The following is a 227022-nucleotide window of genomic DNA, read 5'->3' on the forward strand; positions in this document are numbered from 1 at the left end:
AATTCGAAGAAAAGCTTCAAGCCCTGATGAAAAGCTATGGCAAAGGCCTGCGCGATATCATTTCCATCCTTGATCCGAACCCGGGCAAGTCCAGCGCTGCTGCCGCTACCGCACCCAAACAGCGCCGCGCTCGCGTGGTCAAGGTTTACCAGAACCCACACACCGGTGAGCTGATCGAAACCAAAGGCGGCAACCACCGTGGCCTCAAGGCCTGGAAAGAACAGTACGGCGCCGCCACTGTAGATTCCTGGCTTCGCGGCTGATCGCCTGCACTAATAAAGAGCCCCGCTGATGCGGGGCTTTTTTTAATTCAATCGTTCGAATCCGAACTTAAATAACGTTTCATTATGTTCAGCATGGACGCCTGTTACACACTTAAAGTTTCAGGCTATCGCGCACCGAACTGACTTCATCCTTGCTGGCTTCGTACGCAGCGGCCTGCCCCGCGTATGAAAAAACATAGGCCTTATCGGTATCAACCGCCCCGACCAATGTTTGTGAAAGCACGTGACGCCCGTTCTCGGTAACCACGCAAGTAGTTTCCAGCGCTTCAAGGCGGCTCAATGTTGTAGGGCGCATCTTGCTGCACACACTTTGATACCCTCCCTGGGCAAAGTCTTTCTGGATGGACTTGCGCATCTCCAGCAATACCCCCTGGAGATTAACCTTGTGGCCCGTTTCAATCGGCGTGCCGGTCAATTCGATGACCATCAGGGTCGCGCCATTTTCATCATTCTTGATTGCTCGCTGCCGAGACACGGGCCGTGGCGCTACTGGCGCCTCACCGTCAGCCACGACCTCTTCGATCTGCCAGCCGCTGGGCCAATGAATCTCGGGGTCGGCCGCCATGGCCAGGGGGCTGGCCAACAGCAAACACACGACGCTCAACAGCGGTTTACGAAGTTCGATCATCACGCACAATACTCAAGGTCCAAGGGCCAAAGTTTGAGCCCCGGCGCCCATGGGCCGCAAGGCCTGCGAGGGCTTTTTCATTTGGCGCCCGGGGCGAGCCTTGCGTATCATGGCCCGGCTGCACGGATGCCAGCCGCAAGCCAAGGAACCGCTCACATCTTAGAGCCGCGTTTGCCCCATTTTTTCTGGAGGGCCCATGAGCCTGCACGAACTGAACACTTTCCCGGGCGTCACCGCCCAACCTGACACCGCCACCGCCCACTTCGTGTTCAACCACACCATGCTACGGGTCAAGGACATCACCAAGTCGCTGGACTTCTACACCCGCGTCCTGGGCTTTTCCCTGGTTGAAAAACGTGACTTCCCGGAAGCCGAATTCAGCCTGTACTTCCTGGCCCTGGTGGACAAGTCCCAGATCCCCGCTGACGCCGCCGAGCGTACCCAGTGGATGAAGTCGATCCCCGGCATCCTGGAGTTGACCCACAACCACGGCACCGAAAACGACGCCGACTTCGCCTACCACAACGGCAACACCGACCCGCGCGGCTTTGGCCATATCTGCATCTCGGTGCCGGATATCGTTGCGGCGTGTGAGCGTTTCGAAGCCCTGGGCTGCGACTTCCAGAAGCGCCTGACCGACGGCCGCATGAAGAGCCTGGCGTTCATCAAGGACCCGGATGCGTACTGGGTTGAAATCATTCAGCCAGCGCCGATGTAATCGTCACGAAAGTCTGTAGGAGCCCGCTCCGGCAGAACACAAAAAAAAGCCCCATGATCACTCATGGGGCTTTTTTCATTTCCGGGCCCTGGGTTTATGCAGGCGCAGAGGTACGGATCAGGTGATCGAAAGCACTCAAGGAAGCCTTGGCACCCTCACCCACCGCGATCACGATCTGCTTGTACGGCACCGTCGTGACGTCACCGGCAGCAAATACGCCGGGCAGTGACGTCTCGCCACGGGCATCGACGATGATCTCGCCGCGCGGTGTCAGCTCTACGGTGCCTTTGAGCCAGTCGGTGTTTGGCAGCAAACCGATCTGTACAAAGATCCCTTCCAGATCGAGGGTCTTGAACTCGCCGCTGTCGCGATCCTTGTACGCCAGGCCGGTGACTTTCTGGCCATCGCCTTTCACTTCACTGGTCAGCGCACTGGTGATCACGTCGACGTTAGGCAGGCTGTAGAGCTTGCGCTGCAAAACAGCGTCGGCGCGCAGCTTGCTGTCGAACTCGAGCAGGGTCACGTGGCTGACGATACCGGCCAGGTCGATGGCGGCTTCGACGCCGGAGTTACCGCCGCCGATCACCGCGACACGCTTGCCTTTGAACAGCGGACCGTCGCAGTGCGGGCAGAAGCAAACACCCTTGGCCTTGTATTCCTGCTCGCCCGGCACACCCATTTCTCTCCAGCGGGCACCGGTAGCCAGGATCACGGTCTTGGACTTGAGGGTCGCACCGCTCTCAAAACGAATTTCGTGCAGGTCACCGGCGTTTTTCGCCGGGATCAAGCTACTGGCGCGCTGCAGGTTCATGATGTCCACGTCGTACTGGCGTACATGAGCTTCCAGGGCGCTGGCCAGTTTCGGGCCTTCGGTTTCCTGTACCGAGATAAAGTTCTCGATCGACATGGTGTCCAGCACCTGCCCGCCGAACCGCTCGGCAGCGACGCCGGTGCGGATACCTTTGCGTGCGGCATAGATCGCTGCCGCCGAACCGGCTGGGCCACCGCCGACGACGAGGACATCAAAGGCGTCTTTGGCGCTGATTTTCTCGGCGGCTTTTTCGATACCGCTGGTGTCGAGCTTCGCGAGGATTTCTTCCAGGCCCATGCGGCCCTGGCCGAAGTTCACACCATTGAGGTACACGCTTGGCACCGCCATGATCTGGCGTTCGTCGACTTCAGCCTGGAACAGCGCGCCGTCGATGGCGACGTGGCGGATGTTGGGGTTGAGCACAGCCATCAGGTTCAGCGCCTGGACCACGTCCGGGCAGTTCTGGCAAGACAGCGAGAAGTAGGTCTCGAAGCTGAACTCGCCTTTGAGGGCGCGGATCTGTTCAATCACTTCGACACTGGCCTTCGACGGGTGGCCACCAACTTGCAGCAGGGCCAGCACCAACGAAGTGAATTCATGGCCCATGGGGATGCCGGCAAAACGCAGGCTGATATCGGCACCCGGGCGGTTGATGGAGAACGAAGGCTTACGCGCATCATCACCATCGGTTTTCAGGGTAATCAGCGTGGTGAGGCTGACAACATCCTGCAAGAGGGCAAGCATTTCCTGGGATTTCGCACCGTCGTCGAGGGAGGCGACGATCTCGATCGGCTGGGTGACCCGTTCCAGGTATGACTTCAACTGAGCTTTAAGATTGGCGTCCAACATACGGGCGATTTCCTATTAATTCGGTTTATTGCAGACAAAAAAACGCCCGAGCGAATCTCGCCCGGGCGTTTCGAGGGCGGATGCAGCTTACTTAAGTGCGGAATACCGCCCTTGAGACTTCACGACTTAGATCTTACCGACCAGGTCCAGGGACGGAGCCAGGGTGGCTTCGCCTTCTTTCCACTTGGCTGGGCATACTTCGCCTGGGTGGGCAGCTACGTACTGAGCGGCCTTGATTTTGCGCAGCAGCTCGGAAGCGTCACGGCCAACACCACCGTCGTTCAGCTCAACGATCTTGATCTGACCTTCTGGGTTGATCACGAACGTACCGCGGTCTGCCAGGCCAGCTTCTTCGATCAGTACGTCGAAGTTGCGGGAGATGGTCAGGGTTGGGTCGCCGATCATGGTGTACTGGATTTTGCCGATGGCTGGCGAAGTGTTGTGCCAGGCAGCGTGGGCAAAGTGGGTGTCGGTCGACACGCTGTAGATTTCGACGCCCAGTTTCTGGAATTCGGCGTAGTTGTCAGCCAGGTCTTCCAGTTCGGTTGGGCAAACGAAGGTGAAGTCGGCTGGGTAGAAGAACACAACGGACCACTTGCCTTTCAGGTCAGCGTCAGACACATCTACGAAGTTGCCGTTTTTGTATGCGGTAGCTTTGAACGGTTTTACTTGGCTGTTGATGATAGGCATCGTTGACTCTCCGTCAGGGGTTAAGAAGTTGATGAGATGAATCCTACCCACTCTCTGCGCCGATGGCTCATTGGCAAACCTGATGCTGACGATTGGTTTTCCCTATCAGGTGACTGTATTAATAGAAGAAATCTCAAAGCAGCGGTTGGGTCGCCAAAGTCATGCCCAGAAAGGGCGTCGCTTCAACATAGCGCATGGCAGATTTCATGTCGCTCCAGCCGACGTAACTCATCAACGACTTCAGGTCCCAGCCACTGCGATGGGCCCAAGTGGCGAAGCCGCGGCGCAGCGAGTGGCTGGTGTATTGCTCGGCGGGGATGCCGGCACGTTCCAGCGCCTGGCGCAGCAGTGGGATGACGCTGTTGGGGTGCAAGCCCTCCTCCCCCAGGTTGCCCCAGCGATCAATACCGCGAAACACCGGGCCACGAACGAGGGCCGAGGCGCTGAGCCATTCGCTGTAGGCCTGCACCGGGCATAGGCGCAGCAGTGCTGGCGTGTGGTAGGTCTTGCCGAGGTTGTCGCGGTCGCTTTTGCTGCGCGGCAGGTACAGGCTGATGCCGGCGCCGGGCGTGGCCTGCACATGCTCGATGTCGAGCCGGCACAGCTCATCGCTACGAAAGCCACGCCAGAAGCCCAGCAGGATCAGCGCGGTGTCACGCTTGGCACGCAGCAACCGCGGCGCGTCCTGCGCCAGTGCCGCCGCCTTCGCTTCAGCGTCTAGCGACGCGACCACCTGCTCCAGGTGCTTGAGCTGCAGCGGCTCGGCCTGCTTCTCCTGCGCCGGGTGCACGGCACGGATGCCCTTGAGCACCTTGCGCACCACCGGCGCCTTGGTCGGGTCGGGAAACCCCTGGCTTGTATGCCACTGGGCCAATGCCGACAGCCGCAGCTTCAAGGTATTGACGGCCAGCACGCCGGCGTGGGCGACCAGATACCGCGCCACGCTGTCGCTGGTTGCCGGCAGGAAACCGCCCCAACTCACTTCGAAATGCTCGATCGCCGCGCGATAGCTGCGCCGCGTGTTATCGCGGGTGGCGGCGTTGAGGTAACGATCCAGATCGCTCATGGGAGGCCTATTCGTACTGCTGGCAGGTGCTTTCGCGGATTAAATGCGTATGACACGGGATAATACGCCAATATCCCATCTTATAATTGACGGATTTCAAAGGATTTTCACACGTGATATAGTATGTAAATACATGATACGTACCACATTACGAAATCGACGGAGACCCCATGGCTCGCGGCGGCATCAACAAAGCAGTAGTTCAAACGGCACGCCTGGCGATCCTCGCCCGCGGCGAAAACCCCAGCATCGATGCAGTCCGCATCGAGATGGGCAATACCGGCTCGAAAACCACGATTCATCGCTATTTGAAGGAACTGGATGAGAGCGAAACCCGCGTCACCATCACCGAGGCCCCCATAGACGACGAGCTGGGTGAGCTGGTGGCACGGCTGGCCCAACGCCTGAAAGAAAAAGCCCAAGAGCCGATCGACCTGGCCCTGGCGCAGTTCGAACAGCAGAAAGCCGCCCTGCTCGCTCAGGTGCAAGCCCTCGAAGAGGCCCATGGCCAACTCAAGCACCAGTTCGATATTCAAGCCGCCGCCCTGGCAGAAGAAAGCGCCGCCCTGCACATCGCCAGCACCAGCCTGCAAACCGAACAAACCCGTAACGCCGGGCTGAGCCAGGCGTGCAGCGATTACGAGTTACGGATCAACGACAAGGACGAACAGATTCGTTCACTGGAAGAAAAGCACCTGCATGCCCGGGACGCCCTGGAGCACTACCGCACTGCAATCAAGGAGCAGCGCGAGCAGGAACAGCGTCGCCACGAAGGCCAGTTGCAGCAGGTGCAGGCTGAACTGCGCCAGGCGCAGCAGAGCGCCATGGTGCGCCAGGATGAAATCACCCAGCTGCACCGCGACAATGAGCGACTGCTGATTGAGCATCGGGTAACCGTGAAGGAATTAACGGCGCTGCAGGAGCAATCCCGCAAAGATCAGGCCCAACAACTCAAGTTGAGCGAACAGGTCGGCCTGATTGACAGCGAGCGCACCCTGCTTCAGGAGCGCCTGCGTGTCGCGGTGCTGGAGAGCCAGTCTCGCCAGGAAGCGCTGACTGAACACCAGCACACCAACAAGGCGTTGGAGCTGGAGCTGATCAAGGCCCAGGCCAGTATCGAGGCATTGCGCCTGGCGGCCGCCGTTGCGGCGACGCCAGAGGCAACCTCCAAAGCCTGATCAGCCCGCCACTGGCGTGCGCATGGTGACGAACTCTTCCGCCGCCGTGGGGTGCACGCCGATGGTCTCGTCGAAATGCTGCTTGGTCGCGCCCGCCTTGAGCGCGATTGCCAGCCCTTGCACGATTTCACCCGCGTCCGGACCGACCATATGGCAGCCCAGCACTTGGTCGGTGTCGGCGTCGACCACCAGCTTCATCAGGGTCTTCTCCTGGCACTCCGTCAGGGTCAGCTTCATCGGCCGGAACCGGCTTTCAAAGACCTGCACCTTGTGGCCCTTCTCTTTCGCTTCTTCCTCGGTCAGGCCCACGGTGCCGATGTTCGGCAGGCTGAACACCGCCGTAGGGATCATCGCGTAATCCACCGGACGATACTGTTCAGGCTTGAACAGGCGGCGCGCCACGGCCATGCCCTCGGCCAGGGCCACCGGCGTCAACTGCACACGACCGATCACGTCGCCGATCGCCAGGATCGATGCTTCGGCGGTCTGGTACAGGTCATCCACCTCGACGAAGCCGCGCTTGTCGAGTTTCACGCCGGTGTTTTCCAGCCCCAGGTTATCCAGCATCGGACGACGCCCCGTGGCGTAGAACACGCAGTCGGCTTCCAGCGCACGGCCGTCCTTCAGCGTTGCCTTCAGGCTACCGTCGGCTTGTTTGTCGATGCGCTCGATGTCGGCATTGAATTGCAAATCCAGGCCGCGCTTGGTCAGCTCTTCTTTCAAGTGCGTGCGCACCGAACCGTCGAAGCCGCGCAGGAACAGGTCGCCGCGATACAGCAGCGTGGTCTGTGCCCCCAGGCCATGGAAGATCCCCGCGAACTCGACGGCAATGTAACCACCACCGACGACCAGGACGCGCTTGGGCAATTCTTTGAGGAAGAACGCTTCATTGGAGCCAATAGCGTGTTCTCGGCCTGGAATCTCCGGGATCTGCGGCCAGCCACCCGTCGCGATCAGGATGTGCTTGGCGGTAAAACGCTCGCCGTTGATCTCGACCTGATGCGGATCAATCAGGCGCGCATGCCCCTCATGCAAGGTCACACCGCTGTTGACCAGCAGGTTGCGGTAGATACCATTGAGGCGGTTGATCTCGCGATCCTTGTTGGCAATGAGGGTCGCCCAATCAAAGTTCGCCTCACCCAGGGACCAGCCAAACCCGCTGGCCTGCTCGAAATCTTCGGCAAAATGCGCGCCGTACACCAGCAGCTTTTTCGGCACGCAACCGACGTTGACGCAAGTCCCGCCCAAGTAGCGGCTTTCCGCCACGGCCACCTTGGCACCAAAGCCTGCGGCAAAGCGCGCCGCGCGAACACCGCCGGAACCGGCGCCAATTACATACAGGTCAAAATCGTAGGCCATTTCACTCTCCTCGGCAGGACATCAGCATACCGACTTACATGGGGCTGAAAAACGAAAAAGCCACCCGAAGGTGGCTTTTTTAGAACAGGCCGCTTACACCGTGAATCAGTAAGCCTTGCCCGTCTTGTAGAAGTGCTCGTAGCAGAAGTTGGTTGCCTCGATGTAGCCTTCAGCGCCGCCGCAGTCGAAACGCTGGCCCTTGAACTTGTAGGCAATCACGCAACCGTCTTTGGCTTGCTTGAGCAGGGCGTCGGTGATCTGGATCTCGCCACCCTTGCCTGGCTCGGTTTCTTCGATCAGCTTGAAGATGTCCGGGGTCAGGATGTAACGACCGATGATCGCCAGGTTGGAAGGCGCGTCTTCCGGTGCTGGCTTTTCAACCATGTCACGTACGCGGATCAGGCCATCGCCAATGTCGTCGCCGGCGATCACGCCGTACTTGTTGGTTTCGGTCGGGTTCACTTCCATCACTGCAACGATGGTGCAACGGTATTTCTGGTAGAGCTTGACCATCTGGGTCAGCACACCGTCGCCTTCCAGGTTCACACACAGGTCATCCGCCAGTACCACGGCGAACGGCTCGTCGCCGATCAGTGGACGGCCGGTGAGAATGGCGTGGCCGAGGCCTTTCATCTGCGTTTGACGGGTGTAGGAGAACGAGCACTCGTCGAGCAGTTTACGGATACCAACCAGGTATTTTTCCTTGTCGGTGCCCTTGATCTGGTTTTCCAGCTCGTAGCTGATGTCAAAGTGGTCTTCCAGTGCGCGCTTACCGCGGCCGGTCACGATGGAGATTTCGTTCAGACCGGCATCCAGTGCCTCTTCGACGCCGTACTGAATCAGTGGCTTGTTCACCACCGGCAGCATCTCTTTGGGCATGGCCTTGGTCGCTGGCAAGAAGCGAGTGCCGTAACCGGCTGCTGGGAACAAGCATTTCTTGATCATATGGGTCCTTACAAAGGGCTGTGCGTACGGAATTCGGCGCAGTCTAATGAGGCCGCAGTCACCTTACAATGGGTCCTGCTGGCGTTGCGATGTCATCATAGAGAAAAAATGTCGGCGTAAGTTCCGCTCAAGTTGGACCGCATATTTTCACCGGCACGGCAAAAAATGCCTGCACCTCAATGTTTCAAAGGGCTGCAACCTTTTTAGCACGCTTTCAGGCCTGGAACACTGACCTAGAATAACTTGCGCGGCCCCGCGGCATTTGGCGCTATCATTAGGCCCTTGAACCAGACCACGAGATACTTGATAGATGTCAGAACCAAAAGGCGTGAACGGCTACCTGATCACCAAGCGAGCGGACGGTTGGCACCTGATCAACTTCCATGGCGACAGCGTCGCTGGGGCATTCGCCAGTGAAAGCCAGGCTATCGCTGTAGCGGAAGTGTTTGTGGACGAAGCGGGCCACGCGTCGAGCAAACGGCCGAAAGGCAAGTAAGCCTCAACGCCCTGCGCAAAAAAGCCCCGGAGAACGGGGCTTTTTTTGTGTTTGCCTGTACGTAGATGGCAGTTCGCTATAATCTCGCCGGAACGCCCCACGACAGTGTCAGCGCCCCTTCAACACCCTCGATGATGAACACACATGAACAAGATTCTGGCACTGACTGCGGTACTGGCGCTCGCCGGCTGCACCACCTCTTCTGACGTCTATCTGAAAAACGGCGAACAAGGCCTGACCATCGACTGCTCCGGCGAAGCCAATTCCTGGGCCAGCTGTTACGAGAAGGCTGACGCCTCCTGTGCGGGCACCGGCTACCGCATCGTCGGCACCGAAGGCACGCCTTCGCTCAAGGAAAGTGAAAAGACCCTCGGCCAGGACGTGGGTAACTTCAAAAGCCGTAGTGTGGTGGTGGTCTGCAAGTAAGCGTCAGGCCTACAGCTGAATATCGGCGAACTTGATACCCAGGCCCCGGATGGTCTCTACCAGGTCATCCAGGCGCGGGAAAGACTCGACTTCATCCTGATCGTCGACCAGGAAAAAACTGCGCCCGCCGCTTTTCTTGAAGAAGACGATCCACTCCGCCAGGTCGGCCGGGTTCTGGATGATGTGGGTGGCCGATATCTGGCCTTCAGCCTGGCGAGCCCTGACGTGTTCACGCTTCATGAAAAATTTCCCAAAGAAGACAAATGCCACACAAACAGAAGGTTTGCGCGGTATTTTTTGTAGTGATAGACCGAGAGTTTAACGGATGCCCTGCCTCGTCGGCACGTCTTCTGCCGCCTGGATCGCCTGGCCGGCGCCCTTCAGGCCCATAAAAAAGCCCGGCCCCGCGCATGCGGGGCCAGGCTCTTTATCGGATTTGAAGTCGCTGTGTGAAACGCGGCTGTATCAGCCGGAAATACACTCTTCGCCCGCCTTCTTCACATCACCGGGACGGATCGGCACATTGGACATGCTCTCGTAGAGCTTGATGCTGCTGCCACTGGAACGTTCATCAATTTCAAATATGGCCGAAGGATCGGCGGAAAACTTCTGCGGCACGATCACCTGCACACCACCGTCCTTATGCGGTTCGATCTGCGGCGGCCGGCGGGTCGCGGATAATTTCTGCACCACACACGCGGCGTATTCCTGTGGTTTCTTCCCGGAAATGACCGCCAAGGTCGGCGGGGTCTGCTTGATATCTGCAACCGAAGCACACCCACCGATCGCCAGGGCCAGAACCAACACACTCCACTTCATATAAAACCTCCGATAAAGACCCTACGACAGCGGGGATGGTATTTTTCTCCCGCCCACGTAGGATTTATCCCTGATAACTCGGTAAATAACTGTTTTAAATTGTCGACGTCGTTGAAGACGGGCCGATAATAAACGCGCTGGGGCTGATAAACTCCATCTTAACCTACGTATCGTTCTGATTTTTCAGAAAAAGCCCTTCTGGAGACACCCTCATGAAATTCATCCACCAGCGCGAGCACCTCAACGAGGGAGACATTGTCGTCATCGAGTGCTCGCAGACTTGTAATATTCGCCTGATGAGCGACGCGAATTTTCGCAGCTTCAAAAATGGCGGCCGCCATACCTACCACGGTGGCGCCTTCGACACGTTCCCGGCCAAAATCACCGCGCCGAGCACCGGTTTCTGGAACATCACCCTGGACGTCGTGACGCGCCGTGCTATCAGCGTGACCCGCAAGCCTGCGCTGTCGCACAAGATCCGCATTGTGCGTCGCACCAGCTCCAAACTGAGCTGACCCGAACACCTGACAGGAAATGACCGTGACTGCTACCACCAAATACGTGATCAAGTACAAGCTCAACGGCGAACGCCGCTTCGAGTTCGCCCAACTGCACACCAACAGCGTGGAAGAAGCCAAGCAAGCCCTGGCGAAGATTCACGATGCCAGTGATGAAATCACCGACATCAATGTGAGCAAGGCGCTGTAAGCCGATGCCTGGCCCCACCGCTGACCTGTTCGCCGATGATGCCTTGCAGCAACCTGCGGGGCGCGAGCAAATTGGCGAACAGTCCTATGTGCTAAGGGGCTACGCCCTGCCCTGGATTGAACGCCTTCTGCCGGAATTGCGGCAGGTGCTGGCGCAATCACCGTTTCGGCAAATGGTGACACCCGGTGGGTTCACCATGTCGGCCGCCTTGAGCAGCTGCGGCGACCTGGGCTGGACCACCGATACCTCCGGTTACCGCTACTCATCACTGGACCCGCGCACGCAGCAGCCCTGGCCACACATGCCGGACGCCCTGCGCCAACTGGCTATGGTGGCGGCGGCAGAAGCCGGCTTTGTCGACTTCGCTCCCGACGCCTGCCTGATCAACCGTTATGTGCCAGGCGCAAAAATGTCCCTGCACCAGGACAAGAACGAGCGCCGCTACAGCGAACCGGTGGTGTCGGTGTCCCTTGGGTTGCCGGCGATCTTCCTGTTTGGTGGGCATGAGCGCAGTGACAAGACCCGCAAAGTCTCGCTGTTCCACGGCGATGTGGTGGTCTGGGGCGGCGTGGATCGCCTGCGCTTTCACGGTGTGATGCCGATCAAGGAAGGCGTGCACCCGGTCATGGGCGCGCAACGCATCAACCTCACCTTTCGCACCGCTGGCTGATTTGAGCGCAAGCTTCAGAGTGCCAGGCGTTCGCGGCACGGCTACTCTGGCCATGATCCGTCAAGAGTGCTGACCATGACTACCGAACAAGACCCCCGCTGGGCAGCCATTCTCGCCCGAGACCCCAAGGCTGATGCGCTGTTCGTCTACGGCGTGAAGACTACCGGCGTGTACTGTCGCCCCAGCAGTGCTTCGCGCTTGCCGCGCCCGGAGAACGTCGAATTCTTCGACACGCCAGCACATGCCGAGGCCGCGGGTTATCGCGCCAGCAAGCGCGCGGCCGGGGACCAGACCCAGCTCGCCGCGCACCATGCGCAACGGGTGGCAGACGCCTGTCGCCAGATCGAGCAGGCTGAGACCCCACCCAGCCTTAACGCGCTGGCCCTGCAAGCCAACATGAGCCCCTTCCATTTCCACCGCGTGTTCAAGGCCGTCACCGGCCTGACTCCCAAGGGCTACGCCAGTGCCCATCGCTCGCGCAAAGTGCGCGAGGGCCTCAAGGGCGAGCGCACGGTAACGGATGCGCTGTACGACGCGGGCTTCAATTCCAACAGCCGTTTTTATGAGTCGGCCAATCAGTTGCTCGGCATGACGCCCGGTGACTACAAGGCCGGTGGTACCAATAACGCGATCCTGTTTGCGGTAGGGCAATGTTCACTGGGGGCGATCCTGGTGGCACAAAGTGCCCGTGGCGTGTGCGCGATTCTGCTGGGCGATGACCCGGACCAACTGGTGCGCGACCTGCAGGATCAGTTTCCCAAGGCCGAACTGGTGGGCGCCGACCAGCGCTTCGAACAGTTGGTCGCACAGGTCGTGGGGCTTATCGAAGCGCCTGCGGTCGGCCTGGACTTGCCACTGGACCTGCGCGGCACGGCCTTTCAGGAACGGGTGTGGCAAGCCTTGCGCGATATCCCGCCGGGCAGCACCGCCAGCTACGCACAGATCGCCGAGCGCATCGGCGCACCAAAATCCTTCCGTGCGGTGGCGCAGGCGTGCGGCGCTAACAGCGTGGCGGTGGCAATCCCCTGCCACCGCGTGGTGCGCAGTAATGGCGAGCTGTCGGGCTACCGCTGGGGCGTGGAGCGCAAACAGCAGTTGCTCGCCCGGGAGAAGGCGCCAAAGCCCTAGCGGATACCGATGCCGACAGCGCCAGACCTGCCACCCGGTGTATTGCCTCGACGTCTTGCGCCTGGATGTTGTGAAAAGCTATCGCCTTTAAAGCTTCAGCTTGCGCTTGCGAAACTCGGCGACCTTATGCCGGTTGCCGCACAATGCCATGCTGCACCAGCGACGCTTGTGGGCCTTGGTACGATCATAAAACCACAAGATGCATTCCGGATGTTCGCAGCGGCGGATCAACTTGAAATCCCCCTCCACCAATAACGTGGCGGCCGCTTCGGCGATCGGCGCGAGGAACTGCGCCGCGGTCTGCTGCTTGCGTTGGCGCTCGATCCGTGGCGCCTCGCAGGCTGGCCAGACCAACTGCGTATGGCTCACCGCCTTGCGTAAAAAGGCGTTCAGCGCTGCCGGGTTACCGGGCTGCTGGGCTTTACGTGCGGCCACCAGTTCACGGATCACTTCGCGTAACGCTCGCGCAGCGGCGAGTAAAGCACCGGGTTCAAATTCGGGCATGTTGTTGGGCTCAACCCACCGCACGCGCACCAGCCAGGCGACTACGTCGGCATCAACCTGCCAGAAATCCCACGGTACACCGTCGATATTCGCCAGGGTATTGAGCATATCCAGCACCGGATCGTCGGCCAGGACATAGGGTTCCGAGGGGGCGGCAGTCGCTGGGGAAAGGGTCATGGTCAATCCTCTTGAGAACGCTGGCATCGTAACCGCTATTTCCTTTCCTGGGTAGTTACAAAGCACGCAAAGATAACCTGAATAAATCGTTTGACAGGTTACTATTTTGCGCGCAGCTTTTGAAAAGCCGTAACCCCTAATCCAATCTATTCAAGTTACAAAGGTATCCCTCTCATGACCACTCCAGCGCCCATTGTTCACTATCGCCACGTCGAGGCAGACGGCGTGCGCATGTTCTACCGTGAGGCCGGCGACCCCTGCGCGCCGGTCATGCTGCTGCTGCACGGTTTCCCCAGTTCCTCACACATGTATCGCGACCTGATCCCATTGCTCGCGACGCACTTTCGCGTGATCGCCCCGGATTTGCCGGGTTTCGGCTTTACCGAGGTGCCAGCCGAGCGCGGTTACCACTACAGCTTCGATAACCTGGCGATCACGGTTGGGCATTTTGTCGATGCATTGGAATTGAGCCGGTACGCCCTGTACGTCTTCGATTACGGTGCACCGGTCGGGCTGCGGTTGGCAGTGGCCCACCCAGAGCGGGTGAGTGCCCTGGTGTCGCAAAACGGCAACGCCTACCTGGAGGGACTGGGGGATGCGTGGGCACCGATTCGTGCCTATTGGGCAGAGCCGAGCCACGCCAACCGAGAGGTGATCCGCAACGCAGTGATCAGCCTCGAAGGCACGCGCTACCAATACCTGCACGGTGTGAACCAGCCGGAGTTGGTGGCGCCCGAATCCTACATGCTCGACGTACTGCTGATGCAGCGCCCCGGCAATGACGAGATCCAGCTGGATCTGTTCCTCGACTACCGCAACAACCTGACGCTGTACCCGACATTCCAGGCCTTTTTCAGGGACAGGCAAGTACCGACGCTGGTGATCTGGGGCCAGAACGATCCGTTCTTCATCCCGCCAGGTGCCCACGCCTACAAAACCGATAACCCCAACGCCGTGGTGGAGTTGCTGGACACTGGCCACTTCGCCCTGGAAACCCACGCAGCCGCTATCGCCGAGCGGATTCACGCGGTGTTGGGCAACGCCGTCAATTGATGGCACACCACGAAAGCGTGCGTTCGTCCAGTGAATAAAACAGACTGGCCGGGTGCCTAGGGCCCTGCTAAAACAGTGAAAAGCCTCATCAACGCTGGAGAAGCACCCCATGAGCACCTGGCCAGACACCCGCCTTCTCGACTTGCTGGGCATCGACGTGCCGATCATCCAGGCCCCCATGGCCGTTGGCACCACCACCGCCATGGTTATTGCCGCCAGCCAGGCGGGCGCGCTGGGTTCACTGCCGGCGGCAGCACTGAGCATCGAGCAACTGCGCGACGCACTGACCACCCTCCGCCAGGCGAGCCAACGGCCTATCAATGTCAATTTCTTCTGCCATCAACCGCCCGCACCCGATGCAGCGCGTGATCGACGCTGGAAGGAATTACTGGAGCCCTACTACCGCGAATTGGGCGCCGACTATGAGGCGCCGACCCCGGTCTCGAACCGCGAACCCTTCAACGACGCGGCTTGCCAAGTAGTCGAGGAATTTCGCCCCGAGGTCGTCAGCTTTCACTTTGGCCTGCCGGAAAAATCCCTGCTGGACCGGGTAAAATCCACCGGCGCCAAAGTGCTGTCCTCGGCCACCACCGTGGAAGAAGCCCTCTGGCTGGAACAGCACGGCTGCGACGCCATTATCGCAATGGGGAGTGAAGCCGGCGGGCATCGTGGCTTGTTTCTCAGCGATGACCTCAACACCCAGATCGGTTTGTTCGCCCTGTTGCCACAAGTCGTCGACGCCGTAAGCGTGCCAGTGATTGCTGCGGGTGGTATCGGTGATGCGCGCGGGATCGTCGCGGCGTTCGCCCTGGGCGCTTCGGCGGTCCAAATCGGTACGGCGTACCTGTTCACTCCCGAAGCCAATGTCACCGCGTCCCATCATTATGCGTTGCGCCATGCCCAGGCCAGTGAGACCGCGCTGACCAACCTGTTTACCGGTCGCCCGGCACGCGGCATTGTCAACCGCGTGATGCGTGAGCTGGGTGCGATCAACCCCGCCGCGCCTGCCTTCCCGACCTCCGGCGGCGCGCTGATTCCGCTCAAGGCCAAGGATGAGGCGGGCTTCAGCAACCTGTGGTCCGGCCAGGCCCTGCGCCTGGGCAAAGACACCACCACCTATGAGTTGACGCGTGAACTGGCGGAGCAGGCACTGGCCAAGCTCAGCTAGCACTGTCCTGCGCGGCAACTTTGCACTGTACCGGCAATGGCCAACCGCTATATATTCTCATACATAGCGGTTAAGCCTTCTACCTATAACAAGCCGTACACCCTCACAGGAGCTGCTTCATGAAGATTCACGCCTCACGCCTGGCCATCCTGGTCGCTGCCCTCGCCTTCGGTTCGGCCCATGCCGATGAAGTCCAGGTGGCCGTGGCCGCCAACTTCACCGCACCGATCCAGGCGATTGCCGCCGACTTCGAAAAAGACACCGGTCATAAATTGGTGGCTGCCTACGGTGCTACGGGGCAGTTCTATACCCAGATCAAGAACGGCGCGCCATTCGAAGTGTTCCTGAGCGCCGACGACACTACCCCGCAGAAGCTCGAAACCGAAGGCGACACCGTCAAGGGCTCGCGCTTCACCTACGCGGTCGGCACCCTGGCCCTGTGGTCAGCCAAAGAAGGTTACGTCGATGCCAAGGGCGAAGTGCTGAAGAAAAACCAGTACGCGCACCTGTCGATAGCGAACCCCAAAGCCGCGCCCTACGGCCTCGCCGCCACCCAGGTATTAGCCAGGGAAGGTCTGACCGAGAAGGTCAAAGACAAGATCGTCGAAGGCCAGAACATCACCCAGGCCTATCAGTTCGTGTCTACCGGCAACGCCGAGTTGGGCTTTGTCGCCTTGTCGCAGATCTACAAGGACGGCAAGGTCACCAGCGGTTCGGCGTGGGTTGTTCCAGCCTCGATGCACGACCCGATCAAACAGGACGCCGTGATCCTGGCCAAGGGCAAGGACAGCGCGGCTGCCAAGGCACTGGTTGAATACCTCAAGGGGCCCAAAGCCGCTGCTGTGATCAAGTCCTACGGTTACGAGTTGGCCCAGTAAATGCCGTTATCGAGTGCCGACTTTTCCGCGATCTGGCTGACCATCAAGCTGGCTTCATTGACCACCGTGATCCTGCTGGTCATCGGCACTCCGATTGCCCTGTGGCTGTCGCGCACCCGCTCCTGGTGGCGCGGCCCGATCGGCGCTGTCGTGGCCCTGCCGCTGGTGTTGCCACCGACGGTGATTGGCTTTTACCTGCTGCTGACCATGGGCCCCAATGGCTACTTTGGCCAGTTCACCCAATGGCTGGGCCTGGGCACCCTCACCTTCAGCTTTGCCGGGTTGGTGATTGGCTCGGTGATCTATTCGATGCCGTTCGTGGTGCAGCCATTGCAGAACGCCTTCTCCGCCATCGGCACACGCCCGCTGGAAGTGGCCGCGACGTTGCGGGCCAACCCATGGGACACCTTTTTCAGCGTGATCCTGCCCCTGGCGCGACCCGGGTTCATGACCGCGTCGATCCTGGGTTTTGCGCACACCGTCGGTGAATTCGGCGTGGTGTTGATGATCGGCGGCAATATCCCGGACAAGACCCGGGTGGTGTCGGTACAGATCTACGACCATGTGGAAGCGATGGAATATGCCCAGGCTCATTGGCTGGCCGGCTCCATGGTGGTGTTCGCGTTCCTGGTATTGCTGGGGCTCTACTCCAGCCGTAAAACCAAAATGGGCTGGAGTTGATGTCGATGATTGATGTACGCCTGCACCTTGCGTATCCGGGCTTTGGCCTCGATGTGGACCTGCACCTGCCCGGCCGCGGCGTCACCGCCCTGTATGGGCACTCCGGTTCCGGCAAGACCACCTGCCTGCGCTGTATTGCTGGGCTGGAGCGCGCCGATGACGGTTTTATCCAGGTCAATGATGAAGTCTGGCAAGACAGTCGCAACGGGGTGTTCGTGCCACCGCATAGGCGTGCGGTGGGGTATGTGTTTCAGGAAGCCAGCCTGTTCCCGCATCTGTCGGTACGGGCCAACCTGGAGTTCGGCCTCAAGCGCATCCCCCGCCAACAGCGCCGTGTGGACATGGCCCAGGCCACGCAATTACTGGGCATCGGCCACCTGCTTGACCGCCATCCCCAACATCTTTCCGGCGGTGAGCGCCAGCGCATCGGCATCGCCCGTGCCTTGCTCACCAGCCCAAGCCTGCTGTTGATGGACGAACCCCTGGCCGCCCTCGACAGCAAGCGCAAAGGCGAAATCCTGCCGTACCTCGAACGCCTGCACGATGAACTGGAGATCCCGGTGCTGTATGTCAGCCATGCCCAGGATGAAGTGGCACGCCTGGCCGATCACATCGTGTTGCTCAGTGACGGCAAGGCCTTGGCCAGCGGCCCTATCGGCGAGACCCTGGCGCGGCTCGACCTGCCCATGGCCCTGGGCGACGACGCCGGTGTCGTCATCAACGGTACGGTCAGTGCCTACGACGAGCACTATCAGTTGCTCACCCTGCAACTGCCGGACAGCGCCCTGCAAATGCGCGTGGCCCATGCGCCGTTGGCACTGGGCAAGGCGCTGCGTATCAAGGTGCAGGCGCGTGATGTCAGCCTGAGCCTGCAAGCCGAGGAACACAGCAGCATCCTCAACCGCCTGCCGGTGACGGTCACCCAGGCGATCCCGGCGGACAACAGCGCTCACGTGCTGGTGCGCCTGGACGCCGCCGGCACGCCGTTGCTGGCGCGGATCACGCGGTTCTCCCGCGACCACTTGCAATTGCACCCCGGCCAGGCGCTGTGGGCGCAGATCAAGGCCGTCGCGGTATTGGCGTAAGCAACCTTTTGGCACCACCGCATACGGCTGCGGTCAATCAGACATACCGGCCTGATTTGTTGCCAAGGAACCTGCCCCATGTCCGACTCTGCGCTACCCCGTGACCTGCATTACGTTGACGACACCCAGCCTGGCATCCGTCGCAAGACGGTGCGCGGCAAGTTCCACTACTTCGACCCCAAGGGCGTACGCATCACTGATGCGGATGAAATCAAGCGCCTTAACGCCCTGGCGGTCCCTCCGGCCTATACCGACGTGTGGATCTGCGCCGACCCGAGCGGCCACCTGCAAGCCACCGGCCGCGATGCCCGTGGGCGCAAGCAGTACCGCTACCACGCGCGCTGGCGCGAGGTGCGCGACAGCGACAAGTACGCTCGGCTGCAGGAATTCGGCAACGCCCTGCCGAAACTGCGCAAACAGTTGGAAGCGCAAATCGCCGAACCCGGCTTCACCCGCGAAAAGGTGCTGGCCACGGTGGTGATGCTGCTGGATGCGACGCTGATCCGCGTCGGCAACACCCAATATGCGCGGGACAATAAGTCCTACGGGCTGACCACGTTGCGCACCCGCCATGTGGACGTGAAAGGCAGCGAGATCCAGTTCCAGTTCCGTGGCAAGAGTGGCGTCGAGCACCAGATCAGCGTCAAGGACCGGCGCCTGGCCACCGTAGTCAAGCGCTGCCTGGAATTGCCGGGGCAGAACCTGTTCCAGTACCTGGACGAGGACGGCGAACGGCACACCGTCAGCTCCCATGACGTGAATGAATACCTGCACAGCCTTACCGGTGCGGACTTCACCGCCAAGGACTACCGCACCTGGGCCGGCACCGCCATGGCGCTGGCAGTGTTGCGGGAGTTGGAGTGGCAACCTGAGTCCGATGCCAAGCGCCACGTCGTGGCCATGGTCAAGGATGTCGCCAAGCAACTGGGTAACACCCCGGCGGTGTGTCGCAAATGCTACATCCACCCCGCCGTACTGGAGCATTTCAGCCTGGGTGAACTCTCCAGGCTACCCAAGCCGAGGATACGCAAAGGGCTCAAGGCCGAAGAGGTGGCCTTGGCGATGTTCCTTGAACAACTGGCGGCGGACTTGCCGAAAAAAGCCAAGGCGGGTTAGGCTTGGCCTCCCTTCCGACGCACGGGACGACCGCCGACGTGAACCACTAAGCCTTCCAAAATGTATCTGCAACGAGCCGCCTGGCGCGCTTGTTGGCCTGTCCGACATTTTTTTGGAGGTGCTGATGACTGACGTCAACCGGCCGCCCACGCTTGTTTCCTTGCAACACCTGAGTGTCCAGTTCGCCAATGGCGAAACCCTGCTCGACGACCTGAGCCTGTCCATCGACCACACGCCCACCGGGATTGTGGGGCGTAACGGCCGCGGTAAAAGTATCCTCGCCAAATTGATCGCCGGGGTGTTGCCGCCCTCCTCCGGCACACTGAACGGCCCATCCCGCGTGACGTACGTACCGCAGGGCATCGTGGTAGCACCGGGCGAAACCGTCGCTGACCTCACCGGCACCGCCGCGACCCTGGCAGCCCTGGCTCGCATGGCCCAGGGCGCGGCGCAGGTCGATGACCTGGCGTTGATCGATGACCGCTGGGACCTGGCCGAGCGTTTGCGCAGCGCCCTGGATGCAGCGGGCCTGCAAGCACTGGGTGCCGATACCCCGGCCGATCGGCTCAGCGGCGGCCAGTTGGCCCGGGTCGCCGTGATAGGTGCACTGTTATCCACGCCACCTTTGCTGGTGCTCGACGAACCCACCAACCATCTCGACAGCGACGGCCGTGCCTGGCTGCTGCGCGTGCTCGGGGCTTGGCGCGGTGGCCTGGTGGTGGTCAGCCATGACCGGCAATTACTCAACACCATGGCGCGCATCATTGAACTGTCGCCGCTCGGCGTCCACGTATATGGCGGCAACTACGATGACTATCGACAACAGCGCGATGCCCAGCAACAGGCTGCCATCGCCGCACTGGAACACGCACGCCTGGAGCGCAGTCGCAACCGTCGACGCTTGCAAAAGGAGCATGACAGCCTGCAGCGTAACGCTGCTCGCTCCCGCAAGCATGCCGAGACGGCCAACGTCGACCGGTTCACCAAGGCGCGCTGGAAAGGCGCCGCCACGGAAGTTGTCAGCAGCGTGCGCAGCACGCATTGGCAACACAAACATGTACTGGATGCCCAGGTGCGCGAGGCCTACGAACGGGTCGAGGATGAAACACCGACGCTGTTGGCGTTGCCCGCCTCAGCAGTGCCCAACGGCCGCCAGGTGCTGTCGCTGGTAGACGCACAACTGCCGTGGTTGCCCTCCACCTGCCTGAACATCCACCTCGCCGGCCCGGCGCGCGTCGCCGTGCGCGGGCCAAACGGTTGCGGCAAGTCGACGCTGCTCAAGGTATTGGCGGGCGAGTGGCGGGCGGTGAGCGGAGAATGCCGCGTGCAGGTGCCCAGCGCCTATATCGACCAGCACCTCACCCTGCTGGATGACCGACGCAGCATCATTGAACAGCTTAACCTGCTGGACACACCACTGGCCGAAGCCGAACTGCGTACGCGCCTGGCCTTGCTGCAACTGGACGCCTTGCGTGTCACCCAGCCGGCCGGCCAACTGAGTGGCGGCGAACGCTTGAAGGCGGCGATGGCCATCGCGTTGTGGCGCGAGGTGCCGGCGCAGCTGCTGTTGCTGGACGAGCCCACCAATCACCTGGACCTCGAATCGGTGATGGCTTTTGAGCAGGCGTTGCACGGTTTTACCGGCGCCCTGCTGGTGGTGTCCCATGACCCGGCGTTTGTGCAGGCGATCAAGCCGACGCACTTTCTGGATTGGCATTGTGCAGGGTGGACCCTGGAGCGTGCCTGAGGTCATTGCATGCGCGCTGAAAGCGTCCTACGGTAGTGGCCGGATAATCTCACCGAGGAACCCGGCCTTATGCTGCCTTCGCCGCGCAAGCCCTACGTCAATGCTGCACTTGCCCATCGACAGCGCTGGCGTGGCCGTGTCGGGCTGATGCTGGTGGCCAGCCTGTCGGTACTGGCGGGCATGACCGATGCTATCGGCTTTATGGCGAGCGGCGACTTTGTTTCGTTCATGAGCGGCAACACCACGCGCCTCGCGGTGGCGATCAGCGCAGGAGACCTTGGCTTGACCGGGCGGCTGCTGTTGCTGGTCGCGACATTTGTGGTGGGTAATGCGTTGGGCGTGGTGGTCAGCCGAATGAGCCGCCGCCATGCCTTGCCTTTGCTGCTGTGTATTGCCGCCCTGCTATGCGGTGCGGCATGGCTGCCGTTCGCCGATACGTTGCTTGCGCTGCTGGCGGCGATCATCGCAATGGGCATGCTCAATGCCGCCGTGGAAGAGGTCAACGGGCTGCCGGTGGGACTGACCTACGTAACCGGAGCGCTTTCACGCTTTGGCCGCGGGTTGGGTCGCTGGCTGCTCGGGGAGCGCCGCAGTGGCTGGCGCGTGCAGTTGATCCCCTGGGCCGGGATGTTTGTGGGGGCAATCATTGGCGCGCTGTTGGAGCAACAGATGGGCTTGAAGGCGTTGCTGGTCAGCGGCGTGTTGGCGGGCTTGCTGGGGCTGGTATCCCTCAAGATTCCGCGTCGCTGGCACCTGGGTTACATGCCGCGCTGAAGAAAGGGGATGCTCGCCCGACGTTTAGGCCTCGACGTCCGTGTACTGGTAAAGAGCCATCATGTCGGGCGAGCGGGTGAATCATAAGCTAATGCCTGGCGACTGTCGTGCCAGGCATTTCCGAAAACCACTAAGGTAACGGATTACAGGCAAGTCGCGAGTGCGGCCAAGCGGCGCTTGGCTGGCATGTTGTCTTCTGCTGCGTAGTACTTGATGGTGGAGCCGTTGCCCGCGCTTTGCACGTCGACGAAGTAGTCCCCAGCGGTGGTGTACACGGTAAAACCGCCCGCCGCGATCGGCTCCTTGAAGCCGCCGGCGTCAACGCCGAACACGCTTTCGTCCTGCCAGCCGAACTGGACGCATTCGGCAACTACCAGGGTGGCCTTGTCCGAAGCCAGGGTTTTGTAAGGCGTGCCCGCGCGCGCCTCCTTCATCTTCGAACCCGCGCAACCGGCCAGGGCCGCCAGTACCAGTGCGCCAATTACCACCTTGTGCATGCCATTGCTCCGTTGGAAAAAAACGCGACTGTACCATTGCCGTGGCGCGGACTGACGGCTGCATGAACTTTGTTTCACTGTGAAGGAAGCTGGCGCCCTCTATATTGACCAGGCTCATTTTTAGAAGTATCCCTTCTGCCCGCCCTCCCGCGGGCTTTTTTTCGCCTGTATTCTCAGAGCAGCCAGCGGAACAGATAGAACAACGCCATGCTCAGCAACACGGTCATCAACACGTTGCGCGTCCAGAACATCAATGCCACCGCACTGATGCCTGCCAACAGGTAAGGGTTGGCCGGGCTCAGGTTGAGGTGGTGATCGGCCAGGAAAATGATCGGCCCGCAAATCGCGGTGAGCATCCCGGGTACGGCAAACCCGAGGAACTCCCGCGCACCACGGTTGAGGCGCACGGGAAGGCGCGGCTCGATGAACAGGTAACGGTTGAAAAATACCACCAGGCCCATGGCCACAATCATGATGTAGATCATCGCTGCCCCACTCCCAGTCGTTTGCAGGCATACCCCGCGCTCATGCCCAGCACGCCGGACACCACCACCGCCGATTCCCAATGCAGGAAACTCAGCCACACCGAAAACAACAGTGATACGGCCACGCAGACCACCGTCGGGATGTCACGCACCACCGGCGTGATCAGCGCGATAAACGTGGCCGCGATGGAAAACTCCAGACCCAGTTGATCGAGGCCGGGAATGCTTTTACCGAGCACGATGCCCGCCAGGGTGAAGAGGTTCCAGGCGATATAGAACGTCAACCCCACGCCCAGGGCGTACCAACGGTTGAAGGTCTCACGGTCGTAGTGACTGACCAGTGCAAAGAATTCGTCGGTCAGCAGAAAGCCCAGGCTCATGCGCCAGCGGGCCTTGAGGGGTGACAGGATCGGGCGCAAGTGCATGCCATACAGCAAATGTTGAGACGTCAGCAGCAACGTGGTCAGTACGATGGAAATCAGGCTGGCGCCGCTCTTGACCATACCGATGGCGACCAACTGGGCAGCACCGGCAAACACAATGGCGGACAAGCCCTGGGCTTCCAACGGGCTGAATTGCGCATCGATGGCCATGGAGCCGGCCAGCAGTCCCCACGGCGCGCACGCCAGGGACAGGGGGATAACGGCGATCGCGCCGCGAGCGAAGGCGTAATGAGGTAAGGCGGTAGGCATGGAAACGGCTCATCGACAGACAGTCGACAAGCATGCCATTGCAACAATGGAGCTGTCTTGAACGATCTTGCTCAGGCGAGCCTGACCGACACTTGCTCTACCGAATCACGCGCTTCACGCAGTTCATAGGCGTCCTGGTTGAGCCGGTGAATGGTATTGAGCAGACGCTGGCGCAGCACCTCATCGCCCAGTTTTTCGACGGCACGCATCAGGTCGAACGCCGCGGTTTCGTTATTGTCCGCGACGGAGTCCAGGGTCTTGCGCAGGTTGCGAGTGGCACGGGTCACGCGGTGTCTTCCTTCATCAGCAATGGGCAGGCACTTTAGGACATTCATGTTTCATTTTAATTTCAAACACTTGTGGCGAATTCAAGCCCATTTGATCCACGTCAATCGAAGCCGGGTTTGACTAATACATATGGAAATACGTATATTCGGATAAACCTATATAAAAAGGCCCTGACCATGTCGGACCTCACCTCGCCCCCCACCCTGTTCAAATGCCTGGCCGATGCCACGCGCACGCGCCTGACGTTATTGATCCTGCGCGAAGGCGAACTTTGCGTGTGTGAATTGATCCATGCCTTGGACGAAAGCCAACCCAAAGTTTCACGTCACCTCGCGCAACTGCGCAGTTGCGGGTTGCTGTTGGACCGTCGTCAGGGTCAATGGATCTACTACCGCATCAACCCGGCATTGCCCGACTGGGTGACCGAGGTGCTGCACACCACCCTGCAAGCCAACCAGCCATGGTTGCACACCGACGCACAGCGTCTGGATGCAATGGGCGACAGACCACAACGGGCCAGCACCTGCTGCTGAGCCATCGGAGCGTTTATTCATGCTTGTCGCAATTGCCATTTTTATCTTCACCATCGTCCTGGTCATCTGGCAGCCAAAGGGTTTGGGCGTCGGCTGGAGTGCCACGATGGGCGCGATCCTGGCCCTGGCCTCTGGCGTGATCAGCCTGGCCGACATTCCGGTGGTGTGGCACATTATCTGGAATGCGACAGGGACCTTTGTCGCGCTGATCATCATCAGCCTGTTGCTGGACGAGGCAGGCTTCTTTGCCTGGACAGCGCTGCATGTTGCACGTTGGGGACGCGGGCGCGGCCGGCGCTTGTTTGCGTACATGGTGTTGCTGGGGGCCTTGGTGTCGGCGCTGTTCGCTAACGACGGTGCGGCGCTGATCCTCACACCCATCGTCATGTCGATGCTACTGGCCCTGCGTTTTTCCCCGGCGGCGACCCTGGCATTCGTGATGGGTGCAGGGTTCATCGCCGACACGGCGAGCCTGCCGCTGGTGGTGTCTAACCTGGTCAATATTGTCTCGGCGGATTACTTCAAGATCGGCTTCAACGAATACGCCGCGGTGATGGTGCCGGTGAACGTCGTCAGCGTCGCGGCCACGTTGGCGGTGCTGTTGTGGTTCTTCCGCCGCGACATTCCGCAAACCTACGACCCGGCCGACCTCGAAGATCCTGCCAGTGCAGTCCACGACCGCGCCACCTTCCGGGCCGGCTGGTGGGTGCTGGGTATCCTGCTGGTCGGCTGCTTTGCCCTGGAGCCGCTGGGCATTCCCATCAGCGCGATTTCCGCTGTCTGCGCCGTGCTCCTGCTGGTAATCGCCGCCAAGGGCCACACGATCTCCACGCGCAAAGTGCTGAAGGAAGCACCGTGGCAGATCGTGATCTTTTCCCTCGGCATGTACCTGGTGGTCTACGGCTTGCGTAACGCCGGCCTCACCACCTACCTCGCGACCTGGCTCGATACGTTCGCCACTTACGGTGTGTGGGGCGCGGCCATGGGCACGGGTGTGCTGACGGCGCTGCTGTCCTCGGCGATGAACAATTTGCCGACCGTGTTGATCGGCGCGCTGTCCATCGAGTCCAGCCATGCCGTGGGCGTGGTCAAGGACGCGATGATCTACGCCAACGTGATCGGCAGCGACCTGGGCCCGAAAATCACCCCTATCGGCAGCCTCGCCACCTTGCTGTGGCTACACATCCTGGCACGCAAGGGCATCACCATCACCTGGGGCTACTACTTCAAGGTCGGCATCGTACTGACCCTGCCGGTGCTGTTGGTCACCCTTGCCGCCCTCGCCTTGCGACTGAGTTTCTAAAAGGAGATCGCTCCATGAAAGTCCTGTTCATGTGTACCGCCAACAGCTGCCGCAGCATATTGTCCGAAGCGATGTTCAACCACTTGGCGCCAGAAGGTTTCGAGGCCATCAGCTCCGGCAGCTTCCCCAAGGGCCAAGTCCTGCCGCGCAGCCTAAGTACGCTGCAGGCCGCCGGCATCAGCACCGAGGGTTTGTACAGCAAGGGCAACGAGGCCTTTGAGGGCAGCCCGCCAGATGTGGTGATTACCGTGTGCGACAAGGCAGCCGGCGAAGCGTGCCCGGTGTATTTCGGCCCGTCTGTGAAGGCGCACTGGGGGTTGGAAGACCCTTCGGATGTGCAGGGTGACGATGCACGCGTGCAGGCGGCATTCGACGCCACACTGGCGATCATTGCCACGCGTTGCCGGGCGTTTTTCATCCTGCCGTTTGCCGAGCTCAGCCCAACTGAACTCAAGGCAGAACTCGCTCGAATTGCCGAGCTGTAATCGGAGGCCCTATGACCAGCCTGCCCAACCTGGACTTGTCGCTGATCCCATCAAAACCGGACGGCTTGGCCCAACCACCCCGCATCCTGCTGCTCTACGGCTCGACCCGCGAACGCTCCTTCAGCCGCCTGCTGGTAGAAGAAGCCGCACGCCTGTTGCAGCACTTCGGTGCGCAAACGCGCATCTTCAACCCCAGCGGTTTGCCACTGCCCGACGATGCGCCGCGTGACCACCCCAAAGTCCAAGAACTGCTGGAACTGATGCAGTGGTCCGAAGGCCAGGTATGGTGCTCGCCCGAGCGCCACGGTTCGATGTCAGCGGTGTTCAAGGCGCAGCTCGACTGGGTGCCGCTGGCCCTTGGCGCAGTGCGCCCGACTCAAGGTAAAACCTTGGCGGTGATGCAGGTGTCCGGCGGGTCCCAGTCCTTCAATACGGTTAACCAGTTGCGCGTGCTGGGGCGCTGGATGCGCATGTTCACCATCCCCAATCAATCCTCGGTGCCCAAGGCGTTCATGGAGTTCGACGATCAGGACCGCATGAAGCCCTCCGCCTTGTACGACCGCGTGGTCGATGTAATGGAGGAACTGGTGAAGTTCACCCTGCTGCTGCGCGAGCGCCCGGACCTGGTGGACCGCTATTCGGAGCGCAAGGAAAGCGCCGACGAACTCTCGCACCGCGTCAATCAACGGTCGATCTGAGCCCGCCTGCCAGCGTATGCTCGTGCTTGTCTCCTGGCTGAGTTGAATCGATGAGTACCGTGCGACACGCTTGGCTGGGCCACTATGAAATCAGCAGCACCGCCTGCACCGGCCTGACCTTTGCCCGCCATAGTCATGATGAATGCGTGATCGGCGTGAACCTGCTGGGCGAAGAAAAAGTCTGGCTCGACCGTCGGGAGTTCCACGCCGGACCCGGCGCCATCACCTTGTACAACCCCGGCCAGATTCAGGGCGGCGGCGCGGCAGACGGCGCGCCCTGGCATTTTGTGAGCCTGTACGCCACGGCGGATCAATTGGCGACGGACCTTGGCCTGGCGTATCTGGAATTTGACCGTTCATTGTGTTTCCAACCTGATCTTGCCTTGCGCCTGGCGACGGCGATCAAAAGCGCATTGGGCGACGACACGTTGGTTCGCGAACAGACTGAAGAGGCCTTGGTGCTGCTGCTGGCTGCCGTGGTGAAAACCAGCGGTGTACGCCTGCCAGGCAGCACCGGCACCGGCAAACCCCTGGTCAACCGAGCCCAGGAATTACTCGCCGAACACCTGCATCAACCCCTGACGCTGGACCACCTTGGCGCTGAGCTGGGGCTGTCCAAATTCCACCTGCTGCGCGCCTTCCAGAAAGAAACCGGGCTGACGCCCCGTGAGTGGGCCATGCAGTTGCGTACGCGCCGCGCCAAGGGGCTATTGCGCAACGGCATGGCAGCTTCCGACGTCGCTCATCACCTGGGCTTTGCCGATCAAAGCCACCTCAATCGGCACTTTCGCTCCGCCTACGGCATCACGCCGGGTCTCTATCAAAGCGCTGTTAAACGCTGAACAGCGCAATCTGGTCCAAGACACCACCACGGCTCATCCTCACACTGCCTGCCATCTCTTGAAGGAATGTGGGCATGCTGACGATCTTCTTTTACGCATTGGTATTCGGTTTTGTGTTCTGCCTCTCCCCCGGTGCCGTGCTGGCGGAGACCCTGCGCCGTGGCTTGCTGTACGGCTTCACACCGGCCTTGCTGGTGCAGTTCGGTTCACTGGTGGGCGATGCAGTGTGGGCGATAATCGGCCTGACCGGCATCGCTTTGCTGATCCAGCATGACGCCGTGCGCGTGCCGTTGACGGTGGTGTGTGCGTTGTACCTGGCTTGGCTCGGCATTCGCAGCATGATCGACGCCTGGAAGCTACCTGAGTCAGACGATGCCCCCGCCAGCACCCGGCAAAATGCGCTGGCGGTGGGCGCGGCAATCTCCCTGGCCAACCCGAAAAATATTGTCTACTGGGGCGCCCTGGGCAGTGCACTGTCGGGCATCGTCGGCGCCACGCCAAGCCAGGGGCAGACGCTGATGTTCTTTGCCGGGTTCATGCTTGCGTCGGTGCTGTCGTGCTTTCTGATTGCGGCGCTGGTCAACCTCTTGCGCAAGAACGCCTCACCGTTGTGGCAGCGCATCAGTCATGGCGCTTGTGGCGTGGTATTGATCTATCTGGCCGTTCTGGCGGCACAGGGTATATGAAGTTATATACATACTAACTTCCGAGCGCCTCTTGTCTGAATGAACTCTGAACATCGAACACTTTAATTATTCATGCGTTGACATTTTGTAACCATCTGAGTAGATTGCCCGTGCCCGCAACTGGGGCCTTTTTTAAACCTCACAAAAGAAGCCAATGGACACAGTATCTAGTCGCTGTCCGAGCACCGCTTACGCGGGCATCGGGCGCCAAACCCAGAATATGACAGGACTCGCCACCCCGGTCCGGTAAGCTGCGCTAGAGCTCGACGCTCCACCGTAACTGCCTCGCCGGTCGCCTGTCCGGTCCCGAGGTGTGTTATGACCTTGCTAACCCTTGCTTTACCCGATGTACGCACCCTTGCCGCCGCCCTGCGCGCCAAGCTGTGCCGCGAGCCCGTTGGTTTTTCGCCGACCCGCTCGGCCTTTGCTGCACCCTCCCCTCAAGTGCGTCCGGCCCACCCGCTGGTGCACTGGCGTGTCTGCCCTGCTACTGGCCAGCTGGTACAGCAGTGGGATCACGCCGACACTCAAGACCCCCAAAGACCGCAGGTTTCCAGACGGGCCCAGGCCGGCCTGTTGCTCGGTCTTTACCTGAGCACTCGCGCTGCCTGAACCGGCTGGAAACAGCAACTTCCTGACTACTATCCTGGCGTTCTTTATTAATACGTCCAGTGGTAGCCCGCTGTGCGCGTTTTAACTAACGCCCCAGCAGAAGTTATGTAACCCCCTTATTTAAACCGATCGCGAAGTTGGCGACTCGGCATGCTTTCGCTCGCCTGTAGCCAGGTAAGTAACGGGTATGTTTTGTCGAAAATTGGCGACAGGAGTACACACAATGAGCGCCGTAAAAAACCCGCCTCTGCATAAAAAGAATGGCACCGACGCCGACACCAAACTGTCGATGCGTGCCGCCCGCGAAGCCCACAACGGCCTGTCGGCCACCCTGGCGAACGTACGTGCCACCCAGGACGGTTTGACCGAACTGGACGCCTCCGCTCGCCTGCAACGTGAAGGCTACAACGAAGTTGCCCACGATAAGCCGCCGCACGCCATCGTGCAGTTCCTGCACGCACTGAACAACCCGTTCATTTACGTGCTGCTGACTCTGGGCAGCATCAGCTTCTTCACCGATTGCTGGCTGCCGATGCAGGAAGGCGAAGACGCTGACCCAACCAAAGTCATCATCATCATGACCATGGTGCTGCTCAGCAGCCTGCTGCGGTTCTGGCAGGAACACCGTTCGGCCAAATCCGCCGAAGCCCTGAAAGCCATGGTGCGCACCACGGCCACCGTGCTGCGCCGTGAACAAGTGGGCGCCCAACCGTCTCTGCGCGAAGTGCCGATGCGCGAGTTGGTGGCTGGCGACATCGTGCAGCTGTCGGCCGGCGACATGATCCCCGCCGACATCCGCCTGATCGAATCCCGCGACCTGTTCATCAGCCAGGCCGTACTGACCGGCGAAGCCCTGCCGGTGGAGAAGTACGACACCCTTGGCGATGTCACGCAGAAGTCCGCCGGGCCGGTGGCCGCCGACCAGGGCAACCTGCTGGACCTGCCCAACATCTGCTTCATGGGCACCAACGTGGTCAGCGGCCGTGCCAAAGCCGTGGTGGTCGCCACGGGGCCGCGCACTTACTTTGGCTCCCTGGCAAAGGCGATTGTCGGCTCGCGCGTACAAACCGCGTTTGACCGTGGCGTGAACAGTGTCAGCTGGTTGTTGATTCGCTTCATGCTGGTGATGGTGCCGATCGTGTTCTTCCTCAATGGTTTCTCCAAGGGCGACTGGGGCGATGCGTTCCTCTTTGCCCTGGCGGTTGCGGTTGGCCTCACCCCGGAAATGCTGCCGATGATCGTCAGCGCCAACCTGGCCAAGGGCGCCACGGCCATGGCCAAGCGCAAAGTGGTGGTCAAGCGCCTCAACGCGATCCAGAACTTCGGTTCGATGGACGTGCTGTGCACTGACAAGACAGGCACCCTCACCCAGGACAAGATCATCCTTGAGCATCACGTCAACGCCTTCGGCCAGCGCGATGATGCCGTGCTGTCCCTGGCCTGGCTCAACAGCTACCACCAGAGCGGCATGAAGAACCTGATGGATCAGGCGGTGGTGCAATTCTCGGAGCAGAACCCGAAGTTCCAGGTGCCGTTTGCCTACAGCAAGGTCGATGAGCTGCCGTTTGACTTTGTCCGCCGTCGCTTGTCGATCGTGGTCAAGGATGCCGCCGACGACCAACTGCTGGTGTGCAAAGGCGCCGTGGAAGAGATGCTGGGCATTTCCACGCATGTGATGGAATCCGGTAAAGCCGTGCCGCTGGATGAGCGTCGCCGTGAGGAACTGCTGGCGATCGCCAACGACTACAACGAAGACGGCTTCCGTGTACTGGTGGTGGCCACCCGTCACATCCCTAAATCGCTGGCACGCCAGCAGTACACCACTGCCGATGAGCGCAATCTGGTGATCCAGGGCTTCCTGACCTTCCTCGATCCGCCGAAGGAAACCGCTGGCCCGGCGATTGCGGCCCTGCAACAGATCGGTGTGGCCGTCAAAGTACTGACCGGCGACAACGCGGTGGTCACCAGCAAGATCTGCCGCCAGGTCGGTCTCGAGCCAGGCCAGCCGCTGCTGGGTGCCGAAATCGAAGTGATGGACGATGCCACCCTGCTACGCCGCGTGGAAGAACGCACCGTGTTCGCCAAGCTGACACCGCTGCAGAAATCGCGGGTACTCAAGGCGCTGCAAGCCAATGGGCACACCGTGGGCTTCCTCGGTGACGGGATCAACGATGCGCCGGCACTGCGTGATGCAGACGTGGGCATCTCGGTCGACAGCGGTACGGACATTGCCAAGGAATCGGCTGACATCATCCTGCTGGAAAAGAGCCTGATGGTGCTGGAAGAAGGCGTGCTCAAGGGCCGCGAAACGTTCGGCAATATCATGAAGTACCTGAACATGACCGCCAGCTCCAACTTCGGCAACGTGTTCTCGGTGCTGGTGGCGAGTGCATTCATTCCGTTCCTGCCGATGCTGTCGATCCACCTGCTGCTGCAGAACCTGATGTACGACATCTCCCAACTGGCGCTGCCGTGGGACAAGATGGACAAGGAATACCTGGCCAAGCCGCGCAAGTGGGATGCAAAAAACATCGGCCGCTTCATGATCTGGATCGGGCCGACCTCGTCGATCTTCGACATCACCACCTTCGCGCTGATGTGGTACGTGTTCGCCGCCAACAGTGTGGAAATGCAGACGCTGTTCCAGTCCGGCTGGTTTATCGAGGGGCTGCTCTCGCAAACCCTGGTCGTGCACATGCTGCGTACCCGCAAAATCCCATTCTTCCAAAGCACCGCCGCCTGGCCGGTGTTGATGATGACCTGCGTGGTGATCGTGCTGGGGATCTACGTGCCGTTCTCGCCGCTGGGCACCCTGGTGGGCTTGCAACCGCTGCCGATGGCCTACTTCCCATGGCTGGTGGGCACCCTGCTCAGCTACTGCTGCGTGGCCCAACTGATGAAGACGATCTACATCCGCCGCTTCAAGCAGTGGTACTGATCTTCCCCGCCGTTTAAACGGTGGCGGTCGCCCGGCCGCCACCGAGCAATACAAGGAAACACCTTATGCGCGTCTTGATCTGTGCAGGTCGTCATTACGCCGACACCAAAATGTCCCGCCAAGTGCTGGACGCTTACCACCGCCTGCGCCCGGTGCAGGTACTGATCCACGGCGGCAACCAGTTCCTCGGCAGCGACGTCGAGGACTGGGCGCGGGAACTGGGTATCGATGTGGTGCGCTACCCGCCCAACTGGCAACGCCACGGCAAGCAGGCGGAGCGCCACCGCAACCATTTCATGCTGACTGACAGCCGCCCCGACGTGGTCATCGCCCTGCCGGGTGGCGACGACACTTGCGAGCTGGTCTGCCAGGCCAAAGCCAGCGGCATTCCGGTGCTGACCGTAGAGAGCTGAATTCAAGCGAGGTGCATCATGCACAAAAAACACACCCGCGAGCGCCAGGACGGGTTCGCCAAATACCGTGCGCGCCACTATCGAGGCGCACGTCACACCTTACTGCTGCTGCCGGCGGCCAAACGTCGCGCATTGCAGCGCAACCTGATCTTCATCGGCCTGACCCTGGGTATCCTGCTGGTGATTGCCTTGTTGTCGAAGGCCAATGCCGCCGGTGGAGCCTATGCGGTCGACGACGGCGCGATCAATGCGCCAGGCGAATGCAACGTGGACGCCTGGTTTAACGCCAATCGACACCAGGGCAGCACCCATAATGAAACGCTGTCGCCGGCCTGTACGTTCAGCTCGATGCCCTCGGTGCAGTGGGGCGCGGCCCTCTCACGCGCCACTGACGCAGGCCAAGGTCAAACCCAGGTAAACCCGCAGCTCAAGGCCCAGGTGTGGTCGCGACAAGACCTGGGCCTGGAAATGGCCGTGGCGGCCGGCGCGCACTTTGCGCTGGATCGGCGGCACGGGTTTGATGGCGCAGACGTCAATATTCCGCTGACGTGGCAGCCGCTGGAGCCACTGCGCCTGAACCTGAACGCCGGCTGGTCCCATGCCTACAACGATGGCGACCCACAACACCGCCTGACCTGGGGCAGCGGCCTTGAGTACCAGGTGGCGCCCTCGTTGACACTGATCGCCGAGCGTTACGGCCAGGAAGGCGGCGATAAGGCCTGGCAGGCCGGGCCCAGGTTTCATCTGGGTGAGCGTGTCGACGTGGACCTGATTGTCGGGCGCAGCCTGATCGGCGAGCGTGCGCAGTGGCTGACCACGGGAGCCACGTTGCGTTTCTAGGCACCACTGAAGACGGATGTAGGGGCTGGCTTGCCTGCTCACATTTACCCAGGTTCAACTCGACGTTTGCACTTCAGTCAGACCTTGGCCTGTTGTTCCAGGTGCAACTGCAATTGCGGGTCGATCTGCAGTTGCCCCGCCAGGTCATCCAGGTAATTGCGCTCGGCATCCTGCTGATCGTCCACCAGCATCACACTGGCCAGGTAAACCTCTGCCGCCACGGCCGGGTCACTGGCGAACTCGGCGAAGTCCGCAGCATCCAGGGGCTTGGCGACTTCGGCGTCGAGCCACTGTTGCAGTTGGGGGTCGTCGGTATGCCGTCCCAGCTCGGTGGAAATCAACTGCTGCTCTGATTCATCGATGCGGCCGTCGGCTTTGGCGGCAGCGATCAAGGCGCGTAATACTGCATGGCTGTGGGCTTCGGCTGCGGGGCCGTCAAGCTGGTCCACCGTCTGGAAGGCTTGCTGCGGCGCAGTGGCTTGCTGGCGCTGCCAGGCCTGATAAGCCTGGAACGCCGCCATGCCCAGGGAAGCCAGCGCTGCGTAGTTCATCCCGCCAGAGCGTCCCTGGGTCGGACGCGCGCCTGTTGCCCCGCCCAACATACCGCCCAGACCTCCCAGCAGGCCTCCCAGGCCGCCACCGGCTGACGCGTTGCCGGTGCCGTTGCCTTTCAATAAACCGCCAAGCAGCCCACCCAGGCCGCCTGAGGAAGCACTGCCCCCTTGCCCGGCGCGCAAGAGTTGCTCCAGTAAGTCGCTGGTGTTCATGGTGTCACCCTCCCAGGGCGCAGTGTAGGCTTATTACAACCATAGCCCGCCGCTGCTGGAACACCATGACCGCCGAGCGGGCACGGCCTATGATGGCGTCACCGTGCCTTCGAGGGAAAACCGCAGTGAACCGGATTGAGCACATTGTATTGATGGCGAGCTACAACCAGTGGATGAACCGCAAGCTCTACGACGCAGCCAGTACGCTATCGGATGCGGAGTTGCGTATCGACCGCCAGGCGTTTTTCGGCTCGATCCTCGGTACCCTGAACCACCTGGCCCTGGGCGACACGGTCTGGCTCAAGCGTTTTGCCCGGCATCCCGCCGGCTACGCATCACTGGTGCCGTTGAACACCATCGCAACACCTGTTGACCTCAAGCACCTGGCCTTTGCCGATATCCAGGAATTGGCGACCCGTCGCGCCTGGCTGGATCAGCTCATCGTCGACTGGGCCAACACTGTGCAGGAGCCCGAACTGGATCATCGCCTGCACTACACCAACATGCGGGGTGTGGCCGCCGAGAAGAATTTCTTCAGCCTGCTGGTGCATTTCTTCAATCACCAGACTCACCACCGAGGCCAGGCAACCACCTTGCTGGCCCAGGCGGGGTTGGATGTAGGGACTACGGACTTACTGGCGCTGATTGACTGAACGCTGCATACGCCTGCAGCAAGCGCGGAAACGCCTGGGGTTCGGGCAATTGCGCAAAGCTTTCAATCGCCGGCGTGGACGCCCAGGGCAGCTTTTCGCTGGTCCAGGTTTCCATGAATGGCACGTACGCGCCGGCGTTATCCAGCAAGGTTGCGCGTACATTGACGAATTCATCGATGCCATGGGGGCGCGTGAACAGCCAGCTCATGCAATGCGGGCAAAAATAATGGCGGTCCACCCCCTTCAGCCCCCCCACCACCGGGCATCCCTGGGTCACGGTGAAACCGCTGGCCGGGATCAGCGCGCTCAAGGAAAACGCGCTGGAAGACATTTTCTGGCAACCGCTGCAATGGCAGGCCATGGTGATTACCGGGGCTGCACTCACGCTGAAACGCACACGCTCGCAGCGACAGCTGCCCTCATGTGACGGGGTGTCGTCGCTCATCATCGCTTCCTTTTTGTTGATGGGTAGCGTGGCAGGTTAGCGCCCGCGCCCAGTGTTGACCAGGCTGGCAAACAAAACCGAACGCCGCCTCGTCGGTGGGGTCGAAATCCCAGGTGCCGGGATATTTTAGTGCCCCGCCCTCCCCGCGCGCATTGTGTGTCTACCCATGCGCGTACCCCCAAGAAGGAGACGCTTACATGGTCATTCACTTCAAAGTCGCAGGGCATCTGGCCTGTGGTCACCACGGCACCAACCTCCCTTCCAGCACCGAGCTGAACCGAGTCAAATGCCGTACCTGCCGCAACACCGAAGCCTACAAGGACGCGCGCCGTACCCAGCGCAACGCCGCCCGCCGCGCCAACCGCAAAGCCAGGACCCACACGGTCATCGACTGGCGCAGTGCATGGACACAACGCCTCACCGATCTGCCCGGCCTGCAGCGCTTGCCACGCGGTTTCAGCGGCCAACCCTTCGTGTAAGCCACAGATGCAAAAAAGCCCCGCACAACGGGGCTTTTTTTATGTTCACTCAACCCTGGTCGCAACCGCTCTACTCCGGGCCCGATAGCCCGGCGGCGGCGCGTCGGCCAGGTTACTTGACCTTGCTGCTCAAACTGTCAAGGCTGCGCTTGAGATCATCAACACTGCGTTTCAAGCCATCAATATCGCTTTTCTGCCGTTCGATCGTGCTTTTCTGATCCTCGACCGTGCGCTTGAGGCTCGCCACTTGGCTGTCACTCGAACTGGCGCTCGAACCGTCTTTGCGCTTGAGCGCCTCGAATGCCTCGTCCTGCCGTTCCAGCTTGCTCTTCAGGCCTTGCAGCTCGCCATCGCTGCGTTTCTGCGCGGCTTGCAGTTGCTCGATATCGGCAATCGATATGTTCGACGGCTTCAACACATACTGATTACCAGCCTCATAGGAGGCCCCCGCCAACCGGTCACTGCCCGACGCGTTGAAATCCCCCCACCTCGCGGCATTCCCGGCCTGCGCCGTACCCGACAACAGCGCCATGACACCAACCGCCACCCACCAGGAGCGCTTGCGAAGACTGAACATAAACCGATTCCTTTCCAGACTGCCGGGATGGCATATCGCTATGACTGCCTTTCAGGCAGCTTGTTCCCGTCCTGCAGGAATACTCTGGCTCACCTGTCAAAGCAGGTGTAGATCACTGATCTGCCAAGCATTTTCACGCGCGCCTTTATGCAAGAAAGCCGCCTTCCGACCTTGCGTCGAAGCGCCTGGGTCTATATATTCCCAACCCTGCTACACCGCGCTACCGCCCGAATGGCGAAACTGGTAGACGCATGGGACTTAAAATCCCCCGCTCGTAAGGGCGTCCCGGTTCGATTCCGGGTTCGGGCACCATCTTTTGCTCTACTGACGGCCGTCAATGTCCGTAGAGGCCTTTAAAACTCGCCCTCTGGCGAGTTTTTTCGTTTATAGCATTCCTTTTGTTTCCAAGTGATCCCGGCATTTTCAAGGTCAATAGCTGGGGTATTCCCCTGCCAACCCAGAACAACGCCTGGCTGATCAGTTGTCGGGGTGTTCGCTTGCGACTGAATCGGCAGCATCCACATCCGACATATCTTCTTCGAGCGGTGCGTCGTCGTCCGGCGGCACTGGGATAGCGTCCTCATCGCGCCGTGGGTCGTGCCCAGTTTCGTTATCGGTGCCACGGGTGACATCCTGCTGTGACATATTCCCTGGGGCGTTCTTGTTGATTTCCATGCTGGCTCTCCGGTCGTACGCTCGGGATATCCGCGCTTATGAATGAGAGACGGCACGGCATCCAGAGTGCCGGGCAATAGACGAATGGCGCCCATAAGCTGCCATGCGCCGGGCGAGGCCCCTGTTCACCCGGCCGGACGAGTCGGCCCAAAGGGTTGACCCCGCAATGGTTTTTCAGGGCGACGGCGCCGGCACGCGCCAACGCGCTCACCGTGGCGTTGAAAGTTTCCTACGCTTGACACTCGAACGCAGTGATTGAACCCACTTATCGGAGACTCACCATGAATCCCCACACCACCGCCCTTGTACTGATCGAATTCCAGAACGACTTCACCACGCCCGGTGGCGTGTTCCATGACGCCGTCAAAGACGTCATGCACACCTGCGACATGCTGGCCAACACCGCGACCACGGTGCAACAAGCGCGCAAGCTGGGGGTAAAGATCATCCACCTGCCGATCCAGTTCGCCGACGGTTATCCGGAACTGACGATGCGCCACTACGGCATTCTCAAGGGCGTTGCCGACGGCGGCGCCTTCCGTGCCGGCAGCTGGGGGGCCGAAATCACCGACGCGGTGACGCGTGAAGCCGGCGATATCCTCGTGGAAGGCAAGCGCGGGCTGGATGGCTTTGCCACTACCGGCCTGGACCTTGTGCTGCGCAACAATGGCATCCAGAACCTGGTGGTAGCCGGGTTCCTGACCAACTGCTGCGTCGAAGGCACAGTGCGATCAGGGTATGAGAAAGGTTACAACGTGGTGACGTTGACCGACTGCACGGCGACGTTCACCGATGAACAACAGAAGGCGGCCGAGAACTTCACGCTGCCCATGTTTTCGCAGACGCTGCGGCATACCGAGTTTCTTGGGGCATTGAGCGCCAAGTAACCTATAAAAAAGGGGCGACTGATCACTCAGTCGCCCCTTTTTTGCTAGACCCTCGATGATGGCTTAGCCGTTCAACGTCAGGCCCGGATAGGCCCGCACCGGCACTTTGTGTCGCTGCGGTTGCTGACGGCCCAGTTGTATCTGGACCTGCGCGACGGCCTCCAGCACGCGTTGCGCCCATTGCTGGTCTTCCGGGTCTACCACCACGACACGGAAGCCGTGATCGAAGCCTTCAAGTTGTACGCCTTCGGAGTCGTCGACATGCAAGTCGATGTCGAACGCCGGCGGGAATTTCGACGGAGTGCTCGACAGCCCGCGTTCGCTAAGGGCCTGGTTGTGCCGTACGCTGTTGACCACGCCATCGACGTGGATGCCGTACAGCAACAACCAACGGCGAATATAAGCCGGGGTGCGACCGGAAGAGGTATAGACCCACACGCTGCAACCCTGGCGACGCAGTTCACGGGTGAGGGAGCGGGTGCCGCTGCGCAGCGGCTCACCCAGCCAACGGTGCACACACGCCGGCAAACGGCTGTGTTCGGTAGCGCTGTGGTGGAGCTGGCACGCCAGCGTGTCATCGATATCGAATGAAATACGGATGCGCTGACGCTTGAACACACGCGTAATAGTGTCGAGCACTGGAAACCTTCCCATCAATGGCCCCCCTGGTAGGCGGGCGCCGGTGCGTCGTTCAGGAAAAACTCCATGGGATCAGGGGCCTTATCTTCCAGGAACGCTGCATATTTTTTCTTGATCTTGGGCAATTCATACAATGCCATTACGCCATGCTTGGCGGAATTACGGATCACCGAGGACGGGTTGAAATAACCCTCGGCGTTGTCCAGCGTCAGTACGAACGGCGCCAGCCCCTCGCGCATCAGCAGGTAACTGACGATCAGCGAACCACTGCGGTTATTGCCTTCAATGAACAACTGCGGCTTGCTGAGGACGCGCACATAGACACCGGCTGCGCGCTTCCACACTGATTCACTGTGGTGCTTGCAGTACCAGTTGTACAAATCCTTGATGCCGCCCTCGACATTGTTGAAAAAGTGCACTTCGGTCGCAGCCAGGTGCTGGGCGTATTCTTGCCTGCGCATCGGGTCTGTGCCGCAGAGCACCGTGGCATTGATCTCCAGCATCAGGTTCAACTGCTGAAGGTCGAACAAGTCGACACCGCGCGCCACATAGTCGTCAATCAAGGCATAGCCTTCAAGCACATTCTGCAGCACTTCGTCCGTCAACGGGTCGCGTGGCTCGGTAAAGTCCCGGCTGAGCTGGGCAAAACGGCCCTGCACCTCACGCAGTGCGCGTTCGATCGCGAGCAAATCAAGACGACGTATTGCAGTCATTGGCAATCCTGGAAAACGGTAGATGGCAGGGTCAGCTGAACTTGCCGCTGATGTAGTCCCCGGTCATTTGTTCCCGTGGGCTTTCGAAGATCTGGGTGGTCGGGCCCATTTCCACCAGATAGCCGGTGCGGGTGCCTTGGGAGATGTCCACCGAGAAAAACGCGGTGGTATCGGCCACACGAATCGCTTGCTGCATGTTGTGCGTCACCAGCGCGATGGTGTAGTCCTTTTTCAACTCGACCATCAGCTCCTCGACCCGGCGCGTAGCAATCGGGTCCAGCGCCGAGCAGGGTTCGTCCAGCAACAGCACTTCCGGCTCGGTAGCAATGGCGCGGGCGATGCACAGGCGTTGTTGCTGGCCGCCCGAGAGCGACAGGCCGCTGACCTTGAGCTTGTCCTTGACCTCGTCCCACAGCGCCGCACCTTGCAGCGCGTGCTTGACGCGGTCGCCCAGGTCGCCTTTGTAGCGGTTGAGCCGCAGGCCAAAGGCCACGTTGTCGAAAATGCTCATCGAGAACGGGTTTGGCTGTTGGAACACCATGCCGATGTAACGGCGCACGACGACCGGATCAACGCCCTTGCCATACACGTCCTGGCCAAGGAAATGCACATGACCCTCGAAGCGAAAGCCCTTCACCAGGTCGTTCATGCGGTTGAGGCTACGCAGTACGGTGGACTTGCCGCAGCCGGACGGGCCGATGAAGCCGGTGATCTTGTTCTTCTCGATCGGCACATGGCTGTCACGCACCGCCATGAAGTTGCCGTAGAAAATCTTGTCCAGCTTGCAGTCCATGACCACAGGCGACTGGGTGATAAACGGAGCGGCTACTTGCGCAGATGACATATTCAAAATTCAGGTGCTCCCGTTCTTAGTACTTGGGCTTGCCGAAGATACGGCTCACGATATTCACGACCAGCACGATCATTACCAGCACCAACGAGGCCGCCCATGCGAGCTCGAGCTGGTTGTCGAAAGGCATGCCGGAGAAGTTGTAAATCAGCACGGCCAGGGACGCCGTCGGATTCATGACTGCCAGGTTGCCGTCGTGGTAGATCCAGTAGTTACTGAACAGCGCGGTGAACAACAGCGGCGCGGTCTCGCCGGCGGCACGCGCCACGGCGAGCATCACACCGGTGAGGATCGCGGGCATGCCGGTGGGCAAGACGATTTTCCAGATCACCTGCGAGCGGGTGCAGCCCATTCCGTAGGCAGCATCCTTCATGATCTTGGGCACCATCTTCATCGACTCTTCGGCCGTCAGCACCACGATAGGCAGCATCAGTACGGCCAGCGCCACGCCACCTGCCGGTGCCGAGTAAGTCCCGGTGGTCATGACCACCAGGGCGTAGGCAAATACACCTGCCAGAATCGACGGCAAGCCCGTGAGCATCTTGGCGGCAAAGCGCGAGGCGTTCGCCAGCTTGCTGTCCGGCCCCAGTTCTGCCAGGAAAATCGCGGCCAGGATGCCCACCGGCACGGCGATGGCTGCGGCAATGCCGACCATCACGAAGGTGCCCGCCATGGCGTTGCCGAAACCACCGCCGGTCTCGAAACCGGTCGGGGGCAGTTCGGTGAACACTTCCAGGCTCAGGCGCGCGCCGCCCCGGGTGATCAGCATGTAAAGCACGGAAATCAGCGGCACGCTGGCCAGCAGCGCGCCCAGCCACACCAGGGTGGTCAGCACCAGGCTGCGCAGGGCACGGCCTTCGAACCGGCGCTGCAGGCTTGGCATGGCGGTGATGGGCGATGAGAGGTCAGTCATTGCTTGGTACCTCGCTGGGCGTAGACCATGATCATCGAACCGATGATGTTCACCAGCAGCGTGATGAACATCAGCACCAGTGCGGCGTACATCAATACTTCGATCTCGTTCGGGCCGGCTTCGGGGAAGTTCAGCGCCAACAAGGCCGCCAGGGTATTGGCCGGTGCGAACAGCGAAAGAGAAATGTTGTTAGCGTTACCGACCAGCATGGCCAGCGCCATCGTTTCACCTAGGGCGCGGCCCAGGCCCAGTACCAGCGAACCGAAGATGCCAGTGGCAGCAGATGGCACCATCACCTTGAGAATCGCTTCCCAATGGGTGGTGCCCATGCCGTAGGCGGCTTGCTTGGTTTTCATCGGTACACCCGTGAGGGCGTCCTGGGAAACGGCGGCAATGGTCGGCAGAATCATGATGGCCAATACCAATGCTGCCGGTAACAGGCCCGGCCCGCTCAAGGAGGTGCCGAAGAACGGAATCCAGCCGAGCTCGCTGTTCAGCCACGCCGTCAACGGGCGGATCGCTGGAATCACCACATAGATACCCCACAGGCCATAGACGACGCTGGGGATGGCTGCGAGCAATTCGACGATGGTGCGGAATACCGCAGCCAGCTTGGCGGGTAGAAAATCCTGGGTGAGGAAAATCGCCATGCTGACGCCGAAAAAACCTGCGATCAGCAACGCGATGAGGGCGCTGTAAAGCGTGCCCCAAATAGCCGGCAGAATGCCGTATTTACCTTGGTTAACGTCCCAGACACTGCCGAACAGCACGTCAAACCCGTGCTTTTCCATGCCTGGAAGAGCCTTGCGCCCTACTTCGAAGACCAGCGCGAAAACCAGCGCCAGCACCAGCACTACGCCTATGCGTGCTAGCGCACGGAAGGTGCGGTCAACCAGGAAGTCCTTCGTGGACGGCGGCTGGCACGCAGAATCCGGGTTAACCGGTACGACAAAAGGTGTGTTCATGGGCTAATTCCGGAACAAGGGGGGAACGCTCCCGGCACGGTTGAAAACCCCTACCGGGAGCGGCCTGACGAGCCTTACTGGATGTTGGCGGAAGCTTTACGAACTTGATCGACAACCGATGGCGGCAATGGGATGTAGCCCATCGAGTCGGCGATTTTCTGACCTTCGGTCAGGCTGTACTCAACCATGTCACGCATGGCCTTGGCCTTGGCCGGGTTGCCGTTGTCCTTGCGGAAGATCATCCAGGTGTAGGAGGTGATCGGGTAGGACTTGGCGCCATCCGGATCCGGCAGCCAAGCCACCAGGCTTTCCGGCATTTTTACCGCAGCCAGGGCTTCGGCGCCGCTCTCGGCGTTCGGGACCACGTACTTGCCGGCCTTGTTCTGCAATTGGGCAAAGTCAACCTTGGCGAGTTTGGCGAAGCCGTATTCGATGTAGCCGATCGCGCCTGGGGTCTGGCGCACGGTGGCGGTCACGCCATCGTTCTTCGGCGACTTGATGAATTTGTCGCTGGCCGGCCAGTTGACCGTATTGCCTTCGCCCAAGTCCTTCTGGAACTCAGCGTTGATCGCCGCCAAGTGCTTGGTGAATACGGCCGTGGTGCCGCTGGAGTCTGCGCGCACCACAACGGTGATCGGCATGTCAGGCAGTTTCAGGCCAGGGTTGGCGGCGACGATCTTCGGATCGTTCCACTTGGTGATCTTGCCCAGGAAGATGTTGGAGTAAACATCGCGAGGCAACTTGAGTTCCTTAGGGTTGCCCGGCAGGTTGAACGCCAACACGATTTCACCGGCAGTCATCGGCAGCAACTGGGCGCCTTCGGCAACCTTGGCGATGTCTTCGTCTTTCATGGCCGAGTCACTGGCGGCAAAGTCGACAGTCTTGTTCAGGAAGTCCTGTACACCCGCACCGCTACCCTTGGACTGGTAGTCAACGGTAACGCCAGCACTTTTCTTGCTGAAATCCTTGAACCAGGTGAGGTAGATCGGCGCTGGGAAACTCGCACCGGAACCGGTCAGGCGGATGCTCTCGGCAGCAAACACCGAGGTGGCACTGAGAGAAACCGCAACGGCGAGTGCAGCAGACTTCATCAGACGTTTCATTCAGGAAAATCCTTGTGAATTACGGGCTCGGCAACTCTGCAACAATCTTGTTACGGTTTTATGAACGTGGAATGGCAAAACGCCTCGTTGTCCCCCTCTCCTGCCGCAAACACGCATTTTGATGTAATTGGTTCGTAACAAATTGCGACTAAGACTTTGCCATCCCCCACGACGCGAGTTCCGCCCATGTCCTCAATAGAAGACACCTTGATGCAGCGCATCCACCGTGAGTTGCTCGATCACAGTGACGAAGAGCTGGAACTGGAATTATCCGAAGACGGGCACGATCTGAACGCCCTGTTTGACGAGCACGTCGGTGAGAGCCACGAGAAAGCCGCCCGGCGCATCTACTTCAGTGAACTGTTCCGCCTGCAGGGCGAACTGGTGAAACTGCAAAGTTGGGTGGTCAAGACCGGCCACAAGGTGGTGATCCTGTTCGAGGGGCGAGATGCCGCTGGCAAAGGTGGCGTGATCAAGCGCATCACCCAGCGCTTGAACCCCCGGGTGTGCCGCGTGGCCGCCCTGCCCGCGCCAAATGACCGCGAGCAGACCCAGTGGTACTTCCAGCGCTACGTCTCGCACTTGCCGGCCGCCGGCGAAATCGTGCTGTTCGACCGCAGTTGGTACAACCGCGCCGGCGTCGAAAAAGTCATGGGGTTTTGCAATGACGATCAATACGAAGAGTTCTTCCGTACCGTGCCGGAGTTCGAACGCATGCTCGCGCGCTCCGGCATCCAGTTGATCAAGTACTGGTTTTCGATTTCCGACCAGGAACAGCACCTGCGCTTTCTCAGCCGCATCCACGACCCGCTCAAGCAGTGGAAACTCAGCCCCATGGACCTGGAATCGCGTCGGCGCTGGGAAGCCTATACCAAAGCCAAGGAGATCATGCTCGAGCGCACCCACATCGCCGAAGCGCCGTGGTGGGTGGTGCAGGCCGATGACAAGAAGAAGGCGCGGCTCAACTGCATCCACCACCTGCTCGGGCAGATGCCCTATGAAGAAGTGAATCTGCCGGTGATCGAACTGCCACAGCGCGTGCGGCAGGAGGATTATTCCCGCAGCCCGACGCCCCCGGAACTGATCGTGCCCCAGCTCTACTGATCCCGCGCTTGAGCGGCGAGCGGGCAAGCCCGCTCGTCACAAGTACGCTACAGCGGTGAGTTGCTCACCACCCGCAGCGCCAGCCCCTCATACGCATCCAGTGTGATCGTGAACGCGCCTTCCGCCGTAAGATCGCCTTCCACTCGCTCATTGATAATGTCCACCACCATCCCCGCGGCAATATCGGGCAGATGCAGGGTTTCGGTGATCGGTGTGGCCCCGAAGTTCAGCGCGGTGATTTGCGTGCCTTTGCCGGCCGGTAATTCGTGGACCATCACCAGCAGCCCCGGGTTCTCGACTTCCGGCACCTGAATCTGGCGGCTGGCGGCAATGTCGTAGGCACGCCGCACCGCGAGGATTTTCTGCAGTTGCGAGGCAAAGGACTCGGGGTCCTGCAATTGGCTGTTTAAGCTGCCATACAGGCTTTTCGAGCGCGGCATCTGCCCGGCGGACAGTTGCGCATCGGGGTTGAGGTCCACCAGGTCATAGGCGCCGCGATGAATCCAGCGTGTGTCGCCGTCCTGCATCAAATGCTCGACCTCTTCGGCCGCCAGTGGCAGTGCACCCACCAAATCCCAGCCCGACAAGGCAAACACGCCTGGCTGCATGGCGTTGTACATCACCAGCAGCAGGTGGATCTGGCGGATCTGCTGGATATCTGCGGGGGTGATCGCGTCCAGATCCCGAATACCCAGCGCCGCCGTGATGATGCTGGCCGTGGTGCAGGACACACCGTTAGTCACGAACTTCAAATTGTATGGCGCATGCTCGCCGGCCAGTCGTTCGTACATCTGTTCGCGAATGTGCTCGCGCAGGATATTCCCGGGGAACGTCTGGCCCTGGTAAAGGAACGTGTCATGGGCGTGCAGGGTCCAGAAGTGCACCAGCTCCAGGGTCAATTCATCGTGGTTCTGCAGCGCATGGATCAGCGAGCCGGGGTCGATGCCCTGGCGGTGCATTTCGCGCAGCATCAAGCGCAGGAACTCGGCGTCCCCCATCAGCAGCGCGTGTTGGTACGCCGGGCGGGTGATGAAGTCATAGGACAGGTCGGCACCGCCATGGGACATGGACGCGATGTCATCCACGGTGAGGTTCAACTCCTGGAAACTGAAGCCGCCCGCCTTGCGAATCGCCCCGCCCAGTAACTGGTTGCCGGTGATCGACAGCGGATGGCTCTCGGACCACGCCGTGCCATCCAGCTTGCGCTCCACACCGAGGAACCCATTGGCGTCCAGGCGCAGGATCTTGGCGCCCATCACATCGATGGCGTGCAGCGCATCACCGATGATCATCTGCTGCGCGGCGAAGGTGGGGTCCAGCCAATTCAGCGAAGGCTGCCCTTCCTTGAAATAATGCAGGTACACCCAGCGACGCGGCTTGCCATCCACGCCCAGTACCACCTGGGTGGCGCTCCAGTCGGTTTCCTTGACGCCAGGCTCGAAGAAGATCACCCGCTGCAACTGGCCGACGATGTAGTGCTTGTCGCGCAATGCATCAACCTGCGCAGGGCTGAGGTTCTGCGCATCGCGGCCCTCGGCCACGTCGGGCAACAACGGCCAGTCTTCCTCGCGGATTTCTACCATGTGGTAAAGGCCGGGATAGTCCTCGTACGCCATCTCGGCCAGGCGAAAATCCGCGCCCTTGCCGGTGTGGGACGGGATCACATCGTCGATGATCACCGCGTTGTGCGCCGCCGCCATGCGCGTCAACGCCTGCAACTGCGCCTCGGTGCCCAGTTGCGGGTCAATCTCGAAACTGATGCGGTCGAAGTTACCGTCGATGGTCGGTGTGTGCTGCATGCCACTCAAACCGCCGGATTTCTTCAGCGGGCCGTTGTGGATGCCCTGGATGCCGATCTTCGACAAGGCATGCCACAGCGTCTCATCCCCCAACGCCTCCAACACTGTGCCGCCTTCACGGGTCACGATCGACGCCGGGTACGCGGTAAACCATACCGACGACAACGCCGAGGCATCGCGTGGCCGGGTCTGCGCGTAAGGCTGCTGCCACAACCGGCCCTGGCCCGAATAGAGCTTGGCCCGCTGGCGTGCCGCGTGCAGCATCGATTGTTCCACCAGCCAGTTCACATGGTTGTTTTCAACCGCCGTCATAAGCTTGGTACCTGTCGTCGTGAAACATTGCTCGTGAACATATGAGGGTTACGCGGGCCATTCGTTGCATTGCGATCATGGCGCTGGCGGCTCCCCCCTTTGGATCTGTATCAACCCCCAGCACTTGGGGGTCAGGTATCGCGATACTGCCTCGGGGTAAACCCCGTCGACGCCTTGAACTGGCGGGTGAATGCGCTGTGGTCGGTGTACCCGCACTGCAACGCAACCTCTGTGATCGGCAGGTCGGTGTGCAACAAGCGGTGGGCATGCTCGAGCCGCACCTTCTGGATCATCTGCCGGGGCGTGAGGTGGAACACGCGCTTGCAGTAGCGCTCCAGTTGCGCCACGGAAATTCCGGCGATGCGTGTCAGCTCACCCAGGGTGACGCGACGGTTGAAATGCGCGCGGATGTGCGCATCCACGGCGGCCAGGCGTTGGTAGGCCGGGTGGCTTTCGCTGGCAGTTTGCAGGTCGAACGAGATGCCGGCCAGCCCAATGATCGCCCCCGCGTGGTCGTACAGCGGCCATTTGTGGGTCAGGCACCAGCCGGGTTCGCGGGTGCCGTAGAGGTGCAGTTCCAACTGGTCTTCCAGTACAAAGCCTTGCTCGAGTACGCGCCGGTCCTGCTCGGTGTAGCCCGGCCCCAGTTGTGCCGGGAAAACTTCGGCGCTGGTCTTGCCCAACAACGGTTGCAGCTGCTTGAGGCCACAGCGCAGCACCAGGGTGCGGTTGGCAAGTACGTAGCGGGCCTGGGTGTCCTTGATGAAAATCGCGGCGTTGGGGATCACATCCAGCATCGGCAATAGCTGGGCTACACCGGCCAACAGCTGCTCGATGCTGTGGGGACGGCTCGCCTCGCTCCCTTGGCCAAGGGTCGCAAACACGCTTTGCATCATGACGGTTGATCCCCTGCAGATGGCTTCGTCGCGTAGCAGAGTGCCCGATGCCCGGGGGGCTGTCGAGCGGGGAAAACTGTGCTGATTTCGTCATCGAAGCCGGCAAAAAACATCAATCGCGCCGCCGCCCATGCGTTCACTGTATGGCCACTGCATGCCTATCCAATAACTCACAAGAAGGCGACGCTATGTCAGGTCAGGGCAAGTTCAAGAAACAACTTTCATTGATGGACCTCACCTTCATCGGGCTGGGCGCCATCTTTGGTTCAGGCTGGTTATTCGCAGCCAGTCACGTGTCTGCGATTGCAGGCCCTGCGGGTATCATTTCCTGGCTTATCGGGGGGTTCGCGGTGCTGTTGCTGGGCATCGTGTACTGCGAACTGGGCGCCGCATTGCCCCGCGCTGGCGGCGTGGTGCGTTACCCGGTCTATTCCCATGGCCCGCTGTTGGGCTACCTGATGGGCTTCATCACGCTGATCGCGTTTTCCAGCCTGGTGGCCATCGAAGTGGTTGCCTCGCGCCAATACGCGGCAGCATGGTTTCCAGCGTTGACCAAGGCCGGTTCCAGTGACCCCACTACCCTCGGCTGGCTGGTGCAATTGGCCCTGCTGTGCCTGTTCTTCATCCTCAATTACCGCAGCGTGAAAACCTTTGCCATCGCCAATAACCTGGTGAGCGTGTTCAAGTTCATCGTGCCGTTGCTGGTGATTGGCGTGTTGTTTACGTTCTTCAAGCCGGCGAACTTCCAGGTGCAAGGTTTCGCGCCATTTGGCCTGTCGGGCATCGAGATGGCCGTGTCGGCCGGCGGGGTGATTTTTGCCTACCTGGGGCTCACGCCGATCATCTCGGTGGCCAGTGAAGTGAAGAACCCGCAACGCACCATTCCCATCGCCTTGATCCTCTCGGTGCTGCTCTCCACGGCGATCTACGTGCTGCTGCAAACCGCGTTCCTCGGTGGTGTGCCCACGCAAATGCTCGCCAATGGCTGGGCCGGGATCAGCCAGGAACTGGCGCTGCCCTACCGGGATATCGCCCTGGCGCTGGGCGTGGGCTGGCTGGCGTACCTGGTGGTGGCCGACGCGGTGATCTCCCCCAGCGGCTGCGGCAACATCTACATGAACGCCACCCCGCGCGTGGTGTATGGCTGGGCGCAGACCGGCACGTTCTTCAAGCTCTTCACGCGCATCGATGAGAAGTCCGGCATTCCGCGCCCGGCGTTGTGGCTGACCTTTGGCTTGTCGGTGTTCTGGACCCTGCCGTTCCCGTCCTGGGAAGCGCTGATCAATGTGGTGTCGGCGGCGCTGATCCTCAGCTACGCGGTCGCGCCGGTCACCGTGGCGGCGCTGCGCCGCAATGCACCCCAGATGGCGCGCCCCTTCCGGGTCAAGGGCATGGCGGTGCTTGGCCCGCTGTCGTTCATCATCGCCGCGCTGATCGTGTACTGGTCCGGCTGGAGCACTGTCTCCTGGCTGCTCGGGCTGCAGATCCTGATGTTCGGGGTGTACCTGCTGTGCGCGCGGTGGGTGCCGACCGCGCACCTCAATCTCAGCCAGCAAGTACGCTCATCCGCCTGGCTGATCGGCTTCTACGCGGTGACCATCCTGCTGTCCAAACTGGGCAGTTTCGGGGGCCTCGGTGTGATCAGCCACCCGTTTGACACGCTGGTGGTCGCCGCCTGCGCGCTGGGCATTTACTACTGGGGCGCAGCCACTGGCGTGCCAGCCCATCTGGTGCGCCTGGAACACGAAGCCGACGAAAGCGAAACCGTCGACGAGCCCCATGGCCGTGCCCCGCTGACGCCGGCAACCAACTGATTGGAGTGTTTTATGAAGCGATTGCATGTGATCGACTCCCACACCGGCGGCGAGCCCACCCGCCTGGTGATGAGCGGTTTCCCCACGCTCACCGGCAGCACCCTGGCTGAGCAGTTGGAAAACCTGCGCAGCGAGCATGATGAATGGCGCCGCGCCTGCATCCTGGAACCACGGGGCAATGATGTACTGGTGGGCGCGCTGTACTGCCAGCCGGTTACGCCGGGCGCCGTCTGCGGGGTGATCTTTTTCAATAACGCCGGCTACCTGGGCATGTGTGGGCACGGCACGATTGGCCTGGTCGCCTCCTTGCATCACCTGGGGCGTATCGTCCCCGGTGTGCACCGCATCGACACGCCCGTGGGCCTGGTCGAGGCGACGCTGCACGACGACGGCGCGGTGACACTGGGCAATGTGCCCGCCTACCGCCATCGCCGCCAAGTGCCGGTAGAGGTGCCGGGCCACGGCGTGGTGCTGGGCGATATCGCCTGGGGCGGCAACTGGTTTTTCCTGGTGTCCGAGCATGGCCAGCGCCTGCAAATGGACAATGTCGACGCCCTCACCGACTACACCTGGGCAATGCTCAAGGCCCTTGAGGAGCAAAACATCCACGGCAAAGACGGCGCCCCGATCGACCACATCGAACTGTTCGCCGACGACGACCATGCCGACAGCCGCAACTTCGTGATGTGCCCCGGCAAAGCCTACGACCGCTCCCCCTGCGGCACCGGCACCAGCGCCAAGCTCGCCTGCCTGGCCGCCGATGGAAAGCTCGCCCCCGGCCAGCCGTGGATACAAGCCAGCATCACCGGCAGCCAATTCGAAGGCCGCTATGAATGGGACGGCGAGCGCGTACGCCCGTTCATCACTGGCCGCGCCTACATGACCGCCGACAGCACCCTGCTGATCGACGCGCAGGACCCCTTTGCCTGGGGCATCTGAGCCCTCCCCTTACTTGACTGGAAACTGGAGTTAGCACATGAGCGACAACATCTTTACCGGCTGCATCCCCGCCCTGATGACCCCGTGCACGGCAGGGCGCACACCGGACTTCGACGCCTTGGTCGCCAAAGGCCGCGAGCTGATCGATGCCGGCATGAGCGCCGTGGTGTACTGCGGCTCCATGGGCGACTGGCCGTTGCTCACCGAGGCCCAGCGCCAGGAAGGCGTGGCGCGCCTGGTGGCGGCCGGTGTGCCGACCATTGTCGGTACCGGGGCGGTCAACAGCCGTGAAGCCGTGGCCCATGCCGCCCACGCGGCCAGGGTGGGCGCCCATGGCCTGATGGTGATTCCGCGCGTGCTGTCCCGCGGTGCTTCGGCTACTGCACAGAAGGCGCACTTCTCGGCGATCCTCAAGGCCGCGCCCAATCTGCCGGCGGTGATTTACAACAGCCCGTACTACGGCTTCGCCACCCGCGCCGACCTGTTCTTCGAACTGCGCCGCGAACACCCGAACCTGATCGGTTTCAAGGAGTTCGGCGGGGGTGCCGACCTGCGCTACGCCGCGGAACACATCACCTCCCAGGACGATAACGTGACCCTGATGGTGGGCGTCGACACCCAAGTGGTGCACGGTTTCGTCAACTGCAACGCCACCGGCGCCATTACCGGCATTGGCAACGCACTGCCTCGGGAAGTCCTGCAGCTGGTCGCGCTGAGCAAAAACGCCGCCAAGGGGGATGCGAAGGCGCGCCGCCAGGCACGTGAGCTGGAGGCCGCGCTGGCGGTGCTGTCGTCGTTCGATGAAGGCTGCGACCTGGTGCTGTATTACAAACACCTGATGGTGCTTAACGGCGACAAGGGCTACGCGCTGCACTTCAACGAGACCGATGTGCTCAGCGAGGCCCAGCGCTGCTACGCAGAAACCCAGTACACACTGTTCCGCCAGTGGTACGCCAATTGGTCGGCAGAACAGAACGTTGCTTGATGCCTCGCGTGCCGCTGCGGCGATCGCAGCGGCCACCCCCCCCCCTTTTTTCAGGACGACCCCATGACTCTGACGGGCAAGATGCTGATCGGTCAGCACGCCATTTCCGGTGACCGCGAGGCGATCCGGGCGATCAACCCCACCACTGAGGCAACCCTGGAGCCCGCCTACCTGGGCGGCAACGGCGACCACGTCGCACAGGCGTGCGCACTGGCGTGGGCGGCGTTTGACGCGTACCGCGAAACATCGCTGGAGGCGCGTGCCACGTTCCTTGAGACCATCGCCGCGCACATCGAAGCCCTCGGCGATGAACTGATCGACCGCGCCGTCGCCGAAACCGGCCTGCCCCGCCCGCGCCTCCAGGGCGAACGCGGGCGCACTTGCGGGCAACTGCGCACCTTCGCCCGCACCCTTCGCAGCGGGGAGTGGCTGGATGTGCGGGTAGACAACGCACAGCCGCAACGCCAGCCCCTGCCTCGCCCCGACCTGCGCCAGCGCCGCATCGCGTTGGGCCCGGTCGCCGTGTTTGGTGCGAGCAACTTCCCACTGGCGTTCTCCGTGGCCGGTGGCGACACCGCCTCTGCACTGGCCGCCGGTTGCCCGGTGATCGTCAAGGCCCACGGTGCTCACCCTGGCACCAGCGAACTGGTGGGCCAGGCGGTGGCGCAGGCGGTCAAGGCGTGTGGACTGCCGGAGGGGGTATTTTCGCTGCTGTACGGTTCGGACCGTGAGGTCGGTATAGCCCTGGTCACCGACCCGCGCATCAAGGCGGTTGGCTTTACCGGCTCGCGCAGGGGTGGCTTGGCGTTGACCCACGCTGCGCAGGCACGGCCAGAGCCCATTCCGGTGTACGCGGAAATGAGTTCGATCAACCCCGTGTACCTGTTTCCGGCGGCATTGGCGGCCAGGGGCGAAGCACTGGCCCAAGGTTTCGTGGCGTCGTTGACCCAGGGTGCCGGCCAGTTCTGCACCAACCCAGGGCTGGTGATCGGGGTACAAGGGCCGGCCCTGAATCGCTTCATCAGCACCGCCAGGGAGTTACTGCCAAGCTGTGCCGCGCAGACCATGCTCACGCCCGGTATTGCCCGTGCCTACGGTTCAGGCGTGGGTGCGTTGACTGAACACGCCAAGGTTGCCGCAAAGGGTTTGACCGCAACAGGTCCCAACCAGGGCCAGGCGTATATGTTCGTGACCCCGGCGCAGGCCTTCCTGGCCAATGAACACCTGCAAGCCGAAGTCTTCGGTGCCGCATCCCTGATCGTCGTCTGCGCCAGTCCTGAAGAAGTACGCGAGGTTTCTGAACACCTGGAAGGCCAGCTCACCGCCACCTTGCACCTGGATGAAAACGACCTGCCCGATGCCAAGGCACTGCTGCCGGTGCTTGAACGCAAGGCCGGGCGCTTGCTGGTCAATGGCTGGCCGACCGGCGTGGAAGTGTGTGATGCCATGGTCCATGGCGGCCCCTTCCCAGCCACCTCGGATGCGCGCAGCACATCAGTGGGCACGGCGGCGATCCAGCGTTTCTTGCGGCCGGTGTGTTACCAGGACTTCCCCGACGCATTGCTGCCCGATGCGCTCAAGCACGGCAACCTGTTGCTGCTGCGGCGCTTGCTCGACGGCCAGAGAGAGGCATAGGTGATGTCCGATCCCGATATCGCAGTGGTCGGCGCCGGTATTATCGGCGTTGCCTGCGCCCTGCAACTGGCGCGCCTCGGCCGGCAAGTGGTGATAGTCGACCAACAGGCACCCGGCATGGGCGCGTCCTATGGCAACGCCGGGCACCTGGCGACGGAACAGGTGTTCCCGATTGCCGACGTGTCGATCCTCAAGCGCTTGCCCGCCATGCTGTTGGACCCCATGGGCCCACTGCGCCTGGATTGGAAGTACCTGCCGCACGCCCTGCCCTGGTTCCTGCGCCTGCTGCTGAACCTGCGTCCGGCGAGCTACCAGCGCACGGTCGCGGGGATCCGCGCGCTCAATGAAGGCAGCCTGGGCGCCTGGCAGCGCCTGCTGCACAGTATTGGGCGCGCGCATCTGCTACGCGAGGACGGCTCGCTGCTGGTGTTCGAGCAGGGCGACTCACGCCCGGCCCTCGAGGCACTGCAACGGCGCATGCAACAGCAGCAGGTGCCCGTGGACTTCTGGTCCGGCGAAGCCATACGCAAGGCTGCGCCGCTATTGAGCGACAACATTCAGGGCGGGCTGTTTTTTCCCGCGACCGGGCACTTCATAGACCCCTACCACGTGGTGGGAGAACTGGTTGAGGCCGCCAAGGCCAGTGGTGTGCAATTTCTCCAGCGTCGGGTGCTGGATGCCCGTCTTGAGGGACAGGGCGTGTTACTGACTACCGATCAGGGCACGTTGGCCGCACGCCAGGTACTCATCGCCTGTGGTGCGCATTCGGCCAGGCTCACTGCTGCATTGACCGGCAAAACAGTCCCACTGGACACGGAGCGCGGCTATCACCTGATGCTGCCCCACGAGCAGCATCGCTTGCCATTTGCCGTCACGTCCCTGGAACGCAAATTCATCATGACCCCGATGACTGGAGGCCTGCGCCTGGCCGGCACCGTTGAATTTGCCGGCCTCGACACACCCCCGAACATGGAGCGTGCCTGGCAGTTGCACCGTCTGAGCAAAGGGTTGTTCCGCGAGGACTTGGGCGCACAGGATGCAACGACATGGATGGGGTTTCGGCCGTCCCTGCCGGACTCGCTGCCAATCATCGATCGGGTGTGTGGAGGGAAAGTGTTGCTTGCGTTTGGGCATCAGCATTTGGGGCTGACGCAGGCGGCGGTGACAGCGGAGTGGATCGGTGAACTGGCGAGTTTGAACTCGGCACAGCCATTGGCGCTTTATCGCCTGGATCGGTTCTGAACAACGCAGGCCGCTTCACCACAACCGGGGCGGAATGCTCACTCAAGGATGGTCCTTTCAGTCGCGGCGTTAAACATGGCCTCGGCCATTTCCTCAATGTCATCACGCATGCATAGCTTCTCCAACCAGCCCGTCGGAATGCCTTGCACGCCATAGAACGCTCCCGCCAGCTGACCAACGATGGCGGCAGTGGTATCAGCGTCATCACCCAGGTTCACGGCCGCCAACACTGCATCGACGAAGCTGTTCGTGTGCTGTACACACCACAGCGCCGCCTCCAATGAAGCGACGGCGTAACCGGAACCGGTGATCTGCTCGCGGGGCTTGTTGGCGTATTTCCCTTGGGCGATTGCCACGACGTCTGGCGCAGTCAGGTCGGCGCAGGGGACGCTGAGCAGGTCCGTCTTTTGCGCCCCGTTCAAGGCGTTACACATTGCCCGTGCCAGCACCACGCAGCATTCGATTGCCTCCTGGGCGCCATGGGTCGTACGGGAGCCTTGACGGCAAAAGTCGTCGACGCTGTGCAGGTCGGGGAAGTAAAACAGCACCAGGGGAGCAAGGCGCATCATCGAACCGTTGCCCGCAGAAAAGGGGTCGGTTGAACCTGCAAACGGGTCGCCGTTTTTCTCAAACGCCCCGAGCGCCGTGCGCACGGTCATGCCGATGTCGAAACAATCACCCGTGGAGCTCAAGTAGCCCCACTTCCACCAATTCAGGTAGCGCCCCATCTGGTCGGCCGCATCGAAACCACCTTTGCGCAGCAGGCTTTCAGCCAGGCACAGCGCCATTGAGGTATCGTCCGTCCATTGGCCGGGTTTCAGGTTGAACGGCCCTCCCCCCACCATATCCGTAATCGGTGAGAATGTGCCGCGAGGCATGAACTCGACAGTGGTGCCGACCGCATCGCCACACGCCAGGCCGAGCAAGCTGCCGCGATAACGATCCAAAAGCGTGAGAGACATGGGTCTTCCTTGAATAGGTATTGAGTCAGGCATCACTCTACTTGACCAACCGCTTCTCCTTGGAGGGGCGGTATCCGAAATACGAGCTGTAACACTTACTGAAATGACTCGGCGACACAAACCCACACGCCACCAGCACCTCCACCTGCGACAACTCCGTGTGCTGCAACAGGCGCCGCGCTTCAGTCACGCGTAATTCCATGTAGTAGCGCTGCGGTGTGGTGCCCAATTGTTCCTTGAACAAACGCTCCAACTGGCGCCGCGAGCGGCCGGCATAGACCGCCAGTTGATCCAGTTCCAGGGGTTCTTCGAGGTTGGTGTCCATCAGTTTCACGACTTCACGCAGGGGCGCGCTGACGTTGACGTTTTCCGTGGGCTTGATGCGGCGATAGCGCGACTCTTCGAAGGCCAGGATGTCTTCGATGCCTTCCACCAGCGCCTTGTCATGCAGGCCCTTGATCCAGTCCAGTGCCATATGGAACGCGCCGGACGGGCTCGACGCCGTCAGGCGATCCCGGTCGATCACGTAGGGTTCGCTGGTGACGTGGGCAGCCTTGGATACTTCCGCCAGCGCCGGGCGGTGTTCGGGGTGAATCGCGCAGCGATAGCCTTGCAACAGGCCCGCGCGACCGAGGAACCACGAGCCGTTCCACAAGCCAGCGAGGCTGATACCGTGTTCGGCGGCACTGCGCAGCAGGTGGATGAAGTCTTCGCTGGCCTTGAGCTCGGTGCGAAAACCGCCACAGATCACCAGTAGCGCCAGGTCTTGCAGGGCCGCCACATCAAGGCGCGCGTCCGGGCGGATGACCAGGCCCAGGTCGCTGATGACTTCGCCATCGTCCCAGCCAAAGGTGCGCGTGGCGAACAGCTCCGGACGCAGCAGGTTGGCGGTGACGAGTGTGTCGAGAGTCTGGGTGAATGCGGGCAGGGAGAAGTGTTCGAGCAACAGGAAGCCAACGCGGGTGACCGACGCAGGGTTGCAGGTTTCGTTGAGGTAGCGCAGGTTCTTGCCTTTCATGCCACCGCTGAATTGACGTCTTTCCATCGAGGGTTGGCCCACTTTTATTGTTGAGGCATGGCCGCCATCTTAGGGGTAAACACGTTGCCTGTCTCAGGCACTGAGCCTGAAAAAACCGTCCACACTCAAAGCCCCCGGCACAACAGCTGCAGGCGCATCTGATACGGTTTTTTCTTTGTCATCTGCATCTGTATCGAAAAGCCTCCTGGGCGGACAATAGCGCCATCCCCACCCCCTTCCCTTCGGAGGCCTTATGACCAAGATGGCACTTTTCCTGTTCGGCTTTTTGGTACTCACTATCGGTATCGGCCTGCTGGCAACCATCTCACCGGTTTAAGGCCGGCCGCCTCAGTTGACAAACAGCATCGGGTACAGCGAGAGCACCAGCAGCAGCGCCATCGACCCGTTGAACAGCCGCAACCAGCGCGGCTCGCGCAACACATTGCGCAAGCCGCTGCCGCAGCCGACCCATACACACACGCTGGGCAAGTTGACCACGGCAAACACCAACGCAATCACCAGCACATTGGTGACGTAGCCTTCGGCCGGCGTATAGGTGGTGATGGCGCCCAGCGCCATGATCCAGGCCTTGGGGTTCACCCACTGGAACGCCGCCGCGCCGAGGAAGGTCATGGGCTTGCCTTGCTCGTCGTCGTTGTCGGACATGCCGCCCGCCGTCGCGATCTTCCACGCCAGGTACAGCAAGTACGCCGCCCCCACGTAGCGCAGCACGGTGTAGGCCCACGGGAATACCTTGAACACCTCGCCCAATCCCAGGCCGACCGAGATCACCAGCACCATGAAGCCGATGCTGATCCCCAATGCGTGGGGCATCGACCGGCGGAAACCGAAGTTCACGCCCGAGGCGAGCAACATGGTGTTATTGGGCCCCGGCGTGATCGAGGATACGAAGGCGAACAGCACAAAAGCTGACAACAGGCTGGTAGACATGAACATGACGCGGCATCCAAACAGAAGTGGTATGCCGTGACAGTAGAGGGTTAAGGGCCGCCCTGCCCCGTACAGCCAGGGGCGGATTGAGGCATACACTTTTTTGCCGAGGCTTTCACAAACCTTTCACAGACGACCGCCTATGGTGATCCCAGCTCCTAATGAACATCCTTTTAGCCCGCGCGCCCCACGCGGGCTTTTCTTTGCCCGCGATTTGCCACAGGCAAAAAAAGAGGCAGCCCTCTGCAGGGCTTGCCTCTTTTTGGCTGTCCGTTAACGCGGGCCTGGACCACCGCCTGGGCCGCCACCCTGACCGTGTCCGCCACCATGCCCCCCACCACCGCCACCGCCCGGTGGCATGAATATCCAGCAGCCCGACAAGGTCGACAACAACGCGACCACCACAGCCGCCTTGGTTAGAACACTCAACTTCATGGCAACACTCTCTTACTTGGCGAGATCAACTTCTCGCTAGGTATGACAGCGCAAACCGAAGTCCGTCACGGCGATCGTGTAACGCGTTGGTAGGCTTTGTATGCCTGACGATACAACGTGTGGTCACGTTTTGCGGCCGTTGTGTGGTGGCGTCCAGTTCGGTTGTTGTTGGCGCTGATTTCGATGATCTGCGCAGACTTGGCAAGGGCATCGGTAACGGTGCCTTTCAGGCCACCGTTGGCGGCACAGTCGAAGCTTCACAGCCCCAACAGGTATGGGCGCCGGCCACGTAGCGGATGTCGACGGCGGTAAGTACATCGGGCCGGGCTGGTCGTTGTAATATCGACGACCGATATCATGGGCCTGGAACTGAATGGCAGGAGGACTGAATGGACGAATTGATGCAAGGGCTCGACGGCCCGAGGACCGCTCAGCAGGAATTGTTTTTCGACCTGGAGGACGCGGCGGCAATTATCGGCTGGTCGGTGGTTGAGCTGACGGCTATGGCAGCCAGCGGCAGAACGCCGAATGAGTCCGTGACGTTGATGAAAATATGCGCGTTGCTGGCGGCGCAGCAGGAAAAAATTAACGGGTACGCAAATGAGGTGAAAGACCAGCGCATCGCCAGGTCTGAAATCATATAGCTGCGCTCGCTGACACACTCAAACAGGGAATTTACGCGTGGTATTTTCATTGGAAGAAAGAACGGCTTTACTCGCGCTCAAGGGCGTAGGTCCCACCGTTATTAGCCGATTGGAGCAGATGGGGATCGAGTCAATGGACGCGCTTGCGCAATCGGATATCGATGACATCCTGGCGCAAGCGTCCGCCGCACTCGGGTCAACCTGCTGGAAGAACAGCCCTCAGGCGCGCGCAGCGATTACTGCGGCGGTGGAGCTTGCAAAGCGTTCAGGCAGGAGAAACGCAGGCCAGTAGTGGTGTTGATATGCTGGGGCAGACCATTGACGCTCGCCTATCGTGGTCTGACCCGTTTTATCCCTGTTTACGCTTCAAGGAACGATGAAGGACGCTGCATCTTCAATCATATACGAAGCACTCATCACCATCATGCCCGTAATAACGATGATGACAGCGCCAGCGAAGCACCAATACACAAAACTGAGTGCTCCAAAACAGTACGTTCGCCCCACCCAAAGCGCCCCTTGAACAACCCCCACTACGCACCCCAATGTCACCAAGACGACAATCATGGTGATACTGGCGACCCACGCGATCTGCCGAAAACTCATCCCTTCGAACAGCAGGCTTGCGCTAAACAGTGACATACCGGTTATTGACGCTACAGAACTCACCACACTTAGCACTTCTGACCACTTCATATCCATTCCTTAGAAAACACCTACCCAACGGGCTCAACTCACGCAGGGTTGACGGCAGTACGGTTATCAATCGAACTGACTGAAAAACTCACCCGAAATCATACTGTCCAGAAACGCTCTCTGTTCCGCCGTAACGAGGTTCCGTTGAGTAAACCCCTGTGCGTCCGGTGGTGCCAACCAACGAGCCTGTCGATCCATCGCAACGGCGACGAGCGCGGCTTTTTCTTCCGCGGTCATCGCGTTCACGTAGACCCCCAGCGATGACAGCCACCGTACTGAGAAATCCAAGTCGAGGTACTCTTCCTCGGTAAATGCCAGGTGCCAGATGAACTCGAATGAGAGTTCTGCAAGGGCCTTCATCCATCGATTTCCTTATTCCGTTCCATGCCTGGTTATACGCATTGGCCATGACCCTCCAGTAGAGGCTGGGAGCGAATGCCATAACGACCATTGTGCGTTGCTTTTTAAAAGCCAATAAACAACCCCGTAGACGTTAATCTACGGGTTTTTTAAGAGTGGAGGCCGAGGTCGGAATCGAACCGGCGTAGGCGGATCATGCCGATCAGCCCTGAGACATGCAAAAAGTGTCGCTGTCCCAGAATTGTCCCAATCCCCGCGCCGAACAAAATCCGCAGGCATAAAAAAAGCCCCGCAAGCTCAATGGCTGCGGGGCTTTTAAGAGTGGAGGCCGAGGTCGGAATCGAACCGGCGTAGGCGGATTTGCAATCCACAATATTTTCGTTACAAATCAATAGATTGAATCGAAATAAATTCCGCAGCAGCACTATTTTCCAGTGGCTGTAACGCATACAGGCCAAGCTGGCCGCGTTGGGTTGCGGAACTACTTTTATGCATCTCGTTGATTCCCCACCACCCCTACGATGCATGCTCAAGGACAGATCGATCTGCCTGAAAAAGACGTGGCTATCCTGAGGACATGGCGGCGTTCCATTACTCATATCAACCGGTCCAGCTACAGGCCGCATTCTGCAGTGGGTGCGTTTTGAGTTTGGGAACTGTTTTTGCCCTCCCCCGACGTACCGCCGAATGAACGCAAACCACAAAAATATCAAAGACTCACGAAATACATCGTGACGGTTTTCGGCAAGGAGCAGGCAGATACACACTCGCCGAGCGTTTACGTCTCCCATCTGCCATTGGTCATGTGCAATGTGCGGACGCTATCCCACCAGGGATTTCTTGCCCATGTGGATCGCACGGGTGGCATGGTTCAAAGCCAATGGTGATGGCCCACGAGAGTGAGGCAACGATCAATCTATTGATCAAAGAGCAGGTCAGGCAAAGCCTTGGCGCAAGACTTTTTCCAAGCCATGCGCCTTTATTCAGCCTTAGGTAGCGTTGATCCACTAATCAATAAGGCGATGACAACGTCTCAAATGCAGGTTTACCATTGCACATTTCGGGCGTTAAAGGGTATTCCAAATAGCGAGACTGACCGTTGTTCAGTGAACTCATAGCGACCTCTCCTTCGAAAGGGAATGTACGGTCTGCCTCTGCAGGCAAGACCTCCGAGAGCAAGCGCTTACCAGCATCATTCGCGGCCAAAGTGGCTTCCACCGTTACGGTCCCTGTGTAACGAATAGGCGCAATGCGCTTGATCCAAAAATGATCGAAAACAACTCGCTTCATCGGAGCAACTTTCAAAGGGAAACTTTGGTCGAGCGTCCGAGTAGTTTCTTCGGTCTCTTCATTCCCTTCTGATACGGTCACATCCCTACTCATGCTGTAAGTGACGCCAGTCGTTACGTCTGCGAAAGAGAAGTCCATCTTCGCACTCATACTGACGCCCATTGAGTTTGATTTCTTCACGGCCCGACTCTTGCTAATTTTGTATCCAACCCGAGTGACTTCTTGATGACGAAACGTAATCTCTTGCTGCAGGCTGCCGCAATTGATGTATTCCTCCTTAAGGCCCATCACTGCGTTGGGGATGGATTGCCAATTCGGCTCAACAATCGTCGCGACAATAGGCTTGGGCGAGTAGAAGGGAGATGCAACACTGAATTTGCCCACCATAGGAGTGCATCGCCGTTCGTTTGTGGCCGTGCACACCGTATTGCAGGTGGACCCTCGCTTGGGCATCGGAAGCTTTGGAGGGACAACATAGCAACCAACGCCAACCTCGTGGCACTCTCTGCTGACTTCAACATCGGAGCAGCTTTCACCAATTTGCACATTGGGCATGGCGGCTAACTTAGCGCTGACTAGGGAGGCAACATCTATTATCTCGAGTTGCTCGGTCAAAGCTTTTTCTGACTTGCTTGCTAGCCACTTATTGGGCAGTGTTTTGATGGAGCTTCTAGCTCTTTTTAACTCATTGTCATTGGCTTCGCATTCACAAGTCGGCGACGAAGCACCGAGACCGTCCTTACAATAAGCTGCTTCGCCTGTATCGCATGAAATGGAGCAAACTGCCCCCACTTCATTGGTTGCATTGCACTGAGAATCAGCCAGTGCCAGCAAGGGCATCAGACACGCAATTGCGGCTAGAAACCTTTTCATCGAATCCTCCTGCATGTTTAAGCATACGGATGGGGAATTCGACCAAGTATGGCACGGATATGTGGATCCATATGCCTTTGCAACAACAGCATCGCCTTGGGGTATATACCCTCAACGCCCAGCATGGCCGTGGCACGATCCGTGCTGGCGAGGCTCGCGCCAGATCAGCACGAAAAGGGGGTAGGTTTATTTATTGAGTCACTGCCCACTTCAGGCCGATTGCTGCCTTTCGAGAGGGGCAGCGATGGGTCGAATGCTTTCGTATGGTAGCCAACTCAATGATAGGGATTCGAACCCCTTCGCGTGTTCGTAAGGACCGCTCAGGGCCATTGAATCCGGCAATATTGTTGATGCGCCGCGGCTTGCAGCGAGCTACAGCGGCCTCGAATTTGCCCTAATTTTGCCCTAACTAGCGCTCGTTTCATTGCCGTTTCTCAAACGCCTCCGAGATCCGGCTTGCCCTTATCTCTTCGTGATATTGTTCAAAGAAACGCGAATGACTATTCGAGAAAAACCATGGACAACGTAAGCTACTGTGCCCTCTGCGAAAAGCAAATTGACAGTTCCAACAATTCTCGTGAGCACATCATTCCCCACTCAATCGGTGGCCGACGCAAGATTCGATCGTTCATTTGCATCGATTGCAATAGCCGTTCGGGCGATAGCTGGGACGCAGAGATTTGGCAGCAGTTTTCCCAACTTGCGATGATGCATGGCGTTGATCGAGAACGAGGAGTTCCGCCGAGTATTAAGATTCAGACTATCGACGGGGAAAGTTATCTCCTGCTGCCAGACGGCACCATGACAATTCCGAATTCCACTTATCAAACCGAGCCAGGCGAGAAAGGCTTGAAAATTAAGATATCTGCAAGAGATAAGCCAACCGCTCACAAAATGGTCAAGCAGTTAGCTAGAAAAAACTCGAAGGTGGACGTGGATTCATTTTTGAGCGGAATGACAGCAACAGAGACCCCCCTTGAGTCACCAGTGACTTTTTCTGCTCAATTTGGCGGAGAGCTAGCCGGCCGCTCAATGGTCAAAACTGCGGTGGCATTAGCAGCATCTGCTGGAGTGAGTCCTAAGTCTTGCGATACGGCGAATCAGTATTTGAAGGGTGCTACTGTAACGCCCCCCTATGCTCATTTTTATTTGCGCGACTTAGTAGCCAATCGACCTTCGACTCATGCATTTAACTGTGTAAGCGTTGTCGGCCTACCCGATAGGCGAAAACTATTAGGTTATGTTGAGTATTTTTCAATGTCGCGGATCGTCATTATCCTGAGTGAGCAATATGATGGGCCCGCTTTACATACCACCTACGCTTTTAATCCCGCCAGCGCTTCCGAACTCGCACTTGTGGTGAACCTAAATCTATCCGACCATGAGCTAGAACTAATCCGGTCCAATCAAGCACTAACAGATGAAACCTATGCTGCAGCCCTCAATGAAGGATTCGGCCTCATCAATAAGCGCAGTCAATCTCGACTGATAGAACGAGAAGCCAGCAATGCTTTCGAGCATGCGTGTCAGTCAATGGGCATCCCGAGAGACAGCATTATTCCACCCGAACGAGCTCAAGAGTTCTCCAGTCTCGTTGCAAATCATTTCGTATCGAAAATCGCGCACCTGATTCGTCGCTAGTCATACGTCCGTTATCACCTTCCCAAGCTCATATCGAGGGTTTTTAATAACATATATGGTGCTCTATTCGTGATCGGTGAAAACGCTTGGCACATCAAGCAGGGCTTGGGGATGCTACAACCCAATCGCCTTTGACAAACCACACCCCAATTGTTTAGGAGTATGCAGTGGACCTTGGGGGATAATCCAATGATTGCGCACCCTGACGCCCTTCCCCGCCAGCTTGCGTAAATGCATAATGGGCATTAGATGGCATAGATTGGCGTATGGTTTGCGCCATTTTTGCCCCACCGGTCCCGCTCGGATCAGCCTATCCCTCACTCCGATGATGGATTGGACCTAGCCCTTTCCCAACCCATTGGCTCCATGGAGCTAATACGCTTCAACCCCTTCGCGTTGTAGCAATTTCTAAGCAAGCTGAAATCAATGCATGACAGGGACACGACCGATACGATGCTGGTACTTTTTTCTCGGAAGGAGCCCACGCCATGCAGATAATTATTCGCTGTCCGATGTACTGGAGAGGATGTACAGCAACAAAATGGCCTTAGAGGCGGCCTTAATGGAGCTGACACCGCACGTCGAACAGAAAAGCTCGTCAGAGGTTGGGAATAACGTCCGTGGGGCGCTTGAAACGATTGGTGAAAACTCCGGCTACATCAAACAGGGCTTGGCCAAACTCAAGAATACGAATCGTGACTAGCCATCGGCTTCCCGAGTTGACTTCAGAATCGCCTCAGGTAAGCCTGATAATGGATAATACAAATTATACTGCCAACTTGCTATTTACCAGAAATAGGCTATTAGCTTTATCAACTGAACCGGTGGTTACGCAGAGTAATTAGCAGAATCACTCGTCCAAGCAATCTGATTACTACCTAGCAAAAGCCAAAAGTGATATTATTTTGCTCTCACTACCATGGACTGCAAGCAGATGATGGAATTTACGCTCGAAGCCGTTGTAAAGTTAGCAGCACCTTTTTTGACAGGCGTAGTTGGTCTATTGACGAAAGTCTACTTAGACGCCAAGCCAAAGCTCGTCTGCTATATGATTCATTCAATTGCGATACCCACCCGCAACCAGAGCGACTCTAAAGCCCCGCCTATAATAGTTCATACTCATACAATCGCAGTTCGTAACACAGGAAAAAAGTCTGCAACTAATGTGCGAATTGGTCATTATTTTCTACCCGACTTCCAAATCACCCCACCATTAAACTATGAAGTGAATAGAAACACCGACAATACAGGAGAAATTTTAATCCCAACTTTAGTTCCTGGCGAGCAAATTGCTATCGGTTACTTATACTTCCCACCCCAGACATATCAAAACATTAATAGCTATTGCAAATCTGACGAGGTGTTAGCAAAATATATAAATGTTGTCCCAATGGCTCCTATTGGAAAAGTTCAAGTCTTTATACTTTGGTCGTTAGTTTTTATAGGCGCATCCAGTCTTGTGTATTGGCTGCTTACTCTTCTGGTGTTGTGGGCAAAGTCTCCAATTTAAGATCACACCTAAAAACAGACAACAGGAGATTAACATGCAGGCAAAATGGAGCGACAAAAGCAGCAAATTTAAACCTTTAATTTTTATCAATTTAATCCTCAAAAGCTCTTCAATAAATGAGAGCGGACAAGTGCAGTACGAAACGTTCTCATATTTTTAGAACAAGGGAATACTTAGAAGCATGATTCTTTTCGAGGGGAAAGAATTTATCTCCCCCAAAACGGAAGATGATATATTTGACTCCGCGCTGAACGCATTTGCCAAGACGTCAAAAATAACCGACACCAATTTACCTGCAACACTGCTAGAATCTATAAATACAAAACTTAAAGTTTACATAGCAAAGAACAAAAAAATCTTTCTTATAGCTTCATCCATTTCTATAAACGGCAGGCTCCCTATAAAAAAATTCATAACCAATGAAATTGAAATAAAAATATATCAATCTGGGCTTCCAAAAAAATTCAAGCACAGGGAGCAATACGATAAACTATGGAAACACTCCAGCCCTCATACGCCTTTATGCAGGCCTAGTAATAAAAGTTGAAGCGAGAACTCCAGATGACGCAATGTATGCCGCCATTGAAGAAGTTGACTTCATACGTGGAATACTTTCTTTTTTTGCAAATCCTGGCATGTCGATTTCGCTTTTAGGGAGCAAAAAGAAAGGAATTAACCGAATCCGCCTAGGTGGATTGCACAGCGTTCATAGCGAAGACGGTGCTCTTGCAAGTAAAGAATATTGGTATGAGCCAGAGTACACTCACCGCCCCACTCATGTTTTCAAACCCGAAAAATTAAAGCAAACTGCGTTACGTATTAGAAAAATTATCAAGCGCATTGAGCAAATCAGAGGAGGCGAAAAAATTAGAGACGGTATCATTCGATATATCAGAGCACTCGACGAACCCAACAACGATCACCTTATTATAAAACTCTGGGGAGCTCTCGAATCGACTGTCGGAGAAAGTGATAAGAGCGAAATTATAATTAAGCGCTGCTCTTATCTTTATAAAGACCAAGAACTAGTCCGCCAAATATTAGAAGTAGCAAAAGTGTATAGAAACAGAAATGTGCACGGAAATCACAGTTCGAATTTGGCCAACCAGATCGGCCACCAACTTCATAATATATTCGTGCATCTAATTTTTTTTTACGTGGGAAACAAAGATCTTTTGAGTGTTTCAGAGGCGAATTACTTCCTAGACTCTCCGCTTCCGTCGGGTGACTTAGAGAGAAAAATATTTTTATTAAAAAAAGCTAGCCGATTTAGATCCGGATCCTAGTCACTTACATTTTCTAAACTACTACCTACAGTTAATAGTCCACAACTGATCCAACCTAGTGGTATAGCTCTGACTCATCATCTCGCGGCGCATTCCCCACTCTGGGTTCGCCGGCACACTGGCCGAACGCAACGTACCCCTTCCCCACCTACCGTTGATCTGATCCAGCACTGTCATCACCCTTGTAGGCTCCTCAGGCTGTGAGGCCGCGAACAGATCGTCGGTGTACTCGCCTGGCTGGCAGAGACTCAACAACATGACCTCAGCCTTGCTGTATTTGAAACCTGGGCGGTATATGCGATCAAGCGCTCCAACGGCTGCCTGCGTAAGCAGGCGCACGTCGTCGGTGGGATATGGCATCTCCACCACCACCCCGTTGGCATACTTAGCCTCCTCCGGGTTGAACATGCCCGTGCGGATGCACACGCGAACCTTCTTGCACAGAGAGTTCTGAGCACGCAGCTTCTCAGAGGCACGCATCATATAAGTGGCCACCGCCTCTTTGATGGGCGGCAACTCTGTCAGCCTAATGCCGAACATGCGGCTACAGCAGATCTCCTGCTTCGGCGGATCCGGCTCATCCAGCTCTAGGCAAGGCGTGCCGCCTAACTCCCTGGCCGTCTTCTCTATCACAATGCTGAACTTCTTACGGAGTGTCCACGGGTCGGCCTTAGCCAGGTCCATAGCCGACTTGATCCCCATAGCATCAAGATAGAGTTTCATCTTTCGGCCAACGCCCCACACTTCCGCGACGTCCGTATTGCGTAGCACCCAGTCACGCTTAACCGGATCGGTGATGTTGACCACGCCACCGGTTTGGGACTGCAGGCGCTTCGCGGTGTGGTTTGCCAGCTTCGCCAGGGTTTTTGTATGAGCTATACCAACACCGACCGGGATACCAGTGCAGCGAAGCACCTGGGCCCGAATGTGCCGGCCTAAGGCATCCAGCTCACCGATACCAGTCAGATCGGCGAACGCCTCGTCGATGCTGTACACCTCAACCGCCGGCACCATCGCCTCGATCAGGCTCATCACGCGCTCGCTCATGTCGCCGTACAGCGCATAGTTTGAGGAGAAAGGGACAATGCCGTGCTGCTTGAGCTTGTGTTTGATCTGGAAATACGGCTCGCCCATCTTGATGAAGGGCTTCGCGTCGTAGCTACGGGCGATGACACAGCCATCGTTGTTGCTCAGCACCACGATCGGCACCTTCGCCAGGTCGGGCCGGAATACTCTCTCGCAGCTGGCATAGAAACTGTTGCAATCGATCAGTGCGAAGGTGGGCTGCTGCTTAGACATGGCTGCGCACTGTGCTGGTGATCACGCCCCAGATCGACAGTTCGTCGCCTTCGAGAACGTAGCGTGCCGGGAACTTGGGATTTTCGGAAAGCAGGACAACTTCCCGACCGCGCTTACACAAGCGCTTGCAGACGGGCTCATTATTCAGCAGTGCCACCACCACATGCCCGTGGGTCGGCTCAATGGCACGATCCACTACCGCTAGGTCACCATCGAAGATCCCGACGCCCTGCATGCTCTCCCCGGTGATTGCCACCAGGTACACGTGGGGCGCACGAATATTCAGGACCTCATCCAACGAGATGTGCTGCTCGATGTGGTCCGCTGCCGGCGACGGAAAACCGGCCGGAACCTGGAACGAGCACAACGGCAACTTCGCGCCGACCTCAGCGATGGGACCTAGAATGGTGAAGCTCATGATGCGGCCTTTCACAATTACTGTATGAATGTACAGTTAACTTTGTGGGACGCTTGCGGTCAATTTTTCTGTAGGGGATTTCGACAAGCGGAGGGATGCGTATGTGTGGGCGATTCGTGCAGTACGAAGGGATGGCAATCTTCATTGAAGAGCTAAGCCCGCAGATAGAGCTGTTCAGTGGGTATGACGCTCAGCCAATTGATCTCTACAACGTCGCACCGTCAACGCGGGTGCAGGTTCTAAACACAACTGAGGACGGACTGCATATCGATGCAGTGAAATGGGGATGGGCGCCGTTCTGGGCGAAGGGTAAGCGCCCGGGTCCGATCAACGCCCGGGTCGAGACGGCCACCACAGGGAAATTCTTCAAACAGCTCTGACCGAATGGCCGAGCCCTGGTGCCAAGTGAAGGGTGGTATGAGTGGGTCAAAGACCCTGACGATCCGAAGAGAAAGCAGCCCTACTTCATTCGCCTGAAGAGTCACAAGCCTATGTTCTTTGGCGCGCTCGCTCAAGTTCATCCTGGCCTGGATCCCCACGTGGACGACGGATTTGTGATCATCACCGCCGCCAGTGATCAGGGCATGGTGGATATCCATGACCGCAAGCCGTTGGTACTGACACTTGAACATGCCAGGGAATGGATCGACCCCAGCCTTACTCCGTGCCGGGCCGAGGAAATAGCAAAAACGTGTTGTCAGCCAGTAGATGACTTTGAGTGGTTTCGGGTTGGCACCCCGGTAGGCAACGTTCGAAACCAAGGTTCAGACTTGATTACGCCGATAGCAGGCTCAGAGAAAAAATAACACAGCCAATCCCAACACAAACAGAGGAGCTGTACGACGGCACCTAAAGCGTAACTCGTGAATGTAACAAGGACATTCACGCAATATTAGTAAGATATCCTTTTAGTAGCTAGTGGATATCCACTAGCTATCCCTAAGATATCTTTAGATAGCTAAAAGCCAAACCTCCAAGAAAACTACGTATGTACGTAAGTAAGCAAGTACGTAACTTATATAGCTTACGTAACCTAGATAACCTGTATAGCCTTAACAGCTGAGAAACTTCCATTCCCACGCCCCCTTGACAACGTAGGGCTGCGGCTTAGCGCGCAGCCATCATAAAAAATACTGAAGATCATTGACAGCTAAGTCGAAGTATCTATTTAATCTCCACGTCTTTTAAAGCTAACCACAGCCGACGCCAATAACGCGCCGGATAGCCAAGCTCAGCCTAGAGAAAAATATGATGATCGAACTTATTGAACGCGTCCTCACCTTGGCCATTGAGATCGTCAAACTAATTCAAATGTTATTGCGAGATTAAAACAAGCCACCAAGCTCAGAGGGTATCCAGTTCATGATGACAAGTTCACCGGTTACCTCTGCCTTTCCTTGGCGTTGATTGGTGTTGCTATAACGAATGTCGAGGTACTCGAAATGAAAGCCCTCAAACACCTGCCGGATGTCCGGGTGATCGTTGATGCTGACCATCACCTTGCCTTTACACCGACGCATGAAATCAGCCATACGCTCGTAGTTTTCAAAGGAGAAATCCACGCCATAGCCTACCGTCTTCCAGTAAGGCGGATCCATGTAGTGAAAGGTGTGCGCACGGTCGTAGCGTTCAGCACATTCAAGCCAAGGGAGGTTTTCGACGTAGGTGCCGGACAACCGCTGCCACGCTGCAGAGAGGTTATCCTCGATCCGAAGCAGGTTGATGGCCGGGCCTGTAGTCGCGGTACCAAAAGTCTGCCCCGTCACCTTGCCGGCAAAGGCATGATGCTGCAGGTAGAAGAACCGGGCGGCGCGCTGGATGTCGGTGAGGGTTGCCGATGAAGAACTGGCGACCATCACCGGCTATCAAATCCCCTCCAAGCAGATCCAGTGGTTGACCGAAAACCACTGGGAGTTTGTTCTGACAGGCGCTCGCCGCCCAATAGTTGGCCGGATTTATGCCAGACTGAAACTGTCAGGAGTCAAACCATCCGCTGCTAATACTGTGGCTGAAACCTGGTCGCTCGACCTTGCAAAGGTGGGCTGACTGATGCGCCAGAGAAGTAAAGCCAATAGAGATCTGCCACCACGGATGATACGGCGCACGCGCAAGGGTAAGAGTGGAAAGACTTGGACATCGTATTACTACGACGGGAGAACTACCGACGGGAAGCGGAAGGAAATCCCACTCGGGACAGACCTCGATCAGGCCAAAGTGGAATGGGCAAGACTGGAGCGCAAGACACCGCCTAAGCCTACCCATCTGATGAGCTATGTATTTGATCGCTACGAAAAGGAAATCATCCCGGGCAAGTCGATTCGCACCCAATCCGACAACCGCAAGGAACTCAAGCAGCTAAGAAGAGCATTTGAGAGCGCCCCTATTGAGTCGATCACGCCTCAAGTAGTAGCGCAGTACCGTGACGCTAGGACAGCCAAGGTGAGGGCCAACCGTGAGATCGCCCTGCTCTCCCATGCATTCACCATTGCACGAGAATGGGGGCTGACTGACAAAGCAAACCCTTGCTTTGGCGTTCGCCGCAACAAGGAAAAGCCACGGGACTATTATGCCGGTGCAACCGTATGGAACGCGGTATACGCGGAAGCGGTACAGGAACTCAAGGACGCGATGGATCTGGCCTACCTGACCGGGCAACGTCCCGCTGATGTGCTCAAGATTGCAGCCACCGACTTGAACAATGGCTTTTTGCTGATTGGTCAGGGCAAGACCGAAAAACGTCTCCGTCTTCGTTTGGAAGATGACGGAATCCAATCCGCCCTGAGTACCTTTATCGACGACCTGCAAGAACGCAGAGCCGTCAATGGAATCCGCACGTCAACTTTGATAACAAACGCGTCTGGACTTCGGATGAGCCAGCAGATGCTGCGTAATCGGTGGGACGACGCACGAGAGAAGGCAGCAATCAAAGCGTCAGCTGATGGTGATCCCGCGCTGGCAACGAGCATTCGTCAGTTTCAGTTCAAGGATATCAGACCAAAAGCTGCCAGCGAGATCGAGCTGACGCACGCTAGCCGCCTACTAGGTCACTCCACAGAGGAAATGACCAAGAAGGTATATCGGCGAGTCGGTGAAATTGTGAAGCCTACGAAATGACACGTTACTACCTGTACGACAGGCAGAAAACGGCCAAAAGCGGTCAGTCGACTGATCAGGTGGAGACAGCCCACAGGCGGACATAACATCAGGAGAATAAATAACGCCCGATTCTCGCTTCCAGCAGTTTGATCAAAGCAGGTGCCATGTATTCGTAATCATCCGAAATATTCAGACAGATGATACGTTTATTTGCCAACTCCGAGGTGAAGCGAGCAGTCAGCTTTTTTCGATGGATTTGCTCCATAACAAAAATGAGATCGGCCCACCTTAGAAGCTCCTGGCTTACAGGTACATCCGCATCGTTATTGACACCAGCCGATGCTGTCTCAACTCCCGACCAATCAGCAAAAAGGTGCTCGGCGGTCGGACTACGTAGGCGGTTTTTTCCGCAGATGAACAACACATTCAAAGTGGGTTAGCTCCAAATTGTTCCGGAGATCCGACGCTCAGGTTCGGACACGTTGACATACTGACTGCGTAGCTTCTGGGAATGAAAAAATGTGTCCATTCTGGCCGATTATTGCCTGACAACAAGAGCTGCTATCGGCCAAAAGCGGCCTTCGATCCACTACCTTCCAGCCGAAAAGCGGAAACTTCCCGATCTGTGAAAGCTAGTCTCTAAGGGTACGCATTATTTCCTCGACCACATACTTCGTGTATTTCTCATTGGGGTCAGTTTCCGGTGGGTCGTTACTGCGGAACCATTCACCTTGATCGAATGCCTGGTAAAGCGAGAAAGCGGGCTGAGGCATATCGTTAGTCATGCCTACTTCAACCACAGCATTTATGATCCCGTTCATAACGCCGTCGCAAAAATCATAGGGTAGAGATCCTTGGAGAAAGCCTTCCGCAACCGCGACGGACAGTCCGTTCAGCACATCATGCGGTGCAACGCCGAACCTTTCGCAAATGGGGGCTAGATCACTCAGCGTTAAACCCTCTGCTTCCGCTTTCACCGACAGTTCCTTGAGTTCGACCTTCGATAACACCATGATCATGAGCTTCTTCCGGTTAGGTGCGAAGGTCGCGCTTACAGAGTGGTCGCACAGCGGTGCCACACTTCAATTCCATGCTGCAATACGGATTCATGGTCGGTCAACTTCAGCTACAGGCAATGTCCGCTTTGGGTCGATTCCGGTCTGTTTCGACTGACTGGTTTGGGTCGTTTCCTGCCCCTAGGGACAGACAGAAAACGGCCCATTGCTGACTGTCGTAACAGTTGCCTGCCTAGCGTGGATATCTTTGCCAGCGCTATTGTGCGCACCATTTACCCACAAAAAAATGGAGCCCAATGATGAGGGCAAAACGCTATCGAGTTCGCTTAATGTTCGAATGGGGCGGAGGCTGCCTTTGGTGTGGAAACACTATTGCCCGGGAAAAATTTTCTGTAGGGCCTATTGAAGAGAGGCTACCACTCAGTAACGAAGTCCAGGCAATGCTTAACGAACTTTCACAGTGGCATGACACCTCGTTGAACTGGGACTATCCTCCTGATCCCGGCCCTTGGAGTGCAGACGATTACGCAAGATTTGACGAGGCCGCCGCTAAATTACTGAAATCCATCCAACAGGAATTGGGTGAAGAATTCGAGGTGGTTTACGAAAAACTTTAGCTTATCGGTGTGAGTCTTCGACCTGATTCTGATAACGAAAGGATGCAGCTATAGATCGGTAGCCCACCTTTGCAACAGGCCGCCACAACCTAAAGCAGACATATTAGCTTCTTGATCAGTAGGTAGCCCCCGCCAGTCCTAAAATCGAGACGGCGGTTCATTTCCAGCTTTGATCTGTGAAAAGACATGGTCTGGATCTGCCTGGCACCAATATCTGAACAGAAGGCGAGGTTCGGTATCCCCAAAATACTGACTCAGGAAGCTCTCGGCGGGGATTAACAATTTAGTTTCTGGCCATTGCTGAGCTAAAACACCTATGTGTTTGCCAGACGAACAAATAATCCACGTCGCCTTGCCTCCACTGATGCCAGGCAGGTAACCCATACCTTGGATCGTTTCGAACAAAGCGCGCAGTGTTACTGCTGGATCAAGCCTGATTGAAGTCCTACGACTTTCCAGATCATCCCCTGCATGCACGCTATCCCGATCAATTTGAATGACCAACATGAATGTTCCTTTTCAGCGTTGTGTGATTACTAGAATGCCAGCGTAGGAATGCCAGCAGCTATCTGTCTACAGTCCGCTTTGGGCCGGTTGCTGCCTTCCGCGACCGGCAGCAATCGACCCAAACCAGTCAGTCGAAACAGACCGGAATCGACCCAAAGCCGACATAACTCCGTGCATTATCGTTTTTCCACAACAACCACATAATCGGAGAAGTCGACATCACCCACCCCGTCGCTACATTCCAACGTCATCGTGCCATCGGTCCCGTGGACGTGAATTCCAGCATTGCCAACCCATGCATTCATGCCAAAAGCGCTCTTCCAGACGTTCCAGATTTTTAGAACGTTTCCACCTTTAGAAAACACTTCTATCTCCAAAGCATCGGGACTGGTATCAGACCACAAAACTATTTCGGGACAGCCGTTGCCAGAGCCTTCGACGACAATTTGCCCGCCCTTTATCTTTAATGCCAGTCCTTGCACTCGACCGTTCGTAGCGCCCAATCGACGAACTGAAAAGACGGTTCTGGGCTCTGTGATCTTGATCTCAATGATCGCAACGACAGTTTTTCCATTGAAACTTATGGGCTTCCCTTTGGTGCGCATAAATGTCGAGGAGAGTGTTTTTTCCATTTTTAAATCCCCGGAATCTCTCAGGTGCCTTGCCTCAGTTTGGCCCAGGGAGGTTAGCATCTCTATACCTTAGAGGATTATGAATGGCTGCTTCTGGCCGTTAGTAGACGCTGAGGCTCCTTAGCCTCGAGCACAATCCCACGTCCAATCGAGGAGAGGCATGCCGATAACGGCGTCTTAAATTTCTCGAAAAAAGGTAGGGATGCGGAAGCGATCCGAAAAATTGCGGAAGCGATGACCAAATCGCAGGCAATAAAAAACCCCGTAGACGTTAATCTACGGGGCTTCTAAGAGTGGAGGCCGAGGTCGGAATCGAACCGGCGTAGGCGGATTTGCAATCCGCTGCATAACCATTTTGCTACTCGGCCTCAAACGATCAATGTCCCAACTGCTGACACTCACCGCATAAAAACTTGAGTGGGCTGTATAACCCTGCCTCTACTCTAAATTATTGAATACATTGAAGTTTTTAATGCTTCGTTGCGTTCGATGGGCGCCATTATGTACGTATTTGCGAACGCGTGCAACCCCTTGATTTCAAAAATATTTCGTATTGGCATCAAGGGGTTGCGGTGTTGCCCTACTCCTTGATGCGCAGTTGTTGGTACTGCGGGTCGGCCTTGATCTGGGCTTCTGTGAACGGCAGCAGGTTGAGTTTTTTCTGGGAGAACGCCTGGGTTTGGTCCTTGGCATGCGCGGAGGCCGGGTTGCTGGACTCGGAGAACGCGAGGACGCCCTGGGCATGCGGGCCCTGGTCGCCGAAGGTGACGATTTGCAGGTAGCTGGTGCCACTGACGACTTCGCGTTTGCCGTCGGCGCGGGGCACGGTTTGCATGGCGTTGTAGATGCCCAGTTCCTGCGGGCCACCGTGGATGGGGGTTTGGCCGGAGACCTGGATGTCGCCCCATGTGCTGTCGGCGGTCAGGCCGAGTTTGGCGACGTCGGCCGTCGAGGCGAGCATGGCTTCGCGCAAGGCTTTGGCGACGTCGGCGCGGTCGATGGCCACGCCACGTGGGGTGGTGAGCGGCTGGGCCGGGTCGAAGGCCACGCGCCAGGCGTCAGGGATTTGCTGCAGGTGCTCCACCAGGTTGATGAAGTGCACCAGGCCAATGCCGCTGTTGAGGTTGGCGCGCTGGTCCCAGTTTTTCAGGCTGCTGCACAGGGGTTGCAGGGCGGTGGCGTCGGTGCCGAGGTGGTTGGCGCAGAAATCGAGCAGGTCGGGCATGACTTGGCCAGCCAGGTACACCTCGTTGTCCATCACCATGTTTTGCAGGTCGGTGACGCTGATCGGCTTTGTCAAAGATTGCAGGCGTTGCAGGGCAAAACGTGCGCGCGGGCCGAGGCCGATGTGGTCTTGGCTGATCACCGGGGAAAAGCCGGTCAGTGGCGCCTTGGGGTTGGCCAGCCACGCCGAGTCGTTGGAATGCTGGACGTAGTCGGTGCGTTGCAGTTGCGGCAGTTGGTCGGCCGCGAAGATACCGGCCTGAGCGGCGCGTGGGTTGATGTCCCAGGCACAGGCGCTGTGGGCGCCGTCGAGCATGATCATCTGCACGCCCGCGCGTGGGTCACTGCACTGCGCGAGCTTGGCCGCGCTGACGTTGGGCACCACCGATTGGTTCATGTACAGGCTTTCGCCCTGGTCATCGGTGGCCAGGGTGTTGACCCACGGGATGCCTTGCAGGGTGTGCACCGAGGTTTTCAGTTCCTTGAGGCTGGTGGCGCGGTTCATCGCGTACCACTGTTGCAGCACGCGGTCGTTGCCCAGGTTGGCGTCGCGCAGGCTGAAGGCGTAGTGGCTGTCCCAGTCGAGCTTGCCAGGCCATTGCACCACTGGACCGAATTGCGAGCTATAGACTGTGTGCGACTGGTCCTTGAGGCTGCCGTCCGCTTGTTTGACTTGCACGGTTACCGTGGTCTTATCCATCGGCACTGACTGGCCATCGAGCATGTAGCGCGTAGCGTCCTTGGGATCCAGGGTCAGGCGGTACAGCGTGAAGTGCTTGGACGTGTCCACGGTGTGGGTCCAGGCCACATGCCTGTTAAACCCAATGTTGACGACTGGCAGGCCCGGAAGCGCGGCGCCCATCACGTCCAACTGGCCGGGGATGGTCAGGTGCATCTCATAGAATCGCATCCCCCCCACCCACGGAAAATGCGGATTGGCCAGCAGCATGCCGCGCCCGTTGAAAGAGCGATCACGGCCCACCGCCACCGCGTTACTGCCGCGATCAAAGGCGAAGCGCTGCTGGTTGGCAGCGACGCGTTCAAACGCCTTGGCGTTGGTGGTCACGCTGGCCGCCGCTTGGGGTGGTGTCGCGCCAACCAGGGCTTCGGCGAACTGCCCGACACCACCTTCTACCAGCAGCCGACGGGTCAATTTGACCACGTCTTCAGTCGCCAGCGGTCGCACCCAGGCCGCCTGGCACTGGGCGGGCACGCCCTGCTCTTGCAGATAACGGTTATAGCCGGCCACGTAGCCTTCGATGCGCTGCTGGATCTGCGGGCTCTGCGCTTTCCAGAATGCGGCGACCGCCTGCGGCGTATTGAGCCAGCTAAAGAACAGGTCGCTGGCCAGGTTATTGCGCTCCTCCAGGGTCGCCTGCTCAGGGCCGAAGAACTTGGCGCGCTGGCCATTCACCGTGACCACTTCGTTGGCCAGCAGGCACAGGTTGTCCTGGGCGTAGGCGTAGCCAATGCCGAAGCCCAGGCCTCGCTCATCGTTGGCGCGGATATGCGGCACACCGTAGCTGGTACGACGGATGTCCGCCGACGCGTGTGTCATCGGCTCCCGCGCCGAGGCGACCACGCTCAGCCCCAGCAATACCCCCGCCACACATACCCTGGACAACCCATTGGAAATAATCACGCAGACTCCACCGTCAGATTTAACCGCCTCACTAGGGCTGATAACCCCACCGTAAGAACGCAAACCACCGGGAATAATTTAGCGCGAGGGGACGTTTATTGAGGGCGGCGCAGGTGTGACAAAACCGATACCGACAAAATTTCTACATCCGGCACTTCATGATTTTGCTCGCTCGTTCGTCTTATTAACTAAGAGCGCTCATTTTTTCCTGATCAGGCTCTGATAAGGAGTTTTTGCATGTACAACCCGCAAGTGCCCACGGAAGGACATTCATCGGCTGCCGAGGCCAGTTTTGGCAGCGGCGCACAAACGTTCGGCAAAGCGCCCGAACAACAAGGCAACCAGCGTATTCGCCATTTGCTCAAATGTTTTGGCTTGCGCACCAGCCTGATCCGGCTGAAGGTCATCGACGCCCTGCTCACCGCCGCCGACAACCAGCGCACCCTGGGGGTGCGCGGCGTGCACAGCCACTTGCTGGAGCTGGGTATCCCGCTGTCGTTTCTCAGCGTGCGCGAGGTGCTCAAGCGCCTGTGCAGCGAGGGCGTGATCACCCTCAATACGGATAAAAGCTACAGCCTCCATGAAGAGGCTGCCAAGGTGCTCGAAGGTCGCGCCTGATCGGCACCCAGCCCCTTAAAGCTTGACCTTGCGACGCATGATGCCGTTGATCACCACCACGACCACTGCGACAGCAATGGCGATGGTCTGGAATGTTTTCTCACTGATAACCCCGGTGTTCTGCAAGTAGGACAGGCCAAACATTGTCGCCAATACGGCGAGGGCGATCAGAATCGAATATTTCAAACGCTGCTTTTGGGTCATGACGGGTTCCTGAACCTGAAGAATGTAGCCACTGTGAATCGTCGAACCTGCCCTGCGCACAAGGGCGAGCACGTTCGACAGGCGCTCATGTTACAGGCGATGAAAAACTTTGGCTCGGCCAATCAGCCGGCATGCAACCAGCGCCCCGGCGCAAGATCACCGGGCGACAGCGCGGCGCTTATCGCAAGGCACGAGGCTGGCGCTGCAAACCGGTGCCGGGCTGGGCGCAGAGCGCTACCAACCAGTCCACGAACACCCGCACACGCTGGGACAATTGACGGTGCGGCGGGTACAGCGCCGTCAGGGCCATTCTGGGCACCCTCATCTGCGGCAGGACGTCCACCAGCGTCCCCTGGGCCAACTGGCGCATCGCATGATAATGCGGCGCCTGGATCAGGCCGAACCCGGCCTCGCAGGCCGCGAAGTAACCATCGGAACTGGTGGCGGCCACCCGCTTGGCCAGGTTGACCGGGCGCAACTCGCCGTCAACTTCAAACTCCAGGCCAAACCGTTTGCCGCTGGCACTGGAGCGGTATTCGACCATGTGGTGGTGGGCGAGGTCATCCAGGGAAGCGGGTACGCCCATGCGTTCGAGGTAGGCCGGACTGGCCAGGGTCAGTTGATCCATCATCGCCAGCGGGCGCGCCACCAACGACTCATCCAGTGCCGCGCCACCGCGCAGCACGCAATCGATACCTTCGCGAATCAGGTCCACCGGGCGGTCGTTAAGGCCAATCTCCAACTCGATCTGCGGGTAGCGGGCCGTGAAGGTCGGCAAGGCCGGAATCACGATCAACCGCCCGATCCCCGAGGGCATGTCGATGCTCAAGGTGCCACGCGGGCTCTGGCGACTCGCGGAAAACACCGCCTCGGTTTCCTCCAGGTCAGACAGCAATTGCACGCAACGCTGGTAGTACGCGGCGCCGTCCAAGGTCGGGCTGACTTGCCGCGTGGTGCGCTGCAACAGTTGCACACCCAGGTGCGCTTCCAGCTGCTTGATCAGCACCGTTACCGAAGCGCGTGGCAATTGCAGGCTGTCGGCGGCCTTGGCGAAGCCACCCAGCTCGACGATCCGTGTAAACACGCGCATCGCATTGAAACGGTCCAAAGGCAGCTCCCTGAACGGATTGTTTAGATAATCTGAATAGTGTTAGTGCTTTTAGCCGGTTTATCTCGTTTTTGTCGAGCGCAACAATGCAGCCCTTCCCATCCAAGGAGCTGAACCCATGCACACCCGTCCACTCGGAACAAACGGCCCGCTCGTCTCAGCCATCGGCCTCGGCTGCATGGGCATGAGCGATTTCTACACGCCTGGCAGCGACACGCGCGAGGCCACCGCGACCTTGCACCGCGCGCTGGAGCTGGGCATCAACTTCTTCGACACCGCCGATATTTATGGGCCGCACACCAACGAGCAACTGATCGGCAAAGCCATCGCCGGCAAACGTGACCAGGTGTTCCTGGCCAGCAAATTCGGGATCGTGCGCGACTTGGCCAATCCCGCCCTGCGGGGTGTGAACGGCCGTCCCGACTACATCCGCAAGGCCATCGACGGCACCCTGCGCCGGCTCGGCGTGGAGACCCTCGACCTGTACTACCAGCACCGTATCGACCCGAATGTCGCCATTGAAGAAACCGTCGGCGCCATGGCCGAACTGGTGCAGCAGGGCAAGGTGCGTTACCTGGGCCTGAGCGAAGCTTCTGCCGCGACCCTGGAGCGCGCCCACAAAGTGCACCCGATCAGCGCGCTGCAAAGCGAGTACTCCCTGTGGAGTCGCGACCAGGAACACAACGGCTGTCTCGCTGCCTGCCAGCGCCTGGGCATCGCGTTTGTGCCCTACAGCCCACTGGGCCGTGGCTTTCTGACCGGTGCACTGAAAAGCCCGGACGACTTCGGTGACGATGATTACCGTCGGTTCAGCCCGCGCTTCCAGGGCGAGAACTTCGACAAAAACCTCGAACTGGTGAAGCAGGTGCAAGCACTCGCCGCTGACAAAGGCGTCAGCGCCGGGCAACTCGCGCTGGCCTGGGTATTGGCGCAGGGTGAGTTCATCATTCCGATTCCCGGCACCAAGCAGCGCAGATACCTGGAAGAAAACGCGGCGGCGGTGTCGATCAGCCTGAGCCAGGCGGAACTGGCGGCACTGGACGCAATCTTTCCGGTCGAGGCGACCGCCGGCTTGCGCTACCCCGAGGCCGTGATGGCGATGCTGAATATCTGAACCAAGGGAGCGCCCTCACCCGGCGCTCCTTTTTCTTGTACGGACGTACCTAAAGCTCCGCCTTCCCAAGCCGATAGCCCTACGAAGCTCTAACAAAGCCGCGTCGATAATAAACGCTTCGTAAGGACGGCCCCATGCCCACACTGCGCTCTATCCAAGCCCGCTATACCCTGTTTCTGGTGCTGTTCGTCCTGGTGTTATTTGTGTTGACCGTGGTGGGTATCGGCCAGTTGGTCGCGCCCACGTTGCGCCATACCGAAGAACAGGTGGTGCTCAACCGCATCGCGGAAGTCGCCGAACAGATCCAAGGCGAACTGAACAAGGTTCAGTCCCAGCAACGCACCATCACCCAGACCATCCCCTTGCTCGACAGCGATGCCATCGACAAAGTACTGCCGGGCCTGGTCGACCAGTATGGCGAACTGAAAGTCTTCGGGGGCGGGATCTGGCCGTTGCCCAACCAGCGGACGCCGGGGCGCAACAAGCACAGCACGTTCTGGCACCGTGATGCCTCGGGCAAGCTGGCCGTCAATACCTTCTGGAACAGCGACCCCGCCCCCAACTATTACGACCAGAGCTGGTACAAGGGCGGCCTGGCTTCACCCCGGGGTCAATGCGCCTGGGCCGCCGCCTACAAGGACGACGCCAGCCAGGAGCCACGCACCAACTGCGCCATGGCCATCCAGCGCGACGGCGTTCCCTACGGCGTCGCCACCATCGACGTGACGCTGGGCTTCTTCAATGACCTGGTCGCCAGTAAAGAGAAAGACATCGGCGGGCAAATGCTGATCGTCGAAGGTGACGGCAAGATCATCAGCAACAGCACGCGTATCAGCGGCCCGGTGGTGTTGAAGAACATCAGCGAACTCACCGGCACCTCGGCGTTCGCCAGCCAGGTCAGCAAAGCGCTGGCCCAGCGCGACCAGGCGCTGCAGCGCAGCGAGTTCGACAACCAGGGCGTGGCCAGCACCTTCTATATGCGCCCTATCAGTGGCACGCCGTGGTTCCTCGCCACCGCCCTGCCCACTTCGCTGATCACTGCCCAGCGCGATGACGTGCTCGGCACCCTCGCCTTGCTGCAAATCCCCATGGTGTTGCTGCTGGTGTTGCTCGCGGTGTATGCGATCCGCCAGCTGGTGCAGCGCATGAAATCGCTGAAAACCAATATCGACGCCCTCTCCGCTGGCGACGCCGACCTGACTCGGCGTATCACCATCCGCGCCGAAGACGAACTGGGTGCCATCGGTCACTCGGTGAACCGGTTTATCGTCTACCTGCAGAACATGATCGGCGAAGTCACCCAAGCCACCGGTGCCATGTCATCGAGCCTTGAGCAACTGCAGCGGACCTCGGCGCACACCAACCAGATTCTGGTGCGGCATGCCTCGGAGACCGATCAGACGGTCACCGCGATCACCGAAATGAGTTCCACGGCCGACACCGTTGCGCAAAACGCTGCCGAAACCGCTGCATTTACCCAGCGCGCGAACGAACATGCCGACCGTTCCCGCGTGGTCGTGGGCGAGGCCTCCAACAGCGTCAGCGCCTTGATCGGTGAAGTGTCCAGCGCCACCCACAGTGTGGAGAACATGCGCCAGGACGCCGCACGCATCACCGAAACCCTCGGCGTGATCGGCGCGATTGCCGGCCAGACCAACCTGCTTGCCCTCAATGCCGCGATCGAAGCCGCGCGTGCCGGCGAGCAAGGCCGTGGTTTTGCGGTGGTCGCCGATGAAGTCCGCGCGCTCGCGGCCCGCACCCAGGCCAGCACATCGCAGATCAACGACATGCTCACGCGCCTGACCGCGGGTGTCAGCTCTTCGGTCGCGGCCATGGAAAACACCCAGGCCAGCTGCCAGTCGGCGGCGGATGCCACGGCGCGGGTGAATACCGGGCTGGATGAGATGGCCGGCTCTGTCAGCCATATCAACAACCTCAGCACCCAGATCGCGACGGCCGCCGAACAGCAAAGCGCAGTGACCGAAGAGATCAACCGAAGCATGGTGCAGATCCGACAAATGGTCGAAGAGCTGGTGCAGAGCGGCCATGCCACTGAAACCAATACCCAGAGCCTGCTGGATGCCAATGGCCGGGTGATTGCCTTGATGGGGCGCTTTAAAGTCCGCTGATCAAAGGCCTGTGTACTCCCGTGCAAAGCGCGGGAGTCGGACTATTCTGACAGTTCGAAGACGCCACACAGGAGGTGTGCCATGCGCGCAGCCGAGCAGTCGGTCCGCTTGGAGCGGATCAGTCAGGAACGCTTTATCCAGGCCCCTATCGAAGCCGTTTACGACTACGTGACCCAACCGGATCGCTGGCACGAATGGCACCCCACGTCACTCAGCGCCGACACCGGCACCAGCGGTCCACTCCCGGCCGGCGCACGCTTCACCGAGTTCATCGACTTGCTGGGTGTGCGTGTACCCATGAGTTACCGTGTGCAGATCGCCCGACGCCCCGGCGAGTTCAAGACCGTGTTCACCTCCCTGGCCGTCGATGGCTCCATTCACTATTTCCTGTTGCCTCATCAAGGCGGCACGCTGTTCAAGCGCGTGTTGACCTATGAAACCGAACTGCAACTCGCCACCTTGCATGAACGCATGATTGAACTCTCGGCAGTTGCCCTGGGCCAGCTCAAGCATCGGCTGGAAAACCCGCCCTTCGTATAACTTTGAAACATTACCGGCACGCCCGCCTACCCGTAGGCACTGGCTTGCCGGCGATGACGCCGTCATGATCGCCGCCACCCAATGGCCATCTCCTGCACGCGAGTCCCCCATGAAAACCCCATTTCGGCTGGCCCTGCTGTCAGCCTTGCTCACCACCACCCTCGCCCAGGCCGCCGAGCTGATCCCCATCGATGTGCACCGCGACGCCAATTGCGGCTGCTGCAAAAAGTGGATCAGCCACCTGGAAAACAATGGTTTCGAAGTCAACGACCACGTCGAAACCGACATGAGTGCCGTCAAGCAACGCCTGGGCGTGGCTCCGCGCCTGGGCTCGTGCCACACCGCCGTAATCGACGGCAAGTTCGTTGAAGGCCATGTACCGGCCGAACAGGTGCTGGCCCTGCGCAAGCGCGACGACCTGTTGGGCGTTGCTGCGCCGGGCATGCCCATGGGCTCGCCGGGCATGGAAGTGCAAGGCCGCAGCGAAGCGTATCAAGTCATCGGCCTCACCCGTGAAGGCAACGATGTCGTGGTGGCTGAATACCCGGCGCAATGATCACAGGCTATCTGGGATTATTCTTCGCGGCGTTTGGCGCTGCGACCCTACTGCCACTGCAATCGGAAGCGGTGCTGGTCGGCCTGCTGCTCAGTGGCAATTACAACCTGTGGCTGTTGCTGGGGATTGCCACGCTGGGTAATGTGTTGGGCTCGGTGGTGAACTGGTGGCTGGGGCGCTGGGTGGAACATTTCAAGCAGCGCCGCTGGTTTCCGGTTAACGACAAGCAGTTGGAAAAAGCCCGCAACCATTACGAGCGCTGGGGGCACTGGACGTTATTACTCAGTTGGGTGCCGATCATTGGCGACCCGCTGACGCTGGTGGCCGGGGTGATGCGCGAGCCGATGTGGCGATTCCTGCTTCTGGTCACCCTGGCCAAAAGCGTGCGATATGGCGTGCTCGCCGCCGTGGCCTTGCAGTGGGTGTTAATCCCCACTTAATCCCCTCGCAACAGCATCCGAGCCACCCTTCCCGGAGCCCTGCCAATGCCTCTGATCCGCGCTTTTTGTGTCGCCGGCCTGCTTGCGGCCACTGCCGTCCCGGTGTTCGCCGCCTCCTACGGTCCCGAACTGCAAGGCTTTGATTACCCCTACCCGCTCAAGCATTTCGAGTTCCAGTCCCAAGGCAAGTCCCTGCAAATGGGCTACATGGATGTGCCGGCCAACGGCAAGCCAAACGGCCGCAACGTAGTGCTGATGCACGGCAAGAACTTCTGCGGCGCCACATGGGAAGGTTCGATCAAGGCCCTCAGCGACGCTGGCTACCGGGTGATCGCACCGGACCAGGTCGGGTTCTGTTCCTCCAGCAAGCCCGATCACTATCAATACAGCTTCCAACAACTGGCGAACAACACTCACCAACTGTTGGAAAAACTCGGCATTCAAAAAGCCACCCTCCTCGGCCACTCTACCGGCGGCATGCTCGCCACGCGTTACGCACTGATGTACCCCGACCAAACCGAACAGTTGGCCATGGTCAACCCCATCGGCCTGGAGGACTGGAAGGCCTTGGGCGTACCGTCGCTCACTGTTGACCAGTGGTACGAGCGCGAACTGAAAGTCAGCGCCGAAGGCATTCGCAAGTATCAACTCAACACCTATTACGTGGGGCGCTGGAAGCCCGAGTACGAGCGTTGGGTGGACATGTACGCCGGCCTGAGCAACGGCCCCGGGCATACGCGGGTCGCATGGAACTCGGCGTTGATTTACGACATGATCTTCACCCAGCCGGTGTACTACGAGTTCAAGCACCTGCAGATGCCTACGCTGCTGCTGATCGGCACGGCCGATAACACGGCCATCGGCAAAGATGTGGCGCCGGCGGCGGTCAAGGCCAAGCTCGGCAACTATGCCGTGTTGGGCAAGCAGGTGGCCGCATTGATCCCCCATGCAACCCTGGTGGAGTTCCCGGGCCTGGGGCACGCACCGCAAATGGAGGAACCGGCCCAGTTTCACACAGCGCTGTTGCAGGGTTTGAACGCCCTTTAACCCAACCTTTTTCGAGGCACTCGTGAATGTCGGTACAGATCGCAGTCATTGATGATTGGCAGGATGTGGCCAGTGGCGTGGTGGATTGGTCGGTCCTCGAGTCCGTGGGCCAGGTGCATTTCCTGCACGATTACCCGGCGGATACCGCCACGATGATCGAGCGTTTGAAGGGGTTCGAGGTGATTTGCGTGATGCGCGAACGCTCCCCCTTCGACAAGGCCCTGCTGCAAGGCCTTCCCAAGCTCAAACTGCTGGTGACCGGTGGCATGCGCAACGCCGCGATCGACATTGCCGCGGCCAAGGCCCTGGGTATCCAGGTATGCGGCACCGACAGCTACAAACACGCCGCGCCGGAACTGACCTGGGCGTTGATCATGGCCTCCACGCGCAACCTGGTGGCCGAAGCCAATTCGCTACGCGCCGGCAACTGGCAAGTGGGCCTGGGCGGCGACCTGTATGGCAAGACCCTGGGCATTCTCGGGCTGGGCAGCATTGGCCAGAAGGTCGCGCAGTTTGCCCAGGCGTTCGGCATGCGGGTGATTGCCTGGAGTGAAAACCTCACGCCGGAACGCGCAGCCCAGTCCGGAGTTACATGGGTCAGCAAGCAGGCGCTGTTCGAACAAGCGGACATCCTGACCGTGCACCTGGTGCTCAGCGACCGCAGCCGTGGACTGGTGGATGCCCAGGCGCTGGGCTGGATGAAACCGGGCGCACGGTTGGTCAACACGGCGCGTGGGCCCATCGTGGATGAGCAGGCGCTGGTGCAAGCCCTGCAAAGTGGTCGCCTCGCGGGCGCAGCGCTGGATGTATATAGCGAAGAGCCACTGCCGGCGGATCATCCTTTCCGCCAATTGCCGAACGTGCTGGCCACGCCGCACGTGGGGTACGTGAGCGAGCAGAATTACCGGCAGTTTTACGCACAGATGATCGAGGATATTCAGGCCTGGGCCAACGGCGCATCCATTCGGGCGCTAGGCTGACGCACCAATCAAGGGCAACGCCCCTAACAGGGCAAGCCGGCTCCTGTTAGCGAGCGGGCTTGCCCCGTGTTGGGCTGCGAAGCTGCCCCACATCATGCGAACGCGATCTATGTGGTGCACCGCAATAGCCCATTTGGGGGCACATCGCACGCCAGCGCGGCGCAAGCCTACTCACCACCACGCCCCCGCTCATGCCAATCGGCCGCTCACCACGGCAAGCCAGTTCATCACGCCATTCTTGCCGCCACGGCTGAAGATGGAGGGGTGCTAATAACTAGCATCATTCTTGTTACAAGTATTTTGTCCTACAAAAAAACCATGAAAACCCTACAGGCGCTGGGATCTGTCCTAGACTCATGACCGATGGGTCCGTTCCAAAACAAAAACCCCGCAAAAAATCGAAACTTTCCAACTCTGCCGTAGGTCCAGTTTTAAGGTAAGGCGAGTGCACAGGGATCACCCCCAATTGCCCGTCCATCCAATCTTTTTAAGCTAACCGTGCAACTGGCATACGCCTTGCCAGTTTGTACAGTGCTTGTGCGCCTGGCCGCAGGAAGCGGTCATCGGAGCTAATGGCAGCGGGCCATTAGCCTACCAATATGTGGGAGAGAACTATGATCAGTGCCGCTGTAGATATTCAGGGAGAGCGTGTCAGTCCATCGGTAGGGGGGCCTCTGTTGGCCGACCTGCCCAGCACTGTGCGGCCGATCGTGAGTCAGAATCCTAATCGCAAGAAAGTCCTGTTTGTGACCTCCGAGTTTGCCGACCTGGTGAAAACCGGCGGCCTGGGCGATGTGTCGGCGGCCCTGCCGCGCGCCATGGCCCACCTGCACGATGTGCGGGTGCTGATTCCAGGTTATCCGCAGGTAATGGAAAGCGACAACCCGATCCATATCATCGGTGAGCTGGGTGGCCACGCCGCGCTGCCGCCGTGCAAGATCGGGCGCATGGACCTCAAGGACGGCCTGGTCATCTATGTACTGATCTGCCCCGAGCTCTATGAGCGCGAAGGCACCCCGTACGGCGCCAACAACGGTCGCGACTGGCCGGACAACCATATTCGTTTCGCCCGCCTGGGCCTGGCCGCTGCCGACATGGCCGCCAACCTCGCACAGATCCACTGGTGCCCGGACCTGGTGCACGCCCACGACTGGCCCGCTGGCCTGGCGCCGGCCTATATGCACTGGCGCGGGTCACGCACCCCGACGCTGTTCACCATTCATAACCTGGCGTATCAGGGCGTAGTGAGCCTGGCGTCCACGCCGGAACTGGGCATTCCGCCTCATGCCCTGCAACAGGAAGGCATGGAGTTCTACGGCAAGATGTCGTTCCTCAAGGCCGGTATGGCGTATTCCAGCCACATCACCACCGTGAGCGCCACCTACGCCCAGGAAATCACCACCCCTGAATTCGGTTGCGGCCTGGATGGCTTTTTGGCCAGCAAGACCCAGCAAGGTTTGCTCAGCGGCATTCCCAATGGCATCGAAGACAGCTGGGAAACATCTACCGACCCGCACCTGACGCACAACTTCAACATCGGCGACTGGGAAGGCAAGGCAGTGAATGCCGCACAAGTGCGCAACCTGTTCGGCCTCCATGACTCGACGGGCCCGCTGTTCGCCGTAGTCTCGCGCCTGGTGTTCCAGAAGGGCCTGGACCTCACGGAAGCCGTTGCCAGCTTTATCGTAGAGCAAGGTGGCCAGATTGCGATCATCGGCCGCGGCGAGCCGGAAGAAGAAAACGCCATGCGTGAATTGGCGCTGCGCTTCCCGGGCCAGATCGGTGTGCGTATCGGCTTTAACGAGACCGATGCCCGTCGCATGTTCGCCGGCAGCGATTTCCTGCTGATGCCATCGCGCTACGAGCCCTGCGGCCTGAGCCAGATGTACGCCCAGCGCTTTGGGTCGCTCCCGGTCGCACGCAATACCGGCGGCCTGGCAGACACTATCGAAAACGGTGTGACCGGTTTTCTGTTCAATGAATCCACCGTCGACAGCTACAAAGAAGCCTTGAGCCGTGCGTTCAAGGTGTTTGCCTTCCCGGGCTTGCTCAACGCCATGCGCTGCCGGGCAATGACCCAACCGTTCAACTGGAGCCAGGCGGTGGAACCCTACGCGGAACTGTATGAGCAACTGGTGGCTAAAGCACTGGGGAAATCCGCTAAATAATCAAAGGGAGGTTTTTATAGATGCCGTTACGGACTCTGGAAACCTGGCCCCACGGCGCAATCATGCTGGACGCGCAACACACGCGTTTTGCCTTGTGGGCGCCAGACGCGTTTTATGTCAGCGTTGAATTGGAAAGCGGCAAGTCCGTCGCCATGCTGCCTCAGGCAGAAGGCTGGTTCGAAACAGAAATAGCGTGCCCGGCGGGCACGCGCTACCGCTTCAATATCGATGGGGAGATGGATGTACCCGACCCTGCCTCCAGGGCCCAGGCCTCGGATGTGCACGGTTGGAGCGTGGTGGTCGACCCACTCGCCTATCAATGGCGTCACAGCCAATGGCAAGGCCGTCCCTGGCACGAGGCAGTCATCTACGAACTGCACGTCGGCGCAATGGGGGGCTATGTCGGCATCGAGAAACACCTGCCACGCCTGGCTGAGCTGGGCATTACCGCGATTGAATTGATGCCTTTGGCGCAATTTCCCGGTGATCGCAACTGGGGCTACGATGGGGTCCTGCCCTACGCGCCCCAAGCCTCCTACGGTACTCCCGAACAGCTCAAGCACCTGATCGACAGCGCCCACGAGCATGGCCTGGCGGTGATCCTCGACGTGGTCTACAACCACTTCGGGCCCGACGGCAACTACCTGGGCCAGTACGCAACCGGGTTCTTCCAGGAAGACGTGCACACGCCATGGGGCGCGGGTATCGACTTCGATCGGCGTGAAGTCCGGGACTTCTTCCTTGATAACGCCCTGATGTGGTTGCTCGAGTATCGCTTCGACGGCCTGCGCCTGGACGCGGTGCACGCCATCGATAACCCGGATTTTCTCAAGGAACTTGCTCACCGTGTTCGCGAACAGGTGGACGCGGGTCGGCACGTCTGGCTGACGCTGGAAAACGAGCTTAACCAGGCCAGCCTCCTGCAGCACGATTTCGACGCGCAATGGAATGATGATTTCCATAACGTCCTGCATGTATTGCTGACCGGCGAAACCGACGCCTATTACCGCGATTTTGCCGAAGAACCTACCGCCAAGCTGGCCCGCTGCCTGGGCGAAGGCTTTATCTACCAGGGGCATACCACGCGGCATGGTCATGAGCGTGGTGAACCCAGTGCGCACCTGCCGCCGAGCGCATTCGTCGCGTTCCTGCAAAACCATGACCAGATCGGCAACCGGGCCCTGGGCGAGCGTCTGCATCAACTCTGCGCGCCGCAGGCATTGGAGGCTGCAACCGCCCTGTTGCTGCTCTCGCCGATGATCCCGATGATGTTCATGGGCGATGAGAACAACGCCAGCGAGCCGTTCCTGTTTTTCACCGATCATCATGGCGAACTGGCCGAAGCGGTGCGCGAAGGCCGACGCAATGAATTCAAGGATTTCGCGGCGTTCCAAGACCCGGAGCGACGCGAACACATCCCCGACCCCAATGCCCTGCCGACGTTTTTGCAGACAGCCCCAAGCTTCGACGAAAACGCGCACACCCAGCTTTACCGCGCGTTGCTGAGCCTGCGCCACCGCCACATCGTGCCGCATTTGCCTGGCAGCGTGGCCCTGGGTGCCGAGGTCTTGGCCGAGGGTGCCGTGACCGCCCGCTGGCGCCTGGGCGATGGCAGCGTGCTGCAGATCGACCTCAACCTGGGCACCACGCCCCTGGACCGCCCGGCAACGGCGCCTGTTCTTTTTGAAACGCCTGCCAACGCTGGCGCTCACCTGCCGCCGTACAGCGCACGCGTTACCTTATCCCCTGTTGGAGAGCACCCTTGAGCGAAGCGAACCTGGAAATCCTCGCCAGCCGAGCGGGCCTGGCCGTCGATTGGATCGACGCAAACGGCCGTCCGCAACGTGTGAAACCCGACGCCTTGCGCGCCGTTCTCAAAGGCCTGGGCCACCCGGCCGACACGGATGCCGAGATTGACGCCAGCCTGCTCGAACTGGAGCAGGTGCAACACGATAAACACCTGCCTCCCCTGCTGACGATCGACAGCGGAGAAGGCCTGGACCTGGCCCGTTACTTCGAACCGGACACCCCGTGTCGGGTCAGCCTCGAAGACGGCGAAACCCTGGAACTGCGGCTCGACGGCAACGCCGTCATGCCCGGCGTCATTGCCCTCGGCTATCACCAGGTGCATATCGCTGACCAGACCTTCACCCTGGCCGTCGCGCCGACGCACTGCTACAGCGTCGCCGAAGCGGTCGACACCCAGCCCGCGCGCGCCTGGGGCCTGAGCGCGCAACTGTATGCCCTGCGTCGCCTGGGCGATGGCGGCTTTGGCGACACCCTGGCCCTGGAGCACCTGGCGCGTTCAGCGGCTGAGCGTGGCGCCGAAGCCCTGGCGATCAGCCCGATGCACGCAATGTTCAGCGCCGACACCGGGCGCTACAGCCCCTATTCACCGTCCAGCCGGCTGTTCCTCAACAGTCTGTACGCCTCGCCGGGCTGCATCCTCGGTGAACGCGAAGTGCGCAATGCCATCGAGGCAAGCGGGCTTGCGGACGAGTTGCACGACCTGGAGCAACACAGCCTGATCGACTGGCCGGCTGCCGCCAAGGCCAAGCAGCGGTTGTTGCGTGCGCTCTATGAAGACTTCCGCCACGGTCACCACCCCCAACACGCCGACTTCCAGAGCTTCCGTCAGGCCGGCGGTGAAGCCCTGGAAAACCACTGCCGCTTCGAAGCCGTGCAAGCGGCCCGCGCAGCAGCGGGTGAAGACCTCGACTGGCGTCATTGGCCTGAAGACTGGCGCACTCCGCAGAGCCCGGCCCTGGCGCAGTTCGCCGAAGACAACCGCGATGAGATCGGCTACTTCGCCTTCAGCCAATGGCTGATCGCCCGGTGCCTTGAGCGCGCGCAACAAGCCGCGCGCGGCAGTGGCATGGGCGTCGGTTTGATCGCCGACCTGGCCGTTGGCGCCGACGGCGGTGGCAGCCAAGCCTGGAGCCGCCAGGATGAATTGCTCGCCAACCTCACCGTCGGTGCGCCACCTGACATTCTCAACCGTGCCGGCCAGGGCTGGGGCATATCCGCGTTCTCCCCCGAAGGCCTCAAGCGCCATGGCTTTCGGGCCTTCATCGAGATGCTGCGTGCCAACTTCGCGCATGCGGGCGGCTTGCGTATCGACCATGTGATGGGCCTGCAGCGCCTGTGGGTGATCCCCATGGACGCCTCGCCCAAGGAAGGCGCCTACCTGTATTACCCGGTGGACGACCTGCTGCGGCTGTTGGCCTTGGAATCCCACCGTCACCAGGCCATCGTTCTCGGTGAAGACCTGGGCACAGTGCCGGATGGCCTGCGCGAAAAACTGATCGCCCGCTCGATCCTGGGCATGCGTGTGCTGCTGTTCGAGCAAAACCACGATGGCCAGTTCAGGCCGATCCTCGATTGGCCCGACGACGCCCTCGCCACCACCAGCACCCACGACTTGCCCACCCTCAACGGTTGGTGGCACAGCCGCGATATCGACTGGAACATTCAGTTGGGCCTGATCGATGCGCCGACCGTGGAGCAATGGAGTGAGCACCGCCTGCGCGAACGCCAGGCCCTGCGCCAGGCCTTGAGCCAGGACCCGCAGAACTTCGTCGAAGAAATTCGCAATGAAACCGACCATATGATCGACGCCAGCGTGCGCTACCTGGGCCACACTCGCGCGCCCCTGGTGCTGCTGCCGCTGGAGGACGCCCTCGGCGTGGAAGAGCAGGCCAACCTGCCTGGCACCACCGACACCCATCCTAATTGGCGCCGCCGCCTGCCGGGTGAGGCGTCCAGCCTGCTCGACAATGCCGGCGCCGCCCGCCGCCTCGAACTGTTGGCCGTCGCGCGCAACCAAGCCTATGAGCGTGACCGATGAAAGCACTGCCCCTGCGCGCTACCCAGCGCCTGCAATTCCATAAAGGTTTTACCCTCGACGATGCGGTGCCCCTGGTGCCGTATTTCGCCCGGCTGGGGATCAGCCACCTGTATGCCTCGCCACTGCTCAGTGCCCGGGCCGGCTCCATGCACGGCTACGATGTGGTCGACCCCACCAGCGTCAATCCGGAACTCGGCGGTGAGCCGGCCCTGCGCCGCCTGGTTGCCGCGTTGCGTGAACACGACATGGGCCTGATCCTCGATATCGTCTCCAACCATATGGCCGTGGGCGGTGCCGACAACCCCTGGTGGCTGGACCTGCTGGAATGGGGGCGAATGAGCCCCTACAGCGAGTTCTTCGATATCCAGTGGCATTCGCCCGATCCTTTGCTCAAGGGTCAGTTGCTGATGCCGTTCCTCGGCAGTGACTACGGCGAAGCCCTGCAGACGGGCACCCTGACCTTGCAGTTCGATGCCGGCCACGGCACGTTCTACGTCGAGCATTACGAACACCGCTTCCCCATCTGCCCAAGGGATTACGCAGCGATCCTGGGCAATGACGCGCTGCTCCAGCCGCTGGCCGAGCGCTTCGGTGCCCTCGCCTACCAGGACGACGCCTACCATGAAGCGGCGTGGCTCAAGCAAGCGCTGGCCGAGCGCGCCACTGAGGTAATGCCTGCGATTGAGCAGCGCTTGAGTGCCTTCGACGGGCGCCAGCCTGAAGGTTTCAAGCGTTTGCACCACCTGCTGGAACAACAAGCCTATCGCCTGGCCAGCTGGCGCACGGCGGCGGACGACATCAACTGGCGTCGCTTTTTCGATGTCAACGAACTCGGCGGTCTGCGCGTAGAGCGCACCGCAGTGTTCGAAGCCACCCATGGCAAGATTTTCGAACTGATCAGCGAAGGCCTGGTGGATGGCCTGCGCATCGACCATATCGACGGCCTGGCAGACCCGCGCGGTTACTGCCGCAAGCTACGCCGTCGCGTGGATGCGTTGTCCCCCGAGCGGCATTTGCCGATCTTCGTCGAGAAAATCCTCGGCGAAGGCGAAACCCTGCGTGAAGACTGGCAAGTAGACGGCACCACCGGCTACGAATTCATGAACCAGCTGTCGCTGCTGCAACATCACCCGGACGGCTTCGCGCCCTTGGCCGAGTTGTGGACCCACCACAGCGAACGACCTTCGGCGTTTATCGAAGAAGCACGGCTGGCACGCCAGCAGATCCTCAATGGCTCCCTCGGCGGCGATTTTGAAAGCGTGGCCCAGGCCCTGCTGCAAGTGGCCCGCGACGATGTGATGACCCGTGACCTGACCCTCGGCGCCATCCGCCGGGCGTTGCAGGAATTGATCGTGCACTTCCCGGTGTACCGCACCTACATCAGCGCGCGCGGCCGCAGTGCTGCCGACGACACGGTCTTCCAGCAGGCCATGGACGGCGCTCGCACGACCTTGGGCGAAGGCGACTGGCCGGTACTGGAGCACCTGGAAAACTGGCTGGGTGGGCAGCCTTGGCGCAATCGCCCGGTGGGCCGTGAGCGCAAGATCCTCAAGCATGCGTGCGTGCGCTTCCAGCAGCTGACCTCGCCCGCCGCTGCCAAGGCCGTGGAAGATACCGCGTTCTATCGTTCGGCGGTGTTGCTGTCGCGCAACGACGTCGGCTTCAGTACTGAGCAATTCAGCGCACCACTGGCTGATTTTCACGAGGTCAACCAGCAGCGCCTGCAGGCCTTCCCGGACAACCTGCTGGCCACCGCCACCCACGACCACAAGCGCGGTGAAGACACCCGCGCGCGCCTGGCCGTGCTCAGTGAGTGCGCGCCGTGGTACGTCGAGCAGGTGGAGCATTGGCGCACCCTCGCCGCGCCATTGCGGGTCGATGCCAACGCGCCCTCAGCCGGCGATGAATTGATTCTCTACCAAGTCCTGCTGGGCAGCTGGCCGCTGGACCAGGGCGCTGACTTTGAAGGCTATCAGCAGCGCCTGTGGCAGTGGCAGCAGAAAGCCCTGCGCGAAGCCAAATTGCAAAGCAGCTGGAGCGCGCCCAACGAGGCGTATGAGCAAGGCGTCGAAGCCTTCCTGTCACGGCTGTTGCTCAGCGAGGAAGGCTATGCACTGCGCAGCGCCATCGGCGACGCCGCCCAGGCGATTGCCCCCGCCGGTGCGCTCAACGGCCTGGCGCAATCCTTGCTTCGCATCACCGTGCCGGGTGTGCCGGACCTGTACCAGGGCGATGAGTTCTGGGACTTCAGCCTGGTGGACCCGGACAACCGCCGTCCGGTGGATTTCAATGCGCGGCAACAGGCGTTGGACACCCCACCCGACATCGGCGAATTGCTGTTCAACTGGCGCGACGGGCGTATCAAGCAGGCGTTGATCGCTCAGGTACTGGCCTTGCGCAAAGCCCATCCCGAGCTGTTCCGCAACGGCGCCTATACGCCGCTGGAAGTGGTCGGCACACACGCCGGACGGGTCGTCGCTTTCTGTCGCGAACATCAAGGCAAACGCCTGCTGGTGGTGGTGCCACGCTGGTCGCATGACCTGCTTGAAAACGGTGTGCATCCCCAGATCAATGCGCAGGTTTGGGGCGATACGCGGGTGAAATTACCGTTCGCCGTACCAACTCAAAACTGGAAGGGACTTTTTCATACAGGCGCAGTCACACCAGACAAGGAGCTGTTGATCAGCACTGCCCTGGGGGATTTCCCGGTCAATGTCTTTATCAATCCTGATGATCAAGAAAGCTGAAATTTTCTGTGAGGAGCATTGTGATGAGTACTGAAGACAAACGCATACGCGAATTGGCGCATCAGATCTGGGAGTCTGAAGGCAAACCCCACGGCGAGGACGCACGACACTGGGAGATGGCACGCAAGCTGGCAGAAGCCGAAGCGTTGACGCCAAGCAAGCCCAAGGCCGCAGCCAAGCCCAAGCCAAGCGCCCCCAAGCCCCCCGCGAAAGCCAAGCCCTCCGCGCCGGCTGCCAGTAAACCAGCGCCACCGGCCGCGAAGAAACCGCCGGCACCGAAAAAGCCCAAGCCTTGAACCCAAGCCTCTTGCCGGCGCCGTCGGCAAGAGGTGATTTCATTTTCCAGATTGTCAGCTGAAATTTCGTCAGCACGGCCGCGTTCGGCCTGAAAAAAGACCTTTGCAGGAGCAACTCAATGAGCAAACCCGATAAAACCCCATCGACGCCGGGCAACGAGCCGTCGCGGATTCGTGAAGGTTTGCCCTTCCCGCTTGGCGCCACCTGGGACGGACTGGGCGTCAACTTTGCACTGTTTTCGGCCAATGCCACCAAGGTGGAGTTGTGCCTGTTCGATGACTCCGGCGAAGTTGAGCTGGAGCGCATCGAACTTCCGGAATACACCGACGAAACCTTCCACGGCTACCTGCCCGACGCCCATCCCGGGCTGATTTACGGCTACCGCGTGTACGGTGCGTACGACCCGGCGAACGGCCATCGTTTCAACCACAACAAACTGCTGATTGACCCCTACGCCAAACAGCTGGTGGGCGAACTCAAATGGTCCGAGGCGCTGTTCGGCTACACCATCGGCCACCCGGACGACGACCTGAGTTTCGACGAACGCGACAGCGCACCCTTCGTGCCCAAATGCAAAGTGATCGACCCGGCACACACCTGGGGCAACGACCAGCCGGTGCGTGTGCCGTGGGACCGGACAATCATCTACGAAACCCACCTGCGCGGCATCAGCATGCGCCACCCTTCGGTCGCCGAATCCGTGCGCGGTACCTGCGCCGGGTTGATGGAAGATGACGTGCTCAAGCACATTCGCCAGTTGGGTATTTCCTCGGTGGAACTGCTACCGGTACATGCCTTCGTCAACGACCAGCATTTGCTGGAAAAAGGCATGACCAACTACTGGGGCTACAACAGCATCGCGTTTTTCGCCCCTGACCCACGCTACCTGGCCAGCGGCAAGATCGCCGAGTTCAAGGAGATGGTCGCGCACCTGCACGAAGCCAAGCTGGAGGTCATCCTCGATGTGGTCTACAACCACACCGCCGAAGGCAACGAACGCGGGCCGACCCTGTCGATGCGTGGCATCGACAATGCCTCGTACTACCGCTTGATGCCGGATGACAAGCGCTTCTACATCAACGATTCCGGCACCGGTAATACCTTGGACCTGAGTCACCCGTGCGTGCTGCAAATGGTCACCGACTCCCTGCGTTACTGGGCGACGGAAATGCACGTCGACGGCTTCCGCTTCGACCTGGCGACTATTCTGGGCCGCTACCGCGACGGCTTTGACGAACGCCACAGCTTCCTCGTGGCCTGCCGCCAGGACCCCGTACTGCGCCAGTTGAAAATGATCGCCGAACCCTGGGACTGCGGCCCCGGCGGTTATCAAGTGGGCAACTTCCCACCCGGTTGGGTGGAGTGGAACGACCGTTTCCGCGATACCGTGCGCGCGTTCTGGAAAGGCGACGACAGCCAGTTGGCCGACTTCGCCGCACGCATGACCGCTTCCGGCGAGATGTTCAACCACCGTGGACGCCGCCCGTACAGCTCCGTGAACTTCATCACAGCCCATGATGGTTTCACCCTGCACGACCTGGTGTCATACAACGACAAGCACAACGAAGCCAACGACGAGAACAACCAGGACGGCAGCAACAACAACCTGTCATGGAACCACGGTGTCGAAGGCCCGACAGACGATCCGGAAATCAACGCACTGCGCCTGCGCCAGATGCGTAACTTTTTCGCCACGCTCTTGCTGTCCCAAGGCACTCCCATGCTGGTGGCCGGCGACGAATTCGCCCGCACGCAGCACGGCAACAACAACGCTTACTGCCAAGACAGCGAGATCGGCTGGATCAACTGGGACCTGGACGAAGACGGCAAGGCGCTGCTCAAGTTCGTCAAGCGCCTGATCAAGCTGCGCCTGGCCTACCCGATCCTGCGTCGCGGACGCTTCCTGGTGGGCGACTACAACGAAGACATCGGTGTGAAGGATGTCACCTGGCTCGCGCCAGATGGCAACGAAATGACCACCGAGCAATGGCAAGACAGCCACGGTCGTTGCCTGGGCATGTTGATGGACGGCCGCGCCCAGGAGACCGGCATTCGCCGCCCCGGTGCCGATGCCACCTTGCTGCTGGTAGTGAACGCGCACCACGACATGGTCAATTTCCGTTTGCCACCGGTGCCCGAAGGTGAGTTCTGGACGTGCATGCTCGACACCAACGAGCCGGCCGTGCGCGGCCAGGAACGCTTTGATTTTGATCACGAGTACGCGGTGACCGGCCGCTCGCTGCTGCTGTTTGAATTGCAGCGCGAAGACGAGGTGTGAAATGGCTTTGCATGGATTCCTTCAAGGCTTCCAGAGCTATGCGGATACGCAAGCCCTGGGCGCGGCCCTGAAGGCGCTTCAGGAGGAAGGCCTGGACCAACTGCCGTTGCCGGGAAGCGGCCAGACGCTGACGCGGTTCAGTCGCCTGGCCCAGGTGGCAGGGCATGATTTGCGGCTGTGCAAGCTGTTCGAAGGGCACACCGACGCCCTGGCGATTATCGCCGAGCTCCAAAGCCCCTTGCCGCCGTTGGGCAGCACATGGGGCATGTGGGCCGCCGAACCGCCAACGGCCAAGGTGCGTGTGCACCAGGAAGGCCAGCGCCTGCGGGTGCAAGGGCGCAAAGCCTGGTGCTCCGGCGCGGCGGTGGTCAGCCATGGGTTGTTGACCGCCTGGGACGAAGAGGATCGCCAGCAGTTGGTGGCGGTGCACATGGCTCAACCCGGCATCACCGTGACCGACGAAGGCTGGAACGCCGTGGGCATGGCCGCCACCGGCAGCGTCGAGATCGTGTTCGACGGCGCTTGGGGGCTGGCGGTGGGTGGGCCGGGCGACTACCTCGCCCGCCCCGGTTTCTGGCAAGGCGGAGTTGGTATCGCCGCCTGCTGGTATGGCGGCGCCCAACGCCTGGCGGAAGTCTTGCGCGAGCACTGCAGCAAGCGCCCCGAGCCCCATGCCCTCGCCCACCTCGGCGCCGTGGACAGCGCCTTGAACAGCGCAGCGTGCGTGCTGCGCGCCAGTGCCGAACAGATCGATCGTGAACCGAAGGCCAACGCCAGGGCACTGGCGCAGCAGAGCCGCGCCTGCATCGAAGACACTGTGGAGCAAGTGATACACCACGTCGGCCGTGCGGTCGGCGCAGGCCCCTATTGCAAAGACGCGCACTTCGCCCAGTTGATGGCGGACCTGCCGGTGTACGTGCGCCAGAGCCATGCCGAGCGCGACTTGGCGGGGCTTGGGGAAATCGTCGCCGGCGACGCCACAGGGAGGTGGCAGTTATGAAACCCAATCCGATTGTTGGCCAGGGCACACCGCTGCAGCACTGGCAGGCCTCATCTAAAATGGCGGAGCTGCCGCACATCAGCGTCGAGCAATTGGTTCCCGACGGTCACCGCGCCGTGATCATTGCTCCGCACCCGGATGACGAGGTGCTGGGGTGCGGTGGCCTGATGCAAGGGCTGGCGGCGTTGGGCCGGCCAATCCAGTTAATCTCTGTGACCGATGGCAGTGCCAGTCATCCCGGCTCGCGACGTTGGCCGGTGGAGCGCCTGAGCGTGGTGCGCCCCCAGGAATCTGCGCAGGCCCTGCATCGCCTCGGTTTGCCGCTGCACAGCCTGAAGTGGCTGCGCGCGGGGTTCTCAGACAGCCAGGTGGCGGCGCGGGAAGACGAACTCGCCGCGTTTATCCAGCGCTACCTCAAGCCCACCGATGTGGTGTTTACCACCTGGCGCGAAGATGGCCACTGCGACCACGAGGCCGTCGGTCGCGCGAGCGCCAGGGCATCACAAGCGGTCGGCGCGACCCTGTATGAATTGCCGGTATGGACCTGGCACTGGGCAACCCCGGAAAACAGCCTGGTGCCCTGGCACCGGGCGCGCAAGATTCCGTTGACCTGCGAAGCCGTGGCCCGCAAGCGCCATGCCATCCATGCATTTGCCAGCCAGCTGGAAGGCGACCCGCAGATCGGCCTGCCCCCTGTGCTTGCGCCGTATGTGGTGGAGCGCCTGTTGCAACCCTTTGAAGTGGTGTTCGTATGAGTGTGGCCACGCCTTATTTCGACCAGTTGTTCGCCGAAAACGATGACCCCTGGGCCTTTCGCCAACGCTGGTACGAACGCCGCAAACGCGCGATGACGCTGGCCATGCTCACGCGGCCTCGCTATGCCTCGGTGTTTGAGCCCGGCTGCGCCAATGGCGAGCTGAGCTTCGAGCTGGCGCCGCGCTGCGATCGTCTGTTGAGCTGCGACACTGCCTCGGCGGCCGTGGCCTTGGCACGCAGTCGGTTAGTGGGTTTCCCGCAGGCCGACGTGCAGCAAAGCCGGTTGCCCGAGCAGTGGCCGGCGGGGCAGTTCGAGCTGATCGTATTGAGCGAGTTGTGCTACTACCTCGACGCGGACGACCTGTGCGAACTGATCGACCGCGCCCGGGCCTCGCTGACCGCCGACGGCCAGGTACTGGCGTGTCATTGGCGCCCACCTATCGAAGGTTGCCCGCAAACCGCCGAACAGGTGCACGTCTTGCTCAACCAACGCCTGGATATGCCGCGGGTCGCCAGCCATCACGAACACGACTTCCTGCTCGACCTGTGGAGCCGCGATGGCACCTCAGTCGCCACTCTCGAGGGCCTGCGATGATCGGCATCCTGATTCCGGTGCACAACGAAGAGGCATTACTGGGCGACTGCCTGAAGGCTGCACGTGTCGCCGCTCGCCACCCGGGCTTGTTGGGGGAGGCAGTGACTATCCTAGTAGTGCTCGACAGTTGCACCGATGGCAGTGCCGCCATTGCCCGGTCCTTTCCGGTGCAGTGCCTGGAAGCCCAGGCACGCAATGTCGGGCATGTGCGGGGCGTAGGAGCACGGCACCTGCTCAATCTGGGCGCACGCTGGATCTCCTGCACCGACGCCGACAGCCGGGTGGCGCCCGATTGGCTGGTCGCTCAACTGGCGCTGGGCGTGGATGCGGTATGCGGCACTGTCACGGTGGATGCGTGGAGCGAAGGTTTCGAGCCTGCGGCGCAGATCCGTTACCACCAGGGGTACGAGGCGCGCGACGGTCATCGGCACATCCACGGCGCCAACCTGGGCGTGAGCGCCAGTGCCTACGTGCGCGCCGGGGGGTTCGAACCCCTCGCGTGCCATGAGGACGTGCAATTGGTGCGCAACCTTGAGTTGTGTGGTGCGTCTATCGCCTGGAGTCACACCCCGCAAGTGATCACCAGTGCGCGCCTGGACGCCCGCGCACAGGGTGGGTTCGGCGATTATTTGAAAAGCCTGATGCACGCCACTTAAAAAAACCGCGTTACAGAATGTAAAACCAGCCGATCCTTGTCTATGCTGAGTAGGCCTTGCTGGCATTCCAGGGTTGGGATGCCGTGCAACCACTGCGGCGGAGTCTGTGGTGGATAAAAGAGAGTCGTCCCGTCAACGGGGCACGACCCAGCGTCAATTGACAAGGATGTGAACCCCCATGAAGCTTGCTTCCTTAAGCGACGGCCGTCGCGGCCCTGCGCAAATCTGGAACAGCGCCCCGCAGCTGGCGCAGATCCCTCCCATCACGCCTACCTCACTGGTGCCACCGGGCGCACGTGTGGTGGTGATTGCACCCCATCCTGGCGACGAAGTACTGGCCTGCGGCGGCCTGCTGCAATTGCTCAGCACCCTGGAACACCCGTTGCAGTTGATCTCCATCACGGACGGCAGCGCCAGCCACCCAGGTTCCAATGTCTGGCCGGCCAGCCGCCTCAGCGTGGTCCGGCCCCAGGAAAGCGCCGAGGCCCTGCGTCGCCTGGGTATGCCGCTGCACAGCCTGAAGTGGATTCGCGGCGGGTTTTGCGATAACGGCCTCGCTGCCCGCGAACCGCAACTGAGCCAATTCATCGCGCGCTACCTGCAGCCCGGTGATGTGGTGTTCAGCACCTGGCGCAATGACGGCAATGACGACCATGACGCGGTCGGCCGTGCCAGCGCCAAGGCCTGCTGCCTGGTGGGCGCGCAGCTGTATGAACTGCCAATCTGGGCCTGGCACTGGCCCGCCCGTGAAGGGGCGATCATTCCCTGGCAACGGGCGCGCAAGGTGCGCCTGGACACGTGGAGCGTGGCGCGCAAACTGCACGCTGCCCACGCTTACGCCAGCCAGTTGGCCGGAGACCCGCAAATCGGCCTGGCGCCGATGCTGGCCCAGGTGTTGCTGGAGCGAATGCGCGAACCTTATGAGATCGTGCTTTCGTAACCCCCTCTGATCCCGACCTGTTATTTCTGACAGTAGCGGCGTGCCAGATGTGTGGCTATGGTGGAAAAAGCGCTGCACGGGTTCACGTGCAGTCGAGAAAGCCATGCCAACCCTTTGCCTTGGCCGGTGTTTTCAGAAACGGGTAATCGCTGTCCCCTGATCCGTATCGTGCGTCACGTTGTCATGGTCTGGCCCGCACTTGCCGTTGCAAGTGCCGGGACGATATTCCCCTCTCGTGAGGACGGATCATGCACACACGGACACTTTCCTGGGTTTACTTCACTGCGCTCGCGGTGTTGCCGCTCGCTTCCTATGGGGCGTGCACCATCAACAACACCGGCGGTGACGACACTTCCACCTGTAACAGCGCGACGGCGCCGGGTTTTACCGACGCGGCGGGTAACAATACCCTCGATATCACAGCGACAGGCCGGGTGACCGGCAACGTGGACTTCGGCGCCGGCAACGATCTTGTGGATGTGAATGGGCCAAGCGCCGGGATCGATGGGAATCTCAACCAAGGCGACGGTGCGAATATCTTTCGGCTCAATCTGGGCAGCATCACAGGGTCCGTCACTCAAGGCGCAGGCGTGGACGTGGCACAGATCAGTGGCGGCCAAGCGGGTGCCGTGCGCCAAGGGGCGGGTATCGATAGTTTTTCCATGAGTGGGGGCACCATCGCACTGCTTGAACAGGGTGACGGCCTGGACGATTTTTTCATGAGCGGCGGCACGATCACCGGCGCATTCGAGGACGGTGACCGGGCCAGGATGACCGGTGGCAGCATTGGCCGCGTCGATATGAAACTCGATAACAACCTGTTTGATATGTCAGGCGGACGCATCATCGGCAACCTTGTCACCGGCTTCGGCAACGACACCATCCTGATCTCGGGCACGGCGTTTGTAGGGGGCAACATCAGCGTCAGCGGCGGAAACGACGAAGTGAGCGTGTCAGGTGGCGACGTCAACGGTCAGGTCCTGCTCAGTTTCGGCAATGACCAGTTCATGTGGACGGGCGGGAATATCCATTCCTTTGTACTCATGGGCGCGGGTGACGATACGGCGTTGCTGCAGAACCTGATCAGTTCGCAATTGGCTGCGGCGCAGCTGCTGGATGGCGGCCTGGGCAACGACAAACTCACCCTGGACAACACCAAGGCCGGGGACCCGGGCCTGTTGACCAACTGGGAAACTGTCCAGCTGGACAACGGTTCCGAGTTGACGCTGGGCGGTACGCTCAAGCTGGGTGACAGTGACACAGGCACCGGCCGGCTGGAAGTGGACGGCACGAGCAGGTTGCTGGCCAGTGCGGGCGTCATCGAAGCCTTTACCGCCGGCCAGAGGGTCAACGTCAACAACAGTGGCACGATCGACATGACCACTGGCAGCGCCAGCGCTGGCGACACACTGACCATCAGGGGCAATTACACCGGCAATGGCGGGCGTCTTGCGCTGCAGAGCGTGTTGGGGGGCGACGGTTCGCCCAGCGACAAACTGGTGATTGACCAAGGGACCTTCGGCGGCACCACCGCAATCGGCGTGACCAACCTGGGCGGTGCGGGGGCGGCGACCGTGCAGGACGGTATCCAAGTGGTGCAGGCACTCAACGGCGCCACCGGCAGCGCCAGTGCCTTTACCCTGGCAGGCCCGGTCTCTGCCGGCGCCTTCGATTACCGGTTATTCAAGGGCGGCGTAACGGCCGGCACGGCAGACAACTACTACCTGCGCTCCACTGTCCCGGTAGAGCCGCCAGGCCCGATTGTTATCCTCCCCGTACCGGGCCCCGGTGAGCTCCCCCTACCCGACAATCCAGGCGACACACCGATCCCCATCTACCGCCAGGAAGTGCCGATCTACGCAGTACTGTTTCCGGCTGCCGACCAGCTTGTGCGGGCCATGCTGGGAACGTACCACGAGCGCATGGGTGACCAGAGCCAGCAGCTAAACACGGGGGCGTTCCCTGCCGGGTGGGGCCGGGTCTATGGCAACAGCAGTCGCCAGGGTTTTGCTGGCACGGTCAGCCCGACACTGGACAGCACGATCACGGGCTTCCAGGTGGGCACTGACATCTACGCCAACACCAATAGCCGTGGCCAGACCCAACGTGCCGGTTTCTTCGTCGGTCATAGCACCCTGAATGGCAACGTCAAAGGCTTCAGTGGTGGCTGGCAGGACAGGGACGCAGGCAACACCACCTTGCGCGGTGACAGCCTGGGCGCTTACTGGACACTGATCGGTGCCAACCAGGCGTATGTTGACCTGGTGCTGACGGGGACCCGCTTCGACGGCAACAATGAATCGGACCGTGGTGTGAAGATGGATACCGGAGGGCATAACGTCACCGCATCCGCTGAAGTCGGCTGGCCGTTCCAGGCCACCGATACCTGGACAGTGGAACCCCAAGCTCAACTGATCATTGGCAAGACCCGGCTGGATACCCAGAACGACGGTATTTCCGACGTCACGTATGACGCCGACACCAGCGTGACGACACGCCTGGGTGTGCGGTTACGCGCTGACTACACCGTCGGTGGCCTGCCCTTGCAGCCCTATGTGCGCGCCAACGCCTGGCATGCCAGCGCCGGGGACAACAGTGTGACCTACAACCACGCCACCCGCATCGACACCGAGCAAAAATCCACCACCATGGACGTCAGCCTGGGGGCCACCTTGCAGATCGCTCACGACGTGAACCTGTACGGCGAAGTGGGTTACAACCGCAACCTCGATAGCAACCCCTACAACGGGCGCGAAGGCACCGTGGGTGTCAGGGTCGCGTTCTAGGTTTGTATCGCAGTGTGTACAGGACCCACTGCGATACACCGTCTTTAACTCAGCGAGTTTCCTGAAACAGGCCAGATACAGCCCGGCGTTCAACTGACACCAGGCACACATCAAGCCGCAGGAGGCTCGCCATGCACGCTCAGTTGACCCGCCGTACCCAACGCACTTCCCTCTCGCTGGCCCTTGCCCTGCTCCCCCTGGGCTTGCTTGGCGTGGCCCATGCGGAAATGCCCGAGGCGCCGACCAAAGCCGTCGTCAGCCCTCAAGCCGGCTTCGGCGCCCTCAAGCACGTCAAGGCCGGGCTGCTGGACGTGGCCTACGCCGAGGTCGGGCCGGCTACTGGCCCAGCAGTGATCCTGCTGCACGGCTGGCCCTACGATATCGACAGCTATGCCCAGGTCGCCCCGCTGCTGGCGGCCCAGGGTTATCGCGTGCTGATCCCGTACGCGCGGGGGTATGGCGACACCCGGTTCCTCTCGGATAAAACCCTGCGCAACGGCCAGCCGGCGGCGCTGGCCGCTGACGTGATCGACTTCATGGACGCGCTGAAGATCCAGCAAGCCGTACTCGGCGGCTACGACTGGGGCGCGCGCTCGGCGGACATTGTCTCGGCGTTGTGGCCGGAGCGGGTCAAGGCCTTGGTGTCGGTCAGCGGTTACCTGATCGGCAACCAGGCCGCGGGCAAGAACCCGTTGCCACCCAAGGCCGAATTGCAATGGTGGTATCAGTTCTACTTCGCCACCGAGCGCGGCGCTGCGGGTTACCAGAAAAACACCCACGACTTCGCCAAGCTGATCTGGCAACTGGCATCGCCGCAATGGAAGTTCGATGACGCCACGTTCGACCGCAGTGCCAAAGGCCTGGAAAACCCGGATCACGTGGCGATCACCGTGTTCAACTACCGCTGGCGCCTGGGCCTGGCCCAGGGCGAGACGCAGTACGCCCCGCTGGAACAGAAACTTGCCCAGGCACCGTCCATTGGCGTGCCCACCATCACCCTCGAAGGCGACGCCAACGGTGCCCCGCACCCGGCACCCGAGGACTACGCCAAGCGCTTCACCGGCAAGTATGCGTTCCGCCTGATCAAGGGTGGCATCGGCCACAACTTGCCTCAGGAAGCACCCGAGGCGTTTGCCAAGGCGATCATTGACGCGGATCACCTGTGATCGAGCGTGTCGTCTTCACCCAGTGGGCGCCCTTATAGCGTGAGAACGAATAGGCGATCCACAGCCAGATAAACCAGGCCGGCATCACGCACAGCGCCAGGCGTGTATCCGGCCGCAGCGCCAACAAGCCGAGCACGAACGCCATGAACGCCAGGGAAAACCAGGCCATCGGTACTCCGCCCGGCATCTTGTAGAGGGATTTGGCGTGCAAGTCCGGGCGCTGTTTGCGGTAGGCGATGTAGGACGCCAGGATCGTCGACCAGGTAAAGATCACCAGGATCGCCGACACCGTCGACACGATGGTGAAGGCGGTCATCACCTCCGGCACCACAAACAGCAACACCAGCCCCAACAGCATCAGCAAGGTGGTGAATGCCAGGCTGATAAACGGCACGCTACTGGTCGACAGGCGCCGGAAGATCCCTGGCGCGTCCCCCAGGTCAGCCAAGCCGAACAGCATGCGGCTGGCAGAAAATACCCCGCTATTGGCTGAAGACGCGGCCGACGTCAGCACCACGAAGTTGACGATGCCTGCTGCGGCGGGAAAGCCTGCCACCAGGAACAACTCCACGAACGGACTCTTGCTCGGCGAGACTTGCTGCCATGACGTCACCGCGATGATGCACGCGAGGGCCAGTACATAAAACAGGATGATGCGCAGCGGGATCGAGTTGATCGCCTTGGGCAGCGTCTTCTCCGGCGCGCGGGTTTCAGCGGCGGCCGTGCCGATCAACTCGGTACCGGCGAAGGAAAAGATCGCCATCTGGAACCCGGCGAAAAAGCCGAACAGGCCGTTGGGAAACGCCGCCTGCTTGTCCAGCAAGTGGTTCAACGACGCGGTGACGCCGGTGGGCGAGACAAACGAGCTGGCGATCAGCACCAGGCTCACGCTGATCAGGGTCACCACGGCGATGATCTTGATGATCGCGAACCAGAACTCCACTTCGCCAAACAGCTTGACCGTCAGCACGTTTAACGCGAACAGCGTCAACAGCATGCCCACGGCGGGCATCCAGGCCGGCACATGAGGAAACCAGTACTGGAAAAAACCGCCGACGACCACCGCGTCCCCCACCACGGCCACGCTCCAGCTCAGCCAGTACGACCAGCCGAGAAAGAACGCCGCGCGTGGTCCCAGGTACGCACCGGCAAAGTCAGCGAAGCTCTTGAAGTCAAGGTTGGACAGCAACAGCTCACCCATCGCGCGCATCACGAAATACACGAACAGCCCGATGATCATGTAGATCAGGATGATCGAAGTACCGGACAACGCAATGATCTTGCCGGAGCCCATGAACAGGCCGGTGCCGATCGCACCGCCCATGGCCATCAACTGGATATGGCGGTTGCTCAGGGTGCGTTGCAACGCGGGCTTTTCACACAGCCCAGGCGTGGTTGTTTTCATCACAAAACCTCTTGTTATGTTTTTGAGTTTTGGCAGAAAAAAAGTCGAGTGCTGGTGGTGTTATGGGGTGTTGCTTTCGAAGCCGTGCAGCACGTTGACGGCGTTGATGCCGATCTCGTCGACCATGTAGCCGCCTTCCATCACGAACAACGTGGGCACGCCCACGCTGGCGATGATTTCGCCCATGCCGAGGAAGTCCTGGCTGTCGAGCAGGAAGTGGCTGATGGGGTCGTCCTTGAAGGTGTCCACGCCCAGGGAGATCACCAGCACTTCAGGCGCAAAGCGACGCAATTGCTGGCAAGCGTCGATCAGGGCGGTTCGGTACTCGGCCCAGCTGGTGTTTTTTGGCAACGGATAATTCAGGTTGAACCCCTCCCCGGCCCCTGCGCCGCGCTCACCGCGAGCGCCGGAGAAATACGGATAGGACACCGCCGGATCGCCGTGCAAGGAGATGAACATCACGTCCGCACGGTCGTAGAAAATATTTTGCGTGCCGTTGCCGTGATGGAAATCCACATCCAGCACCGCCACGCGCTTGGCGCCTTGCGTGATGGCCTGCTGCGCGGCAATCGCGGCGTTGTTGAGGTAGCAATAGCCGCCCATGTATTCACGCGCGGCATGATGGCCCGGTGGGCGGCAGAGGGCGAAGGCGCTGTTGTGGCCTTCGTCCAGCAGCGCCAGGCCGGTCAATGCAATATCGGCACTGGTCCTGACCGCATCCCACGTGGTGCGCGTAATCGGCGAACCGGCGTCCATGGCAAAGAAGCCGAGCTTGCCGTCAATGAAATCCGGCACCTGCTGGTTGGCCAGGTCACGTACCGGCCACACCAGGGGCAACGCGTCATGCGTGCGACCGATGGCGGTCCATTCGGCCCAGGCGGTTTCCAGGAACGCCACGTAACGCTCGCTGTGGGCGGCGACGTAACAGGCGCGGTCAAAGCGGCGCGGCGTGATGATATCGCCCAGGCCAACTTGCCTGACGCGGTCACGCACGGTGTCGGCGCGGCTCGGTTGTTCGAACGAGGGCTTGAGCACGCCATCCTTGAGTTCGGTGCCATGGTGCAAACGGTGGGCTTCGCTGAAAACAGTCAACATGTGGGGCATCCGCCAGTAAAAGACAGGTCTATTTTGTTCTGGCAACGCCGGGCTTTCTTTGCTTTTAGTTGCGTCACTGTTAGCGTTATCGGGACGTTTTTGCCATTCCGAGCCTAGTTATGAAAAATAAATCCAAACAGGTCGCTCTTGACGACACCGATCTCGCCATCCTCGCCCTGCTGCAGGCAGACGCCAGTATTTCCAACGCGCAACTGAGCGAGCGTCTGTCCCTGAGCCTCACGCCTTGCTGGCGCCGACGCAAACGCCTGGAAGAAGAAGGCGTGATCAAGGACTACCAGGCCAACCTGGACCGCAAGATGCTCGGGCTCGACATCATGGCGTTCGTCCACGTGCGTTTCGCGATCCATACCGACCATGCGCCAGACGCCTTCGAGGCCGTGGTGAAGGAGCTGCCGCAGGTGTTGTCGTGCCACAAGATCACGGGCGATGCGGATTACCTGTTGCAGGTCCTGGCGCAAGACCTGGACAGCTACAGCGAGTTTGTCGAGAGCGTGCTGCGCCGGCAGTTGGGGATTGCCTCGATACAGTCGAGCCTGGCGTTGCGTGAGGTGAAGGCAACGAGCCGAGTGGCTATTTCGAAGCGTGAATGAGCGTCGACACAGGGGCTACTGCGTGAAGGCAGTAGCCATACCCCTCCCATTCCTGATGTGAAAAATTCGTTAACTAATTCTCACCAAAGTCTTTTTCCCGACAGTTCGATCTGGCACACTGATGCGAATAATTATCAACATCTTTATTATTCGCTAAGGACAGCGTTCGGGGAGAGTCAGGTCCATGTCTGTGCAACAACTCGGCGGCAAAGGTTTTTCACCCAGTTTGATGGCGTTGGCCGTCTGTCTTGCAAGCTCTCAAGCAGTGTTCGCCGCTGATGCGCAAAAGGCCGTGCCACTGGAGCTGGGCGCTACCCAGATCAGCAGTGAACAGCTCGGAGAGACCACTGAAGGCACGCAGTCCTACACCACCGGCGAGATGGCCACCGCCACCAAGCTCCCCCTGACGATGCGCGAGACGCCCCAGGCTGTCACGGTCATTACCCGTCAACGCATGGACGACCAGGCAATGACCAGCGTCAACGACGTGGTCAAGAACACCCCCGGCCTGTTCCTCAGCCAATCCAGCGGCCCAGGGCGCCAGACGTACAGCTCGCGCGGCTTCGACATCGACAACATGATGTTCGACGGCATCCCCAGCTCCTATTCCGGCTACGCCAACAGCGTGCAGCCCAACCTGGCGATGTTCGACCGTGTGGAAGTGATTCGCGGCGCCACCGGTCTGGTCACGGGCGCCGGTAACCCTTCGGCGGCGATCAACTTCGTGCGCAAGCGCCCCACTGCCACACCGCAGGTGTCGATCACTGGCGCCGCCGGTAGCTGGGACGATTATCGCGGCGAGTTCGACGCCTCCAGCGCCCTGAATGACAGCGGCACCTTGCGCGGCCGCGTAGTGGGCTCCTATCGCGACGCCAACAGTTTCCGCAAGGGAGAAGAAAGCGACCACGGTCTTTTCTACGCCATCGGCGAAGCCGACCTCAGCGAAAACACCACGGCCACCCTGGGCTTCTCGCGCCAGGAAGACCAGACCAACTTCTTCTGGGGCGGCTTGCCCATTGGCACCGATGGCCACCACCTGAACCTGCCCCGCTCCACCAACCCCGGCTCTGACTGGGAAAACAAGAAACTGACCATCGACACCGTCTTTGGTGACATCGAACATCGCTTCGACAACGGCTGGAAACTCAATATCGCCGGTTCGTCATCACAGTTGGACGGCGTATTCACCGGCACCTACCAATCGCGCTACCAGACCACCCTTGCGCGTACCGCCTACCAATCGCACCAGGACGATAAGCAATATGGCCTGGACACTTACTTCAGCGGCCCGGTCGAAGCCTTCGGCCGCACCCATGAAGTGGTGGTCGGCACCAGCAAACGCATCTATGACGCTACGTCCAAGGAATACAGCCCCTACGACACCAACTACCCGCTCAATGGCGCAAAGCCGGACTTCGTACGCGATGGCAAAGGCCACAGCATCACCACTCAGGATGGCGTCTACCTGACCACCCGCCTGAACCTCGCGGACCCGCTCAAGGTGATCCTTGGTGCACGGGTGGATTGGTACGACTACGATGACCGCCAGGGCGACGGCGACTATAAAGTCACCCGCAATCTCACGCGCTACGCCGGCGTGATCTATGACCTGAATGACCAATACTCGGTCTACGCCAGCTACACCGACATCTTCACACCGCAGACAAGCCGAGACTTTTCGGACAAGCCACTGGAACCTATCGTCGGCGAAAACTACGAGGTGGGTATCAAGGGCGAATACTTCAACGGCGCGCTCAATGCCAGCCTGGCCGTGTTCCAGATCGACCAGAAAAACCGCGCGACGCTGCCAGACAGCCAGGTGGGATGCCCGATCACCGCCTGCTATGAGGCCTCCGGCCTGGTACGCAGCCAAGGTATCGACCTTGAGCTGCAAGGCGCGCTCACTGAAAACTGGCAAGTCGGCGGTGGCTTCACCTACACCCGCGCCCATTACATCAAGGACACCAACTCGGCCAACGACAACCAGCGCTTCGACACCGACACCCCGGAGCGCCTGTTCAAGCTCACCACGTCCTACCGGTTCCAGGGCCCGCTGGAAAAACTGCGCATCGGCGGCAACGTCTACTGGCAGAGCCGCATGTACAACGATGTGGTCCTGGCCAATAGCAGTACCTATCGCCTGGAGCAAGGCAGCTATGCCGTTGCAGACGTCATGGCCGGCTACCAGGTGAACAAGCACCTGGACCTGCAGTTGAACGTCAACAACATCTTCGACCGCACCTACTACTCGGCAATCGCCACCAGCCCGATCTGGGGTTCCACCGACACCTACGGCAACCCGCGCAGCTTTGGCGTCACGGCTAAATACAGCTTCTGACCGCTATCCGATAACGGCTACCCGCCCGGGTAGCCGTTGCTAAAGTCCCGCCTCCCGATGCCGATATACGTTTGGCATCACAGAATCCAATAAAAACCAAGAAACCTGATTCGCTCCAACCTGCCCCTCGCTTTGTCTCGGCCAGACCACATGGAGTAAGTGTGAATGCCCACTCGCACGCGTTTTTTCGAGCACTACCGCAAAGCCGACCGCATCATGCTCGCATTGGTCTGGCTGATGTTCCTGTTCTCCCTAGGCCTGGCGTTCTGGCACGACACCCTGATGCAGGCCGTGATAGTCGGCGGTGGCACCAGCGTGGTGCTGACCGCGCTCTACCGCGCCATCGGTGGCACCCGTGTGATGCGTTGTGCCCTTGGCGCAGGCTTGATGGTCATGGCAGCGCTGCATATCAACCAGGCCCAGGGCGTGATCGAATCGCACTTCGGGATCTTTGCATTACTGGCGGTGCTGACGTTTTACCGTGACTGGCTGCCGATCCTGGTCGCAGCGGCCACCATCGCCGTGCACCACGTGGTGTTCCATGCCTTGCAACATCAAGGCTTCCCGGTGTTCGTGATGGAGCACCACGGCGGCTGGACGATGGTGTTCGTGCATGCGTTCTACGTCGTGATGGAGACCGTCGCCCTGCTTTACCTCGCCGTGCACAGCCAGGCCGAAGCGGTCGAAGGCCAGGAAATGCTCGAGAAGATGCTCGCGGTGACCTCCCAATTCAGCGCACAGACTGCCCAAGGCGAGGGCAAGGTGCATGTTTCGCTGGCCAAACGGTTCGACCACTTCCTGCAGCAGATCACCCACCTGATCGACGGCGTCGCCCGCGATTCCCACGGCCTCGGCCAACTCGGCCAGGAATTGGCCAGCGCCAGTGGCACCCTGGAAAAAGGCGCGCGGCATCAATTGGCCGAAATCACCGAGATGACCGGCTCGATGCAACGCATGGAGGACGCCATGGGCCACATCGCCGTGCACGTCGAGCAAGCGGTAGACCACGCCGGCAAGGCCAGCCAACAGATCCAGCGCGGGCAGGAAAGCGTCGGCCGCGCCCAGCAGGAAATCACCCAGTTGGCTTCACGCCTCAACGGCACCCACGAAACCGTGCAAGGCCTGGCCGTGCAAGCCGAACAGATCGGCACCGTGCTTGAGGTCATCAGCAGCATCGCTAACCAAACCAATTTGCTCGCCCTCAACGCCGCCATCGAGGCGGCCCGCGCCGGCGAACAAGGCCGTGGCTTCGCCGTGGTCGCCGACGAAGTCCGTAGCCTCGCGCAACGAACGGCGGTGTCCACCCAGGAAATCAAAACCATCATCGAAGGTCTGCAACACGGCAGCCGCCAAGCGGTCGAAGCCATGCACAGTAGCCGCCAGGGCGTGGACCGTTGCGTGGAGGACAGCCAGGTGGCCGTCGAAATGCTACGCGCGGTCGGCAATGACATCGCCCACATCGACGACCTGAATGGACGAATTGTCACCACCACGCGCGAGCAAACCTCGGCGAACCTGGAGATTGTCGGGCGACTGCAGTCGGTGCAGAGCATTGCGCAAAGCACCGCCGACGATGTGGAGACCTTGGCGAGAAGCAGCGAGCGCTTGCCGCCGATTGCGGTGCGCCTGGATGCATTGGGGAGAAGGTTTCATCAATAGACCTTGGGGGCGCCACTGTGCGCCCACACCCTAACTCCACCAACGCCGCGCTGGCCGTTGCACCCCACTGCGAATTTCGTCGGCCGATGCCCTGGATGCTCGGCCTCCCTACACGCTGCGATGACAGCCTTGAGTTCAGCATCAAGCCGTGATGCGTCGGGCTACTGGACAGCGGGGTCGGCAACAACCGTGCGCGGGGCGTGTGCCTGGCAACAAACGTTCCTGCACTAGCTCCCCCTCACCTGGCCCAATTCCTGCCTCCTTCTCCCTCATCAAGTCGCTGCTGACTACGCGGAAGACTCTTTTGGGCCCCGCCGCCCAACCGCCTGCACCGATAATCGGTCATCCCCCAGCTATCCCGAGGCCTTCCCCCATGACGAGCCCCTCCACCGAACAGGTCAGCCCTCAAACCCTGAAAAAGGTCATCATCGCCGCCGGCATCGGTAACTTCGTCGAGTGGTTTGACTTCGCCGTCTACGGGTTCCTGGCCACCACCATCGCCCAGCAATTCTTCCCCAGCGGCGACGCCAGCGCGGCGTTGCTGAAGACCTTCGCCGTGTTCGCCGTGGCCTTCGCCTTCCGGCCCCTGGGCGGCATTTTCTTTGGCATGCTGGGTGACCGGATCGGCCGTAAACGCACCCTGGCCATGACGATCCTGTTGATGGCCGGCGCCACCACGCTGATCGGCCTGCTCCCCACCTACGCCGCCATTGGTGTCGCGGCGCCGATTCTTCTGTCGCTGATTCGTTGTGCCCAAGGCTTCTCCGCCGGGGGTGAATACGCCGGTGCCTGTGCCTATTTGATGGAGCATGCGCCGAGTGACAAACGTGCCTGGTACGGCAGCTTTGTGCCGGTGTCGACGTTTTCCGCCTTCGCTGCCGCCGCCGTGGTGGCGTACGCCTTGGAAGCGTCGTTATCTGCCGAAGCGATGGGCAGCTGGGGCTGGCGCCTGCCATTCCTGATCGCCGCACCGTTGGGCCTGGTCGGGCTCTACCTGCGCTGGAAGCTGGACGAGACACCCGCCTTCCAGGCCGTGAAGGAAGAGCACGCAGTCGCCCACTCGCCACTCAAGGAAACGCTGCGCAACCATGGTGCGGCGATCTGCTGCCTGGGCGCTTTTGTATCACTGACGGCGCTGTCGTTTTATATGTTCACCACCTACTTCGCCACGTATCTGCAAGTGGCCGGTGGGCTGAGCCGTGCGATGGCGTTGCTGGTGTCGCTGATTGCATTGATCTTCGCGGCGGCGATTTGCCCGCTGGCGGGGTGGTATTCGGATCGAGTGGGACGTCGGGTCACCGTGATGACCGCGTGCGTGTTGTTGATCGTGGTGGTGTATCCATCATTCCTGATGGCCAGTTCCGGCTCGTTCGCGGCGTCGATCGTCGGCGTGATGCTGTTGGCGGTGGGAGCGGTGTTGTGTGGCGTGGTCACGGCGGCGTTGCTATCGGAGACCTTCCCGACACGCACGCGGTACACCGCCTCCGCGATTACCTACAACATGGCTTACACGATCTTCGGCGGCACCGCGCCGCTGGTCGCGACCTGGTTGATCAGTACCACGGGCAGTAACCTGTCACCGGCGTTTTACCTGATTGCAGTGGCGCTGCTGGCGTTGGCTGGCGGGTTGGCGCTGCCGGAGACATCGAGGATTTCCCTGCACGACGTGGGCACGGAGGAAAAAGACGCGGAGCCGTTGCTGTCGCGGTAAGTCCTTGAGGGAGCTGTCGAGCTTTAGCGAGGCTGCGAAAGCGGTAGGTCAGCCGATGAAAAGGCCAGCAGTGCCGCCGCCTTCGCAGCCTCGCTGGGGCTCGACAGCTCCCACAGTTGAGCTTCGCCACGGCTCCAATCGCGCTCGCAGGCATAACCCAGCCCCAACCAGCACAACCGATCCCTTGTGGGAGCTGTCGAGCTTTAGCGAGGCTGCGAAAGCGGTGTGTCAGCCGACGAATATGCCGGCAGTGCCGCCGTCTTCGCAGCCTCGCTGGGGCTCGACAGCTCCCACAGTTGAGCTTCGCCACGGCTGAAATGGCGCCCTCAGGCACAACCCAGCCCTAACCAGCACAGCCAATCCCCTGTGGGAGCTGTCGAGCTTTAGCGAGGCTGCGAAAGCGGTAGGTCAGTCGACGAAATTTCCGGCAGTGCCGCCCCCTTCGCAACCGCCCCAGGACGCGACAGGTCCCCTAGCGCCGTAGACAGGTATGATCAGCAGTATCCCGAGCCGCCTGGACCTTGACTCATGCCCGCTTCCCAAACCCGCCCTTCCCCCGCGCCCCTGCTCAACCCCGGCGAGACCGTGGTGCTGTTCGACGGCGTGTGCAAGCTCTGCAACGGTTGGGCGAGGTTCCTGATCCGCCATGACCACCACCGGCGGGTGCGATTGGCAGCGGTGCAATCGTCCGAAGGCCAGGCGTTGCTCGCCTGGGCGGGGCTGCCCCTGGACCAGTTCGACACTCTCTTGGTCATTCGCGACCATCACTACTGGGTGCGCTCGGACGCGGTGTTCCAACTCATCGCGCAACTGCCTGCCGCCTGGCGTGCATTGCTGCTGTTACGCGTCATCCCGCGCGGTCTACGGGATTGGGCTTACGATCGCATTGCACGCAATCGTTATCGGATTTTTGGCAAGTACGACACTTGCCTGCTGCCGGACCCGGATCATGTACAGCGTTTTTTGAAGGCGCCGCTATGAGCCCTTGTGCAGCCGGCCCAGCACCTCATCGAAGGCTTCTCTCCATGCCTGCGTCGCGCCGTTGTTTCTGAGCACCTCCAGACCCGCCGCCGTAAACGTCCCTGGCGTAGCGATAGCCTTTCCTAGCACATCCAGGCCAGCCTTCGGTTGGTGCCGTGCACTCGCCAGGCAATCCTGCATGTTCCCCATCACCAACTGGGCAGCCTGTTCGTGCGACAGCCCCTTATCGGTAAACCACCGTTGAAGGTCGCTGAGAAAGAAATAGAACCAGCCGTTCATGCAAGCCGCGACGGTGGCCAGCTCAAACGCATCCTCCTGTTCCAGCACGATCAACGAGCCCAGTGCCCCTAGCAGTGCTGCGTGGGGTTCACCCCCCGGCGTGATCACCACGGTCGACTGGTTGATCTGCGCGGCATAGGACAGCATTGCCCGCACCGTGTGTGCCCCAGGAAAGTGGCGCTGCAATTCGTCCAGCTTCAATCCGGCCACCAACGACACCAGCGTTTGCCGAGGCTTTAGCTGCACTTCATTGGACAGCTGACCGACCACCTCCGGGCGCACGCCCAGGAACAACAGGTCCGCTGCATCGACGACCTGTTGGTTATCGGCCATCACGTCACACGCCCACACTTTGCTGAGCTGCTGCGCACGTTCGTGGTTGCGCGGCGAAAGCAGCACTCGCCCGGTAAACCCGCTACGGCGCAGGCCGATCACAACCTTCTCGGTCAACTCACCGACGCCCAGGATTCCGATGTTCAGCACGGTGACTCCCCCTGTGTATGCTGTATCCGACTGCATGATAGGCCTGTTTGACGCACGCGCACGCCTGCGCTCATGAAGGCGCGTGCTTACGTTACACTGGCGGCTCCCAATATCAGCCAAGGAGGCAGGCATGAGCGTTCGCGGTAACGACCGACAAATCGACAACATTGAATTCAACGTGGGCGATATCGCCCGTAGCAAAGCCTTTTACGGTGGCGCATTTGGTTGGACATTCGTCGACTACGGCCCTGCCTATACCGAATTCAGCGACGGCCGCCTGACCGGTGGCTTCACCACCGGTGAGCCCGTTCGACCGGGTGGGCCGCTGGTCATTTTGTACTCGGACGACCTTGAGGCGACGCAGCAGCGGCTAAAAGCCCTGGGCGCTGTTATCACCCGGGAGGCATTCGCGTTCCCCGGTGGAAGCAGGTTCCACTTCACCGACCTTGATGGCTATGAATTGGCGGTCTGGACTGCTGAGCAGGCAACATTTCAGCGCTGACTGTACCGGTGAACTCACCGCCTAGAGGTGTGAACTTGAAACCGGCTTGTATTCAGGGAGGAGAAAATGCGGATCTACATCACAGGTGCGTCCTGCGCGGGCGTGACCACGTTGGGTCGACACCTCGCAACGCAGCTCGGTGTACGACACGTCGATGTCGATGATTATTACTGGATGCCCACCAACCCTCCCTTCACGACCAAGCGGCCTCCCGCCGATCGCGTGTCACTGATGCAGCAGGCACTTGGTGACGCTGGAGGGGTGCTGACCGGTTCTTGCATGGTGTGGGGAGACGCGCTGATCGCGAACGCCGAGCTGATTGTGTTCGTTGCGACACCCACGCCCGTTCGCCTTGAACGGCTGGCCGCACGTGAAACACAGCGATTTGGCGATCGCATTGCGCCGGGTGGCGACATGCATCAGATACACGTGGCGTTTCGGGAGTGGGCTTCGCAGTATGACGACCCGCAATTCTCGGGACGAAACCGAGCGTGGCATGAGGCGTGGCTGTCACAGCAAACGGCCCCGATATTGCGCATTGATGGAATGAAACGTCCTGAGCAGATGGTTGCGGATGTCGTTCATGCGCTATCGCGCTTATAGAACTGGCTCAAAACCAGGACAGCCGAGGCTGTCCAACCGCCCCCTAGTGCCCTTATCCTCACACCTCTCCGTCCGCCCCCTACCTGGAGCTGCCATGGACCTCGCCACCCTCGCCCTCTTCCTCCCGGCCTGCTTCGCCCTGAACATGGCCCCTGGCCCGAACAACCTGCTGTCGGTGAGCAACGCCACCCGCTACGGCTACCGTACTTCGTGCGTGGCCGGCGTCGGCCGCTTGCTGGCCTTCGCCGGGATGATCGCCCTCGCCTCGGCCGGGCTGGCGGTGGTGCTGCAGACCTCGGAATTGTTGTTCTATGGGATCAAGATCCTGGGGGCGGCGTACCTGTTTTATCTGGCATTTCAGTTGTGGCGGGCTAACCCCGAGGCTGAGGCGCAATTGGCTACGAAGCCGGTGGGATTATGGGCATTGGCGCGCCAGGAGTTTTGGGTGGCGGCGGGCAATCCGAAAGCCATCCTGATCTTCACCGCCTTCCTACCGCAATTCGTGGTCCCCGGGCAGCCGATCACGCCGCAGTTCGCGCTGCTCGGCGCGATGTTCCTGCTGCTCGAATGGATCGCCATCTGCGTCTACGCCTACATGGGCCTGCACATGCGCCGCTGGTTTGCCGAACCTCGCGGCAAGCGGATTTTCAATCGCTGCTGCGCGGGGTTATTGTCGGCGGCGGCGTCGGTGTTGTTGATGGCGCGCAGGGCTTGATCAACCTTTAATCGAAGGAGACATACGGAGCCCACGGCATGACCCGAGACGAACTTGCCACCTTTTACCACGCTTATATCGACTGCCTGAACCGCCAGGACTGGGACCACCTGGGCCAGTTCGTGCACGCGGATGTCACTTACAACGGCGAAGTGGTCGGACTCGCCGGCTACCGCGCCATGCTGGAGCGCGATTTTCGCGAGATACCCGATCTGGTGTTCCGTATCCAGTTGCTGGTCGCCGACCCGCCGACCGTTGCCAGTCGGCTGAACTTCAAGGTCACCCCCAGGGGCGAGTTCTTCGGGCTGCCGATCAATGGGCGGCCGGTAACGTTCGACGAGCATGTGTTCTATGAGGTGGCCGACGGCAAATTTGCCCATGTGTGGTCAGTCATCGACAAAGCGGCCATTGCGCAGCAGTTGGCCGTCTAGACTCCACACACCCATTCTCCGGTGGAGCTCCATCATGACCCGCAAAAATACCCTCTGCCTTTGGTACAACGGCACCGCCTTGGAGGCCGCGACCTTCTACGCCACGACCTTTGCGGACAGCCAGGTGAACGCCGTGCACCTGGCGCCTGGCGACTATCCGTCCGGCAAACAGGGCGACGTATTGACCGTGGACTTCACCGTGCTGGGTATCCCCTGTATCGGTCTCAACGGCGGGCCAATCTTCCCGCACACCGAGGCATTTTCATTCCAGGTGGCCACCGATGACCAGGCCGAAACCGACCGCTACTGGCACGCCATCGTCGACAACGGCGGGCAGGAAAGCGCTTGTGGTTGGTGCAAGGATAAGTGGGGGGTGTCGTGGCAGATCAGCCCGCGGGTGCTGACCGACGCGGTGACTCATCCCGACCCGGCGATCGCCAAGCGCGCCTTTGACGCGATGATGACCATGAAAAAGATCGACATCGCCGCCATCGAGGCGGCGGTGGCAGGCTAAGGCTATGCCACGGCTGTACAGATGCCGTCATGCTGGTTAGGCTGCTGGCCCGTAACATCCGGATAAAGATCCGGCGCTGCCCGCCGTTACCCCTACATCCCTGAATGGACTCAACGAGGCTCTCGTGCGCTTTATCACTCCCCTTTTGCTGATCGGTGGCATCGCCACCCTGGCCGGTTGTGCCACCCAGAAAACCCAAGTCAATCGCATGTTCACCGACACCCTCGCCCAACCGCTGGTGGAAAACAGCATCGTGCGCGAAGGCGACCTGCTCAGCTTTGAGCTACTGATGCCGGGTGGCCGGAACGGTCTGCGTCGCACCATGCAATTCGAAGCGGCCTGCTCGGCGCCCGACCTGCACTTGCTGTATCTGGACGGCACGCAACGGGTCTATCCCCTCAGCGCCGGCCGCTACACCGCGGCGCGCAAGTTGTCGCCGGCATTGCGTGCGACCCTGGCCGCCAACCAGACCTTCGTGCGCGCCTGCGCCGACACCCCCAGGCCGGACTGGCGACTGGTGCAGACCAACGAACGTGACAACCAGGTATTGATCGACGCCAACAGCCTCAAGACCGTGAATGGCGAAACGCGCTTCTGGGCCGCCTTCGACGAGCCGGCAGTGCTCAACGATATGCCTTACAACGCCCCCTACGCCCAGAAGCGCGAACACTTTGCGGTGTCTTGCACAGGCGGTACCTACAAGGCGCTGGCGGGTTACGACATGGACGCCGACAATCGCGTCAGCGATGGCCGAGTCGACAGCTTCCCGACCGCGCAGAAGATTACCGGCAGCAATGCCGACTATGAGCTGTTGTTCAACAAGGTCTGCATCAGCCCTGAGAAGATCGCCGCGCTGCCGGTGTTCAAGCCACGGCTGAAGGCGCCGGTGACCATCGCACTCACTTCCGTGCAACCCCAGGTGCTGGCCGCGATCACGCAACTGAATCTGGACAAGCCCGCGCGTTCATTCAAATACGTGCACATGACCGGCACGTCGACCCTCAAGGGTGAGACCTCCGGCTTCCAGAGTGCGGACTTCATCAGCCAGGATGCGGCGAGCGGGCAACTCGCCATCGCCACCCGCGGGCAAGGGTATGAAAGCCATACGGTGAGCTGGCGCAACCTCATCTCCCTGGTGGCGAAAAACACCTACAACAGTTCGGGTATGGCAGAAAGCGAGACGCTGACGCAGTTGAGCTTCACCGGTAACTGGAAAGCCCTGCCGGTGGGCGAAACCGTGGTGTATCAAACTGCCCGCTCCAGCCTCAACAGCCTCATCGGCAGCCGCACCAAAGTCCAGGTGACCCGGTGCGTGGTTGAACGCGAACTGCCGGCCAGCGAGATCAACCCCAACCTGCTCGGATCGGCCAAGGCCCTGAAGTGCAGCTTTGACAACGATGAACACAACCGCGTGAACCACCTTTACTACCTGGCCGACTACGCCTACTTCTACCAGTCGGGCACGGACAAGAACGCGTTCTATTACTCCGACATGCGTATCGATAAATTCGAATAAGCACCGTTGACACACTCTGCAATATTCCATGAAGATGGAGGCCTTATTCAGGGTGTGTCAGCCAATGTCTTCAATATCCTTCGTTAACCTTTGTGCCATTGGCTTGATTGCCAAGGCGCAAGGTTGCGTTGCGCACGCCCTCAAATCGAAGAAACAGTCGCTCATGTGACCGGGGCGCGCTGTCCCGTCAGATGAGCTGACAGGACATTGAGCGCGACGGTTTCCCCTCCTTTGCACAATTCCCTCTGCCCTTCTGACGGTGACTCAAGCGGTCAATCATCAGGAGAGAGAGCATGTCATCGTTCCAAGGTATCTGGGTTCCCGTGGTCACACCGTTCCAGGACGGCGCCATCGACTTTAGCGGCCTGCGCCGGCTGGTCGGCCACCTGCTGGACAAGCACGTGGCCGGGATCATGGTCTGCACCACCACCGGGGAGGCTGCGTCACTGAGCCGCCAGGAACAACTGGCGGTACTCGATGCCGTGTTGCAGTGGATGCCGGCGCACCGCGTGGTGATGGGCCTGGCGGGCAACAACCAGATTGAATTGCTGCAGTTCCAGCGTGAAGTCCTGCAACGTCCAATGGCCGGGCTGCTGGTGCCGGCGCCGAGCTATATCCGGCCGTCCCAGGCGGGCCTTGAGGCTTTCTTCCGCACAGTGGCCGATGCCTCCAGCGTGCCGGTCATTCTCTACGACATTCCCTACCGCACCGGCGCCACCTTCGAGCAGGCCACCCTGCTGAACATCGTCGCCCACGAGCGCATCGTGGCGATCAAGGACTGTGGTGGCAACCTGGGCAATACCCTGGCGCTGCTGGCCAGCGGTGCAGTGGATGTGCTGTGTGGCGAAGACGTGCAGATTTTCAACGCCTTGTGCCTCGGCGCGACCGGGGCAATTGCCGCCTCGGCACACTTGCAGACAGAACAGTTCGTCGCGCTGTGCCAGCACGTACGCGACCACCAATTGGCCGAGGCACGCGCGACGTTCTTTGGGTTACAGCCGCTGATCAACACGATGTTCATGGAGCCGAATCCGGGCCCGGTCAAAGCCGCGCTGGCCCTGCAGGGCCTGATCGGCAGCGAGTTGCGTGCGCCGATGCAAGCGGCCAGTGCTGCGGTTATCGGGCGTTTGCAGGAGGTGCTGGGCCAGGCCGGCTAATGCGCCAAAAACAGACAGCCAACGGACCGTCCGGTTGCGACCGGACCGATCCCGGCCTATCGTCGAACGCATGCTGTGCCTTTTGCTGTCCATCCCACCCGCACTCAGGTGACGACATGCCCACCCTTCCCCGCCCCGCCGTCCTCGAACTGATCGGCAACACGCCATTGGTTCGGGTCAGCCGGTTCGATACCGGCCTCTGCACGCTGTTTCTCAAACTTGAATCCCAGAACCCCGGCGGCTCCATCAAGGACCGTATAGGCCTGGCCATGATCGACGCCGCCGAGCGCGACGGCCGCCTGCGCCCCGGCGGCACTATCATCGAGGCCACCGCCGGCAATACCGGCCTGGGCCTGGCGCTGGTCGGCCGGGCCAAGGGCTATCGGGTGGTGCTGGTGGTGCCCGACAAGATGTCCACGGAAAAGGTGCTGCACCTCAAGGCCATGGGTGCCGAGGTGCATATCACTCGCTCCGACGTGGGCAAGGGCCACCCCGAGTATTACCAGGACGTGGCCGCTCGCCTGGCCAAGGACATCCCCGACGCGTTCTTCGCCGACCAATTCAACAACCCGGCCAACCCCTTGGCGCACGAGACCAGTACCGCACCGGAAATCTGGGCGCAAACCCAGCACGATGTGGACGCGATCGTGGTGGGCGTCGGTTCCGCCGGCACGCTCACCGGCCTGACGCGTTTCTTCAAGCGCGTGCAGCCGGAGCTGGCCATGGTGCTGGCCGACCCGGTGGGTTCGGTGATGGCCGAATACAGCCGCAGCGGCCAGTTGGAAACACCGGGGTCCTGGGCGGTCGAGGGCATCGGCGAGGACTTCATCCCGTCGATTGCCGACCTGTCCAGCGTCCGCCACGCCTATTCCATCAGCGATGAAGATAGCTTCGATCACGCCCGGCAACTGCTCAAGGCCGAGGGTATCCTCGGCGGCTCCTCCACCGGCACATTACTCGCGGCCGCCCTGCGTTACTGCCGCGAACAGACCGAGCCCAAGCGAGTGGTCACGTTTGTCTGCGATACCGGCACGCGCTACCTGTCGAAGGTCTACAACGACCAATGGATGAACGACGCGGGCTTGCTGCAATACAAGCACTACGGCGACCTGCGCGACCTGATCGCGCGGCGCTTCGAAGACGGCCGCGTGATCAGCGTGAGCCCCGACGACACCCTGCTCACCGCCTTCCAGCGCATGCGCCTGGCCGATGTCTCCCAACTGCCGGTGCTGGTGGACGGTCGCGAACTGGTGGGGGTGATCGATGAATCCGACATCCTGCTGGGCCTGCACCATGACGCCGCGGATTTCAACATGATTGTCGCCAGTGCCATGACCGACACGTTGCAAACACTGGCCCCCAGCGCCAGCCTGGGGGAACTGCAGGCGGAACTGGATCGCGGCCTGGTTGCCATTATTGCCGACGACTCGGGCTTTCACGGCCTGATTACTCGCGTCGACCTGCTTAACCATCTACGGAGATCCCTTGCATGAGTCAGTCCGATAAAAGCGCGTTTGCCACCCGTGTGATCCACGCCGGGCAATCCCCCGACCCGACCACGGGCGCGCTGATGCCGCCGATCTACGCCAACTCCACCTACCTGCAAGACAGCCCCGGGGTGCACAAGGGCTTCGACTACGGCCGCTCCCACAACCCAACGCGCTTCGCCTTGGAACGCTGCGTGGCCGACCTCGAAGGCGGTAGCCAGGCGTTTGCCTTTGCGTCCGGGCTGGCAGCGATCTCGACGGTCCTGGAGCTGCTGGATGCCGGCGCCCACATCGTGTCTGGCAATGACTTGTACGGCGGCACCTTCCGCCTGTTCGACAAGGTGCGCCAACGCAGCGCCGGGCACCGCTTCAGCTTTGTCGACCTGAGTGACGTGTCGGCCTTCGAAGCGAGCCTGCAGGACGATACACGCATGGTCTGGGTCGAGACCCCCAGCAACCCGCTGCTGAGTCTTACCGACCTCAGCGCCATCGCCCGTATCTGCCGCGCTCGGGGCATTATTTGCGTGGCCGACAACACCTTTGCCAGCCCATGGATCCAGCGCCCACTGGAGCTGGGTTTCGATATAGTGGTGCACTCCACCACCAAATACCTCAACGGCCACTCCGATGTGATCGGCGGCATTGCCATCGTCGGCGACAACCCCGACCTGGCCGAACGCCTGGGCTTCCTGCAGAACTCGGTCGGCGCCATTGCCGGCCCCTTCGATGCCTTCCTCACCCTGCGTGGCGTAAAAACCCTGGCACTGCGCATGGAGCGCCATTGCAGCAACGCCCTGGACCTGGCCACCTGGCTGGAACAGCAACCGCAAGTGGCACGGGTTTACTACCCGGGCCTGGCCTCTCACCCGCAGCATGAACTGGCACGCAAGCAGATGCGTGGGTTTGGCGGGATGATTTCAATTGAACTGAACAGCGACCTGGCCGGCGCAAGGCGCTTCCTGGAAAACGTCAAGCTCTTCGCCCTGGCCGAAAGCCTTGGCGGCGTGGAAAGCCTGATCGAGCACCCGGCGATCATGACCCACGCCAGCATCCCGGCAGCGACACGAGCACAGCTGGGGATTGGTGATGGGTTGGTGCGGTTGTCGGTGGGGGTCGAGGACGTGGACGACCTGAGGGCGGACCTGGCCCGCGGCCTGGCGAAAATCTAGCGACCTGCACCGGGCAAAATGTGGCAGCGGGCGTGCTCGCGAAGGCGATGGGTCAGTCAATACATCGACTGACTGATAGACCGCTTTCGCGAGCAAGCCCGCTCCCACAAGGGGGTTGTGTCAGGCGCTGGTGACGTTGGCACGGGCCGCATGCAGCTTCTTGTAGCTGTCGATCAAGCGCAAATGCCGGTCCAGCCCTTCCAGCTTCATGCTGGTCGGCGTCAAGCCATAGAAGCGCACATCGCCTTTCACTGAGCCAATCACCGCATCCATCCGCTCATTGCCAAACATGCGGCGGAAGTTGGTTTCGTAATCCGCCAGGTCCAGGTCGTCGTCCAACTCCATCTCCAGCACCGCATTCATTGCCTGGTAGAACAGGCCACGCTCGGCGGTGTTGTCGTTGTATTGCAGGAACATCTCCACGCACTCCTTGGCCTCTTCATATTGCTGCAAGGCCAGGAAGATCAGCAGCTTCAACTCCAGGATGGTCAGTTGGCCCCAGGCGGTGTTGTCGTCGAATTCGATGCCGATCAGGGTAGTGATATCGGTGTAGTCATCCAGCTCGCTTTCAATCAGACGCTCGACCAACGCCTGCAACTCTTCCTCGTCGAGGCGGTGCAGGTTGAGGATGTCCTCGCGGAAAAACAGCGCCTTGTTGGTGTTGTCCCAGATCAGGTCATCCACCGGGTAGATTTCCGAGTAGTCGGGCACCAGGATGCGGCAGGCGGTGGCACCGAGGTGTTCGTACACCGCCATGTACGACTCCTTGCCCATGCCTTCAAGAATGCCGAACAGGGTCGCGGCTTCCTGGGCATTGGAGTCTGCACCTTCGCCAGTGAAGTCCCATTCGACGAATTCATAATCCGACTGCGAACTGAAGAAGCGCCACGACACCACGCCGCTGGAGTCGATGAAGTGCTCGACGAAGTTGTTCGGTTCGGTCACCGCCTGGCCTTCGAATGTGGGCTGCGGCAAGTCGTTCAAGCCTTCGAAACTGCGGCCTTGCAGCAGTTCGGTGAGGCTGCGCTCCAGTGCCACTTCCAGGCTTGGGTGCGCGCCGAAGGAGGCGAATACGCCCCCGGTGCGCGGGTTCATCAAGGTCACGCACATCACCGGGAATTCACCGCCCAGGGACGCGTCTTTCACCAATACCGGGAAGCCTTGGGCTTCGAGCCCTTGAATGCCGGCGAGGATGCCTGGGTACTTGGCCAGCACCTCGGCGGGTACGTCCGGCAAGGCGAATTCGCCTTCGATGATTTCACGCTTCACGGCGCGTTCGAAGATCTCGGACAGGCACTGTACCTGGGCTTCGGCCAGGGTGTTGCCAGCGCTCATGCCGTTGCTGAGGTAGAGGTTTTCAATCAGGTTGGAGGGGAAGTACACCACCTCACCGTCCGACTGGCGCACAAACGGCAGCGAAACAATGCCGCGCTCTTCATTGCCGGAGTTGGTGTCGAACAAGTGCGAACCGCGCAGCTCGCCCTCGCGGTTGTAGACCTTCAGGCAGTAGGCATCGAGGATTTCGCTGGGCAGCTCGTCGTTGGGGCCGGGCTGGAACCAGCGCTCGTCCGGGTAGTGCACGAACGGCGCGTTCGCCAATTCCTCACCCCAGAACTGGTCGTTGTAGAAGAAGTTACAGTTGAGTCGCTCAATAAACTCGCCCAACGCCGACGCCAAGGCGCCCTCTTTGGTCGCGCCCTTGCCATTGGTAAAACACATCGGCGAATGTGCGTCGCGGATATGCAGGGACCAGACGTTAGGCACGATATTGCGCCACGAAGCGATCTCGATCTTCATGCCCAGGCCGGCCAGGATGCCGGACATGTTGGCGATGGTCTGTTCCAGTGGCAGGTCTTTGCCGGCAATGTAGGTGCCGCCTTCGGAAGTCGAGCCGGGCATCAACAATGCCTGGGCATCCGCATCCAGGTTCTCGACTTCTTCGATGACAAACTCAGGGCCGGCCTGCACCACTTTCTTGACCGTGCAGCGGTCGATGGAACGCAGGATGCCCTGGCGGTCCTTATCAGAGATATCCGCCGGTAATTCCACCTGGATCTTGAAGATCTGGTTATAGCGGTTTTCCGGGTCGACGATATTGTTCTGCGACAAGCGAATATTGTCGGTGGGGATATTGCGGGTCTGGCAATACAACTTCACGAAGTACGCCGCGCACAAGGCCGACGATGCCAGGAAATAATCGAATGGCCCCGGTGCCGAGCCATCGCCTTTATAGCGAATGGGCTGGTCGGCAATCACCGTGAAGTCATCGAACTTGGCTTCAAGCCGGAGGTTGTCGAGAAAGTTGACCTTGATTTCCATGGGGGCACACCAGAATAACGGGCTAAACAAAAATGGCCGCTATTATGAGGTTTTTCACCGGGAAGTTTCAGGCTTTTGACCAGTGGCGGGCGAATTATCCATTGTAAATTAACCTTTTCGCGATTGGCGCCGATGGACTGAGGGCAACCAGGGAGTAGTCGGAATGCGCAATAACCAGCCTGTAACACAGCGTGAGATTTCCCTCGCGCCTTCGCAAAAACTCATCTCCGCCACCGATGTCCGAGGGGTCATCACTTACTGCAACGACGCCTTTGTCGATATCAGCGGCTTTGAACGTGCGGATCTGATTGGGGCACCGCAGAACATTGTGCGTCACCCTGATGTGCCGCCCGCCGTTTTTGCGCACATGTGGAGTGCGCTCAAGCAGGGACTGCCCTGGATGGGCATCGTGAAAAACCGCTCCAAAAACGGCGACCACTACTGGGTCAACGCCTACGTCACACCGATCTTCGAAGGCAGCAAGGTGGTCGGATTCGAATCGGTGCGGGTCAAGCCCACAGCCGATGAAATCCGCCGTGCCCAGGCCCTTTACCGTCGTATCAGCCAAGGCAAGCCCGGCGTGCCGCGCCAGGATGCCTGGCTGCCAGCCGCCGTCAGCTGCGTCCCCTATGTAGCAACCGGACTTGCCGGTAGCCTGGCCGGGCTGTTCCTCACTGCGCCGGTGGCCATTGCGGTGGCCGTGGCCGTTGCGGTGCCCGTGGGCATACTCTGCTCACGCTGGCGTCAGGGCAGCACGTTGCGCCTGTTGCAAGGTGTCGAGCCTTCGACCTCGGACGCCCTGATTGCGCAGATGTACAGCGATGCGCGCGGGCCCCAGGCACGTTTGGAAACGGCGTTCCTCAGCCAGGCCGCACGCCTGAAGACGTGCCTCACCCGCTTGCAGGACAGTGCCGAACAACTGAGTGCGCTGGCCGGGCAGTCCGATCAATTGGCCACCGCCAGTTCCAAGGGCCTGGACCGTCAGCGCGTCGAAACCGAACAGGTCTCGGCCGCCGTCAACCAGATGGCCGCGACTACCCAGGAAGTCGCCAGCCACGTACAGCGCACCGCCGACGCCACCCAGCAAGCCAATGTGCTGACCGGACGCGGGCGTGAGGTAGCGCGAGATACCCGCGAGGCAATCGAACGCTTGTCCACCGTGGTCAGCGAAACCGGTGTGACCGTGGCGCAGCTGGCACGGGACAGTGACGAAATCGGCAGCGTAGTGGATGTGATCAAGGGCATTGCCGACCAGACCAACCTGCTGGCCCTCAACGCCGCCATCGAAGCGGCGCGTGCGGGCGAGCAAGGCCGTGGCTTTGCAGTGGTCGCCGACGAAGTGCGCCAACTGGCCCAGCGGACCTCTCAGTCCACCACCCAGATCCACGCGCTGATTACCCAGCTGCAGGCATCGTCAAACAACGCGGTGCAAAGCATGGAGCACGGCCAGCGCCAGGCCCGGGAAGGCGTGGCCTGGGTACTCGAAGCTGACCAGGCGCTGGTTGGCATCAGCGAGGCCGTGTCCCACATCACCGACATGACCACCCAGATCGCCGCTGCCACCGAGGAACAGAGCGCGGTGGCCGAGGAGATCAGCCGCAACATCACCACCATCGCCGAACTGGCCGACCAGACCTCGCTGCAAGCCCATCAATCCACGGACCTGAGCAAGGAACTGACGAACACCGCGGCCACCCAATACGCATTGGTCGAGCGCTTCAATCGCTGAGCCTGCGCTGAACGTGTCGTGGCAAGCGCGCTTCCTATGGTGAGCGCGCCTGCCACGAGAACATCGCGGACCACACGATAATGGCGATATGCTTGGGCACACCCTCCACCCAACACGAAGCCCACCCATGTCCGTCACGGATAACCTCCTCGCCTTCACCTTCGCCGCCACACTGCTGACGCTCACGCCCGGCCTCGACACGGCCTTGGTGCTCAGGACTGCGACGGTGGAAGGCAAGCGCCAGGCGCTGCAGGCCACGCTGGGGATCAACGCCGGTTGCCTGCTGTGGGGGGCGGCGGTTGCGTTTGGCCTGGGTGCGTTGGTAGCGGTGTCGGAAGTCGCCTTCAACCTGCTCAAGTACTGCGGCGCTGCGTACCTGGCCTGGTTGGGTGTGAACATGCTGTTGCGCCCTCGCCGCGCCTTCGCGAGTGCCGAGGCGGATGGCAAGCCCGCCGGCAACTGGTTTATCAAGGGCATGCTGGGCAACGTGCTCAACCCCAAGGTGGGAATTTTCTACGTGTCCTTCCTGCCGCAGTTCATCCCCCAGGGGCAGCCGTTGATTCTCTGGACATTCGGCCTGGTCAGCATCCATGTGCTGCTCGGCGCATTGTGGTCACTCGCATTGATCAGTGCCACGCGGCCGCTTTCCGGGTTCCTGCGACGTGAACGCGTTATCCAATGGATGGACCGCACCACCGGCATGATCTTCGTGTTGTTTGCCGCGCGGTTGGCGTTCAGCAAGCGCTGAGCCCTTCACACCTTCGGAGCCCAGCCAGCCGGCGGCTCCCGTGACAACTACGTGCAGGCGTTGCGTCCCCGATTATCCCAGGCGTATTGAAAGTTCGATGTCATCGGCAAACGCCACGGACAGGTAGCCGTTCTCCGGTGCGCGCACATGGGCCAGGTATTCAGGGCAGTAATCGGTGTTATCCGCCACCACCAGAGCGCCGGGGCGCAGGTGGCTTTCCACCAGGTTGAGCACGTCCCCATACAGCGTCTTGGCGCCGTCCAGCAACAGCAAGTCCACACTGTCCGGCAGGTCGCTGGCCAGGGTGACCAACGCGTCGCCTTCGCGGATATGGATCAGGTCACTCACGCCGCCTTCGATGAAATGCTCGCGCGCCAGGGCGATCTTCGAAGCTTCGAATTCACTGCCGACCAGCACTCCGCCACCGTTGTCACGCAACGCAGCGGCCAGGTGCAAAGTGGACAGGCCAAACGAGGTACCAAACTCGACAATCGCCCGCGCCTTGCTGCTGCGCGCCAGCATGTAGAGCAGCTTGCCGGTGTCCCGCGACACCGGTAGCCACAGGTCCTTGAGCATCGAATACAGCGCCACATATTCGGTCTTGCTGTGCATCAGCCGCTCGCGCTCATCTTTCGAGATCGTGTTCAGCACTGGGCTGGTAGCGGCGCTGGCTTGGGTATACAAACGTTCGATCAGGGGCGCCAAAGGCGCAGAGGTCAGGCTCGACATCATTGATTTCCTTAGAGCTGGGACTAAGATGCGACTAATTCGTCGCATTAAAAGTATGCGAGTGATTCGTCGCATCCGCTATTCGCATTAGCCCTGCCTCCGGAGCCCTGCATGACCACCCGCCAGACCCCGCGTATTTCCTCGCGCAAACAGCCACAACAGGCACGCTCCACCGAGTTGGTGGCGGCTATTCTCGAAGCGGCTATTCAGGTTCTGGCCAAGGAAGGCGCCACCCGTTTCACCACCGCACGGGTCGCGGAGAAGGCTGGCGTGAGTGTGGGTTCGGTGTACCAGTACTTCCCGAACAAGGCGGCGATTCTGTTCAGGTTGCAGAGTGACGAGTGGCAGCAAACCACACAGATGCTGCGCGGCATCCTGGAGCAACATACCGAGGCACCGCTGCATCGCCTGCGCACGCTGGTGCATGCCTTCATCAGGTCAGAATGCGAAGAAGCCCAGATACGCGTCGCACTGAACGACGCGGCGCCGCTCTATCGCGATGCCCCGCAAGCCCTGGAAGTACGCGCGGCGGGGCAGCAGATATTCGCGGCGTTCATGTTGGAGTTATTGCCCGAGGTGACCGAGCCAACCCGCACACTGGCATGCGATCTGATCCTGACCACGCTCAGTTCGGTCGGCAAGGATTTCTCCGGCAGCCCACGCACTCCTGAAGAAATCGCTGTTTACGCCGATGGCATGGCTGATATGTTTCACGCCTATGTGATCGCGCTCAACCATCCCTGAAGCGCCTGCACCCCGCAAAGGACTGCACATGAACTTCTTCAAGAAACTGTTCGGCTCATCGACAAAATCGGATGTGCCTGCGCCTACGCCCAATGCAGCGGAGTCGCCCGAACCCGACGCCGCCAACCAGGCCGCTCGCGTAGCCACCGCCGACTGCCTGGACCGACACTGGCAGTCCGTGGGCACCGTCGAGAAAGACGTGCTCGCCTACCTGATCAGCCCCAGCCTGACCGGCGGCCCCTACTGGCCGTCCACCCGCCAGGCGTATCGCGTGGTGCGCCGGGGTAATAACATCGTGCTGGCAACCGACGGCCTGTCCGACCCCTTCGACGACGCCGAAGGCCTCGGCAATGGCTTCGAAATGGAGCTGTTCCTGGAAACCGCCGACATCCCCGACAAGGCCCGAGGCACACTCGGCGACGTCGATCCACTGCGCCACAGCTGGGCATTCGAACTGCTCGAACACGTCGCCAAGACCGTCGCCAACGCTGGCGGCATCACCCACCCCTTGGAGAACCACGGCGTACTGTCCCTGGAACTGCCCGGTTTCAGCCAATCGCACCTGATGAGCGATCAACTCCCTGACCTGTTCGTCACCGCCGACGACGCCGCCGGTGTCCTCCTCGGCGGCCCCGCCCCGGACTTCCCCACCCGCCTCGACGACATGCCACTCTCACCGGTGCAACTGGTGCCGGTGGTACTGATCACGGCGGCTGAGCTTGAGTACGTGCGCACAGGTGGGCGCGCGGCACGGGAGGATCTGGTGGCGCGGTTACAGGCGGCAGGATTTGGGCATGTAAGTTGTGTTTATCGGGAGAGCGTGGTTTAGGTGGGCTTATTGGTGAACGTTCAGAGGGGGAATGACGGTTTAAGCGGGAGCTGTGGGCCAGGAGCGGACATGATTCAACCAGGGCATATCCTTTTCGAGGCGATGGTGAGGCTTTCATCATCGCTGATGCTTCGATCCAAGGTAAACCAAGCGCTTGGTGATTTTGACGCCGCGTTTGCCCAGCGATGAGTAAGCGTTGAACTGGCGGCGATCGACCCGAAGCTGGCTATCGGCTTGGCTCAGTTTCAGGTTGGGCAAGCCGGCCGCTCGCCCAACCGCTCTACCAACCTTACGAGATAACCATCGGCATCCTGGACGATGAACTCTCGCTGGCCTACTTCTACCTGTTCAGCCCGATACCACGTGTCTTTGCATTCTCGATAGAGTGAACAGCCTGCCTGATCAAGTTTCTGGATGATGGGGGCGACAGCCTCAACATCAATCTGTAGGTTGATGCCTCTCCCAAACGGCCTAGTCAACGACGCCGTCAGCCATTGACCCGCGTCCGGATCAACCTGCTCAAGCATTACTTGAGCCCCATTCAAATCAAGGTATGCAAATCCATCTTCCGGGCGTTGATAAGCCACGTTGAACCCCAGGCAAGAAACCCAAAAAGCTAAGCTGTTCTCCAAGTTAGTTACCATTAACTCCGGAACCAGTTTGTTACGTTCAAACATGAGATGACTTCCATTTCACAAGGCTTATTTTTGCAGGTGGGCAGGTTCTGCATTTATGACTTCGATGCCGCGACGGGGTCGTGGCGAACATGATGATGCACGGTCGGTCGGGAATTTTCGAGTCGATTTGAGGGAATGCTTTTGGCCGAGAGCTGCCGGTCACGGATGACCGCTTTCGGCCAAAAGCGGACCATGGACACGCTGCTGGTAACTTCGTAAGGTATGCGAAAACAGCCGTAGCGTCCTGCTCAATTATCCGACCTTGAGGACTCACGAATGCCACTCCGATGTGGATATACTGCAGATCCGTTATGTGCGAGGAATAAACATGGCCGTACGTCTGGACGAAGCTGAAAAACAAATTCTTGCCAGACTTATGGCGGATTTTTCAGAGCGAGCCCTAAGCTCCAACCAGCTTAGCAGCGGGTATGTTGGTCCTTTAATATCTGATCTCGCTACGGCTATTTGCGTGTGTGTGGGGGGGGAGAGAAGTTACACGTGTCGACTTCGATATTGCCTTTTCGGATCTCGAAAACAAGAAGCTTATTAGCACCGAGCCCTATGCGATGGTTGAGAATGACCCAAGCAGCGGCGTGATATTTATTGGTGGCTACAGCAAGCGAGAGTACGCCGCATTGACCGAACTGGGATAAAAGTCTGGTAGGCTGTCGCCAAACAAGCCTAAAAATGACGTCCGGCGTGTTATAAATAATGTGCACATCTCGGGAGGACAGTTTTCTAATATGCAACTTGCCGCCGGCAATACGGTTGAGCAACGGATGGATTCTGTATCCGCTGCTGGAGGTGACGTTTTGACGAGACTGATTGCGATACTGGAAAATCAGGGCAAAGTAGTTTCAGCAGACCAACGCAAGGACTTAGCCACTGCCGTAGAGTCAGCGACGGAAGGCAATGGCAAAGAGGCTAAAAATCTAGTTGAGAAAGTCAGCGGATCCGCTTGGGGAGACGCTCAACCTGTAATTTGGCCAATTTTCGGTGACCTTCTAAAGAAAAGTTTAGGATTATAATTTATCGGCTGGCAAGAATTGGTTTCAACGAAAAGAGAGCGGTCTATTTTCTGAAAATAAAGCCGCTCCCTTTTCCTTTTATCATCCCCCTTTTATTTGATAATTAGTAATACGAATTTTTACTTTGCCCGTCCTGGTGGCTCAGGTATTAGAGATGAATCGATACCATCCTTGACCCAACTCGACCATTGTTTAAGGCTATTACCATTTCTTGATTTGGAGGCATCAGTCCAAGGCATTTGATATTCAGAAGAAAGGAAATCACCTAGTTCCACTCCGGTAATGTTAGGATTTTGAGAAAGTTTTTCAATGCATTTTGCGATTGCGGGTTCATTTTTCGCTAAGGACCATACGGCGGCACTGCTTCCACCTAACTTATTAATAGAACCGAGATTTGGCTTTACTTCATTGTTTTCTTTGGTTATAAGATCAAAACGATCAAGGATGAAAATAGAATTCCTATAACCTTTTTCTATTAAATCGTTAATCGTGAGGACGTTGGCTTTGAGAAGTTCGAGTGCCTCGCACACACTTGCCGGCGATGCCATAGCCGAAAATACTACGCCTCGTTGCCTACTGCTACGCCTACCCAATTCTGCTGCGTCAGCTACGGATGCTCCTGAATCTTGTACTAAAAGCTTATTTCCAAGTTTGCTAAGAAAACCTGTAACCATCAAGAGCTTTATTAGCCGGTTAGAGTAGATTTGCCAGGTTTTTTCACTATATTGGCCATTTTTTATGCATGTTTTGAGGGCTTTGGTTATGTCGGAACTGCTTATCACTTTGCCGGCGCTTGATTTGTAAATGGCAATTTTTAAAGAGTGCTTGCCGAGCTTTTCTCGAAACCGCTCCATCATTGAGTATTCTTTGTCCTCTAGATCTCGATGAAGCTTGAACTTTACGTTTTTTCGCTCTGCAATTCCGAACATAACTAAGTCGGCGCCGATGTTCCATACTGTACGTTCGTTAAGCCCTGAATCATTCGCAATGTCTATAGATTCGGTGAAATTTGTTTCATTCAGCTTGGTGGCAACTTTGTACATTGAAGAAAAGTCGGATGTGGGTATGTAATTAAATGGTATTACTGGGATGGCGCCAGTTAGTAAGTAGTCTTTAAATATATCCCAATAAATGTTGAGTCTTGATCCACTTTTAATGATTAACCGTTTGTGAACCAAACTGTTCACAATCCCGACGCCTGATATTTCGATAATTTCTCCCCAGTCGGCTGGTGCTTTTTGAGCGACTAGCTTGAGGCATGAGTATTCTTGAGGGGTGAGATTTTCGATGTCGTTTTCAAATAGTCTGCTTACATCTAATTCGACTACTAAGGCCTCACCGTCGGTCTCTTTTTTCATGTTGTCGTAAAGGTTTATGCATAGCTTTTTTAGTAGCCAAGGAAAGCCTTGGCTACTATTGGAGATTTGATGTCTTATTTCGACAGGTATTTTTTGGTCTATTTCTTTTTCGAATGTAGTAATAGCTTTAGAGATTTCACCATTCAGAAAAACGTCTAGCTTATACACTCTTCGGTGATCAGATAGGTCATGCCACATGTGGTATGCAGGATGATCATGCTGTGTCGTACTATCAGTCTTCCAAGCAAATCCTAACGCTAAGTTAGCTTTGTATGCGGCTACCTCTAGCATGAGATCCTTCGCTGCGTTGAAAATTCCGAAAAGTTCTGGTTTTGAGTATAACTCCTCAAATTGGTCGAAAACCAAGCAGACGATTTGTTTTTTCTGCTTTAGAGATTCCAAATAACGAGCGATACTGCCAGATGCGAGAAGTGATGTTGGATCAGTCAGTTGAAGCTCTATATCGTCACCAAATCCTGCATCTTGTGCGCTTTTAAAACAGCTTAGCAGCGAAGATGCAATATAGGAGGGAGTTGCTGCGCCACGAATATCAATTGCGTAGGTAAAAAAGCGTTTTGCATAAAATTTATTTCTTGTCCTAGATCTGAGCTTGGCGATTAGCGAGCTTTTCCCCAGCCCCGAATTTCCAGTTATTGCAAAGACGCGCGTGTCAACCTTGTTTTGCTGAATAAGGCTTAAGAAATTAATTATGTCTTTTTGGGTGTTGTCTCTGCCGACGAAGTCTTGCGGCCGTGCGGGTCGATAATCATCCCACGAGTCTCCAGTTTGAACTTCTACAACTCTAGGAAGCTTACTGTTTTCGCTAGCTGGTATTGTTTCATTATTGATGTCTACCGTTAGATCATATTGTGCGAGGCTGCTATCAAGTCTTGAGATATTGAGTATGGTTGCTTCATCAGTTACACGTTTTGACGTAACTGCGTTAAAAAGGAAGGCACCACATGGGGCTCCACCCTGTAGTGCATAGGCAACCCAAAATCGTCCGTATGCTGTAACTAGCAGGAACCAATCACCGAGCTTCTCCTCGCCTCCCGCAATTTCTATGGCCTCAGAAATTGGCTGTTTACATATAATTGAAGAACTTTGTAAAGAATCAATCACTAGTTTTGGTGTGTAGAAGCTAAGTTTAGAACCGAGATCTTGATTTTTTTCCCGCCATTGTTCTACAAATCCCTTCGCTTCTTTTCCTAGTTCGGCGGTGCTTATTAGCCATCCCTCAGCGTAATCATATGCTATTACTGTCCCTAATAGCTGGCGGAGGATAGGTGCTGAGATTTTTTCTTTTTGTGCTTTGCATTCTACATAGATGGTTTTTCCACTAACTCGATGCTTGCAAAGTAAGTCAAGCTCCGCGCCAGTAATTCGAATTTCTTCAATTACTTCATAACCTTGAGCAATAAGCAAGTCATTTGCTAAGTTTTCTAACAGGTCACCCTTAGCTTTAGTGCTGTCGGTTTCTTTGCAAGCTACTTCGATTTTCAAAAATCTCTCCTTAATTTTTTCGAGTGGCGACCGATATCGACTGGTAGGGATGATGACCTATGGCCACCATCTGAGCAAAGAAAAATTAGGTGCTCATTTCTCGTTCGAGAGGCGGGGTTGTGTTCTATAGAAATCTGTATGGGCCGCCATGGTGATTCGGAAACCAGAATCGTCGGCCCAAGAGTAGATTTCAGAGCTAAGAAAAATTGAATTCGTATCGGTAGTGAATCGCCCCGAGTTTCATAGATGCTTTCGAGCCTCAGGGATACCAGCCCAGTCCCAGTGAGACTGTCCGCCTCTGGCCGAAAGCAGTCATCCATACACACGCCTCCCCACCAACACCACCCCCCAGGCACTAGCCCCTCCCAACTCAACCAACATCACCCGAATTAATCAACGCCCTCAACACGTGATCCTCCCACACTCCAGCAATCTTCAAATACTCCCGTGCATACCCTTCCCGTTCGAACCCCAGCGACTCCAGAAGGCGTTCACTGCGGACATTGCTGGGCAAGTGGTTGGCCATGATTCGGTGCAGGCCCATTTGTTCGAAGCAGTATCGGTTGGTGATCTGCAGTGTTTTTTTCATCAACCCCCGACCTTGGGCGGATTCGGCCAGGGAAAAGCCTAGATGACAGGCCTCAAAGGCACCCTTCACGATATTCGTGTAGCTGCATCGCCCCGCCACTTCGCCACTCCCTGGTTCGAGCAGTAGGAAAAAGATCGAAGTTCCCGCTTGCATGGCTTGCACCTGCTGCTCGACCCTGGCATTGGCGCTATCAAGGGTAAAATAATGCGCGTCCCTCAGGGGTTCCCAAGGCTGCAGATGGCTGCGGTTAGCCAGTTCGTAGCGGTTGAGCAGCTGGACATCATCACGGGTCAACGTTCGCAGGCAATAGCCTTCAACCGAATGAATCATAAGCGCTCCCGCGTGCCTGCTTCGGCAACGCTCAGTTAAACCAGCCCAGGTAAGTCATGCTTGCGGTGTTTTCTGGCACGCGCTGCAGCGGTTCGACCTGGGTAGACACTGAACGCCGGTCACCCCAGAGAGCGTTCTCCCCCACTAAAATGAAGTGCGTGAAGGCTGCCACCCCGCGCCTTACCCGTTCTCTCTCGGATGGGCTGGTGATCTGCGAGAGGACCTCTTGCGGGTCGCTGGCGAGTTCGACGAAGTCCGCATCCATGTAGAACTCGAGTTCTTCCGCCAGGCGCCACGTTGGGTTGCACGCTTCCCATGCGCTGTATTCGGTGTCGGTTGCACTGTCGGACGGCGCTGGCTCCCACTGCTCGAAGGCAAACTGTTGTGCCTCGGCATCGCTGGCGAAGCTCGCTCCAAACAGGTGAAAGGCCCACGCAGTGTCTTGGGTCATTGAACTGTCCTTATCGACGTAATCGCCAGGAAGGTCGTCGGCCCATCGGGACCGGACGGCCCCCGATAACACCCTTGCGCCTGGAGGTGATGAACCGCTGCGGCGGTCAGTTCCCAGGCCATGCTTTCATCCTGAATGGCAAAGGCCTCGTCGTCGCCAAACAGGTCAACACCCGTGATGGCTTGAAGTTGCTTGAGTGACAGCGCGGCCTCGCGCAATGCCGGGTCGACGCTAGGGTTGCTCCAGGCCCATTTCCAGGTACTGAATTTACCCGAGTAGCTGCCAATGCTCACGACGTCTGCCACGACGGCCAGCCTGTCGTGGCTGTCAAAAAACTGGAGTACCCCCGTGGACTGTTCGAACCACCAGCGGGCCATTTCGCCCAGCCCGTAAACCCGGCTCAACTCCGTCTGTTTCAGTGACAGCTCATCCATCACTTGCGTCAAAAATGCTTCAAATTCATGGTCCGTCATGGACGTCTCCTTGTTGTGCAGCAAAGGCCAACCGATACCTGACTTCCTCCAGTGTCATGCCGCCCCTCACCAGGTTGCGCTCACTGCCTGCATCCGCGACACAGCCTGCCCGGCGATAAAACCGGATAGCCCTTTCATTACGGCTCAAGACCCAAAGCGTTAACCCCTGAAAACCAAGCGCCCTCAATGTCTGCAGGCCGGCCTTCCACAAGGCCAGCCCAGCGCCCGTTTGCCAATACCGGGCCAGCACATAGATGGCCATGACCTCGCCAGTATTTGCCCCGGCGGCATCTTCGTCACGGCTGGCGCCCACAGAGATCCAGCCGACGACGTGCTTATCCACCTGCGCGACCCACACGTTGGACTCGTCCGATTCTATCGCGCGCACCCAAAAGGATTCACGCTGAGCCAGGGAGGCGTCCAGCGAGCTCAGGTATTGAGCAGGCATCAGGTCACGATACGCGTCTTGCCAACTGCTGATATGCACCTGGGCAATGGCCTTTGCATCAGAGGGTAATGCCCTGCGGATCATTGAAGTATTCCTGCTTCGTACGCTGGACGATAACGGTAGCGAATAAAGGTAACGGATTTATTTTTCCATTTAGCAATCCGTTTCCTTTTCAGGCTTCGAATAATTCGCTGTCTGCCAGCACACGCAGGCTGATATGTTTCGAGCCTTACGCAAAGGGAGGTGCCATGCAACCGTTAGCCACCAACGCCGCACTGCTGATCATCGACATGCAGCAAGGCATGAACGAACCGAAGCTGGGGCGACGCAACAACCCAGGCGCCGACGTGCAGATGCAGCGCCTGCTAAAGGCGTGGCGGCAATGCAACCGCCCGGTCGTGCACATCCGGCACATTTCCCGCGCCCCCGACTCGGTGTTCTGGCCCGGCCAACCGGGGTGCGAGTTCCAGCCCGCACTGCAACCGCTTGCGCAGGAGCATGTGGTGGAGAAGAACGTTCCGGATGCGTTCGCCGCAACGGGGTTGGAGCGCTGGCTGCACGTGCGCTCGATCCGGCAACTGGTGATCGTCGGCGTGATCACCAACAACTCGGTCGAGTCCACGGCACGCTCAGGCGGCAACTTGGGCTTTGAGGTGACGGTGGTTTCCGACGCCTGCTACACCTTCGACCAAGTCGATTTGTGCGGGCGTCTGTGGCCGGCCGAGGACGTGCATGCGTTGTCACTGAGCAACCTGGCGATGGACTATGCCGGGGTTGAAGAGACCGACGAAATCCTGGCTCGTTGCTGAGTGGCGCCGTCATGCATTCGGTGCACCGAATGCGTTGGCGTGCAGATACGCCTTCAGATGACCTTGTCGTGGATGCCATTGCGGGCGAGTTCAACGCGGTCCTGGATCAGCGCCATATCGTGTCCTTGGTCAAATGAGTGGGGCAGGCAGCTTCACGCCTCATCCCACACCGTCAGCATTGGACCCGCTGCAGATAGTCTTCCACGGCATCAATATGCGCTGAAGAAAACACCGCCCCAATATACCCATCAGGCCGCACCAGCACCCATTCGCCAATCGCCAGCCCATAGATGCGTTGAAAGTGCCCCTGGTCGTCGATCACGTCGCCGCCGGCCCCAACGGTATGCATCTGCACGCCAGGCCGCGCCTTGACTAAGTCACCCGCTACGCCGTAGCCCAGCAGTGTCCAGTGTGGTCCCTGAAAGAGGTTGAACACGCGCAGTGCCTGCCCAGCGGCACCCCGGACCGGCGCGTCCGGCGCCCGGTCGCCGGCGGCAACCCCGTTGCGCGCGGGGTGCTGCAACGCCAGCGAGGACTCGGGGTAGCCGATATCCAATTGATGCACTTCCCTGCCCCGCCGCAGTTCGCCGTGCTTCATCTCGCCCAGCAGCTTGGTGGACAAGCCCAGCACAGAGGCAGCGACCGGCCGGCGCTCTTCTTCGTAGGTGTCGAGCAAACCATCAGGCGCGCCCTGCACCACCGCCGCCAGCTTCCAGCCGAGGTTGTAGGCGTCCTGCACACTGGTATTGAGGCCCTGGCCACCGGTGGGCGGATGGATATGGGCGGCGTCCCCCACCAGCAGCACCCGGCCCAGGCGGTATTGGTCAGCCAAGCGTGCGTTCATGGTGTAGGCCGACGACCAGGTCACGCTGTGGACCTGGAGATCGGCGCGACCGGTGCGCTGGGCGAGCAGGTGCGTGAGCCCTTCGGCGCTGAAGTCGATGTCGACCTCCGGGGGGATCGGCGCCTGGATCTGAAACAGGTCGGTGCCGGCCAGCGGGCATATCGCAACCTGGCGCTGCTCATCACCTTCTCCGAAACGGTGCCAGGCATCACGTGTGAGGCCGCTAAGCACCACATCTGCCACCAGGGCCCGTACGCCAAGGGTCTTGCCGGGGAAGCCGATATCCAGCGCGTGCCTCACAAAGCTGCGACCGCCATCGGCCCCCACCAGCCAACGTGCACGAACGCTTTTTTCACCGGCCTTGCCGACCAGTCGCGCGGTGACGCCCTCGGCATCCTGTTCGAACCCCACCAGCTCACAACCAAACTCAGGCAGGTGGCCCAGTTCAAGCAAGCGCTCGCGCATCACCTGTTCGGTCAAAAACTGCGGCACCATCAACGGTTGCTGGTAAGGCTCAGCAGGTGTCGGGGCCTTGGATTGGGTGAATTCGACGTCGCGGTAGCTGCCATCGTCGCGGTAGCGCCGGTCAGTCGGATAGACTCCACCCACGGCCATCAACCGATCGAGAATCCCCAGGTCTTCGAAGACTTCCTGTGACCTGGGCTGGATGCCCTTGCCGCGTGAGCCTTGGAAAGGCTGGGGGTTTTTTTCGATCAGACGGAAGGTGATACCCCTTCTCGCCAGGTCGATCGCCAAGGTCAAGCCGGCGGCACCGGCACCGCAAATCAGTACATCGACAGCGAATTGCGCTTTCATAGTGGATCACCTATATGTGCAATACGCACATATTAAGAGAGGCCAACACCGTGTCAATTAAAAATGTGCAAAACGCACATATATCCGCCCAGTTGCGCGACCTGCATGGCTCTTTGGTTGAGATCGTGGGTGTGATGAACCGCCCACAACGCGACGAGGCAATGGTGCGCGAAGCCGGCATTTCCCTGGATCGCGCCCTGTTTCCGCTGCTGGTGCTGGTGGAGCGCCTGGGTCCGATCGGCGTGGTGGAACTGGCCGACCGCGTGGGCCGCGACTACACCACGGTAAGCCGGCAGGTGGCGAAGCTGGAAAGCCTGGGGCTGGTGGTGCGCCAGGCAAGCGCACTTGATCGCCGCGTGCGGGAGTCGGTGATTACCGAGAAAGGCAAGGCCATGACTGACCGTGTCGACGACGCGCGGGAGAGAATCGGTGTGTCGATCTTCTCGACGTGGGATGAGGGCGATTTCGACAACCTGGTGCGGCTGATGCGCAAGTTTGCCGAAGACATAAAGAATGATTCAGTGCGTGCGACCAAAGACATCGCCTAAGGCACTGCACTTTTTTTCCTGTGGCTGATGGAATTGTCATGGCTGGCAGGGTTGTTCAGGCTGATGAGCGCTCATCAGCCTGAACAGCGCGCTTGCCACACGGTATTAATCCAATGCCAATTCCACCCCCCCACCGTTCAACCGCACTGGCCACACCCGCAGCCTCTGGTCAGGCGCCTCCAGGCACTGCCCGTCTTCCAACCGGTAATGCTGCTTGTAGATCGGCGCCGCCACTACCAGGTCGCCCTTGATGCTGCCAATCAAACCGCGACCGATCACATTGGCCCCGGATTCCGGGTCATGGTTGTCGATGGCATACAACGTCTGGTCCTGCGCGCCCGGCAGGTAGAACAGCGCCACTTGCGCACCGTCCAACCACACCACCACGCCGGAATTGCTCACCAGGTCGGTCTCGCTGCACACACGTTTCCAGGTGGCCAGCGTGCGTTGGGTATTGGGCTGGCTCATCAGGCAATCTCCTCGGTGACGGGAATCAGGTTGAGTTCGGCGGCCATGATCGGGCGGCGCTGGCCGCGTTCCTGGACGAAATGGATGTCCGGGTCGGGACGTTTGTCGTTGACGAAGGTGCGGAAGCGCTTGAGCTTCTCCGGGTCCTTGAGGGCGTTGGCCCACTCGCATTCGTAGCGGTCCACCACCAACTGCATCTGGGCTTCGAGTTCGTCACCCAGCCCCAGGCTGTCGTGCAGGATCACGTCCTTGAGGAAATCCAGGCCACCCTCCAGGCTCTCGCGCCATACCGACGTGCGCTGCAACTTGTCGGCGGTGCGGATATAGAACATCAGGAAACGGTCGATGTAGCGGATCAGCGTGGCGTCATCCAGGTCGGTGGCGAACAACTCGGCATGGCGTGGGCGCATGCCGCCGTTACCGGCAATGTAGAGGTTCCAGCCCTTCTCGGTGGCGATCACGCCCACGTCTTTGCTTTGGGCTTCGGCGCACTCGCGGGTGCAGCCGGACACCGCGAACTTGAGCTTGTGCGGCGAGCGCAGGCCCTTGTAGCGGTCCTCGATCAGCAGCGCCATTTTCACGCTGTCTTGCACGCCGTAGCGGCACCAGGTGCTGCCCACGCAGGACTTCACCGTACGCGTGGACTTGCCATACGCATGCCCGGTCTCGAAGCCCGCCGCAATCAATTCGCTCCAGATGTCCGGCAGCTCGTGCAATTGCGCGCCGAACAGGTCGATGCGCTGGCCACCGGTGATCTTGGTGTAGAGGTCGTATTTCTTCGCCACTTCGCCGATGACGATGAGTTTATCCGCGGTGATCTCGCCGCCTGGAATACGCGGCACCACCGAGTAGGTGCCGTTCTTCTGCATGTTGGCCATGAACGTGTCGTTGGTGTCCTGCAACGGCACCAGGGACGCATCCATGATCGGCTGGTTCCAGCACGACGCCAGGATCGAACCCACCGCTGGCTTGCACACGTCGCAACCGATATGGCCACGGCCGTGTTTGGCCAGCAGTTCGTCGAAAGTGAGGATGCCTTCCACACGCACCAAGGCGTACAACTCCTGCCGGGTATAGGCGAAATGTTCGCACAGGCTTTTGTCGACGCTGACGCCACGCGCAATCAGCTCATGCTCGAACACTTGCTTGAGCAACCCGGCGCAGCCACCGCAACCGGTGCAGGCTTTGGTCTGGGATTTGAGCAGGCCGAGGTCGCTACAGCCGCTGTCGATGGCCGAGCAGATCGCGCCTTTGGTCACGTTATGGCACGAGCACACGGTGGCCGATTCCGGTAACGCGCCGGGGCCCAGGGTCGGCGCGCCGCTGGAGGATGGCAAGATCAGGCTGGCCGGTTCGGAAGGCAGCGCGATGCCGTTCTGCATGTATTGCAGCAACGTGTCGTAATAGCTGTTGTCGCCCACCAGGACGGCACCGATCACCTGCTTGCCCGAGGCATCCACTACGAGGCGGCGATAGCTGGCGCTGGCTTCGTCGATAAATTGGTAGCTGCGCGCGCCGGGGGTGTGGGCGTGGGCATCCCCAATGGAGCCCACGTCCACGCCCAGCAACTTGAGTTTGGTGGACATGTCGGCCCCCACGAACGGCTCGGCGGTTTGCGCGCAGAGCAGCGCGGCGACGCCTCGGGCCATCTGGTAGCCCGGCGCGACCAGGCCGAACAGGCTGCCGTTCCAGGAGGCGCATTCGCCAATCGCGTAGATGTGCGGGTCGCAACTCAGGCATTCGTCGTTGATCACCACGCCACCGCGCGGGCCGATGTCCAGGCCGGCCTGACGGGCCAGCGCGTCCTGGGCGCGTATACCGGCGGAGAACACGATCAAGTCGGTCTCGAGGAATTCGTCATTGGCAAAGTTCATGCGGTAGCGGTAGTGCTCGCCCGCGCTGATCGACTGAGTGGCGCGCGACAGATGCACCCCCACGCCCAGCCGCTCGATCTGCGCCTTGAGCGCCAGGCCACCAAAATCGTCCAGTTGCACCGGCATCAAGCGCGGCGCGAACTCCACCACATGGGCTTCAAGGCCCAGGCTTTTCAGCGCGTTGGCGGCTTCCAGGCCCAGCAGACCGCCGCCCACCACCACACCGCGCTTGGCGTTGGCCGCCGCCTTGCGAATCGCATCCAGGTCTTCAAGTGTGCGATACACCAGCCGTGAATCGCCTTCTGCGCCGTCGATGGGCGGCACGAACGGGTAGGAGCCCGTGGCCAAGACCAGCTTGTCATAGGCGACGCAGCCGTTGGCGGTGATCACTTCGCAGCGGGCTCGGTCGATCTCCAGCACCGGCACGCCCAAGTGCAGGGTCACACCTGGCGTTTGATACAAGGAGGCGTCGGACAAGGCCAGGGACTCGGCATCACGGCCGGTAAAATACTCGGACAAATGCACCCGGTCATAGGCGCGCATCGGCTCCTCGCTGAATACATGCAAACGGTAGTGATCCAGCGCGCCGCGTTCGATCAGTTGCGCCACACAGTGGTGGCCGACCATGCCATTGCCGACAACGACCAGGGTTTTGAGATTGTTCATATAAGGCACCCGACAAAGCTCATCACGGTTTAAAAAGCAAAAAAAAACGCCTGAAACCTTGCGGTTCCAGGCGTCTTTGCCTGTTCTCATGCGGGGTCTGGTCGGGCGACTTCGCCGGTTCCACCGCTATTGCCCCAACGTATCGATCGTCGTTGACCGAGGTGGGTTGAGGGGGATCTTGCAGGGTCTGTGCCAAGCGAATGCGAGGCCAGCATTCACGCCTCAGCAGGTCAGCCAGCCATCCTGAGCACCACCTCCAGCGCCTCTAACTGGTGCACCTCGCGTCATAAAAGTGCATGAGTCGCCATGCGCTGAAGGGTTTTCCGTGGTGAGCGGGCTTGCCGCGCGCGCGGGCACCGCGACCTCAATGCAAGGGGCTGCCGTGTAGCTAAAGGCCCGCTCCCCCAACAAACCGCGTCGTGAATAAACTGGCGCGTGACTTGCTAGTAACACTTCAACCAAGCAGTCAACGCAGACTGCCCTCTCACGACAAAGGCGCCGTGTAATCCCCGTTCTCAACGGAGGGTTACAGGGCGCCTTTTTTGTTTATATGGGTTTCAGATGGCCAACCAAAGCATACGCAGTGTGTGTCCTTATTGTGGCGTGGGCTGCGGCATCATCCTGCAGGTCGAGCACAATACAGTCGTCAAGGTGATCGGCGACAAGGCCCATCCCACCAACTCCGGGCGCCTGTGCACCAAGGGCAATACCTGCGGGCAAGCCATTGCGGAGTCCGGGCGCATGGAGAATGCCTATGTACGCCAGGCACGCGCGCATGACCCCGTGCGCATCGCCATGGACACGGCCATCAGCGAAACCGCACGCCGCTTGCGCCATGTTCTCGACACCCATGGGCCAGACGCGTTGGCCTTCTACGTGTCGGGCCAGATGTCGCTGGAGTCCCAATACCTGATCAACAAATTGGCCAAGGGCTTCGTGCGCACCGCCAACATCGAGTCCAACTCACGCCTGTGCATGGCCAGTGCTGGCAGCGGCTATAAATTGTCGCTCGGCGCAGACGGCCCACCGGGCTCCTATGAAGACTTCGACCGCGCCGACGTGTTCTTTGTCATCGGCGCGAATATGGCTGACTGTCACCCCATCCTGTTTCTGCGCATGATGGACCGGGTCAAGGCCGGGGCGAAGCTGATCGTGGTCGACCCTCGGCGCAGTGCCACGGCAGACAAGGCCAACCTGTTCCTGCCAATCAAGCCCGGCACCGACTTGGCGTTGCTCAATGGCCTGCTGCACCTGCTGGTTAAAAACGGGCATACAGACCCCGACTTTATCGCCGCATTCACCGAGGGCTGGGAGGCCTTGCCCACGTTTCTCGAGGACTATTCGCCACAACGGGTCGCAGGCATCACCGGCCTTGCAGAAGCCGATATCCGCCAAGCCGCCGACTGGATCGGCCAGGCCGCCGAATGGATGAGCTGCTGGACCATGGGCCTGAACCAGAGCACCCACGGCACCTGGAACACCAACGCCCTGTGCAACCTGCACCTGGCCACCGGCGCCATCTGCCGGCCAGGCAGCGGGCCGTTTTCCCTCACCGGTCAACCCAACGCCATGGGCGGTCGCGAGATGGGCTACATGGGCCCGGGCCTGCCGGGGCAGCGCTCGGTACTGGTCGAGGCGGACCGCGCGTTTATCGAGGACCTGTGGCAGATCCCCCACGACAGCCTGCCGCGCCACCCCGGCGGCGGCACCGTGGCCATGTTCGAGCAGATGGTTGCCGGGCAGATCAAGGCCTGCTGGATCATCTGCACCAACCCGGTCGCCAGCGTGCCCAACCGGCAAACGGTCATCGACGGGCTGCAAACCGCCGACCTGGTGATCACCCAGGATGCCTTCCTCGACACCGAGACCAACCGCTACGCCGACATCCTCTTGCCCGGCGCGCTGTGGGCCGAGGCCGAAGGGGTGATGATCAACTCCGAACGCAACCTGACCCTCATGCAGAAAGCCGTCGACGCCCCCGGCGAGGCCTTGCCCGACTGGCAGATCATCGCCAGGGTCGCCTGTGAGATGGGCTTCGCCGAGGCGTTCACCTATGCATCCGCCGCCGACGTGTTCGAAGAAATCAAACGCGCCTGGAACCCCAGGACCGGCTACGACATTCGGGGGGCAAGCTACCCGCGCCTGCGTGAACAACCGCTGCAGTGGCCCTGCGCATCCGTTGCTGCTGCACCCCGCAACCCGATCCGCTACCGCCACGAGGGTACCCTCACCTTCGCCACCGAAACCGGCAAGGCCCAGTTCCTCGCCCGGCCCCATATGCCGCCGGCGGAGATGCCCGACGATGCATTCCCCTTCGTGCTCAACACCGGCCGCGTGCAGCACCAATGGCACACCCTGACCAAGACCGGCAAGGTCGCCACCCTGAACAAACTCAACCCCGGCCCGTTTGTGGAACTGCACCCCGAGGACGCCGCCCGCCTGGGTATAAAAGCCAAGGACGCCGTTGAAATACGCTCCCGGCGCGGTCGCGCCGTGCTGCCCGCCGTGGTCACCGATCGCGTGCGGCCCGGCAACTGTTTTGCGCCGTTTCATTGGAACGATGTGTTTGGCGAACACCTGGCGATCAACGCTGTGACCAACGATGCCGTGGACCCGATTTCCCTGCAGCCCGAGTTCAAGTGCTGCGCCGTCGCGTTGGCCCGCGTCGAACTGATCGACCATCAGTGCCTCGACCTCCACGCCCCTGAACCTGAGGACACTGCCATGTCGCGCCTCGACGCCTTTGCCCAAATCGCCGGCATTCGCAACCTGCCACAACCGTCATTGAGTGATGACGAGCGCACCTACCTCGCCGGTTTCCTCAGTGGCCTGCAATCCAGCGCCGCACGCCAGGCCATCGGTGTGCCGGTAATGCCCGCGAATGCGCCGCTGACCGACGCGTCCCGGCTGTGGCTGAACGGCTTGCTCGGCGGGTTGTTCAGCCATACGCAAGCCGTTGCAGCGCCCTCCCCGGGCGTCACCCTGCTGTGGGCCTCGCAAACCGGCAACGCCGAAGCCCTGGCCGAACGTTTCGCCAAGCGCCTGCGCGACGCGGGTATCACGGTGGAACTGAGCGCGATGTCGGACTTCCCTGCGAGCAAGCTGGCGAACACCCAGACCCTGGCGCTGATCAGCAGCACCTTTGGTGACGGCGATCCGCCGGACAATGGCGAAGGTTTCTGGCACAGCCTCAGCACCGCCCAGACACGCCTGGAGTCGCTGCGCTTCGCGGTACTGGCCCTGGGCGATCCGAACTACGACCAGTTCTGCAACCACGGCAAACGGCTCGACCAGCGCCTGTTGGAGCTGGGCGCAACTCGCCTGCTTGAGCGCGTCGACTGCGATACCGAATTCGAAGCCATCGCCGATGCCTGGTTGACGCGCTTTCAACACGCCCTCAACCCGGTGAAGCCCGTGGTGCTCGCCACACCCGCCACGCTTGCCGGTAAAACCAAGCTGTACGGGTCACGCCTGCTGCTCAACCGGCACCTGAATCCGCAAAGCCCCCACAAGGAAACCCGCCAGTTCGCCCTGGACCTGGGCGACTCCGGGCTGACCTACGAAGCCGGCGACGCGTTGGGCGTGCGGCCGCGCAACTGCCCCGCGTTGGTCAGCGAGTTGCTTGACCTCACCCGCCTGAGTGGCAGCACCAGCGTCAACATCGACACCTTCGGCGATGTCCCCCTGCAACAGGCACTCATCCAGCATTTCGAAATTGCCCGGCCCAGCAGCGACACCTTGGCCTTCATCGCCGAGCGCAGCGCCGACCCAGGCCTCAAGCGCCTGCTCAACCCTGAGCACAAGGCCGAATTGAATGACTGGCTGTGGGGCCGACAACTGGCTGACGTGCTGCACGAATACCCCATCGAGTGCTCGGCGGACGAGCTGCTGGGCACCCTCAAGCGCCTGCAACCGCGCCTGTATTCGATCGCTTCGAGTGCCAAGGCCTTCCCGCAGGAAGTGCACCTCACCGTGGCGGCCGTGCGGTATGGCAAGCGCAAAGGCGTGTCCTCGACCTTCCTGGCCGACCGCGCCGACGACGGTGAAGTGCCGTTGTTCGTGCAGCCCTCCAAACACTTTCGCACGCCCAGTGACGGCGAGGTGCCAATGATCATGATTGGCCCCGGGACCGGCGTTGCGCCGTTCCGCGCGTTCCTGCAAGAGCGCCGCGCACTCGGTCATCAGGGGCGCAACTGGTTGTTCTTCGGCGAACAACACGCGGCCACTGACTTCTACTATCAGGACGAACTGCAAGGCCTGCAGCGCGACGGCCTGCTCACCCACTTGAGCCTGGCGTTCTCCCGCGACCAGCCGCAAAAGGTCTACGTGCAGGACCGCATTCGCGAACACGGCGCCGAGTTGTGGCGCTGGTTGCAGGACGGCGCGAAGCTGTACATCTGCGGCGATGCCAGCCATATGGCCAAAGACGTCGAACAAGCCCTGCGCCAAGTGGCGCAAAACCACGGCGGGCTTGGCGTGGAAGGCGCGGTTGAGTACTGGCGGCAACTGAGCGAGCAGAAGCGTTACCTGCGTGATGTGTATTGATTGGATACAGAACAATGCACTGTTTGTATTGTGTACAAAAAACCCTAAAGGTTTGCTGATGCCGAGCCGAAACAGCAGTGATAGCAAATCGCCGCAACCCGAGTCAGGCGCGCGACGATTTGGCCGCCCTCTACGCTGATGGTCGTCTCGATGAAAATAAAAAATAAGCTGGTACTGGCATTTGTCTCTGTAGCGTTTATCCCGGTCAGCCTAGTGGCCGTGATTTCGGTCATGAATACGCGGACTCAAGCGGTCGATCAGTTCATCGATGGCAGCACCCGGGAAATCCGCCAGATCGATGGCAACATCCGTCAGTTCTTCGACGGCACACTGCAAAACGTCGATCAAATGGCCACCGATCCTGTATACACATCGGTGAACACGCTGAAGAACTACCAGCCTGCCGATGCGGCCAGTCAACCGATGCCCGCAGAGGCGCAAACGGTGATCGACCGCTTCGCCCGCTTTGGCGCCACCCATCCGGCGGCGGCGATCCTGTCCATCGGTCTCGAAGACGGCACGTACGCCAAGTGGCCGGACGACCCGCAGTTGGCCAAGTACGACCCCCGCACCCGCCCCTGGTACAAAGCGGCGATGGCCAGCCCTGGCAAGACCGTGCGCACGCCCGCCTACTACTACGACAAAGACGACGTGGCGCTGGTGGGCACCGCACGGGCCTTGCTGGATAACGGCAAGCCCAAGGGCGTGTTCGTGGTCAGCGTCTCGCTGAAGAACCTGACCGAGCTGGTCAAGAGCATCAAGCTGGGCGAAAGCGGCTACGTGATGCTGATCGAAGACGGCGTGGTGCTGGTGGACCCACGCGACGCCGCCCACAGTTTCAAACCGCTCAAGGACCTCGGCGAGCCGTATGCGCAACTGGCCGACACACCTCAAGGCCCTACCGAGGTCGTGATCGATGGCGTGCGCTACATGGCCAACGTGTGGACGTCGCCCGGTCTCGGCTGGCGCTATATCGGGCTGATCGAACACCGTGAAGTCATGGCCGAAGCCACGCGCATGACCTACCTCACCGCGATCATCGTTGGCGTGCTGGTGCTGATCTTCGGGCTGATCGCGGCGGCGTTCTCCAAGGTCATCGTCAAGCCCATCGGCCAGGTCAGCACCGGCCTGCAGTCCATCGCCCAGGGCGAAGGTGACTTGCGCCACGAACTTCACGTACAGGGCAAGGACGAAACCGCCGAACTGGCCGGCTGGTTCAACAAGTTTCTCGCGGCCATCCGCCAACTGATCCAGCATATCGGCGCGGCGTCGGCCAATCTGCAGAACGCCTCCAAGGTCAACAGTGAAGTGGCGCACAACATGAACGAGGCTGCGGGACGCCAGCGCGAGGCCGTCGAATTGGTCTCGACGGCGTTCAACGAAATGGTGGCCACCGCCAACGAAGTGGCGCGCTCATGCAGCGGTGCGGCGGAGTCCGCCGAGAACGGGCACCGTCGCGTGGCCGAGGGCAAGCAGCAGATCGAAGTCACCACCGACAACGTCAACCGCCTGGGCCGGCGTCTCACCGAGTCATCCCAGGCCATGGTCGAACTGGAGGCCGGCAGCCGCAGCATCAACCAGATCCTTGGAACCATCCGCGCGATTGCCGAACAGACCAACCTCTTGGCGCTCAACGCCGCCATCGAAGCCGCCCGTGCCGGTGACCAGGGCCGTGGCTTTGCCGTCGTGGCCGATGAAGTGCGCGCCCTGGCCAAACGCACGTCCGACTCCACTGGCGAGATCGAGCAACTGCTCGGCACCCTGGAAAACAAGACCCAGGAAGTCACGCAAAAGATGGGCAGTTGCCTGGACCTGTCGCGGGCCAGTGTGTCCTCCATCGAAAGCGCGCGGGACAGTTTTGAAGGCATCCAGCTGTCGGTGAACGAGATCCGCGACCAGAACCTGCAGATCTCCGCCGCAGCCGAAGAACAACACAGCGTGGCCGAAGAGATCAACCGGCATATCCAGCAGATCTACGACGAAGCACGGCTGGTAGAGAGCCTCGCCAACTCGGCGCAGGACGATTCGGGGCGGCTGTCGGAGTTGTCGGATGAGCTCAATGGCTTGGTGGGTAGGTTCAAGTCCTGAGGAACGGCTGCGTCTACGGACGCAATTTGAGCCATGGCGTAGCTCAACTGTGGGAGCTGTGTTGATCGCGGGATTTGAGTTGTGCCTGCGGACGCAATTTAAGCCATGGCGAAGCTCAACTGTGGGAGCTGTGCTGATCGCGGGATTTCGGCCGCGTCTGTGAGTGCCGAAGATCGTGTGTGAAAGCTGCTGTCTATGTTCCCTGCGAAATCATCCAGCCCAGGAAAGCGCTAAGTCGAGCTGAGAATTTTTCGCTGTCGGCACTCGGGTTTCGGGCTTCAAACAGGAAGAATGCCACCTGAGTCACCCTCGTCGGATACCTCTGCACGAACAATGCAACATGCTCTTCAAGTGTCTGCGGCCACCCCAACGCGTTTTCCCCGCACAGTACCTGGGTGGCTCTGATCAGCTTGCGTGACGCTTCGCGCTGCAAGCGCAGTCGCTCTTGGTCGTCTCCGGCACCGGCGATGCGCGTCAGGTAGGTGGTGAGTACCGTTTCAAAGTCACCATTCACGGCCAAGGCAATGTCCAGGGACGGCCGGAAGCGCTCGAAGTGCAATGCCAGATCATTACCCCAGAGACATCGGCAATGGTGCTTGAGCCAGAACCCCCAGCTGTTTGTGTTTTCGGCAGCCAGTACCTGTGCGCGGCTGCCGATATCGAAATCGACTTTGGTGACTTGCGCATACCGCCGCTCCAACTCACACCGGACTACCTCCAGCCGCTCCCGTATCTGCAAGGTCGGCGCCTCGCGTAACACCAGCGTGAGGTCAAGGTCGCAGACACCAGGGATGGCATCGCCGCGCGCGACACTGCCATACAGGTAGATGCCGTCTACGCCCAGTTCCGGTTGCGAGAGCAAGGTGCAGGCGTCCTCGAGCAACGGCTGAAACTCAACCTGCACGGTACGATCAGGCACAGTAAGGATAAAACCGTCGGCGTCGATGCCTTTGGCGGTGGGCGCACTCACGGGCGATGCACCTCGATCACGAGCCCCTCGTTCTCGCTCGGCACACAAAAGTGACGGGTAATCAGGTCGAACTCGGCATCCGTCGCTGCGAAATCGTGCCCGCCGCGCGCATTACGTGCATGCAGGCGCGCGCGGCAGGTGTCGTCGTCCAGCGCCAGGTAATGCAGGCGGTGCTGCACCCCGGCTGCATGCGCCAGCCCCAGTAGCCATTCGCGATTGGCCAGGGTATTGGCCGGAAAATCCAGCACGACGTTGACACCTGATTCCAGCAAGCCCACTACCAGCGGCCCGACCACCCCGCGGATGCGTTGCGCACAGCGCAGATAATCCGTCACCGACAGCATGTCGCCGGGATACAGCTGTGCGAGCCAGTGGTCTTCGCTCAACAGCATCGCCGCGTACTCATGGCTCAGCTGCTTGGCGAGCGTAGATTTGCCCGAGGCGATCTTGCCGCACAGCAGATGCAGGGTCGGCATGGGTGAAGGCTCCTTCTTCTAGGTTGAACGTCGCTGGCAATGCCCATAAACCACCAACGCCGGGCATCTGGCGGCGGGTCATGCAACGGCCGGGTGATCGACATCGGTGGGGATTATAGGCCCCCAACTGGACAACACTGCCAGGGATTCACGCTGGAAAATAAGTTGAATCCTGCTTTTCGGTGGCAGTCATCTATTAGGACAACAGCGAGACGACAACGCAACGGAGGTGCTTATGAACCTTGCAATGACACTCTTCAGCCTGTTTGCCGGATGGATGGCGATCGTGATTTCGATGATGTGGGGCGTGCTGAGGGTACTGCGCTGGCACCATGATTAGTACGCCGGATGGACGCTACTTCGTGGTCAAGGGCCAACTCTGGCGCTGCACCAACCCGGCGCTGGACGAAGATACCCGCCAGCGTCTGGTGCATGAATTGATGGACGCGCGCCGTGCGGTCAAAGCAGCCAAGGCCTCGGGCGACCCGCAACAGTTAAGTGCAGCCCGACACCAGGTGCAGAGTGCCAAAGTCGCCCTCGGCGAACGCGGCCCCGTGTGGTGGAGCGACGGCAGCGCGGACTTCAATCGCTATCAGGTTGCCAATACGCCGTATGCGGCGTGGTTTGAAAACATCTCGACATGAAACCCCAGTGAACTTTCTCGCAAACGCCGCGCTCCTTTCCTATGCAACGCACCCGCGCCCCTGAATCCAGGAGCACTGTTCGATAAGGAGCCGCCACCCCCATGACTACCCTCCCCACCTACTACGCGACAAGACCAGGCCCGCTGCACGCGATCTTGCTTGCCGGTAGCGTACCGTTGTTCCTGGGCGCCTTGCTCAGCGACGTTGCCTATGGCCAGACGTACCAGATCCAATGGGCCAACTTCGCTTCCTGGCTGATTGCCGGCGCGTTGGTGTTCAGTGGATTCGCACTGTTGTTCGCGTTGGTCAATCTGCTTCGCGCGCAGCGTAAATCCGGACGACCTGCCGTTTACTTCCTGTTGCTACTGGCTGCCTGGGTACTGGGCCTGGTCAATGCGTTCCAACATGCCAAGGACGCGTACGCGATGATGCCCGCGGGCTTGGTGCTGTCTGTGATCGTCACATTGCTGGCGGTGGTGGCCACGTGGATCGGCCTGACTGATTTGCGTTCGAGAGGTGCCAAATGAAAACGTCCAGCACACTGACCCTGTTGAGCGCCGCCTTGTTGCTGAGCGCCTGTGGCGGCGAAGGCGACAAGACCCAGGCCCGTGGCCCCGACCCCAAGCTGCCGGAACAGCAAAGCAGCCTGTTGCCGAGCATGAAGATTGCCGAGCCTGCGCCCTGGGGCGAGCAGAAACCCACGGTCCCGGAAGGCTATAGCGTCACCGCCATCGCCACCGACCTCGCGATTCCGCGCCAGACGCTGGTATTGCCCAACGGCGACATCCTCGTCGCTGAAGGCCGTGGTGGCAGTGCAGCCAAGCTCAAGCCCAAGGATGTGATCGCCAGCCTGATCAAAGCCGAGGGCAACACCAAGGTCAAGGGCGGCAACCGCCTGACCTTGCTGCGCGATGCCGATGGGGATGGCACCTACGAACTCAAGACCGTATTCGCCGACAACCTCAATGCACCCTACGGCCTGGCGTTCGCCAACGGTAAGCTCTACGTGGCCAACCAGGACGCACTGGTGAGCTTCGACTACGCCGACGGCCAGACCAAGGCCAGCGGCCCGCCCAGTAAAGTCACTGACTTGCCGGCGCAGATCAACCATCACTGGACCAAATCCCTGGCCGTGAGCGCCGACGGAACCCAGCTCTACGTGGGGATCGGCTCCAACAGCAACGTCACCGAGCGCGGCATGGAAGTGGAGATCGATCGCGCGATGGTCTGGCAGATCGACGCCGCGACCGGCGCGCACAAACCGTACGCTACCGGCCTGCGCAACCCGACGGCGCTGACCATCCAGCCGGACTCCGGGCAACTGTGGACCGTGGTCAACGAACGCGACGAACTCGGCCCGGACCTGGTCCCGGACTACCTCACCTCCGTGCGTGAAGGCGCCTTCTACGGCTGGCCCTACAGCTATTGGGGCCAGAACGTCGACCCGCGCGCACAGCCGCAGAACCCCGCCAAAGTCGCCGCCGCCATCAAGCCGGACTACAGCCTTGGCTCACACGTGGCGGCACTGGGCGTGGACTTTTCCATCCCGCAAATGGGTGAGAAGTTCGCCGATGGCGTATTCGTCGGCGAGCACGGCAGTTGGAACCGCGATAATCCGGTGGGCTACAAGGTGATCTTCGTGCCCTTCAGCAATGGCAAGCCGTCCGGTGAGCCCATCGACTTTGCCACCGGCTTTCGCGGTGATGACGGCAAGACCCGAGGCCGGCCAGTGGGGGTGACGGTGGACCCGAAAGGCGCGCTGATCATCGCCGATGACCTGGCCAATACCGTGTGGCGGGTGACGCGTAACCGCTAAGCAAACTGTTTGACATGGTTGCCTGAAGCAACAATATAATTGCCTCAGGCAACCATTCGAGCATTCCAGTATGTCCACTCCCCTGCTTGTCGAACGCGCCGGCGTCGTGCGCGGCTTCAACCGCTTCTATACCCATCAGATCGGCGTGCTGCAGGAACACCTGCTGCAGAGCGATTATTCGCTCACCGAAATCCGCGTGATGTACGAGTTGTCTACCCGAGGCGATCTCACCAGCGCTGACCTGTGCCAGATGCTCGGCCTGGACGCGGGTTACCTGAGCCGGCTGACCAGTGGCTTCGAAAAGAAAGGCCTGATCCAGAAAGTCCGTTGCGTTACCGATGCGCGCGCGGTGCAACTGCACCTCACCGACCTCGGCCGCGCGGTGCTGGCGCCATTGGAGCAGCAAACCCAGGACGAAGTCATCGCCCTGCTCGACAGCCTGCCGGAAACCCAGCAGCAGCAACTCACCGCTGCCATGAAGCGCATCCAGGCCTTGCTGGAAGGTACCGCGCCCAGCTATCTGCTGCGCGATCCCCAGCCGGGCGACATGGGCCTGGTGGTGCAGCAACAGGCCGCGCTGTATGCCCGGGAGTACGGCTGGAATTGGGAGTTCGAAGCGTTGGTGGCGGAAATTGTCGCCAAGTATCTGCGCGAATTCGAGCCGGCATCCGAGCGTTGCTGGATCGCGGAAAAGGACGGTGAGGTGGTCGGCTCGGTGTTTGTGATTCGCCATGATGACACCACGGCCAAGCTGCGCATGCTCTACGTGGATGCCAGCGCTCGCGGCATGGGCATCGGCCAACGGCTGGTGGATGAGTGCGTGCGCTTTGCCCAGCAGGTCGGCTACACACGCATGCTGCTGTGGACGGTGGATATTCTCACCGAGGCGCGCAAGCTCTATCAGAAGGCCGGGTTCGAATTGGTAGAGGAAGAACCGATGATCAGCTTCGGTAAATCCCTGGTCAGCCAGACCTGGGCCCGCGCGCTGTGAAGCCGTCCCGCGCTATGACAGCGCGGGACGTCGAGCCTTACAGGTCAGTGATTTCCTTGTGACGCGGTACCAGTGCCTTCATCACGCTCCAGGCGACCAGGTAGGCCAGCGCACAGATCGCGAACATGATCATGTAACCGGTATGGATGTCACCGACCGACTTGTAGTAGTCGAACACCCAGCCACCGATCTTGGTCATCACCACGCCACCCAGGCCGCCGGCCATGCCGCCGATCCCGACCACCGAGGCCACGGTCTTCTGCGGGAACATGTCCGATACCGTGGTGAAGATGTTGCAGGACCAGGCCTGGTGCGCGGAGGCGCCCACACCGATCAGCAAAACCGGCACCCAGAAGCTGATGTAGCCAAACGGTTGTGCGAGCAATACCACCAGCGGAAACAACGCGATCACCAACATGGCTTTCATGCGGCCATCGTAGGGTGCATCGCCGCGCGCCATGAAGTAGCTGGGGAACCAGCCGCCACCGATACTGCCCACCATGGTCATGCTGTAGAGCACCGCCAGCGGCATCACGATATCGGCGCCTTTCATGCCGTACTGCGCCGACAGGTACGTAGGCAGCCAGAACAGGAAGAACCACCACACACCGTCGGTCATGAACTTGCCGAAGGCAAAGGCCCAGGTCTGGCGATAAGTGAGCAATTTGAACCACGAGACTTTCTTCTCCACGGCGCCGGCCGGTGCCGGGGTGAAGGGCTGCACGGTCTGGTCGCTGCGGATGTACGCCAGCTCGGCGGGCGACAGGCGCTTTTGCTCATCCGGCTTCTGGTAGAGCGCGATCCACACCGCGACCCACACAAAACCCAACGCGCCAATCACGATAAACGCCGCTTCCCAGCCCCAGAGACCCGCGATCAGCGGCACGCAGATTGGCGCCAGGATTGCGCCCACGTTGGCGCCGGAGTTGAAAATACCGGTGGCCAGGGAGCGTTCCTTCTTGGGGAAGTACTCGGCGGTGGCCTTGATCGCAATCGGAAAGTTACCCGCCTCGCCAATCGCCAGCACCGCACGGGATAACATGAAACCGGCAATCGATACCGGAATCACCGCCAGGCCGATTGCGCCGCTGATGGCCGCAATGCCCTCGCCCATCGGCACCGAGAAGGCGTGCATGATGGCGCCCGTGGACCAGATCCCGATCGCCACGACATAGGCAGCCTTGGTGCCGATTTTGTCGACAAAGCGTCCGGCGAAGAGCATGGAGATCGCGTAGACAAACTGAAACACCGCGGCAATGTTGGCGTAATCGGTGTTGCTCCAGCCAAATTGCGTGGACAGCTGAGGCGCCAGCAGACTGAGCACCTGGCGGTCGAGGTAGTTGACGGTAGTGGCGAAGAACAGCATCGCGCAGATGGTCCAGCGATAGTTGCCTACCGCCTGGCCAACGCGCTGGGCGTTGATGGGCTCGTTCAAGTTCATGGCATCACTTTTTATTTTTGTTAGGTAGGACATACGTAACGTCATATGTCGTCGTACAACCGCCACTTTTATATCGGGACGCCTACACGCTGTCAATCTGAAAGATTGCCGTTTATCGAGCGATTTCGCGTGTATGTGAAACGTTAGCCAATGCCAGTTGTAGGATGACAAATGCGTAATACCAGGCTCGGTGCCTTGCCAGGCACATCATCGAGCAAGCCGAAAGGCTGCATGCCGATCTTCTCCAGCACCCGGATCGATGCCGCATGGTCCGGCCGCACCAGCCCAAACACGGCAGGCAAACCGAGTGTTTCGAATGCCAACGCCAAGGCATCGCGGCCCACTTCGGTGGCATAGCCCTGCCCCCAGGCTTCTACCGCAAAACGGTAACCCAGGTTGATGCGCCGTTCGGCCAGGTAGTTCAGAGGCGCGATCCCGCCAAAGCCGATGAGGTGCTCCGGCGCTTCACGATGGGCAATTGCCCACCATCCATACCCCTGGCTGGCCCACTGTTCGAGCCAGTGGTCCAGCAGGTGCTGCGCAATCTGAAGGCTGGCCATCGGGCCGGCAGGGTTGAACAAATTCGTCTGCGGGTCACCGAAGATCGCGAACAATCGCTGCACGTCGCTGGGATGTGGTTGGCGGTAGATGAGGCGCGACGGGGCATCGGGCATTCAGATAACTCCTTTATCGGCGTACAAAGTTCAATCCATCTGCAAAAAAACGCAAATAGTGGTGAATTATTTCATGTCCGCTTGTATCTGAACTGACAGAGCGGTGCCATCGCTGCGATGGCACCACCCCTGTTCTGCTTTAGAGTACCCCGCATGAAATTACGTAAGAAAAGCGTCAAGCCCATCGGATTGAAAGACATCACCATCGTCGACGACACCAAGGTGCGCAAGGCGATCACCGCCGCCGCACTGGGTAACGCCATGGAATGGTTCGACTTTGGCGTCTACGGTTTTGTCGCCTATGTGCTCGGCAAAGTATTCTTCCCCGACGCCTCGCCCAGCGTACAAATGATCGCCGCACTGGGCACCTTCTCCGTGCCCTTCCTGATCCGTCCCCTGGGTGGATTGTTCTTCGGTGCACTGGGCGATAAATACGGACGACAGAAAGTCCTCGCCGCGACCATCGTGATCATGTCCCTGAGCACGTTCGCCATTGGCCTGATCCCCTCCTACGCCTCCATTGGTATCTGGGCGCCGATCCTGCTGTTGCTGTGCAAAATGGCCCAGGGCTTTTCGGTCGGTGGCGAATACACCGGCGCTTCGATCTTCGTGGCCGAATACGCCCCGGACCGCAAGCGCGGCTTCCTCGGCAGCTGGCTCGACTTCGGTTCGATCGCAGGCTTCGTGCTCGGCGCCGGCGTGGTGGTGTTGATTTCCAGCGTGCTGGGCGATGCACAGTTTGAAGAGTGGGGCTGGCGCCTGCCGTTCTTCCTCGCCCTGCCACTGGGCATCATCGGCCTGTACCTGCGTCACGCCCTGGAAGAAACCCCTGCGTTCCAGCAGCACATGGACAAACTTGAGCAAGGCGACCGCCAAGGCCTGACCCACGGCCCCAAAGTTTCCTTCAAAGAGGTTGCGACCAAGCACTGGCGTAGCCTGCTGACCTGCATCGGGATCGTCGCGGCCACCAACGTGACGTACTACATGCTGCTCACCTACATGCCCAGCTACCTGTCGCACAACCTGCACTACAAAGAAAACAGCGGCGTGCTGATCATCATCGCGATCATGGTCGGCATGCTGTTCGTGCAGCCGTTCATTGGTTTTGTCAGCGACAAGATCGGCCGCAAGCCCTTCATCATCGCCGGCAGTATCGGCCTGCTGTTCCTTTCAATCCCGGCGTTCATGCTGATCACCAGCGGGAAAATCGGGCTGATCTTCGCCGGCTTGCTGATCCTGGCGGTGATCCTGAACTTCTTCATCGGCGTGATGGCCTCGACGCTGCCCGCGATGTTCCCCACTCACCTGCGCTACAGCGCGCTGGCCAGTGCGTTCAACGTCTCGGTGCTGATCGCCGGCCTCACTCCAACCGCCGTCGCCTGGCTGGTGGAAAGCACCAACGACCTGTTCATGCCCGCCTACTACCTGATGGTGTTTGCCGTGGTCGGCCTGGTCACCGGCCTGACCATGAAGGAAACCGCCAACAAGCCGTTGCGCGGCGCAGCACCGGCGGCTTCGGACATGGAGGAAGCCAAGGAATTGCTGCAGGAGCATCACGACAATATCGAGCAGAAGATTGAAGACATCGATGCCGAAATTGCCGAGTTGGAAGCCAAGCGCAAGAACCTTGTCGAGCAGCATCCGCGCATCAACTAAAGCCAAAACGTGTGGGGTGGCCAGGGCCACCCCGCTATTGGAGTGTCCCCATGGTTCCAAGCGTTACCGCACCACAGTCCCTGCTCAGCGCCGATGAGCGCGCCGCCATCGCCGAGATAGAAGCCACCACCAGCATCCTGCAACTGGTCACCCGCCTGACCGGCATGCGCTTTGCCGGCATCGCCAAATTCACTGACCTGGAGTGGGTGGTCTGCTCCGTGCACGACACCAGCGAAATGGGCATTCATGTCGACGACGTGCTCGACCTCGAAACCACCCTGTGCAGCGAATTCTGTGTCAACCCGCAAACCTTGTTCATCCCCCAGATCAGCCAGAACGGACGCTTTGCCGCACGCCCGGTGGTCAAGCAGTACGCCATCGAGAGCTACGCCGGCGCACCGATCTTCCTGCCAGATGGCCGCCTGTTCGGCGCTCTGTGTGCCCTCGACTCGCGGGCGATGCTGTTCGACGACCCCAATTTGCCGGAAACCCTGAGCCTGTTTGCGCGGCTGATCGGCTGTATCTTCTTCGCTAACCTGACGACGACGGACACGTGACGTCTGCCTTGCCCCGCAACGCGGCAATATCGCGCTTGGGCGGCACACCGAACAATCGACCGTACTCGCGGCTGAACTGTGATGGGCTTTCATAGCCCACTTTGAACGCAGCACTGGACACGTCCTGGTGCTCGTTCAACATCAAGCGCCGCGCCTCGTTCAGGCGCAGCCACTTCTGATACTGCAACGGGCTCATCGCCGTCAGTTGGCGAAAGTGATGGTGGAACGTTGCCGCACTCATTTGCACGCGCGCGGCCAACTCATCCACTCGAAGCGCCGCGTTGTAGTTGAGCTTGAGCCAATCGATTGCCTTGGCGATCCGATACCCCTGCCCGTCGACGGAGCAGATCTGGCGCAACCGACCAGCCTGGTCGCTTTTGAGTAGGCGGTAGTGGATCTCGCGCTGGATCAACGGCGCAAGCACTGGGATCGCTTCGGGCTCATCCAGCAGTGCCACCAGACGCGCGAAAGACGCCAGCATCCCGTCGGTCACCGTGCCGATGCCCACCCCTTTCAGCACCGGCCGTTCCCGCGTTGGCGGTAACTCACTCTGGGCGATCAACTCGGCCAACATGCGCAAGTCCAGCTTGAAGGTGAGCCCCAGGCATGGCCTACCAGGGCTGGCGGACAGCACCTCGGAGTTGGCGGGAATGTCCAGCGAGGTCACCAGGAAGCGGGAGGTGTCGTACGGGTATCCCTCACCGCCGACCCACAGCTGTTTTTCACCTTGGGCGACCAGCACGATGCACGGCTCGACCATGCACACCACCGGTGTTGCGGGCTGCTCGCGCCGATAGAAACCCAGGCCGGGAATGGGCATGGGGTAGTCGCCGGGCGCCTGCACCCGCGAACCGATAGCCTGTACCAGCGCGTCCAGGGGCGTTTGATTGATCGTCATGACGGGCTCGTTCCTCTCGTCATTGGACTTTACCGGACCGTTCCATGGGTGTCCTCGGCCAACCGCGAGACTCAGAGGATCAGGCAAGTAATCCAGTCAAACGCACTACAGAACCCTGCCCTGCCCCGGGAAAATGGACGGACCGACCTTCTCAAGGATCATCCAATGAAAAGCCTCTTGCTCGCTCTGGGTTTGCTGGTGACTTCTTTTTCTTCACTGGGAGCCGATATGTCCAACGGTGCAAACAACTTCTACACAAGCGACAAGGTAACCGTCGAAAAGGTCACCTTCAACAACCAGTACGGCATGGCCGTCGCGGGCAATCTGTTCGTGCCCGGGCACCTGGCGCCCGCCTCCAGAAATGCCGCAATCATCGTCGGTCACCCGATGGGTGCGGTCAAAGAACAGAGCGCCAACCTCTACGCCACCAAAATGGCCGAACAGGGTTTTGTGACCTTGTCCCTCGACCTGCCGTTCTGGGGCGAAAGCGCAGGCTCGCCACGCAATGCGGTGTTGCCTGACCTTTACAGCGAAGCGTTCAGCGCAGCGGTTGATTACCTCGGCACGCGCCCCATCGTCGACCGCGAGCGCATTGGTGTGATCGGCATTTGCGGCAGCGGCAGCTTCGCCATTGCCGCGGCGAAGATCGACCCACGCCTCAAGGCCATCGCCACGGTGAGCATGTACGACATGGGCGCCGCCAACCGCAACGGCCTCAAGCACGGCGTGACCCTGGCGCAGCGCCAACAGGTACTGCTGCAAGCCGCCAACCAGCGCTATGTGGAATTCCAGGGTGGCACTACCGTCTACACCGGCGGCACGCCCCACACGCTGACCGGCGATGCCGTGGGCGATGAGTTCTACGATTTCTATCGCACCCCTCGTGGTCAGTTCACCCCAGCCGGCGCCTCGCCGCACAACACGACCCGGCCGACGCTGACCAGCAACGTTAAGTTCATGAACTTCTACCCGCTCAACGACATCGAGACCCTTTCCCCGCGCCCACTCTTGCTGATTGCCGGCGCCAACGCCCATTCACTTGAGTTCAGCGAGGATGCCTACCGGCGCGCTGCCGAGCCAAAGCAATTGGCGATCATCCCCAACGCCGGCCATGTAGACCTGTACGACCGGGTCGACCTGATCCCGTTCGACACGCTTGCTGGCTTTTTCAGGAGCTACTTGAAGTGACGGTCACTGCGCCAAGACACTGGGGCGCCGTACTCGCCATGTCGCTGGCGGCATTTGCCCTGGTGGCTTCCGAATTCATGCCGGTAAGCCTGCTGACGCCCCTCGCGGTCGACTTGCATATCACCGAGGGGCAGGCCGGCCAGGGCATTTCGGTGTCAGGGCTGTTTGCCTTGCTCACCAGCCTGGTGGTCGCAGCCATCGCGGCGCGGGTGGATCGCAAGCGCCTGCTGCTGTCCTTGACCCTGCTGATGATCGTTTCCGGCACGGTGGTGGCGTTCGCGCCGAATTACCAGGTGTTCATGCTGGGCCGCGCGTTGATCGGCGTGGCCATCGGCGGCTTCTGGTCGCTCTCAGCCGCCACCGCCATGCGCCTGGTACCCGAGCCCCAGGTGCCGCGGGCATTGGCGATCGTCAATGGCGGCAACGCATTGGCAACGGTTATCGCGGCACCGCTGGGCAGCTTCGTCGGCGGCCTGATTGGCTGGCGCGGGGCGTTCTTCTGCGTCGTGCCTGTCGCGGTGCTGGCGTTGGCCTGGTTGATGGTCAGCCTGCCGTCGATCAGCGCACAGGGGGCCGCCAAAAACGGAGGCCTGTTGCAGTTGATGAAACGCACGCCGGTGGCCTTGGGCATGCTGGCCGTGAGCGCGTTTTTCATGGGCCAATTCATGCTGTTCACTTACCTGCGACCGTTTCTGGAGACTGTCACTCAGGTCAGTGTTTCTCGGCTGTCGCTGATATTGCTGGTGCTGGGCGTAGCCGGTCTCGCGGGCACGTTCCTGATTGAGCGTTTCCTGAAAAAAGGCCTGTTCCTGACGCTGGTCATTATCCCGTTGCTGATGGCGGGGATTGCGCTGGCACTGGTCAGGATGGGCAACTCGACAGTGCTGACCACACTGTTGCTGGGGCTCTGGGGCCTGGTCGCCACCGCCGCGCCGGTGGGTTGGTGGACCTGGCTGTCAAAAACCCTGCCCGACCATGCCGAGGCAGGCGGTGGGTTGATGGTCGCGATCATCCAACTGGCGATAGCGTCGGGGGCGATCCTTGGCGGCCAGGTGTTTGACATGAGCGGGTATGAGGCAACATTCGAGTTGAGTGCCGCGGTACTGGTTGTCGCTGCCGCATTGGCATGCCTGGCAGCACGCGCCAGCGGTTACCGGGGCCTGTCGATGCTCGGCACGCCGCGGGCACCGGGATGCAGCCGGTAATGAACGGCGTGTCCCGCGCGGGCAAGGACAGCACAGCCGGTGCGGGCCCTACCGAAAAAAATGGCTCGGTGTCTTGCCAAACTGTTTCTTGAACATGCTGGTAAACGCACTCGGGCTCTCATAGCCCAGTTCCAGGGCGATATCGATCACTTTCTCGCCCACCGCAATGCGCTCCAACGCCAGCAGCAACCGCGCTTGCTGGCGCCATTGGCCGAAGGTCATGCCGGTTTCCTTGCGGAACAGGCGCTGGATGGTTTTCTGGTCGAGGTTCAGGCGCTCGCTCCAATGCGCCACGGTGGAGGCGTCGCTCGGGTCCTCCTGGAGCGCCAGGCTGATGCGCTGCAGACGCGGGTCGGCGGGCTGGGGCAACGACAGCGGCAACGCCGGCAGGATGGCGAGTTCGTCGAGGATCAGGTGCATGATCCGCGCATCCCGCGAGTCCTCGGCATACGGGGGTTTCAAGCTCACTGACGCTTTGATCAGCTCGCTCAGCAACGGTGAGATGCTGACAGTCTTCGGCTCGCCGGGCATGTTCGGGAAGCGATCCGGGCGTACAAATACACTGCGCATTTTAAGGGTTCCGACACAGCGCAGGGAATGCACGTGCCCGCTGGGCATCCAGATCCCACGGTTGGGCGGCACGGTCCATTGGTTCAGCGCCGAGTACACCACCATCACACCTTCGATGGCGTAGAGCAGTTGATGTTTCTCATGGCTGTGCTCGGGGATCACCCAGTTTTCCGGGTAATCCGTGGCTGAGCTGATTACGGCCCAGGCGCCTTCATTGATTTCCTGGAGAAATTCATTCAGTGGTTTGATCATTTCGCCCTTTTTGCGATGGTTGCCGCCCGAATTACGCGAGACAGGCATTCTTGACGAATCTAGCATGAACGCCGAATCATTTTGTAATGGATGACGACCTTACGAAGTCGCCGCCTCTGATTAGCTGCCTTGTATGGAATGCCTGCATGTCGACCCTCACTGCGTCACCCGCCGCTGCAACCACGACACCCCAAGCCAGCCCCTTGGTCATGCGCATCCTCGGCGCCTGCGCGCTGGCGCATTTGATCAATGACCTGATCCAGGCCGTGCTGCCGTCGATCTACCCGATGCTCAAGGCCAACTACGGTTTGTCGTTTACTCAGGTGGGCCTGATCACCCTGACCTTCCAACTGACCGCCTCGCTGCTACAACCCTGGATCGGCTACCACACTGACCGCCATCCCAAGCCCTGGCTGCTGCCGGCGGGCATGGTGTGCACCCTGGTCGGCATCCTGATGCTGGCGTTTGTCGGCACCTTCCCGGCGATCCTGCTGGCGGCAGGCCTGGTGGGCGTCGGCTCGTCGACCTTCCACCCGGAAACCTCGCGCGTTGCGCGCCTGGCCTCTGGCGGCCGCTACGGCCTGGCGCAATCAACCTTCCAGGTCGGCGGCAACACCGGCAGTGCCCTGGGCCCGTTGCTGGCAGCGGCGATCATCATTCCCTATGGCCAGGGCCATATTGCCTGGTTCGGGCTGTTTGCCGTGTTCGCGATCCTGGTGCTGTACGGGTTGAGTCGCTGGTACCGCCACCACCTCAACCTGTTCAAACTCAAGCAAGGCGGAAAAGCCACCCACGGCCTGTCCAAGGGCCGCGTGACGTTTGCCCTGGTAGTGCTGGCCGTGCTGGTGTTCTCCAAATACTGGTACATGACCAGCCTGACCAGCTACTTCACGTTCTACCTGATCGAGAAATTCCAACTGTCGGTCTCCAGCTCCCAGATGTACCTGTTCCTGTTCCTGGGGGCGGTGGCTGTCGGCACTTTCGCGGGCGGCCCGATCGGCGACAAGATCGGGCGCAAGAAGGTCATCTGGTTCTCTATCCTCGGTGCCGCACCGTTCACCTTGGCGCTGCCCTACGTCGACCTGTTCTGGACGGCGGTACTGAGTGTGGTGATCGGGTTCATTATCGCGTCGGCCTTCTCGGCCATCGTGGTGTACGCCCAGGAACTGGTGCCCGGCAACGTGGGCATGATCGCCGGGATCTTCTTCGGCCTGATGTTCGGCTTCAGCGGTATTGGCGCGGCGCTGCTCGGTTTGCTCGCCGACACCCACGGTATCGAGTACGTGTACACACTCTGCTCGTTCCTGCCGTTGGTGGGCATCCTCACGGTATTGCTGCCCTCGACCAAGGGCGCCTGACCTGCCGATCATCGCCTGGCCGTGTGCCATCACGATGAATGCTCTGAAAAACCTGCGTGTGCGCTTACAATCCCGGTTCTAAACGCACACCAGGCAGACCCGGCAAGAAATGACGCTCGACCCTCCTACGATTTTGGCACTCACCGTTGCCCTGGCAGCCGCTGCCGCCCTGTACCTGGCCGTTGAATGGCGCAGCGTGCGTGAACCTTCGCTGCTGTACTGGAGCGCCGGCTTCGCCACCATCACCGTCGGCTCCACCCTCGCGCTGCTGCGCCTCAATGGCTTCCTGATGATCGGCATCTGGTTCGCCAATGGTTTGCTGGTGACTGCGCACTTTCTGTTTTTGCTCGGCGTGGCGCGGTTCACCCAAGTGCGCTTGTCGCCGCTGTGGCTGCTGATGCTGGTGGTGTGGCTCGGCATGCTCATGCTGCCGGCCGATCTGCCGTGGTCCAAAGCCATGCTGGGCGTGCAGTCGCTGTTGGTGGCACTGCCGACCCTGCGTGCCAGTTTCCTGCTGCGCCCCCACGGCAAATCCTTGAGCATCGGCGCGGTGCAGTTGCGCTATGTGCTGTTGATCCATGGCGGGTTCTATGTGGCCAAGGCGCTGTCGGTGCTGATCCCCGGCACGCTGATCGACCTCGCCGCGTTCAAGGGCGAGATCATCCAGGTGTCCTTGGTGGAAGGCGCCATGGCGATCATGCTGATTGCACTGTCGATGACCGGCTCCGAACGCTATCGCCGCGAACAGCAGATCGCCCGCCTCGCCGCCCGCGACCCACTGACCGCCCTCTACAACCGCCGCGCCCTCGACCTGCGCGCACCGCGCCTGCTGGCCCAAGTATCACCGGCGCAACCGGGTGCGCTGCTGCTGATCGACATCGACAACTTCAAATCGGTCAACGACCTCCACGGCCATACCGCTGGCGATCGCTTGCTGATCGCCTTGAGCGAAATGATTCGCGGTGTGGTGCCCCAGGGCGCGCTCGCAGCACGCCTGGGCGGGGATGAGTTCGTGATCCTGCTGAGCCCGGCGTCCACCGAACAGATCGTCGAGCTGGGCAGCAACCTGCGCGACCAGTTTCACCAACTGGCCTCGCAGACCTTCAACACGCCGGCGCCGGTGACCCTGAGCATCGGCGCCAACCTGTTTGACCAACCGCCGCCGAGCCTGGCGGCCTTGATTGAGCAAGGCGATAGCACGCTGTATGAATCCAAGCGGGGTGGGCGCGACAGCATTCGCCTTGTCGACCGCACCGGCGCCAGCGCCTACAGCTAAAGGCCGAGACCGACCGCGCGCGGGTGAGCGGCGTCCGCCTGGCCCGAACAAGCACGCCTTGCTCGCCCGCGTCCTCCGATGGGTAAACGCCCGCGCTCGCATCCAAAAAACCTGATAACACAAAGTCGCAAACATCTTCCGGCACAGCCGCAGCACGCACAGCGCGTAGACCTGCAGCAGCTCACTCATCCCGGCCTCCATTCACCACCAGATAAAGCAACGGCCCGACCGACACGAACACCGCCGTCAGTAAAAAGTACGGCAGCACCGAAGCCGCGGACCGCCCTCGCCGTCGGGTATCCCGGTACATCCACACGCCCCCCAGCACTGCCATCAGATACAGGTCGATCACCACTTGCGCGGTGTCCGGCCGTGACATCAGTTCGCGTCCAAAGGCCAGCAGCGACTGCTCGGCGGTGAGCATCGTGGCCAGGGTGTACAGCGAGAACCCGAGCAAACCAGCCAGGGCAACATAACGTCTTCTCATGATCGCGTCCTTGAAGTGATGAACGCCCACGTTAGTGATAAGGTTCGGCCCCTCGCAATGACCTCGGAGGTCATGATCCCGCCATGGACCACCCTGCTACCGCCGGCGAACAACTGCGCCAACTGCGCAAGCACGCCAAGCTGAGCCAACTCGACCTGGCGTTGATGACCAACGTCTCCCAGCGCCATCTCAGTTGCCTCGAAACCGGGCGCGCCAAGCCGAGCCCAGGCACTTTGCACACGCTGCTCACCGCGCTGGAGGCACCGCTCGAACAGTGCAACCGCGCGTTCCTCGCCGCCGGATATGCCCCGCGCTACACCGCCACCCCGCTCGCCTCACCGGCCATGGCCGCCATCCGCGAAGCCGTCAGCCATGTACTGCACGCCAACAATCCCGCGCCGGCGATCCTGTTGGGCAGCCAATGGGACGTATTGGCGGCGAATGCCAGTGCCGCCGTGCTGTTTGGACTGGTGGGCATACCGCCGGGTGCAGCCGGGAACCTGAACTTGCTGGCGACGCTGCTGCACGCCGGAGGCCTTGGCGACCACCTGATCAATGCCGATGAGATCCGCACCCTGGCCTGGCAGCGCGCCACCCGTGAGGCGCTGGACAATCCCGAACTGGCCGCACTGCTGTCGAGCTTGCCAACACCCGCCAGCACCGAACTGCCTGAACACATGCCGCCGCTGGTGCTCACGCGCCTGCGCACACCCCAGGGTGAACTGAGTTTTCTGTCCACCTTCACGACCTTCGGCATGCCCCAGGACATCACCCTCGCCTCCCTGCGGATCGAACATCTGATTCCCGCTGACGAGGCCACCTGGCAGGTGATGCGCGGTGCCTATGCGGAGTATGCGGCGCTGGTTTTGTGAAATATCTGTACGTAGACTGCCGCCATACCCCCACTTGAAGGCGGCGAAAAAAACGTGATGCAAGTTACCGAAGTCTCCATTGCCCAATTGCGCGCTGCGCTTGAATCTGGCCAGACCACGGCCGTCGAACTGGTCAAGGCTTACCTGGCACGGATCGATGCCTACGACGGTCCGCAAACCGCCACCGCCTTGAATGCCGTCGTGGTGCGCAACCCCGAAGCCCTGAAAGAAGCCGAGGCGTCCGATGCTCGCCGGGCCAAGGGCGAAACCTTGGGGCCACTGGATGGCATTCCCTACACCGCCAAAGACAGCTACCTGGTCAAGGGCCTGACCGCGGCATCCGGCAGCCCGGCGTTTGCCCACCTGGTCGCCCAGCGTGATGCGTTCACCGTCGAGCGCCTGCGTGCCGGTGGCGCTATCTGCCTGGGCAAGACCAACATGCCGCCAATGGCTAACGGCGGGATGCAGCGTGGCGTGTATGGCCGCGCCGAAAGCCCGTATAACGCCGATTACCTGACCGCACCCTTTGCCTCCGGCTCGTCCAACGGCGCCGGCACCGCGACGGCGGCGAGCTTTGCGGCCTTCGGCCTGGCGGAAGAAACCTGGTCGAGTGGGCGCGGCCCGGCATCCAACAATGGCCTGTGCGCCTATACCCCGTCCCGTGGGGTGATTTCGGTGCGCGGCAATTGGCCTTTGACACCGACCATGGACGTGGTGGTGCCGTACGCCCGCACCATGGCCGATCTGTTGGAAATCCTCGACGTGGTGGTGGCCGAAGACCCGGACACCCGTGGCGACCTGTGGCGCCTGCAGCCATGGGTGCCGATCCCCAGTGTTACCTCGGTGCGCCCGGCTACCTACGCCGAGCTGGCCGTGACTGCCGAATCCTTCGCGGGCAAACGCTTTGGCGTACCGCGCATGTACATCAATGCCGACCCCGAGGCAGGCACCAGCGAAAAACCCGGGATCGGCGGCCCCACGGGGCAGAAGATCAACACCCGCGCCAGCGTGATCGACCTGTGGGAAGACGCACGCCAGGCGCTGGAAGCCGCCGGTGCCGAAGTGATTGAGGTGGACTTCCCGCTGGTCTCCAACTGCGAGGGCGACCGCCCTGGCGCACCCACCGTGTTTAACCGAGGGCTGGTGTCCAAGGCATTCCTCCACGATGAGCTGTGGGAATTGTCAGCCTGGGCCTTCGATGATTTCCTGCGCGCCAACAACGACCCCGCCCTCAACCGCCTGGCGGATGTGGACGGGCCGAAGATCTTCCCCCACGAACCAGGCACCCTGCCCAACCGCGAGGACGACCTGGCCGCCGGCATGGACGAATACGTGCGCATGGCCGAACGCGGCATTACCCCGTGGGACCAGATCAGTACCGTCCCCGACGGCCTGCGCGGCCTGGAGCAAACCCGGCGTATCGACCTGGAAGAGTGGATGGATAAGCTCGGCCTCGACGCGGTGCTGTTCCCCACCGTCGCGGACGTGGGCCCGGCGGATGCCGATGTGAACGAAACCAGCGCTGATATCGCCTGGAGCAACGGCGTCTGGGTGGCCAACGGCAACCTTGCTATCCGCCACCTGGGCGTGCCGACTGTCACCGTGCCGATGGGTGTGATGGCCGACATCGGCATGCCGGTGGGGCTGACGTTTGCCGGGCGTGCCTATGACGATTCGGCGTTGCTGCGCTTTGCATCAGCGTATGAAGCCACCGGCAGCAAGCGCCTGATTCCGCCGCGCACACCACCGTTGGCAGCTGGCTAAACGCGGTCAAACCTGTGGGAGCAAGCCCGCTCCCACCTTTTTCAACCGCATTTCAAATCAGGCGCTATGCGCCACCGCAATCATATCGACCTCCACCGCCGCCGATTTCGGCAGCTGCATCACCCCCAGCGACGTACGCGTATGCACCCCGGCGCTGCCCAGGATCTCGTGCAACAGGTCCGATGCGCCGTTGGCCACTTCACTTTGCTGGTCAAAATCCTCGGCACTGCGTACGTACACGTTGATACGCGGGATCGCCTTGATCCGGTCCAGCGACCCCAATGCTTGCTTGAGCAGCCCCAGGCAGCGCAAGACGCTGATGCCGGCGGCAATTTGTGCCTGGGCCAGGGTCAGGCTGTCACCGACCTTGCCCGGCAGCACGATGGTATCGCCCACGCGGGGGATCTGGCCGCTGAGGTACAGATGGTTGCCGTCGCGAACCAGTGGCGTGTAGTTGCCACCGACCTTGAATTCGTCCAGCTGATAGCCGAGGCGTTGTTGGGCGGCCTGGTATTTTTCGTCGGGTGTCATGGGCGTGAATCCTCTTGTCGGCGCCGCCACTCATCAACCACGTCGCCCAGGGTCTTGGGCACCTCGTTGCAAATCCAAGCCATGAACGGCCGGTCGAACTTGAACCCCGGGCCGCACTGCTCAAGCATGAAGCGGCGCACGTTCTGAGTGTTTTTGTAGTGTGGGGTCACGGGCGTGGCGCGGGTAATGGGGTCGCTGTGCCAGTCAAAATCCATTGTGTTTCTCGGGCGGGGTTGGGTTCCGGCAGTAGCATAGCGATGTGCTACTTGCGCAGGAAGCGAGGCGTGATTCAGACAATGTGTTGGGACATCGTATAAGAAGTGGTCTTTTTTATAAGGCCTTGAAACCCAGTCTTTTCAGGATATTTCAAAATTTCACTTTCCTTCAATATAGGAAATATTGCATGGTTGTACGACGACTTAACCTGTCGTGCCAGCCCCCAACAACAATAAGGAAACACCCATGCAAAACGTCAAAGTGCTGATCGGTTTTCTGTGCCTGTTCAGCGGTTATGTGGCTGCAGCGCCCGCCCCTGCCGAAAAGGATGTGGCCCAAGCGGTCGACCAACTGACCCAAGCCATGCTGCACCTGGATCTCAAGCAGCTTCACGCGCTGACCGCTGACAAACTTACCTACGGCCACTCCAGCGGCAAGGTGCAGAACAAAGACCAATTCATCGCCGACCTGGAAACCCACACCAGCGCGTTCAAGACCCTGGAGATGCAAAACCAGACCATTACCCTGCAAGGCGACACCGCCCTGGTACGCAACCACTTCCACGCCCTGGCGGTGAACAGTGGCGTGGAAGTGCCGACGGATATCGATAACTTCCAGGTGTGGCAGAAGCAAAAAGGCAAATGGCTGTTGATCGGACGCCAGGCCTACAAGTACTGATGCCGATCGGTGAGCCGTCGTACGCGGCTCACCACTCCACCACCTTGCGCACGTTGAGCAATGCCTCGTGCAGCGCGGGCATGGCTACCGAGCCCAAGGCCAGGCGTAGCGCATGCGGGACATGGGCCGAGACGGCAAAGGGCTCGGCGGTGGACACGCAGACGCCTTCGCGCTGCAAGGTCATGGCGACTTGATCAGCCCGCGCGTCTTCCGCCAGCGGTAACCACAAGAAATACGATGAAGGATGGCTGGTGTAGGCCAGCCCTTTGAGCACACGCGCAGCCAGCGCCTGGCGGGCCTGGGCGTCCTCGCGCTTTTGCGCCTCCAGCTGTGCCACAGTGCCATCGTCGATCCAGGCCACCGCAATGGCGCTCATCACACCGGGCACATTCCAGGTCGTGGCCATGATGGTGCGCTCGAGGGGTTTCACCCATTCATTCGGCGCGGCGACGAACCCGACACGCAGGCCAGTCGCAACACTTTTCGACAGCCCTCCCACATACACCGTGCGCTCCGGTGCCAGGCTCGCCACGGGCGGCGGTGCGTCTGCGGCCAGGAACGCATAGGCGGCGTCCTCGATGATCATCAGGTTGTATTGGCGGGCGATGGCAACCAGTTGCTCACGTGAGTTCCTGCCCATCACCCAGCCGAGGGGATTGTGCAGGGTCGGCATGCTGTACACGGCACGTACGGGACGCCGGCGACACAGGGCTTGCAGGGCGTCCAGGTCGGGTCCCACAGGCGTTACCGGGATCGCGACGACTTCCAGGTGCAGGGTCTCGGCCAGCACCTTGAACCCGGAATAGGTCAACGCGTCCACCGCAATCACATCCCCAGGCTTGAGCAACGCCATCATGGTCACCGCCAAGCCATGCTGGGCGCCACTGACCAACAGCACCTGATCGGCCTCCACGCTCAGGCCTCGGCTGAGCAAGTGCCGCGCGAACGCAGCACGCTCATGCGGGCGGCCGCCATGAGGCTGGTAACGCAACAGGGCTTCCAGGTCCCCGGACAACGCCAACTGGCGCAACGCCGTGCGCAGCAACTCAGCCTGGCCCGGCAACGAGGGGTAGTTGAAATTGAGGTCTAGCATGCCCGCCGCCACCGGCATCTGCCCACTGCCCTGCCCTGGCGGCAGCGAAATCTCGCGCACAAAGGTGCCGCGCCCGGTCTCCCCGCTGACCAGCCCCATGGCCTCGAGCTCCGTGTACACACGGCTCGCAGTGACCAGCGCCAGGCCATGGTCGGCGGCCAGTTGACGATGCGTCGGCAGGCGCGTACCGGGCGGCATCTTGCCGCTGCGAATGTCTGCGGCGAACGTGTCGACCAACGACTTGTAACGAGCACGGGGCATAGGGATGTATCCATGACAATTTTTTGATTGTCCCAATGCTCGCCCCTAGGATGGCCTGAACGCAACCCCTCTTGCCCCGGGCCTATCTCATGGAACGCACCTCCCTTCTCAACACGCTGGATACCCGCACCCAAGGCTGGATCAACGGCTTTATCGGCGTAGTGATTTTCAGCGGTTCCCTGCCCGCCACGCGCCTGGCGGTGATGGAATTCGACCCGGTGTTCCTGACCATGCTCCGTGCGGCCATCGCTGCCGTCCTGGGGTTACTGTTGCTGTGGCTGTTCAAGGAGCAGCGCCCCGCGCGCCATCAATGGATGCCTCTCGCGATCGTCGCCCTTGGGGTCGTGATCGGCTTCCCCCTGCTCACCGCCCTGGCGTTGCAATACGTGACGTCGGCCCACTCCATCGTGTTCATCGGCCTGCTGCCACTGGCCACCGCCGTCTTTGGCGTGCTGCGCGGTGGCGAACGCCCGCGCCTGGTGTTCTGGTTGTTCTCGATCCTCGGCAGCGTGCTGGTGATGGGTTACGCCGTCGCCCAGGGCTTGAGCGCCGCGCCTGCCGGAGACGTGCTGATGCTGCTGGCGGTGCTGGTGTGCGGCCTGGGTTACGCCGAAGGCGCCAAGTTGTCGCGCAGCCTGGGCGGCTGGCAGGTGATCTGCTGGGCGCTGGTGGTGTCGATACCGGTAGTGGTGCCGTTGAGCCTGGTCATGGCGCCGACGAGCCTGCACGGCATCAGCCTGCCGGCCTGGTTGAGCCTGGGTTATGTGTCCCTGTTCAGCATGCTGATCGGCTTTGTGTTCTGGTATCGGGGCCTGGCCCAGGGAGGCATCGCGGCGGTTGGCCAATTGCAATTGCTGCAACCGTTTTTTGGCCTGGCATTGGCGGCGGGTTTGCTGCACGAGCAGGTCAGCCTGGGCATGGTACTGGTGACAATCGCGGTGATCGCTTGCGTGGCCGGCGCGAAGAAGTTCGCGCGCTAGCGCTGCGGCGCGACCATCTTGAACTTGATGTTGATGTCATTGGACACCACGCTGTTGCCCGCCCATTCACCCTCGCCGATCTTGAAGTCGCCGCGCTTGAGGATGAACTCACCGTCGAACACGCCAATGCCGCTTTGCTCCTTGAGCACCACGTCGACGTCCACCGGGTGCGTGGTGCCCTTGATAGTCAGGTTGCCGCTGATCGTGTAGCGGTTGTCTCCCAGCGCCTTGACGGCGGTGGATTCGTACACGCCCACCGGGTAGGTCGCGGTATCGAACCAGGATTCACGTTGCAGCTCGTCGTTGGCATCAGGGCTGCCGGCGTCGATGCTCGCAAGTTGGATCTTGAGCAAGGCATGCCCTGCTTCCGGCCTTTGCGTATCGAAGGTCAAGACGCCTTCGAACTCACTGAAGGTGCCGTACACCCGCTGCCCCAATTGCTGGTAGGTAAAGCTGATCTGGCTGGCGGTACGGTTGACGTCCCTGTACTCCACCGCCTGCGCGCTGGAACAGTAGGCAAGGATCAGGGCCAGTACGGCGACCGGGGACATTCGTCGTTTCATGCAACGCTCCGCAGAGTAAAGGACACAGGTACTGAGCTAACACGCCGTACCAGGGATTTATTCCCATCCGGCGCCTGTCCTGCTAAACAGAGTAGTCGCCCCAAGAACAACAAGGATTCTGCATGCATTCCCCCTCACTCCAGGACATCACCGCGCCAGAAGGCATCTGCTACGGCTGCGGCGCCAGCAACCCCCACGGCCTGCATATCAAGAGCCGATGGGACGCGGACGGTATCCACCTGATCGCCGAACATCTGCCCGAGGCCCACTACAGCGGCTGGCCCAACCTGGTCTACGGGGGCCTGATCGCCATGCTGGTGGACTGCCATTCCAACTGGACCGCCATGGCCTACCATTACCGCGCCGAGCAGCGCGAACCCGGCAGCCTGCCGCGCATCGACTGCGTCACCGGCAACCTGGGCATCAAATTCATCAAGCCCACGCCCATGGGCGTCACCCTCACCCTGCGCGCGCGGGTCGAAGGCGACGTGGGCCGCAAGACCCGCGTGATCTGCGAGGTGTACGCCGGTGACGTGCTGACGGCGGTAGGCGATTCGATCTTCGTGCGCGTCGACACCGGCCAATTGGCCGCCGCCGCCCATGGTCGCGGGGACTGATCCTGGTCTACATTGACTGCCACCGCTAATCGAGGATTGCACCGATGACTCGTCTCACCGCGAAAGACTTTGCCCCCGAACTGCTGGAACTCTACGACGGCTACGCCCACGGCAAGATCAACCGCCGCGAATTTCTCGACCGCGCCGCGCTGTTCACCTTTGGTGGCCTCACCGCTTCGGCCCTGCTCGCGGCCCTGAGCCCCAACTACGCCCTGGCCGAACAAGTCAAATTCACTGACCCGGACATCGTCGCCGACTACATCACCTACCCGTCGCCCAAGGGCAACGGTACCGTGCGTGGTTACTGGGTGCGCCCGGCCAAAGCAGCGGGCAAGTTGCCGGCGGTGGTGGTGGTCCACGAGAACCGTGGCCTCAACCCCTATATCGAAGACGTCGCGCGGCGCCTGGCCAAGGCCGGCTTCATTGCCCTGGCACCCGACGGCCTGACCTCGGTTGGCGGCTACCCGGGCAACGATGAAAAAGGCGTGGCACTGCAGCAAACGGTCGACCCGACCAAGCTGATGAACGACTTTTTCGCCGCCATCGAATGGCTGATGCACCATGACAGCAGCACCGGCAAGGTCGGCATCACCGGCTTCTGTTATGGCGGCGGCGTGACCAATGCAGCAGCCGTGGCGTACCCGGAATTGGGTGCGGCGGTGTCGTTCTATGGGCGTCAGCCGGAGGCCAAGGATGTGCCGCGTATCAAGGCGCCGATCATGTTGCACTACGGCGAACTGGATACGCGGATCAATGAAGGCTGGCCAGCGTACGAGAAGGCGTTGAAGGCAGCCGGTACGACCTATGAGGCGTATATCTACAAGGGCGCCAACCACGGTTTCCACAATGACTCGACGCCGCGCTATGACGAGGCAGCGGCGAACCTGGCGTGGAAAAGAACACTCGACTGGTTCCATAAATATTTGGCCTAGGCACCCATTAACTGTGGGAGCTGGCTTGCCTGCGATAGCGGCCTTTGCGTCACCTATGGGGTGACTGACCCACCGCTTCGCAGGCAAGCCAGCTCCCACATTGGATCGACTTCGTTCTCGAGGTCAGTGTTCCAAGGCATACCGCCGGCAATGGTTGAGGTAGCCCTGCTCATGGCTCCCCACCAATTGCACCACGCTGGTCCATAACCAGGACGGCGCATCCAGCTGCCTGGAGCGATTTTCCTGCAACACCGCCATCCAGTCCTTGCGCGTCTCGCGGTCCATCTGGCGGGCATGGGCGACACCCACCACCCGCGCCAGGTAGCCAGCGGCGTGCATGGCGTCCGTCTCGCTCAACTCATCCAGCTCCAGCTTCATGTCCTGGGGCAGCAGTTCACGGATGAAAAACCCGTGATCCAGAAAACGCGTCGCGACCATCCGCTCACCCAGGCCTGGTGACAAATGGCGCGCGCCCTCCACCACGCGCCGCCCATTGTCCCTGGGCATCTTTGCCCGCGCCGCGCGGGGTGCAGCAGCGCCAACGGCCTCCTTGATATCGATCAGGCAATATTCCTGGTCGTCCTTGTCGCCCACGCCGAGCAAGGCGGCATAGCGCAGCAGGCCGAGCGAACTGCAGCCCTTGACCCAATAGGCGGAGTCCAGCAGTTCGACCCTGGCGTCCTTGGGCCGCCCCTTGAGCGAAGTGACCAGCTGATGAATGTCGTCCGAGGCACACAGGGTTTCCAGCGCCGCTTTCTCGGCCCGTGACAGCGACCAGAAATGCTTGCCCAAAGGAATGGTCGGTCGGGCGCTTTCGATGCGCTCGCGCGCCAGGTTTTTCCAGGTGCGCGCCACGGCGCTGCGCATGCCCGCCTTGACCTGGGACGGACGCGGCGGCACCTGGTCGGGTTTGTCCTTGAAGGCCTGTTCATAGCCCACCATCATCTCTTCAAGCATGCGTGCGGTGGTGACGCCCGGCAGGTCCGAGCCGCGCGCGGCGGTGGCCAGGGACAGGGCCAGGCGCACCAGGTCGTGGGTCGGGTTGCCGATCACCGCCTGGTCAAGGTCACGGATGTGCATATCGATGCGGCCCTTGGTATCCCCGGTGGGCCCCAGGTTGCCAGCGTGGCAGTCGCCGCAGATCCAGATCGCCGGGCCATGGGGCAAGCGCCGGCCGGTGTGGCTCTGCAGCCACTCGTAGAACTGCACGGTGCTGCCGCGCACATAGGCGTGGGCAGAACGCGCCATCTTCAGGTTTCGCAGTTGGATCAGGTGGGGCATGCGGGCGGAGGGGCGCGGTGTTTTCATGAAATAACTCAGTGCAGGTGTGGCGGTAGAGCCCTGGCCCTCGGCAAATGTTTCATTATGTTTCAAAAAAAGTATTCAGCCCTGCGTCGCCATTTCCCGCAACCAGCCCTTGAACGCCAGCATGGCCGAGGTCTCGGCGCGTGACTGCAAGCGCGTCAGCCAATAGCTGCCGGTGGTGATGCCGACGTCGAACGGCTGGCGGATGACATCGCTCTCCAGTTGCCTCGAAAACATCATCGCCGGCGCCAACGCCACCCCCGTGCCTTGCAAGGCCGCCTCCATCATTGCCAACGAGGAATCAAACACGATGCTGCGCGGCACCAGGGTATCGACTGGCAAACCGGCGGCCTGGAACCACAAACTCCACTCATCGGCGCGGTAGGAGCGCAGCAAGGTGTGTTTCAACAGGTCGGCGGGTGCGTGCAATTGCTCAGCCAGTTGCGGCACGCAGAGCACGCTCAGTGGTGCTTCCAGCAGTTCGCAGGCATCCGTGCCATGCCAGGCACCTGCGCCGAAGCGGATCGCATAGTCCAGGCCTTCGGCGGCCACATCGACGCGGTTGTTGTGGGTGGACAGGCGCAGGTCGATAAAGGGGTAGCGTGCATGGAAATCCGGCAGCCGTGGCAACAACCAGCCGACGGCGAAGGTACCGACTGCGCCGACCGTGAGCACCTCGCGGTAGTGCCCGCCTTCGAATTGGCTCAAGGTCTGGGCGATGCGGTCAAACGACTCGCGCACCACCGGCAGCAGGGTTTCGCCTTCGCTGGTGAGCATCAGGCCGCGGGGCAGGCGCTTGAACAACGTGACGTTGAGTTGCGCCTCCAGACTTTTGACTTGGTGGCTGACCGCTGCTTGAGTGACACACAACTCGATGGCAGCTCGGGTGAAGCTCAAATGCCGAGCCGACGCCTCGAACGCGCGCAGGGCGTTGAGCGGTAAATGGGAGCGCAGCATGCTTGACCCTAATTAATCTAATGGCAGGTGCGAGATATCATCGTTTGCCCAAGGCCCGCAAACGGCCTACATTTGCCACGCCCGCGCAGGCTCTCTCGTCAATCGATCACTCTCATGGAAGCGATATCATGCCCCAACTCTCCTTGTCTGGCGTGGGTAAATTAACCGCCCTGGCTTTGTTCATGGCTGCCGGCCAATGCCTGGCGGCCGCCGACCTGCGCACCGTGGTGGACGCCAGCGTCAAGCCACTCATGCAGCAACAGTCTATTCCGGGGCTGGTCGTCGGCATCGTGAAGGATGGCAAAACGCAATACTTTAACTACGGCGTCGCCAGCAAAGACGCTCAGCAAGCCGTCAGTGAAAACACACTGTTCGAAGTCGGATCAGTGAGCAAAACCTTCACCGCCACCCTCGCCGGTTATGCCGTGGCGACCGGCAAACTCAGCCTCACCGCGCCGGCCAGCGACTACCTGCCGGCCTTGCGTGGTGGACGGTTCGATCACATCAGCGTGCTCAACCTGGGCACCTACACCGCCGGGGGCCTGCCCCTTCAGTTCCCCGCCGAGGCCGACAACAACCAGCGCATGATCAGCTACTTCCAGCATTGGAAACCCGACTTCGCGCCCGGCACCCACCGCTTGTACTCCAACCCGAGCCTGGGCCTGTTCGGCTACCTGGCGGCGCAGAGCCTCAAGCAACCGTTCGACGCGTCGATGGAGCGCACCCTGCTCCCGAAACTGGGGCTCAAGCACACCTTCGTCAACGTGCCGGCCAGCCAGATGAACCTGTACGCCCAAGGCTATGGCAAAGACGGCAAACCGGTACGCGTCGGCCCCGGTGCCATGGACAGCGAGGCCTATGGCATCAAGACCAGCGCCGCCGACCTGCTGCACTACGTGAGTGTGAACATGAACCCGGCAGGCCTGGAAAAACCCTTGCAACAGGCGATCGCCACGACTCACACCGGTTACTACAGCGTAAACGGCATGACCCAGGGCCTGGGCTGGGAACTGTATCCCTACCCGATCACGCTCGCTGCCTTGGTTGAGGGCAACTCGAGCCAGATGGCGCTTGAGCCACACAAGGTCGACTGGCTGACCCCGCCGCAGTCACCCCACGCCGACACGCTGGTCAACAAAACCGGGTCCACCAATGGGTTTGGCGCCTATGTGGCCTATGTGCCGAGCAAGGGCATGGGGGTGGTGATACTGGCGAACAAGAACTACCCGAATGGGGAGCGTGTGAAAGTGGCCCATGCGATCCTGAGCGCACTGGACCACTGAGGCCAGACGCAAAACTAACCTGTGGGAGCGGGCTTGCCCGCGATGAGGGAGTGTCAGCCGACAGCGTTGGCAACTGACACATCGCTATCGCGGGCAAGCCTGCTCCCACAGTTTTTGATCGTGTTACATGCCGAGCCAGTGCGGCAGCGCCAGCGAAATGAACGGCAAGTACGTGACCATGATCAGGAACACCAACAGGATCATCAGCCACGGCAGCGCCGCACGAATGGTCTGCCCCAGCGTCAACCCGGTCACTGCCGAAGTTACGAACAGGTTCAGCCCCACCGGTGGGTGCACCAGGCCGATTTCCATGTTGACCACCATCACGATCCCCAGGTGAATCGGGTCGATGCCCAGCTTCATCGCAATCGGGAAGAAGATCGGTGCCAGGATCAGCACGATGGCTGACGGTTCCATGAAGCTGCCCGCCACCAGCAGTACCACGTTGACCATGATCAGGAATCCAATCGGCGTCAGCCCTTCAGAGATCACCCACGCGGTGATTTCCTGGGGGATTTGCTCGGTGGTCAGCACATGGGCGAAGAGCATGGCGTTGGCGATGATAAACATCAGCATGATTGCCAGGCGCCCGGACTCCAGCAGCACCTTGGGGCAGTCGCGGAACTTCATGTCCTTGTAGATGAACAGCGCGACAAACGCCGAGTAGACCGCGGCCACCGCGGCCGCTTCGGTCGGGGTGAACATGCCGCTGTAGATGCCACCGAGGATGATCACCAGCAGCAGCAACCCCCAGAAGGCACGGCGTGCGCAGGTCAGCCACTCACGGAAGGTCGCCCGTGGCTGGGCCGGCAGCTTCTTGATGCGCGCGACGATGTAGATCGCGATCATCAACATCAGGCCCAGCAGCAACCCCGGGATCACACCCGCCATGAACAGCTTGCCGACCGATGTCTCGGTCGCCGCCGAATACACCACCATCACGATCGACGGCGGGATCAGGATGCCCAGCGTGCCGGCATTACAGATGATCCCCGCCCCGAATTCCTTCGGATATCCGGAACGCACCATCCCCGCCACGGCAATCGAACCCACCGCCGCTACCGTCGCCGGTGACGACCCCGACAGCGCCGCAAACAGCATGCACGCCAGCACAGCTGCAATCGCCAGGCCGCCACGGATATGGCCGACACAGGCGTTGGCGAAGTCAATCAGGCGTTGCGCCACGCCGCCGGTGGTCATGAACGCGCCGGACAGCAGGAAGAACGGAATCGCCAAGAACGTGTAGGCGTCGGAGGTCTCGAACAGCTTGATCGCCAGGGAGCTTACCGAGTCCTGGCTGAACATCAGGATCGACACCGCCCCGGACAGGCCCAGGGAAATCGCGATCGGCACGCCCAGGAACATGAACACAAACAGCAGCAGGAATAGACAAAGCACGGCCATCAGTGACGCTCCTCATGGCTGCCGGCCAATTTGCTGGCCTCGCCAGCCTCGTCGGCCAGCCCCAACCCGACCTGACGGTGGGTAAAGATGCGGTAGAAAATTTCCAGGTAGCGGATAAACACCATGGCGAAACCGATGGGCACGATCACCACGATGTCACCGACGTCCACGCCGTACTGGTCGAGGTCTTCGGCACCGATATGTGCCCCCATCACCGCGCTCACCCACTTGTAGCTGGCGATCATGAACAGCCCGGCATACGCCAGGCAGCACAGGCAGGCGAGCATGCCCAGCATGCGTTGCACGGGACGCTTGGTCAGCTTGACCAGCGCGTCCACGCCAAGGTGGCCGGCGGTGCGCACACCATAGGAAATACCGAAGAAAATCAGCCAGCCGAACATGGCCTTGGTCAGCGCCACGCTCCAGGTCATGTCTTGGGCCCAGGTCATGGTGCCGTCGCCCAGGGCGTTGAAGAAGTTGCTGCTCAAGGCCCACTTGTCGGCCAGGGCAAAGAACAGCGTGTAGATGTTATTGAGCATGACGTAGACGAATGTCACCAGGGTCATGGCGGCCAGCAGGAAGGCGATGAAACCTTCCTCCAGGTGCTCCCAGACGCGCCTTAGCGTTTGCATGGCAAAACCTCGCGAAGCGGGAATAGGTATCGGGTTGGAAACCGGATCACACTGTGGGAGCTGGCTTGCCCGCTCCCACAGTGAATCTGCGCTACTGGTTGGACGCGTCCGCCGCCTTGATCAGGTCAGCCCCAATTTCCCCCTCGAACTTCTGCCACACCGGGCGCATGGCTTCGCGCCAGAGCTGGCGTTGCTCCGGCGTCAGTTCGATGATTTCGCTGGTCTTGGCGTCGACGATCTTCTGCTTGGCCGACTGGTTCAGCGCCTCAGCCTGTTTGTTCACTTCGACGGTGACCTCGACCATGATCTGGTCCAGGGTGGTGCGGATATCCGGAGGCAGGCCGTTCCAGAACTTGGCGTTGGTGATCACCATGTAGTCGATCAGGCCATGGTTGGACTCGGTGAAGTACTTCTGCACCTCGTTGACCTTCTGGCTTTCATAGTTCGACCAGGTGTTCTCGGTGCCGTTGACCGTGCCGGTCTGCAGGCCTTGATACACCTCGGCAAAACTCATTTTGCGCGGATTGGCGCGGATCGCCTTGAACTGCTCCTCGAGCACGCTGGAGGCCTGCACGCGGAACTTGAGGCCACGGGCATCCTTGGGTTCATGCAGCGCCTTGTTCGACGAGAGTTGCTTGAGGCCGTTGTGCCAATAGGCCAGCCCGAGGATGTTCTTGTCCTGCATGGAGGTCAGCAGCGCCTTGCCCTGGGCGGCCTGGAAACGGTCGACGGCGGCGAGGTCATTGAACAGGAACGGCAGGTCATAGATCTGCACTTGCTTGGTGTATTGCTCGAACTTGGCCAGGGACGGCGCCAGCATCTGCACGTCGCCCAGCAACAGCGCTTCCATTTCCTTGCCATCACCGAACAACGATGAGTTCGGGTACACCTCGACCTTGACCTTGCCCGGCAGGCGCTCTTCGGCGAGTTTCTTGAACAGCAGCGCACCCTGGCCCTTGGGGGTGTTTTCGGCGACCACGTGGGCGAACTTGATGACAATCGGGTCCGCCGCCTGGGCCAGGCCCGCGGCAAACAAGGTGGCGGCGCACAGCAGCGCCCGGGAAAGCTTGAGCATGGAAAATCACCTTCTTATTGTTGTGTTGTAAGGCAAGGTGCCTGATGTCGCGCGTGTAGTGAATTTCGAATTTTTGATACCTGCGTTCGGCGTGGCCGAACGCGGATCCGCGGGATAACGAAGGCCCATTGTGGGAGCGGGTTTGCCCGCGATGGCGTTCTGTCAGTTGATACAACGGGCAATTGATCCACCGCCATCGCAGCTAAGCCAGCGCCCACAGTTTGATTCGGCTCCCCTCAGACAGAGGCGGCCAGCAGTCTTTGCGCGCGCAGCAACACCGGCGCATCCACCATCTGCCCGTCAATCTGATAGGCCCCTGCCCCATGGGCGCCGGCGTCTACCACGCGCTGGGCCCAGGCCAGGTCCTCGGCGCTTGGCGCCAAGGCCTGGTGAATCACCGCCACCTGCTTGGGATGAATGCACAACGCCCCGGCAAACCCCATTTCATAGGCATGCCGGATCGAACGGCGCAGCCCTTCGGGATCATCGATGGCCGGGTGCACGCCATCCAGCGGTGCGACCAGGCCAGCGGCGCGGGAATGCACGATCAACGCCAGGCGCGCCTGGTCCAGGGCGAACTGCGCGGCCATGGAGTTGCTGCTCAGGTTCAGGTCCAGCGCCAGGTCCAGCCCGCCGAACGACAGGCGCTGCACGTGCGGCGCATGGGCGATCTCGGCCACGGCCAACAAACCGCGCGCGCTCTCGATGATCGGCCAGATGACTTTGCCGGTGGCAGCCACCACGGCCACCTGGGCGGCACTCTCAACCTTCGGCAGCAACACCCCCGCGACGTTTGGGTGGGCCTTGCAGAACGCCACATCCTCGAAGTGCTCGGCATGCTCCGGCGCATTGATGCGCACCCATACCTGGGCTGCGGGGTTTGCTGTCAAAAACGCGCCAAGATTATCCCGCGCCTGACGCTTGAGCGGCTCTTCCACCGCGTCTTCAAAATCCACGATCACCGCATCGGCGCCACTGGCCAAGGCTTTGGAGAATCGCTCCGGTCGGCTACCGGGCACAAACAACGCCGAACGTACCAATGGCTTTGGCATCTGTTGAATTCCCTTATGGTTAGATAACGCCGCGTGCGCGCAGGCCGCCGATGGCGTCTGGCGAATAACCGAGCCTGTCGAGAATGACCTCGCTGTGTTGTCCCAACCCGGGAACCCCGTCCATACGCGGGGTGAACGCGGCATTACGCGCCGGTGGCAGCAGTGAAGGCAGCGGCCCCGCCGGGCTATCGACCTCGCGCCAGCTGTCACGCGCCTTGAGTTGCGGGTGGTCCCAAACGCCTTGCATATCGTTCACGCGCGCACTGGCAATCTGCGCGTCTTCCAGGCGCTGAATCACCGCCTCGGTAGCCAGTTGCGCAAAACTGTCGACGATGATCTGGCGCAGGGCGTCGCGGTTGGCAGAGCGCTTGAAATTGGCGCTGAAACGCTCGTCCATCGCCAACGTCGGCGTGAGCAGCACCTTGTCGCAAAACGCCGCCCACTCACGCTCGTTCTGCAAGCCCAGCATCACCGTGCCGCCATCGCCGGTGGGAAACGGCCCATAGGGATAGATCGTCGAATGCGCGGCCCCGGCCCGCGGTGGCTGGGGGGCGCCGTCGAACGCGTAATACATCGGGTAGCCCATCCACTCCACCAGGCTTTCCAGCATGCTCACGTCGATGCGGCTGCCCTTGCCTGTCTTGCCGCGCAACAGCAGCGCCGAAAGGATGCCGCTGTAGGCGTACATGCCCGCCGAGATGTCGGCGATGGAACAGCCGGCCTTGGCCATCTGGTCATCACCGGGGCCGCCGGTTACCGACAGGAAGCCACCTTCACTCTGGATCAGCAGGTCGTAGGCCTTCTTTTTTTCGTACGGCCCGCCTTCGCCATAGCCGGAAATGTCACAGACAATCAGTCGCGGGAAGCGCTCATGCAGCGCCTCGAACGACAGGCCCATGCGCGCCGCCGCACCAGGGGCCAGGTTCTGCACCAGCACATCGGCGTCGGCCAGCAGGGTGCCGAGGATATCGCCCGCTTCATCCTGCTTGAGGTCCAGGGTCAGGCTTTCCTTGGAACGGTTGGTCCACACGAAATGCGAGGCCAGGCCGCGCACGCGCTCGTCGTAGCCACGGGCAAAGTCGCCAGCACCCGGACGTTCGACCTTGATCACGCGGGCGCCGAGGTCCGCCAATTGACGGGTGCAGAATGGCGCGGCAATCGCGTGTTCCAGGCTGACAACGGTGATGCCGTCCAGCGGTCTTGGGTTAGTCATAACGGTTCCTCAAAGCCAGTGGGCCATGGATGTGGCGCTGCGCAAGCCCCAGACGCGCTTGATCAGTGCGTCGGCCTGGGCCGAGGTGCGAGCACCGCTGAACCGGCTGAGCCGGTGGAATTTATCCGCCAGCTCTTCACGGTTCAGGGTGTTGCCTGGATCGCCCTTGGGTTCGTCGATGGCGCCGTGCAGCGTGCGGCCGTCAACGGTGGTGACGGTGACGCGTCCGAGCCAGCGTTGCGGGTAGGCGCCGTCGACCTCGGGGTCGAGGGTCATGCTGACCTTGTCGCGAAACGTCGACACCGCAGGATCGGTCAGTGCCAACGCCTGGAACTCGGTGAGCCCGGCCTTGCCATGCACGGCGATCAGGCCCAGCACGGTGCCCATGGAGAACTTGGCCTGGTGCACGCTGGTCGGCACCTTGACCCGGCCCAGCACATCGATGGCGCCCTGGTGCACCTGTGTTTCCACATGGCTGATGTCGGCGGCAGCGAGGCGTTCGCGCTGCATCAGGTCCAACAGCGCATCGGCGGCAGGATGGGTGTGCCGGCACGAAGCGTGGAACTTGAACGACGTTTCCAACAACGCCCAGCGGCTGCCGAGGCCGGCGGACAACCTGGCAGGCTCGGCATCACTGGACATGCCCGCCGCCAGGCCCTGGTCGCCTTCGAGGATATTGCGCGCGCCGGTCAGCCCATCTGCTGTCAGGTAAGCGGCGAGCAAGCCGTCCGCCGCAGCCTTGGCCGTGTGCAGTTGCTTGGAGTCGGCGGCATCGCGCAGGAACTCCCACAACCCGGCAGCCTGGGTGCCGGCGCTGCCGAGCAGGTTGATGAACTGCTCTTCGTTGAAATCCAGCAATTTGCCCACGGCGACGGCGGCCGTGAGCGTGCCGACCGTGGCCGTGGTGTGAAAAATGCGGTAGTGGGAGCGGCCCATGAATTCGCCGATACGGATACCGGCCTCATAACCGGCCACCGAGGCCAACAGCAATTGGCGGCCGGATTTACCCAGGTCCTGGGCGGCGGCCAGCGCTGCCGGGAACACCACCGTCGCCGGGTGCAACACCGAACTGTTGTGCAGGTCATCCTGCTCCACCAGGTGCGACGACGCCCCATTGACCAGCGCGGCAAAATACGCGCTGGTGCTGGCGCCGTTGACGATCACCTGCGCCGGCCCGGTGCTTGGGCCCATCTTCTGTGCATAGCGCTCGAACAACGGGATCGGGTGCGCGCCTTGGCTCGCCAGCGCCGAGGCGAGCCAATCCAGGTACAGGTCTTCGGTGCGCGCCAGCACGTCTTCAGGCAGTTGTGCGTCGTTCAACTCGGCAAGGAACCGACACAAGGCTTGGGTATGGCTCATGGTCAGGCCCTCAGAAACTGCGTGGCAGTTCGAGCAAATGCTCGGCCACGTAGGACAGGATCAGGTTGGTGGAAATCGGCGCCACCTGGTACAGGCGCGTCTCGCGGAACTTGCGCTCCACGTCGTATTCGCAGGCAAAACCGAAGCCGCCGTGGGTTTGCAGGCAGGCGTTGGCGGCTTCCCAGGAGGCCTTGGCCGCGAGGTACTTGGCCATGTTGGCGCTGGCGCCGGCATTGGCACCGCTGTCGTACTCCTCGCAGGCACGCCAGCGCATCAGGTCCGCCGCTTCGATCTCGATATGCGCTTCGGCAATCGGAAACTGCACGCCCTGGTTCTGCCCGATGGGCCGGCCAAACACCACGCGGTCGCGGGCGTAGGCGCTGGCCTTTTCGATGAACCAGCGGCCGTCACCGATGCATTCGGCGGCAATCAGCGTGCGTTCGGCGTTGAGGCCATCGAGGATATATTTGAAGCCCTTGCCCTCCTCGCCAATCAGGCTGTCCAGCGGCAACTCCAGGTTGTCGAAGAACAGTTCGTTGGTCTCGTGGTTGACCATGTTGGCGATGGGCTGCACGGTCAGGCCGTTGCCGATGGCTGCGCGCAGGTCTACCAGGAAGATCGACATGCCTTCGGACTTTTTCTTTACCTCGGCCAGCGGTGTAGTGCGCGCCAGCAGGATCATCAGGTCGGAATGCTGCACCCGCGAGATCCAGACTTTCTGGCCATTGATCACGTATTTATCGCCACGCTTGATCGCGGTGGTCTTGATCTTGGTGGTGTCGGTGCCGGTGGTGGGTTCAGTGACGCCCATCGACTGCAGGCGCAATTCGCCGCTGGCGAGCTTGGGCAGGTAGAAGCGTTTCTGCGCTTCGCTGCCGTGGCGCAGCAAGGTGAACATGTTGTACATCTGGCCGTGCACAGTGCCGGAGTTGCCGCCGCAGCGGTTCACTTCCTCGAGAATCACCGAGGCCTCGGCCAGGCCCAGGCCAGAGCCGCCATATTCTTCGGGGATCATCGCCGACAGCCAGCCGGCGTCGGTCAGCGCCTTGACGAAGGCTTCGGGGAAGCCTTTCTCTTCATCGATCTTGCGCCAGTAGGCCGCATCGAATTCGGCACACAAGGCGCGCACGCCTTCGCGGATCGCATTGAGTTCTTCATTGTCATTCGGGTTCATCAACGGCTCTCCGCCTGTTGTTATTGGATTATTCGAAATGCACGCTGGCTTGCTGCGCCAGGCCGTCGGCGTTTCCGGCCCACAGCTGTGCCACGCCGGCTTCGGCTACGCACCCGCCGACCTCAAAGGGTTGCGGCGCAATCAACGGCCGCACGCCGCGATAGGCAAAACGGCGCAAGGTGGCGCCGGGATGGGCACGGCAAAACGCGCGCAGGCTCAAGGTGGCGATCAACGGCCCGTGCACCACCAGCCCCGAGTAGCCTTCGGTGCCGGTCACATAGGGGTAGTCGTAGTGAATGCGGTGACCGTTGAAGGTCACGGCGCTGTAGCGAAACAGCAGGGTTGGCGTGGGGTCGATTGCCTCGGACCACTCGCCCTCGGCCAGGGCTTCACCGCTGCCGGGTTTAGGCGGCGTGGGCTCGCGGTAGACGATGTCCTGTTCCTCGCGGATCGCCAGGCGGCCGTCCTGGGAGTAGTCGTGGCGCACGGTGACAAACAGCAGCGAGCCGGTGCGCCCGGTCTTTTCTTCCACGTGGGTGATGGTCGACACCCGGGTCGCCGCCTCACCGGCACGCAGTGCCTGCAGGAATTCGATACGCCCGCCAGCCCACATGCGATTGCGATTGTCGGCCGGCGGCAGGAACCCGCCACGGGCCGGGTGGCCGTCAGTACCCAGCGCGGTTTCCGGCAGCGGGTCCTGGAAGAAACACCACTGCCACAGCGGCGGTATGTCCGCGCCATCCTCGGGCACTGCCTCGCCGAACGTGGCAGCAATGCGTTTGAGCAGGTTATGGCTGAGGTGGTCGTGGGCGGTTTCGCTTCGGCCGATCCAATCGGTGGCGCTCATCGGGTGCAGGTCCTCGGGCAGTGAGTGTCTGACCCGGATCATGCAAGCGCGTACCCGTTCTGAGAATTTGCATTTCAATAAACCAGCGTTCGGTTATGCTGAACGCCACGCTTGAGTACAACGACATTTCCCACATTGGCCATTCACTGCTGCCAAAATAGGTGTCTTGCATGCACTTCGACCTGGCTGACCTGCGCCTGTTTATCCATATCGCCGAATCCCCCAGCCTGACCCAGGGTGCCAAGCGCGCGTTCCTCTCGCCAGCCGCCGCCAGTGCGCGGATCAAGGCCCTCGAAGGCCAACTCGACACCCGCCTGCTCTACCGCGACAGCCGTGGGGTGGAGATCACCCCGGCCGGTGAGCGCTTGCTGCACCATGCGCGGCTGATCATGCGCCAGGTGGACTATCTCAAGAGCGAGTTCACCCAGTACGGCGTGGATTCGGCCGGGCATATCCGCATCTTCGCCAATACCACGGCGGTCACCGAATTCTTGCCAGAGGTGCTGGCGGGCTTTCTGTCGCAGCGGCCCGGCGTGACCGTCGACCTGCAGGAACGCCTGTCCCGCGACATCGTGCGCGGCGTGCTCGATGGCACCAGCGACATGGGCATTATCGCCGGTCCCGTGGAGGCGGCGGGTTTGCAGGTGCTGCACTTCAGTACGGATGAATTGGTGCTGATGGTGCCGGTCGGTCATCCGCTGGCAGAGCAATCGTCGGTCACCCTGGAACAGACCCTCGCCTACCAGCATATCGGCCTGCATGAAGGCAGCACCCTGCTGAGTTTCTTGCGCGAACACGTGGAGCGACTGGGCAAGCACTTGTCCCTGCGCATCCAGGTGTCGAGCTTCGAGGCGATCTGCCGGATGGTCGAAGCCGGCGTGGGCATTGGCATCATTCCCGAGTCGGCCGCCGTACGCCACAGCCGGACCATGCAATTGGTGGCGGTGAAACTCGATGAACCTTGGGCGATTCGCGAGCGCAGCATCCTGGTGAGGGAGCTGGAGGCCTTGCCCGGCACCATTCGTGCGTTGATCGCCACGTTGATGCCGGACTCGGTCAGTGCAGGCTGAGGTTGTGCTGGCGAGCGCCGTGCACCGTGATGTGGCTCAAGCGCCCCTGGTCATCGAATAGCAGCCAGCCATCCCCGGTACGACGGATATTCACCTCGTGGCGTGGCCAATGCAGTACGGCGCACACATGGTCACTGCCGCGATGGATAAAGTGCCAACGGGTGTCGCGTTCGCTGGCGATGTAGCCAAACACCAGCCACTCACCGTCGAGGGCGATGCGCACCGGGTCGCCATCGAAGCGTCCTTCATCGCATTCCGTCAGGCGATAACCCTTGCGGTTACCGTCGACATCCAGGATCAACACCGGCTCTTCGTCGTCGCTGTACCTGATCAGGTACTCGACGGTTTGGTCGAGTACACAGAACAGCGCGTTGCTCTCCTGCGACTGCGTCGACGCCGGCTCGCGCCCCGCCAACCGGCGCTCAGGCAAGCGGTAGTGCCAGCGCTCAACACCTTCACGCGGGTGATAGAGCCACAGGAACTCGCTGTGTTGATTAACTTTGAGGGCGTGAACCGAGCCGGGCAAGTCGCTCACGTGCCACAAGGTTTCAAAGCCACGATCTACGTCCACCACACGCAGTTGCCGGCCTTGGCCGATGGTCCAGGTGCTGCCGTCAAACTGGTCGGCGAACACATCCAGCACCAGCACGCCCAGGTCGGTGGCGGCGCGGTTGACCAAGTCCAACTTGCTGATACGCCACACGCTGTTGCGCCGGGTCAGTACCAGCGCCATCTGCCGGCCGTGGGCCAGGACAATCCGCTCGGCCGGCACGGCGAAATGGAACAGTGGCTTGCCGCTGCCATCCGCCACCACCGCTCCGGCCTCGCCCAATGCCACCAGGTAACGCTCGTCATCCAGCGGCACCGCATCGTAGAGCGGTCGGCTGCCCAGGGTCGGCGCGTCCCATTGCAACGCCTCGCCCACACGCACCAGCGAGCGGATGGCGGGACGCTTGAGCGCCTGGCCGGGCAAGTCCGCCTGCAATAATTTATCGCGGCTCATCTTCACCAGCGATTGCAGTTGATTGAAGTTCAGCCCCCCGCGCCCACTGAGTTGGTCGGCAATCACCGCATGCACGGTTGCCCCCGCGAGCCAGGCCAGGGCAACCGTGTCAGACTTGTGCGCCAACAACGCATGCGCCAGGGCATCGCGCTCGGCGCAACGGGCGGGATCGTCACGCAACTGTTCGATCCATGGCCCATAAGCCTCCATGGTATGCGGCAGCAAAATCGCGCGCTTGACCAAGGCGCCAATCGCCAGGCCTCCACCGGCCGCTTCGGCATCGAGCAGCCATTGAGCGGCACGCGGGCGCTCTTGCGGCAAGCTCCACACCACCTCGACGGCTTGCAGCCACAGGCCCTTGGCGATCAGTGATTCGGCCCACTCCAGGCGCAAACGGTCGGCGAGCTGCGGCTGCCTTGCCTGGAGTAACACCACCGCATCGGCAAACGCATCATCACGACGCGCCACCAGCAACGCACGCTGCCAGTTTTCGGCCAGGCACAGCAGGCGCACGATCACCGCCGACGGCATGTCCCAGGCCAGGGCCAGGTCCGCCGCCTGTTGGTAGCGCGCGTGCTTCTCCAGGTAGTCGAGGGCTTCGCGGCGTTCCTCGAGCAGTTCGGCCAGTACAAATACGGCTTCCTCGACACGGTTTTCGCGGGCCAGGCGCTCATAGGAGCGGCGATAGACCTGGCGCAGGTGTTCGGTAAGGCCCTCTTCGAACCGGTAGGTACGGCTGGGCCCGCGTTGCTGGCTGAGGGTCAGGTCCTGGCGCCGCTGCGGCGTCCCAAAGTTCTGCCCGGCATCCGGTTGCTGGCCGCCCAAGGGGATGGCATGGCGCAGGGCCTCAGCAAAATCACCGCTCTCGAACATCTCCAGCATGCGCTGCATATAGGCCGCCTGGCGTTTGCCGTACAGCCGGGAGAGTTTGGAATGCTCGGTCAGGCGGGTCAGCCAACGACGCCAGGCAGCCGGTTTGTGACGACCCGGCTGGGCCCGCTCAGGGATGCCTGGGTTGGACGGCGCTTGCGGTACTGCGTTGGCAGGCCGCCCACCCCGGCGCAGGTATTTGTTCAGCGCCGCCAGCAAGGCGGTGAACACGACGGCGCTGACCAGCATGCCCAGGATCACGCCGCTGATGTCTTCGGTGGTCGCGGCGGAAACCGGTGTCAACGATTTGGATTGGCCCTGGGTGACCATCCAGATCAACCCTGCCACCAGGGCCACGGTGACGCCCAGTTTCAACGCCGGGTATTGTGCGGGTTCCTCGGTGACCCAAGGGCTCGATGTATTGGAAGGCGGTACTGGCGGTGCGGGGTGTTGACGCTCCAGCAAGGCCCGGATCACCCCCTCTTGCTCAGGGCTGACCGGCGCCAAGCCGCCCAGGATCTCGCGGACATCGGTGATGACCGGTTCAGGCAGAGACTGCGCGAGGGGCGCATGACAATCGAAAGTATCGAGCAAGGTGTAGGCGCGGGTATCCAGCCACAGGCCGGGTTCGAGCACCTCGGCGTCTCGCACCTGCAAAGCGTGCACCTGGCCGCCGCGTATCAGCCACAGGTCGGCGGTTGGCAACGCGCGCAGTTCCTCGCTGGCCAGCCGTGCCGAACACAGGCCACGGCCCTGACGGACCAACGGCCAGCCCGCAAGCGCCTGGCAATCCACCGCGACAGGCGCGCTGAATTGCAGTAGATCGCCGTCGCCAAAACGGTAGGCAGCGGCCCCCCTGCGCCAGCACGCCAGGATCAGGCGAACCCGCTCCTGCGCCACGAAACGCTCGGCGGGCAACCACAGCCCGTCAATGGTCTGGTGCCCGGTCAATAAAGGCCGGCGGATCAATAGGGGTTCGTGTTCACGCATGGGCAGGCTCTTGTTTCAGGTCGCACATCAGTTGCAAACGCATGGCGCGCTCGGACACGTTGAACACCAGTAATTCCCGCGCGGATGTCAGCACCGCCACCAGGCCGCTCATGGGGCAGAAACTTGCACGGGCAATCGGTGCCGTGGTGGTGAACAGCGTCTGCTGCTGGCCTTCGGTGTACAGGCCAATGGTGTGCTGGTCGGGCCCCAGCAGTACCAGTGAATAGCGCTCCTGCGCGCCCACCTGGTGATGCAGGCCGATGGCTTTCCAGCCGGAAGCCAGGTCGATCTGCGCCTTCTTGGCGGGGAAGCTGTCATGGGTCACCAGGCGCCAACTCTGCTGGCTGCCCTGGTGAGTAAGCAGTGCGCACCCCCCAAAGGCGTACTTCCAATGGGCGGTGCTGGCGAACAGCACCTGGCTGACACCGACAGCCGCACCGACGGCGTAGCCGGAGGTCTTCTCGCCATCGGCCCAGGCCGAATAAGCCACCACTTGCCCGCCCTCACTGCGGGCGTACACCAGTGTCAGGGCATCCACCTGCGCCAGCCCCACGACATTGTTCGTCACCACGAAGTTTTCACCCCTGGGCGCGCCACCGGGACGTTGCCAGTAGCCGAGCTGGCCTTTCGTGTCCAGCAAATACAGGCGTTCGGACCGTTGGCCGCGCAGCCACACCGCAGGCAGAAAAGTCGCGGTGCCGGGAGGCAGGTGCATCTCTTCGCGCGTGGGCTTATTGGCGCAAACAAGGCTGGGAATGTTCCAGAAGTGCAGGACGTGGTGATCACCGAGCACCGCGCCGAGGCTGCGATAGTTGAATGTGGCGGCGAGCACGTGCTGGTCCTTGCCCCACAGTCGGCGTCGCACCTCGAGGGCTTTTTTCTGGTTCTTGTGGGGCAGCTTGATCACCACCATGCCGTGTTCGTCGAGCATGCGCAGCGCGACATAATTGCCTGAACCGGAGATGACCGGTGGCAGGGTCAATGCAACCCGAGCCACTCGCCCGGCAGCGGTCGGTGCGGGCGCGTGCACCGCATCATCGAACTGGCCCTTGAGCAAGCGCACCGCTTGCTGTTCGTCCGGCAGCGGCAGCGACACACGCCGCGCCTGCCCCGCCTGAAGGTCGAACCACAGGCTGCGCCCGTCCAGGTTGCGCGTAATCTGCACGCGATGGGTACAGTCCTTGGCATCAGTATGGGGCAGCCGCTGGCCGACGACCCAGCACTCACCCGCAGCCTGGTCGGCGAGCGATTCCCGCCATGCCAGCCAATGGTTGTCGCTCACGACCTCATAGGTACGCGCCTCGAGCAGGCGCTTGAGCTGTGCCGCTGAATCAAGCTCATGCAACACCGGCGCGCCTTGCAAAATGCCCCAGCGCAAGTGTGCACCCGCCTCCTCGGCACGCCGGGCCAACAACATCAACAGGGCCAGGTGCACCAGGCGCGCGGCCCCCAATTGCAAAGGGCCCGCATCGAACAGCACCACAAGCAGGCGGTTCGCTTCACGCGCACGGTACTGCGGGGCAAGGAACATATGCTCACCGTCGACCGCGCGACGCAGAAACTCGTCGGGCACTTCATCGGCCAGCAGCCATTCACTGGACAGCAACCGCTCATAGGGGCCGCGTCGGTGCAAGTCGCCCAGGCCGTCAGGCTCCGGCACATCGCCTTGGTGCACGCCACGCAGCGGTCCCAGCAGCGGGTTGAGACGGCCCAGCAAGTCGGCGAACAGGGGCAGGTGCTGCGGGGCAAACCACTCCAGCCATTGCCGCCAGGGTTGCAGCGACTCAGGCAGTTGCATGGGTGGCTCCCCAATACGCGGCGATACGCTGCAGATGCGCTGGCGAAACCGCCAGCAAACGGTCCAGCGGAATCACGGCCTGTGGGGTACGCCACACCAGCAAGGGCGCACGCTTGAAGCGCGCCGACATGGCATGGCCGAGCAAGTCCTCTGGCACATCCGGTTCCCAACTGGTCGGCAACCAGAGCCCTGGGGAACTGGCGCTGGGGGCTGCGTACGCCACGCCATCGACCCACGGCAGATCAGCCGGCACGCCGGTGACCACCAGCACATCACCATTGGCAGTGGCTTGCAGCCGTGCCGCATGGTCGGCCGCAAGCAACGTAAGGCGAGCGTGCAGACGCCGCGCAGCATCGCCCCAGGCGACCGCGGCTTGAGCCTGGGCGGGCACCTGCCGCGAACGCCAGGCCCAGGGTTGGCTCGGCGTGCTCATTCGGCAGGTGTCAGCAGACGGGTGAGTTGCCCCCGCGCGTGCTGCAACGGCTCGGGCATGGTCTGGCTGTTGAAATTGGCATCGATCTCGCGCAACAGACCTTCGAGTGCGGTACTGGTCGGCGGCTCGGTGCGGGCCAGGTAGTCTTCGGCGGTTTCCAGCAAGCGGTTCAAGCGTGACATCGGTTGCAGCGTGGCCTCTTCCACCGCGCTGAACAGGTGGCTGTTGCTGGAGGCGGCAAACAGATCGCGCAACACTTCACGGCCGTGTTGCTGGGTGGCCTGGGTCGGCAACACATACAGCAGCGGCCACACGTCGGCGTCACTGGCTTGCAGCCGGCCACTGAGCAATGCGGCGGCGGCAATCAGGCGCTGGGATTTGACGATGCGTCGGTCCGACAATTGGATGCCGGCTTCACGCAGGCGGCGAATCGCCTGGGCCAGGGTTGGGCGCACCGCACTCAGGTCGACGTGTTTCAGGGCCTGGCCGAGGGTGTCCAGTTGCGCAAGGCCGAGCAACTGTTGCACCGGGCGCTGTTCCGACTGCCAGCCGCCGGCCAGCATGGCTTCCAACTGATTGTCCGGCACCGACTCGACAAACAGGTGCAACAGGAACCGGTCGCCGAACGCCGCCAGTGCTTCATCGTCCGGCAGGCCATTGGCCGCGCCCACGCACACACGCAGCGGGCATTGCACCTGGGTATGGCCACGGCGGAAACGGCGCTCGTTGAGGACGCCCAGCAAGGTGTTGAGGATCGCGGTGGAACCCAGGAACACTTCGTCGAGAAACACGATATCGGCTTCCGGCAGCATGCCACTGACATCAGTTTCCACCGTGCCTTCGCGCAGCTTTTTCAGGTCTACCGCGCCAAACAGTTCGGAGGGCTCGGTGAAACGTCCGAGCAGGTATTCAAAGTAGCGCCCCCCCATGGACTGCGCGACACGCCGTACCACCGCGCTCTTAGCGGTGCCGGGTGGCCCGATCACCAGGATGTGCTCCTGGGCCACGGCCGCCAGTACGATCAATTCGGCGAGTTGCTCGCGCCCCACCAAGCCTTCGGTAGCGGCACGCACAGCATGACGGATGTGCGCGGCAGCGCCCTGCAACTGAGCAATCATGGGTGTCTTCCCTGAAACCAAAGCGGAGAATCTTGCCTGAGGCTAAGGTATTAGCAAAGCGTTGTTACACACTCACCTCAGGAGTCAGCCCATGCAGCTTGAAGGATCCTGCCATTGCGGCGCCGTGACGTTCAGCCTCAACAGTGCCCACCCCTACCCCTACCAGCGTTGCTACTGCTCGATCTGTCGAAAGACCCAGGGCGGTGGCGGTTATGCGATCAACCTGGCGGGCGATGCCCAGAGCTTGAAGGTCCGCGGGCGCAAACTCATTTCGATCTACCACGCCAGGCTCAAGCCCGAGGGCGCCAGCCGTGCCCACGTGAGTACGGCGCAACGGCACTTCTGTTCGCAGTGCGGCAGCGCCTTGTGGTTGTTCAGCCCAGAGTGGCCGGCGTTGATCCACCCGTTCGCCTCGGCCATCGACACGCCGTTGCCGGTGCCGCCGGAGCATACGCACCTGATGCTGGGGTCGAAGGCGCCATGGGTGGAGGTTACGCTGCGCAAAGGCGACCTGCAGTTCGATGAATACCCCGAAGAGTCCATCGCCCAGTGGCACGAGCGGCACAAGTGCCAGTGCTGACAACCTGGCCCGCTGATCGTGCATGAGCCTTGCTCGGCAAGGCTGCCGGAGACCCAAGGTGACTACAGCGCGACCATCCGCTACCTGCCGATAGCGTGTGAAACATGCACTCACTGATTCAGATGGGAACCAGCGGCCTGGCGCTAGCGACGAACCAGAAAACACCCAGTCGCTATCGTCGTCCTTGCGGAGCTCATTGATGGTCCCCTCTACGCAATCTACACCCCTTGGCGCCACCGGCCTTGGCGCCACACGCCAGGCCCCACCCCCAGAGGTAGAGCAGCCCTCCTCTCGTCAGTCAGCCCCCCCACCTCCTGACTGGATGGCAGTCATCAACAGCACGCCACGGCACAAAGCCGATGCAGCATTGGCCGGCGCTTACGCTGCCGCGCTGACCACCGCTGCGCACAACCTGCCCTCACCCGTCACGGGAGGCGAGACCATTTACCCCATTCCCATCGACTCTACGTTCGGGCAATGGCGAAAGCACCTCGACGCCTTGTTGGCGAGTGACGATTTCAAGCAGTGGGCCCACGACAATCGTGTTGACCTGTCCAAGACCATTCGTATTTTCCCTCCAAGCGACGCCACTTCGGGTTGGATATACGCCCAGGGCACGCACTCTGCACCCAACGACGCGGGTGCAGGCGATTCGCGTAGCGCTCGCACGGCCCCACGCGCTTTCGGAGCACGCTTCAGCAACGGCCAATCGCTGCCTGCCTCGTGGCCTTTGATCCTGCAGGCAGCTAAAACGCTAGCGGCGGGCCAACTCTCAGTCTCTGTCCCTTCGCCCCTTCATTCCGTACTCGACACACACGCCGAGCGCCCCGCTCGACTCGAAGAACTTGCAGCCTTCTATGGCGAGCAAGTGCCTGATGACCATGAAGCGCTTACGCAACGCGCGAATCAGTTAAGACAAGCCACCACCTTCCCTCTACCCGGTGCATCACTCTCGACAGCGCAATTTGAAATGCGCTCCGAGGCCGTACTTGAACAGCAACAAAGGGCGTTCGGCGATATCCGTAACAACACCCTCCTGTGCCAGCGGTTGTCCACGGCGATCACACCACCGCCCACCTCAACCCGCGCAACGGACCTGCCTCCCTCTTTCGTCGACTCGCCAGAGACACCAGAACAGGCGACGCGAAGAGAAAAAGCCTGGATTGCACAACTGCTCGAAAGTGACTCATTCACGTCAGAGGTCGACCCTTCTTCCTGGTACTTTCAGGATGAGCAACTGGCGCCTGGGGCCCGCGTCAGCCTCAAACGGTTCATCACCGACAAGGGGTGGAACGTTCCGCAGACAAAAGACGACATCAACAACTTGATCAAGTCCATCCAACGAGGGTCATTGCCCTCGCTTCCCCGTGGAAATCTCACCGGAGCCCTGGGCTGGACGGCGGCACTGACGCCGGATGAAAAGAAGCAGCTCTACAGCCACGTCCGATTTAACAACCTCAACCTACCGGGGCTGGGCGCTGCGCATGCCCCGTTCAACAATAACGGCGGAGCATTCAACTACCTGACTCAAAACCGCCAGTGGTCATCCTCCGAGCTCAACGCTGCACATGAGGTTGTAGAGGACATACTCAGCTCGCCAAAAGCCAGGGAGCTGGAAGCGGCGTTGCAACGGCAGATGGGCGTCCTGGGCGATGCCAGCGGTTCTGACATGACGTTGGCGGCGATCCTGCTGGGGTTGGATACCGATAGGGCGCTGGGTTTGTCGAAGAGAAATGAAATTGCCGGTTTCGATCTGGCGAACAAACGCTTCTACGGGCAGCCGCTGAGTCAAATCAGGCAAGCGCTGACCGACCATCTGGCCGAGAGTGAGCGCACCCCTGCCAGGATGGCTCCCGTTGCAGCGTATATGCTGCTTTCAAGCGCCGCGCCGGAACTGTTGGTCAAGGATATCCCTGTCGACGTGACGTACGGCTCACCGACGTGGGCCAGCCTGAAGGCCACAGTGGCATTCATAGAGGCAAAGAGCCCTGGCAGCGCCTCACTCATGCGCTTCGCCGACGTGGTCGAGTACGGGGCAATCGAGCCGATTTCCGAAGACGAGCACGCGCTGCTGAATGAGGCCAGGCGGGAGACCGTCATCGATTGGGCGCTGGTGCATGGCGTGCTGCCGCCATCGCCAACGGGACGCTACTCCGACGAGCAATTGAATACCGCGCAGACAACCTTCTGCGAGGTGATGAGCGCGCTGCAAACCATTTCCGGGGATTTAACCGCACCCGTCCCGATGCTTAAAGACATGGCTTTGGAAGAACTGGGGACGCGCTACAAGCATGTTCCACTCGAGCTGGCCGTGATCACCAACCCCCAGGCAAGAACGAACAACGCAACCAACAACGACCTCTTACACACCAACACGGGCCCCTATTCGCTACTGGACCTTTACATCGCCAACCAGGCACCAAGCCCGCAAGAGCAGAACAAGTGGTATTCATTAAGAGAACAGGTCGTTCCGGGAAGATCGGTCGAACTGCTGCACACACTGCCTGATATCAAGTTCGCCCACCGCCTGGCAGTGACCGAGCATCAACGCGGCAGAGAAAGGGGGTTGAGCAACCTCACCAGGCATCTCATTTCGCAATTACCGGTGGGCGACAGAGCGCAACTGGAATATGGAAAACTTGATATTTTCGTTGAAGGCGAGGTCATCAAGCATCGCGTTCCAATCCGGTCCGGCACGCTCAACCTTGACGAATCAACGCCTAGGCAAGCGCCCGGCAAGCGCTCGTTGATCATCAGATCGACGCTCAACCATAACGCAAGATTTTATGAGTTTTGCCCACAGCAAAACTACGTGAGACTGCGCGATGATCTGGACAGCGGCTTCGTTCCAGGGCCGCAAAAAGCATGGGTAAGAGAACGCTCACCGGACACGGGGGGAGAAAAGTACTCCACCACGGCAATCACTGAATTCAGCATGCCTGAGAGCGACAACAGTAAGTTAGGGGCCACCCCACCGCCCACAGGCGAACTTGCCCCTGCCTCCTATACCAGCGCACGCAGCCAGTTTCTTGGCGAGCTGCTCGCCAGGCATACCCTCGGGTTCGTCGACCTCGAACAACGGGTGAGCGCAACTGGCCACGCAACACGCTTTGACGACGAAGATGAAGAGTTCGAGACCCATAAAGAGGCGCTTCTGGCCTCGTTGATCGTCGTCAATCCGATCAGGAATGTGATCAACGGTGACTGGCTTGCGCTGGCGTCCGACGTCCTGTTCGATGGGGTCATGTACGTCACGACCGCTGGCCTGGGCAAGGCTGCCAGCGTGATCAAGCCGTTGAATGGCGCACTTGCGAAAACCGGCAAGCCGTTCGGGCGGCGCCTGTTTGCACAAACACCCCATCCTCCCGCTAACCGACTGACCGATAATTTCAATCAGCGCTCGCCCCGAAAGACCGGGCACCATGACCTTGCCGATTTAGCCAGCCGACCGGATATCGCTCAGGGCACTTATAGAAAGGGCCTCGTCGAGCTGTCTACACCTGCCACCTTCAATAAACCAACTGGCAAGTGGTACGCGGTAGATTCAAAGACTAACAAGGCTTATGGAAAACCTCTTGAACACTTTACGCCACAGGGATCGGCACGCCTTGATGACGCACTGCCCGGCCCCCAGAGGAGCGCCATGAGCCCTGCGCAACGGACACTGGACAGAGCGCTGGGGCGCGACAACGTTATTCAGATGGGAGGGCCGATGCGCGATCTGAAACTGATTGGCAATGAAGTTCATACCTTCACCGATACCTACAAAGGAACGAAACGTCTCAATATCGTCGCACACGGTGTCAAACGAAATTGGGTCGATCGGATCACGGGGGACGGTACGAAAATCGTCATGGATAACACACTCTATGATGCGCCTGGGTTAGCGACGTTGCTGAGAAGCAGAGGTGTCGACCCTGCGACTTTCGATAACGTACGCCTTCTGGTTTGCTATTCCGCCGAAGGAAGAAGCAGAGCCTTTGGACGTCTCTTTCAAAGAGAAATAAATAGACCCGTCAAGGCGTTTGAAGGGACCGTCTCATTGACGCACGGCTCGACCTCCGTGACCGACGTACGGAATAAAGTACGCAGCGACGTGTTGCTGAGCTATCCACAGGCGACACCGGCCGATATTGAGCAAGCAACCGATATTTTGACGGAAGGATTATTCAATGGAAAAGCCACTCCACATATCCAAAAAAACCATGGGCAGACCATCAGGGTCAATATCGATGCGGGCAACAGTGCCCCTCATTATGAAGATCTGAAGATCAGCTACCTGCCACGACGATTCACTCGGTAGCGCTATGACTCAGCGTACGCCCACGTCATCCTGAACGACGCGCCACCCCACTCCGAATCCAGCACCTGCACCTGGCCGCCGTGCCACTGCGACACCCGCTGCACCAGCGCCAGGCCAAGGCCGAAGCCACCGGTGCGACGGTCGCGGCTGGCGTCCAGGCGCATGAAGGGTTGGAAAATCTTCGCGCGGCCTTCCTCCGGCACACCCGGCCCGTCGTCACACACCCGCACTTCATAGCCGTTGCCGAACGTGAGCAACGACACTTCCACGCGGCACTCGGCGTAGCGGATGGCGTTGCGCAGCAGGTTGATCACCGCACGTGCCATGAAGCGCGGCTCGATCTGGATAACGTCTATCTCGCAAGTGCGCAACGACAGCTGGATACCGGCCGCCTCGGCCTCCAGCGCCACGCTGCCGATCACACTGTCGAGCCAGCTGTGAGCCTCGATGGGCTCGCGTGTGACCTGGGTGGCGCCGCGCTCGAGGCTGGCGTAGGTCAGCAGTTCGGAGACCATTTCTTCGAGCTCGCCCAGGTCGGCATACATGTCAGTGATCAATTCGCTGCGTTGGCGCGGGTCGGTTTGCTGCTTGAGTTGGTCGAGCTCGAACGACAGGCGTGCAATCGGCGTACGCAGTTCGTGCGACACGGCGTTGGTCAGTTCTCGCTGGTTGGCGATCAGGCTTTCGATGCGCTCGGCCATCTGGTTGAAGTGCCCTGCCAATTCGCGCACGGTGGAGCGGCGCGGCAGCAGGATGCGTGACCCGAGGTCGTTATCACCGAAACGTTGTGCCGCCAGGCGGATATGCTCCAGGTCACGCCAGTGCGGACGCACCCAGAAATACAGCACGATCGCCAGGCTCAACCCCAACAGGCTGTAGGCCCACAGGTAGAGCCATTTCGGTTCTTCGGGCAGCTTGATATTCAGCAGTTGCGGGCCGCCATCGATGTTGGCGATGAACTCCATGAAGTCGCCGCGCACCACCAGTTTTCCGGCGGCGAGCAGTTGCTGTTCGCGCGGGCTCAGCGCCAGGTCATCGCGCTGCACCAGTTTGAGGTGCAGGCCGTAATGAGGTTGCAGCTCGCCCAGCCGTGCCTCGCGCGCGTCGCCCGGCAAGGGCCGCAATTGTTCCACCAGGCCATAGGCGGGGCCACGCAGGGCTTCGCGGTTGTAGGTTTCATTGGCTTCGGGCAGCAACTCGTCAAACGTGTAGTTGACCAACCAGATCGCGCCTGCCAGGCCCAGCGCGAGGATGATGTACAGGCGGATATAGAGCCGCAGCATCTAGAACTCCCACGCAAACGGATTGAACAGGTACCCCTTGCCCCAGATAGTCTTGATGCACACCGGTTCGCGGGGATTGTCGTTGAGTTTGCTGCGCAGTTTGCTGATGTACACATCGACACTGCGGTTGAGGCCGTCGAAGGCGATGCCCCGCATGCGGTTGAGGATGTCATCGCGGGACAGGATCGTGCCCGAGTGACTGGCCAGCAACCACAGCAATTCGAACTCCATGGTGGTGAGGTCGATCTTGTCATCGCCCAGGCTGACCACCCGGCAACTGCGATCGATGGCCAGCCGCCCGAAAGCCAGCGACCCGCGCACCGTTGGTTCCGGTGCCTGTCGCCGTTGCAGGGCGCGCAGGCGCGCCAGTAGCACCGGCGGCTTGATCGGCTTGATCACATAGTCGTCGGCACCGGACTCCAGCCCGAGGATATGGTCCAGGTCGTCTTCCTTGGCCGTCAGGATCACGATAGGCGTGTCGGACACCGCGCGGATCCCGCGGCACACATGCAGGCCACTTTGGCCGGGCAGCATCAGGTCAAGTACGACGATCTTCGGTGTGAAGTCCAGGAACGCCGCCAGGGCCTCATCACCCCGATGCTCCACGCGCACCTCGAAACCATGCTGTGACAGAAAGTGCGCGATCAGCCCTGCCAGTTTTTCGTCGTCCTCAACGAGCAACACCTTGCCCAAGCCCAGGTTTTCCATAAGTTCTCAGTGTGCAGACACGGATTGAAGAGCGGGCATTATAGGTGGCAAAGCCAGGCCGCAGAGGTACTACGCCTGACGAAAACCGCCTTTCACCGAGGTTTTCAAAGAAACTTCATGTTTTTAAAAGTTTTTAACATTTCACCCGTAGTTTTTAACCCTGGCTGTCGTTCGCGCCAGTGGGTTTGAGATTGGACGTCGATTTTTCTGACATCCCCTCCCCACGCCCATTTGGGAAATTTCAACCCTGCCATTAATAGGAGACACGTTCTATATTGTCACCTCGCAGTGACAAAAATCAGCAGCACGCGCGTTGACAGATCAGCAACCCAAATGAAACTATCCTTGAACTTTCAGCGATTCACCGTCGCTTAAGTTCAGGGATGACCATTAAAATAAATATCAAAGGAATTGATATCATGCGACACCTCGCCCCCGCCTGTTGCCCTCATCTTTTTTCGTCACCCCCTTATTCAAGCCTTCGCCAATCCAATTAAGAAAGCCGCCCTTACCGGACAGCTGCTTATCGTCTTTGCGCTTATTGAAAACGGGTGCCCTGCATGTATTTGTATCATGACGTTATCGAGAAAAACGCGGCCAGGCACCCGGAAAAGTGCGCCATCGTTATTGATGCAGTTCGTTACAGCTATGCAACGCTTCAGCGACGCACAACCCAAATTGCCCGACTTTTAGTCGCTAACGGTACCCGTCCGGGCGATCGTGTCGCCTTGTATTCGCCGATATGCATCGACCTGATCGCCGCCTACCTCGCAGTGCTGCGCGTGGGCGCAATTACAGCGGCCACACACCCGACTTACAGCCGGGAAAAACTGGTGTACCAGCTCAACCATACAGGGGCGAAGGTGCTGATCACCCAAGGCGTCGATGCGCTGGAAACACTGTGCCAGGATTCGGCGCTGGAGCGAATCGTGCTGATCGGAACCGATGAGGTATCGAGTCCACATAGCCTGTCCCTGGACCGCGGCGTCATGGCTTGCGAGGCCCTGGCGGCAACGCTTCCCGACTTGCAGGACGACACTCGCGTCACGTCGATTTTCTACACCTCCGGTTCCACCTTCAATCCGAAAGGCGTGGTCGTCAACCATCGCATCATGGCCTCGGCAACCGCCGCCGTTACGGCTTACCTGGACAATACCCCGGACGACGTGATCCTCAGCTATTCCACACTGGCCTCCGACTACGGGGTGTATAACACTCTGATGCCATTGTATTTCGGTGGCACCACGGTGATTGAAAGCCAGCCACCCCAGACGGCGGACGATGTGCTTGAAGTGGTTAAACGTGAGGGCGTCACCGGCCTGCATGTATTCCCACCGATATTTTTCCTCCTGGCGAAGACGCAAGCGCACTGGCAGCGGCAACTGCCCAGCCTGCGCTACATTTCCAGTAGTGGTCAGCCGTTATACACGCGCCATATAGAACGTATCCGCCGCGCACTGCCTAACGTTCAACTGTTCTCCAATTATGGCTTGACGGAGTGCAAGCGCGTTAGTTACTTGCCGCCTGAAGAAATTGACAAGCGACCCACTTCCGTTGGCAAACCTTTGCCGGGCGTCAGTGTATTTATCGTTAACGAAAACGGCGAACAACTTACACAACCGGATGCCATCGGCGAACTTTGGGTCACCAGCGATTACTTGATGCTTGAATATTGGAACATGCCGCAAGCCACTGACGCCGCGATAAAACGCAATGTGTTCGGCACGCCCAGGCTTTATCGCACGGGCGATCTCTTCAAGCGGGATGACCAAGGCTTTCTTTATTATGTAGCCCGTCAGGATGATGTGTTTGCGCGCAACATATGGAATGTGAATCCGCGAGAAATAGAGCAATGCCTGGCCTCTCACCCTGCCGTCGCCCAAGTGGTTGTGGTACCGGTAGCCGATGAGTCGGCGGGCTTTTTGCCTAAAGCCTGCGTCGTCCTGGAACGTGACCACGATTCCAGTTGCGAAGCCGCGCTGCAGGCGCATTGCAAACGGCTCATGGACTGGCACATGGTTCCTGCGCTGTGGGCATTCATGGACGCATTGCCCCAAACCGATTCCGGGAAGACCACCGGCAAAGGCTTGGCCTGACATCAAGGAGCGATACGATGGACCCTGCACACGACGAAGCCCTCAACAACAGTGCGATGGTGAAACTGGCCGAGCATTTTCACAACCTGGCCACCGGCTCGACCCAGGTGCCTTCCCGGCCGCTCACCAGCCACCTGCGCGAGACCATCGCCGATATCGATGTCATCGCCTATCACGACCGTTTAGTGGCAGATGCCGGCCCGCTGTTTTCGCACTTCCTGGCCAGCGTCCCGTATGTGCTTGAAGAGCTGGCCCGGGTGGGTGTTGCGCTGACCAGGCTTGCCCACGCACGCCGTACACACCAGGGGCAACGCTTCAGTTTTTTTGAAGTCGACGCGTTCGACGGTAGCAATGGTCGCGCACTGGCGCACCACGCTCGTGGCCTGATTCAAACCCTGACGTGCTCGCCCAATCGCGCCAATCAACTCGCATTTGACCAATTTGCGCTGCCTGAACGCTCGATGTTCTACCCACACTCGTTTTTCAAGGTCAGCCCACCACTGCTCAGCTCGGCACCCTATCAACGGTTCGCCGAGGGGTTCGACTACCTCTATGAAACCGCTGCATTCCAGTTCTACACCCAGGACCGCGACGCGCAGCTCAGTCACATCAAGCCCCTGCTCAAGGCAGGCGGCCTGGCGTTCTTCCTGGAAAAGCTCAATCACACCGACCCTCAAGAATATCGACGTCGTGAAGCGCTCAAGGATGACGCGTTCAAAACGCGCTATTTCACCGCCGAGCAAATCGAGTGGAAGCGCAAACAAATGCTGGAGCAGATGCAAACCGGACAAGTGTGCAGGGATGACCTGGTTGCAGCCCTTCAACGGCATTTCAAACACGTCTACCTGCTATGGAACAGCACCAACTTCTACGAGTTCGTCGCCTCGGACGATCAGCAGCACATTGAGCACTTCATCACGCTGCTCGGCCCGGTCAACCAACCTGGCGGCTTCTGTTTCGAACGTGCGTCCCTTGGCAAGCAGCCGCACAAGGAACCACTCGATGCCTGAGGCCTACCTGTCAACGTGGCGCGAACGGGCGGCCCTTGCGGATAAAAACCGCCGCTTGAGTGACGAGACACTCAATGAACTCCACGCAAATGGCCTGCTGCAGTGGGTCTGCCCGCGCCGGGCCTTACCGACGACGCCTGGCTGGCCGGCACTGGTGCGATCCTCCAGAGCCGCAGCAAGGGCCTGTGCGTCGACTGGCTGGTTGATCAGCCTGGTGGGGGGGCACGCCGCCATCGCAGCGCGCCTAGACCCTTCATTCGAGGCAAAGCTCTACGAAACCGGCCCCACGCAGCTGTTTGCATCCGCGTCAGTTGGCCCGGACAGCCAGTTGTCCTTTGAGCCCGAAGGCATGCGTGTCAGCGGTCGCTGGCGCTTCAGCTCGGGTATCGAACACGCGACATGGCTGATCCTCAATGCCCCCTGTGCAAACCATCCCACGGCCGACGCGAGCGATCGCTTCCTGGTTGTCATCGCGAAAAAAGACGTCACAGTTCTCGACAACTGGGACACCCTAGGCATGCGCGCCACGGGCTCGCATGACGTGGTGACGCCCGCGCTACGGGTGCCCCACCACGAGGTGTTCCCACTCCAGGACGTATTCGGCCCACGACGCGCTGGCGCCGGGCATGACTATCTCTACAGTGTGCCCATCGTGCCGTTCATCACGACTTCGATCATCGGCCCCCTGCTGGGGTGCGCGGAAGGCGCTTACGAACTGCATCTACAGGCACTGGCGCGGCAAACCACTCCGCCATCAGCCACCGCCCTTGAGCGGGTCGCCCACAGCGGCGCGCAATTGACGGCGGCGAGTGCACTGTTTGAGTCACTGATCGACCGCCTGGATGCGTCAGGCCGTGCATTGCGCCCGCTCACCGCACCCGAGCTGACCGCCCTCAAGCGTGATCGCAGTTACCTCGCACGCCAATGCGTTGAAGCCGTACACCGGCTGGTGGAACACAGCGGCGCCTCGCAGATGACCACCGACAACCCTGTGCATCGCCATTGGCGCGACCTTCAGACAATGGCCGCGCACCGTGACGTGCACTGGGATTCCGCAATGCTGGCCAGTGCTACATCAGCGCTCCAACCGCACCTCTAGCGCCAACTCGTCAACGGGAGAAGACCATGTTCATCCGCAGCAAAGCCGACATTGAAAAAACCGCTCATTTCGTGGAATGGGGCGCAGGCACCAGCCACCGCCTGCTGACTGAAAAAGACCAGATGGGCTATACCGTCTGCCACACCGTCGTGCGCGCGGGTACCGAGTCACTGTTGCATTACCGCAATCACCTGGAAGCCTGCTACTGCATCGCCGGTGAAGGCGAGGTTGAAGACATGGACGGCAATGTCTACCCGATCCGCCCGGGAGACATGTATGTTCTGGACCAGCATGACCGGCATTACCTGCGCGGTGGCCAGCATGAGGACCTGGTGCTGGTCAGCGTATTCAACCCGCCGCTGCGGGGCGATGAGCGCCATAACCTCAGCGACACCTCTGGCTCAAGCTATTGATTGGCCGTCCGTCGACGCCTTGATTCACTGAAACGAGAGCACCATGCGCAAGGACTACCTGGCTTTTTTCATCTCTTTATTCCTGTCACGGCTTGCCGACCAGATCCTGCTGTTCATCGTGCCGCTGATTGTGTTCCAGACCACCAACAGTGTCGCGTGGGCCGGGCTGGCGTTTTTCGTCGAGTCACTGCCACGGTACCTGGCCTTTCCAGTCTGCGGCGCGCTGTGTGACAAGTTTTCCCCCGTGCGCATCCTGCACATCAGCCAGGTATACCGTGCCCTGGCGTGTGTGGCGGCGGTGGCGCTGTACGGCGTGTTTGACGGCATTTACTGGCTGGTGGCGCTGTCTGCGCTGTGTGGTGTGCTAACCACCCAAGGCATCATGGCCCGGGAAGTGGTCATGCCGCACATCTTCAAGCATTACACCTACGCCAAGACCTTGTCCTACTCACAGATTGCCGACCAGAGCGGCCTGGTGCTCGGCCCGCTGATAGCTGCGCTGATGCTGGAGGTATGGGCCTGGCACTGGGTGGTGCTGGGCGTTGCCGGCCTGTTTGTGCTGGCGGACCTGGCGATGTTGATCTGGCAGCGCAACACGACAGTGAACCTGGAAAGTTTTGAGCAACACCGAGACATCTGGCTGCAACCGCTGCGTATCGCATTCGGGCATATCAGCAACCTGGCGGAACTGAAGCGGATCATTGCCCTCGCGGTCGGGGTAAACCTGATCATCGGTGTGACGCTGGCCACTTCGGCGGCGATGGTCACCGGTCACTTTGCCGCTGACAAAGACGCCTACGCCCTGTTGCAGGCAGCCGGAGCAGTGGTGACCATCGCGATCCTGTTCTACCTGGCGCGCGCCACCCTGGCGTTGAAAGTGCTGGGCGGGCTGTCGTATTCGATGATTGCGGCCGGGGCGTTGGTCATGGCGATCAGCCCCAATCTCTGGGCCTACACCTTGGGCTTCCTGCTGGTCACCGGCTTCGACAAGATGTTCAACGTGTACATGCGCAGCACCCGCCAGCGGGTCATCCCGGTGCAGGATTTCGGCAAGACCGTGGGCGTGATCACGCTGCTCAACAACCTGGCGCAACCCATGGCCGGCCTGGCAATTGCCGTGCTGGCTGCGCCCTTGAGTACCCAGACGGTGATCCTGCTGTTGACCGGGATCACCGCGTTGATCGGCGTGGCCGTGGCCTCAGGCTGGCACGCCACTGTGAAAGCGGAACTCGACGTCGGGTGACTCGATCAGGTCCTGCTCGGCGGCCCTCACCCGCTCGATCACCTGGGCAATGTCCTTGGCGTCGCCATACTGGTACGCCAGCTTCAGGTAGCCCTGGAAGTGCCGCGCCTCGCTTTTCAGCAAGCCGAAGTAGAACTTGCCGAGTTCTTCGTCCAAATGCGGCACCAGCGCTTCGAAACGCTCGCAACTGCGCGCTTCGATAAAGGCCCCCACCACCAGGGTGTCCACCAACTTGACCGGCTCGTGGCTGCGCACCACTTTGCGCAAACCGGAGGCATAGCGCCCGGCATGCAACTGGCGTAGCTCGACCTTGCGCTTTTTCATCAGGCGCATGACTTGTTCGTGATGCACCAGTTCTTCGCGGGCCAGGCGCGACATCATATTGATCAGGTCGACATGGCCGTGGTACTTGGCGATCAGGCTCAGGGCGGTGCTGGCGGCCTTGAATTCGCAGTTCTTGTGGTCGATCAGCAAGGTTTCCTGATCGGCCAGCGCGGCCTGGACCCAGGCATCAGGGGTGCGGCAACCGAGGAATTCGTGGATTTCTGGCAGGTTCATCGGGCTCACGGGCAAAAGAATCACAAAAGGCCGGCGATTATACCGACCCCGCCGCAGACCACCAGCCGCCGCCCTTGATGTGCATCAACATGACGTGAGCCACGCAGCAACTATAGTTGTTCCAGCCCCCGCCTTTTTTGGAGATCCCGATCATGCAAGCCATCCGCAGCATCCTGGTGGTCATCGAGCCCGAGCATTCGGAAAGCCTGGCCCTCAAGCGTGCCAAGCTGATCGCCGGGGTCACCGGCGCACACCTGCATTTGCTGGTCTGCGACAAGAAGCATGAGCACTCGGCGCTACTGGCGCTGCTGAAGTCTGGCCTGCAGGAAGACGGCTACAGCGTCAGCACCGAGCAGGCGTGGAATACCAGCCTGCATGACACCATTATCGACGTGCAGCAGGCTGAAGGCTGTGGGCTGGTGATCAAGCAGCATTTCCCCGACAGCCCGCTGAAAAAAGCCCTGCTTACACCGGCAGACTGGAAACTACTGCGCTATTGCCCGACGGCGGTGTTGCTGGTCAAGACCGCTACACCGTGGGCCGGCGGGGTGATCCTGGCAGCGATCGACGTGGGCAATACCGATGGCGAACACCGCTCCTTGCACAACTCGATCATCGACCACGGCTTTGATATCGCCAGCCTGGCCAAGGCGCAGTTGCATGTGATCAGCGCCCATCCGTCGCCGATGTTGTCCGCGGCGGACCCGACGTTCCAGCTAAGGGAAACCATCGAAGCGCGGTATCGCGAGCAATGCCGGGCGTTTCAGGCAGAGTTCGACGTGGATGACGCCCACCTGCATATCGAAGAAGGCCCGGCGGATGTGCTGATCCCTTTCGCGGCCCACAAGTGGCAAGCGGCGGTGACGATCATCGGCACCGTGGCACGCACCGGAATTTCCGGGGCACTGATCGGCAATACGGCGGAGGTGATACTCGATGCCGTGGAAAGCGATGTGCTGGTGCTCAAGCCGCAGACATTGATGGATCATCTGGAAGAGCTCGCAACCAAGCCCTGACACCGCCCCTTCAGGCAATGAAGATTGGGAGAGGTGTTGTTAGTCAGCAAACACATCCTTGAGGAAGCCCGGCGCGATATAGCGCTGGTAATGCGCCTCGGACAGGATAAAGAACTCGCGGTCAATGGCGTCGCGCAGGTCCGGCAACGGCCAATCGCGAAACTCCGGCATCAGTACCATGCCGTAGGCCTCCAGGTTGGAGATCACTCGCGCGCCACGGGCGATCAACTGGTAGGCCCAGCAGTACTCGGACTGGTGCGGCACGAAGCGGATCTTGCGTTGTTCCAGCTGGCCGCGCAGGGTCCTGGGGTCGAAAACTTCCAGCTTGCCGGCCATTACCTGCACCAACAACTGTTCCAAGCGTAGCCAGACCGCGCGTTTTTCCTCTTCGTTATAGCCATTCCACTGGATCACTTCATGGTGGAAGCGTTTGCAGCCACGGCACACGAGATCGCCGTAGACCGTGGAGCACAGGCCGACGCAGGGGGTCTTGATGGTTTGGTTGGACATGGGCTAGGGCACGCAGATCAGCGAAACAATGCGCCATGTTAGCCCTTTGTCTAACCTTCATCACCCTGCAAACTTGGCGAGGCAACTTACCTTTAGAATTTTTTTGCCGTAGAATCATCCGGCCTTGTAAGGCGCCAATAATCCGCTGGAAGCTGTTTTCAAAGCGTCACGAGCACAGTCGTTCCTTCAGAACGGTGTTGGCGATGGTCAATGACTCGGTAGGTCAAGCCCTCGCCAACCCTCATCAGCTCCGTTCTGCAGGCGTAAAACTTTGAAAGCAGCTTCTGTGAGGAATGCCGGCAGCGCTGGCTTTGCGGCCCAAAAAGCCCCCGAGCGCATGCGTGCCGTTCATTTCTGGATGAGCGTCCCGTGGGACCACTGATGAGGGTAATAACTGTGCTTGAAGCCTACCGCAAACATATCGAAGAGCGTGCAGCCCTGGGTATTGTTCCCCAGCCGCTTAATGCCGAACAAACCGCAGGCCTGGTCGAGCTGCTGAAAAATCCTCCGGCTGGCGAAGAAGAATTCCTCGTTGACCTGATCACCAACCGTATTCCACCAGGCGTTGACGAAGCTGCCTACGTCAAGGCCGGTTTCCTGTCTGCCCTGGCCAAGGGCGAAGCCACTTCCCCCCTGATCGACAAGAAACGCGCCGTTGAACTGCTTGGCACCATGCAAGGCGGCTACAACATCGTGACCCTGGTCGAGCTGCTGGACGACGCCGCACTGGCCCCTGTCGCCGCCGCCCAACTCAAGCACACCCTGCTGATGTTCGATGCGTTCCACGACGTGGCCGAGAAAGCCCGTAACGGCAACGAGCACGCCAAAGCCGTGATCCAGTCCTGGGCTGACGGCGAGTGGTTCCGCAACCGCCCTACCCTGGCCGACAAGATCAGCCTGCGCGTGTTCAAGGTCACCGGCGAAACCAACACCGACGACCTGTCCCCTGCGCCTGATGCCTGGTCCCGTCCAGACATCCCGCTGCACGCCCTGGCCATGCTGAAAATGGCCCGTGAAGGTATCGTGCCGGACGAGCAAGGCAAGACCGGCCCGATGAAGCAGATCGAAGAGATGCGCGGCCAAGGCTTCCCGATCGCCTACGTCGGTGACGTGGTCGGTACCGGTTCCTCGCGTAAATCCGCGACCAACTCCGTACTGTGGTTCTTCGGCGACGACGTTCCTTACGTACCGAACAAGCGTGCTGGCGGCTTCTGCTTCGGCAGCAAGATCGCTCCGATCTTCTACAACACCATGGAAGATGCTGGCGCACTGCCAATCGAGTTCGACGTCACCAACATGAACATGGGCGACGTGATCGACTTGTACCCGCATGCTGGCAAAGTCTGCAAGCACGGTACCGACGAAGTCATCACCACCTTCGAAATGAAGACCCCGGTACTGTTGGACGAAGTCCGCGCTGGCGGCCGTATCCCGCTGATCATCGGTCGCGGCCTGACCGACAAGGCGCGCGCGGAGCTGGGCCTGGGCCCTACCGACCTGTTCAAGCTGCCTGAAGCACCTGTCGATACCGGCAAAGGCTTCACCCTCGCACAGAAAATGGTCGGCAAGGCGTGCGGCCTGCCAGAAGGCAAAGGCGTTCGCCCTGGCACCTACTGCGAACCGAAGATGACCACCGTAGGCTCCCAGGACACCACCGGTCCGATGACCCGTGATGAACTGAAAGACCTGGCGTGCCTGGGCTTCTCGACCGACCTGGTGATGCAGTCGTTCTGCCACACCGCGGCCTATCCAAAGCCGATCGACGTGACCACCCACCACACCCTGCCTGACTTCATCATGACCCGTGGCGGTGTATCGCTGCGTCCAGGCGACGGTATCATCCACAGCTGGCTGAACCGCATGCTGCTGCCGGACACCGTGGGCACCGGTGGTGACTCCCACACCCGTTTCCCGATGGGCATCTCGTTTCCGGCCGGTTCCGGCCTGGTTGCGTTCGCCGCGGCCACTGGCGTAATGCCACTGGACATGCCGGAATCGATCCTGGTGCGCTTCAAAGGCAAAATGAAACCTGGCATCACCCTGCGTGACCTGGTTCATGCCATTCCTTACTACGCGATCCAATCGGGCCTGCTGACCGTAGAGAAGAAAGGCAAGAAAAACGCCTTTTCCGGCCGCATCCTGGAAATCGAAGGCCTGAACGACCTGACGCTGGAACAGGCTTTCGAGCTGTCCGACGCCTCGGCCGAACGTTCGGCTGCCGGTTGCACCATCAAGCTGTCGAAAGAGTCGATCACCGAGTACCTGAACTCCAACATCACCCTGCTGCGCTGGATGATCGGTGAAGGCTACGGTGACCCGCGTACCCTCGAACGTCGCGCCCAAGCGATGGAAGCCTGGGTTGCCAACCCGGAGCTGATGGAAGCCGATGCCGACGCGGAATACGCCGAAATCATCGAGATCGACCTGGCCGAGATCAACGAGCCGATCCTCTGCGCACCAAACGACCCGGACGATGCCCGTCTGTTGTCCAGCGTTGCCGGTGAGAAGATCGACGAAGTGTTCATCGGTTCGTGCATGACCAACATCGGTCACTTCCGCGCTGCCGGTAAGTTGCTGGAGCAGGTCAAGGGCCAGCTGCCAACCCGTCTGTGGCTGTCGCCGCCGACCAAGATGGACGCTCACCAGTTGACCGAGGAAGGCTACTACGGCATCTACGGCAAGGCTGGCGCACGCATGGAAATGCCGGGCTGCTCGCTGTGCATGGGTAACCAGGCACGTGTAGAGCCGAACTCGACCGTGGTGTCGACGTCGACCCGTAACTTCCCGAATCGTCTGGGTGACGGCGCTAACGTCTACCTGGCTTCGGCCGAGCTGGCGGCAGTGGCTTCTACCCTGGGTCGCCTGCCGACCGTCGAAGAGTACATGGGCTACGCGGCGAAACTGGACACCATGGCCAGTGACGTGTACCGCTACCTGAACTTCGATCAGATCGCTGAGTTCCGCAAGATCGCAGCAAGCGCCAACATCCCGGTGATTCAAGCCTAAGGGTGTGTTGATGTAGTTGTAGCTCGTAAATAAGCGCCGCGTATCGCAAGGTACGCGGCGCTTTTTTATGCCTGCGATGTGCTAGCAGCCCCGAAAACAAATGCAGGCGTTCAATCACTGAGTAGGGTGAGTACCCCCGCGATCCAACTGTGGGAGCGGGCTTGCCCGCGAAGGCGGCCTGACAGGCGACTTGGAGGCTGGATCAGACCGGGTATATATCCGTTATTTAGGTAATGGCTGCTATGGGTTCCGCTCTTACAGCGACTCACTTTTGAACAGCGCAAAAGTAAGCAAAACGCTCTTGCCCCAACACTCGGCACCACGCCTAGGCTCGGTGTGCCCGTAATCCGACATGGATTTGGGGGGCCGCCACCACGCGCCATCCATGGCGCGGGGTGGCTAAACCGGCATCCCTGCCGGTTTAGCCCCCAAATCCATGCCGAATTCCGGCCAGCGTGTTTAACGGGGCGCCTCAGATCAAGATCAAGATCTACAGCACGGCGGCCTGACAGCCGGCCTGAGTGGTTGGATCAAGAGCGGGTACGTGTAGGCATTGACTTGCCTGCGAAAGCATCAACCGGGTGTGCTTGATATACCGAGGTGCCCGCATCGCAGGCAAGCCAGCTCCCACAAAAAAGCAGGTAGGTGATTGACCTCTCAGCCATGCACGGCGACCTAAGAGTCGACCATTTTCTTACTATCGATCTCGGTCAAATGTGGGAGCTGGCTTGCCTGCGAAAGCATCAACCCGGTGTGCCTGATGCACCGGGGTGCCCGCATCGCAGGCAAGCCAGCTCCCACAGAAAAGCAGGTAGCTGACTGACCTCTCAGCCAAGCACGGCGACCTAAGAGTCGACCATTTTCTTACTATCGATCTCGGTCAAATGTGGGAGCTGGCTTGCCTGCGAAAGCATCAACCCGGTGTGCCTGATGCACCGGGGTGCCCGCATCGCCGGCAAGCCAGCTCCCACAGAAAAGCAGGTAGGTGATTGACCTCTCAGCCAAGCACAGCGACCTAAGAACCGACCGCTTTCTTACTATCGATCTCGGTCAAATGTGGGAGCTGGCTTGCCTGCGAAAGCATCAACCCGGTGTGCCTGATGCACCGAGGTGCCCGCATCGCCGGCAAGCCAGCTCCCACAGAAAAGCAGGTAGCTGACTGATCTCTAAGCCAAGCACAGCGACCTAAGAACCGACCGCTTTCTTACTATCGATCTCGGTCAAATGTGGGGAGCTGGCTTGCCTGCGAAAGCATCAACCGGGTGTGCCTGATATACCGAGGTGCCTGCATCGCAGGCAAGCCAGCTCCCACAGAAAAGCAGGTAGTTGACTGATCTCCCAACCAAGCACAGCGACCTAAGAACCGACCGCTTTCTTACTGTCGATCTCGGTCAAATGTGGGAGCTGGCTTGCCTGCGAAAGCATCAACCCGGTGTGCCTGATGCACCGAGGTGCCCGCATCGCAGGCAAGCCAGCTCCCACAGAAAAGCAGGTAGTGGACTGATATCTAAGCCATGCACGGCGACCTAAGAGTCGACCATTTTCTTAACTATCGATCTCGGTCAAATGTGGGAGCTGGCTTGCCTGCGAAAGCATCAACCCGGTGTGCCTGATGCACCGAGGTGCCCGCATCGCAGGCAAGCCAGCTCCCACAGAAAAGCAGGTAGCTGACTGATCTCTAAGCCAAGCACGGCGACCTAAGAGTCGACCATTTTCTTACTATCGATCTCGGTCAAATGTGGGAGCTGGCTTGCCTGCGAAAGCATCAACACGGTGTGCCTGATGCAACGAGATGCCTGCATCGCCGGCAAGCCAGTATTCAGACAACCCACATCAGCCCTCAAGCAACAAACGAATACACCAACGCCGTAATCGCTACCAACCCCACCGCCGTGACAAACACATTGGACGCCTGCCCGCGGTACTTGGCCATGGCCGGCACTTTGCGGATCGCGTACATCGGCATCAGGAACAGGATCGACGCAATGATAGGCCCGCCCAGGGTCTCGATCATGCCGAGGATGCTCGGGTTCAGCGTGGCAACGATCCAGCACACGATCAGCATGAAGGCGGCAGTCATTCGGTCCAGGCTCTTGGCGCCCGGACGACGACCCGTCTTCAGCACCAGGCCCTTGAGGCCTTCGCTGGCACCGATGTAGTGACCCAGGAACGACTTGGCGATCGCCACGAACGCAATCAAGGGGGCCGCGAACTCGATGGTCGGGTTGTTGAAGTGGTTAGCCAGGTACGACAGGATCGACAGGTTTTGAGCCTTCGCTTCAGCCAACTGTGCCGGCGACAGGGTCAGCACGCAGCTGAACACGAAGAACAGCACCATCGCCACCATCAGCAGGTGGGCACGGGACAGGATCTGCGAACTGCGCTCATCGGCGTGGACGCCATACTGGCGCTTCTGATCAACCGCAAAGGCCGAGATGATCGGCGAATGGTTGAACGAGAACACCATCACCGGAATCGCCAGCCACAGCGTGTTGAGCAGTGCGGACGGTGCCGGGACTACGCTGGCTGTGCTGAGAATGCCGCCGTTCCAGTGCGGAATCAGGTACACCGCCAGGAACAGCAAGGCGACGATAAACGGATACACCATCAGGCTCATGGCCTTGACGATCACTTGCTCACCGCAACGCACCACGGCCAGCAGGCCGAGGATCAGCACGAACGACAGGATTGCCCGTGGCGGCGGCATGATGTGCAGCTGGTGCTCCATGAAGCTGCCGACCGTATTGGTCAACGCCACGCTGTAAATCAGCAGGATCGGGAAGATGGCGAAGAAGTACAGCAAGGTGATCAGCGCACCGGCTGTGATGCCGAAGTGTTCTTCCACCACGTCGGTGATGTCGGAACCTTCACGGCCAGACAGGACGAAACGGGTCAGGCCACGGTGGGCGAAGAAGGTCATCGGGAACGCCAGCAGCGCAAGGATCACCAGTGGCCAGAAGCCTCCCAGGCCCGCGTTGATCGGCAAGAACAGCGTGCCGGCGCCGATGGCGGTGCCGAACAGGCCAAGCATCCAGGTGGTGTCCTGGCGGCTCCAGCTCGTGAGGGTTGCAGGTGTCGTTGCATAGCGCTCGTCGACGCTATTGGCCTGATCATTCATCCGGTCGGATCTCCGCATTTACACGGCCGGGACGAGTCAGAAAAACCTGACAGGCAGCGCCCCGACCATAGAAGGGGCCGGATTGTCCGGGATTCTTCTGAATAAGCAAAGACTTAGCTGAGGAACGGTGCTGCGGTGCAGATGCACAGGCTCAGCTGTAAACGGCGGTTTTCGGGGCTCTCGGCGCAATACCGGATATACATTCCCGCACTAATCTATTTTAGAATCCCGCCTGTTACTGTAGTTTTCAGGCTGCGTCCGTCGTTTATCCAGAGAACCCCGCCATGCCTCGCGTTTCCCGCAAACAAGCCGAACTCAACCGCGAAATCATCGTCGAGGCCGCCACGCACCTGTTTCGTGAACGCGGGCTGCACGGCATCAGCCTGGCGGATGTCATGGCCGCCGCAGGCCTGACCCACGGCGGGTTCTACGGGCACTTTGCTTCCAAGGAAGCCCTGGCCACCGAAGCCTGCCAACAGGCGTTCGCGGTCGCGAACCTGGGCTGGCAGGCCAAAATCGATCGCAGCGAAGATCAGCAGGCCGCCCGCCAGGCAGTGCTGGGCCCTTACTTGACCGCCTCCCATCGCGACAACCCCGGCGACGGCTGTCCGGTCTCGGCATTTGCCCCGGATATGTGCCACGAACCCGCCGACACGGCCTTGCAGCACACCTTTATTGAGGGCGTGGAGCAATCGCTGGAGGTCTTTGCGCAACTGGAGGACAAGGACCGCCAGGCCATGCTGGCCCACTACGCGATGATGGTCGGCGCAGTGACCCTTGCACGTGCGACACGCGGCAACAAGCTGTCGGACGAATTCCTGGTTGCTGCACGAAATGCCTTGCTGCCCGTTGACAGCCCTTCACCCGTCCCAGCATGATCGGGCCATGAACCTCATCCAGCTCGCCCTCACCCGTACCACCACCACGACCGCTTCCGGCGGGTCGCGCGGTGGCTGTGGGTGCCTGAGCTAGACACATCACAGATTCAACCCAAGGCCCCGCCAGCAATGGACGGGGCCTTTTTATTGCGCCGCCATCTGGCAATCACAAGGAGTAACACCATGGCTGACGCCCTGCTGATCATCGATATGCAAGCCGGCCTGTACGATGGCCCGCAAAAGCCCTTCGAGCGTGAATCTGTACTGGCCACCATCAACCAACTGGTTCGGCGTGCACGTGATGCAGGCGCCCCGATCTTCGTGGCCCGCCACACTGGCCCGGCGGGTTCGCCGATTGAAGCGGGTAGCCCGTCCTGGCAGCTATGGCATGAATTGGACGTGGACGAATCCCGTGACCGCCTGTTCAACAAGACCCGTCCCAGTTGCTTCCTGGGCACGGACCTGGAACAGCAGTTGAGAGCGGCGCAGGTGCAGGAGTTGGTAGTCGTTGGCATGAAAACCCAGTTCTGCGTCGACACCACTTGCCGGGTGGCGGTGGAGCTTGGGTTCTCGGTGGTGTTGCCGGAAGACGGCCATACCTGCATGGACACGCCGGCACTGAAGGCCGAGGCGATTATCGAGCATCACAACGCGACCTTGGCCGGAGCGTTTGTGACGCGTGCAAGTGCGGTCGAGATCAGCTTCTGACAACCCAAATACTGCATACTCCTTCCCTCAAACCCTTCAGGAAGAGCCTTCCGATGACCGCCACTGTCCTGGTCCTGGTTGAAACCATCAACGAATACTTGCCCATCATCGAGAGCAATGACTTTCATGTGATCCTGGCGCCGACCCCCACCGAACGCGCCGAAGCGATCAAGGCCCACGGCAGCCAGATCAAGGCCGTGCTGACCCGCGGCCCGTTGGGCCTGTACGCCGAGGAAATCGCCGCCCTGCCCCTGCTGGAAATCATCTGTGTCATTGGTGCCGGCTACGAGCACGTAGACCTGCAGGCCGCGAGCAATCGCGGGATCGTGGTCACCAATGGCGCGGGGGTGAACGCCCCGTCGGTGGCCGATCACGCCATGGCGTTGCTGCTGGCACTGGTGCGCGGCATCCCGCAGACTGACGCCGCCGTGCGCCGCAGCGAATGGCCCAAGGTGATGCGTCCCTCGCTGGGCGGCAAGCAACTGGGCATCCTCGGGCTGGGCGCCGTGGGCCTGGAGATCGCCAAGCGTGCGGCCCTGGGCTTCGGCATGGAGGTGAGTTACCACAACCGCCAGCCACGCGATGATGTGGACTACACCTACTGCGCAACGGCGGTGGAACTGGCGCGCACCTCGGACTTCCTGATCCTGGCCACACCCGGCGGCGCCAGCACCCGCCACCTGATCGATCGCCACGCCCTGGATGCCCTGGGTCCCAATGGCTACCTGGTCAACATCGGCCGTGGCAGCGTAGTGGTCACGGCCGACCTCGTCGCCGCCCTCGAGCAACGCCGCATCGGTGGCGCGGCGCTGGACGTGTTCGACGACGAACCCAAGGTGCCCGATGCGCTCAAGAAGCTCAGCAACACCGTGCTGACCTCCCACGTAGCCGGCCTGTCGCCGGAAGCGGCCCACGACACGGTGCAGCGCGTGGCCGACAACCTGGTGGAATATTTCGCCGGCCGCCCGGTACTCACGCCGGTCGCCCTGCCCCCGCCCGATAAATGACCGATCAGGCACGCTGATCATCATCCAACACGCTAACCTATTAAGCCGCCCCGACCTTGTCGCTGGGCGGTTGCGCGCATTAGATTAGGAAATAGTCCAAGGCCTCTAGAATAAGCAGAAGGGATAAGCATGGCGCTGAACGACCAATCGACCCAGATTCGCCCAGGTGAAGAACTTGATGCCAGCCTGATCGATCCCTACCTCAAGGCTCATATTTCGGGCCTGAGCGGCACGCCCACGATCAGCCAGTTTCCCGGTGGCGCGTCCAACCTGACCTACCTGCTGGAATACCCGGGCCAGGAATTCGTGCTGCGTCGCCCGCCCTTTGGCCACAAGGCCAAGTCCGCCCATGACATGGGCCGTGAATACCGCATTCTGAACCAGCTCAAGGACGGCTTCCCGTATTGCCCCAAGGCGTACGTGCATTGCACCGATGAGTCGGTGATCGGTGCCGAGTTCTATGTGATGGAGCGCGTCAACGGCATCATCCTGCGCTCGGACCTGCCGGCCGAGCTGGGCCTGGACGCCGCCAAGACCGAGGCGCTGTGCAAAAGCTTCATCGATAAATTCGTCGAGCTGCACCAGGTGGACTACAGCGCCTGCGGCCTGGCCGACCTGGGCAAGCCCGAAGGCTATGTGCAACGCCAGATCCGTGGCTGGAGCGACCGCTACGAAAAAGCCCTGACCCCTGACGCGCCACGCTGGGACGCCGTGCGCGCCTGGCTCAACGAGAAAATGCCCGCCGACCACCCGACCTCGAGCATCGTGCACAACGACTACCGCTTCGACAATGTGATCCTCGATCCGCACAACCCGATGCAGATCATCGGCGTACTGGACTGGGAACTCACCACCCTTGGCGACCCGCTGATGGACCTGGGCAACACCCTGGCCTACTGGATCGAAGCGGCGGACCCGGCGCCGGTGCAACTGATGCGCCGCCAGCCGAGCAATGCGCCCGGCATGCTCACGCGCCGTGAGTTTGTCGACTATTACGCCGAACGCTCCGGCATCCAGATCGACAATTTCGACTTCTACTACACCTACGGCCTGTTCCGCCTGGCCGGCATCGTGCAGCAGATCTACTACCGCTTCTTCCATGGCCAGACCCAGGACAAACGCTTTGCGCAGTTCATTCAGATGAACAAGCTGCTGGAGCAGATGAGCCTGAACGTCATCAGCAAATCCGCGCTCTGATCGCCTACAACAAGGAACCGCTATGTCCAAGACCAACCTGTTCGACCTCGACGGCAAGATTGCTTTTGTCTCCGGTGCCAGCCGTGGTATCGGCGAGGCCATTGCCAAGTTGCTGGCCCAGCAAGGCGCCCACGTCATCGTGTCCAGCCGCAAGCTGGAAGGCTGCCAGCATGTCGCCGACGCGATCATCGCTGACGGTGGCAAGGCCACGGCGGTGGCCTGCCATATCGGCGAGATGGAGCAGATCACCCAGGTATTCGCCGGTATCCGCGAGCAGTTCGGACGCCTGGATATCCTGGTCAACAACGCCGCGACCAACCCGCAATTCTGCAACGTGCTGGACACCGACCTGGGTGCATTCCAGAAGACCGTCGACGTGAACATCCGTGGTTATTTCTTCATGTCCGTGGAAGCCGGCAAGCTGATGCGCGAAAACGGCGGCGGCAGCATCATCAACGTCGCGTCGATCAACGGGATCTCCCCAGGCGTGTTCCAGGGCATCTATTCGGTGACCAAGGCCGCCGTGATCAACATGACCAAGGTATTCGCCAAGGAATGCGCGGCGTTCGGTATTCGTTGCAATGCCCTGCTACCCGGCCTGACCGACACCAAGTTCGCCTCGGCGCTGGTGAAGAACGATGCGATCCTGAAAATGGCCCTGGCGCAGATCCCGCTCAAGCGCGTGGCCGACCCGAGCGAGATGGCCGGCGCGGTACTGTTCCTCGCCAGTGACGCGTCCAGCTACACCACTGGCGTGTCGCTGAATGTGGACGGCGGCTTCTTGTCCTGACCCCTCGCTTCTAAGGTGCACAAACATTCGGCGGCTGTTGCCGAAAGCCCACCGCCAGGCGGTTCCAGCCACTGATGCTGGACACCGCCATGGTCAGGTCTACCAGTTCCTGCTCACTGAACTCCACCCGCACGGCTGCAAACAGCTCATCGGATACCGTCGAGCTCGGCAGCGTCGCCACCGACTCGCTCCAGGCCAATGCGGCCTTTTCCCGCGCCGTGAAGAACGGCGAATCACGCCACACGCACAAGGCGAACAGGCGTCGCTCGGTTTCGCCGTGCTGACGTGCCGCCATCGAGTGCATGTCTGTGCAGAAACCACAGTGATTGAGCTGCGAAACGCGGATCTTTATCAGCTCCAGCAAAGGTTTTTCGATGGACAAGCCAAAGGTGGTCGCTTCCAGCATCAGCATGCCCTTGAGCGCTTGCGGCGAGGCGGTGTAGTAATCCAGGCGAGGTTCCATGGGACGTTTCTCTGGCGGCGAATGCAATGACAGTCCAGCCTAGAGTGCGCAAGGCATCAGCTCTATAGCCAATCGGCCGGTTTATGCAGAGACCATTTTGAGCCTGTCACGCACGCGCGTAATCTTGGCGCAGATTGAATGCTCCGGGATAAGACATGGAACTGCACGTGGTGATCAATGGCCGCAAGGATCTGGCCGAACAGCTCTACCAACAGTTGCGCGAGGCCATTGGTTCCGGGCGCCTGGCCGCCGGTGCGCAATTGCCGCCCAGTCGCCTGCTCGCCGAACAGTTGGGCGTGTCGCGCAAGACCGTGTCGGACACCTACGCCACCCTGACTTACGAAGGCTTGCTGATCGGCAAGACCGGCCGCGGCACGTTCGTCAACGCCCGCGCACCGCAGTCCGAACGTGTGCAAACCGCGACCGACCTGGCCTGCGCCGCCAACCTGGCGAAGTGGCAATCGCTGCCATCGCCCATGCGCCACCCCACCCGTGACAGCACGCTGCGCTATGAATTTATTGGCGGTGCCACCAGCCGCAATCAGTTCCCCCAGGATGAATGGCGACGCTGCACCCAAGATGCGCTGCGACGCATTGCCCAGAACAGTGGTTTCTACAGCCAGCCTGAAGGCTTGCCGGCTCTGCGCAGCGCAATCGCCGGGCATATCGCGTTCTCACGCGGCGTCAACTGCCGCGACAGCGACATCGTGGTCACCAACGGCGCACAACAGGCGCTGGACCTGATTGCCCGCGTGGTACTGGAACCGGGCAGCATCGTCGCCATGGAAGACCCCGGCTACAGCCCCGCGCGCCAGATGTTCATGGCGATGGGCGCCAGCGTGGCGAGCGTGCCGGTGGATGCAGAGGGTATCCGAGTCGATCAGATTCCAGACGGCACACGGCTGATCTACGTGACGCCCTCCCACCAGTTCCCCCTCGGCATGCCCATGAGCGTACCGCGCCGTGAAGCCTTGCTGGCACGGGCGTTCGCGCTGGGCGCGATCATCATCGAGGACGACTACGACAGCGAATTCCGCTACGAGGGCCGGCCTACCGACTCGCTGCAGAGCATGGACACCCGCGGCGTGGTGGCCTACGTCGGGACCTTTTCGAAAACCCTGCTGCCCGAATTACGCCTGGGCTACGCAGTGCTGCCGCCGGCGATCTACGGCGCGGTGCTCAAGGCCAAGCAACTCACCGACCAGCACAGCTCGACGCTGCCGCAATGGGCCCTGGCCAAATTCATCAGCGAAGGCTACTTGCTCAAGCATATCCGCCGCTGCCACACGGTGTACGCCGGACGCCGGGAACGCATCCTGCAGCGCCTGGCGGGGGATTTGGCGCCCTGGTTCGAAGCGGTGCCTACCGTCGCCGGGTTCCACATGGCCGCGCTGTGCAAAGTGCCCGTGAACATCCCGCTGCTGATGGAGTTGGCGCGTCGGGTCGAAGTGGGCTTGTACCCCCTGGATGTGTTCTTCCACGATGCGCCAGTACGCCAGGGCCTGATCATCGGCTTCGGGGCCATCGAGACCCTCGACATCGACCCGGCGCTGGACAAGGTCCGCGATATCCTCCAGCAGATTGGCTAGGGGATTTTCCACCGGATTGGTCATTGGTCCTGTCGCCACGAGGCTCTAGCCTGTGCACTGACACCCGACCTCGGAGACCATCGCCATGCCAGCCTGTGCCTACAACACTGTCCATGTCCGCGCGGCGGCCGGGCGCTCAAGGGAACTGGGCGAGCGCCTGCAGCAGATAGCCGAAGCCGTGCGCTGCGCGCCCGGTTGCCTGGATTACGCCGTGCAGCGCGACCCGCTGGACCCCGACCTATGGACCGTCAGCGGCCATTGGCGCTGTGCCGAACAACTCGTCGCACACTTCCAGTTACCGGCCCTGCAAGGGTTTATCGAACTGACCAGTGAGCACCTGGCGCGCCGCCTGGATTTCGACCACTGAGGCATTGGTCTCCTGGTCTTCGCCAGGATTGGTCATTGGTCACCCAGGCATGGCGGCGTAGGGTGAAGAGGTCTCGAACTACTCGGAAACTTCGTCATGAAACGACTGCTCGCTGCCTCGCTGATGCTCGCCTCGCTCAGTGCCTTCGCCCACGAACCGGTTTACAACCAGGAGTCCATCAAGGTGCTCCAAGAGCACGCATTGGCCAATGTACCCGGCAAGAAAACCATCATGCTCACCGTTGACTACGCCCCTGGCCAGGCCACCGTGCCCCACAGCCACACCGGCACCGCCGTGGCCTATGTGCTGGAAGGTGCGATCACCTCGCGGGTGAATGACGAGAAAGCGAAAACCTACAAGGTGGGCGAATCGTTCTACGAACCCGCGGGTTCGCGGCACTTTGAATCGAGTAATGCCAGCCAGACCAAACCGGCCAAGTTGTTGGTCGTGATGGTGCTGGATGACAAGGCGGAAGTACTCACGCCCCTGCCAAAACAATGACCCCCCTGTAGGCGCAAGCTTGCCGGCGATAGGGGAGTAACATTCGACCCTTTCACTGGGTGAAAAACCGCCATCGCGGGCAAGCCAGCTCCCACATTTGGATCGCGGCGTAACAGTTAGATTGCAGTCGCCTGACTGGCCGCCTTCGCGGGCGTGTTGGATCACCGGCAAGCCGGCTCCTACAGGTCTAGCCGCGTAAGGTCAGTGACTCAGGGTCGCTTGAACTGGCGGCGCAGGTTTTCGATCCGCTCGCGGCAGGCGCACCCTTCAAGGTGGTCATTGACCATCCCCATCGCCTGCATCAATGCATACATCGTGGTCGGCCCCACGAACGTCCAGCCGCGTTTCTTCAAGGCTTTGGACAAACGCACCGAGGCAGGCGATGTGGGATTGCCCGTCCAGTAAGCCAGGTCCACCCGTGCCGGACGCTCTTCCTCACGCGGTTCGAACGCCCACAACCAGCGTGCCAGCGAACCGGTCTCATCCACCAGCTCACAGGCCCGGCGCGCATTGTTGAGGGTGGAAACGATCTTGGCCCGGTTGCGCACGATGCCCGGGTTCTGCATCAGCCGCTCGATATCCGCTTCGCCGTACTGCGCCACCCGGCGAAAATCAAACCCTTCGAACGCCGCCCGGAACTGCTCGCGCTTGCGCAAAATGGTGATCCAGGCCATGCCCGCCTGAAAACCCTCCAGGCAGATCTTCTCGTACAGCTGGATATCATCCGCGACCGGCACGCCCCACTCACAGTCGTGGTAACGCGGGTACTCCGGCGCGGCGGTGCGCCAGGCGCAGTGGGTCAGCCCGTTGGCGTCAGTGATCAGTCCTGGCGTGTCCATCCATCACCTCATAGGCCGAGCGGGCGATGATAAGCGAAAAAATTTGCACACGGCCAACCGCTCAAGCGTCGCGCTTACCGACCCACTGGTCAGACCGGGACCTGCCAACCGTCAAATAATCGCTTGTGGTTTCAAAAATACCGGGCGTAGACTGGCCCCGCACTGGACTTACCGGTATGACCACAACAATTAAGCCCTGGAACCACCAGGGCACCGAATAGAGATCCCTCCCATGCTCAGATGGTGCTCGCGTTCGATTTTCCTGCAAGTCGTGATTGGCCTGATGCTCGGCATAGCCTGCGGCCTGGCCCTTCCCGAATTCTCCTCGCAACTCAAACCCCTGGGTGACGGCTTTATCAAGCTGATCAAAATGCTGATCGGCCTGATCGTGTTCTGCGTGGTGGTCAGCGGTATTTCCGGCGCCGGCGACTTGAAGAAAGTCGGGCGAATCGGCCTCAAGTCGGTGATCTACTTTGAGGTCCTGACCACCGTCGCCTTGGTGATCGGCCTGGTCATGGCCTTCAGCACCGGTATCGGCACCGGCGCCAATATCCACTTGGAGCAGTTGTCGTCTGCCGGCTTGAATGAACTGGCCGACAAGGGCCAGCACATCCGCGGCACCAGCCAGTTCCTGATGGACCTGATTCCGAACTCAGTGATCGGTGCCTTCGCCGACAACAACGTGTTGCAAGTGCTGCTGTTCTCGGTGCTGTTCGGCAGCGCGCTGAACCTGGTGGGCGAAGCGGCGTCGGGTATCTCGCGGCTGATCAACGAGCTGAGCCATGTGATTTTCCGCATCATGGGCATGATCGTGCGCCTGGCCCCCATCGGTGTCTTTGGTGCGATTGCCTTCACCACCAGCACGTACGGCCTGGACTCCCTGCAGCACCTGGGCAGCCTGGTGGGCCTGTTCTACCTGACGTGCTTTGCCTTCGTCGGGCTGATCCTCGGCCTGGTCATGCGCCTGTCGGGCCTGCGCATGCTGCCGCTGCTCAAATACCTGCGCGAAGAACTGCTGATCGTGATGGGCACCGCCTCCTCCGACGCCGTGCTGCCACAGATCATGCGTAAACTCGAACATCTGGGTATCGGCAGCTCCACGGTGGGCCTGGTGATTCCAACGGGGTATTCGTTCAACCTCGACGGTTTCTCCATCTACCTGACCCTGGCCATCGTATTCATCGCCAACGCCACCGGCACTCCGCTGTCGATGACCGACTTGCTGACCATCCTGCTGGTATCGCTGATTACCTCCAAAGGTGCCCACGGTATTCCGGGTTCGGCACTGGTGATTCTGGCGGCGACACTCACGGCGATTCCAGCGATTCCAGTGGTCGGCCTGGTGCTGGTGCTGGCGGTGGACTGGTTCATGGGCATCGGCCGCGCGCTGACCAACCTGATCGGCAACTGCGTGGCGACCGTCGCCATTGCGCGCTGGGAGAAAGACATCGATATCCAGCGTGCCAACAAGGTCCTCGATGGCCAGCAAGGCTACGCGTTCCAGGCGAAGAAACCGGTGTTGCCGGCACATCAGGAGTTCTGAGCAAGCGACACGGTTCAAATGTGGGAGCTGGCTTGCCTGCGATAGCGGTGGGTCAGCCCACAAAACTATCAACTGATAGTCAGCCATCGCAGGCAAGCCAGCGCCCACATTGGCTCAACGCCAGTTTAATTATTGTATTGGCAACTTAAAGGAGTGTACGACGTGATCAGCACCTCAACCGTCGTCAATTCAGTCGTAGAAAAACTCCGCGCCGCCCTGGCGCGTGGCCAGTGGCGGCGCGGTGAAATGCTGCCCGGCCAACGTGAGTTGGCCGAACAGATGGGCATCAGCCGCCCGAGCCTGCGCGAAGCGGTGATCGTGCTGGAAACCCTTGGCCTGGTGCGCTCCATGCCCGGCAAAGGCGTGGTCGTGCTGGAAACCGATGTCAGCGAACCGCAAGCCCATGATGCCGTGGCCGCTGCCAGCCTGGAGGACATCCTGCAACTGCGCTACACCCTCGAACCCTTCATCGTCGGCCTGGTCGCCCAGACGATCAGCAGCAAGGAGGTCGGCCAATTGCGCCTGACCCTCATGGACATGCGTGAAGCCCTCGATGCCGGTGATGCACAAGCGGGGATGAACGCCTATATCGGCTTCCACGAAGAACTGTTCGCCCTCACCTCCAACCCGATTTTCCAGAACGTGGTGCAACAGACCAGCAACGCGCTCAAGCAAAGCGCCCAGGTGCTGCGCAACTCCCCCGAGCACCTGGCGGAGCGCCTGCAGGAAAACGAGGCCGTGGTGCGCGCCATTCGCAACAAGAACAGCGCCTTAGCCAGTGCCGAGATGCGCCGGCATATCCTCCAGGAAGGCCTGCGCATGGGCATTCGCCTCAACATCCCGGACGACCATCTGGGCAGCTGATTTTTCGGAGACCGGCCATGACCGCACACGCCCTGCAACGCGCACCTGCCACCACCGCCCTGCCCGCCATGCGCTTGGTGGCCGGCAAAAAGCCCTCGGTGGATGACATCTACCCACGTCTGTTCGACGCCATTCTCGAACAGCGCATCGCGCCGGCCAGCCGCTTTACCGAAGAGAGCCTGGGCGAGACCTTTGGCGTGAGCCGCAGTGTGATTCGCCGGGTACTGGCCAAGCTGTCACACCAGCAAGTGATCATCCTGCGCCCGAATCAGCGCGCCCAGGTGGCTGCGCCCGATAACCAGCAGACACGGCAGATCCTGGAAGCGCGGCGCATGACCGAAATCACCATGGTGCAACTGGCCTGCGCCCAGGCCACCCCCACCCAGCTACGCCAATTGCGCGAGCTGATTGGTCGCGAACGTGAGTGCATCGAACGTGATCAGCGCGGACCGGCGATTCGCTTGTCAGGGGAGTTCCACCTGCAACTGGCCGCCATGGCCGGTAACGCACCGTTGGCGCAGTTCCTCAACAGCCTGGTGCCTCTGACTTCGTTGATCATTGCCCAGTATGAAGCGCAAGCCTGCACCTACTGCGCCTGGCAGGAGCATGTGGCGATTGTCGATGCCATTGAACGACGTGACGTGAGCAGTGCGGTGAAGCTAATGACCCAGCATTTGGATCACCTGGAAGCCAAACTGCTGAGTCGTGACAGGCAAGATTGCACGCGCTGATGTGTACCGATTGCGCAGGCATTTTGGGAAGACGCTGACAGTCAGACGGGCCGCTGACCAGCACAATGACTTTTACCCAGAAGCCATACGCGCAGACCCATACCGCCATGAAAGCCCTTGCCCTTACGTTGCTCACTACCACGCTCATTGCACATTTGGATGCCTACGCACAGACGACTGATACGCCGGCTACCGACGAACAGATCATTACCCCTGGACACCCCGTGTGGTTGCTTGAGCAACCCGACGCAGTCAGCCCGGCACTGACCGCACGGACCTTTGGCACCAGCCAGTACGGCGATTATCGCGTCAAGGCTCTCCTGCAAATCAGCTGTCACCCACACGCCCCGAAGGCCAGTCTCACACTAGAGATCATGCCGCCATTGTTGGGTTTCGACAGCGATCCGTTCGAAGGCAAGGATGCCAGCGCCAACGGGCCGCTGCGTGTCACGACCGGAACACGCCCCGCTGTCGATCACTGGGTAAACGGTGTTTGGAATGCCGGCGGGGCTTTCCAGGTCAATACGCTTTTTGCGCTCAGCACCGCAGTTTCGCGAGAAGAGCTAGCCTATTGGGTCAGCGACGCCTCACGCGGCCAAACAGTAGAGTTTTCGCTAACGCCCGCCACAGACGACGGCAGGTCACTGACCGCCAGCTTCTCATTGCCAGAAAACAACCGCGGGTTGGAAAAAATCGTCCAACCCTGCCTCAGTGACACTTCAACCAGCCCTGTAGAGCCCTGACGCGACTGCACCCGCGGCATCAGGTGTCGTCGCGCTTGATCCACTTGGGCACGTCGGGCGCCTGATAACTCAATACCGCCGCCATCAAACGCGCCACGTTCGGCTCAACGATCAGCATGTCGCGGTGCACCGGCTTGAGAAACGCCTCACCCACCACATTGTCGAGAAACGAAGCCAGCCCGTCGTAAAAGCCATTGATGTTCAGCAGAGCACAGGGCTTGGCATGCTGGCCAAGCTGCGCCCACGTCCACACCTCAAACAATTCTTCAAAGGTGCCAATGCCACCGGGC

The 227022-nt window shown here is 60.4% G+C and carries 218 protein-coding genes, 2 tRNA genes and 3 pseudogenes (2 of these 223 only partly in view); 132 read left to right on the forward strand and 91 right to left on the reverse strand.

What is annotated here, in order from left to right; all coding sequences use genetic code 11:
* On the forward strand, window positions 1-263 hold the 3' portion of the coding sequence (locus tag ATH90_RS14035) for a histone-like nucleoid-structuring protein, MvaT/MvaU family (protein ID WP_034105180.1). Its footprint begins 103 nt before the window's first position; only the last 263 of its 366 coding nucleotides appear in the window; its start codon lies off the left edge, out of view; it ends in the stop codon at window positions 261-263.
* A 112-nt stretch (window positions 264-375) separates the two neighbouring features.
* Here ATH90_RS14035 and ATH90_RS14040 read toward each other — a convergent pair whose 3' ends face one another.
* Window positions 376-912, reverse strand: coding sequence for a DUF4946 domain-containing protein (locus tag ATH90_RS14040; protein ID WP_034105178.1), 537 nt, complete (start codon window positions 910-912; stop codon window positions 376-378).
* A gap of 196 nt (window positions 913-1108) precedes the next feature.
* Between ATH90_RS14040 and gloA the strand changes: the two genes are divergently transcribed.
* Window positions 1109-1630 carry a lactoylglutathione lyase gene (gene gloA, locus ATH90_RS14045; protein WP_034105176.1) on the forward strand — a complete coding sequence of 174 codons (522 nt, stop codon included), beginning with the start codon at window positions 1109-1111 and terminating at the stop codon, window positions 1628-1630.
* Window positions 1631-1724: 94 nt separating this feature from the next.
* Here gloA and ahpF read toward each other — a convergent pair whose 3' ends face one another.
* From ahpF to ATH90_RS14060, 3 genes are all read right to left on the reverse strand, one after another.
* On the reverse strand, window positions 1725-3290 hold the full coding sequence (gene ahpF / locus ATH90_RS14050) for an alkyl hydroperoxide reductase subunit F (RefSeq protein WP_069023783.1): 1566 nt from the start codon (window positions 3288-3290) through the stop codon (window positions 1725-1727).
* A gap of 126 nt (window positions 3291-3416) precedes the next feature.
* Entirely contained in the window at window positions 3417-3980 is a 564-nt protein-coding gene (gene ahpC, locus ATH90_RS14055; RefSeq protein ID WP_010210361.1) for an alkyl hydroperoxide reductase subunit C, read from the reverse strand.
* Between the two features lie 133 nt (window positions 3981-4113).
* On the reverse strand, window positions 4114-5046 hold the full coding sequence (locus ATH90_RS14060) for a site-specific integrase (protein WP_098466538.1): 933 nt from the start codon (window positions 5044-5046) through the stop codon (window positions 4114-4116).
* A gap of 170 nt (window positions 5047-5216) precedes the next feature.
* On the opposite strand from ATH90_RS14060, the gene ATH90_RS14065 reads away from it, so the two are divergent.
* A complete protein-coding gene (locus tag ATH90_RS14065; RefSeq protein ID WP_098466539.1) occupies window positions 5217-6224 on the forward strand; it encodes a DNA-binding protein in 1008 nt (335 codons plus the stop codon).
* Here ATH90_RS14065 and gorA read toward each other — a convergent pair whose 3' ends face one another.
* Both gorA and galU read right to left on the reverse strand, forming a co-directional pair.
* Window positions 6225-7583 (reverse strand): glutathione-disulfide reductase, encoded by a 1359-nt coding sequence (gorA, locus tag ATH90_RS14070; RefSeq protein WP_098466540.1) that lies wholly within the window; start codon window positions 7581-7583, stop codon window positions 6225-6227.
* A 105-nt stretch (window positions 7584-7688) separates the two neighbouring features.
* Window positions 7689-8528, reverse strand: coding sequence for a UTP--glucose-1-phosphate uridylyltransferase GalU (gene galU / locus ATH90_RS14075; protein WP_003173830.1), 840 nt, complete (start codon window positions 8526-8528; stop codon window positions 7689-7691).
* Between the two features lie 310 nt (window positions 8529-8838).
* On the opposite strand from galU, the gene ATH90_RS14080 reads away from it, so the two are divergent.
* Together ATH90_RS14080 and ATH90_RS14085 are read left to right on the forward strand one after the other, a co-directional pair.
* Window positions 8839-9024 carry a hypothetical protein gene (locus ATH90_RS14080; protein ID WP_012724166.1) on the forward strand — a complete coding sequence of 62 codons (186 nt, stop codon included), beginning with the start codon at window positions 8839-8841 and terminating at the stop codon, window positions 9022-9024.
* 144 nt (window positions 9025-9168) lie between these two features.
* Window positions 9169-9450, forward strand: coding sequence for a hypothetical protein (locus ATH90_RS14085; protein ID WP_034105166.1), 282 nt, complete (start codon window positions 9169-9171; stop codon window positions 9448-9450).
* A gap of 9 nt (window positions 9451-9459) precedes the next feature.
* Here the strand turns inward: ATH90_RS14085 and ATH90_RS14090 are convergent, their stop codons facing one another.
* Together ATH90_RS14090 and ATH90_RS14095 are read right to left on the reverse strand one after the other, a co-directional pair.
* Window positions 9460-9690 (reverse strand): hypothetical protein, encoded by a 231-nt coding sequence (locus tag ATH90_RS14090; protein ID WP_034105164.1) that lies wholly within the window; start codon window positions 9688-9690, stop codon window positions 9460-9462.
* Between the two features lie 225 nt (window positions 9691-9915).
* Window positions 9916-10269: a hypothetical protein gene (locus ATH90_RS14095; protein WP_012724161.1), complete on the reverse strand. Its 354-nt coding sequence runs from the start codon at window positions 10267-10269 to the stop codon at window positions 9916-9918.
* Window positions 10270-10481: 212 nt separating this feature from the next.
* On the opposite strand from ATH90_RS14095, the gene ATH90_RS14100 reads away from it, so the two are divergent.
* The 4 genes from ATH90_RS14100 to ada all read left to right on the forward strand — a co-directional run bounded on the left by ATH90_RS14100 (window position 10482) and on the right by ada (window position 12775).
* Window positions 10482-10784, forward strand: a complete 303-nt coding sequence (locus ATH90_RS14100) for a DUF1883 domain-containing protein (RefSeq protein ID WP_034105160.1) — start codon at window positions 10482-10484, stop codon at window positions 10782-10784.
* 25 nt (window positions 10785-10809) lie between these two features.
* Window positions 10810-10977, forward strand: a complete 168-nt coding sequence (locus tag ATH90_RS29370) for a hypothetical protein (RefSeq protein WP_098467678.1) — start codon at window positions 10810-10812, stop codon at window positions 10975-10977.
* Between the two features lie 4 nt (window positions 10978-10981).
* Window positions 10982-11647 carry a DNA oxidative demethylase AlkB gene (gene alkB, locus ATH90_RS14110; protein ID WP_098466541.1) on the forward strand — a complete coding sequence of 222 codons (666 nt, stop codon included), beginning with the start codon at window positions 10982-10984 and terminating at the stop codon, window positions 11645-11647.
* A gap of 75 nt (window positions 11648-11722) precedes the next feature.
* On the forward strand, window positions 11723-12775 hold the full coding sequence (ada, locus tag ATH90_RS14115) for a bifunctional DNA-binding transcriptional regulator/O6-methylguanine-DNA methyltransferase Ada (RefSeq protein ID WP_098466542.1): 1053 nt from the start codon (window positions 11723-11725) through the stop codon (window positions 12773-12775).
* An 87-nt stretch (window positions 12776-12862) separates the two neighbouring features.
* Here the strand turns inward: ada and ATH90_RS14120 are convergent, their stop codons facing one another.
* Window positions 12863-13456, reverse strand: coding sequence for a CGNR zinc finger domain-containing protein (locus ATH90_RS14120; RefSeq protein WP_098466543.1), 594 nt, complete (start codon window positions 13454-13456; stop codon window positions 12863-12865).
* 174 nt (window positions 13457-13630) lie between these two features.
* Here ATH90_RS14120 and ATH90_RS14125 point away from each other — a divergent pair, with 174 nt between their 5' ends.
* The 8 genes from ATH90_RS14125 to ATH90_RS14160 all read left to right on the forward strand — a co-directional run bounded on the left by ATH90_RS14125 (window position 13631) and on the right by ATH90_RS14160 (window position 21958).
* The gene (locus tag ATH90_RS14125) at window positions 13631-14509 is read left to right on the forward strand and encodes an alpha/beta fold hydrolase (protein WP_098466544.1); all 879 of its coding nucleotides are present in this window, start codon (window positions 13631-13633) and stop codon (window positions 14507-14509) included.
* Between the two features lie 109 nt (window positions 14510-14618).
* Window positions 14619-15677 (forward strand): NAD(P)H-dependent flavin oxidoreductase, encoded by a 1059-nt coding sequence (locus ATH90_RS14130; RefSeq protein WP_098466545.1) that lies wholly within the window; start codon window positions 14619-14621, stop codon window positions 15675-15677.
* A 119-nt stretch (window positions 15678-15796) separates the two neighbouring features.
* The gene (gene modA, locus ATH90_RS14135) at window positions 15797-16555 is read left to right on the forward strand and encodes a molybdate ABC transporter substrate-binding protein (RefSeq protein ID WP_034105147.1); all 759 of its coding nucleotides are present in this window, start codon (window positions 15797-15799) and stop codon (window positions 16553-16555) included.
* Window positions 16556-17236 (forward strand): molybdate ABC transporter permease subunit, encoded by a 681-nt coding sequence (gene modB, locus ATH90_RS14140; RefSeq protein WP_098466546.1) that lies wholly within the window; start codon window positions 16556-16558, stop codon window positions 17234-17236. It abuts the gene before it with no gap.
* The gene (modC, locus tag ATH90_RS14145; RefSeq protein WP_081327109.1) at window positions 17236-18321 is read left to right on the forward strand and encodes a molybdenum ABC transporter ATP-binding protein; all 1086 of its coding nucleotides are present in this window, start codon (window positions 17236-17238) and stop codon (window positions 18319-18321) included. Before modB ends, modC begins: the two co-directional genes overlap by 1 nt.
* 78 nt (window positions 18322-18399) lie before the next feature.
* A complete protein-coding gene (locus ATH90_RS14150) occupies window positions 18400-19437 on the forward strand; it encodes a DNA topoisomerase IB (RefSeq protein ID WP_034105143.1) in 1038 nt (345 codons plus the stop codon).
* 124 nt (window positions 19438-19561) lie between these two features.
* A complete protein-coding gene (locus tag ATH90_RS14155) occupies window positions 19562-21184 on the forward strand; it encodes an ATP-binding cassette domain-containing protein (RefSeq protein ID WP_098466547.1) in 1623 nt (540 codons plus the stop codon).
* A 69-nt stretch (window positions 21185-21253) separates the two neighbouring features.
* Window positions 21254-21958 carry a YoaK family protein gene (locus ATH90_RS14160; protein WP_034105139.1) on the forward strand — a complete coding sequence of 235 codons (705 nt, stop codon included), beginning with the start codon at window positions 21254-21256 and terminating at the stop codon, window positions 21956-21958.
* A gap of 143 nt (window positions 21959-22101) precedes the next feature.
* On the opposite strand, the gene ATH90_RS14165 is transcribed toward ATH90_RS14160, so the two are convergent.
* From ATH90_RS14165 to ATH90_RS14180, 4 genes are all read right to left on the reverse strand, one after another.
* Window positions 22102-22455: a hypothetical protein gene (locus ATH90_RS14165; RefSeq protein ID WP_034105137.1), complete on the reverse strand. Its 354-nt coding sequence runs from the start codon at window positions 22453-22455 to the stop codon at window positions 22102-22104.
* Between the two features lie 173 nt (window positions 22456-22628).
* Window positions 22629-22940, reverse strand: coding sequence for an AzlD domain-containing protein (locus tag ATH90_RS14170; RefSeq protein ID WP_034105135.1), 312 nt, complete (start codon window positions 22938-22940; stop codon window positions 22629-22631).
* Window positions 22937-23632: an AzlC family ABC transporter permease gene (locus ATH90_RS14175; protein ID WP_034105133.1), complete on the reverse strand. Its 696-nt coding sequence runs from the start codon at window positions 23630-23632 to the stop codon at window positions 22937-22939. The genes ATH90_RS14170 and ATH90_RS14175 overlap by 4 nt, the downstream gene beginning before the upstream one ends.
* A 71-nt stretch (window positions 23633-23703) precedes the next feature.
* Window positions 23704-23919, reverse strand: coding sequence for a hypothetical protein (locus ATH90_RS14180; protein ID WP_010210327.1), 216 nt, complete (start codon window positions 23917-23919; stop codon window positions 23704-23706).
* Window positions 23920-24096: 177 nt separating this feature from the next.
* Between ATH90_RS14180 and ATH90_RS14185 the strand changes: the two genes are divergently transcribed.
* The 10 genes from ATH90_RS14185 (at window position 24097) to ATH90_RS14230 (ending at window position 33270) form a co-directional block, all read left to right on the forward strand.
* The gene (locus tag ATH90_RS14185) at window positions 24097-24453 is read left to right on the forward strand and encodes a metalloregulator ArsR/SmtB family transcription factor (RefSeq protein ID WP_034105130.1); all 357 of its coding nucleotides are present in this window, start codon (window positions 24097-24099) and stop codon (window positions 24451-24453) included.
* Between the two features lie 19 nt (window positions 24454-24472).
* Entirely contained in the window at window positions 24473-25756 is a 1284-nt protein-coding gene (locus ATH90_RS14190) for an arsenic transporter (protein ID WP_098466548.1), read from the forward strand.
* Between the two features lie 14 nt (window positions 25757-25770).
* Window positions 25771-26241, forward strand: coding sequence for an arsenate reductase ArsC (locus ATH90_RS14195; RefSeq protein WP_098466549.1), 471 nt, complete (start codon window positions 25771-25773; stop codon window positions 26239-26241).
* A gap of 11 nt (window positions 26242-26252) precedes the next feature.
* A complete protein-coding gene (arsH, locus tag ATH90_RS14200) occupies window positions 26253-26939 on the forward strand; it encodes an arsenical resistance protein ArsH (protein ID WP_034105123.1) in 687 nt (228 codons plus the stop codon).
* A 50-nt stretch (window positions 26940-26989) separates the two neighbouring features.
* Window positions 26990-27781 carry an AraC family transcriptional regulator gene (locus ATH90_RS14205; protein ID WP_098466550.1) on the forward strand — a complete coding sequence of 264 codons (792 nt, stop codon included), beginning with the start codon at window positions 26990-26992 and terminating at the stop codon, window positions 27779-27781.
* Between the two features lie 74 nt (window positions 27782-27855).
* A complete protein-coding gene (locus ATH90_RS14210) occupies window positions 27856-28467 on the forward strand; it encodes a LysE family transporter (protein ID WP_098466551.1) in 612 nt (203 codons plus the stop codon).
* Window positions 28468-28785: 318 nt separating this feature from the next.
* Complete coding sequence (locus ATH90_RS14215) at window positions 28786-29079, forward strand: hypothetical protein (protein WP_098466552.1); 294 nt, start codon at window positions 28786-28788, stop codon at window positions 29077-29079.
* A gap of 223 nt (window positions 29080-29302) precedes the next feature.
* Window positions 29303-32017: a magnesium-translocating P-type ATPase gene (gene mgtA, locus ATH90_RS14220; RefSeq protein ID WP_098466553.1), complete on the forward strand. Its 2715-nt coding sequence runs from the start codon at window positions 29303-29305 to the stop codon at window positions 32015-32017.
* Between the two features lie 65 nt (window positions 32018-32082).
* Window positions 32083-32430: a DUF2493 domain-containing protein gene (locus ATH90_RS14225; protein WP_034105114.1), complete on the forward strand. Its 348-nt coding sequence runs from the start codon at window positions 32083-32085 to the stop codon at window positions 32428-32430.
* An 18-nt stretch (window positions 32431-32448) separates the two neighbouring features.
* The gene (locus ATH90_RS14230; RefSeq protein ID WP_034105113.1) at window positions 32449-33270 is read left to right on the forward strand and encodes a hypothetical protein; all 822 of its coding nucleotides are present in this window, start codon (window positions 32449-32451) and stop codon (window positions 33268-33270) included.
* Window positions 33271-33347: 77 nt separating this feature from the next.
* On the opposite strand, the gene ATH90_RS14235 is transcribed toward ATH90_RS14230, so the two are convergent.
* Window positions 33348-34037 (reverse strand): tellurite resistance TerB family protein, encoded by a 690-nt coding sequence (locus tag ATH90_RS14235; protein WP_098466554.1) that lies wholly within the window; start codon window positions 34035-34037, stop codon window positions 33348-33350.
* A gap of 125 nt (window positions 34038-34162) precedes the next feature.
* On the opposite strand from ATH90_RS14235, the gene ATH90_RS14240 reads away from it, so the two are divergent.
* Window positions 34163-34690, forward strand: a complete 528-nt coding sequence (locus tag ATH90_RS14240; protein WP_098466555.1) for a DinB family protein — start codon at window positions 34163-34165, stop codon at window positions 34688-34690.
* Here the strand turns inward: ATH90_RS14240 and ATH90_RS14245 are convergent.
* Window positions 34662-35135: a GFA family protein gene (locus ATH90_RS14245; protein ID WP_069023761.1), complete on the reverse strand. Its 474-nt coding sequence runs from the start codon at window positions 35133-35135 to the stop codon at window positions 34662-34664. The two genes, ATH90_RS14240 and ATH90_RS14245, sit on opposite strands and share 29 nt — an antisense overlap.
* A gap of 197 nt (window positions 35136-35332) precedes the next feature.
* On the opposite strand from ATH90_RS14245, the gene ATH90_RS14250 reads away from it, so the two are divergent.
* A complete protein-coding gene (locus ATH90_RS14250) occupies window positions 35333-35614 on the forward strand; it encodes a hypothetical protein (protein WP_034105097.1) in 282 nt (93 codons plus the stop codon).
* A 112-nt stretch (window positions 35615-35726) separates the two neighbouring features.
* Here the strand turns inward: ATH90_RS14250 and ATH90_RS14255 are convergent, their stop codons facing one another.
* Window positions 35727-36191 (reverse strand): hypothetical protein, encoded by a 465-nt coding sequence (locus tag ATH90_RS14255; protein ID WP_098466556.1) that lies wholly within the window; start codon window positions 36189-36191, stop codon window positions 35727-35729.
* 225 nt (window positions 36192-36416) lie between these two features.
* Here ATH90_RS14255 and ATH90_RS14260 point away from each other — a divergent pair.
* Window positions 36417-36503: transfer RNA gene (locus ATH90_RS14260), tRNA-Leu, on the forward strand.
* 165 nt (window positions 36504-36668) lie between these two features.
* On the opposite strand, the gene ATH90_RS14265 is transcribed toward ATH90_RS14260, so the two are convergent.
* Window positions 36669-36866 carry a hypothetical protein gene (locus tag ATH90_RS14265; RefSeq protein ID WP_098466557.1) on the reverse strand — a complete coding sequence of 66 codons (198 nt, stop codon included), beginning with the start codon at window positions 36864-36866 and terminating at the stop codon, window positions 36669-36671.
* A gap of 281 nt (window positions 36867-37147) precedes the next feature.
* Between ATH90_RS14265 and ATH90_RS14270 the strand changes: the two genes are divergently transcribed.
* Entirely contained in the window at window positions 37148-37753 is a 606-nt protein-coding gene (locus tag ATH90_RS14270) for a cysteine hydrolase family protein (RefSeq protein ID WP_098466558.1), read from the forward strand.
* A gap of 63 nt (window positions 37754-37816) precedes the next feature.
* Here the strand turns inward: ATH90_RS14270 and ATH90_RS14275 are convergent, their stop codons facing one another.
* The 6 genes from ATH90_RS14275 to pstS form a co-directional block, all read right to left on the reverse strand.
* Window positions 37817-38407, reverse strand: coding sequence for a hypothetical protein (locus ATH90_RS14275; protein WP_098466559.1), 591 nt, complete (start codon window positions 38405-38407; stop codon window positions 37817-37819).
* A complete protein-coding gene (locus ATH90_RS14280; RefSeq protein WP_098466560.1) occupies window positions 38407-39105 on the reverse strand; it encodes a hypothetical protein in 699 nt (232 codons plus the stop codon). Before ATH90_RS14280 ends, ATH90_RS14275 begins: the two co-directional genes overlap by 1 nt.
* Window positions 39106-39136: 31 nt before the next feature.
* Window positions 39137-39898: a phosphate ABC transporter ATP-binding protein PstB gene (gene pstB / locus ATH90_RS14285; RefSeq protein WP_217268052.1), complete on the reverse strand. Its 762-nt coding sequence runs from the start codon at window positions 39896-39898 to the stop codon at window positions 39137-39139.
* 76 nt (window positions 39899-39974) lie between these two features.
* Window positions 39975-40868: a phosphate ABC transporter permease PstA gene (gene pstA / locus ATH90_RS14290; protein ID WP_034105082.1), complete on the reverse strand. Its 894-nt coding sequence runs from the start codon at window positions 40866-40868 to the stop codon at window positions 39975-39977.
* Complete coding sequence (pstC, locus tag ATH90_RS14295; RefSeq protein ID WP_069023755.1) at window positions 40865-41833, reverse strand: phosphate ABC transporter permease subunit PstC; 969 nt, start codon at window positions 41831-41833, stop codon at window positions 40865-40867. Before pstC ends, pstA begins: the two co-directional genes overlap by 4 nt.
* A 74-nt stretch (window positions 41834-41907) precedes the next feature.
* Entirely contained in the window at window positions 41908-42936 is a 1029-nt protein-coding gene (pstS, locus tag ATH90_RS14300) for a phosphate ABC transporter substrate-binding protein PstS (protein ID WP_069023754.1), read from the reverse strand.
* A 186-nt stretch (window positions 42937-43122) separates the two neighbouring features.
* On the opposite strand from pstS, the gene ppk2 reads away from it, so the two are divergent.
* A complete protein-coding gene (gene ppk2, locus ATH90_RS14305) occupies window positions 43123-44040 on the forward strand; it encodes a polyphosphate kinase 2 (RefSeq protein WP_069023753.1) in 918 nt (305 codons plus the stop codon).
* A 47-nt stretch (window positions 44041-44087) separates the two neighbouring features.
* Here the strand turns inward: ppk2 and treS are convergent, their stop codons facing one another.
* Entirely contained in the window at window positions 44088-46151 is a 2064-nt protein-coding gene (gene treS / locus ATH90_RS14310; RefSeq protein ID WP_098466561.1) for a maltose alpha-D-glucosyltransferase, read from the reverse strand.
* A 131-nt stretch (window positions 46152-46282) separates the two neighbouring features.
* Window positions 46283-47047 carry an AraC family transcriptional regulator gene (locus tag ATH90_RS14315; protein WP_098466562.1) on the reverse strand — a complete coding sequence of 255 codons (765 nt, stop codon included), beginning with the start codon at window positions 47045-47047 and terminating at the stop codon, window positions 46283-46285.
* 188 nt (window positions 47048-47235) lie between these two features.
* On the opposite strand from ATH90_RS14315, the gene ATH90_RS14320 reads away from it, so the two are divergent.
* The 5 genes from ATH90_RS14320 (at window position 47236) to ATH90_RS14340 (ending at window position 53662) form a co-directional block, all read left to right on the forward strand.
* Window positions 47236-48861, forward strand: coding sequence for an APC family permease (locus tag ATH90_RS14320; protein ID WP_098466563.1), 1626 nt, complete (start codon window positions 47236-47238; stop codon window positions 48859-48861).
* Window positions 48862-48873: 12 nt separating this feature from the next.
* Window positions 48874-49800: a 4-hydroxyproline epimerase gene (locus ATH90_RS14325; RefSeq protein ID WP_098466564.1), complete on the forward strand. Its 927-nt coding sequence runs from the start codon at window positions 48874-48876 to the stop codon at window positions 49798-49800.
* Between the two features lie 37 nt (window positions 49801-49837).
* Window positions 49838-50785, forward strand: coding sequence for a dihydrodipicolinate synthase family protein (locus ATH90_RS14330; RefSeq protein ID WP_098466565.1), 948 nt, complete (start codon window positions 49838-49840; stop codon window positions 50783-50785).
* Between the two features lie 63 nt (window positions 50786-50848).
* On the forward strand, window positions 50849-52420 hold the full coding sequence (locus ATH90_RS14335; RefSeq protein ID WP_098466566.1) for an aldehyde dehydrogenase (NADP(+)): 1572 nt from the start codon (window positions 50849-50851) through the stop codon (window positions 52418-52420).
* A gap of 3 nt (window positions 52421-52423) precedes the next feature.
* Window positions 52424-53662, forward strand: coding sequence for an NAD(P)/FAD-dependent oxidoreductase (locus ATH90_RS14340; RefSeq protein WP_098466567.1), 1239 nt, complete (start codon window positions 52424-52426; stop codon window positions 53660-53662).
* A gap of 38 nt (window positions 53663-53700) precedes the next feature.
* Here ATH90_RS14340 and ATH90_RS14345 read toward each other — a convergent pair whose 3' ends face one another.
* The 4 genes from ATH90_RS14345 to ATH90_RS29375 form a co-directional block, all read right to left on the reverse strand.
* On the reverse strand, window positions 53701-54624 hold the full coding sequence (locus ATH90_RS14345) for an ADP-ribosylglycohydrolase family protein (RefSeq protein WP_098466568.1): 924 nt from the start codon (window positions 54622-54624) through the stop codon (window positions 53701-53703).
* 37 nt (window positions 54625-54661) lie between these two features.
* Window positions 54662-55642 carry a GlxA family transcriptional regulator gene (locus tag ATH90_RS14350; protein ID WP_052211099.1) on the reverse strand — a complete coding sequence of 327 codons (981 nt, stop codon included), beginning with the start codon at window positions 55640-55642 and terminating at the stop codon, window positions 54662-54664.
* A 348-nt stretch (window positions 55643-55990) separates the two neighbouring features.
* The gene (locus ATH90_RS14355) at window positions 55991-56599 is read right to left on the reverse strand and encodes a LysE family translocator (protein WP_034105062.1); all 609 of its coding nucleotides are present in this window, start codon (window positions 56597-56599) and stop codon (window positions 55991-55993) included.
* 267 nt (window positions 56600-56866) lie between these two features.
* Window positions 56867-57028: a hypothetical protein gene (locus ATH90_RS29375; RefSeq protein WP_164403501.1), complete on the reverse strand. Its 162-nt coding sequence runs from the start codon at window positions 57026-57028 to the stop codon at window positions 56867-56869.
* A gap of 389 nt (window positions 57029-57417) precedes the next feature.
* On the opposite strand from ATH90_RS29375, the gene ATH90_RS14360 reads away from it, so the two are divergent.
* Together ATH90_RS14360 and ATH90_RS29595 are read left to right on the forward strand one after the other, a co-directional pair.
* Entirely contained in the window at window positions 57418-57672 is a 255-nt protein-coding gene (locus tag ATH90_RS14360) for a hypothetical protein (RefSeq protein WP_098466569.1), read from the forward strand.
* Window positions 57673-57709: 37 nt separating this feature from the next.
* Window positions 57710-57964: a Pathogenicity locus gene (locus ATH90_RS29595; RefSeq protein ID WP_098466570.1), complete on the forward strand. Its 255-nt coding sequence runs from the start codon at window positions 57710-57712 to the stop codon at window positions 57962-57964.
* A 74-nt stretch (window positions 57965-58038) separates the two neighbouring features.
* Here the strand turns inward: ATH90_RS29595 and ATH90_RS14370 are convergent, their stop codons facing one another.
* The 4 genes from ATH90_RS14370 to ATH90_RS29085 form a co-directional block, all read right to left on the reverse strand.
* Complete coding sequence (locus ATH90_RS14370; RefSeq protein WP_034105054.1) at window positions 58039-58368, reverse strand: hypothetical protein; 330 nt, start codon at window positions 58366-58368, stop codon at window positions 58039-58041.
* A gap of 66 nt (window positions 58369-58434) precedes the next feature.
* Window positions 58435-58728, reverse strand: coding sequence for a hypothetical protein (locus ATH90_RS14375; RefSeq protein ID WP_034105052.1), 294 nt, complete (start codon window positions 58726-58728; stop codon window positions 58435-58437).
* 149 nt (window positions 58729-58877) lie between these two features.
* The gene (locus ATH90_RS29080; RefSeq protein WP_141537483.1) at window positions 58878-59327 is read right to left on the reverse strand and encodes a hypothetical protein; all 450 of its coding nucleotides are present in this window, start codon (window positions 59325-59327) and stop codon (window positions 58878-58880) included.
* Window positions 59328-59739: 412 nt separating this feature from the next.
* Window positions 59740-60891, reverse strand: a complete 1152-nt coding sequence (locus tag ATH90_RS29085) for a hypothetical protein (protein WP_141537484.1) — start codon at window positions 60889-60891, stop codon at window positions 59740-59742.
* A gap of 516 nt (window positions 60892-61407) precedes the next feature.
* On the opposite strand from ATH90_RS29085, the gene ATH90_RS14390 reads away from it, so the two are divergent.
* The 5 genes from ATH90_RS14390 to ATH90_RS29100 all read left to right on the forward strand — a co-directional run bounded on the left by ATH90_RS14390 (window position 61408) and on the right by ATH90_RS29100 (window position 65328).
* The gene (locus ATH90_RS14390) at window positions 61408-62532 is read left to right on the forward strand and encodes an HNH endonuclease (protein WP_098466573.1); all 1125 of its coding nucleotides are present in this window, start codon (window positions 61408-61410) and stop codon (window positions 62530-62532) included.
* A 526-nt stretch (window positions 62533-63058) separates the two neighbouring features.
* Window positions 63059-63235, forward strand: coding sequence for a hypothetical protein (locus tag ATH90_RS29380; RefSeq protein ID WP_170041118.1), 177 nt, complete (start codon window positions 63059-63061; stop codon window positions 63233-63235).
* Window positions 63236-63466: 231 nt separating this feature from the next.
* Complete coding sequence (locus ATH90_RS29090; protein WP_141537485.1) at window positions 63467-64042, forward strand: hypothetical protein; 576 nt, start codon at window positions 63467-63469, stop codon at window positions 64040-64042.
* A gap of 181 nt (window positions 64043-64223) precedes the next feature.
* Window positions 64224-64589 (forward strand): hypothetical protein, encoded by a 366-nt coding sequence (locus ATH90_RS29095; RefSeq protein WP_141537486.1) that lies wholly within the window; start codon window positions 64224-64226, stop codon window positions 64587-64589.
* 22 nt (window positions 64590-64611) lie between these two features.
* On the forward strand, window positions 64612-65328 hold the full coding sequence (locus tag ATH90_RS29100; protein WP_141537487.1) for a HEPN domain-containing protein: 717 nt from the start codon (window positions 64612-64614) through the stop codon (window positions 65326-65328).
* A gap of 21 nt (window positions 65329-65349) precedes the next feature.
* Here ATH90_RS29100 and umuC read toward each other — a convergent pair whose 3' ends face one another.
* Both umuC and ATH90_RS14400 read right to left on the reverse strand, forming a co-directional pair.
* Window positions 65350-66627, reverse strand: a complete 1278-nt coding sequence (umuC, locus tag ATH90_RS14395; protein ID WP_098466574.1) for a translesion error-prone DNA polymerase V subunit UmuC — start codon at window positions 66625-66627, stop codon at window positions 65350-65352.
* Complete coding sequence (locus tag ATH90_RS14400) at window positions 66620-67045, reverse strand: LexA family protein (protein WP_098466575.1); 426 nt, start codon at window positions 67043-67045, stop codon at window positions 66620-66622. Before ATH90_RS14400 ends, umuC begins: the two co-directional genes overlap by 8 nt.
* A 101-nt stretch (window positions 67046-67146) precedes the next feature.
* Between ATH90_RS14400 and ATH90_RS14405 the strand changes: the two are divergent.
* Window positions 67147-67851: pseudogene (locus tag ATH90_RS14405) on the forward strand (SOS response-associated peptidase family protein).
* A 519-nt stretch (window positions 67852-68370) separates the two neighbouring features.
* Here ATH90_RS14405 and ATH90_RS14410 read toward each other — a convergent pair.
* Window positions 68371-68877: pseudogene (locus tag ATH90_RS14410) on the reverse strand (DNA adenine methylase); the annotation flags it as partial.
* Between ATH90_RS14410 and ATH90_RS14415 the strand changes: the two are divergent.
* The gene (locus tag ATH90_RS14415; protein WP_098467679.1) at window positions 68864-69091 is read left to right on the forward strand and encodes a DUF4224 domain-containing protein; all 228 of its coding nucleotides are present in this window, start codon (window positions 68864-68866) and stop codon (window positions 69089-69091) included. The pseudogene ATH90_RS14410 and the gene ATH90_RS14415 sit on opposite strands and share 14 nt — an antisense overlap.
* A 3-nt stretch (window positions 69092-69094) precedes the next feature.
* Window positions 69095-70159, forward strand: coding sequence for a tyrosine-type recombinase/integrase (locus tag ATH90_RS14420; RefSeq protein WP_098466576.1), 1065 nt, complete (start codon window positions 69095-69097; stop codon window positions 70157-70159).
* Between the two features lie 88 nt (window positions 70160-70247).
* Here ATH90_RS14420 and ATH90_RS14425 read toward each other — a convergent pair whose 3' ends face one another.
* Together ATH90_RS14425 and ATH90_RS14430 are read right to left on the reverse strand one after the other, a co-directional pair.
* The gene (locus ATH90_RS14425) at window positions 70248-70571 is read right to left on the reverse strand and encodes a low molecular weight protein tyrosine phosphatase family protein (RefSeq protein ID WP_045792100.1); all 324 of its coding nucleotides are present in this window, start codon (window positions 70569-70571) and stop codon (window positions 70248-70250) included.
* Between the two features lie 202 nt (window positions 70572-70773).
* Window positions 70774-71160: a hypothetical protein gene (locus ATH90_RS14430; RefSeq protein WP_141537488.1), complete on the reverse strand. Its 387-nt coding sequence runs from the start codon at window positions 71158-71160 to the stop codon at window positions 70774-70776.
* A gap of 296 nt (window positions 71161-71456) precedes the next feature.
* On the opposite strand from ATH90_RS14430, the gene ATH90_RS14435 reads away from it, so the two are divergent.
* Window positions 71457-71774: a hypothetical protein gene (locus ATH90_RS14435; RefSeq protein ID WP_098467680.1), complete on the forward strand. Its 318-nt coding sequence runs from the start codon at window positions 71457-71459 to the stop codon at window positions 71772-71774.
* 138 nt (window positions 71775-71912) lie between these two features.
* On the opposite strand, the gene ATH90_RS14440 is transcribed toward ATH90_RS14435, so the two are convergent.
* From ATH90_RS14440 to pvdQ, 4 genes are all read right to left on the reverse strand, one after another.
* Window positions 71913-72281 (reverse strand): hypothetical protein, encoded by a 369-nt coding sequence (locus ATH90_RS14440; RefSeq protein ID WP_098466578.1) that lies wholly within the window; start codon window positions 72279-72281, stop codon window positions 71913-71915.
* 176 nt (window positions 72282-72457) lie between these two features.
* Window positions 72458-72913 carry a hypothetical protein gene (locus ATH90_RS14445; RefSeq protein WP_170041116.1) on the reverse strand — a complete coding sequence of 152 codons (456 nt, stop codon included), beginning with the start codon at window positions 72911-72913 and terminating at the stop codon, window positions 72458-72460.
* 294 nt (window positions 72914-73207) lie between these two features.
* A tRNA-Cys gene (locus ATH90_RS14450) sits at window positions 73208-73281 on the reverse strand.
* Window positions 73282-73493: 212 nt separating this feature from the next.
* On the reverse strand, window positions 73494-75779 hold the full coding sequence (gene pvdQ, locus ATH90_RS14455; RefSeq protein WP_098466579.1) for a bifunctional acylase PvdQ: 2286 nt from the start codon (window positions 75777-75779) through the stop codon (window positions 73494-73496).
* A gap of 237 nt (window positions 75780-76016) precedes the next feature.
* Here pvdQ and ATH90_RS14460 point away from each other — a divergent pair, with 237 nt between their 5' ends.
* Window positions 76017-76397 (forward strand): fe2+ zn2+ uptake regulation protein, encoded by a 381-nt coding sequence (locus ATH90_RS14460; protein ID WP_069023695.1) that lies wholly within the window; start codon window positions 76017-76019, stop codon window positions 76395-76397.
* 15 nt (window positions 76398-76412) lie between these two features.
* On the opposite strand, the gene ATH90_RS14465 is transcribed toward ATH90_RS14460, so the two are convergent.
* Together ATH90_RS14465 and ATH90_RS14470 are read right to left on the reverse strand one after the other, a co-directional pair.
* Window positions 76413-76601, reverse strand: a complete 189-nt coding sequence (locus ATH90_RS14465; RefSeq protein ID WP_010210250.1) for a hypothetical protein — start codon at window positions 76599-76601, stop codon at window positions 76413-76415.
* A 178-nt stretch (window positions 76602-76779) separates the two neighbouring features.
* On the reverse strand, window positions 76780-77709 hold the full coding sequence (locus tag ATH90_RS14470; RefSeq protein ID WP_034105044.1) for a LysR family transcriptional regulator: 930 nt from the start codon (window positions 77707-77709) through the stop codon (window positions 76780-76782).
* A 118-nt stretch (window positions 77710-77827) separates the two neighbouring features.
* On the opposite strand from ATH90_RS14470, the gene ATH90_RS14475 reads away from it, so the two are divergent.
* From ATH90_RS14475 to ATH90_RS14570, 20 genes are all read left to right on the forward strand, one after another.
* Window positions 77828-78823, forward strand: coding sequence for an aldo/keto reductase (locus ATH90_RS14475; protein WP_098466580.1), 996 nt, complete (start codon window positions 77828-77830; stop codon window positions 78821-78823).
* A 134-nt stretch (window positions 78824-78957) separates the two neighbouring features.
* A complete protein-coding gene (locus ATH90_RS14480; protein WP_034105041.1) occupies window positions 78958-80952 on the forward strand; it encodes a methyl-accepting chemotaxis protein in 1995 nt (664 codons plus the stop codon).
* An 81-nt stretch (window positions 80953-81033) separates the two neighbouring features.
* Window positions 81034-81492: an SRPBCC family protein gene (locus tag ATH90_RS14485; RefSeq protein WP_098466581.1), complete on the forward strand. Its 459-nt coding sequence runs from the start codon at window positions 81034-81036 to the stop codon at window positions 81490-81492.
* A 109-nt stretch (window positions 81493-81601) separates the two neighbouring features.
* A complete protein-coding gene (locus ATH90_RS14490; protein WP_098466582.1) occupies window positions 81602-82048 on the forward strand; it encodes a DUF411 domain-containing protein in 447 nt (148 codons plus the stop codon).
* A complete protein-coding gene (locus ATH90_RS14495) occupies window positions 82045-82488 on the forward strand; it encodes a YqaA family protein (RefSeq protein ID WP_098466583.1) in 444 nt (147 codons plus the stop codon). The genes ATH90_RS14490 and ATH90_RS14495 overlap by 4 nt, the downstream gene beginning before the upstream one ends.
* A 45-nt stretch (window positions 82489-82533) precedes the next feature.
* Window positions 82534-83535 (forward strand): alpha/beta fold hydrolase, encoded by a 1002-nt coding sequence (locus tag ATH90_RS14500; RefSeq protein ID WP_098466584.1) that lies wholly within the window; start codon window positions 82534-82536, stop codon window positions 83533-83535.
* 26 nt (window positions 83536-83561) lie between these two features.
* A complete protein-coding gene (locus ATH90_RS14505; RefSeq protein WP_098466585.1) occupies window positions 83562-84515 on the forward strand; it encodes a D-2-hydroxyacid dehydrogenase family protein in 954 nt (317 codons plus the stop codon).
* Window positions 84516-85129: 614 nt separating this feature from the next.
* The gene (glgA, locus tag ATH90_RS14510) at window positions 85130-86683 is read left to right on the forward strand and encodes a glycogen synthase GlgA (RefSeq protein WP_080758271.1); all 1554 of its coding nucleotides are present in this window, start codon (window positions 85130-85132) and stop codon (window positions 86681-86683) included.
* A 20-nt stretch (window positions 86684-86703) separates the two neighbouring features.
* Entirely contained in the window at window positions 86704-88449 is a 1746-nt protein-coding gene (gene treZ, locus ATH90_RS14515; RefSeq protein WP_098466586.1) for a malto-oligosyltrehalose trehalohydrolase, read from the forward strand.
* Complete coding sequence (malQ, locus tag ATH90_RS14520) at window positions 88446-90530, forward strand: 4-alpha-glucanotransferase (RefSeq protein ID WP_098466587.1); 2085 nt, start codon at window positions 88446-88448, stop codon at window positions 90528-90530. The genes treZ and malQ overlap by 4 nt, the downstream gene beginning before the upstream one ends.
* Window positions 90527-93277, forward strand: coding sequence for a malto-oligosyltrehalose synthase (locus ATH90_RS14525; RefSeq protein ID WP_098466588.1), 2751 nt, complete (start codon window positions 90527-90529; stop codon window positions 93275-93277). Before malQ ends, ATH90_RS14525 begins: the two co-directional genes overlap by 4 nt.
* Before the next feature lie 23 nt (window positions 93278-93300).
* The gene (locus ATH90_RS14530) at window positions 93301-93573 is read left to right on the forward strand and encodes a DUF2934 domain-containing protein (protein WP_034105022.1); all 273 of its coding nucleotides are present in this window, start codon (window positions 93301-93303) and stop codon (window positions 93571-93573) included.
* Window positions 93574-93692: 119 nt separating this feature from the next.
* Complete coding sequence (gene glgX, locus ATH90_RS14535; RefSeq protein ID WP_034105021.1) at window positions 93693-95852, forward strand: glycogen debranching protein GlgX; 2160 nt, start codon at window positions 93693-93695, stop codon at window positions 95850-95852.
* A gap of 1 nt (window position 95853) precedes the next feature.
* On the forward strand, window positions 95854-96852 hold the full coding sequence (locus ATH90_RS14540) for an acyl-CoA dehydrogenase family protein (protein ID WP_034105019.1): 999 nt from the start codon (window positions 95854-95856) through the stop codon (window positions 96850-96852).
* Window positions 96849-97607, forward strand: a complete 759-nt coding sequence (locus tag ATH90_RS14545; protein ID WP_098466589.1) for a PIG-L deacetylase family protein — start codon at window positions 96849-96851, stop codon at window positions 97605-97607. The genes ATH90_RS14540 and ATH90_RS14545 overlap by 4 nt, the downstream gene beginning before the upstream one ends.
* Window positions 97604-98203 (forward strand): SAM-dependent methyltransferase, encoded by a 600-nt coding sequence (locus tag ATH90_RS14550; RefSeq protein WP_098466590.1) that lies wholly within the window; start codon window positions 97604-97606, stop codon window positions 98201-98203. The genes ATH90_RS14545 and ATH90_RS14550 overlap by 4 nt, the downstream gene beginning before the upstream one ends.
* Window positions 98200-98859, forward strand: coding sequence for a glycosyltransferase family 2 protein (locus ATH90_RS14555; RefSeq protein WP_069023683.1), 660 nt, complete (start codon window positions 98200-98202; stop codon window positions 98857-98859). Before ATH90_RS14550 ends, ATH90_RS14555 begins: the two co-directional genes overlap by 4 nt.
* Window positions 98860-99037: 178 nt before the next feature.
* Window positions 99038-99799 (forward strand): PIG-L deacetylase family protein, encoded by a 762-nt coding sequence (locus tag ATH90_RS14560; RefSeq protein ID WP_034105011.1) that lies wholly within the window; start codon window positions 99038-99040, stop codon window positions 99797-99799.
* A gap of 248 nt (window positions 99800-100047) precedes the next feature.
* On the forward strand, window positions 100048-102585 hold the full coding sequence (locus tag ATH90_RS14565) for an autotransporter family protein (RefSeq protein ID WP_098466591.1): 2538 nt from the start codon (window positions 100048-100050) through the stop codon (window positions 102583-102585).
* 131 nt (window positions 102586-102716) lie between these two features.
* Complete coding sequence (locus ATH90_RS14570) at window positions 102717-103751, forward strand: alpha/beta fold hydrolase (protein ID WP_098466592.1); 1035 nt, start codon at window positions 102717-102719, stop codon at window positions 103749-103751.
* Here the strand turns inward: ATH90_RS14570 and ATH90_RS14575 are convergent.
* A complete protein-coding gene (locus tag ATH90_RS14575) occupies window positions 103729-105156 on the reverse strand; it encodes an amino acid permease (protein ID WP_098466593.1) in 1428 nt (475 codons plus the stop codon). The genes ATH90_RS14570 and ATH90_RS14575 overlap by 23 nt on opposite strands.
* 60 nt (window positions 105157-105216) lie before the next feature.
* Window positions 105217-106251 carry a histone deacetylase family protein gene (locus tag ATH90_RS14580; protein WP_034105003.1) on the reverse strand — a complete coding sequence of 345 codons (1035 nt, stop codon included), beginning with the start codon at window positions 106249-106251 and terminating at the stop codon, window positions 105217-105219.
* 119 nt (window positions 106252-106370) lie between these two features.
* Here ATH90_RS14580 and ATH90_RS14585 point away from each other — a divergent pair, with 119 nt between their 5' ends.
* The 5 genes from ATH90_RS14585 (at window position 106371) to ATH90_RS14605 (ending at window position 113551) form a co-directional block, all read left to right on the forward strand.
* A complete protein-coding gene (locus tag ATH90_RS14585) occupies window positions 106371-106862 on the forward strand; it encodes an Lrp/AsnC family transcriptional regulator (RefSeq protein ID WP_034105001.1) in 492 nt (163 codons plus the stop codon).
* 184 nt (window positions 106863-107046) lie between these two features.
* Complete coding sequence (locus tag ATH90_RS14590; protein WP_098466594.1) at window positions 107047-109200, forward strand: TonB-dependent siderophore receptor; 2154 nt, start codon at window positions 107047-107049, stop codon at window positions 109198-109200.
* A 966-nt stretch (window positions 109201-110166) separates the two neighbouring features.
* On the forward strand, window positions 110167-110859 hold the full coding sequence (locus ATH90_RS29940) for a methyl-accepting chemotaxis protein (protein ID WP_397457495.1): 693 nt from the start codon (window positions 110167-110169) through the stop codon (window positions 110857-110859).
* Window positions 110860-111232: 373 nt separating this feature from the next.
* Window positions 111233-112570 (forward strand): MFS transporter, encoded by a 1338-nt coding sequence (locus ATH90_RS14600; RefSeq protein ID WP_098466596.1) that lies wholly within the window; start codon window positions 111233-111235, stop codon window positions 112568-112570.
* 528 nt (window positions 112571-113098) lie between these two features.
* Window positions 113099-113551 (forward strand): thiol-disulfide oxidoreductase DCC family protein, encoded by a 453-nt coding sequence (locus tag ATH90_RS14605; RefSeq protein WP_098466597.1) that lies wholly within the window; start codon window positions 113099-113101, stop codon window positions 113549-113551.
* On the opposite strand, the gene ATH90_RS14610 is transcribed toward ATH90_RS14605, so the two are convergent.
* Window positions 113546-114313: an NAD(P)-binding domain-containing protein gene (locus ATH90_RS14610; RefSeq protein WP_034105965.1), complete on the reverse strand. Its 768-nt coding sequence runs from the start codon at window positions 114311-114313 to the stop codon at window positions 113546-113548. The genes ATH90_RS14605 and ATH90_RS14610 overlap by 6 nt on opposite strands.
* Before the next feature lie 130 nt (window positions 114314-114443).
* On the opposite strand from ATH90_RS14610, the gene ATH90_RS14615 reads away from it, so the two are divergent.
* From ATH90_RS14615 to ATH90_RS14655, 9 genes are all read left to right on the forward strand, one after another.
* A complete protein-coding gene (locus tag ATH90_RS14615; RefSeq protein WP_098466598.1) occupies window positions 114444-114815 on the forward strand; it encodes a VOC family protein in 372 nt (123 codons plus the stop codon).
* Between the two features lie 66 nt (window positions 114816-114881).
* Window positions 114882-115418 carry a P-loop NTPase family protein gene (locus ATH90_RS14620; RefSeq protein ID WP_098466599.1) on the forward strand — a complete coding sequence of 179 codons (537 nt, stop codon included), beginning with the start codon at window positions 114882-114884 and terminating at the stop codon, window positions 115416-115418.
* Between the two features lie 94 nt (window positions 115419-115512).
* Window positions 115513-116133, forward strand: a complete 621-nt coding sequence (locus tag ATH90_RS14625; RefSeq protein ID WP_098466600.1) for a LysE family translocator — start codon at window positions 115513-115515, stop codon at window positions 116131-116133.
* 38 nt (window positions 116134-116171) lie between these two features.
* Complete coding sequence (locus ATH90_RS14630; protein ID WP_034104985.1) at window positions 116172-116564, forward strand: ester cyclase; 393 nt, start codon at window positions 116172-116174, stop codon at window positions 116562-116564.
* Window positions 116565-116598: 34 nt separating this feature from the next.
* Window positions 116599-117078: a VOC family protein gene (locus ATH90_RS14635; protein ID WP_034104983.1), complete on the forward strand. Its 480-nt coding sequence runs from the start codon at window positions 116599-116601 to the stop codon at window positions 117076-117078.
* Window positions 117079-117202: 124 nt separating this feature from the next.
* A complete protein-coding gene (locus ATH90_RS14640; RefSeq protein ID WP_098466601.1) occupies window positions 117203-118594 on the forward strand; it encodes a hypothetical protein in 1392 nt (463 codons plus the stop codon).
* 293 nt (window positions 118595-118887) lie between these two features.
* Window positions 118888-119751 carry a 4-hydroxy-tetrahydrodipicolinate synthase gene (gene dapA, locus ATH90_RS14645; protein ID WP_098466602.1) on the forward strand — a complete coding sequence of 288 codons (864 nt, stop codon included), beginning with the start codon at window positions 118888-118890 and terminating at the stop codon, window positions 119749-119751.
* A 116-nt stretch (window positions 119752-119867) separates the two neighbouring features.
* A complete protein-coding gene (locus ATH90_RS14650; RefSeq protein WP_034104977.1) occupies window positions 119868-121244 on the forward strand; it encodes a pyridoxal-phosphate dependent enzyme in 1377 nt (458 codons plus the stop codon).
* Window positions 121241-122407, forward strand: coding sequence for a cystathionine gamma-synthase (locus tag ATH90_RS14655; RefSeq protein WP_098466603.1), 1167 nt, complete (start codon window positions 121241-121243; stop codon window positions 122405-122407). Before ATH90_RS14650 ends, ATH90_RS14655 begins: the two co-directional genes overlap by 4 nt.
* Window positions 122408-122527: 120 nt before the next feature.
* On the opposite strand, the gene ATH90_RS14660 is transcribed toward ATH90_RS14655, so the two are convergent.
* Complete coding sequence (locus ATH90_RS14660; RefSeq protein ID WP_034104973.1) at window positions 122528-124726, reverse strand: OsmC domain/YcaO domain-containing protein; 2199 nt, start codon at window positions 124724-124726, stop codon at window positions 122528-122530.
* 163 nt (window positions 124727-124889) lie between these two features.
* On the opposite strand from ATH90_RS14660, the gene ATH90_RS14665 reads away from it, so the two are divergent.
* Window positions 124890-126455, forward strand: a complete 1566-nt coding sequence (locus tag ATH90_RS14665) for a methyl-accepting chemotaxis protein (RefSeq protein WP_034104971.1) — start codon at window positions 124890-124892, stop codon at window positions 126453-126455.
* A 127-nt stretch (window positions 126456-126582) separates the two neighbouring features.
* Window positions 126583-127203 (forward strand): LysE family translocator, encoded by a 621-nt coding sequence (locus ATH90_RS14670; protein ID WP_098466604.1) that lies wholly within the window; start codon window positions 126583-126585, stop codon window positions 127201-127203.
* Between the two features lie 72 nt (window positions 127204-127275).
* Here the strand turns inward: ATH90_RS14670 and ATH90_RS14675 are convergent, their stop codons facing one another.
* Complete coding sequence (locus ATH90_RS14675) at window positions 127276-127932, reverse strand: O-methyltransferase (RefSeq protein ID WP_034104968.1); 657 nt, start codon at window positions 127930-127932, stop codon at window positions 127276-127278.
* A 111-nt stretch (window positions 127933-128043) separates the two neighbouring features.
* Between ATH90_RS14675 and ATH90_RS14680 the strand changes: the two genes are divergently transcribed.
* Window positions 128044-128676, forward strand: a complete 633-nt coding sequence (locus tag ATH90_RS14680) for a TetR/AcrR family transcriptional regulator (RefSeq protein ID WP_098466605.1) — start codon at window positions 128044-128046, stop codon at window positions 128674-128676.
* A 28-nt stretch (window positions 128677-128704) separates the two neighbouring features.
* Window positions 128705-129505, forward strand: coding sequence for a suppressor of fused domain protein (locus ATH90_RS14685; RefSeq protein WP_098466606.1), 801 nt, complete (start codon window positions 128705-128707; stop codon window positions 129503-129505).
* 245 nt (window positions 129506-129750) lie between these two features.
* Here ATH90_RS14685 and ATH90_RS14690 read toward each other — a convergent pair whose 3' ends face one another.
* Window positions 129751-130182, reverse strand: a complete 432-nt coding sequence (locus ATH90_RS14690) for a bleomycin resistance protein (protein ID WP_034104965.1) — start codon at window positions 130180-130182, stop codon at window positions 129751-129753.
* A gap of 743 nt (window positions 130183-130925) precedes the next feature.
* Here ATH90_RS14690 and ATH90_RS29450 point away from each other — a divergent pair.
* Window positions 130926-131210, forward strand: coding sequence for a hypothetical protein (locus tag ATH90_RS29450; protein ID WP_211290114.1), 285 nt, complete (start codon window positions 130926-130928; stop codon window positions 131208-131210).
* A 119-nt stretch (window positions 131211-131329) separates the two neighbouring features.
* Here ATH90_RS29450 and ATH90_RS14700 read toward each other — a convergent pair whose 3' ends face one another.
* The 5 genes from ATH90_RS14700 to ATH90_RS14720 all read right to left on the reverse strand — a co-directional run bounded on the left by ATH90_RS14700 (window position 131330) and on the right by ATH90_RS14720 (window position 136446).
* Window positions 131330-134071, reverse strand: a complete 2742-nt coding sequence (locus tag ATH90_RS14700; protein WP_098466607.1) for a restriction endonuclease — start codon at window positions 134069-134071, stop codon at window positions 131330-131332.
* A 370-nt stretch (window positions 134072-134441) separates the two neighbouring features.
* A complete protein-coding gene (locus ATH90_RS14705; RefSeq protein WP_098466608.1) occupies window positions 134442-134990 on the reverse strand; it encodes a GNAT family N-acetyltransferase in 549 nt (182 codons plus the stop codon).
* A gap of 31 nt (window positions 134991-135021) precedes the next feature.
* Window positions 135022-135441: a hypothetical protein gene (locus ATH90_RS14710; RefSeq protein ID WP_098466609.1), complete on the reverse strand. Its 420-nt coding sequence runs from the start codon at window positions 135439-135441 to the stop codon at window positions 135022-135024.
* A complete protein-coding gene (locus ATH90_RS14715; RefSeq protein ID WP_098466610.1) occupies window positions 135438-135914 on the reverse strand; it encodes a DUF6882 domain-containing protein in 477 nt (158 codons plus the stop codon). The genes ATH90_RS14710 and ATH90_RS14715 overlap by 4 nt, the downstream gene beginning before the upstream one ends.
* On the reverse strand, window positions 135901-136446 hold the full coding sequence (locus ATH90_RS14720; protein ID WP_098466611.1) for a GNAT family N-acetyltransferase: 546 nt from the start codon (window positions 136444-136446) through the stop codon (window positions 135901-135903). Before ATH90_RS14720 ends, ATH90_RS14715 begins: the two co-directional genes overlap by 14 nt.
* Window positions 136447-136610: 164 nt before the next feature.
* Here ATH90_RS14720 and ATH90_RS14725 point away from each other — a divergent pair, with 164 nt between their 5' ends.
* A complete protein-coding gene (locus ATH90_RS14725) occupies window positions 136611-137171 on the forward strand; it encodes a cysteine hydrolase family protein (protein ID WP_098466612.1) in 561 nt (186 codons plus the stop codon).
* 172 nt (window positions 137172-137343) lie between these two features.
* Here the strand turns inward: ATH90_RS14725 and ATH90_RS14730 are convergent, their stop codons facing one another.
* On the reverse strand, window positions 137344-138831 hold the full coding sequence (locus ATH90_RS14730) for an FAD-dependent oxidoreductase (protein WP_098466613.1): 1488 nt from the start codon (window positions 138829-138831) through the stop codon (window positions 137344-137346).
* 50 nt (window positions 138832-138881) lie between these two features.
* Between ATH90_RS14730 and ATH90_RS14735 the strand changes: the two genes are divergently transcribed.
* Window positions 138882-139379, forward strand: coding sequence for a MarR family winged helix-turn-helix transcriptional regulator (locus ATH90_RS14735; RefSeq protein ID WP_034104944.1), 498 nt, complete (start codon window positions 138882-138884; stop codon window positions 139377-139379).
* Between the two features lie 105 nt (window positions 139380-139484).
* Here the strand turns inward: ATH90_RS14735 and nirD are convergent, their stop codons facing one another.
* Together nirD and nirB are read right to left on the reverse strand one after the other, a co-directional pair.
* Window positions 139485-139847, reverse strand: a complete 363-nt coding sequence (nirD, locus tag ATH90_RS14740) for a nitrite reductase small subunit NirD (protein ID WP_034104941.1) — start codon at window positions 139845-139847, stop codon at window positions 139485-139487.
* Window positions 139847-142387 carry a nitrite reductase large subunit NirB gene (gene nirB, locus ATH90_RS14745; RefSeq protein WP_034104939.1) on the reverse strand — a complete coding sequence of 847 codons (2541 nt, stop codon included), beginning with the start codon at window positions 142385-142387 and terminating at the stop codon, window positions 139847-139849. Before nirB ends, nirD begins: the two co-directional genes overlap by 1 nt.
* Window positions 142388-142948: 561 nt before the next feature.
* Between nirB and ATH90_RS14750 the strand changes: the two genes are divergently transcribed.
* The 3 genes and pseudogenes from ATH90_RS14750 to ATH90_RS29950 all read left to right on the forward strand — a co-directional run bounded on the left by ATH90_RS14750 (window position 142949) and on the right by ATH90_RS29950 (window position 149020).
* Window positions 142949-146932: a bifunctional nitrate reductase/sulfite reductase flavoprotein subunit alpha gene (locus tag ATH90_RS14750; protein ID WP_098466614.1), complete on the forward strand. Its 3984-nt coding sequence runs from the start codon at window positions 142949-142951 to the stop codon at window positions 146930-146932.
* A 231-nt stretch (window positions 146933-147163) separates the two neighbouring features.
* A pseudogene (locus ATH90_RS29945) lies at window positions 147164-148165 on the forward strand (cache domain-containing protein); the annotation flags it as partial.
* Window positions 148166-148252: 87 nt separating this feature from the next.
* Window positions 148253-149020, forward strand: a complete 768-nt coding sequence (locus ATH90_RS29950) for a methyl-accepting chemotaxis protein (RefSeq protein ID WP_420884291.1) — start codon at window positions 148253-148255, stop codon at window positions 149018-149020.
* A gap of 193 nt (window positions 149021-149213) precedes the next feature.
* Here ATH90_RS29950 and ATH90_RS14760 read toward each other — a convergent pair whose 3' ends face one another.
* Both ATH90_RS14760 and ATH90_RS14765 read right to left on the reverse strand, forming a co-directional pair.
* The gene (locus ATH90_RS14760; protein WP_244905985.1) at window positions 149214-149990 is read right to left on the reverse strand and encodes a nucleotidyltransferase domain-containing protein; all 777 of its coding nucleotides are present in this window, start codon (window positions 149988-149990) and stop codon (window positions 149214-149216) included.
* On the reverse strand, window positions 149987-150466 hold the full coding sequence (locus ATH90_RS14765; protein ID WP_069023647.1) for a P-loop nucleotide/nucleoside kinase family protein: 480 nt from the start codon (window positions 150464-150466) through the stop codon (window positions 149987-149989). Before ATH90_RS14765 ends, ATH90_RS14760 begins: the two co-directional genes overlap by 4 nt.
* A gap of 332 nt (window positions 150467-150798) precedes the next feature.
* On the opposite strand from ATH90_RS14765, the gene ATH90_RS14770 reads away from it, so the two are divergent.
* The 4 genes from ATH90_RS14770 (at window position 150799) to ATH90_RS14785 (ending at window position 153917) form a co-directional block, all read left to right on the forward strand.
* Window positions 150799-151110: a hypothetical protein gene (locus ATH90_RS14770; RefSeq protein WP_098466615.1), complete on the forward strand. Its 312-nt coding sequence runs from the start codon at window positions 150799-150801 to the stop codon at window positions 151108-151110.
* A gap of 101 nt (window positions 151111-151211) precedes the next feature.
* Window positions 151212-151637, forward strand: coding sequence for a DUF2231 domain-containing protein (locus tag ATH90_RS14775; protein WP_098466616.1), 426 nt, complete (start codon window positions 151212-151214; stop codon window positions 151635-151637).
* Window positions 151634-152926: a PQQ-dependent sugar dehydrogenase gene (locus ATH90_RS14780; RefSeq protein ID WP_098466617.1), complete on the forward strand. Its 1293-nt coding sequence runs from the start codon at window positions 151634-151636 to the stop codon at window positions 152924-152926. The genes ATH90_RS14775 and ATH90_RS14780 overlap by 4 nt, the downstream gene beginning before the upstream one ends.
* A 70-nt stretch (window positions 152927-152996) precedes the next feature.
* Complete coding sequence (locus ATH90_RS14785) at window positions 152997-153917, forward strand: bifunctional helix-turn-helix transcriptional regulator/GNAT family N-acetyltransferase (RefSeq protein ID WP_098466618.1); 921 nt, start codon at window positions 152997-152999, stop codon at window positions 153915-153917.
* A gap of 37 nt (window positions 153918-153954) precedes the next feature.
* Here ATH90_RS14785 and ATH90_RS14790 read toward each other — a convergent pair whose 3' ends face one another.
* Both ATH90_RS14790 and ATH90_RS14795 read right to left on the reverse strand, forming a co-directional pair.
* Complete coding sequence (locus ATH90_RS14790) at window positions 153955-155358, reverse strand: MFS transporter (RefSeq protein WP_069023642.1); 1404 nt, start codon at window positions 155356-155358, stop codon at window positions 153955-153957.
* Window positions 155359-155501: 143 nt separating this feature from the next.
* Window positions 155502-156032, reverse strand: a complete 531-nt coding sequence (locus tag ATH90_RS14795) for a GNAT family N-acetyltransferase (protein WP_098466619.1) — start codon at window positions 156030-156032, stop codon at window positions 155502-155504.
* A gap of 153 nt (window positions 156033-156185) precedes the next feature.
* Between ATH90_RS14795 and proP the strand changes: the two genes are divergently transcribed.
* Window positions 156186-157688, forward strand: a complete 1503-nt coding sequence (proP, locus tag ATH90_RS14800) for a glycine betaine/L-proline transporter ProP (RefSeq protein ID WP_034104916.1) — start codon at window positions 156186-156188, stop codon at window positions 157686-157688.
* A 50-nt stretch (window positions 157689-157738) separates the two neighbouring features.
* A complete protein-coding gene (locus ATH90_RS14805; RefSeq protein WP_034104914.1) occupies window positions 157739-158245 on the forward strand; it encodes a GAF domain-containing protein in 507 nt (168 codons plus the stop codon).
* Here the strand turns inward: ATH90_RS14805 and ATH90_RS14810 are convergent.
* The gene (locus ATH90_RS14810; RefSeq protein WP_098466620.1) at window positions 158220-159143 is read right to left on the reverse strand and encodes an AraC family transcriptional regulator; all 924 of its coding nucleotides are present in this window, start codon (window positions 159141-159143) and stop codon (window positions 158220-158222) included. The genes ATH90_RS14805 and ATH90_RS14810 overlap by 26 nt on opposite strands.
* Window positions 159144-159308: 165 nt before the next feature.
* On the opposite strand from ATH90_RS14810, the gene ATH90_RS14815 reads away from it, so the two are divergent.
* Entirely contained in the window at window positions 159309-160331 is a 1023-nt protein-coding gene (locus ATH90_RS14815; RefSeq protein WP_098466621.1) for an alpha/beta hydrolase, read from the forward strand.
* A gap of 38 nt (window positions 160332-160369) precedes the next feature.
* Entirely contained in the window at window positions 160370-161536 is a 1167-nt protein-coding gene (locus ATH90_RS14820; protein WP_098466622.1) for an MFS transporter, read from the forward strand.
* A 48-nt stretch (window positions 161537-161584) separates the two neighbouring features.
* Here the strand turns inward: ATH90_RS14820 and ATH90_RS14825 are convergent, their stop codons facing one another.
* A complete protein-coding gene (locus ATH90_RS14825; RefSeq protein ID WP_034104904.1) occupies window positions 161585-162406 on the reverse strand; it encodes an AraC family transcriptional regulator in 822 nt (273 codons plus the stop codon).
* Window positions 162407-162504: 98 nt separating this feature from the next.
* On the opposite strand from ATH90_RS14825, the gene ATH90_RS14830 reads away from it, so the two are divergent.
* Complete coding sequence (locus tag ATH90_RS14830) at window positions 162505-163716, forward strand: MFS transporter (protein ID WP_034104902.1); 1212 nt, start codon at window positions 162505-162507, stop codon at window positions 163714-163716.
* Window positions 163717-163825: 109 nt separating this feature from the next.
* On the forward strand, window positions 163826-164992 hold the full coding sequence (locus ATH90_RS14835; protein WP_098466623.1) for a GGDEF domain-containing protein: 1167 nt from the start codon (window positions 163826-163828) through the stop codon (window positions 164990-164992).
* A 181-nt stretch (window positions 164993-165173) separates the two neighbouring features.
* Here ATH90_RS14835 and ATH90_RS14845 read toward each other — a convergent pair whose 3' ends face one another.
* Entirely contained in the window at window positions 165174-165479 is a 306-nt protein-coding gene (locus ATH90_RS14845; RefSeq protein WP_098466624.1) for a DUF2834 domain-containing protein, read from the reverse strand.
* Window positions 165480-165562: 83 nt separating this feature from the next.
* On the opposite strand from ATH90_RS14845, the gene ATH90_RS14850 reads away from it, so the two are divergent.
* A complete protein-coding gene (locus ATH90_RS14850; protein WP_098466625.1) occupies window positions 165563-166351 on the forward strand; it encodes a helix-turn-helix domain-containing protein in 789 nt (262 codons plus the stop codon).
* A gap of 54 nt (window positions 166352-166405) precedes the next feature.
* Window positions 166406-168115 carry an amidase gene (locus tag ATH90_RS14855; protein WP_098466626.1) on the forward strand — a complete coding sequence of 570 codons (1710 nt, stop codon included), beginning with the start codon at window positions 166406-166408 and terminating at the stop codon, window positions 168113-168115.
* A 57-nt stretch (window positions 168116-168172) separates the two neighbouring features.
* On the opposite strand, the gene ATH90_RS14860 is transcribed toward ATH90_RS14855, so the two are convergent.
* Window positions 168173-168646 carry a RidA family protein gene (locus ATH90_RS14860; protein ID WP_034104892.1) on the reverse strand — a complete coding sequence of 158 codons (474 nt, stop codon included), beginning with the start codon at window positions 168644-168646 and terminating at the stop codon, window positions 168173-168175.
* The gene (locus ATH90_RS14865) at window positions 168643-168861 is read right to left on the reverse strand and encodes a DUF6434 domain-containing protein (protein ID WP_069023635.1); all 219 of its coding nucleotides are present in this window, start codon (window positions 168859-168861) and stop codon (window positions 168643-168645) included. Before ATH90_RS14865 ends, ATH90_RS14860 begins: the two co-directional genes overlap by 4 nt.
* Before the next feature lie 247 nt (window positions 168862-169108).
* Between ATH90_RS14865 and ATH90_RS14870 the strand changes: the two genes are divergently transcribed.
* A complete protein-coding gene (locus tag ATH90_RS14870; protein ID WP_034104888.1) occupies window positions 169109-169540 on the forward strand; it encodes a nuclear transport factor 2 family protein in 432 nt (143 codons plus the stop codon).
* A 28-nt stretch (window positions 169541-169568) separates the two neighbouring features.
* Here ATH90_RS14870 and ATH90_RS14875 read toward each other — a convergent pair whose 3' ends face one another.
* The gene (locus ATH90_RS14875) at window positions 169569-170894 is read right to left on the reverse strand and encodes an aminotransferase-like domain-containing protein (RefSeq protein WP_098466627.1); all 1326 of its coding nucleotides are present in this window, start codon (window positions 170892-170894) and stop codon (window positions 169569-169571) included.
* Window positions 170895-170983: 89 nt separating this feature from the next.
* Here ATH90_RS14875 and ATH90_RS14880 point away from each other — a divergent pair, with 89 nt between their 5' ends.
* On the forward strand, window positions 170984-171874 hold the full coding sequence (locus tag ATH90_RS14880) for a DMT family transporter (RefSeq protein ID WP_034104884.1): 891 nt from the start codon (window positions 170984-170986) through the stop codon (window positions 171872-171874).
* On the opposite strand, the gene ATH90_RS14885 is transcribed toward ATH90_RS14880, so the two are convergent.
* Window positions 171871-172437, reverse strand: coding sequence for a YceI family protein (locus ATH90_RS14885; RefSeq protein ID WP_420884280.1), 567 nt, complete (start codon window positions 172435-172437; stop codon window positions 171871-171873). The two genes, ATH90_RS14880 and ATH90_RS14885, sit on opposite strands and share 4 nt — an antisense overlap.
* A 122-nt stretch (window positions 172438-172559) precedes the next feature.
* Here ATH90_RS14885 and ATH90_RS14890 point away from each other — a divergent pair, with 122 nt between their 5' ends.
* Together ATH90_RS14890 and yghX are read left to right on the forward strand one after the other, a co-directional pair.
* Window positions 172560-173054: a PaaI family thioesterase gene (locus tag ATH90_RS14890; protein ID WP_034104879.1), complete on the forward strand. Its 495-nt coding sequence runs from the start codon at window positions 172560-172562 to the stop codon at window positions 173052-173054.
* Window positions 173055-173098: 44 nt separating this feature from the next.
* Entirely contained in the window at window positions 173099-173986 is an 888-nt protein-coding gene (yghX, locus tag ATH90_RS14895; RefSeq protein ID WP_034104877.1) for a YghX family hydrolase, read from the forward strand.
* Window positions 173987-174109: 123 nt separating this feature from the next.
* On the opposite strand, the gene ATH90_RS14900 is transcribed toward yghX, so the two are convergent.
* Both ATH90_RS14900 and ATH90_RS14905 read right to left on the reverse strand, forming a co-directional pair.
* On the reverse strand, window positions 174110-175294 hold the full coding sequence (locus ATH90_RS14900; protein ID WP_098466629.1) for a DUF2252 family protein: 1185 nt from the start codon (window positions 175292-175294) through the stop codon (window positions 174110-174112).
* Between the two features lie 75 nt (window positions 175295-175369).
* Complete coding sequence (locus ATH90_RS14905; protein WP_034104873.1) at window positions 175370-176248, reverse strand: LysR family transcriptional regulator; 879 nt, start codon at window positions 176246-176248, stop codon at window positions 175370-175372.
* A gap of 128 nt (window positions 176249-176376) precedes the next feature.
* On the opposite strand from ATH90_RS14905, the gene ampC reads away from it, so the two are divergent.
* Entirely contained in the window at window positions 176377-177531 is a 1155-nt protein-coding gene (ampC, locus tag ATH90_RS14910; RefSeq protein ID WP_098466630.1) for a class C beta-lactamase, read from the forward strand.
* A gap of 123 nt (window positions 177532-177654) precedes the next feature.
* Here ampC and dctM read toward each other — a convergent pair whose 3' ends face one another.
* The 8 genes from dctM to ATH90_RS14950 all read right to left on the reverse strand — a co-directional run bounded on the left by dctM (window position 177655) and on the right by ATH90_RS14950 (window position 186287).
* Window positions 177655-178935 carry a C4-dicarboxylate TRAP transporter large permease protein DctM gene (gene dctM / locus ATH90_RS14915; protein WP_034104869.1) on the reverse strand — a complete coding sequence of 427 codons (1281 nt, stop codon included), beginning with the start codon at window positions 178933-178935 and terminating at the stop codon, window positions 177655-177657.
* The gene (locus tag ATH90_RS14920; protein ID WP_034104867.1) at window positions 178935-179567 is read right to left on the reverse strand and encodes a TRAP transporter small permease; all 633 of its coding nucleotides are present in this window, start codon (window positions 179565-179567) and stop codon (window positions 178935-178937) included. The genes dctM and ATH90_RS14920 overlap by 1 nt, the downstream gene beginning before the upstream one ends.
* Before the next feature lie 91 nt (window positions 179568-179658).
* The gene (locus ATH90_RS14925) at window positions 179659-180642 is read right to left on the reverse strand and encodes a TRAP transporter substrate-binding protein (protein ID WP_098466631.1); all 984 of its coding nucleotides are present in this window, start codon (window positions 180640-180642) and stop codon (window positions 179659-179661) included.
* Window positions 180643-180878: 236 nt separating this feature from the next.
* On the reverse strand, window positions 180879-181694 hold the full coding sequence (locus tag ATH90_RS14930; protein WP_098466632.1) for an HpcH/HpaI aldolase/citrate lyase family protein: 816 nt from the start codon (window positions 181692-181694) through the stop codon (window positions 180879-180881).
* 19 nt (window positions 181695-181713) lie between these two features.
* A complete protein-coding gene (locus ATH90_RS14935) occupies window positions 181714-182907 on the reverse strand; it encodes a CaiB/BaiF CoA transferase family protein (RefSeq protein ID WP_098466633.1) in 1194 nt (397 codons plus the stop codon).
* A gap of 9 nt (window positions 182908-182916) precedes the next feature.
* Entirely contained in the window at window positions 182917-184266 is a 1350-nt protein-coding gene (locus tag ATH90_RS14940; RefSeq protein WP_098466634.1) for an MmgE/PrpD family protein, read from the reverse strand.
* 10 nt (window positions 184267-184276) lie between these two features.
* Entirely contained in the window at window positions 184277-185440 is a 1164-nt protein-coding gene (locus tag ATH90_RS14945) for an acyl-CoA dehydrogenase family protein (RefSeq protein ID WP_069023621.1), read from the reverse strand.
* Between the two features lie 28 nt (window positions 185441-185468).
* A complete protein-coding gene (locus tag ATH90_RS14950; RefSeq protein WP_034104855.1) occupies window positions 185469-186287 on the reverse strand; it encodes an HTD2 family dehydratase in 819 nt (272 codons plus the stop codon).
* A 170-nt stretch (window positions 186288-186457) separates the two neighbouring features.
* On the opposite strand from ATH90_RS14950, the gene ATH90_RS14955 reads away from it, so the two are divergent.
* Entirely contained in the window at window positions 186458-187357 is a 900-nt protein-coding gene (locus tag ATH90_RS14955) for a LysR family transcriptional regulator (protein WP_034104853.1), read from the forward strand.
* Here ATH90_RS14955 and ATH90_RS14960 read toward each other — a convergent pair.
* From ATH90_RS14960 to ATH90_RS14975, 4 genes are read right to left on the reverse strand one after another with little or no spacing between them, the layout of a single operon-like run.
* Entirely contained in the window at window positions 187344-190220 is a 2877-nt protein-coding gene (locus tag ATH90_RS14960; protein WP_098466635.1) for a bpX6 domain-containing protein, read from the reverse strand. The two genes, ATH90_RS14955 and ATH90_RS14960, sit on opposite strands and share 14 nt — an antisense overlap.
* Entirely contained in the window at window positions 190213-192018 is a 1806-nt protein-coding gene (locus ATH90_RS14965) for a hypothetical protein (RefSeq protein ID WP_098466636.1), read from the reverse strand. Before ATH90_RS14965 ends, ATH90_RS14960 begins: the two co-directional genes overlap by 8 nt.
* Window positions 192005-192451: a bpX5 domain-containing protein gene (locus ATH90_RS14970; protein ID WP_098466637.1), complete on the reverse strand. Its 447-nt coding sequence runs from the start codon at window positions 192449-192451 to the stop codon at window positions 192005-192007. The genes ATH90_RS14965 and ATH90_RS14970 overlap by 14 nt, the downstream gene beginning before the upstream one ends.
* On the reverse strand, window positions 192448-193569 hold the full coding sequence (locus ATH90_RS14975; protein ID WP_069023611.1) for an AAA family ATPase: 1122 nt from the start codon (window positions 193567-193569) through the stop codon (window positions 192448-192450). Before ATH90_RS14975 ends, ATH90_RS14970 begins: the two co-directional genes overlap by 4 nt.
* A gap of 91 nt (window positions 193570-193660) precedes the next feature.
* Between ATH90_RS14975 and ATH90_RS14980 the strand changes: the two genes are divergently transcribed.
* Together ATH90_RS14980 and ATH90_RS14985 are read left to right on the forward strand one after the other, a co-directional pair.
* The gene (locus tag ATH90_RS14980; protein ID WP_098466638.1) at window positions 193661-194149 is read left to right on the forward strand and encodes a GFA family protein; all 489 of its coding nucleotides are present in this window, start codon (window positions 193661-193663) and stop codon (window positions 194147-194149) included.
* Window positions 194150-194471: 322 nt separating this feature from the next.
* Window positions 194472-198452, forward strand: a complete 3981-nt coding sequence (locus ATH90_RS14985; RefSeq protein WP_098466639.1) for a protein-tyrosine phosphatase family protein — start codon at window positions 194472-194474, stop codon at window positions 198450-198452.
* A 2-nt stretch (window positions 198453-198454) separates the two neighbouring features.
* Here the strand turns inward: ATH90_RS14985 and ATH90_RS14990 are convergent, their stop codons facing one another.
* Window positions 198455-199735 carry an ATP-binding protein gene (locus ATH90_RS14990; protein WP_098466640.1) on the reverse strand — a complete coding sequence of 427 codons (1281 nt, stop codon included), beginning with the start codon at window positions 199733-199735 and terminating at the stop codon, window positions 198455-198457.
* The gene (locus tag ATH90_RS14995; protein ID WP_034104836.1) at window positions 199736-200443 is read right to left on the reverse strand and encodes a winged helix-turn-helix domain-containing protein; all 708 of its coding nucleotides are present in this window, start codon (window positions 200441-200443) and stop codon (window positions 199736-199738) included.
* Between the two features lie 560 nt (window positions 200444-201003).
* On the opposite strand from ATH90_RS14995, the gene ATH90_RS29455 reads away from it, so the two are divergent.
* The 5 genes from ATH90_RS29455 to ATH90_RS15015 are packed head-to-tail and all read left to right on the forward strand — an operon-like array spanning window position 201004 to window position 206304.
* On the forward strand, window positions 201004-202539 hold the full coding sequence (locus tag ATH90_RS29455; protein ID WP_211290115.1) for a class I adenylate-forming enzyme family protein: 1536 nt from the start codon (window positions 201004-201006) through the stop codon (window positions 202537-202539).
* Window positions 202540-202556: 17 nt separating this feature from the next.
* A complete protein-coding gene (locus tag ATH90_RS29460) occupies window positions 202557-203549 on the forward strand; it encodes a class I SAM-dependent methyltransferase (RefSeq protein WP_211290116.1) in 993 nt (330 codons plus the stop codon).
* On the forward strand, window positions 203542-204648 hold the full coding sequence (locus tag ATH90_RS15005; RefSeq protein WP_098466641.1) for an acyl-CoA dehydrogenase family protein: 1107 nt from the start codon (window positions 203542-203544) through the stop codon (window positions 204646-204648). Before ATH90_RS29460 ends, ATH90_RS15005 begins: the two co-directional genes overlap by 8 nt.
* A gap of 26 nt (window positions 204649-204674) precedes the next feature.
* Window positions 204675-205061 carry an ectoine synthase gene (locus ATH90_RS15010; RefSeq protein ID WP_034104832.1) on the forward strand — a complete coding sequence of 129 codons (387 nt, stop codon included), beginning with the start codon at window positions 204675-204677 and terminating at the stop codon, window positions 205059-205061.
* 43 nt (window positions 205062-205104) lie between these two features.
* Complete coding sequence (locus tag ATH90_RS15015) at window positions 205105-206304, forward strand: MFS transporter (protein ID WP_098466642.1); 1200 nt, start codon at window positions 205105-205107, stop codon at window positions 206302-206304.
* Here the strand turns inward: ATH90_RS15015 and ATH90_RS15020 are convergent.
* Window positions 206260-206862: a MiaE family protein gene (locus ATH90_RS15020; RefSeq protein ID WP_034104827.1), complete on the reverse strand. Its 603-nt coding sequence runs from the start codon at window positions 206860-206862 to the stop codon at window positions 206260-206262. The genes ATH90_RS15015 and ATH90_RS15020 overlap by 45 nt on opposite strands.
* A gap of 152 nt (window positions 206863-207014) precedes the next feature.
* Between ATH90_RS15020 and ATH90_RS15025 the strand changes: the two genes are divergently transcribed.
* Window positions 207015-207878, forward strand: coding sequence for a universal stress protein (locus tag ATH90_RS15025; RefSeq protein ID WP_034104824.1), 864 nt, complete (start codon window positions 207015-207017; stop codon window positions 207876-207878).
* Window positions 207879-207917: 39 nt separating this feature from the next.
* On the opposite strand, the gene ATH90_RS15030 is transcribed toward ATH90_RS15025, so the two are convergent.
* Window positions 207918-208388, reverse strand: a complete 471-nt coding sequence (locus ATH90_RS15030) for a DUF1289 domain-containing protein (RefSeq protein WP_034104822.1) — start codon at window positions 208386-208388, stop codon at window positions 207918-207920.
* A 396-nt stretch (window positions 208389-208784) separates the two neighbouring features.
* Here ATH90_RS15030 and acnB point away from each other — a divergent pair, with 396 nt between their 5' ends.
* Window positions 208785-211394 (forward strand): bifunctional aconitate hydratase 2/2-methylisocitrate dehydratase, encoded by a 2610-nt coding sequence (acnB, locus tag ATH90_RS15035; protein ID WP_034104820.1) that lies wholly within the window; start codon window positions 208785-208787, stop codon window positions 211392-211394.
* A 1840-nt stretch (window positions 211395-213234) separates the two neighbouring features.
* On the opposite strand, the gene ATH90_RS15040 is transcribed toward acnB, so the two are convergent.
* Window positions 213235-214512: a serine/threonine transporter gene (locus ATH90_RS15040; RefSeq protein WP_069077524.1), complete on the reverse strand. Its 1278-nt coding sequence runs from the start codon at window positions 214510-214512 to the stop codon at window positions 213235-213237.
* A gap of 284 nt (window positions 214513-214796) precedes the next feature.
* Here ATH90_RS15040 and ATH90_RS15045 point away from each other — a divergent pair, with 284 nt between their 5' ends.
* The 5 genes from ATH90_RS15045 to ATH90_RS15065 all read left to right on the forward strand — a co-directional run bounded on the left by ATH90_RS15045 (window position 214797) and on the right by ATH90_RS15065 (window position 219092).
* Window positions 214797-215390, forward strand: coding sequence for a TetR/AcrR family transcriptional regulator (locus ATH90_RS15045; protein ID WP_034106088.1), 594 nt, complete (start codon window positions 214797-214799; stop codon window positions 215388-215390).
* Window positions 215391-215573: 183 nt separating this feature from the next.
* Window positions 215574-216098, forward strand: a complete 525-nt coding sequence (locus ATH90_RS15050) for a cysteine hydrolase family protein (RefSeq protein ID WP_069077523.1) — start codon at window positions 215574-215576, stop codon at window positions 216096-216098.
* 53 nt (window positions 216099-216151) lie between these two features.
* Window positions 216152-217105, forward strand: a complete 954-nt coding sequence (locus ATH90_RS15055; protein WP_034106090.1) for a 2-hydroxyacid dehydrogenase — start codon at window positions 216152-216154, stop codon at window positions 217103-217105.
* A gap of 129 nt (window positions 217106-217234) precedes the next feature.
* The gene (locus ATH90_RS15060; RefSeq protein ID WP_098466643.1) at window positions 217235-218302 is read left to right on the forward strand and encodes a phosphotransferase family protein; all 1068 of its coding nucleotides are present in this window, start codon (window positions 217235-217237) and stop codon (window positions 218300-218302) included.
* A 22-nt stretch (window positions 218303-218324) separates the two neighbouring features.
* Entirely contained in the window at window positions 218325-219092 is a 768-nt protein-coding gene (locus ATH90_RS15065; protein ID WP_034106094.1) for an SDR family oxidoreductase, read from the forward strand.
* Window positions 219093-219102: 10 nt separating this feature from the next.
* Here the strand turns inward: ATH90_RS15065 and ATH90_RS15070 are convergent, their stop codons facing one another.
* Window positions 219103-219555, reverse strand: coding sequence for a carboxymuconolactone decarboxylase family protein (locus ATH90_RS15070; RefSeq protein ID WP_098466644.1), 453 nt, complete (start codon window positions 219553-219555; stop codon window positions 219103-219105).
* Window positions 219556-219710: 155 nt separating this feature from the next.
* Between ATH90_RS15070 and pdxR the strand changes: the two genes are divergently transcribed.
* The 3 genes from pdxR to ATH90_RS15085 all read left to right on the forward strand — a co-directional run bounded on the left by pdxR (window position 219711) and on the right by ATH90_RS15085 (window position 222012).
* Complete coding sequence (gene pdxR / locus ATH90_RS15075; protein ID WP_034106098.1) at window positions 219711-221144, forward strand: MocR-like pyridoxine biosynthesis transcription factor PdxR; 1434 nt, start codon at window positions 219711-219713, stop codon at window positions 221142-221144.
* A gap of 85 nt (window positions 221145-221229) precedes the next feature.
* The gene (locus ATH90_RS15080; RefSeq protein ID WP_069077522.1) at window positions 221230-221511 is read left to right on the forward strand and encodes a putative quinol monooxygenase; all 282 of its coding nucleotides are present in this window, start codon (window positions 221230-221232) and stop codon (window positions 221509-221511) included.
* A 96-nt stretch (window positions 221512-221607) separates the two neighbouring features.
* Entirely contained in the window at window positions 221608-222012 is a 405-nt protein-coding gene (locus tag ATH90_RS15085; protein ID WP_069077521.1) for a cupin domain-containing protein, read from the forward strand.
* 209 nt (window positions 222013-222221) lie between these two features.
* Here the strand turns inward: ATH90_RS15085 and ATH90_RS15090 are convergent, their stop codons facing one another.
* Entirely contained in the window at window positions 222222-222851 is a 630-nt protein-coding gene (locus tag ATH90_RS15090) for a DNA-3-methyladenine glycosylase I (RefSeq protein WP_069077520.1), read from the reverse strand.
* Between the two features lie 217 nt (window positions 222852-223068).
* On the opposite strand from ATH90_RS15090, the gene ATH90_RS15095 reads away from it, so the two are divergent.
* The 4 genes from ATH90_RS15095 to ATH90_RS15110 all read left to right on the forward strand — a co-directional run bounded on the left by ATH90_RS15095 (window position 223069) and on the right by ATH90_RS15110 (window position 226732).
* Window positions 223069-224394 carry a C4-dicarboxylate transporter DctA gene (locus ATH90_RS15095; protein ID WP_174555882.1) on the forward strand — a complete coding sequence of 442 codons (1326 nt, stop codon included), beginning with the start codon at window positions 223069-223071 and terminating at the stop codon, window positions 224392-224394.
* 162 nt (window positions 224395-224556) lie between these two features.
* Window positions 224557-225258, forward strand: coding sequence for a FadR/GntR family transcriptional regulator (locus ATH90_RS15100; protein ID WP_034106107.1), 702 nt, complete (start codon window positions 224557-224559; stop codon window positions 225256-225258).
* A gap of 17 nt (window positions 225259-225275) precedes the next feature.
* On the forward strand, window positions 225276-225989 hold the full coding sequence (locus ATH90_RS15105; protein ID WP_069077519.1) for a GntR family transcriptional regulator: 714 nt from the start codon (window positions 225276-225278) through the stop codon (window positions 225987-225989).
* A 65-nt stretch (window positions 225990-226054) separates the two neighbouring features.
* On the forward strand, window positions 226055-226732 hold the full coding sequence (locus ATH90_RS15110) for a hypothetical protein (RefSeq protein WP_098466645.1): 678 nt from the start codon (window positions 226055-226057) through the stop codon (window positions 226730-226732).
* Window positions 226733-226751: 19 nt separating this feature from the next.
* Here ATH90_RS15110 and ATH90_RS15115 read toward each other — a convergent pair whose 3' ends face one another.
* Window positions 226752-227022 carry the end of an LOG family protein gene (locus tag ATH90_RS15115; protein ID WP_034106111.1) on the reverse strand. Its footprint extends 308 nt past the window's final position, so 271 of the gene's 579 nt are visible here — the last part of the coding sequence; its start codon lies beyond the right edge, outside the window; it ends in the stop codon at window positions 226752-226754.

Origin of the sequence: Pseudomonas lurida (assembly GCF_002563895.1) — a bacterium.
In the GTDB taxonomy this organism is placed as follows: domain Bacteria; phylum Pseudomonadota; class Gammaproteobacteria; order Pseudomonadales; family Pseudomonadaceae; genus Aquipseudomonas; species Aquipseudomonas lurida.

What these genes read in the sequence shown, in the direction of transcription:
- ATH90_RS14555 (WP_069023683.1), top strand. Translation starts at nt 98,200, where the DNA reads ATGATCGGCATCCTGATTCCGGTGCACAACGAAGAGGCATTACTGGGC.
- ATH90_RS29085 (WP_141537484.1), bottom strand. Translation starts at nt 60,891, where the DNA reads ATGAAAAGGTTTCTAGCCGCAATTGCGTGTCTGATGCCCTTGCTGGCA.
- ATH90_RS14495 (WP_098466583.1), top strand. Translation starts at nt 82,045, where the DNA reads ATGATCACAGGCTATCTGGGATTATTCTTCGCGGCGTTTGGCGCTGCG.
- ATH90_RS14670 (WP_098466604.1), top strand. Translation starts at nt 126,583, where the DNA reads ATGTCCGTCACGGATAACCTCCTCGCCTTCACCTTCGCCGCCACACTG.
- ATH90_RS15110 (WP_098466645.1), top strand. Translation starts at nt 226,055, where the DNA reads ATGACTTTTACCCAGAAGCCATACGCGCAGACCCATACCGCCATGAAA.
- ATH90_RS14730 (WP_098466613.1), bottom strand. Translation starts at nt 138,831, where the DNA reads ATGAAAGCGCAATTCGCTGTCGATGTACTGATTTGCGGTGCCGGTGCC.
- ATH90_RS14225 (WP_034105114.1), top strand. Translation starts at nt 32,083, where the DNA reads ATGCGCGTCTTGATCTGTGCAGGTCGTCATTACGCCGACACCAAAATG.
- ATH90_RS14190 (WP_098466548.1), top strand. Translation starts at nt 24,473, where the DNA reads ATGCTTGTCGCAATTGCCATTTTTATCTTCACCATCGTCCTGGTCATC.
- ATH90_RS14335 (WP_098466566.1), top strand. Translation starts at nt 50,849, where the DNA reads ATGACTCTGACGGGCAAGATGCTGATCGGTCAGCACGCCATTTCCGGT.
- ATH90_RS14785 (WP_098466618.1), top strand. Translation starts at nt 152,997, where the DNA reads ATGTCCACTCCCCTGCTTGTCGAACGCGCCGGCGTCGTGCGCGGCTTC.
- ppk2 (WP_069023753.1), top strand. Translation starts at nt 43,123, where the DNA reads ATGTCCTCAATAGAAGACACCTTGATGCAGCGCATCCACCGTGAGTTG.
- ATH90_RS14175 (WP_034105133.1), bottom strand. Translation starts at nt 23,632, where the DNA reads ATGCCTACCGCCTTACCTCATTACGCCTTCGCTCGCGGCGCGATCGCC.
- ATH90_RS14605 (WP_098466597.1), top strand. Translation starts at nt 113,099, where the DNA reads ATGCCCGCTTCCCAAACCCGCCCTTCCCCCGCGCCCCTGCTCAACCCC.
- ATH90_RS14330 (WP_098466565.1), top strand. Translation starts at nt 49,838, where the DNA reads ATGAGCGACAACATCTTTACCGGCTGCATCCCCGCCCTGATGACCCCG.
- ATH90_RS14630 (WP_034104985.1), top strand. Translation starts at nt 116,172, where the DNA reads ATGACCCGAGACGAACTTGCCACCTTTTACCACGCTTATATCGACTGC.
- glgA (WP_080758271.1), top strand. Translation starts at nt 85,130, where the DNA reads ATGATCAGTGCCGCTGTAGATATTCAGGGAGAGCGTGTCAGTCCATCG.
- ATH90_RS15050 (WP_069077523.1), top strand. Translation starts at nt 215,574, where the DNA reads ATGGCTGACGCCCTGCTGATCATCGATATGCAAGCCGGCCTGTACGAT.
- ATH90_RS14950 (WP_034104855.1), bottom strand. Translation starts at nt 186,287, where the DNA reads ATGAGCGCCACCGATTGGATCGGCCGAAGCGAAACCGCCCACGACCAC.
- ATH90_RS14340 (WP_098466567.1), top strand. Translation starts at nt 52,424, where the DNA reads ATGTCCGATCCCGATATCGCAGTGGTCGGCGCCGGTATTATCGGCGTT.
- ATH90_RS14270 (WP_098466558.1), top strand. Translation starts at nt 37,148, where the DNA reads ATGAATCCCCACACCACCGCCCTTGTACTGATCGAATTCCAGAACGAC.
- ATH90_RS29090 (WP_141537485.1), top strand. Translation starts at nt 63,467, where the DNA reads ATGATGGAATTTACGCTCGAAGCCGTTGTAAAGTTAGCAGCACCTTTT.
- ATH90_RS14925 (WP_098466631.1), bottom strand. Translation starts at nt 180,642, where the DNA reads ATGCTCAAGCTTTCCCGGGCGCTGCTGTGCGCCGCCACCTTGTTTGCC.
- ATH90_RS14430 (WP_141537488.1), bottom strand. Translation starts at nt 71,160, where the DNA reads ATGATCATGGTGTTATCGAAGGTCGAACTCAAGGAACTGTCGGTGAAA.
- ATH90_RS14150 (WP_034105143.1), top strand. Translation starts at nt 18,400, where the DNA reads ATGTCCGACTCTGCGCTACCCCGTGACCTGCATTACGTTGACGACACC.
- ATH90_RS14725 (WP_098466612.1), top strand. Translation starts at nt 136,611, where the DNA reads ATGCAACCGTTAGCCACCAACGCCGCACTGCTGATCATCGACATGCAG.
- gloA (WP_034105176.1), top strand. Translation starts at nt 1,109, where the DNA reads ATGAGCCTGCACGAACTGAACACTTTCCCGGGCGTCACCGCCCAACCT.
- ATH90_RS14655 (WP_098466603.1), top strand. Translation starts at nt 121,241, where the DNA reads ATGAGTCAGTCCGATAAAAGCGCGTTTGCCACCCGTGTGATCCACGCC.
- modB (WP_098466546.1), top strand. Translation starts at nt 16,556, where the DNA reads ATGCCGTTATCGAGTGCCGACTTTTCCGCGATCTGGCTGACCATCAAG.
- ATH90_RS14690 (WP_034104965.1), bottom strand. Translation starts at nt 130,182, where the DNA reads ATGTTTGAACGTAACAAACTGGTTCCGGAGTTAATGGTAACTAACTTG.
- ATH90_RS14850 (WP_098466625.1), top strand. Translation starts at nt 165,563, where the DNA reads ATGGACCACCCTGCTACCGCCGGCGAACAACTGCGCCAACTGCGCAAG.
- ATH90_RS29450 (WP_211290114.1), top strand. Translation starts at nt 130,926, where the DNA reads ATGCAACTTGCCGCCGGCAATACGGTTGAGCAACGGATGGATTCTGTA.
- ATH90_RS14945 (WP_069023621.1), bottom strand. Translation starts at nt 185,440, where the DNA reads ATGAACCCGAATGACAATGAAGAACTCAATGCGATCCGCGAAGGCGTG.
- glgX (WP_034105021.1), top strand. Translation starts at nt 93,693, where the DNA reads ATGAGCAAACCCGATAAAACCCCATCGACGCCGGGCAACGAGCCGTCG.
- ATH90_RS29380 (WP_170041118.1), top strand. Translation starts at nt 63,059, where the DNA reads ATGTACAGCAACAAAATGGCCTTAGAGGCGGCCTTAATGGAGCTGACA.
- ATH90_RS14845 (WP_098466624.1), bottom strand. Translation starts at nt 165,479, where the DNA reads ATGAGAAGACGTTATGTTGCCCTGGCTGGTTTGCTCGGGTTCTCGCTG.
- dctM (WP_034104869.1), bottom strand. Translation starts at nt 178,935, where the DNA reads ATGGCCGTGCTTTGTCTATTCCTGCTGCTGTTTGTGTTCATGTTCCTG.
- ATH90_RS14280 (WP_098466560.1), bottom strand. Translation starts at nt 39,105, where the DNA reads ATGACTGCAATACGTCGTCTTGATTTGCTCGCGATCGAACGCGCACTG.
- ATH90_RS14505 (WP_098466585.1), top strand. Translation starts at nt 83,562, where the DNA reads ATGTCGGTACAGATCGCAGTCATTGATGATTGGCAGGATGTGGCCAGT.
- ATH90_RS14370 (WP_034105054.1), bottom strand. Translation starts at nt 58,368, where the DNA reads ATGAAGTGGTCAGAAGTGCTAAGTGTGGTGAGTTCTGTAGCGTCAATA.
- ATH90_RS29950 (WP_420884291.1), top strand. Translation starts at nt 148,253, where the DNA reads ATGAACGAGGCTGCGGGACGCCAGCGCGAGGCCGTCGAATTGGTCTCG.
- ATH90_RS14210 (WP_098466551.1), top strand. Translation starts at nt 27,856, where the DNA reads ATGCTGACGATCTTCTTTTACGCATTGGTATTCGGTTTTGTGTTCTGC.
- ATH90_RS15070 (WP_098466644.1), bottom strand. Translation starts at nt 219,555, where the DNA reads ATGGAACCTCGCCTGGATTACTACACCGCCTCGCCGCAAGCGCTCAAG.
- ATH90_RS14560 (WP_034105011.1), top strand. Translation starts at nt 99,038, where the DNA reads ATGAAGCTTGCTTCCTTAAGCGACGGCCGTCGCGGCCCTGCGCAAATC.
- ATH90_RS14060 (WP_098466538.1), bottom strand. Translation starts at nt 5,046, where the DNA reads ATGAGCGATCTGGATCGTTACCTCAACGCCGCCACCCGCGATAACACG.
- ATH90_RS14540 (WP_034105019.1), top strand. Translation starts at nt 95,854, where the DNA reads ATGGCTTTGCATGGATTCCTTCAAGGCTTCCAGAGCTATGCGGATACG.
- ATH90_RS14040 (WP_034105178.1), bottom strand. Translation starts at nt 912, where the DNA reads ATGATCGAACTTCGTAAACCGCTGTTGAGCGTCGTGTGTTTGCTGTTG.
- ATH90_RS15055 (WP_034106090.1), top strand. Translation starts at nt 216,152, where the DNA reads ATGACCGCCACTGTCCTGGTCCTGGTTGAAACCATCAACGAATACTTG.
- ATH90_RS14215 (WP_098466552.1), top strand. Translation starts at nt 28,786, where the DNA reads ATGACCTTGCTAACCCTTGCTTTACCCGATGTACGCACCCTTGCCGCC.
- ATH90_RS14245 (WP_069023761.1), bottom strand. Translation starts at nt 35,135, where the DNA reads ATGAGCGACGACACCCCGTCACATGAGGGCAGCTGTCGCTGCGAGCGT.
- ATH90_RS14255 (WP_098466556.1), bottom strand. Translation starts at nt 36,191, where the DNA reads ATGTTCAGTCTTCGCAAGCGCTCCTGGTGGGTGGCGGTTGGTGTCATG.
- ATH90_RS14195 (WP_098466549.1), top strand. Translation starts at nt 25,771, where the DNA reads ATGAAAGTCCTGTTCATGTGTACCGCCAACAGCTGCCGCAGCATATTG.
- ATH90_RS14720 (WP_098466611.1), bottom strand. Translation starts at nt 136,446, where the DNA reads ATGATCCGCAGGGCATTACCCTCTGATGCAAAGGCCATTGCCCAGGTG.
- ATH90_RS14620 (WP_098466599.1), top strand. Translation starts at nt 114,882, where the DNA reads ATGCGGATCTACATCACAGGTGCGTCCTGCGCGGGCGTGACCACGTTG.
- ATH90_RS14085 (WP_034105166.1), top strand. Translation starts at nt 9,169, where the DNA reads ATGAACAAGATTCTGGCACTGACTGCGGTACTGGCGCTCGCCGGCTGC.
- ATH90_RS14955 (WP_034104853.1), top strand. Translation starts at nt 186,458, where the DNA reads ATGCACTTCGACCTGGCTGACCTGCGCCTGTTTATCCATATCGCCGAA.
- ATH90_RS14625 (WP_098466600.1), top strand. Translation starts at nt 115,513, where the DNA reads ATGGACCTCGCCACCCTCGCCCTCTTCCTCCCGGCCTGCTTCGCCCTG.
- ATH90_RS14795 (WP_098466619.1), bottom strand. Translation starts at nt 156,032, where the DNA reads ATGCCCGATGCCCCGTCGCGCCTCATCTACCGCCAACCACATCCCAGC.
- ATH90_RS15005 (WP_098466641.1), top strand. Translation starts at nt 203,542, where the DNA reads ATGCCTGAGGCCTACCTGTCAACGTGGCGCGAACGGGCGGCCCTTGCG.
- ATH90_RS15080 (WP_069077522.1), top strand. Translation starts at nt 221,230, where the DNA reads ATGCCAGCCTGTGCCTACAACACTGTCCATGTCCGCGCGGCGGCCGGG.
- ATH90_RS14880 (WP_034104884.1), top strand. Translation starts at nt 170,984, where the DNA reads ATGGAACGCACCTCCCTTCTCAACACGCTGGATACCCGCACCCAAGGC.
- ATH90_RS14485 (WP_098466581.1), top strand. Translation starts at nt 81,034, where the DNA reads ATGCGCGCAGCCGAGCAGTCGGTCCGCTTGGAGCGGATCAGTCAGGAA.
- ATH90_RS14865 (WP_069023635.1), bottom strand. Translation starts at nt 168,861, where the DNA reads ATGGATTTTGACTGGCACAGCGACCCCATTACCCGCGCCACGCCCGTG.
- ATH90_RS14585 (WP_034105001.1), top strand. Translation starts at nt 106,371, where the DNA reads ATGAAAAATAAATCCAAACAGGTCGCTCTTGACGACACCGATCTCGCC.
- ATH90_RS14490 (WP_098466582.1), top strand. Translation starts at nt 81,602, where the DNA reads ATGAAAACCCCATTTCGGCTGGCCCTGCTGTCAGCCTTGCTCACCACC.
- ATH90_RS14860 (WP_034104892.1), bottom strand. Translation starts at nt 168,646, where the DNA reads ATGACACCCGACGAAAAATACCAGGCCGCCCAACAACGCCTCGGCTAT.
- treZ (WP_098466586.1), top strand. Translation starts at nt 86,704, where the DNA reads ATGCCGTTACGGACTCTGGAAACCTGGCCCCACGGCGCAATCATGCTG.
- ATH90_RS14665 (WP_034104971.1), top strand. Translation starts at nt 124,890, where the DNA reads ATGCGCAATAACCAGCCTGTAACACAGCGTGAGATTTCCCTCGCGCCT.
- treS (WP_098466561.1), bottom strand. Translation starts at nt 46,151, where the DNA reads ATGACGGCGGTTGAAAACAACCATGTGAACTGGCTGGTGGAACAATCG.
- ATH90_RS14130 (WP_098466545.1), top strand. Translation starts at nt 14,619, where the DNA reads ATGAGCACCTGGCCAGACACCCGCCTTCTCGACTTGCTGGGCATCGAC.
- ATH90_RS14475 (WP_098466580.1), top strand. Translation starts at nt 77,828, where the DNA reads ATGCACACCCGTCCACTCGGAACAAACGGCCCGCTCGTCTCAGCCATC.
- ATH90_RS14100 (WP_034105160.1), top strand. Translation starts at nt 10,482, where the DNA reads ATGAAATTCATCCACCAGCGCGAGCACCTCAACGAGGGAGACATTGTC.
- ATH90_RS14325 (WP_098466564.1), top strand. Translation starts at nt 48,874, where the DNA reads ATGAAGCGATTGCATGTGATCGACTCCCACACCGGCGGCGAGCCCACC.
- ATH90_RS14185 (WP_034105130.1), top strand. Translation starts at nt 24,097, where the DNA reads ATGTCGGACCTCACCTCGCCCCCCACCCTGTTCAAATGCCTGGCCGAT.
- ATH90_RS14885 (WP_420884280.1), bottom strand. Translation starts at nt 172,437, where the DNA reads ATGAAACGACGAATGTCCCCGGTCGCCGTACTGGCCCTGATCCTTGCC.
- ATH90_RS14415 (WP_098467679.1), top strand. Translation starts at nt 68,864, where the DNA reads ATGTCGGTGAGGGTTGCCGATGAAGAACTGGCGACCATCACCGGCTAT.
- ATH90_RS14250 (WP_034105097.1), top strand. Translation starts at nt 35,333, where the DNA reads ATGGTCATTCACTTCAAAGTCGCAGGGCATCTGGCCTGTGGTCACCAC.
- ATH90_RS15010 (WP_034104832.1), top strand. Translation starts at nt 204,675, where the DNA reads ATGTTCATCCGCAGCAAAGCCGACATTGAAAAAACCGCTCATTTCGTG.
- ATH90_RS14590 (WP_098466594.1), top strand. Translation starts at nt 107,047, where the DNA reads ATGTCTGTGCAACAACTCGGCGGCAAAGGTTTTTCACCCAGTTTGATG.
- ATH90_RS14480 (WP_034105041.1), top strand. Translation starts at nt 78,958, where the DNA reads ATGCCCACACTGCGCTCTATCCAAGCCCGCTATACCCTGTTTCTGGTG.
- umuC (WP_098466574.1), bottom strand. Translation starts at nt 66,627, where the DNA reads ATGTCTAAGCAGCAGCCCACCTTCGCACTGATCGATTGCAACAGTTTC.
- ATH90_RS14120 (WP_098466543.1), bottom strand. Translation starts at nt 13,456, where the DNA reads ATGACCCTTTCCCCAGCGACTGCCGCCCCCTCGGAACCCTATGTCCTG.
- ATH90_RS14995 (WP_034104836.1), bottom strand. Translation starts at nt 200,443, where the DNA reads ATGGAAAACCTGGGCTTGGGCAAGGTGTTGCTCGTTGAGGACGACGAA.
- ATH90_RS29455 (WP_211290115.1), top strand. Translation starts at nt 201,004, where the DNA reads ATGTATTTGTATCATGACGTTATCGAGAAAAACGCGGCCAGGCACCCG.
- modA (WP_034105147.1), top strand. Translation starts at nt 15,797, where the DNA reads ATGAAGATTCACGCCTCACGCCTGGCCATCCTGGTCGCTGCCCTCGCC.
- ATH90_RS14205 (WP_098466550.1), top strand. Translation starts at nt 26,990, where the DNA reads ATGAGTACCGTGCGACACGCTTGGCTGGGCCACTATGAAATCAGCAGC.
- ATH90_RS15085 (WP_069077521.1), top strand. Translation starts at nt 221,608, where the DNA reads ATGAAACGACTGCTCGCTGCCTCGCTGATGCTCGCCTCGCTCAGTGCC.
- ATH90_RS14420 (WP_098466576.1), top strand. Translation starts at nt 69,095, where the DNA reads ATGCGCCAGAGAAGTAAAGCCAATAGAGATCTGCCACCACGGATGATA.
- ATH90_RS14980 (WP_098466638.1), top strand. Translation starts at nt 193,661, where the DNA reads ATGCAGCTTGAAGGATCCTGCCATTGCGGCGCCGTGACGTTCAGCCTC.
- ATH90_RS14615 (WP_098466598.1), top strand. Translation starts at nt 114,444, where the DNA reads ATGAGCGTTCGCGGTAACGACCGACAAATCGACAACATTGAATTCAAC.
- ATH90_RS14525 (WP_098466588.1), top strand. Translation starts at nt 90,527, where the DNA reads ATGAAAGCACTGCCCCTGCGCGCTACCCAGCGCCTGCAATTCCATAAA.
- ATH90_RS14985 (WP_098466639.1), top strand. Translation starts at nt 194,472, where the DNA reads ATGGCAGTCATCAACAGCACGCCACGGCACAAAGCCGATGCAGCATTG.
- ATH90_RS14570 (WP_098466592.1), top strand. Translation starts at nt 102,717, where the DNA reads ATGCACGCTCAGTTGACCCGCCGTACCCAACGCACTTCCCTCTCGCTG.
- pstC (WP_069023755.1), bottom strand. Translation starts at nt 41,833, where the DNA reads ATGAACACACCTTTTGTCGTACCGGTTAACCCGGATTCTGCGTGCCAG.
- proP (WP_034104916.1), top strand. Translation starts at nt 156,186, where the DNA reads ATGAAATTACGTAAGAAAAGCGTCAAGCCCATCGGATTGAAAGACATC.
- ATH90_RS14930 (WP_098466632.1), bottom strand. Translation starts at nt 181,694, where the DNA reads ATGCCAAAGCCATTGGTACGTTCGGCGTTGTTTGTGCCCGGTAGCCGA.
- ATH90_RS14975 (WP_069023611.1), bottom strand. Translation starts at nt 193,569, where the DNA reads ATGATTGCTCAGTTGCAGGGCGCTGCCGCGCACATCCGTCATGCTGTG.
- ATH90_RS14770 (WP_098466615.1), top strand. Translation starts at nt 150,799, where the DNA reads ATGATTAGTACGCCGGATGGACGCTACTTCGTGGTCAAGGGCCAACTC.
- ATH90_RS14815 (WP_098466621.1), top strand. Translation starts at nt 159,309, where the DNA reads ATGAAAAGCCTCTTGCTCGCTCTGGGTTTGCTGGTGACTTCTTTTTCT.
- pstS (WP_069023754.1), bottom strand. Translation starts at nt 42,936, where the DNA reads ATGAAACGTCTGATGAAGTCTGCTGCACTCGCCGTTGCGGTTTCTCTC.
- ATH90_RS15030 (WP_034104822.1), bottom strand. Translation starts at nt 208,388, where the DNA reads ATGTCCAACCAAACCATCAAGACCCCCTGCGTCGGCCTGTGCTCCACG.
- ampC (WP_098466630.1), top strand. Translation starts at nt 176,377, where the DNA reads ATGCCCCAACTCTCCTTGTCTGGCGTGGGTAAATTAACCGCCCTGGCT.
- ATH90_RS14965 (WP_098466636.1), bottom strand. Translation starts at nt 192,018, where the DNA reads ATGCAACTGCCTGAGTCGCTGCAACCCTGGCGGCAATGGCTGGAGTGG.
- ahpF (WP_069023783.1), bottom strand. Translation starts at nt 3,290, where the DNA reads ATGTTGGACGCCAATCTTAAAGCTCAGTTGAAGTCATACCTGGAACGG.
- ATH90_RS14715 (WP_098466610.1), bottom strand. Translation starts at nt 135,914, where the DNA reads ATGACGGACCATGAATTTGAAGCATTTTTGACGCAAGTGATGGATGAG.
- ATH90_RS14905 (WP_034104873.1), bottom strand. Translation starts at nt 176,248, where the DNA reads ATGCTGCGCTCCCATTTACCGCTCAACGCCCTGCGCGCGTTCGAGGCG.
- ATH90_RS14900 (WP_098466629.1), bottom strand. Translation starts at nt 175,294, where the DNA reads ATGAAAACACCGCGCCCCTCCGCCCGCATGCCCCACCTGATCCAACTG.
- ATH90_RS14315 (WP_098466562.1), bottom strand. Translation starts at nt 47,047, where the DNA reads ATGATGCAAAGCGTGTTTGCGACCCTTGGCCAAGGGAGCGAGGCGAGC.
- pdxR (WP_034106098.1), top strand. Translation starts at nt 219,711, where the DNA reads ATGGAACTGCACGTGGTGATCAATGGCCGCAAGGATCTGGCCGAACAG.
- ATH90_RS14680 (WP_098466605.1), top strand. Translation starts at nt 128,044, where the DNA reads ATGACCACCCGCCAGACCCCGCGTATTTCCTCGCGCAAACAGCCACAA.
- ATH90_RS14265 (WP_098466557.1), bottom strand. Translation starts at nt 36,866, where the DNA reads ATGGAAATCAACAAGAACGCCCCAGGGAATATGTCACAGCAGGATGTC.
- arsH (WP_034105123.1), top strand. Translation starts at nt 26,253, where the DNA reads ATGACCAGCCTGCCCAACCTGGACTTGTCGCTGATCCCATCAAAACCG.
- ATH90_RS14935 (WP_098466633.1), bottom strand. Translation starts at nt 182,907, where the DNA reads ATGACTAACCCAAGACCGCTGGACGGCATCACCGTTGTCAGCCTGGAA.
- ATH90_RS14990 (WP_098466640.1), bottom strand. Translation starts at nt 199,735, where the DNA reads ATGCTGCGGCTCTATATCCGCCTGTACATCATCCTCGCGCTGGGCCTG.
- galU (WP_003173830.1), bottom strand. Translation starts at nt 8,528, where the DNA reads ATGATCAAGAAATGCTTGTTCCCAGCAGCCGGTTACGGCACTCGCTTC.
- ATH90_RS14565 (WP_098466591.1), top strand. Translation starts at nt 100,048, where the DNA reads ATGCACACACGGACACTTTCCTGGGTTTACTTCACTGCGCTCGCGGTG.
- yghX (WP_034104877.1), top strand. Translation starts at nt 173,099, where the DNA reads ATGACTCGTCTCACCGCGAAAGACTTTGCCCCCGAACTGCTGGAACTC.
- ahpC (WP_010210361.1), bottom strand. Translation starts at nt 3,980, where the DNA reads ATGCCTATCATCAACAGCCAAGTAAAACCGTTCAAAGCTACCGCATAC.
- ATH90_RS29940 (WP_397457495.1), top strand. Translation starts at nt 110,167, where the DNA reads ATGGGCCACATCGCCGTGCACGTCGAGCAAGCGGTAGACCACGCCGGC.
- ATH90_RS29080 (WP_141537483.1), bottom strand. Translation starts at nt 59,327, where the DNA reads ATGAGTAATGGAACGCCGCCATGTCCTCAGGATAGCCACGTCTTTTTC.
- ATH90_RS14765 (WP_069023647.1), bottom strand. Translation starts at nt 150,466, where the DNA reads ATGCCGACCCTGCATCTGCTGTGCGGCAAGATCGCCTCGGGCAAATCT.
- ATH90_RS14920 (WP_034104867.1), bottom strand. Translation starts at nt 179,567, where the DNA reads ATGCAAACGCTAAGGCGCGTCTGGGAGCACCTGGAGGAAGGTTTCATC.
- ATH90_RS14230 (WP_034105113.1), top strand. Translation starts at nt 32,449, where the DNA reads ATGCACAAAAAACACACCCGCGAGCGCCAGGACGGGTTCGCCAAATAC.
- ATH90_RS14360 (WP_098466569.1), top strand. Translation starts at nt 57,418, where the DNA reads ATGGACGAATTGATGCAAGGGCTCGACGGCCCGAGGACCGCTCAGCAG.
- ATH90_RS14825 (WP_034104904.1), bottom strand. Translation starts at nt 162,406, where the DNA reads ATGCCTGTCTCGCGTAATTCGGGCGGCAACCATCGCAAAAAGGGCGAA.
- ATH90_RS15090 (WP_069077520.1), bottom strand. Translation starts at nt 222,851, where the DNA reads ATGGACACGCCAGGACTGATCACTGACGCCAACGGGCTGACCCACTGC.
- ATH90_RS14750 (WP_098466614.1), top strand. Translation starts at nt 142,949, where the DNA reads ATGGCCAACCAAAGCATACGCAGTGTGTGTCCTTATTGTGGCGTGGGC.
- ATH90_RS14970 (WP_098466637.1), bottom strand. Translation starts at nt 192,451, where the DNA reads ATGAGCACGCCGAGCCAACCCTGGGCCTGGCGTTCGCGGCAGGTGCCC.
- ATH90_RS14080 (WP_012724166.1), top strand. Translation starts at nt 8,839, where the DNA reads ATGTCAGAACCAAAAGGCGTGAACGGCTACCTGATCACCAAGCGAGCG.
- ATH90_RS14460 (WP_069023695.1), top strand. Translation starts at nt 76,017, where the DNA reads ATGTACAACCCGCAAGTGCCCACGGAAGGACATTCATCGGCTGCCGAG.
- gorA (WP_098466540.1), bottom strand. Translation starts at nt 7,583, where the DNA reads ATGGCCTACGATTTTGACCTGTATGTAATTGGCGCCGGTTCCGGCGGT.
- ATH90_RS14545 (WP_098466589.1), top strand. Translation starts at nt 96,849, where the DNA reads ATGAAACCCAATCCGATTGTTGGCCAGGGCACACCGCTGCAGCACTGG.
- ATH90_RS14390 (WP_098466573.1), top strand. Translation starts at nt 61,408, where the DNA reads ATGGACAACGTAAGCTACTGTGCCCTCTGCGAAAAGCAAATTGACAGT.
- ATH90_RS15105 (WP_069077519.1), top strand. Translation starts at nt 225,276, where the DNA reads ATGACCGCACACGCCCTGCAACGCGCACCTGCCACCACCGCCCTGCCC.
- ATH90_RS29100 (WP_141537487.1), top strand. Translation starts at nt 64,612, where the DNA reads ATGTATGCCGCCATTGAAGAAGTTGACTTCATACGTGGAATACTTTCT.
- ATH90_RS14705 (WP_098466608.1), bottom strand. Translation starts at nt 134,990, where the DNA reads ATGATTCATTCGGTTGAAGGCTATTGCCTGCGAACGTTGACCCGTGAT.
- ATH90_RS14600 (WP_098466596.1), top strand. Translation starts at nt 111,233, where the DNA reads ATGACGAGCCCCTCCACCGAACAGGTCAGCCCTCAAACCCTGAAAAAG.
- ATH90_RS14440 (WP_098466578.1), bottom strand. Translation starts at nt 72,281, where the DNA reads ATGTTGGTCATTCAAATTGATCGGGATAGCGTGCATGCAGGGGATGAT.
- ATH90_RS14575 (WP_098466593.1), bottom strand. Translation starts at nt 105,156, where the DNA reads ATGAAAACAACCACGCCTGGGCTGTGTGAAAAGCCCGCGTTGCAACGC.
- ada (WP_098466542.1), top strand. Translation starts at nt 11,723, where the DNA reads ATGACTACCGAACAAGACCCCCGCTGGGCAGCCATTCTCGCCCGAGAC.
- ATH90_RS14435 (WP_098467680.1), top strand. Translation starts at nt 71,457, where the DNA reads ATGAGGGCAAAACGCTATCGAGTTCGCTTAATGTTCGAATGGGGCGGA.
- modC (WP_081327109.1), top strand. Translation starts at nt 17,236, where the DNA reads ATGTCGATGATTGATGTACGCCTGCACCTTGCGTATCCGGGCTTTGGC.
- pstA (WP_034105082.1), bottom strand. Translation starts at nt 40,868, where the DNA reads ATGACTGACCTCTCATCGCCCATCACCGCCATGCCAAGCCTGCAGCGC.
- ATH90_RS14445 (WP_170041116.1), bottom strand. Translation starts at nt 72,913, where the DNA reads ATGGAAAAAACACTCTCCTCGACATTTATGCGCACCAAAGGGAAGCCC.
- ATH90_RS14820 (WP_098466622.1), top strand. Translation starts at nt 160,370, where the DNA reads ATGTCGCTGGCGGCATTTGCCCTGGTGGCTTCCGAATTCATGCCGGTA.
- ATH90_RS14160 (WP_034105139.1), top strand. Translation starts at nt 21,254, where the DNA reads ATGCTGCCTTCGCCGCGCAAGCCCTACGTCAATGCTGCACTTGCCCAT.
- ATH90_RS14355 (WP_034105062.1), bottom strand. Translation starts at nt 56,599, where the DNA reads ATGTTCATGTCTACCAGCCTGTTGTCAGCTTTTGTGCTGTTCGCCTTC.
- ATH90_RS14170 (WP_034105135.1), bottom strand. Translation starts at nt 22,940, where the DNA reads ATGATCTACATCATGATTGTGGCCATGGGCCTGGTGGTATTTTTCAAC.
- ATH90_RS29460 (WP_211290116.1), top strand. Translation starts at nt 202,557, where the DNA reads ATGGACCCTGCACACGACGAAGCCCTCAACAACAGTGCGATGGTGAAA.
- ATH90_RS14165 (WP_034105137.1), bottom strand. Translation starts at nt 22,455, where the DNA reads ATGCACAAGGTGGTAATTGGCGCACTGGTACTGGCGGCCCTGGCCGGT.
- ATH90_RS14275 (WP_098466559.1), bottom strand. Translation starts at nt 38,407, where the DNA reads ATGGGAAGGTTTCCAGTGCTCGACACTATTACGCGTGTGTTCAAGCGT.
- ATH90_RS14685 (WP_098466606.1), top strand. Translation starts at nt 128,705, where the DNA reads ATGAACTTCTTCAAGAAACTGTTCGGCTCATCGACAAAATCGGATGTG.
- pstB (WP_217268052.1), bottom strand. Translation starts at nt 39,898, where the DNA reads ATGGACTGCAAGCTGGACAAGATTTTCTACGGCAACTTCATGGCGGTG.
- ATH90_RS14320 (WP_098466563.1), top strand. Translation starts at nt 47,236, where the DNA reads ATGTCAGGTCAGGGCAAGTTCAAGAAACAACTTTCATTGATGGACCTC.
- ATH90_RS15015 (WP_098466642.1), top strand. Translation starts at nt 205,105, where the DNA reads ATGCGCAAGGACTACCTGGCTTTTTTCATCTCTTTATTCCTGTCACGG.
- dapA (WP_098466602.1), top strand. Translation starts at nt 118,888, where the DNA reads ATGTCATCGTTCCAAGGTATCTGGGTTCCCGTGGTCACACCGTTCCAG.
- ATH90_RS14580 (WP_034105003.1), bottom strand. Translation starts at nt 106,251, where the DNA reads ATGTTGACTGTTTTCAGCGAAGCCCACCGTTTGCACCATGGCACCGAA.
- ATH90_RS15020 (WP_034104827.1), bottom strand. Translation starts at nt 206,862, where the DNA reads ATGAACCTGCCAGAAATCCACGAATTCCTCGGTTGCCGCACCCCTGAT.
- ATH90_RS14710 (WP_098466609.1), bottom strand. Translation starts at nt 135,441, where the DNA reads ATGACCCAAGACACTGCGTGGGCCTTTCACCTGTTTGGAGCGAGCTTC.
- alkB (WP_098466541.1), top strand. Translation starts at nt 10,982, where the DNA reads ATGCCTGGCCCCACCGCTGACCTGTTCGCCGATGATGCCTTGCAGCAA.
- ATH90_RS29095 (WP_141537486.1), top strand. Translation starts at nt 64,224, where the DNA reads ATGATTCTTTTCGAGGGGAAAGAATTTATCTCCCCCAAAACGGAAGAT.
- ATH90_RS14790 (WP_069023642.1), bottom strand. Translation starts at nt 155,358, where the DNA reads ATGAACTTGAACGAGCCCATCAACGCCCAGCGCGTTGGCCAGGCGGTA.
- ATH90_RS14095 (WP_012724161.1), bottom strand. Translation starts at nt 10,269, where the DNA reads ATGAAGTGGAGTGTGTTGGTTCTGGCCCTGGCGATCGGTGGGTGTGCT.
- ATH90_RS14805 (WP_034104914.1), top strand. Translation starts at nt 157,739, where the DNA reads ATGGTTCCAAGCGTTACCGCACCACAGTCCCTGCTCAGCGCCGATGAG.
- ATH90_RS14500 (WP_098466584.1), top strand. Translation starts at nt 82,534, where the DNA reads ATGCCTCTGATCCGCGCTTTTTGTGTCGCCGGCCTGCTTGCGGCCACT.
- ATH90_RS14650 (WP_034104977.1), top strand. Translation starts at nt 119,868, where the DNA reads ATGCCCACCCTTCCCCGCCCCGCCGTCCTCGAACTGATCGGCAACACG.
- ATH90_RS14780 (WP_098466617.1), top strand. Translation starts at nt 151,634, where the DNA reads ATGAAAACGTCCAGCACACTGACCCTGTTGAGCGCCGCCTTGTTGCTG.
- ATH90_RS14090 (WP_034105164.1), bottom strand. Translation starts at nt 9,690, where the DNA reads ATGAAGCGTGAACACGTCAGGGCTCGCCAGGCTGAAGGCCAGATATCG.
- ATH90_RS14635 (WP_034104983.1), top strand. Translation starts at nt 116,599, where the DNA reads ATGACCCGCAAAAATACCCTCTGCCTTTGGTACAACGGCACCGCCTTG.
- ATH90_RS14835 (WP_098466623.1), top strand. Translation starts at nt 163,826, where the DNA reads ATGACGCTCGACCCTCCTACGATTTTGGCACTCACCGTTGCCCTGGCA.
- ATH90_RS14940 (WP_098466634.1), bottom strand. Translation starts at nt 184,266, where the DNA reads ATGAGCCATACCCAAGCCTTGTGTCGGTTCCTTGCCGAGTTGAACGAC.
- ATH90_RS14530 (WP_034105022.1), top strand. Translation starts at nt 93,301, where the DNA reads ATGAGTACTGAAGACAAACGCATACGCGAATTGGCGCATCAGATCTGG.
- ATH90_RS14125 (WP_098466544.1), top strand. Translation starts at nt 13,631, where the DNA reads ATGACCACTCCAGCGCCCATTGTTCACTATCGCCACGTCGAGGCAGAC.
- ATH90_RS14775 (WP_098466616.1), top strand. Translation starts at nt 151,212, where the DNA reads ATGACTACCCTCCCCACCTACTACGCGACAAGACCAGGCCCGCTGCAC.
- ATH90_RS14890 (WP_034104879.1), top strand. Translation starts at nt 172,560, where the DNA reads ATGCATTCCCCCTCACTCCAGGACATCACCGCGCCAGAAGGCATCTGC.
- ATH90_RS14660 (WP_034104973.1), bottom strand. Translation starts at nt 124,726, where the DNA reads ATGGAAATCAAGGTCAACTTTCTCGACAACCTCCGGCTTGAAGCCAAG.
- mgtA (WP_098466553.1), top strand. Translation starts at nt 29,303, where the DNA reads ATGAGCGCCGTAAAAAACCCGCCTCTGCATAAAAAGAATGGCACCGAC.
- ATH90_RS14875 (WP_098466627.1), bottom strand. Translation starts at nt 170,894, where the DNA reads ATGCCCCGTGCTCGTTACAAGTCGTTGGTCGACACGTTCGCCGCAGAC.
- ATH90_RS14550 (WP_098466590.1), top strand. Translation starts at nt 97,604, where the DNA reads ATGAGTGTGGCCACGCCTTATTTCGACCAGTTGTTCGCCGAAAACGAT.
- ATH90_RS14400 (WP_098466575.1), bottom strand. Translation starts at nt 67,045, where the DNA reads ATGAGCTTCACCATTCTAGGTCCCATCGCTGAGGTCGGCGCGAAGTTG.
- ATH90_RS14960 (WP_098466635.1), bottom strand. Translation starts at nt 190,220, where the DNA reads ATGCGTGAACACGAACCCCTATTGATCCGCCGGCCTTTATTGACCGGG.
- ATH90_RS14810 (WP_098466620.1), bottom strand. Translation starts at nt 159,143, where the DNA reads ATGACGATCAATCAAACGCCCCTGGACGCGCTGGTACAGGCTATCGGT.
- ATH90_RS14235 (WP_098466554.1), bottom strand. Translation starts at nt 34,037, where the DNA reads ATGAACACCAGCGACTTACTGGAGCAACTCTTGCGCGCCGGGCAAGGG.
- ATH90_RS15025 (WP_034104824.1), top strand. Translation starts at nt 207,015, where the DNA reads ATGCAAGCCATCCGCAGCATCCTGGTGGTCATCGAGCCCGAGCATTCG.
- ATH90_RS14465 (WP_010210250.1), bottom strand. Translation starts at nt 76,601, where the DNA reads ATGACCCAAAAGCAGCGTTTGAAATATTCGATTCTGATCGCCCTCGCC.
- ATH90_RS15045 (WP_034106088.1), top strand. Translation starts at nt 214,797, where the DNA reads ATGCCTCGCGTTTCCCGCAAACAAGCCGAACTCAACCGCGAAATCATC.
- nirD (WP_034104941.1), bottom strand. Translation starts at nt 139,847, where the DNA reads ATGAGCCAGCCCAATACCCAACGCACGCTGGCCACCTGGAAACGTGTG.
- ATH90_RS14065 (WP_098466539.1), top strand. Translation starts at nt 5,217, where the DNA reads ATGGCTCGCGGCGGCATCAACAAAGCAGTAGTTCAAACGGCACGCCTG.
- ATH90_RS14830 (WP_034104902.1), top strand. Translation starts at nt 162,505, where the DNA reads ATGTCGACCCTCACTGCGTCACCCGCCGCTGCAACCACGACACCCCAA.
- ATH90_RS14675 (WP_034104968.1), bottom strand. Translation starts at nt 127,932, where the DNA reads ATGTCGAGCCTGACCTCTGCGCCTTTGGCGCCCCTGATCGAACGTTTG.
- ATH90_RS14345 (WP_098466568.1), bottom strand. Translation starts at nt 54,624, where the DNA reads ATGTCTCTCACGCTTTTGGATCGTTATCGCGGCAGCTTGCTCGGCCTG.
- ATH90_RS15060 (WP_098466643.1), top strand. Translation starts at nt 217,235, where the DNA reads ATGGCGCTGAACGACCAATCGACCCAGATTCGCCCAGGTGAAGAACTT.
- ATH90_RS14155 (WP_098466547.1), top strand. Translation starts at nt 19,562, where the DNA reads ATGACTGACGTCAACCGGCCGCCCACGCTTGTTTCCTTGCAACACCTG.
- ATH90_RS14870 (WP_034104888.1), top strand. Translation starts at nt 169,109, where the DNA reads ATGCAAAACGTCAAAGTGCTGATCGGTTTTCTGTGCCTGTTCAGCGGT.
- nirB (WP_034104939.1), bottom strand. Translation starts at nt 142,387, where the DNA reads ATGAACAATCTCAAAACCCTGGTCGTTGTCGGCAATGGCATGGTCGGC.
- ATH90_RS15040 (WP_069077524.1), bottom strand. Translation starts at nt 214,512, where the DNA reads ATGAATGATCAGGCCAATAGCGTCGACGAGCGCTATGCAACGACACCT.
- ATH90_RS14350 (WP_052211099.1), bottom strand. Translation starts at nt 55,642, where the DNA reads ATGAAAGGCAAGAACCTGCGCTACCTCAACGAAACCTGCAACCCTGCG.
- ATH90_RS29375 (WP_164403501.1), bottom strand. Translation starts at nt 57,028, where the DNA reads ATGAAGTTGAGTGTTCTAACCAAGGCGGCTGTGGTGGTCGCGTTGTTG.
- ATH90_RS15065 (WP_034106094.1), top strand. Translation starts at nt 218,325, where the DNA reads ATGTCCAAGACCAACCTGTTCGACCTCGACGGCAAGATTGCTTTTGTC.
- ATH90_RS14375 (WP_034105052.1), bottom strand. Translation starts at nt 58,728, where the DNA reads ATGAAGGCCCTTGCAGAACTCTCATTCGAGTTCATCTGGCACCTGGCA.